The organism is Rhodococcus sp. BP-332 (assembly GCF_019836065.1).
Lineage (GTDB): Bacteria > Actinomycetota > Actinomycetes > Mycobacteriales > Mycobacteriaceae > Rhodococcoides.
The window spans coordinates 1,034,869-1,222,660 of sequence record NZ_JABUEC010000001.1 but is presented as its reverse complement, the minus strand read 5'-3'; the positions used below and the strand labels follow the sequence as shown (position 1 = coordinate 1,222,660).

Sequence of the window (187,792 nt, the reverse complement as noted above, 5' to 3'; positions counted from 1 at the left end):
CACAGAGTTTCGGTGGCCATAGCGGAGGGGAAACGCCCGGACCCATTCCGAACCCGGAAGCTAAGCCCTCCAGCGCCGATGGTACTGCACCCGACAGGGTGTGGGAGAGTAGGACACCGCCGAACAACCCTTCCCAGAAAGCCCCCCGACCATCGGTCGGGGGGCGTTCTGCATTCACGGGTATCGGTGTCCGGACACAGTCCGATCAAGCAGAGTCCGGTCCTACGCGCGCCGGGATAGTCTCGTATCCACCATGCCGCAGAAACCACGACGCTCGATATCGCCTCTGGGCTCCCCGCTGCTCGGGCACACCGAGGAATCACCGCGTCGCCGGCGTATCCGGGTGCAGATTCTGCTCACCGTCTTCCTGCTGGGCGCCAACGCGATCGGCGCCGTGATCGTGGGTGCACTCATCAGCGTGGTCGTGCCGGGGCCGGACGTCGTCACGCCCCGTGAGTACTGGTGGGTGAACTTCATCCTCATCCCGTGCTACCTCGTGGTCGCGTTCCTCATCGGAGTGGGGTGGGGAACCAAGCGGACCGTCAACGGACTGCGCTGGGCCATCGAGGACCGCGTGCCCACCCGCAAGGAACAGAAGCGCACGCTGGCGATGCCGTGGCGGCTCACCCGGTTGCAGATCGGTCTCTGGATCGGCGGGCTCGTCATCGTCACGACGGCCGACGGCATCATCGATCCCAACTCCATCCCCAAGGTCGCGTTCACCATCGCGTTCGGTGGTGCGACCGTCTGCGCGTTCAGCTACCTGCTGACGGAGTTCGCTCTGCGCCCGGCGGCGGCGCGTGCTCTCGAGGCCGGCGATCTCCGCCGTATCCGTATCGCCGGGGTGATGGGGCGCTCCATCCTCTCGTGGCTCCTGGGTACCGGCGTCCCAGTGGCGGGACTCATGGTCATCGCCATCGCCTCGTTCATCCGCGATGACACCACCGCCGACCAGTTCGCGGTCGCCATCCTCGCGCTCGGCGGCATCACGTTCCTGTTCGGCTTCGCGCTGACGCTGCTCGGCGGTCTGGCTACGACGGCGCCCATCGACAACGTGCGCTCGGCGATGGTCGAGATCGAACGCGGCAACCTCGACGCACGGGTGTCCGTCTACGACGGCACCGAGCTCGGCGAACTGCAGAGCGGCTTCAACCGCATGGCCGAGGGCCTCGCCGAGCGGGACAAGATCCGGGACCTGTTCGGTCGCCATGTCGGCATGGAGGTCGCCGAGGCCGCGCTGAAGAGCAATCCCGAGCTCGGCGGCGAGGAGCGCGACATCGCCGTCTTCTTCATCGACCTGATCGGATCCACGGAGCTGGCTGCCTCCCAGCCCCCGGCGCAGGTGGTGGATCTGTTGAACCGCTTCTTCGACGTGGTGGTCGACGAGGTGGACAAGCATCACGGTTTCGTCAACAAGTTCGAGGGCGATGCGGCGCTCGCCATCTTCGGTGCTCCCGGCGATCTCGACGATCACTGCGGGGAGGCCCTCAGCGCGGCTCGCGCCATCATGCGGCGACTCGAGAACGAGGTCCCGGACTGCCAGGCAGCCATCGGTATCGCGTCCGGGCGAGCCGTCGCGGGCAACATCGGTGCGAAGCAACGATTCGAGTACACGGTCATCGGTGATCCGGTGAACGAGGCGGCCCGGTTGTCCGAGCTCGCCAAGTCTGCGGACGGGCGTCTGGTGGCGTCGGCACGCACGGTGGAGCACGCCCACAATCAGTCGAGTGACGAGTGGTCGTTCGGCAAGAGCGTGACGTTGCGGGGGCGTTCGGAGGAGACGCAGCTCGCGACCCCTGCCTGACGGCGGCCCACACGGTCGATAGGGTGGCCCGGTGCGTCTGGTCATTGCTCGGTGTCAGGTCGACTACGTCGGCCGGTTGACGGCCCATCTGCCGTGGGCGAAGCGTCTGCTGCTCGTCAAGTCCGACGGATCGGTGAGCGTCCACGCGGACGATCGGGCGTACAAGCCGCTCAACTGGATGACGCCGCCGTGCTGGCTGGTCGAGAACCCTGCAGAGGCTCTCCCTGCCGACGGCGACGTCGTGCCCGCGGACCGACAGCTGTGGGTCGTGACCAACAAGGCCGGCGAGGAACTGCGCATCACGATCGAGGACATCGAACTCGACAGCAGCCACGAGCTGGGTGTCGATCCGGGTCTGACCAAGGACGGCGTCGAGTCCCATCTGCAGGAACTGCTCGCCGAGCACGTGCACACGCTCGGTGACGGGTACACCCTGGTACGCCGGGAGTACCCGACGGCGATCGGACCCGTGGACCTTCTGTGCCGCGCCGAGGACGGTGCGACGGTCGCGGTGGAGATCAAGCGTCGAGGAGACATCGACGGTGTCGAGCAGCTGACTCGCTATCTCGAACTCCTGAACCGTGATCCACTGCTGGCTCCGGTGCGGGGCGTGTTCGCGGCCCAGCAGATCAAGCCGCAGGCGAAGACGCTCGCGGAGGATCGCGGGATTCGTTGCCTCACACTGGACTACGACTCGCTCCGCGGAATCGAATCGTCCGCGTTCACGCTCTTCTGACGCGGTCGCCTACCATCGGTCGAGTGCCGAGACGCAACAACCAACGAGCCGGCCGGTCGGGCCGACCGGGGCGACCCGCGCCGACGTTCGGTGATGCCACGGCGCGAGTGGAGCGCGGCCCGTCCTTCGACGGTGACGAGGAGTACGTCGTGCGCCCGATTCCCGGCGCTCGTGCGACCAAGCCCTACCGGTGCCCCGGCTGCGACCACGAGATCATGCCCGGGGTGGCGCACGTGGTCGTCTGGCCCGCCGAGAAACTCGGCGGACCCGACGACAGGCGGCACTGGCACACGGGTTGCTGGTCCGGACGCGGTACCCGCGGGCTCACCCGCAGGTGGTCCTGACTCTCAGGACTGGGTCGAGCTCGACTGGCCGTTCGAGGAGCGCTCGGTCGACGTCTCGGCCGGTGCATCATCGAGGAGTGACTCGTCGATCTCGAGATCGTCCGGCGCCAACGGTGCGTCGAGCAGTTCGCTCTCCCGGTTGACCGAGGCGAGCATGGCCGGCACGGAATCGAGTTGGCCGCGGATGCCGAGCAGCTGAGCGAGCACCCGGCCACGCAGGACTCGCAGTTCCTCGGCGAGCTCCTTGGCGTGAGCGATGCGGCGCTCCGACTGCTCGGTGGCGGCCTGGAGGCGACGCTTCGCCTCGGCGGTGGCATCGGCGAGCCGACGATCCGCCTCGGCCTTGGAGTCGGCTTCGAGCTCGTCGACGGCGTTCATCACCTTGGTGCGGCGATCGGCCATCGTGATCTCGAAGTCCTCCTGCACCGCGGCGCGCTTCTTCTCGGCCTCGGCGGCGAGGCGATCACGCTCGGCCTGCGCCTCCTCGACGATGCGGGCGGCGGCTGTGCGTGCCTCGGCCATGGTCTGCTCGTGCTCGGTCTCGAGTGCGGACCGTCGGTCCTTGAGCTCGGCGACCAGGCCCTCGTACTCGCCGCGCATGCGGGTGGCGTCCTGCTCGGCCACGGACACGAGTTCGGCAGCGTCGGCCTCGGCCTTGGCGCGCACCTCGGACGCCTCGTCCGAGGCGAGTCGCAGCATGCGAGAGATGCGATCGCTCATGCCCTCGGCGGTGGTCGGGGGGACCGAGAGCCGATCGATGTCCTTACGGAGATCGTCGATCTCGTCGCGGGCGTCCTCGAGCTGGACCGCGAGATCGCGGGCCTGCGCGGCCGCCGCGTCGCGATCGGTCGCGATGACGCGGAGCTCGGCATCGAACCGCTCGAAGTACCGCTGGACCTCGTCCTTGTCGTACCCCTTGCGGACCACGCTGAAGGGCAGGGAGCTGCTACCGCTGACGTTCTCTGGTGCCATGCGGACAACCTACCGTCACGCGCCCCGTTTCGGCCGTCGGGTGCTGATCACGACGGGTTCCGGGGAGGGGTCAGCTCGCGGCGGGCTCGACCAGTTCGACGAGGACGCCGCCGGCGTCCTTGGGGTGCACGAAATTGATCCGGGAATCGGCGGTACCGCGGCGGGGAGCGTCGTACAGCAACCGGGCACCACGCTCGCGGAGGAACGCCGCGGTCTCCTCGACGTCGCGGACGCGGAAGGCGAGCTGCTGCAGGCCGGGACCGTTCCGGTCGAGGAACTTGGCGATGGTCGACGTCTCGTCGAGGGGAGCGAGGAGCTGGATCTGCGCGGCGCCGTCGGCGGCACCGGGAACGGAGATCATCGCCTCGACGACACCCTGGCTCTCGTTGACCTCGCGGTGGGTCACCGTCATCCCGAAGTGGTCCCGGTAGAACTCGAGGGCGACGTCGAGGTCGGCCACTGCGATCCCCACGTGGTCGATGGCCGTCACGAGGCCTGCCGTCACCGCGTCCGCGGTCGCCGTCGTGTGCTCGTCGGTGGTCGTCATACTTTGACGTTAGACCTTTTTTCCGGCAGTTCGGGCGTGGTCTGGGTCACAATCGATCGTCGGCATCGCTGGACGACCGCCAACTCTGTGTGGCCAAGGCGACGCCGCCGATGGTCGAGGACCGTTCACCGACTGCGGCAGAATGGACACATGGCCGACAACCAGCTGTCCAGCACCGCACCTGCCGCGTCCTCCACGGTCTCGCAGCCGCCGATCGTGCGGTGGTTCCGCGTCGTGGCGGTCGCGGAAGCCGTCACTTGGGTCGCGCTGCTCATCGGCATGGCTGTCAAGTACGTCCCCGACCCCAACATCGACAGTGGTGTCCGGATCCCGGGCATGCTGCACGGCGCGGTCTTCGTCCTGTACCTCGTGATCACCGTGCTGACCGCCCTCGCGCTGCGGTGGAGCAAGGGCGTCACGGTGCTCGCACTCCTCGCGAGCATCCCGCCCTTCGGCACCATCGTCTTCGAGGTGTGGGCGTCGAGGACCGGACGTCTGGTTCGATCGGCCGGAGCCGCATCGCCGCGGGCCGCGGCGGAGTGACAAAATAACCTCGTGACTCGACCCGGATCTCGCCCACCAGTACGTCCGTCGGCCGCGGCAGCCGCCGCCATGTCCGGCGCGGTCGACCTCTCGGCGCTCAAGGCCAAGGCGCAGGCCGCGTCCGCGCCGCCGTCTCCCACCGCCGCCAACGGTCTCGCGGTCTCCGTCACGGTGACGGAGGTGGACTTCGAGGCCGAGGTGTTGGTGCGCTCGAGCCAGGTCCCCGTGATCGTCAATCTGCTGTCGCCGCGCTCCCCGCAGTCGCTGCAGCTGACGCAGTCCCTCGAGGCCCTCGCGGTCGAGGGTGACGGCGCCTGGGTGCTCGCCAACGTCGACGTCGACGTCAATCCGCGCATCGCGCAGGCCTTCGGCGTGCAGGCCGTTCCCACGCTGGTCGCCGTCGCAGCAGGCCAGCCCCTCGCGGATCTGCAGGGCCTGCAGCCCGAGGAGAGCCTGCGTGAGTGGTTGGCGGCCATCGCCCGCGCCGTCGAGGGGAAGCTGACCGGTGTCCCGAACGCCGACGAACCGGCCCCCGAGCCCGAGGACCCGCGCTTCGACGCAGCCGAGGCCGCGCTCGCCGAGGGTGACCTCGCGGGTGCCGAGGCGGCCTTCCAGGAGATCGTCGACGCCGAGCCGGCCAACAAGCAGGCACTGAACGGCGTGCGTCAGGTCCGATTCCTGGCACGCGTCCAGGGGCTGCCGGACGACATCGTCGAGCAGGCCGACGCGGCGCCGGACGACGTCGATCTCGGTCTCCAGGCGGCCGACGCGTTGCTGTATCAGCAGCTGACCGAGGACTCGTTCGCTCGTGTCGTGGAGCTGGTCCGGCGCACGCGTGAGGACGATCGCGCCCGTGCTCGCGCCCGGTTGCTGGAGTTGTTCGAGCTCTTCGACCCGGCGGATCCGCTGGTGGTCACCGCTCGACGCAAGCTGGCGTCCGCCCTCTACTAGGAGTAGCGGCCGTCGCACGCCTCCCGGCCACCCAGCACGCCCCAGCGGAACGCGTCGACGCGCGCGAAGCCGCTGGGGACCGTGCGACCGTCCACGTCACTCGCGGCGAGCCCGTCCGACAACAGACCCGACACCGCCTCGTCGAGGTCGCCCGGTGACAGTGTCACCGTCGACCTCTGCGCCGCGTCCGTGTCGGAGGGACTCAGTGCTGCGGTGACCACTCCCGACAGGCACGCCGACCGGAGCGCGGCTCGGGCGTCCGTCAGGCCCTGGCCGGCCTCGTTCTGCACGGCCAGCACGTACCGGGAGACGAAGAGGACATAGGCGCCGTAGTCACCGGTGACGTCGAGCGGCACGATGTCGTCCTCGCTCACCTCGGTGGGACGTCCGCGATCGGCCAGCGCGTCGACCGAGATACCGATCGTGTTGGTGGAGGGGCAGTAGGAGACCGGTTCGGTGGTGAGCGCGTCCGCGCACCCGGTGTCGGCGCCGGAGTAGTCGACCGTCGGGGGATCCGTGGTGGGCATCACCTGTTCGAACGTCGCGGCGAACTGCTCGAGCGAGTCCTGCGTGACGGGGAGCTCGCCGGTGTCGAGAGGGCTGTCGAACTGTTGGGGAAGGGTCGAGCGCCGCGACTCGACCTCCTTCTCGTCGATGCGCGTACAGGCCCCGGCGCCGTCGGTGAAGCCGATCTGGGCGGCGGTGACCCGTTCGAACGCGGAGCCGTGCACCGAGTCGGGATCACCGGGGTCGACGTCGCGGACGGCCACGGTGGCCGCGAGGACGTCGTTCAACCCGTCCGAGGTGTTGAGCGTGAAGTGGGTCGAGTCGCCCTCGGCGACATGGCGCATGAAGGCGCCCGCGAAGCAGTCTGCCTGTTGCTCGGCGACGATGGTCGGGTCGTCGTCCCCGACGAGGCCGGACTGCGTCTGCACGGCGTGGCCGTACTCGTGGGCGAGCACCATGACCACCGACATGGGTCCGAACGCGTCGATCATGGCCGGCATGAGCAGCCCGCGGTCCCAGCCGATGCTGTCGTCGAGTGAGCAGTATCCGGCGTTGGCGAGTCCGTCCGTCGGTTCGCTGCAGAAGAGCGGACCCTCGCCGGCGTCGGCGGTGGCGTCCCAGGACACCAGCGACCGGACGGGCTGGAAGGATCCGCGGAACAGCGTCGAGTACGTGGTGCGCCAGAACTTCTGGATGTCGTCCACAGCATCCGTCGCGAGCAGGTCGACGTCCGTTCCGGCTGCGCCGTCGACGTCGCGCTGGGCATGGGAGACACCGGGTCTCGGGCCGGACGGGCCGTCCGTGACGGGGAGACCGGCGACGGTGAAGGGGTCGTCGTAGATGGAGACGGGGGAGCCCGTCACCACCGCGCCACACGAGGTGAGCGCAGTGGTGACGGCGAGTGCGAGGAGGCTCGCGGACCAGCCGAACCGGACGCGAGCCCCGCGCATCATCTCTCCAGTCTGAGCCAGATCGCTCCGTAGGGCGGAAGGGCGACCCGAGCGGATGCCGGACGACCGTGCCACGAGTGCTCGGTCGCGGTGACCTCACCGAGGTTGCCCACTCCCGAACCGCCGTAGACCTCCGCGTCGGTGTTGAGGATCTCGACCCATCGGCCCGGCTCGGGTAATCCAACACGATAATCGCCGTGCGGGGAACCGGAGAAGTTGAACAGGCAGGCCGTGACGGAGCCGTCGTCGCCGAAGCGCAGGAAGCTCAGCACGTTGTTCGCGGTGTCGTTGGCGTCGATCCACGAGAAGCCACTGGGCGAGCCGTCCTGTGTCCAGAACTCCGGGCCTGCGACGTAGGTGCGGTTGAGGTCGCCGACCAGTTGCTGTACACCGCGGTGCAGCGAGCCGCTTCCCTCCTCGCCGATCTCCCACCAGTCGAGACCGCGCTCGTCGGACCACTCGGCGGTCTGGCCGAACTCCTGGCCCATGAACAGCAGTTGCTTGCCGGGATGCGCCCACATGTAGGCGAGCATGCCGCGCAGACCCGCGGCCTTCGCCCAGTCGTCACCCGGCATGCGGGACCAGAGCGTGCCCTTCCCGTGCACGACCTCGTCGTGGCTGATGGGCAGCACGAAGTTCTCGCTCCAGGCGTAGACCAGGGAGAACGTGACCTCGTGGTGGTGGTACGCGCGGTGGATCGGATCGCGCCCGATGTATCCGAGCGTGTCGTGCATCCAGCCCATGTTCCACTTCATGGAGAAGCCGAGGCCGCCCACGCTGGTGGGACGCGTGACGCCGGGCCACGACGTCGACTCCTCGGCCACGGTGACGACGCCCCGGTGCAGCTTGTGCACGGTCGCGTTCATCTCCTGCAGGAACGCCACGGCCTCGAGATTCTCGCGACCGCCGTAGATGTTGGGGCTCCACCCACCCTCGGGGCGCGAGTAGTCCAGGTAGAGCATCGACGCGACCGCGTCGACGCGGAGCCCGTCGATGTGGAACTCCTCGATCCAGTACAGCGCGTTGGCGACGAGGAAGTTGCGCACCTCGGTACGACCGAAGTCGAAGACGTAGGTGCCCCAGTCCAACTGCTCGCCGCGCTGCGGGTCGCCGTGCTCGTAGAGCGGGGAGCCGTCGAACCGCGCGAGGGCCCAGTCGTCCTTGGGGAAGTGCGCCGGGACCCAGTCGACGATGACACCGATGCCGTCACGGTGCAGGAGGTCGACGAAGGCGCGGAAGTCGTCGGGGGTGCCGAAGCGCGACGTCGGTGCGTAGTACGAGGTGACCTGGTATCCCCACGATCCACCGAAGGGGTGTTCGGCGACGGGCAGCAGCTCGACGTGGGTGAAGCCGGTCTCGCGTACGTGAGCCGAGAGCTGTTCCGCCAGTTCGCGATAGTTCAGTCCGGGGCGCCAGGAGGCGAGATGCACCTCGTACACGCTCATCGGCGCCCGGTGCGGTTCCAGCTCGGCGCGCGCGGTGATCCAGTCACCGTCCGACCACTCGTACGACGACTGGTTCACGACCGACGCCGTCGACGGCGGGACCTCGGTGGCGAAGGCCATCGGGTCGGCCTTGTCCTTCACCGAGCCGTCCTTGCCGTGCACCCGGAACTTGTACAGCGTGCCGGCGCCGATGTCGGGGACGAACAGCTCCCACACACCGGTGGTGCCGAGCACGCGCATCGGCCAGGTCTGTCCGCCCCAGCCGTCGAACTCGCCGACGACGGTGACGCCGACGGCGCCCGGGGCCCACACCGCGAACGAGGTGCCGTTCACAGGTCCGTCGGGCGTGGTGTAGCTCTGCAGATGCGCTCCGAGGATGTCCCAGAGTCGTTCGTGGCGCCCCTCTCCGAAGAGATGGAGATCGAGCTCGCCGAGGGTCGGCAGGAAGCGGTAGCCGTCGGCGACGGTCACCTGGTGACCGCCCGGGTACTCGACGCGGAGCCGGTAGTCCGCGAGGTCCTCCACCGGCACCAGGGCCGAGAACACGCCGTGCGCGACGTGTGTGAGCTCGTGGTCCTTCCCGCCGATGACCGCGGTGACGCTGAGAGCGTTGGGACGCAACGCCCGGATGGCGGTGCCGCCCGGCATCGGGTGCGCGCCGAGAACGGAGTGGGGGTCGTGGTGCTGCCCGCGGGCGAGCAGCGAGAGGTCGTGATCACCGGGAGCGGCGAGGGTGTCCGTGCTCGCGCCGGGGGTGGTGCGTTCCGTCATGAGATCTCCTTCCGGAAGGCGAGTTCGGTGCGGGCGGGGAACGGGACGGGCGGCAGCGCCAGGATGTGGGCGACCGACCGCCACGGCTCGAGCTTGACGTAGTTGGCCTGGCCCCACTGGAACTGCTGACCGCTCACCTCGTCGGTGACCGTCAGGTGCTCCTGCCAGTCGCGGCCGATCTGCGGCATGTCGAGCCAGACGGTGCCTTCCTCGGCGCCGAACGGGTTCAGGTTGATCACGACCAGCACCGCGTCACCGGTCACCGCGTCGAACTTCGAGTAGGCGATGATCGCGTCGTTGTCGACGTGGTGGAAGTGGATGTTGCGCAACTGCTGCAACGCCGGGTGCGCCTTGCGGACGGCGTTGAGCATGGCCAACCACGGCTCGAGCGATTCGCCGCGAGCCCGTGCGCCCTCGAAGTCGCGGGGGCGCAACTCGAATTTCTCCGTGTCGAGGTACTCCTCGCTGCCCTCGCGCACCGGAACGTGTTCGTAGAGTTCGTATCCCGAGTACACGCCCCACGTGGGGGACAGGGTGGCGGCGAGAGCGGCACGCAGCGCGAACATGCCGGGGCCGCCCTTCTGCAGGCTCTCGTGGAGGATGTCCGGCGTGTTGACGAACAGGTTGGGTCGACCCAGATCGGCCTTGGCGGCGATCTCCTGTCCGAACTCCGTGAGCTCCCACTTGGCCGTGCGCCACGTGAAGTACGTGTAGGACTGCGTGAAACCGCGTCGCGCGAGACCGTAGAGCCGCGCGGGACGCGTGAACGCCTCGGCCAGGAAGAGCACGTCGGGGTGCGTCTTCTTGACCTCGGCGATGAGCCACTCCCAGAAGTCCGGTGGCTTGGTGTGCGGATTGTCGACCCGGAAGATCTTGACTCCCTGGCTGATCCAGAACTTGACGACGCGCAGCACCTCCGCGTAGATGCCCTTGCGATCGTTGTCGAAGTTGACCGGGTAGATGTCCTGGTACTTCTTGGGCGGGTTCTCCGCGTAGGCGATGGTGCCGTCGGGGAGCACGGTGAACCAGTCGGAATGTGCGGCGGCCCAGGGGTGGTCCGGGGCGCACTGCAGGGCGAGGTCCAGGGCGATCTCGAGGCCGAGCTTGCGCGCGGCCGTGACGAGTGCGCGGAACTCCTTGACCGTCCCCAGCTCGGGATGCACCGCGTCGTGGCCGCCCTCGGACGAGCCGATGGCCCACGGCGAGCCCACGTCGGTGGGTCCCGGAGTCAGAGTGTTGTTGCGGCCCTTGCGATTCACCTTGCCGATCGGATGGATCGGCGGGAAGTAGACGACGTCGAAGCCCATGGCCGCCACGCGGGGGAGCGCGCCGATGGTGGTCTCGAACGTGCCGTGGCGAGGAGTGCCGTCCTCGTTCCAGCCGCCCGTGGAGCGGGGGAAGAGCTCGTACCACGAGCCGACGAGTGCCTCGCGGCGGTCGACCCAGACGTTGATCGCCTCGCCGCGCGTCACCAGCTCGCGCAGCGGCGTCTCGTGCAGGATCTCGCGCACCTCGGGCGTGAACGCCGGTGCGACGCGCGACGGCAGCGGTGCGTCGCTCCGCAGCGCCGTCACGACGTTCTCGAGCAGTGGCTTCTCCGAGCGACCGACGTTCTTGGCGGCGCGTTCGAACAGGCGTGCGCCGGTCTCGAGATCGTTGGCCAGTTCGGCCGGCCCCTGGCCCACGCCGAGTTTCGCCTCGACCGCATGCATCCAGGTGGCGATCGGATCACCCCAGCCCTCGATGCGGGCGATCCAGAAGCCTTCGGCGTCGGGAGTGAACACACCGTGGAAGATGTCCGGCTGCTCGCCGGGGACCATCGGGATGTGGACCGACTTGCCCTGGCCGGGCCCGCGAACCGCCAACGTCGCGTTGACGGCGTCGTGCCCCTCGCGCCACACCGCGGCCGTGATCGGGAATGTCTCTCCCACAACGGCCTTGGCGGGATACTTACCGGACGATGTGTTGGGTAGTACGTCGTCGATGCCGATACGGCCTGTCACCGAAGCCCCTTTTCTGCTGGTTGTCGCAGTTCTGTCGATGTCGGGTTGTCGGGCTGAGCTCGAAGTCAACCGTAGACGAGATGCCCCGGTCTTTCTCGAAACCGACCGAGAGCACCGACGCGACCTGCGGACGAGGCACGCGGCAGTCTCGGACGCCACCGGGAGAAGTACCCGAACGGCTCCTCGGCAAACGCGGAACCACGGTGCGCGGCGGTCGCCCGCAGTAGTCTTCGGAATCGTGAAAGCACTCCGCAGATTCACCGTCCGCGCGCAGCTCCCGGCCCGACTCTCCGGACTCGCCGAACTGTCCGTCAACCTGCGATGGTCGTGGCATCCGCCGACCCTGGAGCTGTTCGAGAGCATCGATCCGGACCTGTGGGTCAGTGGTGACCGCGATCCGGTGCGCATCCTCGGCGAGGTGCGCTCGTCCCGCCTCGAGGACCTGGCGAACGACGACGCGTTCGTGCAGCGCGTGGATGATCTCGTCGCCGATCTACACCTCTACCTGGCGCAACCCCGATGGTTCCAGCAGCAGGTCGACTCCGGTGCGGATCTGCCGGTGGGCATCGCGTACTTCTCGATGGAGTTCGGCGTCTCCGAGGTGCTGCCCAACTACTCCGGTGGTCTCGGCATCCTCGCCGGCGATCACCTCAAGGCCGCGTCCGATCTGGGGTTGCCCCTCATCGGCGTGGGCCTGCTGTACCGCTCCGGGTACTTCCGCCAGTCGCTGACGGCCGACGGCTGGCAGGCCGAGCGGTATCCGTCCCTCGACCCGCAGGGTCTGCCGCTGCGACTGCTCACCGACGAGTCCGATTCCCCGGTGCTCGTCCACGTCGCGATGCCGGGCGACCGCGTGCTGCGCGCGCGTATCTGGATCGCCCAGGTCGGACGCATCCCGCTGCTGCTGCTGGACTCCGACATCGCCGACAACGATCCCGAGCTGCGCGGCGTGACCGATCGTCTCTACGGCGGCGATCAGGACCACCGGGTGAAGCAGGAGATCCTGGCCGGGGTCGGCGGCGTCCGCGCCGTGCGTGCCTACACCGAGTACCACTCGCTTCCCGCGCCCAGCGTCTTCCACATGAACGAGGGCCACGCCGGCTTCCTCGGTCTCGAGCGCATCCGTGAACTGCACGCGGGCGGGCTGGACTTCGATTCCGCGCTCGCCGCGGTGCGAGCGTCCACCGTCTTCACGACGCACACTCCCGTGCCCGCCGGTATCGACCGCTTCCCCGCGGATCTGGTGCGCCTCTACTTCGGAGACGGCACGGCGGAGTCGTCGCTGCTGCCCGGCATCGAGATGGAACGCATCCTCGAACTCGGCCGCGAGAGCGACCCCGCGGTGTTCAACATGGCCCACATGGGGCTGCGGTCGGCGCAGCGCGCGAACGGAGTCTCCAAGCTCCACGGCATCGTCAGTCGCGGCATGTTCGACGAACTCTGGCCCGGATTCGACGCGTCCGACGTCCCCATCGGCTCGGTCACCAACGGCGTGCACGCACCGACGTGGGCGTCGCAGCGGTGGCTCGACCTCGCGGCGCGCACGGTGGGAACCCGCACGATGGAGGAGGCACAGGGCTGGGAGCAGCTGGCCGAGGTCTCCGCATCGGACCTGTGGGAGACGCGTTCGGCGCTGCGGTCCGATCTGGTCGCGGAAGTGCGCCGCCGCGTGCGCCACTCGGCCCTCGAGCGCGGGTCCACCGACGCCGAACTCGCGTGGACGGACGACGTGTTCGACCCGTCGGTGCTCACGGTCGGATTCGCGCGCCGTGTCCCCACCTACAAGCGACTGACGTTGATGCTGCGGCAACCGGAGCGCCTGCGCGCCATGCTGCTCGATCCGGTCCGCCCGGTACAGCTGGTGGTGGCCGGCAAGTCGCACCCCGCGGACGACGGTGGCAAGGCGCTGATCCAGCAGATCGTGCGATTCGCCGATCAGCACGACGTTCGGCACCGCATCGTCTTCCTGCCCGACTACGACATGTCGATGGCCCGCTACCTCTACTGGGGATGCGACGTCTGGCTCAACAACCCGTTGCGGCCGCTCGAGGCGTGCGGCACCTCGGGCATGAAGTCCGCTCTCAACGGTGGACTGAACCTCTCCATCCGGGACGGATGGTGGGACGAGATGTACGACGGGGAGAACGGCTGGGCCATCCCCACCGCCGACGGCGTCGTCGACGAGAACCGCCGCGACGATCTCGAGGCCGCGGCGCTGTACGAGTTGCTCGAGAAGTCGGTGCTCCCCAAGTTCTACGACCGGGGCGACGACGGGTTGCCGGCGCGCTGGGTCGAGATGGTGCGGCACACCCTCACGGTCACGGGCCCGAAGGTGTTGGCGTCCAGGATGGTTCGCGACTACACGCAGCAGTACTACGGTCCCGCCACCCGGGCGGGTGCGGCGGCGATCTCCGACGACTACGCCGGTGCGAAGGCCATGGCCGACTATCGGCGCCGCGTCGATGCGGCGTGGCCCGCGGTCACGGTGACCGACGTCGAGGCGGACGGGCTGCCGGACACCCCGGTGCTGGGTTCGACACTCACCCTGTCCGCGACGGTGGGGCTCGGCGGACTCGGCCCGTCGGACGTGTCCGTGCAGGCCGTGTTCGGCCACGTCGATCAGGACGAGCAGCTCGGCGACGTCGTGACGGTCCCGATGCTGCACCAGGGATCGGCCGCGGGCGGCGAGCGGTTCCTCGCCGACACGACGCTGCCGCTCTCCGGGTCGGTCGGATACACGGTGCGGGTCCTGCCGCACCATCCGCTGCTCGCGGGAGACGCCGAGCTCGGTCGGGTGGCGGGTCCGTCCCCGATGTAGGTCCCTGCGGGTCCAGGTTCAGGTCTGGGTGGCGGTGAGGCGCGTCAGCGCCTTGCGCACGATCTCCGGGTCCGTCGTCTCCCAGAACGGTGGGAGCGACGCCCGGAGGTAGCCGCCGTATCGCGCCGTGGCCAGTCGGGAGTCGAGCACGGCGACGACGCCCTTGTCGTCGACGCTGCGGAGCAGTCGGCCGACACCCTGGGCCAGCAGTAGCGCCGCGTGGTTCGCGGCGACGGCGAGGAACCCGTTGCCTCCGCGCGACTCGACGGCGCGCTGCCGCGCCACCAGCAGCGGATCGTCGGGTCGCGGGAACGGGATGCGGTCGACGATCACGAGGGTCAGTGACCGACCGGGGACGTCGACGCCCTGCCACAGGGAGAGCGTGCCGAACAGTGACGTGGCCTCGTCCTGCGCGAAGCGCTCGACCAGGGCGCCGGTGGCATCGTCGCCCTGGCACAGCACGGGGGTGTCCAGCCGTTCGCGCATCTCGGCCGCCGCGGCCTTCGCCGCCCGCATCGACGAGAACAGGCCCAGAGTGCGGCCACCCGCGGCGCGCACGAGCCCCGCTATCTCGTCGAGCTGACTCGGCGACGTACCGTCGCGCCCCGGTGCGGTGAGGTGCTTGGCGATGTAGAGGATGCCGGCCCTGCCGTGGTCGAACGGCGATCCCACGTCGAGCGAGTTCCACCGGAACGTGTCCGCGTCGGACGGTGCCTCGGTGCCGGTCGCGAGGGCCGCGTCGACGCGGGTGGGGTTGGCGGCCGGCAGACCCCAGTTGACGGCGAGACCGTCGAACGAGCCGCCCACGGTGAGCGTCGCGGAGGTGAGGACCACGGTCGACTCCGCGAACAGCCGGGTCCGGAGCAGTCCGCCGACGGACAGCGGTGCCACCCGGACCACCCGCTTCACGACGCCGCGGAACTCGTCGACGGCCAACCACACCACGTCCCGCCGCTTCGCGGGATCGCTCTCCTCGTACGTCTCGAGAATGCGCACCGCGGTGTCGTGCACGTCGTCGATGGCGGCGAGAGCCGCGGTCCGCGCGGCCGCCGCGTCGGGGTCCGCGGCGGCGCCGCCCTGCTTGGCCGGCCCGATGGCCGTGCGCACGGCCCACGCGGCGTCGCGGATGCTCGCGATCGTCTGGGACGCGCCGGGGGGCAACTCCTCCCAGCGTCCGCCCTCGAGTTCGTCGAGCAACGCGGCGAAACCCTCTGCGGCGCCGGCCAGTCGGTCGAGGATCTCGTCCTCCACGAGCTTCCCGCAGCGACGCATGGCGGCGCCGACCGCGGTCGCGGACATCTCCGCCGTCGCCGCGGACGTCACCCGGTCCACGAGCTCGTGCGCCTCGTCCACCACGACGACGTCGTGTTCGGGCAGCACCGAGATGCCGGTGATGGCGTCGATGGCGAGCATCGCGTGATTGGTGACCACGACGTCGGCGCGCGCCGCATCCACCCGGGCGAGCTCGGCGAAGCAGTCCTCGCCGTAGGGGCAGCGCGACTTCCCCAGACACTCGCGGGAGGTCACGCTCATCTGCCGCCAGGCCTGATCGGACACGCCCGGGTTCAGCTCGTCGCGGTCACCGGTCTCGGTGTCCGAGGACCACTCGGTGATGCGCTTGACCTCACGGCCGAGCCGCGACACGGCGAAGGCGTCGAACAGTTCCTCCTCCGGGGCGTCGGACGGTGCGCCGTGCAGTTTGTTGAGGCACAGGTAGTTGCCACGGCCCTTGAGGATCGCGAATGTCGGTTCGTGCGCGAGGGCCGTGGTGAGAGCCTTCGACAGACGCGGCAGGTCGCGGTCGACCAGCTGACGCTGCAGCGCGATGGTCGCCGTGGACACGACGACGGTCTTCCCCGACGTCACGGCGTGCCGCAGCGACGGAACCAGGTACGCGAGCGACTTGCCGGTGCCGGTGCCCGCCTGCACCGCGAGGTGCTCGCCGGTGTCGATGCTGTGCGCGACGGCCGAGGCCATGGTGAGCTGGGCCGTGCGCTCGGTGCCGCCGAGCGCCGTCACCGCGGTGCTGAGCAGACTCGGAACGGTGGGCAACTCGGACTTCGACTTCGGCGGCACCGTGCGAGGTTACGCCGGTGTGCCGACGCGTCGGGCTCTCGGTCAGCGGTCGGCGTGTACACCCTCGTCGGCGAGTTCGGCGAGAACTGCCGGCACCGTCGTGGGGCTCACCGCGGCGCAGTAGTCCAGCAGCACCGTCGTCTCGAAGCCGGCGCGCGCGGCGTCGCGGGCCGTGGCGCGGACGCAGTGATCGGTGGCCAGGCCGACGACGTGGACGGCGTCGATGTTCCGAGCGCGGAGCCACTCCGCGAGGCCTGTGCCGGACTCGTCGGCACCCTCGAAACCGGAGTAGGCCGCGTCGTACTCGCCCTTCGAGAAGACTGCCTCGATCGGGGTGAGGTCGAGATCGGGGTGGAAGTCGCAGCCGGGTGTGCCGACGACGCAGTGCCGCGGCCAGCTGTCGACGTAGTCCGGGGTCTCGGAGAAGTGGGCGCCGGGGTCGATGTGGTGATCACGTGTCGCGACGACGGCGTCGTAGCTCGCGCCGGCGACGAGCGTGCTGACGGCGGCGGCGACTCGCGCCCCGCCTTCGACGGCCAGCGAGCCGCCCTCACAGAAATCGTTCTGGACGTCGACGACGACGAGTGCGGTGGCCACGGTCAGGAGAATACCGTCGGCACGGCCGGATCTCCCTGGGACAGACCGAGTCCCTCCCAGGGCAGTGATCGCAGGCCCTCCGCGACCAGCGTGCGTGCGTCCTCGACCGTGGCGGTGTGCACGATCTCGCCGCCGCGCACCATGGGTACGGACAGCTCCCGCACCGTGTACGGATCGGTCGCGGGCAACGGCGCGCCGGCCTTCGTCACCAGCTCCTCGACGACGGTGCCCGTGCTGCGGGCCAGACGGACGGCGCGCTTGCGTCCACCGCGCGACTCCTTGTGCGAACTGCGCTTGGCCACGGGGATGCCGTCGACCTCGACGAGTTTGTAGACCATGCCGGCGGTCGGTGCGCCCGATCCCGTGACGACGGACGTGCCGACGCCGTAGGTGTCCACGGGCTCGGCCCGCAGCGAGGCGATGGCGTACTCGTCCAGATCGCCCGAGACGACGATGCGGGTGCGCGTGGCGCCGAGGTCGTCGAGCTGCCGACGGACCTGCCGCGCCAGGACACCGAGATCGCCCGAGTCGATGCGCACGCCGCCGAGCTCGGGCCCGGCGACCTCGATGGCCGTCGCGACGCCGGCGGTGATGTCGTACGTGTCCACCAACAGCGTGGTGCCCACACCGAGGGCGGCGATCTGCGAGCGGAACGCCGCGGCCTCGTCCGGCCCGTCGACGCCCGTGTGCAGCAGCGTGAAGGCGTGCGCACTGGTTCCGGCGCCCGGAATGCCGTGGCGGCGGACCGCTTCGAGGTTGGACGTGGCCGCGAAACCGCAGATGTACGCGACGCGCGACGAGGCCACCGCCGCTTCCTCGTGGGCGCGTCGAGAGCCCATCTCGATGAGCGGCCGGCCGTCGGACGCGGAGACCATGCGGGTGGCCGCGGCGGCGATGGCGCTGTCGTGGTTGTAGATCGACAGTGCGAGCGTCTCGAGGATCACGCACTCGGCGAAGGTGCCGCGCACGGACAGGACGGGGGAGCCGGGGAAGAACAGTTCGCCCTCGCGGTAACCGTCGATGTCGCCGCCGAACCGGTAGTTCCGGAGCCAGTCGAGGGTGTCCGCCTCGAGGAACGACAACGACGCGAGTTCGTCCTCGCCGAAGCGGAAGTCGCGGAGAGCGTCGAGGAAGCGGCCCGTGCCCGCGACGACGCCGTACCGCCGCCCGTCGGGAAGCCGCCGGGCGAACACCTCGAAGGTGCAGGCGCGATGCGCCGAACCGTCGCGGAGGGCGGCCGACAGCATGGTCAGCTCGTACTGATCGGTGAACAGCGCAGTGGAGGTCACCACTGCACCCTAGAGCGGTCACCGTGTCACGGGGCGACCGATGTACGCCGTATCCTGGGCGCCATGGCTTCGGATCTCACCGCGACACTTCCGCAGGCCACGCCCGACGAGGCTGTGGAGGTGTCCGAGGACACCGCGACGGACACACCCTGGGTCACCATCGTCTGGGACGACCCGGTCAACCTGATGCACTACGTCACCTACGTCTTCCAGAAGCTGTTCGGCTACAGCAAGGACAAGGCGACGGAGCTGATGATGCAGGTGCACTCGGAAGGCAAGGCGGTCGTCTCGAGCGGGCCCCGCGACAAGATGGAGATCGACGTGCAGAAGCTGCACGCGGCGGGCCTGTGGGCCACCATGCAGCACGACGTCTGACTCTCGAACACTCGTCTCACCCACTCTGGAAGGACCGCCGTCGTGCGCATGTGGACCCGGAAGAACGCGCTGGGCGGCGTCAAGTTCAAGTCGGAGATGGACGGCCGCGAGGTGGCCGTCCTGCGGTCGCTCGTCGAGTCGGTGGTGGGGCTGCTGGAGCGACGGGGCGCCGAGGCGCCGACCGACGATCTGGCCGAGCTCACCGGCATGCGATCCGGCAACACCTCCGCTCCCGAGGACCCCACGCTCGCGCGGTTGCTTCCCGATTTCCACCGGCCCGAGGGCGCCGACACGGCCGAGTCCGACGCGCTCGCCGAGCAGGCCGACCTCAACGGCGCCCTCCGCAGCCTGTACGAGCCGGACATCATCGACATCAAGCGCGCCGCCGGCGCGACCATCCTGTCGACGCTGCCGAACGGCGGCGGCAAGATCGTTCTCACCCGCGAGCAGGCCGACTCCTGGCTGACCGGGCTGAACGACGTGCGGCTGGCCCTCGGCACCACCCTCGGCATCGATGCGGACACCCCCGACCAACTCGAGGAGGACGATCCGCGAGCACCGCACCTGGACGTCTACCACTGGCTCACCTGGATGCAGGACTCGCTGGTCCAGGTACTCATGCCGTGATGCGCGACCTGCTGTCGGACGTCGCCGGACTGACCGTCGGACACCACCACGTGTTGGATCCCGAGGTCACGCTGTCCGACGAGCACCACGACGGCGTCGGACGCGCGACCGGCTGCACCGTCGTCATGACGGACGCGCCGGTCACCGCGGCCGTCGATGTCCGCGGCGGCGGGCCGGGTACCCGCGAGACCGACCTGCTGGATCCGTCCCACGCCGTGCAGCAGATCGACGCGGTGCTGCTGACAGGTGGTTCCGCCTACGGTCTCGCGGCGGCGGACGGAGTCATGCGCCACCTCGAGGAGCACCGGCGCGGCGTGCGGATGGGCCGAGACGACCGTGTCGTCCCGATCGTGCCGGGCGCCGTGATCTTCGATCTACCGATGGGGGACTGGTCCGTGCGACCGGACGCGGAGTTCGGGCGAGCGGCTGCGGCAGCCGCGTCCGCCGACTTCGCGCTCGGATGCGTCGGCGCGGGGACGGGCGCGCGCGCCGGGCTCCTGAAAGGCGGCGTCGGCAGCGCGTCGACACGGATCGAGACCGGCGCCGCGGCGGGTCTGGTGGTCAGCGCGTTGATGGTCGTCAATCCCGTCGGATCGGTCTTCGACCCCGCGACGGGTGTCCTGTGGAGTGCGGCGTCCGTCCCGGAGGTGGGCCTGCGAACCCCGAGTGCGGACGACGTGCGGGCGGCCGCCGAGCTCGCGCCGAAGGACACCTCCCTCAACACGACCATCGGCGTCGTCGCCACGGACGCGCAGCTCACCGAGTCGGAGTGCCGGCGGGTGGCCGTCGCCGCACACGACGGGCTCGCACGCGCGATCCGACCGGCCCACTCGCCGCTGGACGGCGACACGATCTTCGCCGTCGCGACGGGACGGGCGGCCGCCCGCCCCGCCGAGGTGGACATGCCGATGATGATGCCCCATCTGGCCGTGCTCGACGGAGTGTGCGCGGCGGTCGCCCCGGTGGTCGAGCGCGCCATCGCGCGGGCGATCCTCGCCGCGACGGCGGTGGCCGGGGTTCCCGCCTATCGGGACGTGTTCCCGAGTTCCGGCGCGTGAGTCCGACCCGCACTCTCGAGTATCGTCGAAACCGGACATCACCTCTCGCCTCACGATCGGGGACGCCATGACCCTCGGAACCTCCGGCGCTCAGCCGGTCACGCAGCCGCGACGCTCGCGCTGGGCGAGCGCCGCCATGGTGATCGGTGGCTTCGTCGCCGTTCTGTACGTCATCGAGGCGGTGGACGTGGCGTCCGGTCTCGCCCTCGACCGGCACGGCATCGGCCCCCGATCGGTCGACGGTCTCCAAGGCGTCGCCTTCGCCCCTCTGCTTCACCACGGGTGGGACCACCTGTTCGCCAACACCGTTCCGCTGCTGGTGTTGGGATTCGTGCTGATGCTCTCGGGCATCGCGCGCGGTCTGGCCGTCACCGCGGTGGTGTGGATCGTGGGTGGGCTGGGCACCTGGCTGACGGGCGAGACCGCGTCCCTGCACGTCGGCGCCTCGATCATCGTGTTCGGGTGGTTGTCCTACCTCATCGTGCGCGGCGTCTTCGCCCGCGATCTCGGGCAGTTGCTCGTCGGGGTCCTGGTGCTGCTCGTCTACGGCAGCGCGTTGTGGGGGGTGCTCCCGACGCAGGAGGACGTGTCGTGGCAGGGCCACCTGTTCGGCGCACTCGCGGGAGTGCTGGCGGCCTGGATGTTCGCCGGTGCCGCACGCCGGGAACGCGCCGCGCGCACGCTCCCGCCGTCGCCCACACTGCACCGGTGACAGGAGCCGTGCGCACCCTTCGGACATCTCACGACACGGTGTGTCGCCGAACTCTCTCGGACCTCTCACCGCGCGTGGCAGCATGACACCCATGCGTCTCACGGTTCTGGGTTGTTCGGGCAGTGTCTCGGGTCCGGACTCGCCGGCATCGGGATATCTCATCGAGGCGCCCGACACCGCTCCGCTCGTCATGGACTTCGGCCCCGGTGTTCTCGGTGCCCTGCAGAAGTACGTGAACCCCGCCGACGTGCACGTGCTGCTGTCGCACCTGCACGCCGATCACTGCCTCGACGTCCCCGGACTGCTGGTCTGGCGCCGGTACGGCCCCACTGCGGTGGAGGGCCGTGCCGTGGTCCTCGGGCCGTCGGACATGGCGTTCCGTCTGGGCGTGGCGTCCGCGGAGAGCGGTGGCCGGATCGACGACATGTCGGACACCCTCGATCTGCGGTACCTCCGAGACGGTTCCGTGGTGACGTTCGGTGCGCTGACCATCGAGCCGCGACGCGTGTACCACCCGCCGGAGTCCTACGGCATGCGCATCACCACCGAGAGTGGAACCGTCCTGGCCTACACCGGGGACACCGGAATGTGCGACGCGGTGGTCGAACTGTCGACCGGGGCCGACGTGCTCCTGGCCGAGGCGTCGTGGACACACGCCGCGGATCGCCCTCAGGGCGTACACCTCTCGGGTACCGAGGCCGGCCGGCTGGCGGCCATGGCGGAGGTCTCGGAACTGCTGCTCACCCACATCCCGCCGTGGACGTCACGCGAGGACGTCGTCGCGGAGGCGAAGGCCGAGTTCGGTGGTCCGGTGCATGCCGTCTCACCCGGCTACGTCGTCGAGGTCTGACCGCTCGCACGTCCCTCGGGGCGCGGCAGTCCGTCCCCGGGCCGTGTCGGCGACCCGACTAGGGTGGCAGGCGTGTCCACACGTGAAGACGGCAGAGCAGACGACGAACTCCGCACCATCACCATCACCCGCGGTTTCACCTCGCACCCGGCAGGATCGGTGCTGGTCGAGTTCGGCAACACCCGGGTGATGTGCACCGCCAGCGTGGAGGAGGGGGTGCCGCGGTGGCGGAAGGGATCCGGGCTCGGCTGGCTCACCGCCGAGTACGCCATGCTTCCCGGCGCGACGCACACCCGCAACAGCCGCGAATCGGTGAAGGGCAAGGTCAGCGGACGCACGTCCGAGATCAGCCGACTCATCGGGCGCTCGCTCCGGGCCTGCATCGATCTCGCCGCTCTCGGTGAGAACACCATCGCCCTCGACTGCGACGTGCTGCAGGCCGACGGCGGGACGCGCACAGCGGCGATCACGGGGGCCTTCGTGGCACTGTCCGACGCCGTCACCTACCTCGCTGCTCACGGCAAGCTCGCCGATCCGCAGCCCATCTCCTGCGCCATCGCGGCCGTGTCGGTCGGCGTCGTGGACGGCCGCGTCCGGTTGGACCTGCCGTACGAGGAGGACTCCCGCGCCGAGGTGGACATGAACGTCGTGGCCACCGACACCGGAACACTCGTCGAGATCCAGGGCACCGGCGAGGGCGCGACCTTCCCGCGGTCCACCCTCGACGCCATGCTCGACAATGCCCTCGCCGGCTGCGAGCGCATCTTCGCGATCCAGAAGGAGGCTCTCGCGGCCCCTTACCCCGGTGAGCTGCCCGGTGCCTGACGTACGGCTCCTCGTCGCCAGCCGCAACGCGAAGAAGCTCGCCGAACTGCGGCGGGTGCTCGATGCCGCGCAGGTCGGCGGCGTGGAACTGGTGGGGCTCGACGAGGTCGCCGAGTACCCGGAGACTCCCGAGACCGGGGCGACCTTCGAGGAGAACGCTCTGATCAAGGCTCGGGACGGCGCTGCCGCGACCGGGATGCCTTGTGTGGCAGATGATTCGGGGATCGCGATCGACGCACTGAACGATATGCCCGGAGTGCTGTCGGCGCGATGGTCGGGGCAGCACGGCCAGGACGAGGCGAACACCGCGCTGGTGCTGGCGCAACTGGCCGACGTGCCGGACGAGCGGCGCGGTGCGGCGTTCGTCTCCGCCTGCGCGCTGGTGCTGCCGGACGGACGTGAGCACGTGGTCCGCGGCGAGTGGCGGGGGAGTGTGTCGAGAACCCGTGCCGGAAGTGGTGGATTCGGTTACGACCCGATCTTCGTTCCGGACGGTGCCGGGCAGTCCGCTGCCGAGATGACGCCTGCGGAGAAGGACGCGTCGTCCCATCGCGGCGTCGCGCTGCGCCGGTTGCTCCCGGAGATCACCGCGCTCACGCAGTAGGTCGGACGGCGAAGTCCCGCGTCACCTGCTGGGTGCGGCGGTGCTCGATAACGAACGACAGGAACGGCACGGTGCCGGCGAGGAGCGTGCCGATGGTGCGGCCGACGGGCCAGCGCACCTTCACGGCGAGGTCGAGCGTGACGATCAGGTACGCGAAGTAGACCCAGCCGTGCACGATCGCGATCCACCCGGGCAGGTTCTCGACGCCGAAGACGTACTTGGCCACCATCTCCGCGGTCAGCACCAGCAGCCAGACGCCGGTGGCGTAGGCGAGAACGCGATAGCGCAGAAGTGCGGGCTCGATCCGCCGGTCGGTCGGCCGACCCCCGGTGCTTCGAGCGGCGGGACGAGGTTCTGCGGTGCTCACGAAGTGCTCCTGTCGTTCTCGCGGCCGGCGTCCAACTCCGCGAGATAGCTGTTGTACTCCCGCAGTTGACGAGTCTCCTCGTCGTCGGCGGTGTCGTCGGACACGCGGGTCGCCCGAGCTGTCGGGCGCTGCGGGAGGAGATCGGTGGGGATCTCGGTGATCACCGTGGACTCCACCGGTTCGTCCACGGTGTCCTCGAGTTGGACGAACCGTCGGTAGGCGAACACGACGAAGGCGGCGAAGAGGGGCCACTGGAAGGCGTAGCCGAGATTCTGACCCGTGCCGGACGACGATTCGAATCGTTCCCACTGCCAGTACCCGAGCGCCAGGCATCCGCAGGCAGCGACGATGACCAGCACGATGAGTGCTGGTCGGCGCGTCCTCGAGGTGGTGTCCCGGCTCTGATCCACACCACGACGGTACCGGACCGCGCACGGTCAACGACACCGCGTCGTAGGGGTCGTGGTGGGACTCACCTGCTGGTGCGCGAGGGGGGACTTGAACCCCCACGTCCTGAGACACCAGGACCTAAACCTGGCGCGTCTGCCAATTCCGCCACTCGCGCGTGCAGGTGAGTCTAGACGACCTCGGCCGGCACCTCGCGGGTCCGCGGCCTGCGGACGAGCGAACGCTGGTAGCGCCACACCGCGTGCCGCAGCGTCGCGCGGTCGGTGTCGAGGTCACCTGCGACCGCGTCCAGGACGGCTGTCCGGTCCTCGACTCCGTCGACGGTCACGGCGAGTGTCGCGCGCAGGAAGTCGTCGACCCCGGCGTCGCTCAGCGCTGACGCGACGCCGAGGGCGCCGAGAAAGCACTCCCATGACAGCTCGCCGACACCTGCGACGGAGACGAACGCGTCGTGTTGCGTCTCGGACCCGTCCACGTCCGTCGCCCTGGTCACCCCGACTGCGAGCAGTGCGGCGGCGACGGCCCGCGCGGCGTCGGCCTTGGTCGAGTGATTCCCCGGAACCCGCTGCCGGTTGTCCACGACGTCGGCATCGAGCGTGGTGAGAGCGCGGAGATCGTCCACCGCGCCGCATCGCGAGCGCCGCCACGCGGCGATCACGCGGCGCACTCCCGTGGTGGGACCGCCGTACGTCGCTCTCGACGAGAACACGGCGTCGAGGAGAGCGGCCTCGACGTCCCCGGCCCACCCCGGAAACCAGAACGGCCAGGTCTCTCGTGGAATCACCGCGTCGACGGCGGTAGCGGTGGCAGTCTGCGTCGAACGGTCGATGATCGCTGCGATGGTGTCGGTCATGTGAGTCCCCCCGGTCTCGGTGCACGACGTGTGCGATCAGGAAGGTAGGCGGACGGTCCGACAGGAACCGCCCGTCCGCTCGTATAACGAATTGGTAACGATGAACACGAGGAATCCCTCAGGTTCCTCGCCCGCAGAAACCGCCCTGGTCTGCAGCGATCGACCCTACTTTCGGGTCAGTTGAGCCGCCGTTTCTGGCCACGATCACGACGTACCCGCGGGTAGCACTAGGACGTCAAACAGAACGTGAGGAATTCCTCATGATTCCGTGTCATCCTTGAGCCCACGAGATGCGAGTGGTCCGTCGATGACGACTGCCCACCGTCTCGGGCTCCCGGAGTCTCGTGTCGCCGGTGGCCCAGCAACGTCGAACAACTCAGCCACGTCGAACGAGCCCAGCGTCAGAAGTACCCAGCACCTCGCGATCCGAGGTAGGAGAGGACACGCACGCGTGACCATCAACGAGAGCACTCCCCCCAACCGCCAGCGCTCCACCGATCGGGCGGAGTCGCTCGCGGAGCGGTTCGTCGCGGGCGAGCCCTACGCGTTCGCCTTCGGTGGCCAGGGTGCGCCCTGGTTGCCCACCCTCGACGAGCTGACCCGGGACTGTGCACTCGAGCCGCAGATCACCGATCTCGTCAACACCGCGGCCGACATCCTCGCGCCCGTGGCGCAGGAGCTCCTGGTCGTGCGGCCCCTCGGCTTCGATCCCATCGCCTGGATGCTGGAGCAGGAGCTCGCCGACGATCCGTCGGCCGGTCCGTCCACCGCAGCCCTCGCCTCCGCGGCCGTCTCCGTCCCCGGCGTCCTCCTCACCCAGATGGCCGCACTGCGCGCGCTGTCGGTGCAGGGACTGGACTGGACCGCCACTCCGCCCTCCGCCGTCATCGGCCACTCGCAGGGTGTCCTCGCCGAGGCGGCAGTCGCCGATCTCGGACGCAGTGACGCCGAACTGCTGGCCGTCGCGCAGCTCATCGGTGCCGCAGCCGGTCTCGTCGGCCGCCGCCGTGCCCTCATCGGCTCGGGCGAGCGGGCTCCCATGATCGCCGTCTCCGCCGTCGACCCCGTCCGTCTGCAGGCCATCGTCGACGAGGTCGCGGGCGACGACGCCACGACGTCCGCCGTCGTCGCCATCCGCAACGGTCGCCGACGCGTCGTCCTCAGCGGTCCGTACACCAAGCTCGTCCGCGTGCAGCAGCGCTGCGAGGAGATCTCGGCCACCGAGACCCGCGAGCGTGACGCCAAGAAGCGTGGCGGCGCGATCTTCGCTCCCGTCTTCGAACCCCTCGACATCGAGGTCGGCTTCCACCACCCGCAGATGGGTGAGGCCGTCGACGTCGTCGGCCAGTGGGCCGAGCGCTGTGGCGTCGACGTCTCTCGTGCCCGCGCACTCGCGCAGGCCATCCTGGTCGATCCGGTCGACTGGGTCGCCGCGACCGAGTCCGTGGTCACCGCCGGCGCCTCGTGGATCCTCGACCTCGGTCCCGGTGACGCCCTCACCCGCCTGACCGCATCGAACATCAGTGGCCACGGCGTGGGCGTCGTCGCCGCGTCGACCCGCACCGGGCACCGCAACCTCCTCACTCCCGGCGCCGCACCCGAGGTGGACCGGCCGTGGAGCGACTTCGCCCCGTCCGTGGTCACCCTCCCGAACGGGTACACCGCCGTCGAGACGTCCTTCACCAAGCTGACGGGTCGGTCGCCGATCCTGCTCGCGGGCATGACCCCGACCACCGTCGACCCGAAGATCGTCGCCGCCGCGACCAACGCCGGCCACTGGGCCGAGCTCGCCGGTGGCGGACAGGTCACCGAGGAGATCTTCGCCGGCCACGTCGCCGAGCTGCAGGAGCTCCTCGAGCCGGGCCGGTCCGTGCAGTTCAACTCGCTCTTCCTCGACCCCTACCTGTGGAAGCTGCAGCTCGGCGGCAAGCGCCTCGTGCAGAAGGCCCGCACGGCGGGTGCGCCGTTCGACGGCGTCGTCGTCACCGCGGGCATCCCCGAGCTCGACGAGGCCGTCGCGCTCATCGAGGAGCTGACCGAGGTCGGCATCAGCCACGTCTGCTTCAAGCCGGGCACGGTGGCGCAGATTCGCGCCGTGATCCGCATCGCCAACGAGGTTCCGGACTACCCGGTCATCATCCACATCGAAGGTGGCCGCGCCGGTGGCCACCATTCGTGGGAGGACCTCGACGACCTGCTGGTAGCCACCTACGCGGAGCTGCGGTCGCACGACAACATCGTCATCTGCGTCGGCGGCGGCATCGGAACTCCCGAGCGCGCAGCCGACTACCTCACCGGACGCTGGTCGGAGGCCGCCGGCTTCCCGGCCATGCCGCTCGACGGCATCCTCGTCGGCACCGCCGCGATGGCCACGCTCGAGGCGACAACGTCCCCCGAGGTCAAGCAGCTCCTCGTCGACACCCCCGGAACGCCCGACTGGGTCGGTGCCGGCACCGCGATCGGCGGCATGGCCTCCGGCCGCAGCCAGCTCGGCGCGGACATCCACGAGATCGACAACGCCGCCTCGCGGACCGGTCGTCTGCTCGACGAGGTCGCCGGCGACGACGAGGCCGTGGCCGCCCGCCGCGACGAGATCATCGCCGCTCTCGACGCCACCGCGAAGCCGTACTTCGGCGACGTCGCGTCCATGACGTACCTGCGCTGGCTCGAGCGTTACCTCGAGCTCGCTGTCGGGCACGACATCGACACCGACACTCCGTGGCTCGACGTCACGTGGCGCGTCCGCTTCCGCGACATGCTCCAGCGCGCCGAGGCCCGTCTGCACCCCGTCGACCGTGGCCCCGTTCCCACCCTCTTCGCCGAGGACGACATCCTCGATCGCCCCGCCGATGCCCTGCGGGCACTCGTCGCGGCCTACCCCGACGCCTCGACGGTCGAGCTGCACCCGGCCGACGTGCCGTTCTTCATCTCGCTGTGCCGCATCCCCGGCAAGCCGGTCAACTTCGTTCCCGTCGTGGACAAGGACGTCCGCCGCTGGTGGCGCAGTGACTCGCTGTGGCAGGCCCACGACGCGCGGTACTCGGCAGACCAGGTCTGCGTCATCCCCGGCACCGTGGCAGTCGCCGGCATCGACCGGCTGAACGAGCCGGTCGGCGATCTGCTGAACCGCTTCGAGAAGGCCACCGCGGATCGCCTGCTCGGCTCCGGCGCGGACTCCGTCGCCGTCGCCACCCGCCGTCATCCCGACATCGCGGGCGGTCTCGTGGGCATGGTGCTCGCCGCTCCGGACATCACCTGGGCATCGCGCCTCGCGCCCAACCCCGTTCGTCGACTCGGTGCACTGTCCGAGTGGGACGTCGTGTCCGACGAGGCCGCCACCCACGCCCGTACCGGCGCCACGCTGACCGTCGCCGGCTCGGACCAGGTGCTCCTCTCGGTCCCGCTCTCGCCCGGCAAGAGCGTCGACATCCGCATCACCGTCCCCGCCTCGGCGGTCGACGGCGGAGCGCCGCTCGTCACCGACGCGGACGCCGAGTCGTCGATGTCCGCACTGCTCGGAGTCGCTGCGGGACAGGAACTCCCGACGGTCAAGGGCGGCGCTGCTCGCCTCAACATCGCCTGGTCGCCCGACCTCGTCGCCGACCATGCGGGCGTCACCGGCTCCGGCCTCCCCGCGGACTACGGCGTCGGCCACTCGGCCGTGCCCGACGTCCTCGTCGGAGCGTGCTGGCCCGCCGTGTTCGCCGTGCTCGGCTCGGCGCGTACCGCCGACGCCGGCTCCGTCATCGAGGGCATGCTCGACCTGGTCCACCTCGACCACCGCATCGATCTCATGGGCACGCTCCCGGACCACCACAGCATCCTGGTGGTGAAGGCGCAGTCGGGCGAGGTCGTCGACACCGATCTCGGCCGCGTGGTCGAGGTCTCCGTCGAGATCGGCGCCATGCTGGGCGAGGGCCTCGACGCTCCCGTCGTCGCCACCCTCGTCGAGCGGTTCGCCATCCGTGGCCGCACCGGCACCGGCACGCTGTCGGATCCGCCGCGCGCCGGCGGGTCGGTCACCGACGCGCTGGTCGAGACCCCGCGCCGCCGTCGCCGCGACACCACCATCACGGCTCCGCGTCACATGGGTGCGTTCGCTCAGGTCTCCGGCGACCACAACCCGATCCACACCTCGGACGCCGCAGCACGTCTCGCCGGTCTCGGCGATCCCATCGTGCACGGCATGTGGCTCTCGGCTGCCGCGCAGCAGGTGGTCACCGCCGTCGATCCGGCCGCGACGACTCCGCCGCGTCGCCTCACGGCGTGGACCACGCGCTTCCTCGGCATGGTGCGTCCCGGCGCCTCGATCGACGTCCGCGTCGATCGCGTCGGCTACGAGGCCGGTTCCGAGATCGTCGAGGTCTCCTGCAAGGTCGACGGCGACATGGTCATGATGGCCACCGGCCGCATCGCCGCACCGAAGACGGTCTACGCGTTCCCGGGCCAGGGCATCCAGCAGCCCGGCATGGGACTCGACGCACGGGCTCGCTCGAAGGCCGCCCGTGAGATCTGGGAGCGTGCGGACAAGCACACCCGCGCTGCCCTCGGCTTCTCCATTCTCGCTGTCGTGCGGGACAACCCGACCGAGCTGCGGGCCAGGGGAGTGACCCACCGTCATCCCGACGGCGTCCTGCACCTGACCCAGTTCACTCAGGTCGCGATGGCCGTGCTCGGTGTCGCCCAGGTGGCCGAGCTCCGCGAGTCCGGCGCGTTCGTCGAGGACTCGTTCCTCGCCGGCCACTCCGTCGGTGAGTACAACGCTCTCGCCGCCGTCGCCGGGGTCCTGCCGCTCGAGGCCGTCCTCGAAGTGGTCTTCCAGCGCGGCTCCGCCATGCACCAGCTGGTCCCGCGTGATGCGAAGGGCCGCAGCCAGTACCGCATGGCCGCCATCCGTCCGTCGCAGGTCGGCCTCGCCGACGACGACGTCATCGGATTCGTCGAGTCCATCGGTGAGCGCACCGGCGAGTTCCTTCAGGTGGTCAACCTCAACCTGCGCGGCTCCCAGTACGCCATCGCCGGCACCGTCGCGGGTCTCGAGGAGCTCGAGCGCGAGATCGACCGTCGCCGTGCCGAGTTCGGCGGCAAGCGGGCCTTCATCCTGGTCCCCGGCATCGACGTCCCGTTCCACTCCACCGTTCTGCGCGGCGGTGTGGACGACTTCCGGGCTCGTCTCCTCGAGCTGCTCCCGGAGACGATCGACCCGTCGATCCTCGTCGGCCGCTACATCCCCAACCTGGTTCCGCGTCTGTTCACGCTCGATCGTGACTTCGTGCAGGAGATCGCCGACCTGGTGCCGTCCGAGCCGCTGGCCGACGTCCTGGGTCGGTGGGACGACTGGGCCGCCCGCCCGGCCGATCTGTGCCGCGTGATCCTGACCGAGCTGCTGGCATGGCAGTTCGCCAGCCCGGTCCGGTGGATCGAGACGCAGGACCTGCTGTTCGCCGACGAGTCGGACGGCGGACTGGGCATCGAGCGTTTCGTCGAGGTGGGTCTTGGATCCGTTCCCACGGTGGCCAACCTGGCGACCAACACACTCAAGCTTCCCGGTCGCATCGGCCACCCCGTCGAGGTGCTCAACATCGAGCGCGACGCGGCCGTCGTCTTCTCCACGGACACCGACCCGGAGATGGCGGACGAGCCCGAGTCCGAGACTCCCGCTGCAGATCCGGCGGCTGCCCCGGCAGCCGTCGCCGCCCCGGTCGCTGCTCCCGCGGCACCGGCCGGTGGACCGCGTCCCGACGACATCGCGTTCACGGCGTCGGACGCCACGACCGTGCTGATCGCCCTGTGGACCAAGCTCCGCATCGATCAGATCGGCCCCGCCGACACCATCGAGGCACTGTGCGACGGCGTCTCGTCCCGGCGTAACCAGCTGCTCGTCGATCTCGGTTCCGAGCTGTCGCTCGGCGCGATCGACGGCGCGGCCGACGCCGACATGGGTGCCCTCGCCGGCACCGTCAACAAGCTGGCACGTACCTACCGTCCGTTCGGGCCGGTGCTCAGCGACTCGGTGAACGATCACCTGCGCAAGGTGTTCGGACCGTCGGGACGTCGCCCCGGCTCCATCGCGGAGCGCGTCGCCAAGGTGTGGCAGCTCGGTGACGGGTGGGCCCACCACGTCACCGCCGAGGTCGCCCTCGGCACCAGGGACGGCGCATCGATCCGCGGCGGCGACCTCGGTGGTCTCGCAGACGGTGCCGTCGCCGACGGTGCCGCGGTCGACGCGGTCATCGACGCAGCCGTGACTGCGGTCGGTCAGCGACGCGGCATCCAGGTGTCCATGCCCTCCAGTGGGGGCAGCGGCGGCGGTGGCACCGTCGACGCGGCCGCCCTGGGTGAGTTCACCGAGAACATCACCGGGCGCAGCGGAGTGCTGGCCTCGGCGGCCCGACTCGTCCTCGAACAGCTCGGATTCGCCGAGAACCTCACCCTGCCCGAGGCGGACGCGAGCGAGGCCGAGCTGGTCGACCTGGTGTCCACCGAGCTCGGCACCGACTGGCCGCGTCTGGTCGCTCCATCGTTCGACGCCCGCAAGGCGGTGCTGATCGACGACCGCTGGGCCAGTGCGCGTGAGGATCTCGCCCGGCTGTGGCTGGGGGACGAGAAGGCTCAGGCACTCGCTGTCGACACCTTCGCCGGAACCGGCACGGCTGTCGCGTCCCAGGCGAGCTGGTGGCAGCAGAAGGCTGACGCCCAGGGGCGCGGCGACCTGGCGGCCACCTACGGCGCCATCGCGTCGGCTGCGGCGCAGTCGACCGAGGCGTCCACCCGCTGGACCGGACAGGTCGCGGTCGTCACCGGCGCCAGCAAGAACTCGATCGCCGCTGCGGTGACCGGGGAACTGCTCGCCGGCGGTGCGACCGTCTTCCTCACCACCTCGCGTCTCGACGAGAGCCGAGTCGGGTTCTACCGTGAGCTCTACCGCACGAATGCCACTGCGGGAGCAGCCCTCTGGGTGGTCCCGGCGAACATGGCCTCGTACGCCGACGTGGATGCCCTGATCGAGTGGATCGGCAGCGACCAGATCGATTCGGCCGGTGGCGCGAAGAAGCTGGTCAAGCCCGCCGTCACCCCGACGATGCTGTTCCCCTTCGCGGCACCGCGGGTCGCCGGCGAGCTGTCCGACGCCGGTGCCCGCGCCGAGATGGAGATGCGCGTCCTGCTCTGGTCGGTCGAGCGTCTCATCGGTGGTCTGTCGAAGATCGGTCACGACCGCGACGTCGACACCCGTCTGCACGTGACACTTCCCGGTTCGCCGAACCGTGGACTGTTCGGTGGCGACGGTGCCTACGGCGAGTCCAAGGCAGCGCTCGACGCCGTGGTGAACCGCTGGAAGGCGGAGCGCACCTGGGCCGAGCGAGTCACGTTGGTGCACGCCCGTATCGGTTGGGTCCGCGGCACCGGCCTCATGGGTCACAACGACCCGGTGGCCAACGCTGCCGAGGCAGCCGGTGTGCGCACCTGGTCCACGGCGGAGATGGCCGAGCAGCTGCTCGCCACCTGCGACGAGGAGTCCCGGACCGCCGCCGCGCAGGCACCGCTCGAGGTCGATCTCACCGGCGGCCTCGCCGAGGCGGGCCTCGATCTGGCCGCACTCGCCAAGCAGGCGGCCGACGAGGCCGTCGCGGACGAGTCCGTCGCCGAGGCACTCGCCACCGTCGACGCGCTTCCCGCGCCGCCGCGGCTCGACGAGCAGCCCGCAGCACCCGCGTGGACCGCTCTGGACATCGAGCCGTCCGAGATGGTCGTCATCGTCGGAACGGGCGAGCTCGGGCCGTACGGCAGCGCACGCACCCGCTTCGAGATGGAGGTCGACGAGAAGCTCTCGGCGGCAGGCGTTCTCGAACTCGCGTGGAACACCGGCCTGGTGGTCTGGGAGAACGATCCCAAGCCGGGGTGGTACGACGCCGAGTCCGGCGATCTGGTGCCCGAGGCGGAGATCGCCGACCGGTACCACGACACGGTCGTCGAACGCTGCGGTATCCGGCAGTACGAGGACGACGGCGCGATGGTGAACAACACCGCGCCGCTGCTCACCTCGGTGTTCCTGGACAACGATCTGACGTTCGTCGTCGGCAGCGAGGCGGAGGCACGCGCCTTCGTCGGTGCCGATCCCGAGCGGACGGTCGTGAACCAGAACGCGGAGGGTGACTGGCAGGTCACGCGCAAGGCAGGCACCGAGATCCGCGTACCGCGTCAGATGAAGCTGACGCGCACGGTCGGTGGTCAGATCCCCACGGGATTCGACGCCACCAAGTGGGGCATCTCGCCGGACATGGCGAGCTCCATCGACCGAGTCGCGCTGTGGAACATCGTCTGCACGGTCGACGCGTTCATCACCAGCGGCTTCACCCCGTCCGAGCTCATGCGCTGGACGCACCCCTCGCTGGTCGCCAACACGCAGGGCACCGGTATGGGCGGCATGGAGTCGATGCGCTCGCTGTACATCGACACCCTGCTGGGCGACGCTCGTGCGAACGACATCCTGCAGGAAGCGCTGCCGAACGTCGTTGCGGCGCACGTGGTGCAGTCGTACGTCGGGTCCTACGGCGCGATGATCCACCCGGTCGCGGCCTGCGCCACGGCGGCGGTCTCGGTCGAGGAGGGCGTGGACAAGATCCGGCTCGGCAAGGCGACGTTCGTCGTGGCCGGCGGGTTCGACGACCTCAGCACCGAGGGCATCATCGGCTTCGGCGACATGTCGGCGACGGCGGAGGCCTCGGCGATGCACGCCAAGGGCATCTCGGATCGCCGGTTCTCCCGAGCCAACGACCGTCGACGCGGCGGCTTCGTCGAGTCGCACGGCGGCGGAACGATTCTGCTGGCTCGCGGTGACCTCGCTCTGGAGATGGGCCTGCCCGTCCTCGGTGTCGTCGGATGGGCGCAGTCCTTCGGTGACGGCGTGCACACGTCGATCCCGGCTCCCGGTCTCGGCGCCCTAGGCGCTGCCCGCGGCGGTCAGGACTCGGCGATGGCGTTGTCGCTCAGCGCACTCGGCGTCTCCGCGGACGACATCGCGATCGTCTCCAAGCACGACACGTCGACCAACGCGAACGATCCCAACGAGGCGGAGATGCACACGCGTCTGGCCCGAGCGCTGGGCCGCACGGAGGGCAACCCCCTCTTCGTGGTCTCGCAGAAGTCGCTGACCGGACACAGCAAGGGCGGCGCTGCCGCCTTCCAGCTGATCGGTCTGTGCCAGGTGTTGGCCGAGGGCGTCGTGCCGCCGAACCGCAGTCTCGACTGCGTCGACGACACGATGACCGAGTTCGAGAACCTGGTCTGGGTACGCGAACCGCTGCGCTTCGGGGAGAGGTTGCCGTTCAAGGCCGGTCTGCTGACCAGCCTCGGCTTCGGCCATGTGTCCGGCATCATCGCCGTGGTGCACCCGCAGGCGTTCCTCGAGGCGGTTCCGGCCGCGCAGCGCGAGGAGTACACGGCGAAGGCGCAGGCACGTGTGGTGGCCGGCAAGCGGCGGCTGATGGAGGCGATGTGCGGCGGATCCTCGCTCTACGAGCGTCCGGAGGATCGCCGATTGGGCCACGACGGCACGTCGAGCGATGCGAAGCACGAGCTCGAGATCGATCTGCTGCTGAGCGAAGATTCTCGCCTCGGCGCGGACGACGTCTACCGTACGGTGGCCGAGTGAGCATCCTGGGAGTCGGTCTGGATCTGGTGTCGGTCTCGGAGTTCGCCGAGCAGATGGAGAAGGTCGGGACCACCATGGTCCGCGACAGCTTCACTGCCGGCGAGCGCCGCCACGCCGCCACGCGCAGTGCGGATCCCGCGCGGCACTACGCCGCGCGGTGGGCCGCGAAGGAAGCGGTGCTGAAGGCTTGGGCCGCATCACGTTTCGCTCGTGCGCCCCAGATCGGCGACAACCCGTACCCGCTGATCGAGGTCGTCAACGACGCGTGGGGACGTCCGTCGATCAAGCTGCACGGCATGGCCGCGGAGTTCCTGCCGACGGTCAAGATCCACCTGTCGCTGACCCACGACGGCGACATGGCGGGAGCGGTGGCGATCCTCGAGGAGTGATCGTCAGACGAATGACGGAGAAGAGGAGAGCCGACGCGATCAGCGTCGGCTCTCCTTTTCTGCCACCAACAGGTAGGCGCCCATCAGGCGCTTCAGCTCGGCGACGGCGTCGGCGTGACTCTGACCGTCCTGCACCGAGAAGTTGAGCATGGAGTAGACGACGTGCACGAGCACCTCGGCCATGAGGTTGCGGCGGGCACGTGGGGTGCGGGGTGTGAGCGGTGCGAGCACCCGCTCCACCTGGGCGGCGAACGCCTTCTCGTGGATCATGCCGGTGGCGCGTGTGGCCGGGGTGGACTGCATCGCCAACCACACCTCGCGTCGGGACGGATCCGACGTCCACAGGCTGGAGAGATGGTCCAGGAAGTCGTCGAGGAAGCGTAGCCAGTCGAGTGACGGAACCTCCCCGTCGAAATCGGCGAACTCCTGGCGCACGCCTGCGAGATCCTGGCGACCCAGTTCGCACACGATGACGTACTTGTTGGCGAAGAACTGGTACAGCGTGCCGATGGGCAGCCCGGCGCGGGCCGCGACCTCCTCGCACGTGAACGACTCGAACCCCACGTCGGTCAACAGTTCGCGCGACGCCGTCAACAACGCGTCGAACTTCCGTTTGCTGCGCTCCTGGGTGGGGCGGCGGCGGGGGAGCAGCTCGACGGGCTCGTTCTCGTCCGCGTTCTCGCTGGTGTCGGCCCCGTCGCGGACATCGGTCTCGTCGTGAAGGCCCTGTTCGTGCGCTGTCTCCTCGGTGATCGGGGTGCTGCGCCCCGGTGCTCCGTCGGTCGACTCCACGTCACCAACAGTATCGGTCGACCCACCGTTCTCGAACAGTGAGCTACCGTTCGGCCGCATTCAATATGAACTTACGGTATGTTTAGAGACTGTTACAAGACGCATCGTTCACTGACGGAGCAAGTAGTCGATCGTTCAGGCCGGTCTCGGGGGAGTCACGACGGCTGTGTCGGCTTCCGGTTCGTCTTCGAGAAGAGGAGGCACATCATGAACGACACCCCCCGCAACAGCAGCGCACCCGAGACCCGTGGTGACACCACCGTGGTCTCCGCCGTTCTGCTGTATCACCTGGACGGGTCCACGGTGACGGCGTCCCTGCTGTCTCCCATCGACGGGTCGGACCTCGGCGTCGCCGAGTCGATCGACCTCGAGGACTTCTCGCCCGAGCAGATCGGGCTGACGGTGCCGATGCTGTGGGACCTGGTGGACGTCGCCGACGCCTGTGTCATGTCCGTCGTGACCTCGGGCGCTGCCGCTGACATCGACGTGGCTCCGCCCATCCTCGAACTCGCGTTCGGTGTTCCCGTCTTCGACTCTCCCACCCCGGTCGTCGCGGACACGCCCGCCGCCGGCGCGACACTCGACGACGACGCCACTCCTCCTGCCGACGATGTCGCGCCCTGGCAGCGGACCACACCCTCCGCTGTCGCCGCCGCCGCAGCGGCAGCCCGCCCACCTCTGCGCCCGACGCGTCCCGTCCCGGCCAAGCCGGTACGCCGGTCCGCGACCGGTGCGGGGAAGTCCGGCGTCGTGAAGTCGGGCGCGTCCGCGTCGCCGATCTCGAAGTCCGCAGCGGCACGTGCCGGTGTGGCAGGTGCCGCCGCCGCGGCTGCTCGCCCCCGAGTCGCGTCCGCCGACGAGGTCACGCCCGTCGACAAGGCCGTTCCTCCCACGACGTCGTCCGACACCGACACCGAGGTGTTCCCCGCCGTCGTGGCGCCTGCTGTCGTCGATCCGATCGACGATGCTCGGACCGAGGCCATCCCGGTGGTGACGGCCGCGTCCGTCGCTCCCACCGGTCGCCGCTCGCGCCGTTTCGTCGGGTTCGCCGGCGCTGCTGCAGCAGCAGCGCTGGTCGCGGCGGGCATCGGTACCGCTGCCGTGATGTCCGGTGGATCGGACAGCGTGCCCCAGAACACCGCCGCGGAGCAGCAGGCCCCGAACGGTGGCTCCGCGTCCCCGGTGGCAGATGCTCCCGCAGTCGCGGCACCGGTGGTTCCCGCTGCTCCGGCCGCGTCGCCGGCCCCCGCTGCTCCGGCAGCGCCGGTTCCGACAGAGGACGCCGCAGCAGACGCCGCGGCCTCCGACTGGACCGCGCCGTCGGCAGCACCCTGGTCGCCGACCGCCGCTGCGCCGGCGCCCACGCCGTGGACGACCACGCCGCCACAGCAGCAGTCGTCCTCTTCCAGTGCGGTACCCGCTCCGCAGTTCACCGTCCCGGTGCCCGAGCAGGATCCGAACAAGTCCCCGCAGCAGCTGCAGGACGAGGCGTGGGCGAAGCACTGGCAGCAGACCGGGCAGTGGCTGAACCAGGAGTTCCCGCAGTAGGTCGACGCGTCGAGGTGCCAGACTGTTTTCCATGACCTCTGGTACCGATGCGCAGTTGTCCGAGCTCCGAGACCGCGTGCGTGCGAGCATGCCGCGAGTGCGCGCCGAACTGGCCGACCTCGTCGCCTTTCGCTCCATCGCCGATCCCGAGCAGGCGCCGCCGTCCGAGTGCCGCTCCGCCGCGGAGTGGGTGCGGGACGCGTTCCGCGACGCCGGCGTGAAAGACACGGAGTTGCACGAGACGTCCGACGGATCGGCGGCCGTCATCGGTCGGCGCCGCGCCGCGGACGGTGCTCCGACGGTCCTGCTGTACTCGCACTACGACGTCCAGCCTGCGGGCGACGAGTCGCTGTGGAACAGCGCGCCTTTCGAGTTGACCGATCGGGACGGTCGCTGGTTCGGCCGCGGTTCGGCCGATTGCAAGGGCAACGTGCTGATGCACCTCGCGGCGCTCCGTGCGCTCGGCTCCGACTCGGAGGTGGGCATCGTGGTGGTGTGCGAGGGCTCGGAGGAGACCGGGACCGGTGGCCTCGAGGACCTGGTGCGCGACCGTCCCGAGCTGTTCGCCGCAGATGTGATCGTCATCGGCGACACGGGCAACATCGCCGTCGGAACGCCGACGCTGACGACGTCGCTGCGCGGCATGGCGATCGTGCGGGTCGACGTCGAGACACTCTGCGGCGCAGTGCATTCCGGCATGTACGGCGGTCCTGCGCCCGACGCACTGGTGGCCCTCGTGGCGATGCTCGCCACGCTGCACGACGTCAACGGCGACACCACCATCGACGGGGTGGACGGTTCCGGCGTGTGGGACGGTGCCGAGTATCCGGTCGAGCGTTTCCGGACGGATGCGGGCGTGCTGCACGGTGTGGAGCTCACCGGGAGCGGGTCTATCGCCGACCATCTCTGGGCCCGGCCGTCCGTCACCGTCATGGGCATCGACTGCCCACCCGTGGTGGGAAGCGCCGCCGCCGTGGTGCCTCGCGCGTCCGCGCGCATCGGACTGCGCGTACCGCCCGGCATGGACGCCGAGAAGACGCGTGATCTGCTCGTCACTCACCTGACGAATGCGGCGCCGTGGTCCGCGCGGGTGACGGTCACGCCGGATGCCGTCGGATCACCCTTCGCCGCCCGTACGGACGGCCCCGCGTACGGCACGCTGATGACCGCGCTGAGCGACGCCTACGGCGAGCCCGTGCAGTTCGCCGGGCAGGGCGGTTCCATTCCGCTGTGCACCGCGCTGCAGCGCGCGGTGCCGGATGCGGAGATCGTCCTCATGGGCGTCGAGGAGCCGCTGTCGACCATTCACGCACCGAACGAGAGCGTCGACCCCAGCGAGATCGAGACCATCGCGGTGGCCGAAGCAGCGTTCCTGAGCCGCCTGCCCGAGCAGTGGCGGCTCAGAGCTTCAGATCGCGGATGAGCTTGGCGACGTGGCCGGTGGCCTTCACGTTGTACTGAGCCACCTCGACCTTGCCGTCGGCGTCGATGACGAACGTCGAGCGGATGACGCCCGTGACGGTCTTGCCGTACATCGACTTCTCGCCGAACGCGCCCCACGCCTGCAGGGTCGACTTCTCCGGATCGGAGAGCAGCGGGAACGTGAGGCCCTCGTCGTCGCGGAACTTCGTCAGCTTGGCGGGCTTGTCCGGCGACACCCCGATCACCTCGAGGCCCGCATCGTTGAGCTGCGCCAGGCTGTCGCGGAAGTCGCACGCCTGCTTCGTGCACCCCGGCGTCGCCGCGGCGGGGTAGAAGTAGACGACCACGCGTCGGCCGGCGTAGTCCGCCAGCGACACGGTGTTGCCGTCGGCGTCGGGGAGGGACAGGGCGGGAGCAGCGTCGCCTGCGGACAGTCTCGAGGTCGTGGTCACGATGCCAAACTTAGCCGACTCGTCCGAGCCGGGCAGGCGCGCCGGGCGTCGTGCTCTAGGCTCTGAGGCGACCGCAGAAGTTCTGCATCTTCGTCCAGCCGGGAGGGCTTTCGTGGCACGCAACACCGACAACATCGAGCGCGACATCGAGGCCGCACGCGACCAGCTCGCGTCGACCCTGGACGAGCTCAGCGTGCGCGCCAACCCGAAGCGGCTGGTCGAGAACACCAAGCGCAGCGTCGTGGGCACCCTCAACGAGCCCGCCGTGAAGTTCTCGCTCATCGGCGTCGGCGCCGTCGTCGCCATCCTGGTGATCCGCAAGATCGTCAGCTGAGCATCTGCGCAGGTCAGTGACTCGATTTCACTCCCTGCGCGCCAGGTGTTAATGTCTTTCACGCACCGAGGAGCGCGAGCCGCTCCGACCATGCGCCTATAGCTCAGTTGGTAGAGCAAGTGACTCTTAATCACTGGGTCCGGGGTTCGAGTCCCTGTGGGCGCACCACAAAGGGCCCCTGATCAGCAGTTAGCTGGTCAGGGGCTCTTCTGGTTTCGGCGCCACTCACTACTTGTTCATGACTTTTGACCCGGTCCACCGCCGCGCTGGGTCTACAATAATGCATGGTCCCTGGGCGAAAGCGTGCCTCACTCTGATCGGCCCGGCAGCGCCGACGAGGTCGCTGCCCGTGTTCGGCTGCTGTATCCCGGTGCGGTCGCGCTCCTCCGACAGGCCATCCACTCGACGGTGACTTCCGAGGGTCGGTCGGACATACGACTGCGGCCGGATCAGCGCCTCTACGGACCGTCGATAGCCGACAACGACTCGCGAGTTCTCGTCAGCCACAGCTTCCATCCCTACGCGAACGACCTCGGAACGTTTCCGCCCGTCAGTGCCCCGATGTTCGTGCGCGTCGCGGTGTCTGCGTACCGGATGTCGGAGTCGGAACCGCCTCTGCAGTGGCAATCAGGTCCGACCGCAGGAATCTCTGTCACTGAGGCGGAAGGCTGGCTTCGTGGCGGTCTAGGGGACCAGTGGGCGGATTTCGCCTACCTGCGCGGTGAGAGTCAGGATGTGCCCGAGCGTGCGGGTCGGTACCGAATCGGGTTCGTTATGGATGTGACTGGGTCGCCAATGCTGGCGCCGAACAACTTCGACTGGTCGAGGGTGGACGGGCAGCTCGAAGAAAACGTTCGCAAGATCGAACCGTTACCGGCGAATATCGCCCTACGGCAACAGATCCTGCGCGAGGGGCCGTTCGCCGACCCCACCGCTTACCTGGATCCGCGGACAACCGCGGACGGTCGGTGGCGAATCGAGGCGAGCGTGCGCGAAGCCGATCGAGACGCCGTGGAGGCGATCGGTCTGCTCGCCGACCTGCTCAGTATCCGCGGCTACGTGCACAGTGCACTGGTTCCACTCTCCCTTCATCTGAGCGGACGCACAGCAACTCTCACGTACCGCCTCGGGGATCGCCCGGAAGTGTACGACGCGGCGGTGCCCGTGCCCTCGCGTGCGGATATGAGCGCTCCAGCTGTGTCGACTGACTGGATTGAACGCTTCGGCTACCACCCGCCGACATTCCCGATGGCCACCGAGCAGTGGGCTCGAGGGCTGTGCGCGTTCTGGACCGAGATGGTCGCCTACGGCCGCATCGGCGATGCTCGCCCGCCATGGTCGGACCGACGAATGCGGTCGCGGGGGTGATCAGCGAATCGTTGTCGCTGTGCTGGTACCGATCTGGTGTGGTCGGCGAAGCGTGTGCGTGCTGCGAGGACCTGTTGCCGCTGCATATCCTCGACTCGTGATGTTGTACCCCGTAGGTCGAACGCTGATTCGTACAGCGCTGCTCGTAGCACTGGCAGCCGTGGCGGTCGCGGGGTGTGCGGCCGACCCCGGCGGAGGTGACGAAACGACATCGATCGAGGCGTCCTCCATCGAGCTGACCCGACCGAGCCTCAGAGGGGATGTCGACGCCGCTCGCGCTCGACTTCTGGGTACCGACGTCTCGACGTTCGCATCGTTGCTCACGAACCCCGCGCTGGTGGCGATCTCTGCGGACGTTCTTCACCAGACTGCGTTGGAGGCCTGTAGCGAACTGGGTGTCACCGGCGACGCGCAATCTGCGTTCTCGCTCGTCTCGACGACGCTGCAGGTGTCCGACAATGCCGCCAGGGAGCTCGTCACCGTGGGTGTGCACGTTCTGTGTCCGGCTGAACAGTTTCACTTACCGCGGTAGGACAACATGACGATGCCGATCAATCGACTCGACAAGGCCCACCATCGTGGTGGACTTGCCGCGCATGTCGGACTGCTCATCGACGCGGTCGCACACCGGGACCGGTGGCGGATTGCGCGCCGAGCGACGGGTGACCTTCTCGACGAGTTACTCAGCGGCGCATACGACGATGTCTACGGCGAGCCGGGTACGGACGTCGGCCTCGATGGTGCACCGGTGGTGATGGTGGACGACGGGATGGCAGTGGTGATCGCGGTGGCCCGCGGTGGAGGTATCGAGCAGCCGGTTCCGGTGTGTGCGCTGCTCACCCAATCGAGCAATCCTGATCACGGATGGCTGGTCGGTGCACTCACACAAGACCATCTGCTGGACAACAGTTTCCAGCGTCGAGTTCAACACAACGAGTTCGCCCCGGACGAGGACGCGGCGATCATTGCTGGCCACATGCCACTCGACGAGGAGGCAGCATCGACCGACTGGAACGATGACGCGACCGTTGTGCGCCGCGTTCCCTCTGCCCTGATCACTGTCGCCGACGCACGCTCCGAGGCAGAGGAGATGCCCCGCGAACGGTGGGCGTGGGAGGCGGACAACAGATACTCCTTCGCAGCTCTCTATCTCCGCGCCACTCATCCGGAACTCGTGCGGGAGTTCTCTCAGAGAGATACCCGCGCGTGGACGGGACTCGCACCCGACAACGACAAGTGAAAATCGTTCAACGGGGAGGGCAATTCATAAGTTTCTCCGGGCAGCCGATGCCAGGGTGGCAACAACAGGACAACAAGTTGGATTAAGAGTCGTGTAGCCATGGTCGTCCACCATCGTCTCGGCCATTTGCAGCGACGAGTCTCAGATCGTCGCTAACGAGCCGGCTGAAGCTTCTCAGGATGTGCCCATCGTGCCGTCGGCTTGCAGCAAGAAGTTCGAGTGCTGGCCGTCACTGGCCGACCGAGCCGAGATTCACCGTAAGAACGCTGGGGCAGCAGGAACGATCGGCAACACCGTAGGACATGTTCAAGTGGTCGACCGTGTGCTGCCACATCTCCGCGGCGGCTACCGGTGCTCGGCGACGTCGCTGCTCACGAATTTGTTCTGAGATGGATGTGCGTAGTGTGCGGGCGCCAAGTGCTTGCGAGACGATGAGGTAGAACGTGTGCGCGGTGGTTCGGGCGACAGTCCTGGACTGCCACGTCGTTCGAGAGACTGGGGTGAGTCCAATGGTGGTGTGGTCCGCGTCGTTCACGGTGGCGCAACAAATCTTTCAGCTCGTAGAGGAGGCCGCTGATCCACGAGCTGGGTACCTCCGCATGATCACCGAATCTCGGCGGCAGCTCATCGAATCGGGCAGCGACACCGCACCTGGGATTCTTGCGACCAGCATGATGGGTACCGTTTTCGTCACTACACGCGATCTGCTCGACACGGAAATCGACGCTGATGCTCTGGCTGACGAGCTCGTCGCCACGTACGAGCACCGCCGCCCAGCAAGCTCACCCGCCGCAACGTGCGACGCGACCAGCGACGGTTCACCTCGACCGCGGCCCGCCACTTCGTTGGGGAAAACCTGGCTTGTCGTCACCGAGATCCTCGTTGAGCACGAGGTCGCACCCTCCTACGAATTGGCACGCTGGCCGGGCCCTTTACAGGACTGGTATCCGGCCGATGCGCTCAGTGAGCCGTCGGTGAGGTTCTGGTTCGAGCAAGGGTGCTGGCGGTATCCCGACCTCCTGCCCACACCACGTCCCGTGGGTCCGGCGTCAAGTGTGGAGCTCTCGCAGCTGTGGGAGCGGATCGAGGGGGACTTCGACCATGACGACGATGACTCCGAAGGTGATGACACTGCGGGAGAGTGGGCAGTCGGATACGACCGCAGGCTCGTGGTGATAGCTGACCTCGATGGAGTGTCGCTCGTGATCGACACACGCCCCGGCCCGAGGAGGGGCTGCATCAGCGAGTTCTCGGGCGGATTCCTGAACCCGGAGAGTGTTCGATGGGCCGGTTTGAACGAGTTCTTGGACGACATTCGCACCGCCCTGGCAGGGGACACACGGTTCGCGAATCGCTGGTCGGTTCAATTCGACGCAGGACAGCTGACGTGGAATTTGGCGAATCCTGCCACTTGATGCTGCAAGGACTACAACAAGGCGCACAAGGCGCATGTACCCCCCCGGGCGTCGTGAAACGGAGAGTTCCGTTAATCCGACCGGCAACTACATGACTGTTTATCTTCGATTCCAGCGATGGCACATCAGAAAACCCCGGGAGCAAACGCGGGTCGTGTTCGGGCCACACTCGAATGTCTACGGCAGTGGTCATAGGCACTCAGGAGTCCACGCCGCATGAGCGACATCGACAACGGGACCGCCTGCCCGTCCTAGCTGGCCAGCGACGACACCTCGGCCCGCAGCACGTACCCCGCCGGCCCGGTCGAGGTCTCGTTGAACAGATCGGCGTAGGCCTGCGCCGCGTCGTTGGCGATCGAGATCGCATCGTCCTTGTCCGGGTCCACCACCGTCACCGCCAGGCTCCCGTCTCCCTGCGGTGTGATCGTCACGTCGCGGTAGTCCGAGGCCGGACCGCCTCGCGTACGGGACAGACGTTCCGCGACCGGCCCTGCATCCTGCGGACCGTCGAAGCCGATCATGATGACCGCTGCGCGTGTCCGATAAGGGGCCCCGGCAACGGCGGAGTCATCTCGCTCCGGAGCGACAGTGACCGTCGCTGTCCGCGTGTAGGAGATGGACGACGCCCACCCGAAGAAGGCACCAAGCACCACGACCAGAACCAGTGCCACCAACGCCAGTGCCAGCTGAACCATCCTGCGGCCGCGCAACTTCATGCTTCTCCAGTTCCGTATCGAATCGCTGAGTCCAGTTCACACACGAGTTGTGACAATCGTGAGTTGCCGGGCAGTGCGGCCGGATAGCGTCGAAGCACATCGGGCACAGGCGCGATGGCACGCGCAGCGATGCGGCGAAAGCCGGCTCCCACCATCGCATCACTGGACTTCACTTCGATCACTCGGGCCGCACACGCTGCGGAGCGCAGAATGTGCCCGACCTGCGTTGCTTTCGCAATCGGGTGCAGATATGCCGCAGCCGCGGCATCGCCACAGGCAAGTGCTGCGAGTCGCGCGATCTCGCTCGAGACGATCTTCGCCGCCCGGTGCGATGCGAACGCCGCAGCGCGTTGCATGTTCGACCTGGGGGCTCCATCGACGAAGACGCGGGCCGCTTCGAGAGCGTCCCGAGGTCATGAGTCACCAGGGGTGACCGCTTCGAACTCGGGAAGAAGTTCCGCAGCGAAGTCGGCGGAGAACCTGACGACCGCACGTAGCTCCGACATCGAGAGAGCAACAGAGTCAGATTCCACGGCCTTGACTCTAGGGAGCTTCCGGGACAACCATCGAGCACCGTCCTGTGCGCCCCGGTGTTTCTCGCACCTGCGGCCGAGCTGCTGGTGTACCCAGAGACTGTCCTCGACGACGAAGCCTGACAACACTCTCCCGCGATAATGCAGCGGCTGGACCCGGTCAGATGTGCACCCGGTGCAGCCTCATCTGCGCGACGACGCAGATGCCGACGACGCCGCCGACCACCAACACGATGCTGCTGACCACGTTCGCGAGAGCGCTGGGCCACGGCACGATTGGGTCCCACCCCAGTGTGCCGAGAAGCAGCGGCTGGAGGACAGCACCGGCCGGCACGACGAGCGCTGCCAACAGGCCGGCTGTCGTGGGGCGGCGCGCTACATAGCCCACGAGTCCCAGCGGGGCACCCAACACCACCGCCGCGGCCAGCCACATCATGTTCTTTCCGCGCCACGTCGCTCCACCCAGGGCGCCCGTGACCTCTCCTGCGCCGTAGTGCACCAGCAGCGCCAGCAGTGGGGTAACAGTTCCCCACCACACCGCCGACCATGCCGTACGCGCCGCGTACGCGGATGCCACCGACAGTGCAGCCCAGACCACACCCGCGTTGGCAATTCTGGAGAACGAGAACCGAGCTGCCACCAGGACATCGGCCTGCCCTGACAGCTGGCCGATGGAGGTCAGATTCGACAAGAAGGAGATCACCCCGAGGATCACTGCGGATGCAACGACCACACGTAATCGAACGCGCGAACGTTCGCTTTCGTCGAGAACGAGTCGGTCCATGCTGTGCGACCGCAGACTCGTTGGGCGTCATGCACGCACCGTCGCATACTTCGCGCTATCGCGCGCGCACCCTGCCGTCCACGAGCCACGGTTCGGCAGTAGGTTCCACTGCAGCGGCTTCCGCGGTGCTCGAAGGCGGAGATCCGCAACCCTTCTGCGCGGAGGGTCAGTCGGCTCGGTCGGCGCTGGCCAGGGCGTCCTGGTATTCGTCGAGGTCGATCTCGTCGGCGGTCACCGTCGTGACGCCGTTGTAGACGTCGCGGTCGATCTCGTCGTCGGCGTTGGCGACGAGCATGGCGACGAAGGTGTCACCGTTGACGTTGAGAAACGTACGGAAGATTCCTGCGAACCAGTCGACGGCGATCAGCAGACCTACTGCGGCGAACGGGAGTCCGAGCGAGGTGGCCAGGAACATCGCGACGACAGGGAACCCTCCCGGCACCGTGATGGTGCCCATGTTCAGCAGGATCGCCAGCCCCATCCCGAGCGCGATCTGCCCGACACTGAGGTCGATGTCCCCGGCCTGGGCCAGGAACATCACCACGACCATGTAGTTGAGGACGGCGCCGTACGAGCCCATCGTCAACCCGATCGAGAGGGTGAAGTTCGCGACTTTCTGACTGACACCGACCTTCTCCACGGTGTTCCTCAGTACGGTCGGGAAAGTGACGGCCGAACTGGTGGTCGTGATCGCCACCGCAGTCTGCTCGGTCAGCTTGTTGGGCAGCTTCCACGGGTTCAGGCGAGTCCGCACAGTCACGACGAGGACGAACAGTGCGAACAGGATGAGGACGCCGAGCAACGTCGTGCCCAAGTAGCTCAGCGCGGTGCTCACGACGGAGAACCCGACATCACCGGCAAGTGCGGCGAGCAGACAGAAGACTCCGACCGGGGCGATGAACATGACCAACCGGATCATCGTGAGCACGATCTTCTGGATCTGATCGAGCAGCGTGAGCACAGTGGTGTCGCCGGTGTTGTTGACGTGAACGCGTAGAGCGATGCCGAACAGCAGCGAGAAGATGATGATGGGCACCATCGTCGCCGTCGACATGGCGTCGAAGACGTTGGTCGAGACGAAGTTGAGCACCGTGTCCTGCCAGCCCAGGGCCTCCCCGGCCGATGCCTCGAGGCTGGGGTCCACCTCCTGGGTGAAGACCATGCCGGCACCGGGCCGGATGACGCTGGCGAGAACCCACGCGAGGACTGCGGCCACTAACGAGAAGCCGATCATCCACTTGAACGTGCGGAACGCGATCTTGCCGGTCCCGGTCCCCGTCATCGACCCGGTCGCGACGATCACCGACGCCATCACCAGCGGGACGATCGACATCTGGATCAGCCGAATGAACAAGTCGCCGATGAACTTAAGATTGGCGGCCCAGTCCCCGACCACCAATCCGAATGCGATACCGCCGATCGCGGCGATCCCGATCTGGCCCGCAGGGTGCCCCAAGAATTTCATGGCTCACGGTAGGTCGTCCGAACTACCCCCGAGTGTCAGCTGCATTTCGAGGCCGTTACGGCTTCCGAGCTGTCGTGGTGTGCAGTCGAACCAGGTGTCGGGCGCGTTGCTGACCGGCGGTGTTGATGACGGCTTGTGAGCATCGGCAGGTCGTGGCGACGCGTCTGCCTGCGCCTTTCTCAGGTTCCGGAGATGGCGTGCAGACGGTGCCGGGACCGGGCTGCCGCCGCGTCGGCTCGGGCGAGTTGTTGCGCTGCTCGCGTCATGCGCTGCTGCGCACGGAGGAGACGGCGGCGGTCGCGGTGAGCCTGTCGTTGCAGTCGCGTGGCGACGCGGCGGTGCTGCGTGGTCATGTGCTGGGTCAATTCGGCGCGGTGAAGTTCGAGGTACAGCTTGGGCGGAAGATGGTGCATCCTGGTTCCTTTCGTTGCCAGTGGGTCGTGGTCACGGCTCGAACGGGAACCCGTGCGCGAACACCATGACGTGGCTGCTGTCGGCGGGCGCGGCCGCCGACTCTGCTCGAACACGCCACTTCTCGATCACCGACTGGATCTCGCGCGACATCCCCTCGAGCTGCTCAGCGGTCATCCTCAGTACGTAGTCGGTGCTGAACGCACCCTGTACCCAGTCGGCACCCCATCGGTCCGGATCGGAGTCGAACTCCTGGCGACGCCGAAACTGGTTGTCCACCAGAAGTCGTCGCGCTGCGCGATCGGTTGTCCGGCCCTCGGGGGTGGCGTCGAAATCGCCGGAGGACCAGGTGAAGCCGCCGTCCGGAACGCGCCACCAGCGCTCTCTCCCGTCGGTACCGCGATCGGGTGCCTCCTGGACGAACCCGGCGTCGGCGAGCTTGCGGAGGTGGTAGCTCACGGACGCAGGCGATTCATCGACCAGCTGCCCGATCCGGCTGGCGGTCGCCGCGCCCTCGGCCTGAACGGCGTACAAAATGCGGACGCGGAGCGGGTGAGTGAGCGCTTTGAGCTGGGAGACGCTCGACACCGGGCGGGGAGCGGATGGCATGGCCCCACCATATGTGTGAAAGATAACTTGCGCAATATTTCCTTCGGATTGATACTCGGTCCCGTGCGTACGCAGGGAGGCGCGTTCGGCACTAGTGGCCATGTGGACCGGTCAGTGCGACGGGTCGGCCGTTCCACGCCAGGACGAATCTGCCGCCGACGTCGTCCGCGTGCATCGGTAGCTGGGCTGCGATGTGGGGGAGTACTCGCGGGCTCTCGTTCGAGATCCGGTAACAGGGGTGCCGCACCGTTCGAAGTCCTCGCGCGATCTCATGGTCAGCGGGTCGGCGACACCATTGAGCTTCTACCCGCACCGGTGAGTGGGTTCGGCGACTTCGTGTCGTTCCCGTTCCTCACCAACGGAGTCCGGCATCTCGATCAGGAGGAACAAGGCCGCATCGCCGAACTGCGAACTGGCGACGAGCTCCGGCTGGTCCGCGACATTGAGAACCCGGTCGACCCGCAGGCTTTCCTCGTTGCTGACCACGGCGAGACCCGGTTGGGTTGGGTCCCTGATCCGATCATCGGTGTGGTGGAGGTCCTCACCGATCACCGGTTGATCGTCGAACGCGCGAACGGACCCGAGGTCGGCTTCCACTTCCGGCTTCTGGTCACGATTTCCGGCACTGCGCCTCTGGATCGAGGCCTCTTCACGGGCCCGGAATGGGACACCCGGTAGCAGCGATCGAATTGACCAGTTCATCCGACTTCGCCGGCGCAGATCTTCTGCGGCCAGCCGATCAATGCTCCACGCGGGCAGCCTGACACTCCACGGGCCGCTCACCACTTATTCGCAACTTTCGTTTCGGTCCTACTCGCATCGTGGTGGTCCCGTGTGGTCGCGTGACTCATAACCCCCGCTGGTCACAAAGCCTTTCGTTGTCACACTCGGATTCCTGCTCTTCGCCGGGCATAGTCACTGGGTCCGGGGTTCGAGTCCCTGTGGGCGCACCACAAAGGGCCCCTGTTCAGCGGTTATGCTGAACAGGGGCCCTTTTGGTTTCGGTGCCACTCACTACTTGTTCATGACTTTCAACTCGGAACACACCGTCTTGGTCACTCCGGAGGCGTGGTTATGTTGCGTTGTTGCTGTTGAGAGGGTTGCTTTCAGATCGTCGGGATCGTATCTGTGTCGGTTTCACTGGACGGGTTGATTCAGAATCGTGTAGCCATGGTTGTCCATCACCGTTCGACCATCGGCCCGCTCCGCACGTGGGGCACAGCCTGTAACCGTTAATGGGTCAACGCGTCGTGCTGATCGACGGGCAGCGCCGACATGGAGTTGCGGAGTTTCGGCGTACGACCCGTCACGGGGAGTCGAGATACCGCTGCACGGTCGGCCCCAGCTGGTTTTCCAGTTCTGTCGGCGTCAACGCAGCAACCGGTGGGAGGTGCAGGACGTAGCGGCACAGGCCCAGGCCCAGCATCTGAGTGGCGATGAGCCCGGCACGTCGAGGAACGCCCGCGTCCGGATTGCACGATGCGACGACAGGCAGCAATTGCGTGGTGAAGATATCGCAGATGCGCTGCGCCGCATCCGCGTTCGTGGTCGATGAGCGCAACAGTACGACGAGCGCATCGTCGCGTTCCCAGCGCTCGACAAAATGTGCGACCAATCGGCGACCGATGTCAGCAGCATCGACATCGGTGAGGTCGGGCAACTCCAGATCGAACTCCGCGGCCGCCGCGAAGAGTCCTTCCTTGTTGCCGAAGTACCGCATCACCATGGACGGATCGATGCTGGCGTCTGCTGCGATCGCACGTACGGTCGACCGTTCGTAACCTGACGTCGCGAACCGCCGACGGGCCGCCGCGAGAATGATCTCTTTGGTGTCGGCTGAGGAACGGCGCATGCCCACAAGCGTAGGCCAACAGGCGTTGACACGGCAGTCGGACCCGCGCATCCTGGTCATGCCAACGCTTGTTGACATGACCGAGAGAAGGTTCGCGATGAATTCCACCGACGTTCTCGTGATCGGCGCGGGGCCCACCGGGCTGGCCCTGGCGTGCGCCCTCGCGCAGAAGAAGATCTCCACTGTCGTGGTGGATCGACAGGCGGAGGGGGCGAACACCTCTCGCGCCGCTGTGGTCAATGCCCGCAGCTTGGAGGTTCTCGAACGCCTCGACGCCGCCGAGCAGTTGATGGCGCGCGGGCTGCGGGCCCCGCGTTTCACCATCCGCGATGGTGAACGCACGTTGTTCGACGTGGACTTCACCCTGCTTCCGACCAGGTATCCGTTCAGTCTGATGGTGTCGCAGGCGACGACCGAGGAGGTGTTGCTGCGTCGGTTGATGGACATGGGCGGCTCTGTGCAGCGACCCAGGACGCTGGTGGCCGTTCACCAGCATGACGACGGCGTGACCGCAGAATTCGCCGACCGGGACACCATGTCCGCGCGGTACGTGATCGGTGCCGACGGAGTCCACAGCACGGTGCGTTCCGAGGCGGGAATCGGCTTCGACGGCGCACCGTACGACCAGGCGTTCGTCCTGGCGGACGTCCGGCTCTCCGGCGACGCGCCTGTCGACGAAGTGATCCTGTTCTGGGCACGGGCCGGAATGACCGTTGTTGCGCCACTGCCGGACGGGATGCACCGAGTCGTCGCCCCGGTGCAGCACGCCCCGCGACGACTGACATCGGATTTCGTGCAGGAGCTACTCGATGTTCGCGGTCCCGGCGAAGGTCGGATGCGGGTCCTCGAGCTGGCATGGGGGTCGAAATTCACGGTGCAGCACCGGGTGGCCAATTCCTTCCGCGCCGGAAGACTGCTACTCGCCGGTGATGCAGCTCATGTCCACAGTCCGGCCGGCGGACAAGGGATGAACCTCGGGATTCAGGACGCGAGTGCGCTCGCCGACGCACTCGCCGCAGCCCTGCTGCACCACACCGACTCGCGGCTCGACGACTACAACCGCAACCGGCGACCCATCGCCGCACACGTGGTGTCCATGACGGATCGGCTCACACGGTTGGCCACCGCACCCGCCGGAGTCAGGTCGGTACGCAGCCTCGGGCTCCGCGCGGTGAATCGTCTGCCCGCGGCACGCCGCCGAGCGGCGTGGCAACTCAGCGGCCTCCTGTATCGGTGAGCTCTGGTTCCACACCGGACACCGTCTTCGGTGGTCTGTTCGTAAGTCGTTCAGGGCGCGGGTGTCACCGCAGGAGGCAGTGGGCGTCGAGTGTCCCGGGCTCGGTCACGTCGAACGGGGCGTCGACGGTGACGTCGCCCGCCTCCTCGAACGTGAGGGTGACGGCGATCGAGGTACCGGGGCCGAGTTCTCCGTCCGCCAGGTCGAGGGAGACGGTGAACGGTGCGTCCTTGCCGGCGCCGCTGTCGCCGAGGTTCTCCACGGGGTTGGCCGGCGGCGATGGTGGTTCCGGGTTCGAGGGTGCGCTGCTCATCGGCGGCGTCGACGGTGACGCGGTCCGCTGCGGGGGAGGAGATGGTCACGAGTGTGTCGGTGGTGGTGTCCGAGGTGTTGAGGGCGGTGAACGTCAGTGTGGCGTTCCCGTACGCCGACGACGCATCGTTCGGGGTGGGACCTGTCAGTTCGGCGTCGATCGACACGTTCCGAATCTCGATGGCGGTCCCGTCGGTACCCCCGACGGGGGACTGCTGCGCGGCGGTGTCCGAGGAACACGACACGGCAGCGACAGCCAGAACGACGAATGCCGCTGCGAGAGGGGCGCGTCCGGCGGCAGTGCGCGAGGAGGGAGTGGGAACGGTGACGGGCGGTGTCCACCGGTACGCACAGTTGTTCCCAGGTGCTCAGTGGCGACCGAAGTCGGGACCACTCGGGTGCCGTAGATGCCCAACCTGCCGTGCGACGGTTGGGCAGCTCGTGATGATCAAGCCCACGGTCAGAGATCGGCCACCAGCGGTGCGACCTCCGTTCCCAGTAGCTCGATGCCGCGGAGCAGATCACTGTGAGCCAAGCGGGGATTGGTCATCTGCAGAGACAGCCGATCCACACCGCCGAGCTGTTCGCCCACTCGCGCGATCTTGTCGGCCACCGTCTGCGGGTCACCCATGAAAAAGGCACCGTTAGGTCCGGACGTGGCATCGAATTGCGCTCGGGTCGGTCGCGCGAATCCTCGCTCCCGCGAGATCTTCGTGAACATTTCGTTCCACCCGGGGTAGATGGTGTCCGCCGCCGCCTGCGTGCTCTCCGCGACGAACCCGAACACGTGCAGGCCCACCTTCAGTTTCTCCGGCGCATGACCTGCCTGTGCACCCGCGCGGCGGTACAGATCGACGAGCGGCGCGAACTGGCGCGGCTCACCGCCGATGATCGCGATCATCAGCGGCAACCCCAACAGACCTGCGCGAGCGAATGATTCGGGACTGCCGCCGACACCCACCCAGATCGGCAGAGGATCCTGCATGGGACGCGGATAGATGCTCTGCCGCGTCAGCGCCGGCCGGTGCTTGCCCGACCACGTCACCTCGACGTTGTCCCGGATCTGCAGCAGCAGCTCGAGCTTCTCGATGAACAGCGAGTCGTAGTCGGCCAGGTCCAGACCGAACAAGGGAAACGACTCGGTGAACGAGCCGCGGCCCACGACCAGATCCGTCCGCCCCTTCGAGATCAGATCCAGGGTGGCGAATTCCTGGAAGACTCGCACCGGATCGTCCGCACTGAGTACCTTGACCGCACTGCCCAGCCGAATCCTTTCCGTGCGAGCTGCCGCGGCCGCCAGGATGATCGACGGAGCGGAATCGTAGTACTCGCTGCGGTGGTGCTCGCCGATCCCGAACGAGTAAAGACCCACCCGGTCGGCGAGGGTGATCTCCTCGAGCAGGTGCTCCATTCGCTCGGCAGCGCCGATCACGCGGCCGTCGGTCGGGTCGGTCACGGAGGACACGAAGCTGTCCACACCTACATGCATTGCTGAACCTCTCGGTCGGGGCCACGACATCGACCCTGGTTTAGTTTACAAGTCAACCATCTCGACCGAGAAACTGTTCCCAGGGCTACCCACCTCTCCGCGCCCCTGATCGGCACGGCTGCTGATCAGGGGCCCTTTGTGGTGCGCTCGCAGGGACTCGCACCCCGGACCTTTACTGACACTCGACGGCTATGCCGCCCCGCAACCTGGCACCCGGGGCGGCAACTGGGACAAGAACACAACCCAGCTCGACGAGCACCGCCTCGCGCAGTACAGCCAGACACAGCTACCTCTACCGAGCCGGGAGAAACGCTCCATCACCGAGCCTCTCAGGTTCAAGGTCGTGGTATCAAGACGGCGGTGATACGCCGCAGCGACGGATGGACCGTGTACAGCCCTTCTCGGACTGAGCGCGCTGATCGGTCGGTTCCCCGAGCAACGCCACAGCGAAGGACAAGTGTTCTACGCCTGCTGCGCCAGTTGGTGTTCACCTTCCACGCAGCCGCTGCACCGCTGAAAGGTCAGGTCAGATCAGGCGGTGGCGTGGTGGGACGGCCGGCAGCAGTGTCGCGAAGCCACTGCGGTACCTCTCGTCCGCTTCGCTCGCGGATGGCGATGGAGGCGCGGGCAGCGGCAGCAGCCACCCTGGGCCGCTCGGCCGGTCGGTCACTGCGTTCCTCGGTGGCGGTCATCGGGGGTCCTCCTGCTGCTTGCTCTGGCTGTCAGTGTCCTCGGTTTCGGTCGGCGGCACCACCGCCCGCCGTGCCGCTGCACGGTCGGTGACAGCGACCAGAACGTCTTCCTCGGTCCTGGTGGTCAGCGCCGAGTCGGTGACCGTGGCGTAGGTGTCCCAGCCGAGTTCGGCCTCGCCGCCGTTGTCACTGGTGTGCGTTCGAGGCACCATGTGATGCGTTGCCAGGCCTGGGCGCGCTTGTCTGCGACAGTGCGTTGTCGGACGGTGGGAGGAACGCCGACGACGGCGAGGACCAATAGACGAGATGTGGTACGTCGTCTCCGTGCACGTCGCTGGGGTCCGGTCGTACCCGAGGGTGTCGGCGTGGTCATGGTGGCGTCCTGTATTCACTCGGCCGCGGCCCGAACGACTTTGCTCGCAGTGCGTTTGGGTGGTCTTGCTGTTCCGTCTGTGGGCGATCGCCTTGATGATCGGAGCTGAGCTGCGAGTGATCGGCACACCGGGATGCCGGACGGCGGTTCGCCGTCCAGGGTCTGTTGTACTCGCGAGGAGAGTAGGGTTCGCGCCGCGGCTCCGTCGTGGCTCACTGCGCTGCACTCGATCGTGTCATGGTGCTCGCCACAGGGAGTCTCGATCGATGCTGTCGGGTGAGCAGTGGCCGGCGAGTGCCATGACAAGGTCGAATTCGGCAACGATATTGGCGACGACGTCGGCGGCACCGGCGGCACCGGCCAGAGCGAGTCCGTACATGTGCGGTCTGCCGATGCACACGGCGTCGGCGCCCAGGGCGAGTGCCTTGAACACATCCGACCCCGATCGGATTCCGGAGTCGAACAACACCCTCACGCGTCCGTCGACTGCGTCGACGACCCCCGGCAAAGCGTCAGCGGCTCCGATCGCTCCGTCGATCTGTCGTCCCCCGTGGTTGGACACCACGATTGCGGCGACGCCGAGATCGACGGCGCGTCGGGCGTCGTCCGGATGCAGAACGCCTTTCAAGACGATCGGCAGGGACGTGCGGTCCTGCAGTCCGGCGATGTCGTTCCAGTTCAAGCATTCTCGCGAGTAGATGTCGGTGAACGTCGTCACCGCGGTGCGCGGCTCGGGCGACAGGAGATTGGCCACGGTGCTGCCCGGTGCGTTCCGTGCGATCGAGAACAGGGTGGACAGCGCGGACAGTGCACTCGACGGGCCCGTGATGGGGAGCTTCGGCTTTTCGGCGCCGGCCGCCAGGCGCTCCGCGACGATCGAACGGAACCGAGCATCCGAGGTGTACTGGCTGATGCCGATACCACGTGAGAACGGTAGCGATCCAAGGTTGAGGTCCTGTGGTCGCCATCCCAGCAGTGTCGTGTCGAGGGTCACCGTGATCGCGCTGGCACCGGAGCGCTCGGCCCGCGTGAGCAGGGAATCGACCAGGTCGTCGTCGGTCGACCAGTACAGTTGGAACCACCTCGGGGACCCGGGCGCGATCCGGTCCATGCCGGCAGCGACCTCCTCCATCGCGACGGACCCCTGGTTGGAGAAGATGTAGGGAAGTCCCAGTGTGGCGGCGGCTTGGCCGATCAACAGATCTGCCTGTCGATGCACTGCGCCCCCGGCTCCGACCGGAGCGAACAACACGGGTGCCGGAAGCGTGAGGCCGAGGAGTTCGCTTTCGGTGGTTCTCGCAGACACGTCCCGAAGGACCCGAGGCACGATGTTCCATCGGTCGAGAGCGCGGCGGTTGTTGTCCATCGTGGTGCCGGAGCCGGCCCCACCCGCAATGTAGGCACGCGCTCGGTCGGACATCTTCGTGAGTGCACGCCGTTCCAATCCAGGGAAATCCGTGGGAACAGTCGGTGTTCGTCCGGCCACCCCCGCTGTGTAGATGTGGTTCTGGCGTTCGCGTCCGGTGGAGAGTGGCATGTGCGGATCCGTTCCCGAGTCGTGGCCCACTTGGTCGGCATTGCCGTCGACCGATCGATGGTGCGTCGGCATGGCGGGGACGGTACACGAGCTCGGATTAGCGATGAATGCGCAGCTCAAGGGTGTGCAGCGGCACAAATTCGGTGAGGTGCCCGTGTGCGCGGTTGCCCTTGCGTCCTCGTCCGCCTCGTCGTTCACCTACAGGGTTGTGCGCCGTCTCGTCATGAAAGCCGTTGCCCGTGCGACCGGGGCAACTGACAGCAATGATTCCCGACTGCTATTGCGGTCTCATCGGAACCGTGATGGTCATGTGACTCTTGATCCACGCTACTGAGGTGGGATTCATGGTCCCACTGGATTACCGAGTTCGGCCGGGGACAGTCACTGGGTCCGGGGTTCGAGTCCCTTCTGGTTCAGATGCTACTCACTACTATTTTCCGAGACCGTGGACCACAGGTCTGACGGCGAGGTGCCGATGTGACGTCGACACGGCGTGCCTGTCCGGTGATGAGTTCGGCAGCGCACCCGAGTCGACACGGCATGACTACACACACGCTCGCCGTTTCCGGCGCCACCATCACCTACGACGTCCATGGTCCACTGACCTCGGATACACCCCTGTTGCTCATCGGTTCACCGATGGATGCGAGTGGGTTCACTACGCTCCGTACGCATTTCATCGATCGACCGGTCGTGACCTACGACCCACGCAACACCGGCCGCAGCGTCTGTGGCGAACCCACGGCTGCGGTCACGCCGTGGCAGCACGCCGCCGATCTGGATGCGTTGATCACAGCGCTGGGGTCCGGACCTGTCGACGTGTTCGCGTCGAGCGGCGGCGCGGTCAACGCCCTCGTCTGCGTCGAACGCCGGCCGGGCGCGATCCGAACTCTCGTCGCCCACGAGCCACCCGCCGGTGGTGCACTCGCTGACCACAACCACATCTCGGCTGCCTGCACGCACATGGTGGAGTCCTACGACGCGGCGGGGACGGGGCCGGCGATGGCCGAGTTCATCCGCCTGGTGACGCACCGCGGTCCTGTCGACGACGCGTACCTCGCAGGGCCGGCGCCGGACCCGGCGCAGTTCGGACTCCCGACCGAGGACGACGGTTCTCGTACCGATCCGCTGATGTCGAACATGCGTGGACTGGTCGTCGATTACGTGCCCGACGTGGAGCGTCTGACGGCAGCGTCGACTCGCATCGTCATCGCGGTAGGCGAAGAGTCCGGTGGGCCTGAGGACGGCGAGATGGCCGGTCGTGCAGCGTATGCGGTGGCCCGTCTGATGGGCCAGGACGCTGTCGTCTTCCCCGGCGGACACCAGGGGTTTCTCGGTGGTGAGTACGGTCAGACGGGTCGGCCCACCGAATTCGCTGCTGCGCTGCGAGAGTGTCTCGACACCGTGGGGTGACGGTGGCGCCGTGCGCCTGATCGAACGACACTGTGTGCGAACAAGACTCGATTCACTCGCCTGTCGAACGGTGGCCGAGGTCGTGTCGTGTGGAGGGAGGCGATGCTGTGGTGGACGGAATTGGGAGGCGGTATTTCGTGACACACACCGGACGGAGTTCTTCATCGGGGTGGTGAGTGGAAGAACCACTGCTGACCTTCCGGATCGCGGGCGCCCCATTCCCGCACCCCGTACGGCTGGTCGATCGGTTCCTCGATGACCTCGGCACCCGCGGCGGTGCAGCGCCGGTGATGTTCGTCGACGTCGTCGACCACGATGACTGTCATGCCTGTGGCGGCCCCCAGTCGCGCCGGAGGCTGATAGCCCTCACCACAGGGGTGCAGCCAGATGACGTGGTGACCGGCGCGCACCTCCGCATGCACCACGGCGCCGTCGTCGTCGACGTGCAGTGGGCCGGCCGACAGGCCCAAGACGTGCACCAGATGATCGTGGGCAGCGGCCAGGTCGTCGTAGACCAGCATCGACGTCGTTTCGCGGATCGGTGTCTCGAGCATGGTCATCTCCTCGATCGTGGAGAACAATTGTTCGGTGGAAAGACCCTCCACTTCCTGGAGGGCCGTGGCGATGTCGCTGAGCCGTGTGACCAATCGAGTGGCGACCGACGCGGTACGTCGAGCATCGACGAGGTGGTTGGCGACGGCTTCTTCGAGCTGCCATTGCGACTGGGAGAGCAGGTCGGCTATGTGGTCCAACGGGAAACCCAGGCGCCGCAACACGCGGATCCGATACAGCCGTTCAGCATCGGCAGCGCTGTAGAGCCTGTGTCCTGACGTGGAACGCTGGGAGGGGGTCAGCAACCCGATCTGGTCGTAGTGGTGCAACGCACGCACCGACAGTCCGGTCCGCTGCGCCAAGGCGCCCACCTTCCACACCTCGCCCGAGCCCTCTCGGATTGCATTCTCGCTCACACCAATGACGCTAGAACCTCACGCCGCGTCAGGAGCAACTCCTCCGAGTCGGACGCTCCGCAAAACCCGACCGTCACGTATATAAGTCAGCACTGATACAGTTCGCCTGTGCACGCGTTCGACGTCCTCGGCGACCCGGTTCGTCGGCGCATCCTGGAACTGCTCGTCGATGGTGAGCGCACGTCGGGCGCGATCACGGACGTGATCAGAGCCGAGTTCGCGCTGTCGCAACCGGCCGTCTCCCAGCACCTTCGTGTCCTTCGCGAGCACGGCTTCTCGTCGGTCCGGGCAGAGGGGACTCGTCGGTACTACACCGTGGAGTCCGCGCCGCTGCTGGAGGTCGACGCGTGGTTGAGTCCGTTCCGTCGATTCTGGGATCAACGACTCGACGCACTGGAGACCGAGCTCGCGCGTGGTCGCCGCGCCGCTGGCAGACACTACTCACCGCTGGCCCAGAAAGGTTCTGGGGCGACAAGAATGACCGACTGTGAGGAGTAGGACGATGAAAGATGTACTCGATGAACTCGCCGCCGCCCGCCGGACGATGGGCACGGCCACACTTCCTGCCGGTGGGGCCTACACGGTGGAGTTGACGCGTCGCTACGACGCGGATCCAGACGACGTGTGGGACGCCATCACGAATCCGGAACGCCTGAGTCGTTGGATGAAACCGGTCACGGGTGACCTGCGTCCGGGGGGCGTGTTCGAGCTGGACGGCGGCGAGCACGGCGACATTCTCCGATGCGAGCCACCGCGCCTACTGCGGGTGTCCTGGATGTTCGGCCCCGGCGCCGACGAGTGGCCTGGTACGAGTGAGGTCGAGGTGCGCCTGGCGCCTGATTCGGCGGGGGGCACCGAGTTCGAACTCGTCCATTCCATCGCTGTCGGGGAGCCCATGTTTCCCACCTACGGCCCGGGTGCCGGCGGCGTCGGTTGGGACCTGCATCTCGTCGCCCTCGCCTCGATTCTCGACGGCGCAGTTCTCGACCATCAGAATTTCGCGGCATCACCCGCCGGTGCCGACTTCACCCGCCGAAGCGCCGCCGCCTGGGGTGAGGCCCACCTCGCCGGTGGCGGCGACCCCGACCACGTCGCGGCTGCGGTCGAGGCCACCATCGACTTCTACCTGAACACCCGGTATTCCGAGTGAGGTAGAGATGGTATCGACGCCGACGGAGCCACAGTCGCAGTGAACACCCACGCATGAGGGGTGAGAGGCCCACTGTCTGTGGCCCGTCCTGGCCTCGTTCTTCCACGGTTCACCGATCACGCCGGAGCACGTCGCTGCGGTGTGATGAGTTTCCGGGCGCTGATCGGTCACAACCTGGACGCTGACCGATGCAAAGGAATGAGCATGCAGATCACGGATACCCTGGCCGTCCTGTTCGTCGACGATCACGACGCCGCCATCGACTGGTACACGAAACTGTTCGGCCGCACGTTCGATCGACGGCCGATGGACCCCGACGCCGAATGGGACCTCGGCGACGGACGCGGAGTTCAGGTCTACCTCGACCCGGCGCGGGCCGGCGGTCATGATGTCGTCCTCGGCGTGCCCGACCTCGACAGCACGCTGTCGGAGCTGCACAACGTCGTCACCGCGTTCGAGCGAGACCGCCACATCGCGTGGCTTCCGTGTACGCAGAACACCTCCGGCGGCCTCGACGCAGGGGGATGGTGGTGGCGTTACGACCTGGCACCGCACGACGACGGAACGCGGGTGACCCTCACGTACGACTGGGCGGATACCCCCGCGGCGATACGAGAGCAGATCGGCGGCCTCCCGGCGGTTCCGCCGACCTTCCTCGACGAATCGCTGGCGTCGCTGGACGCCGCAGTCCGGAGCGGCCGGTGACGCCCCCGCTGAGTCTCCTGAATCCGCTCCTCGGCCGGTGGCGAAGCTCAGGCGTCGTGCTGGATCGACACGGAAAACCTGACGGCGAGATAGCGGGTACGGACACGTACTCCATACTGCCGGGCGGGCAATGGATCACCCACGACGTCGATGTCGTCGTGGGCGCGCAGCACGCACTCGTTCACGAAGTCATCGGAGGATCGCACCCCGACGGGGGATGGCTCATGTACGCCTTCGACGATTCCGCCGAACCCGGGCTCACGCGGCTGTCGATGCACGACTCCGAACTGCTCCTTCTGGAGGGGGACGGCATTCGTAGCTGGTTCCACATCAGAGCCGGCCCCGACCACATGACGGCTCGTTGGGAACGGTCCGACGGCAGCAGCTGGACGACGTGGATGGCGATGCGATTCGACACACTCGGTGAAGCGGAGACGTGACGACGGTGACTGGATCGGCCGAGCTACCGGTGAACGGGTGACGCGGCAGCGATCGACGGCGCGAGCGTCGCCGAGATGAACGGTGAATGATCACTGGTCAGCCGATCTGGATGTCGAGGTGCGCCCTGATCGCCGTGTGTGCACGTCGGACGCTCGCGGCGAGGTCGATCGCAGCATCGTGAGGACGCCGAAGGGAGACAGTCGCTCTTGCGGTCATCATCGCCTCTGTTCATACTGGCGGCTACCGAGAGCACCGCTCTCCATGGCCGAGGAGCCCGATGCGTTCACGCCCGACACTCCTGCTGCTCGTGACCACAGGACTCCTGTTCGCTCTCTACGCGACCCTGCGCCCGTACTCCACCGAGGTCGGCAGCGAAGGCGCCCGAGCCTTCGCATCGCCACTGTGGGTAGCGGCTCACGTCGCTGCGATGCTCGGTTTCACGTGTCTGGTGTTCGTCGCGCGCCAGGCGCACGCGGGTGCACTCGTCGACACGACCGTCATCCTCGGTGTCGCCTTGGTGCTGCCCTATTACGGCGCCGAGACGTTCGCGCTGTACGCGGTGGGACAAGACGCCCTCGACACAGGCCACACGGATCTCCTCGAACTCGCCGACCCCATCCGCTACGGCGTGGTCCAGGTGAGTATGTTCGGCGTCGGTCTGATGCTGATCGCGGCCGGAGTCGTGATGCTGGCAGTGCGCACCGGGGGCGTCGGCGCCACAGTGTTCGCGGCGGGTTTCGTCCTGTTCCTACCGCAGTTCTTTGCTCCGCCGTGGATTCGCATCGCTCACGGCCTGCTGATTCTGGTCGGCGCCGTACTGCTGGCCCGCCGTATCGCCACCGGCACTGACGCCGGCGCGTCGAGTGGCGACCCGCAGTCGGCCGCTGGTGACGTCAGCGCTGCCAGGTAGCACGGCTCACGTGACCCGCCTCAGAATGCAGCTCGGTGCGGCGGTGCAGGCGAGGTCGCACGCCCTAGATCTCGGCGTCGCCGCATCGTTCGGATGCGGCGATACTTCGGGCGATCACCGCACGATCGGTTCCCCGTCGTCGATGAGGAACGTCGCCGATCGCACCGTCCGCGTGGATAGGCTCGGACGCGAGAATGAATGAGCAGAGTGATCGTTACTGCTGCGAACAATATCGTCGAAACCTTGACTCGGTCCTGACACGAGGTCGATTCTGAGTAAATGACAACCACCAACGAATCGGAGCATCTCGCGGCGGTGCAGGACCGGCTCACCGCCGCCCTGCCCGGGGTGAGCCGACACGACATCGAACAGACCGTGGCGGCCGAGTACGCCCGCTTCGAGGGACGCTCGGTGCGCGACTTCGTGCCGCTGTTCGTCGAGCGCAACGCACGAGAGGCACTGCGCTCCGTCGCACCGCACTGACACCACCTGTCGCACAGCAATACACGGCCGCCCAGAACGCGGGCGACCGTGCACGGTGCGGCCATTCACCGATCGGATCGCGCTTGCTGCGGCGCGGATCAGATCGGCCCGGGGTGTGTCAGCTGAAGAAGCTGAGTCCATCGAGGAAGTCGCCGCTGCCGCCGAAGATGTCGGACAGGGCGCCGAGGAAGTCGACGAAGCTTGCGAGGTCGGTGATCATGGGAGCTCCCGTGGTCGTGTGGTGGTGGCAGGAATGCCTGTTCATTGGTACCGAGCATTGGTGAACGAACGGTGGATCATCGGTTGTCCCAATGGGGTTGCCGCCGTGAACGGTTCCGATCAGACCGGGGTGATCACCAGCAGCTGAGCCCAGTACGCGGCGGTGTGCTCACCGAGGTAGGGGAGCAGGGTGTCGAAGAGGATGTAGGACATCGGGGGACTCCTCGGGTCGGGTCGGGTCGTGGTGGGGCTGCGCCGAGTGAGGGGTGCCCGCTCCGCGGGTGGTCGGAGTGGCGGTGCGGTGAACAGCGGGTGTCGACTCGGCTCACCGCCGGGTGGGACGGCTCGTCGGCCGCGATGATGGTGCGATGAGCACGAGTCAGGCCGAGGGCCTTCGCGGGATGATCGAGTTCGCGCGTCGGTGGTTGCCCTACGGCGGCGGTCCTGACGAGGAGATCCTCGTGACGTTCGGTGTCCCCGGGTATCAGTTCCACGAGCGGCTCGCGCGTGTCCTCGACAGCGGAGACCCGACGGTGACGCAGGCGTTGTCGGCGCCCGAGATCGCGGCGCTGCGCCTGCAGTGCCGTACCCGCTCGCTGCATCGCCACAACGTCCCCGCCTGGCAGTGATCCACTGGTCCTCGAGACGCCTCGTCAGCTACCGCTGAGTCGTCTTCGACGACACTCACCGCGACTGCGCGAGGTGGGATGCTTCCGGCCATGACCGGTCGACACGTGGGACTCGCGTTGTTTCTGGTGGTGACGGTTGCTCTCGCGTCCTACGGCGTCCTGACCACTCCTGAGCCGAGGTCGGTCGCCGAGATCGGTTCGGCCGATCGCTTCGTCTGCGCGGTGCCACAGGACGTCGGCGGCTATCTCGCGGCCCCGCCGCCGCAGCAGAGCGTCGCTCCCCGTTCGGCGCGGGGCACGGTGCCCGAGGGGTTCGAGCCGGTGGCAGCCGTGGTGTGCGACATCGGTATCGGAGACCACGTCGAGGCCGACGGGACCGTGACCTACGTCGAACGCCGCTACGCCGGGGACTTCGGCAGCGCTGTGCGGGAGCTGAACGGGCCGCCCACCCGTCGCTCGATCTTCGACGCCGAATGTCTGGCGTCCGTGCTCGCTGCGGCGCCGGTCGACATGTGGCTCGTCGACGTGGACGGCCGCGCCGTACAACCGTCGTACCCGCGTGGTGACTGCGGCCTGGACAACACCCTGGGGCTCGCCGAGATTCTCGAGTTCCCGGAGGTAGAGGCCACCGAACACCGCGTCCGCCTCGATGCTGCCGGGATCGCCTACTTCTACTCGTGCTCGCCGGTCGTCTCGACGCCGGTGCCGGGGTCTCGGTCGCTACTCGACCTGACGTTGACACCGTCCGGGTTCTGCCACTTCGACACCGCCGGGCCCGATCTGATGTTCACCGGGGCGGATCGGTACGAATCCGAGCCGTACCTCGACTGGAACGCCGCCCTCATCGACGTCGAGCCCGCCGGTCCCTGCGGTGAACGCGCGACGTCGCTGGCGACCACCTCGACGCAGTCCACGGTTGGGGACGAGTTGGTCATGATCGACGTCCACATCGAACTCGACGGGTGCCGGCGCATCCTGGCCGACGGCTTCACTCCGTTGTCGGCGCCCGCCTCTGTCGTCGACTCGATCGTCAGCGCAGCGTCGTGACCTGACGTCTGTCGGCCACGTCGGGTCGAGCCGTGACGGCCGTGGTTTCCGTTGATCGCCGTTCACGGAGCAGAACGTGGTTGGGGCGCACGTTTCACCACTCGACGCCTGCATGGTTGCGCGTCGACCACGACCGTGGCACCGGATCACGCCAGTCCGGCCAGCAAAGCTCTCAGTCGAAGATCCGCCGACGGACATTGGTGTCCGCGAGGTCCACGAGTTCGTCGGCTCGGCCGGACAGGATCGTCCGAATGCCGTACAGCGTGAACCCCTTTGCCTGCTCGAGGGTGATCTTGGGAGGAATGGAGAGCTCCTGTGCCGCGGTGACGACGTCGATGACGGCGGGACCGTCGTACGCGAACGCGTCGATCAGAGCCGCCTCCAGATCCTGCGGCTTCTCCACTCGTCGGCCGAACATCCCCAGAGCCTGTGCCACAGCTGCGAAGTCGGGGTTCTTCAGGTCGGTGCCGTAGTTGACGATGCCGGCAGCCTTCATCTCGAGTTCGACGAAGTTCAACGACGAATTGTCGAAGATGATGACCTTGACCGGCAGACCGCTCTGCATCAACGTGATCAGCTCACCGAAGCCCATCGTCAACCCGCCGTCGCCGGCGAAGGCCACCACCTGCCTTCCGGGCTGAGCGGTCTGCGCACCGATCGCCAACGGGAGAGCGCAGGCCATCGATCCGTGATTGAACGACCCGAGCAATCGGCGCTTGCCGTTCATCGTCAGGTACCGGGCAGCCCACACGACAGGCGACCCCACGTCGACGGTGAAGACGGCGTCGTCGTCTGCCAGCTCGTTCGCCATGCGCGCCAGATACTCCGGCCGGATGGGTGTGCGGTGCCGGTCGTCCACAGCGAACGAATCGAGATTCTTGCGTGTCTTGCGGTAGTGCTTGACCGATGTGTCCAGATGCTTGCTGTCCGTCTTGGCGTGGACACGGGGGAGCAGAGCGTCCACGGTGTCGGCGACGGTACCCACCAAGCCGACGTCCAGGGTCGCTCTGCGGCCCAGGTTCTGGCCGCGGATGTCCACCTGGATGATCTTCGCGTCGTCGGGATAGAAGTTGCGGTACGGAAAATCGGTGCCCAGCATGAGAAGAACGTCGGCATGCGAGATCGCGCGGTACCCCGAGGCGAAGCCGAGCAGCCCCGTCATCCCCACGTCGTAGGGATTGTCGTATTCGACGTGCTCCTTGCCGCGCAGTGCGTGCACGACAGGAGCCTGCAGCGCGCCGGCGATCTCGAGCAGTTGTCGATGCGCACCCGCCACACCGGCGCCGGCCAGAATGGTGATGTTGTCGGACGAGTTCAGGATCGACGCCGCCTCGTCGAGCGAGGCATCGTCGGGACGCACGTGGGACGTGGTCGCGCGGATGGCCGGGGTGGCCTTTCTCTGTTCGGCATGCGCCAGCAGCACTTCGCCCGGGACGACGACCACTGCGACACCGCGTTCTTCGATCGCCGCCCGCATCGCCATCGCGAACACGTGTTCCGCCATCTCCGGGTCACTGACCAGCTCGCAGTAGACACTGCATTCCTGAAAGAGGTTCTGGGGGTGAGTTTCCTGGAAGTACTGCGATCCGATCTCGCTGCGCGGGATGTGCGCCGCGATCGCGAGCACGGGGACACGGCTGCGGTGCGCGTCGAACAGCCCGTTGATCAGGTGGAGATTGCCGGGACCACAACTGCCGGCGCACACCGCGAGTTCGCCGGTGATCGCCGCGTCACCGGCTGCGGCGAAGGCGGCAGTCTCCTCGTTGCGGACGTGCTGCCACGTCATGCCGTCGTTCCGGCGGATCGCGTCGGTGAAGCCGTTCAACGAATCGCCCGGAAGACCGTAGACGTGGGTCACGCCGCTCTCGGTCAGGGTCTGCACGAAATGGTCTGCCACGGTCGCCATGGCGAACAGTATGCGCCGGATTCGCACCGGAAGCGTCGTGGAACGGGTAACCGATCGTCCTGGCTCGGACGCTCGTGGAGATCGGTGAGGACCGGCGAAAGCGCTCTGGGCGAATACTGCAGCAGGTGCCCGGGCGAGCTCTGGGGACAGCCGGGCCTATGTCGTCCCGGGGAGCGTCAGAATGGGTCCATGCTGACCGTGCCGTCGGACCACATCGTGACGAGACGTCTGACAATTCGTCGGGAGACGGCCGATGACGCTGCCGCTGTGGCCGCGTCCATCGGCCGCAATCGCGACCGACTGCTGCCGTGGCTCGGATGGGCGACCGAGGAGGCTGCCTCCGTCGAGGCGCAGACTGTTCGGATCACCCGGAGCGGTGAGCAGTGGGACGCCGGGGAGATGTTCGACTATGCGATCGTCGATCGAGCGACGGGGACATTCTGGGGCAAGATCTCGATGCACCGCCGAATCGGACCTCGCGGTGTCGAGCTGGGGTACTGGCTCGATGGCGCGGCCGAAGGGCGAGGCGTGATGACCGAAGCAGTCGCCATCATCCGGGACGAAGCACTCGGTCTCGACTGGGTGGACCGGGTCGAAATCCACTGCGACGCGGCCAACGTGAGAAGCCGAGCCATCCCACGCCGACTCGGTTTCGAACTCGACAGATCAGAGTCGCGTGTCGCGACGGCCGCATCGGAGACGGGAATGTGCACCATCTGGCTGCAGAGAAAGACGACGAGCGGAAGGCGGTGAGCAGCATGACGAACGACGCGCCGACCGATCGTGGGCCCGTGTTCGACGGTGTCCGCATCGGTAGGCCTGCGACGGGCGCGTTGATCGACGCCGGGTATCGCACGGTGCTCGACCTTCCGGCGGACCTCGCGGTGTTGTTCGCGCTGCACGGAGTGGGGCCGTCGGCGATCAGGCGGTTGGCCGAGGCGCGCGGCGATCGGCGTTGACGGGAACGATCCCTTCCACCTCCAAGATATAGCGCACGGTGGGGCTTGCGGCAAGCCCCCGTGGTCGGCGCAGAATGGCTCGCTCGATGCCATGACCTGCACGTTTCCCCGATCGGAGCCGACCTGTGGACACCGTGTTCGCCCTGCCCCCGCACCGCCGAGCCAAGGCCGACCCCGCCTCGATCGCGGCGGATGATCGACATCTCGCCAGAATCGACGCGGCCCTGCGTCGGTCCCTCGCGGATCTCGAACGACGCCTCGCCCGGACTCGCGCCGCCCCTGGCCGATCCGGCCAGGACGCGATGGAACGCGACCTGGAGACACATCGACTCACCGCTGAGATCCGCGCAGTGCGTCGTGTCGGGCGGGACATGTGTCTCGGGCGACTCGTGCCGGCGGACGGAACGGAGCCGGTGTACGTCGGGCGGCGCGGACTCCTCGACGAGGCCGGTCATCCTCTGCTCGTCGACTGGCGCTCACCAGCAGCAGCACCGTTCTTCGCCGCGACCCCGGCACGTCCGATGGGTGCTGCCTGGCGGCGTCGTTACCGGTGGACCGGAGGACGAGTGAGCGATTACTGGGACGAGGTGTTCACCGCTGAGATCCCCGACGGCGCCGTGGCATTGGACGATCGGTCGGCCTTCGTCGCCGATCTCGGGGCGGCGCGGTCGTCCCGCATGCGCGACGTGCTGGGCACCATCGCAGCGGACCAGGATGCGATCGTCCGCGCCCCGTCCAGAGGAGTGCGTGTGGTGGACGGCGGCCCCGGAACGGGAAAGAGCGTGGTCGCGCTGCACCGTGCGGCCTACCTTCTGTATGCGGATCCGCAGGTCGGGCACCACCGCGGCGGGGTCTTGGTGATCGGACCGCACGGGCCCTACCTGTCGTACGTCGCCGACGTGCTTCCTGATCTCGGCGAGGACAGCGTCCGGGTGTGCCTGCTCGACGAGGTGGTTCCCGAGGGCCGGAATGCAGTCGCAGAGAGCTCGCCACGCGCCGCCGCGGTGAAAGGCTCCGCGTCGATGACGGAGATGATCGATCGCGCGATCCGCTTCTACGAGAAACCGCCCGCGAACGACATGGTCGTCGAGACCGAGTGGGGTGCAGTGCTGCTCCGGGCAACCGACTGGGCGGAAGCCTTCGCGGCACCCGACGCGGAGACTCCGCACAACGATGCGAGAGAGGAGATCTGGGCGGCGCTGGGCGACATCGTCGTCGACCGCCTCGCCGGCGACGTGTCGGACGCCGAGCTGACGTCGTCGCTGCGGGAGATCGACGAGCTTCGCGACTGCGTCGAGTCGTCGTGGACGGTGATCGATGCTCCCGATCTCGTCGCCGACCTCTGGGCCGTGCCGGCATACCTACGCCAGTGCGCGCCCTGGTTGGACGAGGACGACAGGGCCGCGGTCCGCAGAGACCTCGGTGCTCCCTGGACGACAGCGGATCTCCCTCTTCTGGACGTCGCTCGTCGCCGCCTCGGAGACCCACGGGCGACGACGATGCGCGTGCGCCGTGCCCGGACGATCGCCTCCGAGCGTGCGCGCCGACGCGCGGTGGTCGACGATCTCGTCGAGTCCGACGATTCGGAGCTTCGCGTCATGTCGATGCTCCGCGGCGACGACCTGCAGAACGTGCTGGACGAGACCGAGTTCTCGACGGGCGAACCGGATCGGCTTGCTGGTCCGTTCTCCCACATCGTCGTCGACGAGGCCCAGGAACTGACGGATGCGCAGTGGCAGATGGTCCGTGCCCGCTGCCCGTCGGGCAGTCTCACGGTGGTGGGTGACCGGGCGCAGGCCCACAGCGGTTTCCCGGAATCCTGGGAGGCGCGGCTGGCGCGTGTCGGATTCACCGACGTGGCGGTGTCCACGCTCGACGTCAACTACCGCACACCGGCCGAGATCATGGCCGCGGCCGAACCGGTCATCAGAGCGGTCCTCCCCGACGCGAACGTGCCTCGTTCGGTCCGCAGCACCGGGGTGGGCGTTCGCCAGGCCGGAGTGGACGACCTGGACGCGATTCTCGACGAGTGGGCCGCGGCCGGTGAGGGCGTGGCATGCGTCATCGGTGTGCCGGCTCGGCCGGACACCGAGCGGATCCGTTCTCTGAGCGCACGGTCGGTCAAGGGGCTCGAGTTCGATCTCGTCGTCCTCGTCGAGGGGCCGGGTGTGGACAGCGCCGTCGACCGCTACGTGGCGATGACGCGGGCGACCCGGCAACTCGTGGTGCTGAGCTGATCGACTGGTGCGTGTGGGAAGGTTCCGAGACGGCATTCCTGGTGTCCCTCGTCGGTCGAGACCTCGTCTGTCTCAGGGTGGGGTCGGGGTGTTCCCGGATGTTCGGGCGAGCGGAACGTTCCTAGTGTCGATCGTGTGCAGACACCCTCGGAGACGACACGCATGAGTATGCCTGCGGCGGTAGCCTTTCTCCTCGCTGCGGCAGCCGGGCTGCTGCATGCGGCCGCGAGCGCGTACTGGGCGGTGGGTGGTCGATGGCAGCTCGCCTCGGTGGGGGACTGGGCGGTGACCCTGGCCGACGACCGACCGGTGGCGAGCGGTCTCGCGCTCGGTGTCGTCGCTGTCGTGAAGGCCGGCGCTGCTGTCCTTCCGTGGGTGAACGAGCGGGTCCGAGGCCACGGTCATCGGCAGGTCCGCATGTGCGGGTGGTGCGCGGGCGGTGCGCTGTTCGTGTGGGGCGCAGTGTCGACCGTGTCCGCGGCAGCGGTGCTCGCCGGCGTCATCGTGCCCGACGGCGGGTACGACCGGACCGCGATGATCGGGCATGCCGTGGTCTGGGATCCGCTGTTCACGGTCTGGGGAGCAGCGCTGCTGACCGGGTTGTGGTCCACCACGCACCGGGCCACAGCGCTGACGGGAGTACGACGATGACCGCGGCACGACGAGTCGTCGCCGTGTTTCTGGGCGTCCTGACACTGCTCGCACTGTCGATCTGCCCAGCGGCCGGTCGAGGGCACGACGAGGAGTCTTTGCAGGGCCTCGTCACTCGGTGGGCCTCGGAGATCGGTGCACCGGGCATGGCCGCACGGATCGTCGACAGCGACGGTGCACGGTCTGCGGCATTCGTGGGAGTCGACGGGGACGGTCACGACATCGACGGGTCGACCCCTTTCGTCTGGGGGTCGGTGTCGAAGCAGTTCGCGGCAGCGACAGCGAGGGGCCTCGAGCGCGAGGGTGTTCTCGACGCCACAAGCCCTGTCGTCGAGGTGGTCCCGCAGGCTCGCCGAGTGCTCTCCGACCCCGCAGTGACCGTCGACGACCTCGTTCATCACACCAGCGGGCTGCCGCACGACATCACCGTCACGGACGAGTGGACCCGAAGGGGTTCCGCGACAGACGCCGTCACCGCCCTCGACGCGCCGAAGGGGGCTGGTCCTCGTGGTGAGTTCCGGTACTCGAGTCTGAACTACCTGCTCCTGCAGGCTGTGATCGAGCAGGCGGCAGGGTCCTCCTACGCGGACGCCGTGCGCCGCGTCGTACTCGATCCCGCCGGTAGTGACGCCATCACCGACCCGCAGCTGTTCGTCGACAGTGTTCCGCGGGGACACGTTCCGTTCTTCGGTTCCACCCGCCCGGTCGACGTCGGTGTCGATTCGGCGGGGTTGGGATACGGCTACCTCGCCGGTTCCATCGATGACGCTATGCGTCGTGGCGACTGCGGGAACGTCACGGCGGCGAAGCCCGGTATCGCGAGGTGCCGACGGCTCAGGGTTCGACCTACGGTGACGGCCTGTTCCACGAGAGGATCGATGGCCACGATGTCTGGTGGCATGCGGGTGCGGTGCCCGGCTACTACACCTACGTCTCTCTGATTCCGTCCCTGGACACAGCAATCGTGGTGGCGGCGAACCGATACGGTGAGATCGAGGCCGATCGACTCGCGGCCGTCGGCTGGAACCTGACGACGTCGGTGACGGGTGGACGGACGAGCGAGCTTCCCGAGTCCTCGGCCTCCACCGTGCTCGGAGCGCTCGCTGCGATCATCGCGACGCTGGTGGTCGGCATCGGCGTTCACTCGGTCCGCATCGTCTCGGGCAGGACGCCCCAGCGGACCAGAGGAGTCGTCGTCGTGCGCGGGGTCGTGGCGGTCGGGGTAGGGACAGCGGCCGCTGTCGCCGTCCTGTTCGGACTGTCTGCGACGACCGGCGCGGGGTTGTCGGTGGCAGGCAGGTGGGCGCCGGACGTGGCTCTGCTGGTGTGGGTATTGCTCGTGGCGATCGCTGCGGCCGCCGTGGTCGACGTGCTCGGGCAGGTCGTGGGGTGCCGACGTGTCCGTGGGGCGCAGTGAGGTCAGGCATCGGGAGTGTTGCTGGTATGCACTCGCCGACGCTCTGTCCCGGCTTTCACACGAGGTCGCGGCGGCGCAGAGCCCACGATCCGGTGGTCAGAAGTGCTGTGGCCACGACGATGAGGATGAACGCGGCGGTGAGTGGAACCGGCGCGCCGACGTCGGCGGGAAGATGCGTGTGCGGTGCTGTGTCGCGCAACCACTGGGGAGCGCCGATGAGGGTACCGAGCGGCCCCAGCAGCAGGTCGAGGACGACTGCGGCCCACCCGACTGCGATCCACCGTCTTCCGAATCCGTATGCGGCCCAGGCGATCGCGGCGACAGCAAGGGTTGCCGGCAGCTGCGACACCGCTCCGACGAGCACGTCGACGACACCGGGGCCGTCTCCGCCAACGGCAGCAGCCCCGGTGACGAGCCCGACACCTGCCAGAAGCAACACGAGGGTTGCCGTGACTGTCGCCGTGGCGGCAGCGGCGAGCAGACGGGACACAGGGGAGACGGCGGTAGCGAGGAGTATTTCCGCGCGACCCGTCCGGTCGTCCTCGCGCAGGTGCCCGACCACGGACACCGCGGCACCCGACGCGGCGATCGCCACGATGCCGAGGACGGTGTCGATCAAGGCGCCGACGAGGCCCGATGACGCCGCCCCCGAACCGCCCCCGATGTCTCGGAGTACGTCACCTGTCGCCCCGGACGCACCCACGAGATCGTCGATGGAGTCGGTGAGCAGCCCGACGAGGAGACAGTAGGCGAAGGCACCGGACATCCACGGCACCAGCGAGGCTCCCATGGTCCGGACGGTGACTCCGAGAGTCGAGATCGGCCATCGTGCGACCGGCGGGCCCGGTCGCGGCTGCACCAGGCCTGCACCCAGATCACGCCTCCGCACGACCGCTGCCGCAACTCCGAGGCCGACCGCACACAGGGCCACGCACGCGAGGAACGGCGATACGGCGCGGTCGCCGAGTGGGTCCACGCGTTCGGCCCACCCCAGTGGTGACAGCCACGTCATCCAGGCGAGTCCGCCCACGGCGTCACCGATCCCTCGGACGAGGTACGCGGTGAGCAGTACGACCGCCGACGTGGCGATGGCCGTTCGCGACGTCGTCACGACCTGGTCGACGACCGCGGCGACACCTGTCGCGGCGAGTCCGGCGCCGACGAACTGGAGAGCGAGGAAAGTCGCGGCCGGCGCGGGCACTCCGGCCAGGGCGGCCGCCGCACCGGTCGACACGCCGGTCGCGACCGCAGCCCCCATGGCGGTGATCGCCGCAGCCGCCAGAGGTGCCGCTGCGCCGATGGCGCCCGCCCGCACGAGCTCCATCCGCCCCGTGGCTTCCGGGCCGCGAAGGTGTCGCGTCACCGTCGCGGCGACGATGATCGCGACGACGAGAAGCGCGAAGGCGCCCACCCGCCAGACGGCGATCTGGGCGATGCCCGATGTGTCGCGAAGCGGGCCGAGAAGGATCCGGAAGACCGCGTTCGCTGCCGAGCCGTCGGCCAGTGCGGCGCGCGATGTCGCATCCGGGTACAGCGGCGCGAGCGACGCCGCGGTCAGCAGGTACAGGACCGGCACCACCAGGACGCCGACCGGGGTCGTGAATCGTTCGGTGCGCAGGGCGAGACGAAGCAGGTACGTGGTTCCGGCGAGCCGGCCCGGTGGGCGGTCGCCGGGGCGATCAGCAGTGTCGCGCCGGTCGGAGAGCGTGGTCATGAACGATCACCGTCGGAGTCGTAGTACCGCAGGAACAAGTCCTCCAGAGACGGTGGCGCCACCGTCAGATCCACGACGCCGAGAGCGCCGAGAGCGGCGACCGCAATGGGCATGTCCGCACGGGTCACGGAGAAGGTGACGCGCCGTCGACCGGTCTCGGCGAACCCGACGACGTCGAGGTCGCTCACGCCGGGGGTTCTCGCCAACGACCCCGGGTCTCCCGTCACCTCCGCTGTCACGTGCACGGTGGTGACATGGCGGAGGTCGGCCAGCGTGCCGCTCTCCACCGTCCGCCCGGCGCGGATGATCGTGACTGTGTCGCAGAGTTTCTCGACCTCGGACAGGATGTGGCTGGACAACAGCACCGATGTTCCCTGGTCGGCGATCTCCCGAACGCACTCGGCGAACACGTTCTCCATGACGGGATCCAGGCCGGACGTGGGTTCGTCGAGGACGACCAGGTCGGCGTGCCCCGCGAACGCAGCGATCAACACGATTTTCTGACGGTTCCCCTTCGAGTAGGTCGAGACACGTCTGGTGGGGTCGAGGTCGAAGCGCTCGATCAGGGACTCGCGTGCCTGGGCGTCCACGTGAGCGCCGCGCATTCCGAGCAGCAGGTCGATCGTCTCTCCTCCGGTCAGGCGTGGCCACAACGCGACGTCGCCGGGTACGTAGGCCAGACGCCGATGGACACTCACGGCATCACGCACCGGGTCTGCGCCGAGCAGTCGGACAGCGCCGGCGTCGCGGTGCACCAATCCGAGAAGAATGCGGATCGTCGTGGACTTGCCCGCGCCGTTCGGGCCGAGGAACCCCGCGATCGAACCTTCGGACACCGTCAAGTCCAGCCCGTCGAGCGCCCGGTGTCGGCCGAATCGTTTGACCAGTCCGGCTATCTCGATCGCATTGCCGGCATCGTTCATGATCGGCTGTCTCCTGTTCCGTCGAGCGGAGAACCTGCGGCGTGGGCAGCGAGGACGGCGTCGAGGGCCGAATTGTCGGTGAGTAGTCCGTGGGTGGCGTACTCGGCGGCGGGCACCATCGTGCGGTCGCTGTAGGCGCGGAGGATGGCGGCACCGTCGGTCGGGTCTGGTGGAGGATTCATCGCCATGTCGATTGTCAGCGTCCCCAGCGCCATCGTGACGAGATAACGGGCGCGCGCTGCCTCGTCGACAGAGGCGCGGACGGTTCCGGCCGCCACCGCAGCCCGCATCGAACTCTCCACGTCATCCACCAGTCGATCGACGAACGTCCGGGCAGAATCCCCACCTTCGGCCATCAGACGAGTGACGTACACCAGTAGCGGTCCGTGTTCGGCCATGGACTGCAGCGTCTCGTTCACCGCATCCCCCACTGCGCCACCGGACGAGTCGCTCCCATCTGCTCCCAGGATTCGGCCGGTGCGATTCCGGGTCGAGTCGAGCACGTGCGCGTCGCATTCGGCACGCAATCCCGCCTTGTTCGTGAAGTGGTGGATGACCAGACCCGGACTCACTCCCGCTCGGACGGCAATCGTTCGAATGGGTGCACCGAAGCCGTCGCTCACGAACACGTCGATCGCGGCGTCGCGGATACGTGCTCGTGCTGTGAGGTCGCGATCGGCGGCGGTTGAACGCATGTTCAATATGCTAAACGTCTATTCAGGCCGCGGCAAGGGTCTGTTCCGCCCGATCCCGCCCACGCCACCGCGCCCGCAGTCGTCTCGATTCGGAGCCAACGGCATTCGGTCCGCCGATGTTTCCCGCGCGACGATCGACGTAGCCTTCTGCAGAGCACTCGAGCACGGCGGCCCCATTCGTCCGATGAGGGCCGGCTGCCGGACTCGTTGATTCATCCACGGCTGGGGGGCCTGCATGACCACGTTCGAGACGACGCGTGCGATACGAGCGAGCGACCGAAAGTTGCCGCATCCGCCGAGGCGCCTGCCTGTGCTGGGAGACGTACTCGATCTTCACGTGACGGAGTCCAGCCAGTGGGGAATGCGCGACGCGCAGAAATACGGCTCGATCTTCGAACGCAACGTCGTCGGCACTCGGGTCACCTACGTGTCCGGGCCCGTGGAGGTGGCTGCGGTCAACGACGAGAAGACGTGGGCCAAGTTCCTCGGTGTGCCGCTGCGGAACCTGCGTTCCGTCGCGGGGGACGGTCTGTTCACCGCCCACAACTCGGAGCCGTCGTGGGCTGCGGCGCACGCCATCCTGGCGCCGGCGTTCACGCAGTCGTCGATGCGCGGCTACCACGATGCGATGGTCGCGAAGACCACTCGGCTACTGGCGTATTGGGACGGACTCGGTGCAGACGCCTGGGTCGATGTTCCTGCGGACACCAACACACTCGCTCTCGAGATCATCGGTGACGTCGCCTTCGGGTACGACTTCGCGTCGTTCGACACCTCCGAGCCCCACGAGCTGATTGCGCGCATCTCGCGCGCCCTGCGTTACATCAACCGCGCGGCCTACTCACATCCGTTGGTGGAGGCCACCGTGTTCCGCCGTCAGCGAGACCAGCACAAGGACGACGTGGTGGCTGTTCGCCGGATCGTCGACGACATCGTCGCAGCACGGCGCGGCAGTCGAGACGGTGGGAGCGACCTGCTCGGTCTCATGCTCGACACGGTCGATCCTGTTACAGGACAGAGACTCTCGGACGAGAAAATTCGAAACCAGATCCTGACGTTCCTCGTGGCGGGGCAGGAGACGTCGGCCGGTGTGTTGGCCTTCGCGCTCCACTTCCTGTCGTTGCATCCTCAGGTCGCGGAACGAGTGCGGGCGGAGGTGGAGCTGATTCGACCCGAGGGCGAGCTTCGTTTCGAGGACGTGGGCAAGCTGCGGTATCTGCGCCGCGTCGTCGACGAGACTCTGCGGTTGTGGCCTGTGGCGCCCGGCTACTTCCGCAAGGCGCGGCAGGACACGTGGGTGGGACCGCATCCATTCGAGAAGGGGGAGTGGGTCTTCGTCGTCCTGCTGCAACTTCATCGTGACGCCGGGTGGGGCAACGATCCCGAGGCGTTCGACCCCGACCGGTTCGAACGGTCGCGGGTACCGGCGAATCTCACCGACCTGTACAAGCCGTTCGGCACCGGAATGCGGGCGTGCATCGGTCGTCAGTTCGCGTATCACGAAATAGTGGTCGCTCTGGCGATGATCGTTCAGCAGCGGACCCTGGTTCCTGAGCCCGGCTACGTTCTGCGGGTGGAGGAGACCATCACGCTGAAACCGCGGGACTTACGCCTGCAGGTCGGCCGTCACGCACCATTCTGACGATCTCTGCTGGATTGAGGAGGACGCTGCGTAGGGCAGCTGACGGGTTGGCGTCGTGCACCGCGCGGGGAGCCAACCGTCAACGGTATTCCCAAACCAGGCGAGTGCCCTCGATGAAGGGTTGGTATTTCGACCACAGTGTGACGCGCATGTCGAAGGTGGTGTTGCGTTCGAGGGAGAACGCCAGTTGCTCGAGCATGGCGCTGAGTGATCTCCACAGCGGAGGCTTCCAGGGTGCGTCCGCGTCGGGGTGGATGTTGACGCACCCGTGCAGGGGGCCTGTCCGAGTGTCGACGAACAGCGTGTCGGCGTTCGACTTGGCGAAAGCCACGAACCCGGGCAGCATCATCGGCGCTGGAGATCCCGCCGGCTTTGCCATCTCTTCGTCCATGTCGATGGTCTCCCCGAATGCCGGGTTCGCGTTGAAGTCGATCCACAGTCGATGATCGCTCAGTAACCTGTCCAGGCTCAGGAGCTCGAAGCCGGGTGGTATCAAAGCGATACCGCGTTGCTCTGGAGTCAGCTCGGCGCGGTGGTAGAGATCCCGCACCTCGTCGGTCCACGGGCACGTCGCCTTCTCTGCCGCCGCGATATCCGCGTCTGTCGCACCGCGAAAACTGACGCCGATATTCGCTTCGAGAATGGCCGACACCCGGGCCCACTGAATGTCGACTGAGCTCGGAGCGGGCGTTCTCAGCAATCTGGCGACATCGCTGGCATCGGCAGAGGTCAGAATGGTGGCAATCTCTGCGGCGTCGAGGTCATCGTTGGCCATCGCCCAAGTCTCCCACGACCTGACTCTTCATCGCCGGATCGTGGCGAAGGCCGCTGGTTGGCGCACAGTGTCGGTCGGCGCTTGTCGCACGTGTCGAGTGCCTGGATCTGTAGGGGTTTGTACGCTGTCGCTCGCGGTGAGTCCGTGCAAGCGTGGAACAGATGCAGACCATCACGCACCGCAGCCCGGCCCACGGCAGGCGTACCGCATCAGTGCATCCAGCTGTCTTGCCGCGACGAGACCGCCGGTGATGGGCGCGCTGCGTACCCGCCGCGACCCGGTTGCGGAACTGGTCTTACTCGCGATCGGTGCGGCGCTGTTCGCGGTCGCCCGCGTGCTCGATCTGGACGGCCTGTTCATCGGGTCGATCTTCCTGTGCGCCTTCGCTGGACTGGCTGCGTTGTTCTCCAGCAGGTTGGCCCAGCAGAGCTTGGGGACGAAGATTGCCGCGACCGTCATCGGGCTCGCAGTGACTGCGTTCGGCGCCGTGTGGATGATCACGCACGCTTCCTCGACCGAGATCTTCTCGCCCGCAATGCTTCTGTACCCCGGTGGAGAAGGTAGGCCGCAACGATCATTCGAGCGCGTGTCCGCCAGCATCCGTAGGTCAGTCCCGTATCGGCGGCGAATGCTCGCAGGATCGTTTTCTTTCTGACTACGGCACCAACAGGAGCTTTCAGCGCTATACGAAAACGATCAACGCTTTCGCCGCGGCCCTGGACAATGCCACCGTGTCGGAAGGACAGTAGAGCCGGAGTGCCCGGACGCACCGATGCGTCACGTACGGCGTTCGCTCTGTCCGAACACACGTCGACGAACGACGGCGCCGGCGACACTACACACCACAGCGCAGACAAGGCCGCTCGCGACGGCGACGCCCGGTGCGAGGGAGGTCAATCCCGCAACGAGTGACACCCATGCGAGGACCACTGCGCCGGTCTCCAGGCGCGCCGCCAGGACTGGCCCTGTTCTCCGTCTGTGCGCCGACACCGCCTTCAGGTACAACCCGTAGGCGGCATAGACCGTGGTGTACGCACCGACGCAGAACGCGAACACACCCATCGCGAACCACCCGGGGACAACGTCGTAGGGAGCGTCGCCGAGGGCGGACATTGCGGCGACCGAGATGGGCACCACCAATGCCGTTCCGATGTACAGGAGGACGGCGAGGCCCAGCACCGAATCCTTGGGCGACGACGTCCACGACATCGCACCACTGTAACCAACTGATCGGTCTAGATCGTGCTCGCCGCTGCCGCGCACGGGCGGGTCACGGCGTGTCCGTGCGAGACCTGACCGAGAGAATCGCTGCGACCAGGGCTCCGACCAGCAGGAGGAGCACCACGTCGTCGCTGCGATCGGCCGCCGACGTGCCTCCCCACGTCGCCACGCGCACGATCACCGCGAGCAGGTAGAGGCCGATCGCGGCGGTGCGTGAATTTCCCATGACGGCACCGTATGCCTGTATCGACGCCGCATCAACGCCGAAGACGAACAAGTGGCAGCGCACGAATGGTCTATCGCTCGACAATGACAGGTCCGGTGCGCTGCCCCTCTGGAGAACTTTCAGCCGAATGTGCCGATCCTGCTGCGGGTATCGGCACCGACTCTTGCGCTGCGTCGCGGGACGTGTCATTCTCGGACGCATGACAACCGGAAAGGCGGACACCGCCACCCTCGCGTGAGCGCCGCAGCAACACCCTTCGCGGTCAGGGCAAGAACCGCATCGTCATCGATTCATCAGATGGCATCCGTACCCACGTTGCGGGACACGTGGCTCGCGCTGGGTGTGTCCACTCTGCCGTCCGACAGGCCGACCGCCGAGGCCGCCGTAGCGGATCTGTACAGGCATGCAGGGTTCCGTTGTCCCGAGTTCGTGTGGGTACCGTCCCCACCGGCTGGCGCCGAACTGATTGTCTCCGAACAGTTGTCGGGTACGAACTCTTTGACGTCCGGTGCTGCCGCCCGAATCGCGTCGACCGTGTCACGGTCACGCGAACGCATGGACAACCGCACGGGTGGGGTGTCGCGACGATGGCCTTCCGACAGTCGCTCCCTCTGGGCTGCACGCACGCAGCCACTGGCGGAGTCCGCGCGGCAAGGGATCGCGCCCGACGAGTTGCTGCGAATCGCGGTGTGGGATTCATTGCGCACCAGCCTGTTCGATGGAGTGGCGGCCGCTGTGCGGTCACTCGTTCAGCGACCGACGGGAAGCGTGGCGTGGTACGGGCAGCAGGAAGCGCACCGGCTCGCGTACTACGACATCCATCGCACACTGGGCATCTCTGCCTTCCGCGGTACGGATCACGCCATCCTCGATATCCAGACAGCCCTCGCGGGGGCGACCGGCTGGTGGTGGGCATTCGACAGTGTCTGCGTCATGTCCGAGCGACCTGGAATTCTTCAGACCGAACCTCTTCCGGGAGCGGTGCACAACGAACGGCGACTGCACGGACAGAACGAGCCCGCAGTCCAGTTCACCGACGGACGATCCGTTCATGTCGATCACGGGACCATCGTTCCCGAGTGGGTGATCACCGAACCCACCGTCGAGCGCATCGCGCGCGAACGAAACATCGAGGTACGCCGGTGCGCCATCGAGCGCATCGGGTGGGACGTCTACATCGACGAGGCCGGACTCGAACTCGTCGACCGGACGGACGATCCGGGAAATGCCGGCGCCCAGCTGTCGCTCTACGCCACGCCGACCAGCTGGGTGGACGACGGCCGAATCCTGCTCGTGGTCAACGGTTCTGTCGAGCGGGACGGTCGGCGGCGACGCTACGGGTTGCCGGTTCCGAACGGCATGACGTCCGCGCTCGACGCCGCCGGATGGACCTACGGCATCACCGGCGACGACTACTCCTGTCTCGTGCGCCGCACGTGACCACATTCCGACGACCCGAGGTGACTTCGATGACCACGACCGTGACTTTGTCCACACTCACGGCCCTGACCGGCCTCGACGTCTTCGACTATCTCGATCGAGACGTGTCGATACCCGTCGTCGACGGGCTTCAAGCTCAGGGCGATCTGATCGTCGTGCCGCGCCCGATGATCGTCCACGTGCAGGCAGTTCGGGGCACGCGGGCCGACGACGTGCCCCTCACCGGCGTCGAACTGCTTCGCAGCGCTGCCGGCGGCAACCCTCACAGTCTCGTCTGCGAGGAAGGCCACTGCATGTGGTCCACTCCGGTGTTCGATCCGAACGGCCTTGCGTTGGGCATCCTCGACACCGAGGTCACGGCGTACTTGATTCATCCCGAACACGGTGCGACAGGAATTGCGCCGGGCTCCTACGTCATCAGCAGGCAACGCGAGCGTGGAGTGGGTCGACACTTCCGATCAGCGCGGTTGGTCGCGGATTGACGCACGTGACCAGCCAGGGGCGCGGCTGACACCGCGCCCCTGGCGACGACAGGATCAGTCGGTGACGGCCACGATCTCGTTCGGAGCGACGTCGAGTTCGCTGCCGACGGTGACGTCGCCGTGTCAGTCGGTCAGAGGCTGCGGGCTGAAGCCCGGCGCGGCGTGGCAGTCGCCTGCGTGTCTCACGATCCGCTCGTGATCGACATGGCCGATCGGGTCGTGAAGCTCGAGGCGGGGCGGGTGGTCCGCTGATGGGCGTTCGAGTGTCACCGATCGACCGTGGATGCCGAACGGGTCATCGATTGTGGACTGTCGCCCCCGTCCACCGGGGTCGGAAGTCCACGACCGCTACGACTCAGGAGGGGCTCTGCTGCTTGTGGTTCCGACGGTCGACACGTGCTGCAACCCCCGCTGCGACGACGGCCGCGCACATCGCCACCACGACCGCGAGTACCGAGCGGGAACCCACGGTCCCGGGTTCGAGAACGAGAATCGGGTCGGCACCACTCGTCCATCCGAACTCGTACGGACGGTCCGGAGGAGCGGACAGTGTGACGACGGCGAGCATGGTCGGGATCAGCAGGCCCACGGAAGTGATCGTCGGATCGGACGGTCGGGACGACAGTAGCGAATAGACGATGGCAGCAGGCAGGACCACGGCATACCCGACGGTGGACACGACGCCGCACGGGAACAGAGCCGACGCGCAGACGAGCGCGAGGATGCAGCAGCCCACCGGAGTGGAGGGTGCCCACCGCGCTGCGAGGGCGCCGACGGTGAAGCCGGCGATCGCGAGGAGAACGAGCCACCACGCGTTCCACACCATTCCTCCGACGAAGGTGCAGGCCACGGCAAGCCCTGCGCACAAGAATGCACCGCTGTCCGCGGAACCGATGGCTGCCCCGACGATCACGACGACCGTCGCTGCCGCGGCCACTGTCCACTGACCGACGGACGCACTGTAGTCACCGAGGAGCGCGTACACGACCCACAGCAGACCGACCGCAGTGGCCATGCGCCAGTGCACAGTTCGGGGACCACGGGTCACGACGTGCGGCATCGAGATCGTGCTCGCGAGTAGCACTGCGGTCACCACGAGCACCGGGATCGGCACGACCGGCTCGGGGAAGAATGCGTCGCCCGGCAGACTCACCGACCATCGGAAGTGGTCCGGATACTGCTGCGCAACGAGTGGGGAGAAGCGGTAGGCCGATGCGGCTCCGAGAGCCAGAGCGACGAATGCGGTGCGACTGGTGTGGGCCAGTGTCACCGCCGTGACGAGGATCAGTCCGGATCCGACACCGGCCACAGTCACGGACCACGCCGTGGAGATGTCGACCGCCGCCGGCGTCGCCAGGACGGCGGTGCCCGCCGCGCCGACACCGGTGATCAAGCCCCGCCGCGAGTGAGTGAACGCCACACGGACAGCCGTCAATACCACCACGACTGCGACGACGCCGGCCCACGCGGGACTGAGGAACACAGAGCTGACAGGAGAGTCGCGCTCTGCCACCATCAGATCGGTGGGCGGGGTGGACATCACCGCGAGACACGCTGTGAAGGCGCCCGTTCCGGCGGCGGCGCTCGCCCGAGGGTCGTACTGTCGCCACTGCACGGCGACCAAACTACCGCGGTGACACACGGAGGCAGCGATGAGTACCGACCACGAGCAGCCGGACGACCCACGCGCCCACTGGCGCGTTCTGCCGCAGACGGTGTCACCGACAGACGACGGAGTGCAGACGCAGACGACGCAGGTCGATCTCGATGTGCCGCCGTCGTTCGATCCGATTCAGGGAATGGTGCGCACGTACCGCTGACGACGGCCGCTGCCGCCGGCCGACTCAGTCCCGGCGACCCACCACCGGGTTGAGCTCGGAGTCCGCGAGTCCGCCCGGCTCGATGCCGGGGAGGAACTCGCGCCACGTACCGCTGATCAGGGTCGGCGATTCCACGACACGGGTGCCGTCGGCGAAGTAGGTGGTGGCGAGTGCTCGACGCGGCTGCGTCGTCCGGTTCGGGCCCGCAGTGTGGAAGCACAGCGCGGAATGGAACGACACGTCTCCCACCGCGAACGGCTCCGCTTCCACCGCGACGTCGCGCTGGAGGAAGCGTTGGGTGACGGCCTCGTCGTACGACGTGCCGACCTTGTCGAACTCCAGATCGGCGACCTCGTCCAACACGTCCCGGCCGCGGGCGAAGGACAGCGGACCCATCCGGCCCGGGATGGCCGACATCGGCATCCACGCGGTGACGGCGTCGGTGGTCTGCAGGGGGAAGTGTTCGGCGTCGTGATGCCACGGCGTGCGCCCGCAGCCGGGCTCTTTGGACAGCGCATTGTCGTGGTACAGGCGAACTCCGGGCACGTCGAGCAGTGCCGCAGCCAGACCGCCGATGCGGGGCGAGAGCGCCACGGTGCGCATCAGGTCGTCGTGGAGCCACATCTGCTCGAGCGCGGTGAATCGCCCGGCGACGTCGTCACCGTGCTCCGCGCGCAGCAACTCCTCGAGTCGCTCGGCGAGGCGGCGCACCACCGCCGGCGACAGCACTGCGGGCAGTCGCACGAAAGCCTGCCGTGCGAAGGCCTCGACGGAAGCGGGATCGAGGGCGTAGGGCTCGGCCAGCTCGCGCTCGATCTGCTCGTCCGTGGCGGCCTCGACATCGGGCAGGCCGGGACCCTCGACCAGTTCGGCGGGCGCCGCATCGTTCGCGGCCAGGGTGACGTACCAGTCCCACCAGTCCTGATCGTCGCCTGCCCAGTCCTGATCGATACCGCCGTCCCGGTTCTGTTCGGGCAGGCGATCATTGGTGGTCGAGTCGTTCAGAGCCACAGCAGCGCCGCCTCGTGCGAGAAGGTGTAGGAACCGGACGCGTCGCGGCAGGAGGCCAGGTACTCGCCCAGCACCGGAGCGGCTTCCATCTCCTCCAGCGACACCGAGTCGTCGAACGCGCAGCGCTGGAGAAAACCTTCGGCGATGCCACGGTCGGAGGTACCGGTCGTGTAGGTGACGCGCTGATCGCGTACGTCCGCGCCGGCTCGTGTCAGTGCGTCGCGCACCTGCTCGGCGGTCGTGTATGGCGTCGCCTCGCGCACCCCGGCGCGGAAGGCGTCGTAGAACGCGAGGTAGTGCGAGGCCGCCGTGGCCTGTGCGATCAGGCCCAGGCCTCCGGGAGCCAGTGCGGCCACGAATCGTTCTGCCGCAGCGTCCAATTCGTCCGGCGGCAGTGCGTAGAGAGCGTGGGTGGCCCAGACGACGTCGTAGCCGGCGTGATCCGCGGGGAGGTCCTGCAGGGTCATCACCAGGTCGTGCCGGGCCGCGAACGGCGCGCCGAGCGCGCCGCGTGCCTCGGCGACGGAGAACGCGGACGGGTCGAGAAGGTCGTAGGCCAGCTCGGGAACCGCCGACAGGTCTGTGTAGCGGCGCAGCGCGGTGGGGAACTTTCCGCTGCCGCACGCCACGTCGAGCAGCGACCAGCCCTCGTGCGCGCGGTCGCCGAGGAGCGTCGGCCAGTCGGCGGCCAACGCCAGCTGCCGGTAGTCCTCGGTCGCGAGAGCGTAGAACGCCTCCATGCCCGTGCGACCGGCTTCGCTCCAGTGCTCGAGGCTGCGCTCTGCTGTGTCTCCGCTGCTCATGTCACTCCTCCTGAAAGGAGCCGACCGCAACACACCGGATGAGGCGTCGTGATTGACTCGTATCTGATGTCCAACATAGCTGCGCCACCGCCCACCGAGCTCGCCGCAGTGCTTCTCGACGGTGTGCGCGCCGTGCGGCGGGTAGCTCCGGCCCTGGCCGGCCTCGAACCCGACTCCTACGCCCGCCTGCATTCCGCTTTCGAACTGCTCTCCGATCAGCGCGATCTGATCGCCGAGCACCTTGCCGGCAGGCTGGGTACCAGGGGGGACGGACCGATCTCGGTGCTGTCTGTGGGATGCGGTGACGGCGTGCTGGACGTCCGTCTCGCCGCCGGTCTGGTGTTGGCGGTGCCAGGGCGCCCCGTGCGGTACGTCGGAATCGATCCGTGGATCGGCAGTGTCGAGCGCTTCACCGCCACGATGGCCGCGCTGGGTGCCGACGAGCTGAGTGCCGACGGCCACGTGGCGTCGTTCGGTGACTCCCCGGTGGACGACGAGACCTTCGACGTCGTGATGTTCGTGCACTCGATGTACTACGTCGCCGATGTCGGGACGACCCTGCGCGCTGCTCTCGCGCTGCTACGTCCCGGCGGCGAACTGTGGGTGGCCGTCGCACCGTCGGCCGAGCTGAACGCGCTGGTGGGAGTTCTCGCACCTCCGCTCGAGGGTCATCGACAGTGGTTCAGCGGTGACGTCGGAGACGCCTTCGTCGACGCCGGGATCGTCGTCGACGACGTGGCCACTCTGCACGCGCTGGTCGATCTGGCGTCCGCGAGCGACGAGGTGCTCGACTTCGCGGTGCAGGCCAGGCTGACCCCCGATCTACAGGGCCCGGTGCGGGCCTACCTCGACGCGGTGTCGGTCCCCGGCGCGGACGGAGGCCTTCGAGTGCCGCATCCGGTGGACGTGTTCACCGCGTCCCGTCACTGACCCCGTCCCGCAGTGCGTCGTCGATCGTCTCGCCCACGGCAGCCGCGCCCACGGCGGTCATGATCGTGCCGGCATGATCGAGGCCGTCCAGTGCTCTGACGGACGTCAGCTCGAGAGCGTCGATGTCCTGCGGCGAGTACATCGGCGGAGACCCTGCCCCGACGCTCCACTGCGCGTGCAGGAATCGGATCGGCACCGTCAGGTCGCGGAACCGCGAGTCACCGAAGAAGACGTCCGTGGCGTCCGCGACGACCGCATCGGTCGACAGCCGGATCGCACCGTCGGCCAGATCATGAGCGGCGTACTCCCGGAGGAGCGGATCGTCACGGTCCAGCAGCGGTAACGACGTCGACACCAGGAAGTCGAGGTAGTCGTCGAGGTCGTCCCATCGCTGCCGCGTTCGCGCGATCCTGTCCTCGAACACGGCCGCGACGGTGTCTCGGGTGAGACCGGCAGGCGGTTCCACCGGCACGCCTCCGTCGACGAGAACGAGACTCTTCGCTCTGGACGGGAACCGCGCTGCGAATTCCACTGCGGCGAATGCACCCATCGACATGCCGCACACGTGCACGGAGTCGAGTCCCAGGGCCTCGAGAACGGCGTCCAGATCGTCCGCGTGACGGGCGAGCGACGACGCGCCCGTGACGTCGACGCTGTCACCGCGGCCGCGGAGGTCCGGCGCGACGAGCGTCAGGTGTGGCGCCTCCGCGTGCAGCCAGTTCCACAGCATGCGCTGGCTGGACACCCCGTGGATCACGAGGATCGGATCGGAGCTGCCCGTGAGTGTCTCGACGGTGATGTGTCCGCCCGACACCGGTACTCGTTCGACGGTCATGGTGCAGACACTAGGAGGTCGGACCCCGTGATGACGGTGGAAGTACGTGCGCTGCACGTTTCGCTGTCCGATTCGGGTCACGGTTGTACCGTCGCAGAGTCACGAGGCCACGAGGGACGCACCTCGACGGCCACACACCGTCGCAGAAGGGGCCTCATGCCCGACACGTCACCGCGCAGGCACCACGAGATCGTCATCGTCGGCGGAGGCTTCTCCGGCCTGGGTACCGCTATCGCGCTCCGCAAGGCCGGTTTCGACGATCTTCTCATCGTCGACGACGGTGACGGTCCCGGCGGCACGTGGCAGTGGAACACCTATCCGGGCGTGGCGGTCGACATCCCGTCCTTCAGCTACCAGTTCTCGTTTGCTCAGCGATCCACCTGGTCGCGCAGCTACGCCCCCGGCCGCGAGTTGCGTGCCTACGCCGAGCAGATCGTCGACGAGTACGGCCTGGCGCCTCATCTGCAGTTCGGCACGCGCGTACACGGGGCCTCGTTCGATGCGCCGTCCGCGACGTGGTCGATCTCGACCAGCGCCGGCGACGTGACGGCACGCTGGTTGATCCACGCGGGCGGGCCGCTGAGCCAGCCCAAGCTCCCCGACATCGAGGGCATCGACACCTTCGAGGGCGCGACGATGCACACCAGCCGGTGGAACCACGAGGTCTCGCTGGCCGGTAAGCGGGTCGGCATCATCGGTACCGGCGCGACGGCGGTGCAGGTGGTCCCGGAGATCGCACCGGAGGTGGACCATCTGACGGTGTTTCAACGCACGCCCATCTGGTGCCTGCCGAAGCCGGACTTCCCGCTCGGCCGAATGGGACGCGCGAGTCTCGAGACAGTCCCCGGAGTCCGGCAGATCGCCCGCCTGGCGAGCCAGGCGTTCGTCGAGGCGACGTTCCCGGTGCTGGCGCACTTTCACAAGTGGGTTCCCGCCACCGCGGCTCTCCAGGTCGCCGCGCGTCGGTACATCGCCGCACAGGTACACGATCCGGCCACACGGGACGCCCTGACTCCGACCTACGCGCTCGGGTGCAAACGGCCGAGTTTCCACAACTCGTATCTCTCGACGTTCAACCGGGACAACGTCTCTCTGCAGACGACGTCCATCGAGGCGATCACGCCCGGCGGCATCCGCACGAGCGACGGCGTGCAGCACGAGCTCGACGTGTTGGTCCTCGCCACCGGATTCAAGGTCACCGACAGGGACGCACTGCCGACGTATCCGCTCACCTCCGCCGACGGCACCGATCTGGCGGAGCACTGGGACGCCGAGAGGTTCCACACCTATCAGGGCGTCGCGACGGCGGGCTTTCCGAACTTCTTCACCGTCTTCGGCCCCTACGGATACAACGGCGCCTCGTTCTTCACCCTGGTCGAGAACAGTGCCGCGCACATCGTGCGTGTCCTGACCGAGGCTCGTCGACGCCGGGCCACCTTCGCCGAGGTGACCTCGGCGGCGCAGGAGCAGTACATGAGCGCGATACTGGCACGTCGGTCGTGGCAGGTCTTCACCGATCCGACGTGTGCCGGCGCCAACAGCTACTACTTCACCGCGAACGGGGACGTGCCGTTCCGGGCGTCGACCACTCCCGAGGCGGCATGGCGCAGCCGCCGATTCCCCCTGGCCGACTACGCCTTCGGTGGACGGGCGGGCTGATTGCCGCCGAGGTCGAACTCAGCTCGCGCGCAGAGCCGCGACGACCGGCGCGAACATGGTGGTCTTGATCGCGCCGAGGGTGCCGCGGTCCTTGCCGGCAATGGGCGTGATCCGCTCGATCGCGGCACCGACGACCTCGTCGTCGGGGGCGATGGCGTCGACGAGTCTCGCGGCCAGTGCGTCGTCGCCGCCGTAACGGTGCCCCGTGGTCATCGCGACGACGGCGTCCTGCGGTGACAGCTTCGCCTGGATCAGCGCCGCCATGCCCGGGGTGAAAGGAATGTTGATGTCGACCTCGGGGAAGCAGTAGTAACCGCGATCGGCTCGCATGGTGCGGAAGTCGTGCGCCAGAGCGAACATCGCGCCGGCGCCGAAGGCATGGCCGTTGACGGCGGCGACGGTGGGGAGCGGGAACGTCAGGATGCGGGCGAACAGAGCGTGCACGCGGCCGACGTACCAGTCGGCGCGCTCGCCGTTGGCCATGAGCCAGTCGAGGTCGAGTCCGTTGGAGTAGAACTTTCCGGTGCCGACGGTGACGAGTCCGCGGGCGTCGGCTTCGACCGTGTCGAGCTGGGCGCCGACGGTGTCGAGCCAGTCCGGGGAGAAGCGATTCTCGTCGTCCCCGAGGGTGAGGACGGCGATGCCGTCGCGGAGGTCGAGGGTGGCGGTCATGAGGAGGCCTTTCGTGTGGGCGGGGCGTGATCCGTGGTCGGTGGGGGCAGGGCGAGAATGCCGCGGACGGCGGCGGCAAGTCGTTCCCGGGCGGCGATGTCGGGTGATGTGGTGCCGCGCAGCAACAGTGCTGTCGGGAGCCCGACGACGCAGTCCTTGACGACGGCGACGCTCTCACGATCGGCGCGGTTCCACAGGGCTCGGGAGAGTTGGACGAGCAGTGCGGCCAGTGTCTCGTCGAGGGTGCGCAGGTCTGCGGCGACCTCGTCGGGCAGGTCGTCGGTGCCCAACAGCTCTCGCCGCGAGACCGTCATGAGAAACCGTGCTGCGACGGGTGATTCGGCGAGGAAGGCAGCCGGTGCGTCTGCGGCTGCCACGACGGCCCGGACGGCGGAGTCACGTCCGGGTCGGTGCTCGAGTGCCGTGGTCACCGCATCGTTCTGCAGAGTGAGCATCCGACGTGCGTCACGGACCCACACTCGTCCGAGGAGGCCCGCTCGTGACCCGAACGCGTGATAGATGGCGCCGTTGGAGATCGAGGTGCGCTCCGACATCGCGCGGATCGTGACGGCGGAGGCGCCGGAGTCGACCGCCAGCGACTCGGCGGCGTCCATCAGCGCGTCGAGGTCGTGGAGGCGGGGGCGAGGCACCACCGAACCATATCAGAGCATGTGCTCTGTTACGGCACGGTGGTCGCCGGCGGGTGCCTCAGGCGGGTGGTCGGTAGCCCGGGGGATTGGGCTCGTCGACCCAGATGTCCACTGCGAGGTCGCCTCCCGGCGTGCAGTCGTATGCCGACAGGTCGGTCACGCCCGACTCCAGCAGGACGTCCTCGCACAGCAGAGTCTGTCCCGTGTAGTCGCGGGCCGGTCTGCTCAGCACCGCGTACGCCGCGTCCGCGTAGATCTCGGGCTTCCGTGCCTCGCTCATCGCCTTGTCGCCGCCGAGCAGGTTCTGCACCGCGGCGGTCGCGATGAACGTGCGAGGCCACAGCGTGTTCGATGCGATGCCGATCTCCCGCATCTCCTCCGCGATTCCCAGGGCGCACAACGTCATCCCGAACTTGGCCATCATGTAGGGGGTCGGCACGAGCCACCGTTGTTCGAGGCGCAAGGGCGGTGAGAGCGTGAGGACGTGCGGGTTGTCGCGGCCCTTCATGTGGGGCAGGCACGCCTGCGACACGGCGTACGTCCCGCGCACCTGGATGCCGTTCATCAGATCGAACTGTTTGAGAGCAACCTCGTCGATGGATCCGAGGTTGATCGCCGAGGCGTTGTTGATGCAGATGTCGATGCCACCGAACTGCTCCACGGCGGCGCCGACGGCGGCCTGCACCGCCTCGCCGTCACGAACGTCTCCGACGATGGGCAGCGCCTGCCCGCCCGCCTCCTCGATCTCCGCGGCCGCGGTGTACACGGTCCCGTCGAGCTTGGGGTGGGGTTCGGCAGTCTTGGCCAGCAGTGCAATGGTGGCGCCGTCCGCTGCGAGGCGCTTCGCGATGGCCAGCCCGATGCCGCGGCTGGCCCCGGAGATGAACACGGTCTTACCCGAGAAAGTCATGAGGCATCCGTCCTTCGTCGATGTCGCGGTGAACGGTGAGTACCGCGGACTCCTCGGACCGTAGCAGAGCGGATGCTCGGTTACTCGAACCCTGATCAGCTTCCCGACACGCGCGGGACCCGTAGGCTGGGGGTGATCACAGCCGCTCCGTAGTCGAGCGGCGGCGGACCAACCCCGGAAGTCCGTCGGAGAGGGTGGCGTGCAGCGCATCGTCGATCCCGAATCCCGCGCGGTCGAGGCCGTCCTGGCGGACGTGTGGGGAGCGCGATCGGTGTATCAGCCGATCGTCGACCTGGACTCCGGGGTGGTGGTCGGTTACGAGGCGTTGGCTCGGTGGCCCGCGGTACCCGGTGTGGATGTCGGACGGGTATTCGACGAGGCGGCGGATCGAGGTGTGGTGCGTGAGCTCGACTGGGCATGCCGACTGGCCGCACTCTCCGGTGCCGCGGAGGCCGGTCTGAGTACCGAGTACAGCGTCTTCATCAACGTCGAACCGCACAACGGGCCCGTCATACCCGACTTCGCACGGAGAATGCTCGACAGCTTCGACCGGCCGATCAACGTCGTGATCGAACTGACCGAGAGGTCGCTGCTGTCCGATCCCGCCACGTTGCTGGCGGTGGTCGACGCTGCTCGACGACTCGGGTGCTCGGTGGCCCTTGACGACGTCGGGGCCAACGAGGCCACGGTCACCATGCTGGAGTTCGTGGCACCGGACATCATCAAGTTGGACTGCACGCTGGTGCAGTCCGATCCGAGTCCGGCACAAGCGCGTGTCATCGCTGCGGTGCGTGCGCACGCCGAGTTCACCGGCGCGACGATTCTCGCCGAGGGTGTGGAGAACGAGGAGCATCTGGCCCGTGCCAGAGCGCTCGGTGCCACCCTGGGGCAGGGCTGGCTGTTCGGCCGACCCGCGGCGTTGCCGTCCGACACGTCGCGACGCCGCGACGTTCTCGACCGGACGCCGTCGGTGGTGTCACGCAGACGGTCGTCGGCCGGTTCCGCAGTGCCGGAGGTGCCGTCCGACCTGTTCGGGGAGATCCCACCCCTGGTGGGGCGAAAAGCGTTCGTGCTGAGCATGGCTCGTGAGATCGAGGACCACGCCCGCGGCGCTGTGGACCCACTCATCGTGCTCTCGGCATTCCAACGTGCCCGGTGGTTCGCGCCGAACGTGGTCGACCGATACGCCGATCTCGCGGCCCTGCACCCGTTCATCGCCGCGCTGGGGGTGGGCCTGCCGGACGAGCCGGCCCCCGGAGTGCGCGGTGCCGCACTGGATGCAACAGAACGATTCTCGGGCGAGTGGACGGTGACGGCGGTGGGCCGGCACTACTTCGCGGCGCTGATCGCTCGCGACCTCGGCGATGTCGACGTTCCCGACGCTGATCGGCGATTCGAGTTCATCCTCACGCACGACCGTCGTCTGGTCGTGTCGGCGGCACGGTCGCTGATGAGGCGCGTGCTGCCGTCTCGCGGATGATCCTCACGCGTCCTCGACGTGACCTTCCGCGTCGGAGACCCCCGGCAGCACATCGGCGAATCGAACGAGGAATTCGCTGATCGCGTCCACGGTGTCGGCGTCGTAGTCCCCGAGTGCAGTGTCGAGCGCCGCCGAGGACCGTCGAAGAAAGGGGTCGATCCGCTCGTGGGCGGCCTCGGTGGCCCGCAGCGTCACGGATCTGCGGTCTCTGCTCTCGCGGTTGCGGGAAACGAACCCCCTCTCTTCCAGCCGGTTGATCAACGCCGTGGTGGCACCGGAGGTGAGGCCCACCCGCCTCGACAGCGCCGCGGGAGTCAGCGGGCTGCCTTCGCGTTCGGCCCAGATCACCTCTCCCAGTGCGGTTCCGTCCGTGGTCGGCAGGTCCATCCAGCGGGCGAGGAGATGCGCCGATTCCTGGTACCTCACCGCGTACAGCCGGAGGGCCTGGAGAACGCGCGTCTGGGGTGAGGTCATCGGTGGGTGGTCTTTCCCGCGTGGGCGATGTCAGGCACGGAGACGAGGGTATTCCGCGAGGCGGGGAACATGCTTCTCGCTCGTCAGGAGGGTCGACTGGAACAGTCTGCGCACGGGCGCCGAAGCCGCCACGCGGTGGCCGACGCGGAGTGCCCGCACTCCCGTGGGAGACATCGGATGCAGCAGCTTCGCGCCGCCGCGGGGGAGTCCTTGCGCGCTGTCGGCGTAGCCACGCATGAGCTCCTCGTAGCGAGCGAAGGCGAGATCCGGTCGATCGGGGTGCGCGGCCAACTCGCCGGTGAGGATGTGCGCTCCGACCAGGGAGAGTGTGGTGCCCATTCCGGTCGGACCCGAGCCCCAAGCGGCATCCCCGACGAGCGCCACCCTGCCCTTGCTCCAGGTGGAGACGAGTACCTGTTCCATGCGCTGGGTGTAGAACTCGTCCGGACGGGCCGCGAACCCCGCCACGATGCGGTCCGTCTGCCATCCGGCACCGCGGAACCGTTCACGCAGAATCTCCACTTGGGTTGCCACGGGCAGTTTCTCGAAGCCGAACGGCTCGGACCGGAAGGACATGCTCGCTCTGATGGTGCCCTCGTTGTCCGGCCTGACGGACGCGACGCGTCCGCGGGTCGCCGTGTACCAGTCCCACGTGTTCACGTCCTCGGGACGCCGATCGAGGGTGCCGTAGGTGATGCTCACACCGAAGTCGCGCAGCTCGGTCTCGGCTCCGAACATCAGGCGCCGTGTGCGAGAACTGCGTCCTTCGGCGACGAGCACCAGGTCGAAGCGCTCGGTGGATCCGCTGTCGAAGGTCACGTCGACACCGGAGGCATCCTGCTCGACGGCGGAGATGAAGTCACCGAAGCGGCGTTCGACACTGTCGGGGACCGCGTCGACGAGGATCTGCGCCAGTCGGCCCCGCAGGATCTCGATCTCCGCGGTGGGGCCGTCGCGACCCTCCTCGCGAGGGAAGACCGCGGAGGGTTCTCCGCGCTCGTCGACGAAGCGGGTGCCTTCTTCCCCGGTGAGGTGCTCCATGATCGAGTGATCGACACCCATGCGTCGGACGATCTCTCGGCCGAGGCCGCGAATGTCGATGTTCTGTCCCGTCTCACGCGGCGACGCCGACCGTTCGAGCAGGGTGACGTCGAAACCGGTGCGTGCAAGCCCCCATGCGACAGTCGGGCCGGCAACACTCGCGCCGGTGACGAGGACGCGGACGGGGCGCTGCTGTGAGGCGGTCACGGTCGAGCCTTTCGATGGGGGGTCGAGGCCGACCCGCCACCACTATAGCTTCACTGTGAAGTAACTTTACCATGAAGAGTCCTTTGCGGCCTCGTCTCGGTCAGTCGGCGACGCGTCGACGGCTGCGTTCCACTCCGTCGACGATGGTCGCTGTCAGTTCGTCGTACGCCTCCCGAGTGTCCAAGTTTCCCGCAGCTGCTTCTGCCGAGAGTGCCTCCGCTGCACCGAGAACGGCGGTCATGGTCGACGCCGGAAGCACTCCCTCGGCGAACGGTTCGAGGAATGATCGACACCGATCCGAGTAGGCGGCGTCCGACCGGCGCTTGTAGTCGGCCAACTCGGGTGCGCCTTCCAGGGCCGCGGCGACGCCCGCCAGTTCGCGCCCGTGGGTGACCACGCAGTCGACGTGCGCCGTGGCGATGGCGCGCGCTCGCTCGGCAAGTGAGTGCTCGACCGCGTCGAGCGCCTGCTCCAGTGCGAATGTCTGCGTCGCGTCGTACGCCTCGAACAAGGCCACCAGCAAGGCTGCGCGTGAGGGAAAGTGACTGTACACAACAGGTTTGGTGATACCGGCCGCGTGCGCGAGTCGACCCAGCGTCAGCGCGTCGGCGCCTTCCTCGCGCACGATCGTCCAGGCCAGGGTCACCAGTTGCCCGTGGCGATCCTCTCTCGTCATTCGCACCCGTGCCATCGACACCGCCTCGTCTCTTATGTACCGTTGGTAACCTACCACCGGTAACCTACTGATGGTACATCCCGACCGAGAGGATCATCATGACCGCGCTCGTCGTCGTCGCCCACCCCGACACCACGTCCTTCACCCAGCGTCTCGCTCGCTCCGTCGCCGATCGACTCACCGAGGACGCCGTGTCCACCGCTGTCGCCGACCTTCATGCCGAGGGCTTCGATCCACGGTTCTCGCTCGAGGACCGCGCCGGATATCCGGCGGGTGGGACTCCTCCTGCGGATGTGCTCGCCGAGCAGCGTCGCCTGGACGGTGTCGACGACCTGGTTCTGGTCTTTCCGGTCTACTGGTGGTCGATGCCCGCGCTCCTCAAGGGGTGGGTCGATCGCGTCTTCACCGACGGGTGGGCATTCGACACCGGAGTCACGCCGACCGGACGCAGGCTCGACCACCTGACCGTGCATCTGGCCATGGTCGCGGGGGAGGACGCCGAGGGATTTGCTAAGCGCGGCTACGACACCGCCCTGTCCACCCAGATCATCACCGGCATTCTCGGATACACCGGCGCGCGAACCGGGCACACGGGAATCGTCCACGACGCGGAGACGCGCTCACGTGACTCCCTCGCCCGGGAAGCGCGGGCGATCGTGGACGGCGTGGCGGCCCGGGTCCGTTCCTCGGCGGCGGAGGCTTCCGGTGCGCGGGCGTGAACTCGGTGGCTAGGCCACCGTGAAGCGAACCGTGTTGCCCGCGGGGTCGAGCAGGGTGGTGTTGAGTGGAGCGTCCGTGGTGAGGGTCAGTCCCGCTCTGCCGGAACCGATGTCGATCGCGATCTGCTCGGTCCACTTCCTGCCCGCGGGTGGGACCGTGCCGATGGCGGCCGACTCGAGATGGACCATCCAGGTCCCGCCTGTCGGCTTCGCGCCGCTGTAGGGATCCACGCGAGGTGCGTCGGTGTTGTTCATGTTCACGTAGACGGCCAGTGGGCACGCGTCGGTGACGAACGTCCTCCAGGTCAGAGTGACTACAGCGATGCCGGGCCTGTCGTGGGGTGTGTACAAGTCGCCACCCACCTCGCCGGCGCACGGCAACGACATTCCCCGGCCCAGTGAGATGTTGTACGGGAAGGGTGTGAACTCCTGGTGGTGGGCCGATGCGAGGCCGGGTGATGTCGCGAGTACGCCGACGACTGCGGAACCTGTGACGGCCAGACGTCTGAACCACGAGGAAGACACGAGTGGCACGATACGGGACGAAAGGGACCAGGGTGGTGGGTGAGCGCGAGTCCGGTCGGCGTTGCGGTGTCGTTGACGCATCGTGACCGTTCACACATGCTCGGGCCCGAGCTGGCACCACAATGCTGTCGGCCACCTCGCTACGGTGAGGCGTGCATTACCAATCCTTTACCAAAGTCTTCGCAGTTGCCGGTGCCGTCGCAGTGCTGACCGCCTGCAGTGCGGACGTCTCGGCCGACGACGCCACGGGCCGCACGGTCGACACCAGCCTGGGGGCCATCGTCGTCCCCGACGAGATCCGGTCGGTCGTGGTCATCGACGGGCGTCGGGATCTGGACATCGCCCTGTCCTTCGGCCTCCCGGTCGTCGGCATGCCCGTCGAGTCCGAGGCTCCGCCGGAGATCCCGGGGCCGTTGACGGCACCGACCCGAGACCTGCTGTCGCGGGGAGTCGCGGAGCTGTTCCCGCGCAACAGCATCGACATCGAAGCCGTGGCCGCAGCGGATCCCGACCTCATCATCGCGCGTGACGAGGTGGTCGAGGAGATCTACGACCAGTTGAGCGCCGTCGCGCCTGTGCTCCCCGTGGGATCGACCGATTCCGGGGTGTCCTGGCAGGACGACGTGACCAGGGTCGGTGCGGCACTGGGTCGCGAGGACACGGCCGCCACACTGCTCGACGAGTACTCGGACCGCGTCGACGCGCTCCGACAGCAACTCGCAGGACCTCTCGGTGACACGACGGTGCTGTCGATCGCCACCGGAGACGGCGGTGGCATCTCGATCAACAGGGAGCGAATCACCTCGCTGGTGCTGGAGGACGTCGGAGCTCGATTCGGACAGGCCTGGCAATCGGCTCGTCCCGAGGCCGACTTCGCAGCGGAGAACATCCCTGTCGCAGCGGATTCGGACGTTCTTCTCGCGGCCATCACGTCGAGTGACGATCTACGAGCACTGGAGTCGAATCGACTCTGGGCCGATCTGCCGGCTGTGCGGGACGGGCGGGTGGTGCGAACGGACAAGTTCACCAACGACGGTGGGCCGATCACAGCGCAGTGGTCACTCGACCTCGTCGAGCAGATGTACGGGTCGGCCGGCTGAGCGGTCTTCGGCGCGGACGTGCTCGGCGCAGGCGTCGTCGACCAGCTGCACGGGTCGCAGCGCACCACACCCCCTTAAGCCGGCTGAAGGGGGTGTGGGCGACGTGGAACCCGTGCGGCTTCCCTGGTGTCGAGCAACACTGCCGACTGGAAGCCCTACAGCGTCTCTCGCTGGGAAGGGCTCGCATCAGCGACAGGCGCGTCTGCCTCAGTCACGAGTCTCGCAGCGATTCGTCGGGGGTCGTCGGCGGGCAACGAGGCGATGAGGGTGCGGACGGGGTGCGAGGACGGTCCTGTCACCAGGTACTTCTGGCCCGGCCGTATCCGCTCCACCTGCTCGATCATGTCGTCGGTCACGACGGTGTTCGGGGTGGTGTCGTGGAGTGCGTCGCGCACGATGCGTCGTGGGTCGTACTGCCGTAGGTCGAGCGACTCCCACTCCGAACGGTGAAGCGGCACGCCCATTTCCCGCCCCGCCGTGGCGCGCGTCGTCTCGACGAACTGCTTCAGCGTTCGAATCGCGCGGGTGAGGTGGTGTGCGTAGCCGGGCAGCCGGCTCGGTCCGAGGACGAGGCCGGCGATGACGGCGACGAAGAACAGCTTCTCGAGAGTCAGTCCGAACATGGGGTTCTCCCGATCGTGGTGGGGTTCGAGGTGAGTGCCCGCCGGTCGTGCACGGTGGTGATGGCCACGGCGGCTCCGAAGAGCGCCGACATCGGCAGTGCGACGAGAAACATCGACAGCACGTCGGCCGCCGGCGTGACGAGCGCGCTGAAGAGGGCGATGACGACGACGATGATCCGCCAACTGCTGCGTAGACGGTGGGCGGACAGGACTCCGAGGCAGTTGAGCATCACCAGCAGTACGGGGAGGACGAACGCGACTCCGGTGGCGAGGACGATCTTCATGACGAAGTCCACGTAGTAGGAGGCGTCGAGGATGGTGCTGTCCTCCTCGGAGGAGAAGCTCGCGAGGACGGTGACCATGCGGGGGAAGATGAGGAAGCCGAAGGCGCACCCGGCGGCGAACAGTGGCACCGCCGCCGCGGTGAAGCCGAGGACGTACTTCTTCTCCCGAGCCGTGAGGCCGGGGGTGAGGTAGGCGAACAGTTCTCGCAGCCAGACCGGGCTAGACAGGATGATTCCCGAGAAGAGGCCGATCCTCATCTGCAGGTCGAAGGCCCCGGTGACGGTGTCGTAGTTGAGGCTGGCCTGACGGGACTGCGCGAGTTCCTCCACCGGTGTGCGCAGGACGTCGAGGATCTGGTCGGAGAGTACGAAGCCGAGAATCACTCCGACGACCAGCGACACCGCCGCGCGGGTCGCGCGGCGGCGTGCCTCGCTGACATGCCCGGCGAGGGGCATCGTGCCTCGCGCGGCGGTGGTCGTGGTCATGAGGCGTGTCGGTACGGCACCGGGACGCCGTCCGCGGCGGTCGTGGTCGAGTCGACGGCGTCGACGCGTCCCGTCGACGGCGTGGGGGTGTCGTCGCGGACCTCGTCCTTGAGGATGCGCATGGACTGCCCCACGCCTTTGGCGAGGGAGGGGAGCTTGGTCGAGCCGAAGACGAGAAGCAGGATGGCGAGGACGATGAGTGCGTGCCAGCCGGTCAGGTTGTGCAACATGATGATTCCTTCTGTGTGAGTGGTCAGTTGGACGGTGCGGCGGGAGGGGTCCCGCCGCCCATGGGAGGTTGTCCGCCGCCGCCGGGCCCGCCCCCTGCGGGTGCTGCGCCGGCGGCGGGTTCGGTGGTGGTGTCGACGGCGACGGCCAGTGATCCGACGTAGCCGGAGGTGGGGTCGCCGGTGAAGGTGCCCATCTCGAGGCTGTGTCCGTCGCCGAACACGTTGTCGTTGTCGAGACTGCCGATCTGCGCGAGGTTCTCGGTCGACCCGGCGTAGGTGTCCAGCTGGTAGACGGCGTCGAGCATGTCCTGGGGGAAGGCGACCTGGGAGGTGGCTATCGCGTTGTCGGCGGTGGTGGCGGAGGCGACGTCCGGGTAGACCTCGAAGTGGATGTGCGTCCAGCGGCCGGAGTAGCAGGCCGGGACGATGGTCGTGAAGGTCACGACGCCGGCGGCATCGGCGACCTGGACGCCGCGCAGATATGTTTCGTCCTCGATGCCGTCGGAGTACATCGAGTACTTGCCGGCTGCGTCGCAGTGCCACAGGTAGACGGCGGCGCCGGTGAAGGGGTTGTTGTCGTTCGCGAGGTCGGTGACGGTGAAGGTCATCGACAACGGGACTCCGGCGGCGACGGTGCCGCCGTCCAGGCTCGAGGTGACGTCGGCGCGGACGATTCCCGATTCCTCGAGGACGTTGACGCCGTTGCTTCCGTCGGCCGGGTAGGGGCCGTTGGTCTCATCGGGGATCTCGTTCGTGGCGACTGCGGCGGTGGTGACAGCGGTGGCGGTCGTGGTGCTCGCGGTGTCGGACGACCCCGAGCACGCGGCCAGGGCCAGTGCTCCGGCTCCGGCGCCGACGACGCTGAGGACTCTGCGGCGTGTGACGAGAGTGGCGATGTCGAAACCAACTCCCTGATCGACGACGTCATCGTCGGGCCGGGGGAGTGGGCGCCCGGCGTAGGTGGGCCCGTCGGGTGTGGGGGTGGGTTCCGGAACGGTGCTCATTGCGGTGGCTCCTCGGTTGTCGCGGTGTGCGTTTCGGTGTGGAGTCGATACTTCGTGAGGTTCCGGGGAGCGGCCTGCAAGCCAGCTGTGAGGCACCCGGGAGTGTGTGTGGTCCGGCCACCACTTGACCTTCACCTCGGGGCAGGGCTGATTCTCGACGCATGACCACCACAGATGCTCCCGACGTCGTTCTCCGCTGCCTCGACGCCGCCGACCGCGACGACAGCGACTCACTCACGACATGCTTTGCTCCGGACGGAACTGTGACGGACGAAGGCCACACCTATCGGGGCCGCGACGAGATCCGCGCGTGGCGTGAGACCGTGGCCGGCCGCTACACCTACACCACGACTGTGACGGGGTCCGAGCTCGTCGATGCGAGGAATCATCGAGTCTCGGTTCGTATCGCCGGGAACTTCCCCGGTGGGGTGGCCGACCTCGTCTACCGATTCGAGCTCGCCGGCGGCGTGATCGCACGGTTGACCATCGGTGGATGAGAGACTGGGTCCGTGGCGGCGCGGGTGACCATCGGCGAGTTCTCGACGATGACGAGACTGACGCGAAAAGCGTTGCGGCTCTATCACGATGCTGGCCTCCTGGAACCGGTCGACGTCGATCCGTCGAGCGGGTACCGCTATTACGACGTCTCCCAGGTCGCGAGTGCACAAGAGATCAAGCGACTGCGCGACCTCGACATGCCGCTTCCTGATGTGCGGTCCTACGTCGCCGCCGAGAACGACAGTGTTCGGCGCAGTGTGCTCACGCAGCACCTCGATCGCCTGGAGTCGGAATTGCGGCGGACGCACGACGCGGTGTCGTCTCTCCGTGCACTGGTGAACGAGTCGACGACGTCGCCGTCGATCGAGATGCGGACCGACCCCCCGATCGTCGCCGTGGCCGTCAGCGGCACCGTGACGCTGTCCGGCGTCGCGGGCTGGTGGAATACCGCGCACGACAGCCTGATCGAGCGCCTGCGTAGTGCTGGAATCGAGGCTGTCGGGCCGCTCGGGGCCGACTTCGACAAGGAACTGTTCGCGGACGAGACGGGCTCCGCATCATTGTGGTACCCCGTCGACGCGACGCGCGCGGCTCGGTGCGCTCTCGACGTGGTGACGGTTGCCGGAGGCCACTTCGCCGTGGCGCTGCACGACGGTCCGGACGCCCGGATCGACGAGACGTACTCTGCGCTCGGCACCCATGCCGCAGAACACGGCATCGGACGAGAAGGACCCGTGCGTGAGCGCTATCCGCGAGGCGTCGTCTTCGAGGGTGAACTGGTGACGGAGATCGGCTGGCCGGTCCGGGACCCCACCGCGCTGTGACCGCGTCCGTCAGGGTCCGGTTGCGCGCGTTGCGTGATGACGATTGTGAGTGGTGGTGATGACCACGCTACGGAACGTAGAGGGCGAGGACGTGTGGCCGACATTCACGGCGGACACCTGGAAATCGGTCCAGATGCGCAGCGCCGCAGCGACGACGAAGACGAGTGCTGCCGCGATCACGAGGTCGCCCGACCCTCGACGGCCGAATTGTGGCGGCGTGTGATGACGACGTGGGGAAGAAAGTAGCCGATCGTCAGCACGGCCGCGCTCAGCGCGATGGGTCCCGCGAAGGAGTGTGGCCACAACGCCGGTCCAAGGTAGAAGCTGCCGAGCATCAGCGCGAAGACGCCGAGCCCGCGAAGCAGGCGAATTCTCGCCGTGATCCGAGTCGCGGTGTTCTCATGTGTGAGCGACAGAACGACTGGCGGATTCTCCCGAGCCGTGACCTTGGCACCCACTGCAGCCAGAGCGCTGCCGATGACGACGAGCGCGACGGCCGGGATCACGGTCATCTGTTTCTCCTCACCTAGCGGATCTCCTCAGCGTACCGATCGGTTCGTACGGCGGCTCCTCATGGCCCGTCTGTGGGCGGACGCCGCGCGGCGTCCACCGACAGGTGCTCGTACCGTCACACACGGCATCAGGTTCGCGCGGCGGGTACGAGCCTCGGAACCAGTCGCACGTAGACCACCATGCCGAGCAGCTCGACCAGTGTCTGTGTCACCACCACGACGGCAGCGAGGTCGAGTGCCGGCGGAAGGGCGAGGGCAAGGGGGAGAACGACGAGAGAGTTACGAGTCGCACCCGAGAAGACGAGTGCCCGTGTCGACGGCACGTCCTGACCGAACACCCGACCCACGCCGATGCCGGCCGGCGCCATGACCACGAGAAACGCGACGAAGACGAGGGCCGCGACGATGAGTCGGTCGAACTCGCCTCGGACCGAATCGATCTGCGACGCGACGACCACCGCGAGCGTCGCCATCATGAGGGGCACCATCGCGGCGGCCATCACGTCTATCAGCTGCAGGCCGACCCGATGCCGTCGGGCGAGTGCTTGCGTCAGTGCGGCCACCGTCAGAGGGACGACGATGAGCAGGACGAAGGCCTCCACGAACGGTGCCACGTCGATGACGGCCACCGTCTCGGATCCGGCGAACACCCACAGCCAGAGGGGAAGCAAGGCGACCTGCAGCAGCATCAGCAAGGGAGCGGCAGCGAGAAGCCGCGTCGACGCGGCACCCGCGAGCCCACTGAACACGATGACATAGTCGATACACGGAGCCAGCAGGACGAGCACGATGCCCACGAGTACCGCCCTCTCGTCCGCGACGACCCGCGTGAGGGCGAGGACGACAACAGGGACCACCACGAAGTTGAGGACCGCGACGGCTGCGAGGAAGCGGACATCGCGGAGGGATCGACCGATCTCCGCGAACGGGACTGCCAGGAACGTCGCGTAGAGCAGGGCGACGAGTACCGGATCGATGGCGTGTTCGAAGGTCGGGGCGGTCTGCGGGAAGGTCAGCCCGGCAACGGCTCCGACGGCCAGTGCCGCGAGATACAGGCCGATCTGGTGTCTGTCCCACCACTGTGCGGCGGGGCTGTTCGCCCAGTCGGTCATGCGACGACACTAGGTGACGCGCTGGTCGTGCGATGAGTCCTCCCGGCTGTGCGAGTCTGATCACCGACCACCTTCCTCGAGTCGGGAGCAGACATGACGCAGTTGTCGAGAGTGCAGAACTTCACCGTGTCCCGCGACGGGGTGGCCGCCGGCGTCGAGCAGAGCCTCGAGAACCCGTTCGGCCTGGACCATCGTGAGCTCATGTCGTGGTATCTCGGCACCGCGAGCATGCCGGGACGCCCCGGATCCGGCGGTACGCGCGGCCTCGACGACTACTTCGCTCGGGACTTCGCCAACAACATCGGTGCCGAGATCATGGGACGCAACAAGTTCGGCCCACAACGCGGACCGTGGACCGATCACGAATGGCAGGGATGGTGGGGTGACGAGCCGCCGTTCCACACGCCGGTCTTCGTGATGACGCACCATGTGCGGCCGTCCCTCACCCTGTCCGACACCACGTTCCATTTCGTCGATGCCGGCCCGTCCGATGTCCTGACGCAGGCGAAGGCTGCGGCGAACGGTCGAGACGTCCGGATCGGTGGCGGTGTCACCACGGTCCGGGAGTTCCTCGACGCCGACCTCGTCGACACGCTGCACGTCGCGGTCGCACCCGTCGATCTCGGACCGGGCCTGGCGCTGTGGGAGTCCGCGGACGATCTGAACGATCGCTTCGAGCACGAGGTCGTTCCCAGCGCGAGCGGTGTCGTGCACCATCTGTTCTGGAGGCGCCATCAGACGTAAGGTTCCCGCCGACCCGGGATAACTTACAACTGTGTCGCTTCCTTCTCGTGCCGTGATCCGGCTCATCGGATCGCCGCGGGTGGAGAGCGACGCGGGCGTCGTCGACGTCCGGGCCTTCGGCGGACCTCGGTGTGCGACGGTGTTCTCGTATCTGGCGATGAATCACGGACGCGGTGTGGTGTACGGCGAGCTCGCCTCGGTGATCTGGTCGACCGATCGACCCACCACCTGGTCGTCGGCCGTTCGGAGCGTCCTGTCCAAGGTCCGCGAGCTGCTGGCGACGAGTGCAGCGCTGGCGGGCACCACCGTGTCCAGTCGATCAGGAGCGGTGACACTGACGCTCGGCCCCGCGGTGATCGTGGATCTGGACCTGGCGCGTCGGCACCTGGATCCCGATCACCACTCGGCGGATGCGCGTGCCGATCGCGCCGGTGAGTTGCTCGGCCTGCTCGACGCTCCACCTCTGGACGGCCTGCACGGAACCTGGGCCGACGAGGTTCGCACCGTGTTCGGCCGCATCCGTCTTCGTGCACTGGAGGTGGACGCCGCCGCCTCGCTCGAACTCGGTCGCCACGAGCACGCGCTGGCCCGAGCGCAGGAGCTGCTCGACTCGGACCCTTTCTGCGAGGCCGCCTACCGGGTCGCCATGCGTGCGCACGACGCCCTGGGAAACCGCGCTCGCGCCCTCGGTGTCGCCGAGCGGTGCCGCACCGTGCTGGCCACCGAACTGGGCGTGGAGATGTCCGCGGAGACCCAGCGAGTGTTCGTCGAGTTGCTCCGAGATCCCGACGCGATCGAGGTGACGACACCGTCGTCGTCGCAGATGGTCGTCGTCCCGGCTCGACGAGCGGAGGTGGACCGCGTCGGGGCCACTCCTCCGAGCGATTCGCCCTTGCTCGTGGGACGTACCAGGGAACTCGACGTCATCGCGTCGGCCGTCGAGGCGGCCGCGGGTGGGGCCGGTCAGCTCGTCGTCGTCTCCGGCGACGCCGGCGTCGGCAAGTCGACGGTGGTGACCGCGGCGCTGAACCGTGCCGACTCCGCCGGCGCCGACGTGCTCTACGGGCGGTGCAGCATGGACACGGTCGTCCCGTTCGAACCGTTCATCGACGCACTCGGGCGCGAGAACGACCGGAACGACGATGCTCCCGCCGCCTCCGCCGTCCGCGAGATGCTGACGACCGGGTGGGTCGACACGGATCGGTGGTCGGCCGAGGGACCCGACGCGGATCATCGCGCGATGCTCTCGTCGGCGATGGAACGGTGGTTGACCGGTCCCACCCGTCGTCGGGTGACGGTGTTCGCGATCGACGATCTGCAGTGGGCGTCGCAGGCCACGCTCTCCGTGCTGCGATTCCTCGTACACGCGGCGGGGCGCCATCGCCTCTGTGTGGTCGTGACGATGCGCGGAGCGCAGCTCGACGGTCCTGCGGCGGACCTGCGGTCGGCCCTGCCGCCGTCCTCGGTGCACACGGTGTCGATCCCGGCCCTCACAGTCGAGGACGTGCAGGACTGGACGCGCCTGTGCGGCAGCACCTTGGACCCTATCTGGTTGCACGGCTGGACATCCGGATCACCGATCTTCCTCGAGGCCGTGTTCGACGCGCATCGGCGCGAGCCGGACGGACCGTCACCGGCGTCCCTGGCGGACGCCGTGCTGTGGGTCCTTCACCGCCTGACTCCGTCCGCGCGGGAGATCGTGACGCTGTGTGCCGTCGCGGGAGTCAGCGCCACGCGCGTCGTCGTGCGCACCGCGCTCGCCACCCTCGACGACCGTTCCTTCGCTCGGGCGCTCGACGAACTGGCCGCCGCCGGTCTGGTGATCGAGGAACGAGCGCAGGACGTCCTGCACCTACGCCACGCGCTGATCGTCGACGTCGTCGACGCCACGCTGTCCGGGGCCGATCGCGCAGCGGCGCATTCTGCCGTCGCGGCCGCACTCATCGGCTCGGGGGCCACGTCCACCGTCGACGAGCTCGCCAGGACCGCAGGTCACCTCGAACGAGCGCTCGACGCCGACCGGTCGGCGGCAGCGGAGTATCTCCGTCGTGCGGGCGAGAGGTCCTACGCCGTCGCGGCGTACGAGGACGCCGCCGAGTTCTTTCAGAGGGCGTCTGAGCGCAGCGTTCCCGGGGGCGACACCCGCGCACGATGCGAACTGTTCATCCGGCAGGGGCGTTCGCAGCGGCGTGCACTGGACCGCGGCTACGGCGCGACCCTGCTGGACGCCGCCGAGATGGCGCGCCGACTGGGTGATCTCGATCTGCTGCTGGACGCGCTCACCGCGGACGTCATCGACGGCATCGCCCTGTTCCAGCTCTACGAACCCGACCCGAGGCGGACGGAGCACCTGCGGACAGGGCTCGATGCTCTCGAGAGGGCGGGTCGCGGTGCTTCCGGCGCTGCCTCCGAGCTCCTGACCCAGATGGTGGAGGAACTGGCATGGACCTCGACCGGATGGTCGGGTCGTGCTGCAGACCTCGCGCGCGCGGCCGACATGGCGCGCGGTGCAGGAGACGACGACGCCCTCGCCCACGCTCTGCGCGCCGTTCTCACCGGCCTGCGGCTGCCTCGCTTCCGGCAGCAGCGGGCCGAGGCGCTCGCCGAGCTGGTGCGACTGGTGGACCTCGGACCGGGGCACCTCGATCCGTCGCTCGCCGTCACCATGGCGCGGGCGCACATCGAGTCCGGCGAGCCGCGCGAGGCCGCCGCGGCTCTCGACGCCGTGTCGGCCACGCGGCTCGCACTGGACGAGGAGGCCCTCTGGACGGTGCAGTGCATGCGGGTCGGACTTCTCGTCGCGACGGGTGAGTTGCGCCGTGCCGCAGAGGTTCTCGAGGACGACGTTCGCCGCCCGCCGCCGGCGCCGATGGGGCGGCACACGTGGGGCCGGGAGATGAATGCCGTCTTCCTGCTCGGGATGTTCCGAGACGGGCTCGGCGAGTTCGCGGCGATGAAGCGGGACATGGAGCCACTCTTCGAGGCTCTCCCCGCCTATCGAGCAGCCTTCGCGTTGTCCGCCGTGGACAGCGGCGACACGGACGGCGCCCGATCCCTGGTGCAGTGGTTCGAGAACGGCAGACTGGCGGCGCTCTCCGTCGACACCTTGTGGCTCATCACCGTCGTCCTGGCGGCGCGCGCGGCCGCGGCGACGGCATCCACCGCGGTGTGCGAGGACGCGCTCGCACTGCTGGCTCCCTACGCCGATCACACCGTCCTGCTGACTCCCGGTGTCCTCGGAGTCGTTCACCACCATCTCGCCGACCTCTGCGCGGCACTCGGACGGTGGGACGACGCGCACGCTCACGTCCGGCGTGCCCGCGCCGCGCACGCCGCTCGCGGCTATCGGATGTGGGAGGCCGAGAGTGTGCTGCTCGCCGCGCGCATCGCGGTGTCCCGCGGCGAGCCCGTCGACGCGGTCGACGTTCGTGCGGCCCGGTCGACGGCGCGAGAGTGCGAGGCGGCGGCGTTGCTCGACCGTTTCGAGGAGATTCCGCTCGGCCCGGGCACTCCCGACCGACGGCCCCGACAGCCCTGAGGACCACGTCGGACTTGATAGCGTGTCGCTGATCGGGCAGTCGCGCGGCGCAGTGCCGTCGTCACCTCAGGAGCAGCAGTGGCGCATCGTTACCGGGTCAGAGAGATCGCGCAACAAGCGGAGTTGAGCGAAGCCACGGTCGACCGTGTGCTCAACGATCGCCCCGGTGTCCGCCCGTCGACACGGGAGATGGTGGCGCGGGCGATCGCCGATCTCGACGGCCAACGAGAACAACTGCGGTTCAGTGGACGCAAGTACATGCTCGACGTCGTCATGTCTGCGCCCGACCGTTTCTCGAAGACCTTCAAGCGTGCGGTCGAGGCCGAACTGCCGAGTCTCGAACCCGCCACGGTGCGCGCACGGTTTCATCTGCAGGAGAGCGCCACCGCCGAGGCGGTGGTCGCGCGGCTGAACAGGCTGTCGGGCAGCGGATCTCAGGGCGTCATTCTGAAGGCGCCTGCCGTACCGGACGTCGCCGCCGCGGTCGATCGCCTCGTGGCCGCCGGGATTCCCGTGGTGACCTACGTGACCGACATTCCGGGGAGCCGACGGTCCGGGTACGTGGGAATGGACAATCGTGCAGCGGGGGAGACGGCCGCCTATCTGATCACCACGATGATGGCCGATCACCCGGGTGACGTCCTGATCACGCTGAGCAGCAACGCGTTCCACGGCGAGGAGGAGCGGGAGATGGGCTTTCGCACCGCGCTGCGACGACTACCCGGACCTGTGCGGACGGTCGTCGAGATCGCGGAGAATGACGGGCTCGACGATCGCGTGGAGTCGCTGGTTCTCGACGCCCTCGATCGTCACCCCACCATCTCCGCCGTCTACTCGTGTGGCGGCGGGAACTCGGCCATCGTGCGGGCCTTCCGGACGCTGGATCGACCCTGCCGGGTGTTCGTCGCGCACGACCTCGATGCGGACAACCGGGACCTGCTGTATCGCCGACAGATCAGCGCGGTGCTCGAGCACGACATGCGCGCGGACGCCCAGCGTGCGTGTCGGATGGTGCTGCACGCGCGTGATGCCTCGACCGCGGTCCGCGGATCCTCGTCGCCCATCCGCATCGTCACCCCGTTCAACATGCCCTGATCGCGCGAGCGGGTCCCGCCTCGAGGGGAAACTGAGGGTTCGAAGCCTTGTCTCGAGGTGTCCGCGCCCGGCAGGCTCGACCATGACGACAACGGCCATCGGGACCGAGGAGCAGGTATGACCAGCAACATCAGCAGCCACTCGCACCGCGCGGATCGCCTCCGCGCGGCCGACTGCGACATCGAGGAGTTCCGGGCACTGGTGTCCGAGAGCACCCAGCTCGCCGACCACCCCCACGCGTCCGACGTGGTGCAGAACGTGCTCGTGTACGACGGACCGGAGCTCGCGCGGCGAGCGACCGACGACCAGGTGCGTGGCGACATCCAGGACGAACTGGCGAATGCACTCCTGAACGGCCCCGGCATCGTGGTGTTCCGCGGTGCCTTCACGGCCGACCACGCGGTCGCGGAGACCACCCGCACGTACCGGGACGTCATTCGTGGCCAGCGCGAGAGCGGTGTGAGCAACGGTGACCACTTCGCGAAGCCGGGAGCGAACGATCGCATCTGGTCGGCCCTGCAGAAGTTGGCGGTCGCCGAGCCCGAGCAGTTCGCTCGGTACTACGCCAACGATCTCCTGGCGCTGGTGGCGGAGGCGTGGCTCGGGCCGATGTATCAGGTCACGTCCGCCATCAACGTCGTCAATCCCGGTGGCGCCGCCCAGAATCCGCATCGTGACTACCACCTCGGGTTCATGTCGACCGACACGGCCGCGGCGTTCCGGGCGCACATCCACCGCCTGTCACCGGCGCTGACACTGCAGGGAGCGGTGGCGCACTGCGACATGCCGATCGAGAGCGGCCCGACGATGTATCTGCCGCACTCACAGAAGTTCGAGGCCGGCTACATCGCCTTCAACCTCCCCGAGTTCCGGGAGTACTTCGCCGACAACCACGTTCAGCTTCCGCTTCGGGAGGGCGACGCCGTGTTCTTCAATCCGGCGCTGTTCCACGCGGCAGGGCACAACACGTCGACCGACATCTTCAGGATGGCGAACCTGCTGCAGATCTCCTCGCCGTTCGGCCGCGCGCTCGACAGCGTCGACCGGCAGGCGATCGTGTCCGCCCTGTATCCGACGCTGGTGGACTGGGCGGCGCAGGGTCGTGAGCGGGACGTCGCCAACGTGATCGCGGCGTCGGCCGAGGGCTACGCGTTCCCGTCGAACCTCGACCTCGACCAGCCGATCAGCGGTCTGGCGGGGGAGACCCACGCCGAACTGGTGCGGCGCGCGCTGGCGAGCGGGCTCGACGCCGCAGAGTTCGACGCCGCCGCGGCGGATCTGTTCGCCCGCCACCGGGCGTGACTCACACCTCGGTCGCGGTCCCGCAGATTCCGCACACCTCGAGCACACGCCGCTTCCAGCGTGCGACGGGGATGAAGAAGACGCTGAGCTGCGTGTACTGCCGCATCCGCTCCCACTGGGTGGTGTTGTGGCAGCGGGGGCACGTCCGGGTACTGCCGGCGCCGAGCGAGGACCGTTTCGTGCCGTATCCGAAGAGGAAGAACATCGGACCAGCCTAGAGGCCAGCGAAAACCCATGTGTGCGCACGTGCGCACACATGGGTATGGTCGTCGGCATGGCCGTTCTGCAGGTTCGATCCGAGTCCGTTCTCGCGGTCCCGGCGTTTCGCAGGCTTTTCACAGCGCAGGTGGTGGCCTTGGTCGGCACCGGTCTGCTCACCGTGGCGCTGGGACTTCTGGCCTACGACATCGCCGGTAGTTCCGCCGGCGCTGTCCTCGGCACGGCGCTGGCCGTCAAGATGGTCGCCTACGTCGGGGTGGCTCCGGTCATGTCCGTGCTCACCGGCCGTCTGCCACGCACGACCGTGCTGGTGTCCGCAGACGTCGTACGGCTCCTGATCGCGGTACTGCTGCCGTTCGTGACGCAGGTGTGGCAGGTGTACGTCCTCGTGTTCGTCCTGCAGGCGGCCTCGGCCACCTTCACGCCGACCTTCCAGGCCGTCGTTCCCGCGGTGATCTCCCGCGACGATCAGTACACCCGCGCGCTCTCGCTGTCCCGGCTCGCCTACGACCTCGAGTCGCTGGTGAGTCCGATGCTCGCCGCGGCGCTGCTCACCGTCGTGTCGTATCACTCGCTGTTCGTCGGCACAGCAGTAGGTTTCGCGCTGTCGGCCGTCCTCGTGGTGAACACCCGAATTCCGGACAGAGAGCCCCGGTCCGCTCCGGACGGGTCTCGGTCGTTCGGTGACCGACTCGTGGCCGGAGTGCGCCGCTTCGGCACTCGTCCGGCGCTCCGGGGGCTGCTCGCACTGAACCTCGTCGTCGCGGCCGGAACGGCGTTGGTGATCGTCAACAGCGTCGTCTACGTGCGCGACATCGTGGGTGGGCCGGCCAGCGCCCTGGCCGTGGCCCTCGGGGTCTTCGGCGGCGGGTCGATGGTGGTGGCGTTCGCGGTTCCCCGCATTCTCACAGTCGTCGACGACCGTCGGCTGATGCTCGCCGGTGGTGTGGTCGTCTCTCTCGGGACGACGGGTGCTGTCGCGCTCGCCGCCCTCCGTCCGAGCGGTGCCGCGGGCTGGGCGTCACTCGCCGTCGTCTGGGCCGTGGTGGGCGCCGGAACGTCGATGATCTCCACCCCGTCTGCGCGCGTGATCACCCGAGACTCCGACGACGGTGACCGGGACGAGCTCTTCACGGCGCAGTTCTCGCTGTCTCATGCGTGCTTCCTGCTCACGTATCCGGTCGCGGGCTGGGTGGGCGCCGAGGTGAGTCAGGTCGTCGCCGCGTCGATCATCGCCGTCCTCGCTACACTTGCCGCGCTGGGTGCCGGTCGGCTCTGGACTCCGGCATCGACGGTGGGCGCGCCACCGACCGAGTAGACGGAAGCGGCGATATGACGGCATCGGACGAGAAGCGGGCTCACGCGAGTCTCGACCACGCCGACCGCCCGGACCGCGCGCGTCTCGAGGCCGCCGGCGACACGTTCCGCATGCTGTCCGATCCCACTCGGCTGCACCTGCTCTGGACGCTGAGCCACGGACCCGCCGACGTCACGGCACTCACGGAGGAGACCGGCGCGTCCCGCACAGCGGTGAGTCAGCATCTGGCGAAGCTGCGCTTCGTCGGCATGGTCGAGACCGAACGCAGCGGCCGCAACGTCATCTACCGACTCGCCGACGGCCACCTGGCCCGGCTGGTACGAGAGGGTCTCAACTTCGCCGATCACACCGTGACCGGCGAGCCTCCACATCACTGATCGGGTCTAGATCCACCCGTGGCGCCGGGCGATCGCGCATGCCTCGTGGCGATTGGCGGCGCCGAGTTTGGCCGCGGCAGCCGAGAGATAGTTGCGTGCCGTCCCCGGTGAGAGATGTGCGCGCTGGGCGATCTCGGCGATCGTGGCTCCGTCCGCGGCGAATTCGAGCACGTCCGACTCGCGCGGTGTCAGCGGCGAATCGCCCGCGCCGATGGCCTCGGCCGCCAGACTCGGATCGACGTAGCGTCCGCCGCTCACCACCGTGCGCACCACCTCGGCGAGGGTCGCCGCGGACGTGGTCTTCGGGAGGAATCCGCCGACGCCGGCAGAGAGCGCCTTCTTGAGGTATCCGGGCCGACCGTGGCTGGTGACGATGATCGACCGGCAGTCGGGAAGCAGCGCGGCGATGCGTTGGGCCGTCTCGATACCGTCGATCCCGCCGAGCTGCAGGTCGAGCACCGCGACGTCGGGGGTGGTCCGCGCGGCCTCGGTCACCGCCGCCTCGCCCGAGTCCGCATGTCCCACGACCTCGATGTCGTCCTCCAGATCGAGCATCGTGCCCAGGGCCACCCGGATGAGGTTCTCGTCGTCTGCCAGCAGTACCCGGATCATGATGTGCCCTTCGTGGGGGATGTCGTCGTCGGTGCGAATTCGACAGCGAGGGTGAAGGTGTCGGCTCCGGCCTCGACGGTGAGGGAACCTCCGACCGCAGCCAGACGCTCACGGAGACCGGCGAGACCGGTGCCGTCGCCCGCACGTTCCGGCGACGTCGGCCGGTCGTTGACGATGCGGAGCCGGTCGTCACCGAACTCGATACGGCAGTAGGTGGCACGCGAGTGGCGCAGGATGTTCGTGACGCCTTCCCGCACCACCCACGCGGCCTGTTCGGCTACTGCGCCGGGGATGTCGGCGACCGTCCCCGTCAGCTCGGTCCGGATACCGGCGGCGGACAACAGGGACTGGGCGCCGCGGAGTTCCGCCGCGACGTCGACGGAACGGTAGCCGCGCACCAGCTCCCGAGCGTCGGTCATCGACTCCCGGGCGAGCACACGTACCTCGTCCATCTGCGCGGCAGCTCGGTCGTCTCCTCGCCGAGCCAGCGCGGCGGCGAGCTCGCTCTTGACCGCGATGGCGGACAGCGCGCGACCGACGACGTCGTGCAGGTCCCGGGAGAAGCGCAGTCGTTCCTCGGCGACCGACAGGGCGGCGGCGGCGTCGCGGGTGGTGGCCAGCTCGGTGACAATGCGCAGCAACCACATCGACAGGCGCACCGTGGTGGCCATGGCGACGATGCAGAAGGCCAGGAGTGTGATCTCGAGGGCGGTCGAGCCCGATGCGGCGGCGACCACCGGGGCGACCACCGCGGCGCCGAGAGACCAGCGCAGGTCCACCAGTGCCGCGATCGGTGTCGTCACCAGGATGGCCACCCACAGGAGGTTCGGTGCAGCGCCCACCACGACGAGCACGGCGGCCGCTGCGATCTGTACGCACAACGGTGCCCGGACGTCCGCACTCGAAGCGCCACCGAGTGCGGGAATACGGTGCAGGACAACGAGTACAGACACCACGCACACCAGCGCGGCGGCGGTGGAGATCGCGTCACCCGCCTGCGCCGAGGCCGCCATCGAGGCCACCGCGACCGCGACGACGATCAACTGGAAGGACTGCCGGGTGTAGGTGCGGACCTTCTCGACGTCGCTGCTGCCCCGCCAGCCGAGTGTCGGGTCGAGATGATCGCGCAGTCTCATGGTCTCCAGCCTTGCAGATCGGACGGTCGGTGGCGGGACGTCAGGAGCGCGGTTCCCAGCGGAAGTGGGTCCGGGCGATCAGGACGCTGCCCGCGATCCAGGCGAGCATGACGAGAGCCGGCTGACCAGCCTCCGCGAACGTCGACGCGAAGCCCACCGAGTCGGCGCCACCGGCGGCATCACCCACCGAGGTGGTGCCGAACCACCCGAGGTTCAGGAGATCGCTGACCGCGGCCATCGGTGTCAGAGCCACCACGTCGGCGAGGGACTCGGGTACCACGTCGCGCAGGAGTGACGATCCGAGCATCGCCAGCAGGATGACGGGCAGGCTGGTGATCTGTGCTGCTTCCGCGTTGCGGGTGAAGGCGGACGTGATGAGGGCCAGTGCGGCGAAGAGCGCCGCACCACCGACCAGTGCCGCCGCGATGAGCAGGACGTTGACGGGAGTGCCGCCGCCGAGGACCACCACGACCACGCCGACGATCACTCCGAGGAGGAGGGTCAGGAGGAACGACGGCACCGCGGGTCCGAGAAGGATCTGTGCGTCCGTGCTCTCCCCGGTGCGGAGACGTTTGAGCACCAACTCGTCTCGACGCGTCGCGTAGACCGACAGGAGGTTGTAGTAGACCAGGAACACCAGCAGGAACAGGGCGAAGATCTCCAGCGCGGCCGACACGCCGGCGTCGGTGAGCCCACCGTCTCGACCCGCGACGACCAGAAGGACGATCGGCAGGACGAGGGGCATGACCAGAGCGTTGAAGAGAAGGACGCGGTTGCGTCCGAGGAGCGTGAATTCCGCTCGGGACAGTGCGGTCATCGTACTCATGCCGTGATCACCTCGGGGTCGTCGAATGTGTCTGCGATGGAGAGGAACACGGTTTCGAGGGACGCGGCTCGCGCGTCGAGACCGTGCAGGGTGACGCCGCTGTCGCGGGCCCACACGAGCAGCTCGGTCAGCGTCTCCTGTACCGAGTTCGTCGTGATCGACACCGTGTCGCCCTTCCGGTCGACGTCGGCTCCCGGGAGTTGCGGCAGTGCGGTCCGCGGGTCCTTCAGCTCGATGCGCGCCGGGTGACCGGCGACCACGTCGTCGACCGTTCCGCTGCGAACGACGCTGCCGCGGTGCATGATCGCCAACCGATCGCACAGCGATTCCGCCTCGTCGAGATAGTGCGTGGTGAGCATGATGGTCACCCCGGAGTTCTTGAGCTCCTGAATGAGCTGCCACGTGTTGCGGCGACTCTCGGGATCGAGTCCGGTGGTCGGTTCGTCCAGGAACAGGACTCGCGGTCGGCTGATGATCGCGCAGGCGAGATCGAGACGACGCTGCTCGCCGCCCGACAGGAACTTCACTCGGGTGTCCGCACGGGCTTCGAGATCGACGCGCGCCAGGACGTCGTCGACAGGCAGTGGATCGCTGCACGTGCCGGCCCACATCCGCAGGCTCTCGGCCGCGGTCAGGTCCTGCGGTAGTCCACCCTTCTGCAGCATGATGCCCAGGGCGGGCCGGACCTTTCTCCGATCCGCCACGGGGTCGAGTCCCAGGATGCGGACCGTGCCCTCGCTGGGACGCGACAGACCCTGGATGACTTCCAGAGTCGACGTCTTGCCGGCGCCGTTGGTGCCGAGCAGTCCGAACAGTTCGCCCTCCGCGATGTCGAGGTCGAGGTTGCGGACCGCGTCGTACGCTGTCTTGCCGGAGCCGTAGCGGCGGGTCATTCCCGACACCTCGATGACGGTCATGACGCTCGCCCCCAGTGCCGACGCCCGACGGCGACGCGGACGGCGAGGAACGCGGCGACGACGGCAGCCGCTGCCACGGTCGGCACCGAGACTCCGACGATCGCGATCAGCACCGCGATGAGGGCCACCGAGATGACGGCCACCACCAGTTCGCGGGCCGGGGTCGGCGCGGGTCCGATCTCCATGAGGTCGGTGAAGAGGTTTCCTTCGTCTGGTTGCTTCATGAGAACAATTCTTCGGATCGTGCGGTAGGACCGGCAGTGCCAGGATGCATCGGTCGAGATGACACCGTCACGGTCGAGCGATGACAAACGTCATGAACCGGACGGCCGAGTAGCGTGTCGACCATGAACGGATGGTTCGTCGTCGCGCTGCTCGGGGTGCTCGGTCTGGCGGCGATCGTTCTCGGCGGCGCCGACGATTCACCGGGACTCCAGTTTCTCGGTCTGATCCTCGTCGTCAGCGCGGTCGTGACGGCGGTTCGCCGTCGCCGTATCTCCTGATCGCACCCTCCCCTCGATTCTCGTCGCGAGTTCATGGTGGCACTTGTTGAACGTGTTCAACTTCGCTACGGTCGTTGTTGAACACGTTCAAGACGGGAGTCCGACATGGTGCGAGACACGGCGACGCGGGAGCGGTTGGTGGAGGTGGCGCTTCGACTCTTTCGAGAGGACGGGTTCCAGGCGACCACGATGCGGCGCATCGCGACCGAGGCGGGCGTCTCGCTGGGCAATGCCTACTACTACTTCGCCGGCAAGGACGAGTTGGTCCACGAGCTGTATCTCGTCGTCCAACGCGAGCATCGGACCCGCGCGATACCCCTGCTCCGTGACGGCGCCTCGCTGGCGGACAACCTCTCGGCGGTGCTGCACGCCGGTCTCGACGTGATGCACCCTTACCGAAGCTTCGGCGGCTCGTTCTTCCAGTCGGCGCTTCCCCTGCAGTCGACCTCCAGTCCCTTCTCGCCCGAATCGTCCGCCGCGCGAGACATGGCCGTGGACCTCATGCGACTGACTCTGCAGAAGTCCAAGCAGCGCGGACCGGCATCGCTGGAGAGTCGACTCCCCACGTTGCTGTGGGTCGCGTACCTGGGTGTGACCCTGCACTGGGTCACGGACGGATCCGACGACCAACGCCGCACCCGCGCGCTCGTCGACGGTCTCGTTCCCGTCGTCACGAAGACGATCAGCCTGTCCCGACTGCCGGTCGCGCGAGGACTGCTCGGCGACATCGTCGGGCTGGTGGACACCATGACATCCGAGAAGGGAAGCGGGCGATGACGAGAGACGTACGGACCGTCGTGATCTGTGGAGCGACGGGATACATCGGGCAGTACCTCGCGAGGGCGTATCGGGACCGGGGAATCGACGTGAGATCCGTGGGCCGCGGCGCCGTCAACGACGCGTCGTGGTCGGACCGTGACCGGTTGACCCGTGTCCTCGACGGAGCCGACATGGTGATCAATCTGGCGGGCCGTTCGGTGAGCTGCCGCTACACCAAGAGTACCGCCGACGTCATCTTCTCCTCGCGGGTGGAGACGACGGCCGCACTGGGCCAGGCCCTTTCGCGTGTGGACCGCGCTCCGGACGTGTGGTTCAACGCCAGCACCGGAACCATCTACCGCGATGCTCGTGACCGGCCGATGACGGAGCGGGACGGGGACGTGGGGACGGGTTTCTCCGTCGAGGTGGCCCGCGCGTGGGAGCGCGAACTGTTCGACGCGCCCACCGGCCTCCGCAAGATCGCTCTGCGCATGGCGATCGTCCTGGGTGCCGGTGGCGGCGCCGTCAACCCCCTCATCGATCTGGCGCGGCTCGGACTCGGCGGCCGGATGGGTGACGGCACACAGATGTTCAGCTGGATCCACGTCGCGGACGTGCTCCGGTCCATCGACCATCTGTACGCGCGCGAGGACATCGCGGGACCGGTGAACCTCGCGACACCGTTCGCCGTGGACAACGCCACCATGATGCGCGAGGTCCGACGTCACCTGGGACGGTCACGAGGTGTCGCGACCCCCGCATGGTTGTTGCACGCCGGCGCCGCTGTCATCCGCACCGAACCGGAACTGGTCCTGAAGAGTCGGTGGGTGGATCCCGAGGTGTTGCGGCGCAGTGATTTCGAGTTCGAGTATCCGCGCCTGGGTCCGGCGTTGGAGCAGATCGCTCGCCACACGTCCCGCGGTCTGCTGCCGGTCGCCCTGGGCTGACGCGACGTCGTACGCGTCGTTTCCGCCGACGGTCCGCGGGTAGCCGACACCGACGCGATCCGTGCGACGAAGGAGCAGCGATGACGACCGTGACGGACCTATTGGCCACCCATCCCCTCGATGGTGATCGTGCACTGGTGGCGGCCTGTGTGGAGGCGTGTCTCGACTGTTCGACGGCGTGCACCGTCTGTGCCGACGCCTGCCTCGCCGAGGATTCCGTCGCGCGACTCAGGTCGTGCATTCGACTCGATCAGGACTGCGCCGACCTGTGTGCCGCGACCGCCCGGATCATCACGCGGAGCGGTGCCCGGTCCGAGACGGCACGCGCCGTGCTGATCGCCTGTGCGTCCGGGTGCGACGACTGTGCCGACGAGTGCGCCCGGCATGCGGGGATGCACGAGCACTGCGCCGCGTGTGCGGACGCATGTCGGCGATGTGCGCGGGCGTGCCGCGACCTGCTGGCCGCGCCGGGCACACCGATGTGACGAGCTGGCGAGGAACAAGCACATCGGTTTCGGTCACCTCCGGTGTTCGGTGACGCGGTCGGGCACGGGTACGGCGGTCGGACCGACCGAAACTCCCTGATCGAGGATCTGACGGCGTGTTTCGACGCGACGATCGCGGGAACACGGGCGCCGCAGCACCACCGTCGGGTGGGGCTCGGTTGTCCGGTGACCCGTGGAGGAACTCAGTGTCCGATCTTCAGCCGTTCTACGACGACGTCCAAGCTCACTACGACCTCTCGGACGAGTTCTTCAGGCTCTTCCTCGATCCGACGCAGACCTACAGCTGTGCGTACTTCGAGCGCGAGGACATGACACTCGAGGAAGCGCAGCTCGCGCGTGTCGGCGATGCTGAACGGGCTCGACACGGGACGCACCACCGAGGTGCGGCTGCAGGGGTGGGAGGAGTTCGACGAGCCGGTCGATCGCATCGTCAGCATCGGCGCCTTCGAGCACTTCACCTCCCCCCGCTACGACGACTTCTTCGCCCGCGCCTACTCGATCCTGCCCGGGGACGGCCGGATGATGCTGCACACCATCGTGCAACTCGGCCGCGACATGTTCCGGCAGAAGTCGCGCGTGACGCGGGCGGACATGGACTTCGCCGACTTCATCGGCCGCGAGATCTTTCCCGGCGGCGAGCTCCCGATCCCGCAGGTGGTGATCGAGAAGGGCGAGCGAGCCGGCTTCCGCGTGGAGAAGGTCCAGTCGCTGCAACAGCACTACGCTCGAACGCTCGATCTGTGGTCGGCCGCGCTGGAGGCGAGGAAGGACGAAGCCGTCGCCATCGCCGACGAGGCGATGTACCAGACCTACATGCGGTACCTGCCCGGCTGCGCCGACTTCTTCCGGCGGGAACTGATCGACGTCCGCCAGTTCACGATGGTGAAGTAGACGCCGTCGCCTGGTCGGGGGCGTCGATCTCTGCGATCACGACGCCGATGTCGTCGGCGCTGTAGGGAAGTCCGAGGACATCCGTCAGAGCGGCAGCTGCCCGGCTCGCGACGAGATCGCCGGCCTCCTGGAGATCCGTGCCGTAGGCGGCGATCACCGTCACCAGACCGCCCGTGCACCGGTGACCCTCGGTGTAGAGCGAGATGTCGGCGGGCTCCGTGCCCGCCACCTCGGCGACGGCGCTGCGGACGGCGATGCGGACGACGACGTCACTGACCCGAAGGGTGTCGGCGTCGACGTCCACTCCCTCGACGACGCCCTCGTCGGGGTAGCGGGCGTCGAGGGGCCACGTCCGGACCCCGACGGCTCGCACGCGTGAGAGGGCGGCGGCGCTGATGTCCACCCACCCGTGCACAGGCGCGTCGCGCAGCACGCTCGCGGCTCGACGGAGCGTCGAATCCGTCTGCGGCGGTGTCGAATCAGGCTGACCCGACGTCATCTCCACGTCTCCAATCGTGTCTCGAGTGTGGCGCGTGCACGCGTGAGGTGGCCGCGGACGGCACCGGGGGAGAGGGCCATGACCGTGCCGATCTCGGTGTGCTTCATGCCCTCGACCTCACGGAGCAACCAGCAGGCCCGCTGGCGATACGGTAGCTCAGCGAGGGCATCGTCCAACGCGGACAGGAAGTCGGCGTCGGACACGGTGCGCGACGGGTCGTCCCTCGGGTCCTGGCTCGGCCTCTCGAACACCCAGTCCTCGACGGGCGCGATGCTGCGGCGCCGCCGATGATCCGTCACCTTGTGGGAGACGACGCTGAACAACCAGGTGCGCAGCGACGAGTCGGAACGGAAGTGGCGCAGTCCGCGCCAGGCGTCGACCAACGCGTCCTGGACGATGTCCTCGGCAGCGCCTCGGTCGGACAGGAGGTGCGTCGCGTAGCGCAACATGTCCGGTCCGAGTCGGCGCACGATCTCCTCGAACGCGCGTCGGTCGCCCATGCCCGCGGCGGCGGCGAGGGCGCGATCGCCGAGCTCGCGGTGGTCGGCGGCGAACGTCGGACGAGTGGACGTGTCGCGGTCCGCCGACGGTGCTGCGATGGACGGGAGGCTGACATCACCGGCCACGTCGGGACTGCCGGGATCGGGCGCGATCGACGGACGACTGAGCACTGTTCCCCCCGAACCGCCGTCGGAGTGACCCACCCCGAAGATTGATGAAGCAACTACTTTCCCCGACGTGACTGTTCCCGCGCAGGATCACGCGCAAACCGATGTGATGCGCATGACTTGATTTCCGACGTGCGTTTTCGTGGTGAGGACCCGACTCAATGACTGTGACGAGCCGTCACAGTCCAGAGAGAGGACCTGAAGTGAACGCCCCGCAGACTGCGACAGGAAACGCCGTGAGGACGTCCGTCGCATCGACCGTCGACCACAGTGACGACCGAACCGACCGCAGAGATCGCGGCCGCACAGTCGTTGCGGACGCCGTGGTCGCCACCGTCGCCGGCATCGCCGCACGAGAGGTACCGGGCCTCCACGCCCTGGAACCGGCCGGTTCTCGTGCGCTCGACGTACTCCGGTCCGCAGTGGGCGTCGACGGGGCGAGGCACACACAGGGGGTGTCGGTCGAGGTGGACGACCGCACCGCAGTCGTCTCGCTCGATCTGGTGGCGGACTACGGAATATCCATCGCCGACGTCGCAGCGGACGTCCGCCGCAACGTCTCCAGTGCGGTGACGGCACTGACCGGACTCACCTGCAGCCGCGTCGACGTCGTCGTGCACGACGTGCAGGTCGGTGGCCACCGCACGGCCGCCTGACCACAGTCTCGTCCGACCACACACACCGACTCGCACTCCGCGGGCCGGTCGAAGAGAGGAACCATGATGACCACGATCGAGAAACGCACCGACGAGGTGCGCGCATGAGCGCCCGTCGGAGCCTGTCCAGCCGACTCTTCGAGGGCCTGGGCCGCGTGACGTGGGGCTACGCCAAGCGCAAGATCGACGAGCGCCGCACCCGACGAGGAGGACGACGATGACCAAGTTCACCGTCTACATCGCCGAGGCCATCGGCACCGCCGTTCTCGTGATCGGAGGTGTGGGCACCGCCGTCCTGGCGGGCGACGACGTCGGCACCACCGGAATCGCGCTCGCCTTCGGCCTGACACTGCTCGCGATGGTGTTCGTGCTCGGACCCGTGTCAGGTTGCCACATCAACCCGGCGGTCACGCTCGCGTTCCTCGTCACGGGCCGCATGACGGCCGCCCGCGCCGCCGGATACGCCGCCGCACAGGTGATCGGCGGACTCGTCGGCGCCCTGGTGGTCTACGCCATGGCGACGGGTCGACCCGGATACGACCGGACGGTCGACGGTCTCGGCGCCAACGGATACGGCGACGCCTCGGCAGGAAACTACTCGCTTCTCGCCGTCGCGATCGTGGAGATCGTGGCAACGGCAGTTCTCGTGCTGGTCGTACTCGGCGTGACAGGGCCGCATTCCGTTGCGGCAGCCGGGGTTCCGATCGGACTGACGCTCGCGTTCGTGCATCTGCTCGCCATCGGGGTCGACTCGACGTCGGTCAACCCGGCGCGCTCCATCGGGCCTGCGCTGATCGCCGGCGGGAACGCACTCTCGCAACTGTGGGTGTTCCTGGTCTTCCCGTTGATCGGTGGTGTGGTCGGTGCACTCGCCTACAAGGCCGTGCGGCCCGCCGAGGCGGTCGCCGCGCACTGACTCTCGTGTGCGACGAGCCCGTTGCTCGCCGGGTGCACCCGGGGCATGATGCGACGGTCGGTCGTGGGGGCCGTCGCACATGGGGGTGGGTCATGAACACGGTACGTCGTACGCCAGGTCTGCGCGCGATCCTGGACGACTATCGACGCTGGCGCGCGATCGGGCCGGGCGGGCTCCCAGACAATCCGGTCGGCTGGGTGGTCATGACCGCTCTACGCCCCCTCTGTCGAGAGACCATTCGACTGCGCGACAACGATATCCGGGCCGCCGTCGGTGCGCTCGAGTTGCCGGACCGCGGCAGTCGACCCGTCATGGCACCGTTCCCGATCCCGCACCGGCAGGTGGTGTCCGACGGCGATCCCGTCAGTGTCCGGTCGTTGCAGGATCACCTGACGATCCTGAGCTCCACCGACGGATGCCACAGCGCGCGTAGCCATCTGGAACGTCGAGGCGACGCGCTCCACGTCGATCACCCGCGCAGCGCCGCCGCTCGGCGTGCTCGCGGAGAGATCGCCCACGTGCACGACGCGCAGGGGTCGATGCACGTGGTCGCCGATCCGCGGGACGTCGCCGAGATCGTCTCGCGTGGCTGGGGAGAGCGGCATCCGCTGGCCGGGCGTTCCCTCGTGGGACTGCCGGACAGCTATCTCTACCTCTACGCACCTCGGAACGAGGCAGAGCAGCAGCAGCTGCGGCGCATCGTGGACCGGGCGATCGTCTCTGCTGGAACGTGATCGGTTCGCGGGGTCACGGGCCGTGCGGTGTCCAGACTTCGACGACACCGGCGCTCGTCGGCGGCACGCGCACCTAGTCTGAGCGCCATGAGATTCGACGAGTATCGGGCCCACGACGCGACCGGGCTCGCCCAGCTGGTCGCGTCCGGCGACGTGACGGCCGCGGAGTTGGTCGAGGTCGCGATCGCGCGAGCGCGCGAGGTGGATCCCACCCTGAACGCCCTCGTGCAGTGGCAGGAGGATGCCGCGCGAGTGCGGGCCGCGGGCGCCTTGTCCGGTCCGATGGCGGGAGTGCCGTTCCTGCTCAAGGATCTCTTCCAGGCTCAGGCCGGGATCGTCGAGACGTCGGGGTCACGCTCGGGGGCGTCGTCCAGGCCCCGGGTCACGGACACCGTGGTGCAACGGTGGCTCGACGCCGGGGTCGTCGTCCTGGGCCGCACGGCCGTACCCGAATTCGGCGCCAAGGGAGTCACCGAGCCGCAGGCGCACGGTGCGACCCGCAACCCGTGGGATCCCGCCCGCACACCCGGTGGCTCCTCCGGTGGTTCGGCCGCCGCGGTGGCGTCGGGCATCGTGCCCGTCGCCGGCGCCAGTGACGGCGGCGGCTCCATCCGCATCCCCGCGGCGTACTGCGGCCTGTTCGGACTCAAGCCTGGCCGGGCAGTCGTCCCTGCCGGGCCCCGCGCCGGGGAGATGCTCTTCGGGAGCGCCGTCACCGGTGTGCTCACCCGCTCCGTGCGCGACTCGGCCGCGTTCCTCGACATCGTGCGCGGCTCGGACGACGACGCTCCCTTCGAGTTCGCGGCCCCGTCGACGCCCCATGTGGAGGCACTCGGCCGGCCGGGTCCTCGGCTTCGGATCGGGGTCGCGGCGCGATCGGCGCTGAACGACGCACCCCACCCGGACGTCCTCGCCGCGCTCGACCGCGCCCGCGACCTGCTCGTCGAACTGGGCCACACCGTCGAGGAGGTCGCCTCGCCGTTCGACGAGGAGCAGCTGGCCAGAGACTTCCTCGTGCCGTGGTTCGTCCACCTCGCCGCCGAGGTGTCGTCCGCGTCGGCCACGGCGCGGCCCACCACGACGGAGTTCGAACTCGACACGCTGGTCCTCGCCGAGATCGGGCGCGCCACGAGAGCGGTGGATCACGATGCGGCGCTGGCACGCTGGCAGGACCACGTCCGCGCCATCGCTGCATTCCACCGCCGCTTCGATCTGCTCATGACACCCACGACGGCGGGTCCCGCGCCGCTGATCGGCGCCTTCGACACCCCGTTCGTCGAGAGGGTGGGCGCCCGGCTCGCGCTCGCGCTGCGACTCGGACCTATTCTCGGACGGCTCGGCGCGGTGCAGGACGCGGTGATGCGCAGCCTGTCCGCTGTCCCGTACACGCAATCGGCCAATCTGACCGGGCGGCCGGCGATGAGTGTTCCGCTCTCGGCGACAGTCGACGGTCTGCCAGTCGGCGTGCACTTCCTGGCGCCACCGGGTGGGGAGACTCGGCTGCTGGTGCTCGCCGCGGAGCTCGAGGTGGCGCGGCCGTGGTTCGACAGGATCCCCGCGGACGTGGTCAGTGAGCGAGTCGGATGACGCCGTCGACGATCTCCACCTGCGCGGTGGTGAGCGGTACGGCGCGTCCGACGGCGGCCACCACTGCGGAGTAGGGCGGGAAACCGAAGATCACTCCCTTGGGCCCGGACACCATGGACCCGTCGGTCACGTCGAATTCCGCCCTGTGCCAGGGGCACTGGAGGCAGCCGTTCTCGGTCACCCGCCCGCGCCCGAGCTTGGCGAGTTGGTGGCGGCACGTGTTCCCGACGGCGAACGGTGTCCCGTCGGGCCGGATGCCGACCGCGAGCACCCCGTGGTCGTCGGTGCGCACCTCGGCCACGCCCCTCTCGTCCAGATCGGCGACACGCACGAGGTCTCGCCCGCGTGCCCGGATCGGCTGATCGTGGAGCACGGGTGGGAGCACGCTGCGCGGTCGCGGGGCGGGGGCGCGGTCGTCGGCCATGGGCGGGGGTTACCCGGACGGCGGCCGACTACGCGTCGTCGGTACCGGGCCTCGGGACGTCGGTCTCCCAACGCGCGCGGCGTTCGTCGTCGGACTGTTCCCACCACGGCGTGCCGCGTTCGCCGAGAGCGACCTTGGCGGCCTGTACACCGGCGCGGGACTCCGCGGCGCCGCCGGTCCGGCGGACGTCGCGTCGCCACGCCATCAGGATCGACCGCAGTTCGGCGCCGCGCTCCTCGGGAATGTCTGGATCGGTGGCGCGCCACTTCCGCCCGTCGATCACGATGTGGTGGCCGTCCTCGGTGTACTCCCGGCCGTCCGTCATGACACCGATGCTAGCGACGACTCCGGGATGTCCCGTCGGGTTCCGGCCCGGGGACGCATCGTGACGACAGTGATGGCCACGAAGGTCAGCGCCAGACCGATCGCGGTGAGGGCGGTGAACGGCTCGCCGAAGAGCAGGGCGCCCCACACGGTGGTGACGGGCGGTACGAGGAACATCAGAGCGTTCACCCTCGTCACCCCCACCCGGTCGAGCAGATACCAGTACAGCCCGTACCCGCCGAACGTCGCGAACACCACCAGTCCCGCCGTCGCCGCCCAGAAGTCGAGTGTCGTCGGCGGTACCGCGGTGCCCGTCGCGACCGCGCCGGCGGTGAAGACGACGGCCGATGTGGCGCAGTGGATTCCGAGGGCGCTGACGGGTGCCGGTCGCTGGGCGCGACGGTCGACGAAGGTCGCGGCGACCAGAGACATCATTCCCACCAGCGGAACGAGGTAGGCCCACGCCGGGGTGGTCGCGGTGGTCGCCGTGGCGTCCGCAACGGTGGCGAGCGCGACGCCGAGAGCACCGATCAGGAGCCCGATCCATTGTCGGCCCGAGGCCGCCGCGCCCAGCAGGGGGCCCGCCAGCGCTGCCGCGACGAGTGGCTGCACTCCGTCGACGAGGGCCGTGGTGCCGGTGGAGACCCCGAGGCCGATGGCCCAGTACACGGTGAGGAGGTAGCCGGACTGCGACAGAAAGCCCACGATCACCTGCCGCCGCAGGTCCGGGCCTCGAACTCGGCGAGACCCGAGGAGCCACGTCGGTGCGAGCAGCAGGGCGAGGGGGAGGAACCGCCACATCAGGACGGTGGTGACGGCAGCGTCCTCACCGCTGATCTTCGCGCCGATGAAACCGGACGACCAGCAGAGTACGAACGCCGCGCCCGCCAGTACCGACCCGACGGCAGTGCGTCGATCCACAGGTATACCGATCTGTCTACTCATGACAGCAGACTACACAGATCGGTATAGTTCGAAACATGACATCCGAGGTCGCCTGGACGCCGAAGGCGCGTGCCGTGCTGGCCGCGGCCGACGAGCTGTTCTACGAGCAGGGCATTCACGCGGTCGGCGTCGACACGATCGCGGCGCGAGCCGGCGTCACGAAGAAGACGTTGTACGACCGCTTCGAGTCCAAGGAACGGCTCGTCGTGGAGTACCTGCGGGAACGAGACCGTCAGTGGCGCGAGTTCCTCGCCGTCCGGCTGGGTGCCGTCTCCGCCGACGAGGCCGGCGATCGGATCGATGCGGTGCTCGTCGCCTCGGCCGAGTGGACGGCGCAGCGAAGTGGCAAGGGATGCAGCATGGTCAACGCGCACGCGGAGATCAGCGACCCCGCCCACCCGGCCTATCCGGTGATCATCGGGCAGAAGCGCTGGATGGCCGATCTGTTCGTCGACATCCTCGCGGCCGCAGGAGTGCCCGACCCGGCGGGGACGGCCGACCTGCTGATGCTCGTGCACGAGGGCGCGCTGGTGTGCGCGGGAATGGGAGTGGTCGAGCGGCCCTTCGACCGTGCGCGTGCTGCCGCGCGTCTACTCCTCGAGCCCACCGGCCGGTGACCACCCGAGCGCCGGCCCGAGCGTCGTCGCCATGTCGGTGAGAATCTGCACGTAGTCGTCGTGGTCGAAGCTGAAAGGCAGAGCGAACGCCACCTCGTCGATCTCCCGGAAGGCTGCGCGCGCCTGCAACTGCTCCACGAGCTGCTCGGTGGTGCCCACCAGATCGGGAGCGAACAGCAGGCGGGCCGGGCCGACCGGTGACCGGGTGCGGCCCAGACGGGCATCGGCGTACTCCTGGTAGCGGGCACGCTGGCTCGGTGTGGCCGAGTCGGTCGGAATCACCACCAAGCCCTGCGAGACCCGAGCACCGTTCCCCGCCGAGTGTGCCGAGCGGAAAGCCTCGATGTGGGAGAGCTGGATAGGGTCGAAGTCGTCGTCCGCCTCGGCCTTCACGACGCTGCTCGTCAGGAAGTTCATACCGTTCGCGCCGGCCCAGCGAGCCGACCCGAGCGACGCTCCGCCGTACCACATCCGGGACGCAAGACCGGGCGAATGAGGCTGTGCGCGTGAGGAATGCACCTCGATGCCGTCCATCCCCTCGAAGTCCGTCAGACGATCGCCTCGGATCGCGGCGAGGAGCCGCTCGACCCGGGCGTAGCTGAAGTCCTCCCGATCGGCGGTGTCGGGGTACAGTGCATCCCTGAGCCGGTCGAAGTTCATCGGCGGGCCCACGCTGACCCCGGGATTCAGGCGCCCGCCGGACAGGATGTCGACGGTGGCGAGGTCCTCGGCCAGCCGCACCGGGTTCTCCCACCCCAGCGGAGTCACGGCGGTGCCGAACTCGATCCGCGAGGTCCGCTGCGATGCGGCGGCCAGCACGGCGACGGGGGAGGAGATGCCGTACTGCAGGTGGCGATGCCGCAACCAGGCGCTGTCGAAGCCGAGACGTTCGCCCAGCTCGATGATCGCGAGTGTCGACTCGTGCCCGGCCGCGGGGTCGTCCCCGTCGAACAGTCCGATCGTGAGAAAACCCATCCTGCGCAGCGGTCTCGGGTGCATGGGTCCATGATCCCCCCGTGAGCCTTTCGCGCATCCCCGAGTACGCAAACCGCGCACGGGGGCGAAGCCCTATGATCACGCGATGACCGATCACGATCATGTTGCCGCTCGCCGAGAGATCACGTCCGCCCTACTGACGGCCTTCGAACGTCGTCACGAGGTGCTCGACGTCATCGTCGAGGCCGAGACTCGGCCCGACGCCGTGGAGGCGATCGCCACCCTGCTCGGCACGTCACGGTTGGGCGGCGAGGCCGTCATGGGCATGTCGTTCGCCAGCCTCACCAAGGACGCCCGCCGGAGCAACGCCGCCGAGCTCGAGGACCTGGACAGCCGCCTGAACTTCACGTTGGCCGAGCGTCCCGCCAGCGCGGGAGAGACCCTGGTGCTGGAAGCGTTCTCGGACGACGACCGCGACCTGTTCGCCGCCCGCCTCGCGGACGTCGGTTCCGCGGGTGACGGATCCGGCGGAGCAGCCGGTGATCTGGACACCGAGCTGGCGGCGGCACGGGACCGCCTCGACTCCGAGCAGGCCGCGTGGTTCGTCGCACGCGAGGGCGCGGAGAAGGTGGGCATCGTCTTCGGCGAGCTCGCCGGTGGCGACATCGACCTTCGGGTGTGGATCCACCCCGGACACCGGAAGAAGGGCTACGGCACTGCGGCGCTGCGGAAGTCGCGCGCCGAGATGGCGGCGGTGTTCCCGGGGGTGCCCATGATCGTGCGCACCCCCGGGGTCCAGCCGTCCTGACACTTCTCGGGAGAGGCGATCAGGCCCGGTACTTCTCGACGTACCGGGTCATCGTCTCGAGCTGGTAGCGGGAGACGTCGTGGGCGTTCTCGTTCTCGGCGAAGACGCTCGACACCATGACGGTGTCGTTGTCGTAGAACCCGAGTGAGCCCAGGCCGCCGAAGAACTGGTCCCAGTCGACGTCTCCGTCTCCGATCTTCAGGTGCTGGTGCACCCGCACCGCGTTGCCGGGTGGGTTGGTGATGTACCGCAACCCGTGCGAGCGGTGATGATCCATCGTGTCCGCCACGTGCACCAGACGCACCATGTCCCCGGCGGCGGCCATGATCGCCGGCAGGTCACCACCCATGTGGAACTGGTGGCACGCCACGATCACCATGCCGATGTTCGGGGAGTTGATCCCGCGGATGGTGCGGATCGCGGCGAGCCCGTCCTCGACGAAATCGTCCGGATGCGGATCGATCAGGACGTCGAGCCCCTCGCGCTCGATGATGGGGACCAGTTCCTCCATCGACCGGTAGAACGCCCGCTCGGACTCCTCCGGCTTCTCCGGTCGACCGGAGAACTCGGTGTTCATCGTCGACACCCCGAGGTCGACGGTGATCTGGATGGCCCGCTTCCAGTAGCGCACGGCCGCCTCGCGGGCGTCCTCGTCGGGACCGGACCACCGCAGCACCGGCAACACCGACGCGATCCCGACGCCGGCGTCCGAGCACGCCTTGCGGAACTTCGCGACCAACCCGTCATCGGCCTTGGGATGGTTGAAGAACGGGATCATGTCCACGTGCGGCGTCAGCTGCAACCACTCGTACCCCAGATCGGCCACCACGGCGGGCAGCTCGAGCAGCGAATGCGAATGATGAAACGGCGTCGGATCGAGCGCGATCTTCATCTCAGGCTCCGACGATGGACGAGCGCTGCACCATCTCGACGGCGACCGGGGCACCGGACTCGAGCGACTTCACGCCGGCCTCGCACACCGCGGCTGCAGCGTATCCGTCCCACGCTCCGGGGCCGTCGACGTAGTTGCCCGTCTCGGCGCCGGCCTTCACCGCGTCGACCCAGCGCTGGATCTCGGTGTCGTAGGCCTGGCCGAAGCGCTGCACGAAGCCGGGAGTGATGGTGCCGCCCCAGGTTCCGGGAGCGGACTTGCGGACGAGGCCGACGTCGAGACCGATCATCGCGCTGCCGTGCTCGGCCACGACCTCGGTGCGCACCTCGTAGGCGACGCCGGTGGTGACGAACACCTCGGCGTCGACGTGTCGACCGGACTCCGTGGTGAAGATGGCGATCTGCGGATCCCGCAGGCCCTGCGGTGCCGACGGATTGGCCGACGGGCTGATGATCTGCACCGACGTGATCTCCTCGTCGAGGAGGAAGCGCGTGACGTCCACCTCGTGCACCAGCGAGTCGCGCACGATCATCGCGCTGTCGAAGTGCGGCGGCACGGCGGGGTTGCGGTGTGCGCAGTGCACCACCAGCGGACGGCCGAGCTCGCCGGAATCGATGAGTGCCTTGAGCTGGTCGTACTCGGTGTCGAAGCGGCGCATGAATCCGACCTGGATGAGCTTCTTGCCCAGCGCGGCCTCAGCTTCCACGACGGCGAGGGACGTGGCCACATCGGTGGTCAGCGGCTTCTCGCACATGACGGGCTTGCCGTGCTCGAGACACGCGAGAAGCTGCTTCTCGTGGGTCGGGCCGGGAGTGGCCAGGACGACGGCGTCGACCTCGGGGTCGGCGATCGCGTCGAGGGGATCCTCGACGACGCGGCAGCCGGGGATGGTCGCGGCGAGCTCGTGGGCCTTCGCGCTGACGTAGTCGTTGATCACGGCGACGCGGGCGCCGGTGATCTTCGAGGTGATGCGGGCGACGTGATCGGCACCCATCATGCCGACACCCAGGACCGCGATGCGGAGTTCGGTGGTCATCGTGTCAATCCGTTTCTGTAGGTGCGAAAGTGTGGTCAGGCGAACGTGACGGCGGGAATGCCGCAGGAGCCCAGGTACTTCCGGGTGCGCTGCGCGATCGGCAGGGGAGCGTCGACGGCGCACGGGTACATGTCCTGCTCGACGATCGCGAAGATGTCCGCGGTGAGCTTGCCGTCGTCCGCGAGGCGCTCGATGGTCTTCAGGAGCGGGGGCATGTCCGGGATGCCGAGCGGCGGTTCCGTCATGGCGCCGAGCTTGACGGCCTCGCCGAACGGCAGATCCTCCGCTGCGACCCTGGCGCGGACCTCCTCGTTCACCTGCTTGAGGTGGAGGTACCCGATGCGCTCGGGCGCCCGCTCGATGATCGCGATGTTGTCACCGCCGCAGTAGCTGATGTGGCCGGTGTCGAGGCACAGGTTCACGAACTCGCTCGAGGTGCCGTCGAGGAAGCGGTACACGTTCTCTTCGGTGTCGACGTGGCTGTCGGCGTGCGGGTGGTACTGCGCCTTGACGCCGTACTGCTCGAACATGCGCTTGCCGAGCTCGTTCATGCCCTCCGTCTTTTTGCGCCACTGGTCCGCCGTGAGGTCGCGGTCCTCGAGCACCGCGCCGGTGGAGGGGTCACGCCACATCTCGGGGATGACGACGACGTGCTTCCCGCCGGCGGCGGCGGTCAGCTTGGCGACGTCCTCGATCTGCGTCCACACCGCGTCCCACGCGTCGTCCTGGTGCAGGTGTTCGAACACCGTGCCGGCCGACAGCTTGAGACCCCGAGAGCCCAACTCCGACAGCAGCTTCTGCGGATCAGTGGGCAGGTAGCCGTACGGGCCCAGTTCGATCCACTCGTAGCCCGACGCCGACACCTCGTCGAGGAAGCGGCCGTACGGGGTCTGCTGAGGATCCTCGGGGAACCACACTCCCCAGGAGTCGGGGGCGGATCCGACGCGAATCGTGCTCATGTCTCGGGTGTTCCTCTCGAAGAATGTCCGGCGCTCGTGCTGTGGCACTAACGCGCTTAAGTAACGCGCTTAAGCTACTATGAGGTGGATCACGCTTCCGTGTCAAGCCCCGTCCCAGAGGAGTGCCGGTGTCCACGCCGCCCCGCAGCCGCAAGACGACGATGAGTGACGTCGCCGCTCTGGCGGGAGTGTCCCGGACCCTGGTGTCGTTCGTCCTCAGTGGCAAACCGGGTGCGAGTGACGACACTCGCGACCGTGTCCTCGCCGCTGCGCGCGAACTCGACTATCGACCCGACAACGCTGCGCGACTCCTCGCGCGCGGGCGGAGCAGGACGTTGGGGGTCGTGATCGACGTGCGACAGCCGTTCCAGGCCGATCTCGTGACCCACATCTATCCCGTGGCCGAGGCGGCCGGGTACGAGGTGTTGCTGTCCGCGAGTGCGCCCGGCCGGGACGAGACGAAGGCGATCGAGGCGCTGCTCAGCCATCGCTGCGAAGGCGTGATCCTGCTCGGCCCGTCGTCCTCACCCGAGTACGTCGCGCATCTCGAGGAGCGGGCCGTGGTGGTCATGATCGGACGGGCCCTGCCCGCCACCGACTTCGACATCGTGCGCAGCGCCGACGACCACGGAGTGCGTCAGGCGGTCGACCACCTCGTCGGTCTCGGGCACGTGGACATCCACCACGTCGACGGTGGTACCGACTCCGGTGCGACCGAGCGTCGCGCCGCCTTCCGTGCCGCGATGGACGAGCGCGGTCTTCCCGCCGTGGTGTGGCCGGGTGCGCACACCGAGGAGGCGGGCAGTGCCGCCGGAACGCGCATGGTCGCCGAGCGGCGGGTGCCCACCGCGGTGATGGCCGGCAACGATCTGTGCGCGGTGGGACTGATGGACGCGTTCCACCGTGCCGGAATCGCTGTGCCCGATGATGTCTCGGTAGTGGGATACGACGACAGCGAGCTGGCGCACCTCTCGCGCATCGATCTCACGACCGTCCGGCAGGACGCCGAGGGTCTGGCCGCGACGGCGGTGCGGTTCGCCATCGCCCGCCTCGAGGACGAGAGCCTCGCGCCCGCCGAGCTGGTGGTCGAGCCGTCACTCGTCGTGCGCGGGAGTACCGGGCCCGTGCGCACGGTCGCGCGTCAGACGGCCCGGCGCACCTGACGTCGTTCGCGGGCGGTCAACCCGCCCCACACTCCGTACGGTTCGGCGGACTCGAGAGCCACTTCGCGGCACCGAGCGATCACCGGGCAGTGTGCGCACAGCCTCTTCGCGATCTCCTCGCGTTCGCGGGCAGCTCGTCGTCCCTCTTCGGCGGGGGAGAAGAACAGGTCGCTGCGCTCGCCGCGGCACACCGCGGCGAGACGCCACTGCCCGGAGTCGGTGGAGCTCGTCTCGACGGAGATCGTCATGACACACGATGCTGTCGCAGTGAGAGGGGTCGGCACAGGGTTCGACTCGAGCAGGTCGCAACTCCGCAGAGGCACCCTCGTTTCGACGCGGCCCTCGTCGGTCACCCTCTCGAAATGCAGACGTTCCTCCCCGACCCCGGCTTCGCCCGCAGCGCACAGCTGCTCGACGACAAGCGGCTCGGGAAGCAACGCGTCGAGACCTTCCAGATCCTGCGCGCCCTGGTATGGCCCTCCTACGGGTGGAAGAACCACCCGGCGGTGGTGATGTGGCGGGGATTCACCCCGGCGCTCGTGGCCTACGGGATCGCGACCTGCCGGGAGTGGGCGGCCCGCGGGCGGGCGGAGGCCCTGGAGGCACGGCTCCTCGACTACAGCGACGGGCGTGCGTGGACGTACGACGAGTTGCGCGACGACGGCCGACTGCCGCCCTGGCTCGGTGACGACTCGGTGCACGCGAGCCATCGTCGCGCCCTGGCCGCGAAGGCGCCGCAGGCGTACCCGGCCGTCTGGGCGGGGGAGACCGGGTACGTCTGGCCCGGATCCCTCTTCCCGCGCTGGCCCCTGACGGTCGGCGACACCACGCCCAGTGCCGTGGTGTCCTCGATGATCGAGATGGGCGCGCCCGCAGAGCTGTTCGACCCGGGTACGGAGGAGTGGTCCGCCCTGCGGGCCCTGCACCGTGGCCGATCCGCGCAGGTGCGGACGACGAACCACCGTCTGCTGACGGTCGCTGCAGCGCTGGTGCGGCCGGGCCGCACGGCTCTCCTGCTGGACACTGACCCGCTCGCTCCCGACCTCCCGCTGCCCGAACCGTCCGCCGAGCCGGGCGGCACGGTGTCGGCGTCCGTCGCGCGCGAGCCGACCCCCGAGGACCTCGAGGCGATGCGGGCCGAGGGCCGCGATCCCGGGCGTCTGCGCGTGTTCCGCCGTGGCGCGACCGTGCGCGATGCCGGGGAGTACGCCCTGGTGGTCACGTCCGGTGCCGCGGTGCCGGGCGAGCTCGCGGCTGTTCCGTCGCTCCGTCTGACGACGTGAGGACTAGCGCCCTCGCCACGCGGACCAGAGTTCGGAGTACCGGCCGCCCGCCTCCACCAGGTCCCGGTGCGGCCCCTGCTCGACGATGCGGCCGTGCTCGAGCACCACGACGCTGTCGGCGCTCGCCGCCTGGGTGAGGCGGTGGGCGACGACGATAGTCGTCCGTCCGCGAGTGGCGGCCCGGGCGGCCTCCTCGAGGTCGCGCGCGCCGGCGCTGCCGGCCTCGGCGGTGGCTTCGTCGAGGACGGCGACCGCCGGATCGGCCAGGACGATGCGGGCCAGTGCGATCTGTTGCGCGCGAGACGGAGTCAGCTCGACGCCGCCCTCGCCGACCACCGTGTCGAGACCGTCCTCGAGGGTGCTCACCCACGAGTGCGCGCCGACCGTCCGCAGAGCGTGTTCGACCGTCTCCCGATCCGCGTCCGGTGCCGCGAGCCGCAGATCGTCGATGAGCGGTCCGGCGAACACGTGCACCTCCTGGCTGACGATCGCGACGTGCCGGCGCAATCGATCGGAGCCGATGTCGTCGAGCGACACCCCGCCCACCCGGACCGATCCGGAGTCCGCTCGCATCGAGCCGGCCACGAGCGCGGCGATGGTGGACTTGCCGGCGCCGGTCGAGCCGACCAGCGCCACCGTCGTGCCGTCGTCGATCCGCAGATCGATCCCGTGCAGGACGTCGTCGACCCCGTCGTAGGAGTGGCGGAGGTTCGTCACGACGACGGTGCCGTCGGCGGGCTCCACCTCGGTCCCGGGGGAGCGGTCGTCGGGCAGATCGATGACACCCACCAGTCGTGCGAGGGAGGCCCCGGCCGACTGGATGTCGTCGAACGAGTACAGCAGCATGCCGATCGGGTTGAAGAGCCGGTGGAACAGCAGTGCCGCCGCGGTGGTCTGACCGACGGTGACGGCGTCCTCGCGCACCAGCAGAAAGCCGACGGTGAGGATGACCGAGAGGCCGACGCACTCCGCCCGGTTGCTGCGCGAGCCGAACCGGGTGAAGAGACGGAAGACGGTGACGGCGATGTCGCGAGCCTTGCCGGACGATGCGTCGATGCGCGCGAGGTGCTCACCCTCCATGCCGTACGCCCGCACGGTGCGGGCCCCCTGCATGCTGCTGACCAGAGACTGGGCGCGCTCGCCCATCGCGACGCGCTCGGCGGCGTACATCGGGGCGGACCGCGGCAGATACCAGTGCAGGGCCATCACGTACATCGGGATCGCGACCATGCCCGCGAGTCCCAGACGCCAGTCGAGCCCGAGCATCGTGATCAGACTGAGCAGGACCAGCAGCACGGCGGCGAGGATGTTCGGCACCACTTCGCCGAGCGATTTCGCCATCACCGCGATGTCGTCCCCGACGCGGGAGAGCAGGTCTCCCTTGCCGACTCGCTCCAGTGTGCTCACCGGGAGGTGGAGTGCGCGACCGAGGACGCGCTCGCGCAGCGAGGCCAACATCTTCTCGCCGAGCAGACTGACGGTGTAGGCGCCGATCCCGGTGAAGACGCCGCCCGCGACCGCCGCGGCGCCGATGACCGTCACGACACCGACGATCGTGGACGTCGGTGCGCCCTCGGTCACCCGATCGACGAGCATGCCGAAGACGTACACGGGAATCAGCGCCATCGCCGCCGCGACCACGCCGATGGCGACGGTGAGCGCGACCGATCCCCGCCGCGCACGGAGTTCGCCGCGAAGGAACGCCCAGCATCGCCGTCCACTCGCGATGGGCAGCAGTGCGGTCGGTTCGGTCATCGCAGAACCGCCTCTCGGTAGCGCTCGTCCGTCTCCGCCAACCCGTGGTGGGTGCCGACGGTCGCGACGCGCCCCTCGTCGAGCACGACGACGCGGTCGGTGACCGCGAGGAGCGCGGGGCTGGTGGTGATGAGCACCGTCGTCTGGGTGCGGGCGTCGCCGTCGTGACGCAGTCCCGCGATGCCGGTGGCGATGGCGTGTTCGGTCACCGCGTCGACGGCGGTGGTCGGATCGTGGAGGACGAGTACCGGTGGCTGCGCCGCGAGTGCGCGGGCGAGGGCGACTCGTTGGCGTTGCCCACCGGACAGGCTGGCACCGCGGTCGGTCACCGGATGGTCGAGACCGCCGTCGTGCATGGCGACGATGTCGGTGACGGCGGAGGCGGTCACCGCGGCGTCGAGGTCGCTCCCGCGGTCCAGGGCGATGTTGGACCGCACCGTGCCGGCGAACAGATCCGACGTGTGCGGTTCCACCAGCACGGTGCGGCGGACCTCGGGGAGCGCGAGCTCGGCCACGTCGACGCCGCCGACCGTCAGCCGTCCGGTGACGTCGTCGGGCGACACCTGGCCGGAGAGGACGGCGGCCAATGCATCGGCGTCCTGCGGCCGGTAGGCGACGACGCCGACGATCTCACCGCGCTCGAGATGCAGGTCGAGATGCGTCAAGGTCCCGTAGGACAGGTCGTCGAGTCCGACGGACGAGGTGTCGGGGGACCGCGTACCGGTGGAGGTGACCACCGGGTCGGCGCCGAGAACCAATGCCAACCGGTCCGCTGATCCGCGGATGACCGCGAGGAAGCCGGGAAGTCGGGAGAGCGAACTCAGCGGCTCGATGAGGAACTGCGCCAGTCCGACGACAGTGATCAGCTCGGCGACGGAGATCCGGCCCTCGAGAGCGAGGAACCCGGCCGTGCCGGCCACGGCGGCGGACAGCAGCGCGCCCACCGTCGCCGAGACACCGAGGTACACGCTGTTGCCACGGGCCAGACGCATCGTCGCGGCCAGTGCACGTCGGCTCGACTGCACGAACCGCCGGGACGCGACGTCCTCGGCGCCGATACCGCGGAGGGGCCGTACGCCGCTGACGAGATCGGTGGCGAGACCCGAGACGCGGGCCACCTCCGCCTGCTGATCGGTCGCGGCGCGGGTGAGGAACGGCGCACACAACTGCAGGAGAAGGAGAAGGACAGGCGTGCCGATGACGACGGCCAGCCCGAGCGGCACATCGATGACGAGAAGTGCCACCGCCGTGACGACGAGGGCGGTGACCGCGGCGGCGACCCGGGCGATGGCGTCGAGCGCCCACGAGGTCTTCTCGGCATCCGAGGTGCTGACCGTCAACAACTCGCCGGGGCCGAGATCGACCTGGACGCCGCGCGGGTCGAGCACGCGTCCCGCGACCTCCACGCGCAGCAGGTGTGCTTCCCGCTCGATCGCGACGACGATGATGCGGGCGCCGAAGCGGTACGCGTAGGAGAGGACGACGAACAGGCCCGCCAGCCCCAGCAATGAGACGATCATCGCGGTGACGTCGCCGGTCTCGACCGCGCGGCCGATGATGAGACCGATGGCGACCGGCACCATCGTCTCGCAGAACTGGTGCACACAGAACAGGGCCGACGAACCGACGAGTCGCACACGGTGGCGCCGGGTGGTGCGGCGCAGGATGGCCCCGCCGGTCGACGGAGGTGCGTCATGCATTAGCCGACCCTAACCCACGTGGCCGACCGGTCGGGACGACGCGTACGCGTCAGTCGTGCTCGGGATTCCTGGTGCGACGGGCGGCGTCGCGCTGCTGCTGAGCGCGTTCCCGGCACCGACGCAGGAACTCCTCGTCGGACTCGGAGTTCATCGCGACCGCGCGGCCGGGACGGACGTCGTACTCGGGGAAACGGGTCGCGCTCGGTCGGCGTCCCGCGTCGGGACCGCCCCAGATGCCGCCGCCGACGGGCCGGCCCGCCACGAGCCAGGCCACGGACCCGGCGAGAGGAAGGAACACGACGAGCAGGAGCCAGACCGTCTTCGGGAGGTGACGGATGCCACCTTCGTCGGCCGTGATGACGTCGATGAGGCAGAAGATCCAGAGCACGGCGACGATCAGGCCGAGATAGGGCACGGGCGCGTCCTCACGTAGAGCGGTTCACGTCCCGATTCACGAACCGCATGGTCTGTTGACGCGCTCACCCTAGCGCCCGACGTCGCCCTCGTCACTCCGTACGAGCCGTCGCGGGGGTAGGTGGTTCCGAATGCCCTCTGTGAGCGCCCACCGACCGGGTTTCCCCCGGCGGTCCGACGGGCATGCACGGATGTATCGACGAAAGGACAAGTCGTGGTCGCGCAGAACGAGAACGAGCAGCCGCAGGATTTCGCACGCACCACGCGTGCGCACGCCGGTGAGGCCATCACCGACAGCCGCGCATGGCCGGGCTACTTCCTGATGGCGCTGGGCTTCGTCGCGCTCGGACTGGGCCTGACCGCAGCGGGCGGCGGCTTCGAGGGATGGGTGCTGGTCGCCGGCATCGCCTGCCCGGTTCTCCTGCTCGCCGGCCTCGCCGTGGTCCTGCTCGAGCGCAAGCGCGTCAAGGCGGCCGAGGGCAAGTCCCTCACCGATCCCGGTGGTCACTGACCACGATCACGTGACGGGTTCCGATGCGTCGGAACCCGTCGTCTCCGTGCCGAGAACTCGCACGCAGTACTTCCGTGCGTGGTCCGAGCTGCACGGCGGGTACGACGTGCACTCGTCGGCACTGGTGCACGGCTGGCTGACCATCACGTACGTTCTGGCCCGCCCGCTCGCGCGGGCGCGCGTCGCCCCCACCGCGGTCACCGCTGTGGGGGTTCTCTTCGCTGTCCTGGCTCTCGCCGTCGCGGGTTCCGGTCCGTGGGGCGCCGGCGCGGCGGCACTGCTTCTCGTCCTGTCGGCGCTGGTGGACAGCCTCGACGGCGCCGTCGCACTGCTCCGCGGTCGATCGACGGCATTCGGCTACGTTGCCGACTCGGTGGCCGATCGACTCTCGGACATGCTCGTCTTCGCGGTTCTCCTCGTGCTGGGAGCACCCGCACCCCTGGTGGTCGCGGTCGCGCTGCTCACCCTGTTGCACGAGACGGCTCGGGCTCGCGCGGTGTCCGCGGGGATGGCGTCGATCGGAGTCGTGACGGTGTGGGAGCGCCCGTCCCGCGTGATCGCCGTCGTGGTGACTCTCCTGGGAGCCTCGGTGGTGGACACCGGTCCGCTGTTCGGCACCATCGGTGCCGCCGTGTCCCTGATCCTCGCCGTCGTCGGCTTCAGTCAGATCAGCGTGTCGATCCATCACGCTCTGAGTGCGCTTCCCGCTCCGCGACCCGGTCGCACTCGAGAGTGAACACCCAGCCGATCAGCACGATGATGTGCAGCAGGAACAGCCACAGCACCGTGGCGACGGCCGCTCCGACGGGTTCGAGGCCGCCGAACGGGCCCGACCAGTCAATGGGTATCGCGAGGAACAGCACGTAGCCCTGCAGGAATCCCGAGACGAAGGACGCGGTGGTCAGGGCACCGATCACGACTGCCGTACGCGAGAGGGTGGTCGGCGCGACCACCCGGTACGTCCATCCGATGGGTACGGCGAGCACCAGCCAGACGGTGACGAATCCGAGCCAGACGCGGAACGCTCCCGCGCCGATGCCGCCGTTCACCGAGGCGAGTGCGTTGCCCACCACGAGAACGGGGATGGTGAGCAGTGGCGTGACGATCAGGACCGGGAGCGCCGACGCGCGACCGCGCCAGCCGACGAACGATTCGCGCACGGGCTCGTAGACGAGCAGGGCCCGTCGCATGCCCTCGCCGTAGAAGGTGGCGGGCAGGATCGCGACCAGGCCGCCCAGCCACCCGAGGTGGGTCCCGGCGTCGAACAGGGTCCGCACCGCACCCGGGGCGCCCGCTGCGCCCGGCAGAAGTCCGGCGATGGCGTCTCCGTACCCGACGACGGTCTCCTCACCCAGCAGCAGCGTGGTGAGGCGCAGACCCAACAGCAACATCGGCACGACGGCGATGCCGCCGTAGAACGTGATGCCCGCCGCCACCAGGGCCGTGTCGCGGGCCGCCAGCCGACGTCGCATTCCCGCCGCGACGGTCGTTCGTTCACGCACGATGCGTCGAGTCGTGCGGACGCCCGTCATGGGGCATGTCTACCCGGTGGCCCGTGCGCTCAACCTGCACCGTTTCGTCCGGGCGGTGCGCGGGTAAGAACGCTGGGACCCGCACGACTTCCGTGGGTGACTTCCGGTCCCTCCACGAGCTGGACCTACGACAGAGAACTGGTGCCATCAGTGACACGACAGCCTTCCACCCCCTACCCCCCGGGTGTCAGTCTTCGACCCGACGGGAGCGCGAACGTCGCGGTCTACACCGAGACGGCCGAGTCGGTGACCGTCGTCACGTACGACGAGAACGGTACCGAACTGTCGTCGACGACACTGCCCGAGTACACCGGCCACGTGTTCCACGGCATCGTCGAGAACATGTCCGTCGGAACGCGATACGGATTCCGGGTCGACGGCCCGTGGGATCCGGCCGCCGGGTTGCGCCACAACGCCGCCAAGCTCCTCCTCGACCCCTACGCGAAAGCCGTTGCGGGGTCCGTGGAATGGGACGAAGCGGTGTTCTCCCACCATCACGACGAGCCCGAGACCCGCAACGACGCCGATTCCGCGCCCTTCATGCCGCGGTCCGTGGTCGTCGACGACTCGTTCGATTGGGGAGACGACGCCGCGCCGCGAATCCCGTTGTCCGAGTCCGTCGTCTACGAGGTGCACGTCAAGGGCTTCACCCAGCTCGACGAGAACGTGGACGAGGCCGTCCGCGGGACCTACGCGGGTCTCGCGCATCCGTCCGCCATCGAGCACCTGACACGGCTGGGCATCACCGCCGTCGAACTGCTGCCCACGCATCAGTTCGTCCAGGACTCGCACCTGCTCGAGGAGGGTCGCCGGAACTACTGGGGATACAACTCGATCGGCTTCCTCGCGCCGCACAACGAGTACAGCAGTGCGGGCGACACGGGTGGGCAGGTCACCGAGTTCAAGTCGATGGTCAAGGCGCTGCACGCGGCCGGCCTCGAGGTGATCCTCGACGTGGTCTACAACCACACCGCCGAGGGCAACCACCTCGGACCCACCCTGTCCCTCAAGGGAATCGACAACGCGTCCTACTACCGGCTGGTCCCCGAGGACCACAGCTCGTACTACGACACGACGGGAACGGGCAACAGCCTGAACGTCGGCCATCCCGCCGCACTCGCCCTCATCATGGACTCGTTGCGCTACTGGGTCACCGAGATGCACGTCGACGGCTTCCGCTTCGACCTCGCGAGCACCCTGACCCGTCAGGACGAGGACCTCGACCGACACAGCGCGTTCCTCGACATGGTGCATCAGGATCCGGTGCTCGCCCCGGTGAAGCTGATCGCCGAGCCGTGGGACACCGCCGGCTATCAGGTCGGCGGCTTCCCGGCGCGGTGGTCGGAGTGGAACGGTAAGTTCCGCGACGACGTCCGCGACTTCTGGCGCGGCGAGGAGGGTAGCCTTCCCGCTCTGGCGCAACGTATCTCGGGTAGCCCCGACGTCTACGAGAACGATCGCCGGCCCACCCTCGCGAGTGTCAACTTCATCACCGCGCACGACGGCTTCACTCTCGCCGACCTCACGATGTACGACGAGAAGCACAACGAGGAGAACGGCGAGGACAGCCAGGACGGCGAGTCCGACAACCGGTCGTGGGGATGCGGCGCGGAGGGGCCGACGGACGATGCGGACGTCAACGCGCTGCGCGATCGCCAGCGCCGCAACTTCCTCGGCACGCTGCTTCTCTCGGCCGGCGTTCCGATGCTTCTGGGAGGCGACGAACTCGCGCGCTCGCAGGGCGGCAACAACAACGCCTACTGCCAGGACAACGAGATCTCGTGGTTCGACTGGGCGGTCGCCGACGACGCACTCGTCGAGTTCACGACGGCGCTGATCACACTCCGCCGCGAGCATCCGGCGCTGCGTCCGGTGTGGTTCCGCCACGGCGAGGACGACACCACCACCGACACGAGCGGCGGTCGACCCGACACGATCGACTTCCAGCGCGCGGACGGCGTCGCGATGGGTGACGACGACTGGACCACCGGATCGAACAAGTCGATCGCCGTGCTGTTCAAGTCGTCGGCCGAGGACACCGTGTTCCTGTGGCTGATGAACGCCTCCGACACCCCGGTCGAGTTCACCCTGCCCGACGAGACGTGGTCACTCACGATCTCGAGCGACCCCGAGCAGCAAGTGGGCGAGGACCCGACGTCACTGCTGGTACGAGACAGGTCGTTCACGCTGCTGCAGGCTCAGTAGCCGGTCGCGGCACGGCAGATCCGACGCGGGCCCCGATCACCGATGTGGTGATCGGGGCCCGCCGTCGTCCACACCCAGCATCGCGGTGATCACCGCGGCGAGCCGGCGCTCGTCGACGTGCCGTGACAGGTCGTCCACCACCGTGAACGCTGCTTCGACGAGAACCGACGACTGTGCCCGCGAGCGTCCCGGCATCGTCGACGCGAGGAGGTGCACCCACTCTCCGCGCTCCTGGCGAGCCATCACGGTGAGTTCGCGTGCCGTCGCCGGACCGGTCGAGAGGCCGTGGCGCCGGAGTACCCGCAGTGCCGGCGCCCGCGTCGCGAGGGCCACGCGCCGCCGCGCCAGCCCGGCCAGCGCCTGGTGCGGCGTGTCCGACCGGGCGAGCACACGCGCCGTCTCGTCTGCCGCCCGGCGCGCGGCGCCGAGGCACACCTCGTCCAGCACCACGGTCTTGCCGCCGAACCAGCGGTAGGTGCTCGACGCCGCGATGCCCACCGAGGAGGCGATGGCCGCCATCGTCACGTCGGCGGGCTCGCTCTCGTCGAACAGTGCCGCGGCCGAGCGCAGGAGTGCGTCCCGTCGCCCGACGGGCGGGACGCCGTGCGGGAGTTCCGGATCGTCGACGGCGTCCGGCAGGTCCGCCGAGAGGACCGCGGCGCACGCGGAGTCGAGAACCTCGAGCACCGCGGCGGCGGGGACGGCGAGGCGGTGCGTCCCGATGCTGGAGAGGGTGGACAGCACCGCCCGAGTCGTGACGTCGGAGTCGCGAGAGGGCCGAAGGATCGGATCGGCACGACGTGCTGCCGCGGTGACGGCATCGAGAACCGTGGTCACCGAACCGATGTCGGGGTCGTGCAGATGCGGGCGGTCGCGGCGTAGCGTGCCGAGCGAGCGGCGCACGGTGAGGGCGCCGAGAGCGAGCGCGTGGTGATCGGCGGGTGCGCCCTCCCGAGCGATGCGCCGTTCGAGGCGTTCGACCGCGGTCAGGTGCAGCGTGCGGAGCAGGTCGTACTTCGAGTCGAACCACCGATACACCGACGGCCCCGAGACTCCCGCGGCCGCCGCGACGTCGTCGATGCCGACGGCCGCGTAGCCGCGGGCGCCGAACAGATCCGCTGCCGCGTCGAGCAGTCGCCGCGGCCGGGGCGACCCACCGGTCACCGCGGTGTGGGCGCGCCGGGAGCCGCGGCGTGCAGTGCCACCTCGCCGGCCTTGACGACGAAGTGGACGCGACGGCCGGGCACGAGGTCGAGTTCGGTGGCCGCCGCGACGGTGACGTCGGCGTGCAGCGCGGGCAGACCCGCGGCCGCGGTGGACGTGATGCGGACCGACGAGCCGGTGGACTCCACGTGGCCGATCTGCACGGGCAGCACGTTGCGGGGGCTGCCCCGCGGTGGCTCGACGAAGACGGAGACGGCGGTGGGATGCAGCAGGGCCACCGCCGACGAGCCCGCGTCGAGAGGGTCCGGGGCGCGGCCCTGCACGGCGACACCCGACGCGGTCGTGAGCGTGTCCGGAGCGGTGATGGTGCCCTCGATCGAGTTCACTCCGACGAGGGCGGCCGCGAACCGGGTACGCGGAGCCGTCAGAACGTCGCGGACGGTGCCGTGTTCGACCACTCGTCCGGCGTCGACGACGGCCACCTCACCGGCGAGCGTCAGGGCGTCGACCCGGTCGTGGGTCACCAGCAGGGTGGTGCGCGAGGTCTCGGCGAGCACCTCGCGGAGCACGCGGCGCATGGCCGGTGCGGACTCGGCGTCGAGCGCCGCGAACGGCTCGTCGAGCAGGAGCACGTCGGGGTCCGCCGCGAGTGCGCGGGCGAGGGCGACGCGTCGGGCCTGTCCGCCGGACAGTGCGCGCGGCCGCCGATCGGCGAGGTCTGCCGCGTCGACGGCCTCGAGCCATCGGCGCGCGAGTCGCTCGGACTCGGCTCGTCCGGCACCTCGTGCGCGGGGCGCGAAGGCGACGTTCGCCAGCGTCGACAGGTGTGGGAACAGCAGCGCGTCCTGGGCGAGGAGAGCCACCCGTCGGCGATGCGGCGGGACGTCGATGCGCTGCGCGCTGTCGGTGAGGGTGCGCGCTCCGATGCGGACCACGCCGTCGTCGGGCCGGACGAGTCCGGCCACCATCGACAGCAGCGTCGACTTCCCGGCACCGTTGGGCCCGAGGATCGCCACCACACCGCCCGACGGCACCGTGAGCGTGAGGTCGGCGCCGCGTGCTCGGTGACGGACGTCGAGGACGACCGAGGTGTCGGTGGGTGTCACAGCACGCCTGCCGGACGCCGACTGCGAGTGAGGATCACGATGACGATCGCGACGACGATGAGGACCAGCGAGAGGGCCACCGCCGCATCGGGATCCGTCTCGCGCTGAAGGTAGATCTCGAGCGGGAGGGTGCGGGTGACGCCCTGGAGCGACCCGGCGAACGTGAGGGTGGCGCCGAACTCGCCGAGCGCGCGGGCGAAGGAGAGCACCGCACCCGACGCCAGCCCGGGCAGGACCAGGGGGAGGGTGACCCGCAGCAGGACGGTGCCGGGTGAGGCTCCGAGGGTCGCGGCGACGACCTCGTACCGCGTGCCCGCCGTGCGCAGTGCGCCCTCGAGACTGATCACGAGGAAGGGGAGGGCGACGAACGTCTGCGCGAGGACCACCGCGGTGGTGGTGAAGGCGATGTCGATGCCCCACGCCCGCAGGTGTTCACCCAGCAGTCCCTGCCTGCCGAACGCGTAGAGCAGGGCGAGCCCACCCACCACCGGGGGCAGGACGAGGGGGAGCAGGACGAGTGCGCGCACGACGGCGACGATCCGCCCGGTCGACCGCGCGAGGACCAGGGCCATCGGCACCCCCAGCAGGATGCAGAGGACAGTGCTGGCGGCCGCCGTGCGCAGGCTGAGCAGCAGCGCGGCCCGGGACGACTCCGAGGTGACGAGCGGAACGAAGCGAGCCACGTCGACCGAGAGCAGCATCGCCACGAGAGGGAGCACGACGAGCGCCGTGCCGAGTCCGGCCGGCACGAGGATCCAGGCGGGCGGACGCACCGCGTCGCGGTGGCCGCGCGTCCCGCCCGCGAGGACGGAGATCACGGTGTCTCGACGATGACGGTGGTCGCCTTGACCACCGCGACGGCGACGCTGCCGGGTTCCAGTCCGAGTGTCCGCACCGATTCTGCGCTCATCAGCGACGTCACGGTGAACGCGCCGCACTGCATCTGTACCTCGGCCATCACCGTGTCCACGACCACCGAGGTGACGAGTCCGGCCAGACGGTTGCGCGCGGAGCTGACCGTGCCGCTCGGATCCGGCGGTGCGGCGGCGCGGGCCCGAGCGTGCGCCGCGAGCGAGGCGCCGTTCACGACGGTGCGTCCGGCCGAGTCCTTCGACGTCTCGACGACACCACTCTCGATCCACCGGCGGACGGTGTCGTCGCTGACACCGACCAGGGCGGCGGCGTCTCGGACACGCAGATCACTCATCGGGTCGCACGCCGGAACGAGACGGGGCGCGGCGCAGATGCGGACGACGTGGGACCGAGGGCGCGCATCCACGTGATGCTAGCGGCCGGGAACAGACTCGGGGGTGTCGGCGTTGCACAGCTCGACGGAGTCGGATCCATGCCCCGGGTACCACCCCTTTCGCCGCTACGAGCGGCCTTCTGCCGAGAGGCGCACGGCCGACTCCGTCCTCGACGCCGCCGAGTTCACGCTCGGCGGCATCGTGCTGTCCGGGGTCGCTTGTGACGCACACCAACAGCACCCGCGATCATCGAAACGGGACGCCCGGTCCGCATTCCCGCTGGCAGAGGCTCCGGACCGCTGGTGAGGAGCCGGGTCGATGCTCGATCGGTACTCGACCGTGACCGTGTTCCCCAGCTCCGGAGTGGTGAGAAATCCCAGGTGGATGGCATCATGTGCGTGATAGCTGATGGTTCGGGCGCAGGTGAGTGGAGTCGAGAGAATGACGATGTCGTGGGGTAGGACCCGTCGTGGGCGCTCGACTCTGGTGGCCGCGATGACGGTGCTCGCACTCTCCGCGGCCGGGTGCACGGCGGGGTCGGGTCAGACACCGACGGCGGCTCCCGCGCCGATCGACTCCAACCCGCTGTCGGAGCTCATGAAGCCGAAGGTGTCGTTGCCGGCGCCCGACGCGTCCGTCGGATTCTCCCCGAGTGCTCCGGTCGCGGTGACCGTGGCGGACGGCACCCTGTCCGAGGTGACGCTCACCGACGACGCCGGCACCCCTGTCCCCGGAGCCCTGTCCGAGGATCGGTCGTCCTGGACGAACAGCGAGGTGCTCGACTACAACGGCACCTACACGTTGCGTACGCGGGCCTACGGTCTGGGCGGTGAGGCGTCGTCCGTCTCGTCCTTCACCACCAGTTCGCCGGACAACGTCACCAAGCCGTACCTGCTGCCGTCCGAGAACGAGATCGTGGGCATCGGCCAACCGGTCGCCGTGCAGTTCGACGAGCCGATCCCCGACAAGATCGCCGCGCAGAACGCGATCACCGTCGTGACGGACCCGCCGGTCGAGGGTGCCTTCTACTGGGTCAACCAGAAAGAGGTGCGGTGGCGCCCGCAGAACTACTGGGCTCCCGGCACCCGCGTCACCGTGACGGTGGACGTCTTCGGTCGCGACCTCGGCGAGGGACTCTTCGGCCAGGAGAACGCGTCGTCGTCCTTCTCGATCGGTGACGCCGTCATCGCCACCGCGGACGACGCCACCAAGCAGGTGACGTTCTCCGTCAACGGAGTCGACGTCAAGACCATGCCGACGTCGATGGGCAAGGACAGCTCGCCCACCGACAACGGGGTCTACATCATCGGTGACAAGTTCGCGTCCATGGTCATGGACTCGTCGACCTACGGCGTCGCCGTGGACTCCGCGCAGGGCTACCGCACTCCGGTCGACTGGGCGACGCGAATGTCGTACAGCGGCATCTTCTTCCACTCGGCGCCGTGGTCCGTCGGATCACAGGGCTATTCGAACGTCAGCCATGGTTGCCTGAACCTGAGCCCGTCGAACGCGAAGTGGGTCTACGACAACACCAAGCGTGGTGACATCACCGTCGTGAAGAACACCGTGGGTGGAACGCTGTCGGGTACCGACGGACTGGGCGACTGGAACATCCCGTGGGACGAGTGGAAAGCCGGCAACGCCCAGTCCGTCTGAGCCGCTAGACCTTCAGGCCCAGAGCGGTGAGGTAACCGACCGGGTCCACGGCCTCGCCGCCGCGTCGCACCTCGAAGTGCAGGTGCGGGCCGTTGGAGTCGCCGGTACTGCCGACCGCGCCGATGGCCTGACCGGGAGCGATGGTGTCACCCACGGCGACATCGATGCGACTCTGGTGTCCGTAGAGGACCTCCGTGTCGCCCTTCTGGATCTTCACCAGGTTGCCGTACCCGTCGCCCGCGTCACCGGCCTGCGTGACGGTGCCGCCGGTGACCGCGTAGATCGTGGTGCCCTGCGCGGCTCCGAGGTCGATGCCCTCGTGGTTCTGCCGTCCGCCGCCGGTCGGGTTGTTGCGCCCGCCGTAACCGGACGTGACCTCGAAGGTGCCGGGCGTCAAGGGGAGTCGTGATCCGCCGACGCCCAGCGGGGCCGCCTGGAAGGGCGACGTGGCGTCCGGCGCGGCGTCGGGAGTCACCGGGGTGAGGGTGATGTCGCCGAGAACGAGCCCCGCGACCTCCTGCACCAGCACGCCCGTCGCGTCGAAGACGGCGGCGAGGATCGCCGCCTGCTGCTTGGCGCTCAGCGGAACACCGGGAATCTGGAACGCGGGCAGAGCGGGGAGCGGCGGAAGCGCGGGTGCTGCTGCGGCCGTGGATGTCCCGGCGAAGAGCAGAGCTCCGGTGGCCGCGACGCCCACCATGGCGGCGGATCCCCAGCGACCACGGCGGCGCACCGGTGACGGCGATGCGTCCACGGTGTCCTGTGATGCGGTGTTCGAGTGTGATGTTCGGTGCACGAGCTACCTCCGTATGCGCCCACGGGCGTCGCCATTCGGTCGGCGCCGACCCGGGGGAGGAGTCCCGTCGCTGCTGCGCTGTCCACGGCGGTACGGCCGTCGACGTCCCTCTGATCCGTACCGGTCTCACCGACCGGTACCGGACGAGCAGTCGCCCACGGCGCACCGCTCGGCGAAGTCGAATGCCCTTCCCTTGGCATTCACGTCCGTCGAGCGAACAACACGAGTAACACACGGCGCACCTTCCCCAAGAGCGCCACGGGTCACTCTACGGGACAGCAGTATCGCTCGGTAACACGAATGCTCAATTACACCAACGTAATTCGGTTGTGCCGGCCTACCTGCGAAAACACATACGTGTAATTCGGCGGTGGGGCCGTCCCGGTGCGGAGATCGGACCGTGTCCGGACTGGTACCTTGCGTTCGGGGGCGGGTTACTGCCGCGTGTGGCGCGACTGTGGGGGATGTTCTGTATGCGACGACAACGGGCGATGGCGGCTGCGCTGGCACTGGCACTGGTGGGGGGAGTGAGCCTGGTGCTCGCGCCCGTGGCGGCGGCCGAACCGTGTGGAGGACTGCCCGGTACCGGGATCGACGGAACAGGTTTTCCCGGTCAGCCACCTGCGGGACGGCAGGGTCCGGTGCCCGCCTACAACGGGCCGTCGACGTCCACCGTGGGGTGGGTGACCGGTCAGGAGAGTGTGAACCGGACGTTCGATCGTTTCGGAATCTCGGGGACCGATCTCGGCATCAGTTGGGACAACGGAGCCGGTCAGACCCTCATGGCGTTCGGCGACACCTTCGGGAACTGCGCGGTCCTGGGCGGGCAGTGGCGGCACAATGTTCTGTTGCGCAGCAACGACACCGACCTGTCGGACGGCATCACGTTCGCCGACGGTGTGCCCGGTGACGTGAACTCCGGTGCGGTGGTGGCCGGGAACGATCCGCGATTCGCGACCCAACTGCTCTCGGCTCTCGGGCTCTCACCTGTCGAGTACACGATCGTTCCCACGTCGGCGATCGCCGTGAACGGCGTGCAGTATCTGCACTTCATGTCGGTCCGCGAGTGGAGCGGCTCGGTGTGGTCGACGAACTACGCGGGAATCGCGACGTCGCGCGACAACGGGCAGACGTGGTTCCCCGAGCCCGGCACGATCCGGTTCAACAGCGGCGTGGCCGTCCCCGGTACGGAGCAGTTGGACGCCCGCTTCCAGCAGGCGGCGTTCGTCCGCGGCCAGGACGGGTTCGTGTACCAGTACGGGACACCGAACGGCCGTCTCGGTGCGGCCTACCTGGCCCGCGTCGCACCCGACGCGATGCTGGACCTCACCCGGTACGAGTACTGGAACGGTGGGTCCTGGACCTCCGACCTGGCCGCCGCCGCTCCTGTGGTCGGCCAGCCGGTCGGGGAGATGTCCGTCGCGTGGAATGCGTATCTCGGTCGCTACATCATGCTGTACGGCAACGACGTCGAGGGCCGCATCATGGCGCGGACCGCGTCGGCACCCGAGGGGCCGTGGAGCGCTCCCACCGCGCTGGTGGTGAACAACGACATCGGCAACTACCCGGGCGGTGGCCTCTACGCGCCCTACATCCACCCGAGGTCGGCCGGTGACTCGCTGTACTTCACGGCGTCGCAGTACTCGTCCTACAACGTCATCCTCATGCGGACGGACCTCGACGCGCTGCCCCGCTGAGCCCCACGCACGACGAAGGCCCCCGACTCGCGAGTCGGGGGCCTTCGTGTTCGGGGTGGACGACGGGACTCGAACCCGCGACAGCCAGGATCACAACCTGGTGCTCTACCAACTGAACTACGCCCACCATTGCTGCACACCCTGCGGCGATGCAGCGCGTTCGATACTAGCGTGACCGATACGCGGGAAGCCAATCGGTTCCCTGTGTCACGCGTCGCCACCGGTCAGCGTCGTCACGACAGCGCCGATCTCCTCGGTGGTCGGTCCCGGAGCCGCCACGAAGGCCGTCTGCCGGTAGTACTTGAGCTCCCGGATCGACTCCTCGATGTCCGCGAGTGCCCGGTGCGCGAGGCCCTTGGGAGGCTGACCGAAGTAGATGCGTGGGTACCACCGGCGGCACAACTCCTTGATGGAGCTGACGTCGATCATCCGGTAGTGCAGGTAGTCGTTCAGTTCCGGCATGTCCCGCGCGATGAAGCCGCGGTCGGTGCCGATCGAGTTGCCGGCGAGCGGCGCGGTGCCGGCGGGAACGTGCTGCCGGATGTACTCGAGCACCTTCTCCTGCGCCTGCTCCATCGTGACCGTCGACGCACGGACCTCCTCGGTGAGCCCCGACTTGGCGTGCATCTCGGTGACCACGTCCGGCATCGAGGCCAGTGCGTCGTCGTCGCAGTGGATCACGATGTCCACGCCGTCGCCGAGAACGTTGAGGTCGCTGTCGGTGACCAGGGCCGCGATCTCGATGAGCTTGTCCGAGCCCAGCTCGAGGCCCGTCATCTCGCAGTCGATCCAGACCAGTTTGTCGTTCACGCACATCCTCGGTATCCGTCGTGTCCATCGGTACCGCTGCCACAGTAGACCCGCACGTGTCGGTACCGGCGATAGAGTTCAGCCCGTACCGCCGGCGACACGAGAACGGGAGCACGAGTGACGATGACGGAACCGACGGAGGGTGGCCGCGCGGCCGCGATCGCAGCGGGGTACGCCACGGAAGGTCCCGCCATCGAACTCGGCAGTGTGGTGCTAGACGGCGTCGCGGATCCGACCGCACGGGTCCGGTTACCGCTGAAGATGGTGAACCGTCACGGCCTCGTGGCCGGCGCCACGGGAACCGGCAAGACGAAGACCGTGCAGGTGATCGCCGAACAGCTCTCCGCGGCCGGTGTTCCGGTGGTGCTGGCCGACGTCAAGGGCGACCTCTCGGGACTGTCCGCTCCGGGCGCCGACTCGGACGGCCTGCGCGGCCGGGCCGGCGAGACCGGCGCGGACGGGTGGGCGCCCACGGGATTCCCGGTCGAGTTCCTCTCCCTCGGTACCGAGGGTGGCGCGGTGCCGGTACGCGCGACCATCACGGCGTTCGGCCCGATCCTGCTCAGCAAGGTATTGCAGCTCAACGCGACTCAGGAGTCGACCCTCGGACTGATCTTCCACTGGGCGGACACGCAGGGGCTCGCGCTGCTCGACCTGAAGGATCTGCGTGCCGTCATCACGCACCTCACGAGCGACGAGGGCAAGGCCGACCTGAAGGGCATCGGCGGCGTCTCGTCGTCCACCGCCGGTGTCATCCTGCGGGCACTGGTGAACCTGGAGGCCGACGGCGGCGACACGTTCTTCGGTGAGCCGGAGATGCGGACGGAGGACCTGATCCGCACCGCACCGGACGGACGCGGCATCGTCACCCTCTTCGAACTCGGCGCTCTCGCAGCGCGTCCCGTCATGTTCTCCACGTTCCTGATGTGGGTGCTGGCCGATCTCTTCCAGACCCTGCCGGAGGAGGGGGACCTCGACGCACCGAAGCTGGTGTTCGTGTTCGACGAGGCACATCTGCTCTTCGCCGACGCGTCGAAGGCGTTCCTCCAGCAGGTCGAGCAGACCGTGAAACTGATCCGCTCCAAGGGCGTCGGCATCTTCTTCTGCACGCAGCTGCCGTCGGACGTTCCCGGGCCGGTGCTCTCCCAGCTCGGCGCGCGGGTGCAGCACGCGCTGCGCGCCTTCACCCCGGACGACCAGAAGGCGCTGACCAAGACGGTACGGACCTATCCCAAGAGTGCGGACTACGACCTGGAGGAGGCACTCACCACCCTCGGGACCGGCGAGGCGATCGTCACGGTGCTGTCCGAGCGGGGCGCGCCGACTCCCGTGGCCTGGACCAGGATTCGTCCGCCGCAGTCGCTGATGGACACCATCGGAACGGACGCGATCACGGCCGCCGCGACCGCCAGTCCGTTGTACGCGACGTACGGCACCACCGTCGACGGCGAGTCCGCGTACGAGTTGCTGAACGCACGGATGGCCCCCGAACCGACGCCGCAGCAGCCGGAGTTCCCGCCGCTGCCGCAGACCTACGACCTGCCGCCGCTGCCCGCGCCGGAGCCGGAAGGACCGTCGGCCGCAGAACGCATCATGGCCAACCCCGCCGTGAAGAGCTTCCTGCGGTCGGCAGCCAGTGCGGCCGGTCGCGAGATCTCACGGAGCATCTTCGGAACCGGACGCCGCCGTCGGAGGTAGAAGGTCAGGAACCGCCGAGCTTCTTGTAGAAGCTGCCGATGATCGGAGCGCTGATCGAGCGCGGACTGTACTGGCCCGCAACGGACATGCCCTTGCTGAGGATTCCGGGAACGATGCGCATCTTGTTCTTCTCGAGCCCGTCGAGAGACAGCCGTGCCGTGTACGCGCTGTCGATCCACAGGAAGTCCGGCACCAGCTTGTCGACGATGGAGGCGTCCGCGGGATCGGGCGTCTCGGTGCGGACCGGGCCGGGTGCGAGGAGCGTGCAGTGCACGCCGGTGCCGGCGAGCTCCGATCGCAACGACTCGGAGAACGTGTTCACGAACGCCTTGGTGGCGGCGTAGGTCGCATTGTTGGGGATGGCCATGTTGCCCGCGGCCGAGCCGGTGACGAGGATGCCGCCGGCGCCACGCTCGATCATGCCGGGCAGGACCGCCAGCGTGAGATCGTGCACCGCAACAGCATTGAGCTGCACCTGGGCGCGCTCGTAGGCGGGATCCAGCCCCGACACCGGACCGAAGGTGGCAATGCCGGCGTTGTTGCAGAGCACCGAGATGTCGCGGCCGGCCAGTTCGTCCGCCAGGGTCTGGCGTTGAACGGGATCAGACAGATCGTTCACGCGGACCTCGACGGTGACGCCGTGCGCGGCGGTCAGCTTCGCCGCCAACGCCTCGAGCAACTCGGCTCGACGGGCGACGACGATCAGCGAATGACCACGGGCGGCGAGTTCGGTGGCGAGTGCTTCTCCGATGCCGGACGACGCTCCGGTGACGACGGCACGGGACTCTGCGGTGGGTGCGGGGAGGCTCACGGTCACCGAGGCTAGCGTGACCCTTCGGAGCACGCGACGTCAGAGGGCGGCCGCGAGGCGGGTCCCTTGTTCGATCGCCCGCTTCGCGTCCACCTCCGCCGCCACGTCGGCGCCGCCGATGACGTCGACTACTGTTCCCGCAGCTGTGAGATCGTCCAGAAGATCGCGCACCGACTCCTGGCCGGCGCACACGACGATGGTGTCGACCTCCAGTGCGCGTGTCCGTCCGTCGACGGTGATGTGAAGTCCGTCGTCGTCGATCCGGTCGTACCGCACCCCCGACAACTGCGTCACGTTCCTGCTTCGCAGGGCAGCGCGATGCACCCAGCCGCTGGTCTTGCCGAGTCGCGTGCCGATCCGTCCCGCCGTCCGCTGCAGCAGGTACACCTCGCGAGCCGCGGGGGGAGCGACAGCGGTGGCCACGGCACCCGCGGCCGCCGGATCGTCGGTGACTCCCCATTCCCGACGCCACTCCGCGGTGTCCAGAGTCGAGGAGTGTTCCGTGGTGAGGAACTCGCAGACGTCGACACCGATGCCGCCGGCCCCGATGACGGCCACGCGCCTGCCGACGTCGCGGTGGCCGAGCACCGCCTCGGCGTACGTGACGACGCTGGGGTGATCGATGCCGGGAATGGACGGGATGCGCGGCGCCACACCCGTGGCCAGGACGACGCGATCGAAGTGCACGAGGTCCGCGGCGCCGGCCGTCGTGCCGAGCCGAACGTCGACCGTCGCTGCGGCGAGTGCGTGGGTGAAGTAGCGGACCGTCTCGGCGAACTCCTCCTTGCCGGGGATGCGCTGCGCGATCGCGAACTGGCCGCCGATCTCGTCGCGCGCCTCGAAGAGGGTGACGCGATGACCACGCTGCCCCAGTGCGACCGCGGTGGCGAGTCCCGCCGGGCCGGCGCCGACGACGGCGACCGTTCTCGCGGAGCGTGTCGGGGACAGCACGAGTTCGGTCTCCCGCCCGGCCCGCGGATTGAGCAGGCAGGACGCCTTGCGGTGGACGAAGACGTGGTCGAGACAGGCCTGGTTGCAGGCGATGCACGTGTTGATCTCGTCCCGTCGGCCGTTCCTCGCCTTGAGCAGCCAGTCGGGATCCGCCAGCATCGGGCGGGCCAGCGACACCAGGTGCGCGCTGCCGTCGGCGAGCAGGCGTTCGGCGACCTCCGGCATGTTGATCCGGTTCGCCGCCGCCACCGGCACCGTCACCACCTCGGTGAGGCGGCGGGTGAAGTCGATGAACGCGGCCCTCGGTACGGACGTCACGATGGTGGGCACGCGCGACTCGTGCCAGCCGAAGTCGGAGTCGAACAGATCGATCCCGGCTCCTTCGAGTTCGGTGGCGAGTGCCACGATCTCGTCCCACGTCTGACCGTTCTCGACCAGATCGGCCAGCGAGATCCGGAACGAGAGCAGGAAGTCCGGTCCGACCGCTGCTCTGATGCGACGCACGATTTCCACCGGAAGGCGGCGCCGGTTCTCGGCGGACCCGCCCCATCGATCGGTGCGACGGTTCGTCCTCGGTGCGAGGAACTGGTTGAGGAAGTAGCCCTCGCCGCCCATGATCTCGACGCCGTCGTAGCCTGCGCGCTGCGCCAGGCGCGCGCACCGGACGTAGTGGCTGATCTGCCGTTCCACGCCCCGATCGGTGAGGCCGCGGGCGCGGAACGGGGTGATCGGCGACTTCCCACCCGACGCACTCACCGAGAGCGGATGGTAGGAGTAGCGGCCCGCGTGCAGGATCTGCAGCACGATCCGACCACCCTCGCGGTGCACGGCATCGGTCACGTGTCGGTGGCGACGGGCCTCGAGACGGTTGGTCAATTTGGCCGCGAACGGCAGCAGCCAGCCGGTGCGATTTGGGGAGTAGCCCCCGGTGACGACGAGTCCCACACCACCTCGGGCGCGCTCGGCGAAGTACGCGGCGAGCTTCTCGACGTCCTTCGCCCGATCCTCGAGTCCAGTGTGGATCGAGCCCATCATCACCCGGTTGGGCAACGTCGTACGACCGACCGTGATCGGCGACAGCAGAACAGGGAAGTCGGTCATCTCGGCACCCTATGCTGCGAGACATGGTGGTCGTGGGCGCGCCCGGTGTCGTGACGAAGAAGCAGGTGCTGGCGTGGGGTTTCTGGGACTGGGGCGGCGCCGCCTTCCAGGCCGTGATCCTCACGTTCGTGTTCTCGGTGTACCTGACCGACTCGGTGGGTGCCGATCTGCCCGGCGGAGTGTCCGCCACGTCGTGGTTGGGGTGGTCGCTCGGCATCGCCGGAGTTCTGGTCGCGGTCCTGGCTCCCGTCTCCGGTCAGCGCAGCGATGCCAGAGGTCGCCGCAAACGGCTCCTCTTCGTACTGTCGACCGCGACCGTCGTGTGCATGGCGGCACTGTTCTTCGTGAAGGACGACTACCACTACCTGTGGCTGGGCCTGATCCTGCTGTCCGTCGCCTCGGTGCTCTTCGAGGTGGCGCAGGTGCCCTACACCGCGATGCTGCGTCAGGTCTCGACGCCCGACAATCTGGGTCGGGTGTCCGGATTCGGCTGGGCGATGGGCTATTTCGGCGGCATCGTCCTGCTGCTTATGTGCTACTTCGGGTTCATCGCCGGCGACGGCGACGAGCGGGGCCTGCTGGGCATCACCACCGAGGACGGCCTCAACATCCGGCTCGTGGCGCTGCTCGCGGCGGTGTGGTTCCTCGTGTTCTCGCTTCCCGTGCTCTTCGCGGTTCCCGAACTCCCCGTCACCGACCCCGAGGCGGCGGCCGCGCGAGCCGGCTACCTCGAGTCGTACCGCGTGCTGTGGCGCGACGTGTCCGAGCTGTGGCGCACCGACCGCCGCACCGTGTGGTTCCTCGTCGCGAGCGCTCTGTTCCGTGACGGTCTGGCCGGGGTCTTCACCTTCGGAGCGGTGTTGGCCGTCACCGTGTACGGCATCTCCAGTGCCGACGTGCTGCTCTTCGGGGTCGCCGCCAACGTCGTCGCCGCACTCGGCGCCGTCGTCGCGGGGCGTGTCGACGACGTGCTGGGGCCCAAGCTCGTCATCGTCGTCTCGCTCGTGTCGATGATCGTCGCCGGGCTGGTCCTGCTCGCCGTCTCGGGTCCCCTGATGTTCTGGATCTTCGGACTGATCCTGTGCCTGTTCGTCGGACCCGCACAGTCGGCGTCGCGCACCTTCCTGACCCGCATCGTCCCGCCCGGCCGGGAAGGCCAGATGTTCGGCCTCTACGCCACGACGGGACGCGCGGTCTCGTTCCTCGCTCCGAGCCTCTTCGGGCTCTTCGTCTTCCTCTTCGACGCGGATCGGGCCGGCATCATCGGCATCGTGCTGGTGCTGGCGGCCGGGTTGCTGGCCCTGCTCCGCGTCGCGGCACCCGAGGGTGATCGGGGGAGGGACGCAGCGGCGTGAAGGTCGACCACAAGAAGGAGATCGCGACGTACAGCGCTCGACTCGGGGTGTTCGACGTGGTCGAGGTGCCGCCGCTGCAGTACCTCACGATCGACGGGGACGGTGATCCGAACACGACCGCCTGGACCGACGCGGTGTCGTCTCTGTATCCGCTCGCGTACGGCCTGAAGTTCCTCGGCAAGCGTGAACTCGGCAGAGACCACGTGGTGATGCCGCTCGAAGCGCTGTGGTGGGCGGACGACTGGGCGTCGTTCACCCGCGAACGGGACCCGTCGCGATGGCGATGGACCGCGATGATCATGACCCCCGACTGGATCACGGCCGAGCATCTGGAGACCGTCCGCGAACAGAAGGCGGGCTCGCGGACAGGCGACGTGCGCCTGATACGTCTCGACGAGGGGCTGTGCGTGCAGACGCTGCACGTCGGGTCCTACGACGACGAGGCGCCGGTGCTCGCGCACATGCACGACGTCGTCGTCCCGGCGCACTCGCTCCGGATGACGGGACGTCATCACGAGATCTATCTCGGCGACCCACGGCGTGTGGTGGCCGACAAGCTGAGAACGATTCTGCGACAACCGGTCACGCGCTAACGCGCGAGGATCTCGTCCGCCAGTCGGTCCGGATCGTCCTCCGGCACCCAGTGGCTGACACTCAACTCGACGAACTCGTAGGGGCCGGTGACGTGCTGGGCACACCGCTCGGCGGCGGCGCGGCCGACCGCCGTGTCCTGGTTACCCCACACGTAGGTGGTCGGCACCTCGACGGACGGGAGATCCGCGAAGTCGCGCGTCATGGCGCGGTACCACTCCAGCGCGGCGGTGAGCGTCTCACGCCGGCCGACCACCGGAAGATGCTGCGAGACGATCGTCGGATCGGCGGCACCGGAGAACATGGCGATCAACCGGCGGGCGTCGTCCTCGAGCAGCAGATCCTCCGCCTTGCCGGGCTGACGGAAGAGCGTCATGTACTCGCTGCGCTTCTTCTGGTCCTCGTCTTCGCGGATCGCCCACCCGAAGGCGGCCGGGTGCGGGACGGACACTGCGGTGAGGGTGCGCACGCGATCCGGATGCAGCGCCGCGACGTACCAGGCGACGATCGACCCCCAGTCGTGCCCCACGAGATCGACTGCCGCGAAGCCCAGTTCGTCGAGCATTCCGATGACGTCGGCGACCAGCAGATCGATGCGGTAAGCGTCGGTACCGATCGGACGGGCACCGGGGGAGTACCCGCGCTGGTTCGGCACGACGACGTCGCGGCCCGCGTCCGCCATGCGGATCGCCACGTCGCGCCAACTCGCGGACGTCTCGGGAAAACCGTGCAGGAGAAGGGCCGGGCGGTCGCCGGGGGTTCCGTAGCGGTCCGCGTCGAAGGTCAGGTCACCGACTGAGATCTGCATGGGGAAAGGCTATCGGGTCCTCACGCTCCGAGGGCGGCTGCCGACGTCCGTGCGCCGCGGACGTTCCGAGGCTGCCACTGGCCCATTCCCAGCATGATCACGCGCAGCTGGGACAGCGCGCGTTCGACGATGTCGCGTTCGGCCGCGCCGGCGGGCGTCACCTCGACCAGGTCCACCACCGTCGCCAGCATCGTGTTGACGATGAGGTCGGCGACCATCTCGAGATCGTCGCCGGGCCACGACGACAGGGCGGGGATCCGGGACAGGTCCTGAGTGAGCTCGTGCACGATCATTCGCAGTTCGGTCTCGATCGCGCGCCGGACCTCCACCACCCCGCCGGACCGTTCACGGATCAGGAAGCGGAACTGGACGTCGTGTTCGCGGATCTCGCCCACCAGCAGTTCGAGCGACTCGCGCGCGTTGTCCGCGGACGGGTGACGACGGACGTCGCGCAGGATCTTGCGAAGGACGCGCATGCTGTCCTCGACGACCGCGACTCCGAGGTCCTCCATCGACGCGAAGTGGCGGTAGAAGGCTGTCGGGACGATTCCGGCCGCACGGGTGACCTCGCGGAGGCTCACGCTGGAGAAACTGCGGTCCGCGATGGCGTCCAGCGTTCCGTCCACGAGTGCCCGCCGGGTGCGTTCCTTGCGTTCGGCCCTGCTGGCCGTCGTGGAACCTACGGAATTCTCGGACATTCCTCGACATTAACCGACATCGGTGTATGGGTGTGCACTTCCGCCGCGCGAGAGCCTGGCGGGTCACTGCTGCTCACGGTACGTGTCCGTCGTCACATTGGCCTTGAAAGTTGCCGGTACGGGCTGTCACACTCGGTTCCAGTGAACGAGTGTGCACTGGAGAAGTGATCCGGTCACCGGCCCGTCATTCGAGGAGGACGACTTGAGCATCGCCACCACCCCCACATCGCGCGGCCGTCGCAGTTCGCTGCTGTCCAGGTTGCGGCCCCGGTTGCTCGAGACGCTGACGACGCCGCACGCGGTCGATCGGTACCTCGAACTCGTCGACCCCATGATGACTGTCGACGACATGCGCGCCGAGGTGGTGGCCGTCCGTCACCAGACTGCCGACACCGTCACGCTGACGCTGCGCCCCACGTGGCAGTGGAAGGGGTTCTCCGCCGGCCACTTCGTGCAGATCGGTGTCGTGGTCGACGGCGTCCGGCACACGCGTTGCTACTCCCCGGCAGGTACCGCCGGAACCGACGACGACACGATCGAGCTCACCGTCAAGGCTCAGCCCGACGGCATCGTGTCCAATTACCTGGTCGCCTCGGCGAAGCCCGGTCTCGTGGTCAATCTCGCGCCGGCCACGGGCACCTTCGAGCTCCCGAGCCCGCGGCCGGACCACGTTCTGCTGATCAGTGGTGGAAGCGGCATCACCCCGGTGATGTCGATGCTGCGCACGCTGGTGCACGAGGGGTACACCGGACGCGTGGCGTTCCTGCACTACGCCTACACGGAGAACGACGTCTGCTACCGCGCCGAACTCGACCGCATCGCGGCCGAGAACGACAACGTGGACGTTCTGTACGCGTACACCGATCAGCAGAACGGTGGTCATCTGCACGGATTCTTCGACACCGAGCATCTGAACGTCGCAGCACCCTGGCACGCCTCGGCGCAGACGTTCCTGTGCGGGCCGCCCGGGTTGATGAAGGGTGTCAGGTCGGTGTTCGACGAACTCGGACTCTCCGAGTCGTTGTTCTCGGAGGAGTTCGTCACCGCAGTTCCGGTCGTCGACGGGGATGCCTCGGGAACCGTGTCGTTCTCGGGTTCGTCCGTCGAGGCGGAGAACGACGGCGCCACCCTCCTGGAGCAGGCCGAGAATGCCGGGCTGACACCGGAATTCGGCTGCAGGATGGGAATCTGCTTCACCTGCACGGCAATCAAGAAGTCGGGATGCACCCGCAACGTCAAGACCGGTGAGCTCGACTCCGATCCGGACAACGAAATCCAGCTCTGCATCTCCGTCCCCGTGGGCGACGTCGACATCGACGTCTGACCCATCCACATACTCGAAGAGGAGGTCACCATGTTCGGACTCTCACTGTCCTTTCTCCCGTTCATCGGTTCCAGCTCGGCGCCCGACACCGCGACGTCCGGCGTCGACGTGATGGACGAGCCGGGAACCGACGGACCCGTCGTCCTGAGCTACGAAGCCGTGGAGGAACTCGGACGCAAGCTCGACGACCTGCGCGCCCGCACCGTCGCGGATCTGGGTCAGGAGGACCGCGACTACATCTTCAAGATCATCAAGGCGCAGCGCGGACTCGAGGTCGCCGGTCGCGGACTGATGTACTTCGGCTTCTTCCCGCCGGCCTGGATCGCCGCCGTCAGCGCCCTGAGCCTGTCGAAGATCCTCGACAACATGGAGATCGGTCACAACGTCATGCACGGCCAGTACGACTGGATGCGTGAGCCGGGCCTGAATTCCAAGGTCTTCGAGTGGGACAACACCTGCCCCGGTGACCAGTGGCGCCACTCGCACAACTACATGCACCACACGTACACCAACATCCTCGACATGGACCGCGACATCGGTTACGGCATCCTGCGGATGGACAGCGCGCAGAAGTGGAACCCGTACTACCTGGGCAACCCGATCTACGCGTTCCTGCTCATGACCTTCTTCGAGTGGGGCGTCATGATGCACGACCTGGAGGCCGAGAACGTCATCCAGGGCAAGCGCAAATGGCACGACGTCAAGCCCCTGCTCGAGGGCTGGTGGAAGAAGGCCGGACGACAGGTCCTCAAGGACTACATCGTCTTCCCCGCGCTGACCGGGCCGATGTTCGTCCCGACGCTGGTGGGCAACTTCACCGCCAACATCGTCCGCAACGTGTGGGCATACTCGATCATCTTCTGCGGCCACTTCCCGACGGGCGTGCAGACGTTCACCGTCGAGGAGACCGCGCAGGAGACCCGCGGCCAGTGGTACGTGCGTCAGATGCTCGGCTCCGCAAACATCGAGGGTGGCAACCTGTTCCACATCATGTCCGGCAACCTCTCGCACCAGATCGAGCACCACCTCTTCCCCGACCTGCCCGCGCACCGCTACCCGCAGATCGCGCCCGAGGTCAAGGCGCTCTGTGAGGAGTACGGCCTTCCGTACAACACTGGTGGCTTCCTCCATCAGATCGGTACTGTGTGGGGCAAGATCTTCCGACTCGCCCTTCCCGACCGGTTCACCGGTGTGGACAAGGTGACCGGTGTGATCATCGAGCGCGAAAAAGCTGCAGCCTGAGAGGTAGTGCCATGGTCGGCAAGTTCGAACGCAACAAGGACACCGTGCAGGAACTGACCGAGTCCGCGGCGACCCACGTCGGACGCATCGCGGTCATCATCGCCACGGCAGTCCGCGACGTCACCCGCGAGATCGGTGACCTCGTCACCGACGGCATCGAGATGAGGGAAGCGTCGCGCCGGGCGCAGTCCGACACGCGCACCTTCGAGGTGATCGAGGGGGACTTCGAGGAGTCGTCCAGGCGGTCGAACGGTCGCTGACCCGGAGCCTCACGACGGCGCCGCACCCATGACGGGTGCGGCGCCGTTGTCGTGTGGGGTGCCGGCTCGGTCGTTGCCGTTGCGCTCCGCGGTTGCCAAGCGGCCGGTGCGCGGTTGCCGGGCGCAGCGCGCGGTGGAGCGCGCAGGGTGTGGAGTGCGCGGAGCGACGGGCGGTGCGCGCGGCGGTGGGTTCCGTCAGGAACAGTCGCCCGGTTCGCCGAGCTTCACCACCGACAACACCGCTTCCCCCTCGGTGACCAGTGCGCCCGGCTCCGGGCTTTGTGCCACCACCGACCAGTTCGCGTCGAGGACCTGATTCCTGCCGGCGCCGGTCGCATCGTCGCTTCTGGAGTAGAAGACCCCGGCGGCTTGGATCAGATCTTGAGCGTCCTGCAAGTTCATGCAGACCACCGCCGGCATGGATGCCGGCGCTGCCACAGGTGCGGGAGCTGGAGCAGATGTGACCACTGCGGGAGGTTCCGCCACCGCTGAAGTAGTGGCCGGTACGCGTGACGCTGTCGCTTCAACGGTGACCGTCTCTGTCGATGTTTCGACCGTGGTGGTGGTTCCGGAGTCGCTTTCGCTGCCGCACGCCGTGATCATCAGTGCCGAAATCGCCGTGAACGCAAGCACTGCCGCGTGACCACGCCTCGAAGGCCGTCTCGTCCTGTCGAGTGTCATCGCGTCGGCTCGCAGCCGACACCGTCGTTGTCGCGATCGAGCCCGGCGCGGTAGCCGGGCTGACCGCGCAGCACGGGTGCTGCGCCACGTGCTCGAGCATCGTCGCAATTCTCGTAGTAGACGCCGCTCGGCTGAGGTGCTGCCTGCGGACGGGGTTGCGGTGCCGGGGTACCGCAGTTCGCCGACCACAAGCCTGCACCGACCTGGCGAGCGCCGTTCTCGGCATCTCGAATTTCCGCGGAGCGCGACACCTCTCCGCTCGCCCTTGCGGCGCCGGCGCGGGTGGCTTCCACGTTGTGATTCCACCCGTCCACGCGAACTATGTAGGCGGGAAGCTCTCCAGAGGCGTCGGCATTGCCGAGTGACGGATCGACGATCACGGCGACGAGCTGCCGCTCGAGTGCGGATCGCGTGAAGTCCCGCGACTGGGGTCCGTAGCATTCGTTCAGCTCGGGAGCGTCAGCTCCTGCGATTCGCACGGTGATCGCACCGCGGGTCACGTCGACGACGCGAACAGAGTCGCCGTCGACGACCTCGGTCACGAACGCGGACGGAAGGGTCGGAGCAGGATCGGCCGACGCGGGCGCGGCTGCTGCAAGGGCGACGACGACGGCGCCGCAGGACACCACGCCGACACCGGCAATAAAGCGCTTCATTGAGGGACCTCGGTCTAAGGGGGTGTTTAAGAACGGCTGATAGTAACCAGACCGCGGGGTTCGAGAGGATGCTTTCGCGAGGTTTGCGACTTTGCCGGGCGCAGCGCGCGGTGGAGCGCGCAGGGTGTGGAGTGCGCGGAGCGACGGGCGGTGCGCGCGGTGAGCACCCCTGGAGCGGAGCCCAAACGGAGCAACGCGCGGCTTGGGTGCGCACGGCGGCGGGGTCGGTCACACTGTCCCGATGGAGGTGACGGACGAGGAGCGGCGCCACCTGCTGGTGCGCCGTCATGCGGTCGGCGCGGGTATGGCGCTGACGCCGGCGGAGGTGACGACGCGACTGGTGGCCCTGCACGCGACGGATCCGGCCACTGTGTCTCTGCAGGTGCTGGCGCGTTCGACCACGGCGACGCTCGATGCCATGCGCGACGCGATGTACACCGATCACAGTCTGGTGCGGGTGATGGCGATGCGGCGCACGTTGTTCGTCATCGACAGGACGTTCATGCCGATCGTGCAGGCCGGCGCGAGCGCGGGAGTGGCGCGGACTCTGCGAACTCGCCTCGTCAAACAACTGTCGACCATGCCGACGGATCCGGTGATCGACGACGTGCCGACGTGGCTGGACCGGGTGGAGCGCGATGTCGATGCGGCGCTCGCGGCAGCGGGAACCGCCACGGGAGCCGAATTGTCCACGGCTGTACCGCAGTTGCGTACCGCGTTCCTCCCGACGACGGACAAGGCATACGACGTCCGGCGTTACGTGACGTCGCAGGTGCTGACCCTGTTGTCGGCCGAAGGTCGGATAGTTCGGGTGGAACCTCGGGGTTCGTGGACTTCTCGCCACCACACGTGGGCCCCTGTCGGTTACTGGTGGCCCGACGGTGTACCGGACATGGACGAAGCCGAGGCGCGTGTCGAACTGGCACGCGCATGGCTCGAGTCGTTCGGTCCGGCGACCATGGACGATCTGCAGTGGTGGACGGGCTGGAACAAGGGTCACACCACGAAGGCGGTGGCGGCGCTGGACACGGTGGAGGTCGAGCTCTCCTCAGGACCGGGAATCATGCTCCGCGACAGCGATATCGACGGAATACACGGTGGGGTAGCGCTGCTGCCGGCTCTCGACGCGACACCGATGGGCTGGAAGGATCGGAGGTGGTTCCTGCCGGACGAGTACCGACCGGATCTGTTCGACACGTTCGGCAACGTCGGCCCCACGGTGTGGTCGAACGGCCGGGTGGTCGGCGGTTGGGCCGTATGCGGCGCCGGTGAGGTGGTGTTCCGGTTGTTCGAGAAGGCCGACGAGGAGCAGGTCGCGGCGGAGGCTGCACGTCTCGAGACCCATCTCGACGGCGCGTCCATCACCCCGACCTTTCCGACTCCGCTCGAGAAGGCGCTGCGGACAGGATCAGGGAACTAGGCCTGCACGCCGGGCGGCGTGCGCGGCTTCGTGTCTGGTCGACGCGTCGAGCTTGGCCATGATCGACTTCATGTAGCTCTTGACTGTGGACACGGTGAGGCCGAGCTCCTCGGCGATGGCGATGTTCGACCGGCCCAGCGCCACCAGCGACAACACGTCCCGTTCGCGGGCCGTCACGTGCGGAGCGGACGGTGTCGGTGCGGCGGGTTCCAGGAAGGCGCGCATCGAGTCGAGCACGGACGTGAGCTCGGGTGCGTCCGACCGTGCCGCGACTGCCCGCAGCCGCGTGTACGTCTGACGGACGTCCTCGCGCAGCCGGTCGGCATCGCGCCGCGCCTCGTCGACGGCGAGGTCCTGGCCCAGAACCCCCGCTTCGAGGGTCAGCACGTCGAGCACGCGATCCCCGATGTGCCCGGCCGTGTGCATCGCGCCGTAGAGCACGCCGACGGCTGTCCGCCCGACGACGACGGGGGCGGCGATCATGGCGCGCAGGCCCTCGGCGGAGATGATGGCGTCGTATCGGTGGCTGATCTTCGGAGTCCGCATGTAGTCGTCGAGCGCGACGGTGCGATTGACCTGCAACACCTTGCCGCCGAGACCGTGACCTGCCTCGAGTTCGACACCGTCGAGCGCCCCGACGGACTGCCCGGCGAAATGGCGCAGCGTCAATCGCCGTCCCGCGGTCATGACTCCGCCGAAAGCGAGCGTGACGCCCGAACCGGCGCGCAACCGGTCCACGGCGGCGTCGAAACGTGTGTCGATCATGGTCTCCGTCTTCCTACCCTCTTCGGAGGGTATCGGGCCGCGAGTGTTCCGCGCCACACTCTCACCATGACGACCTTGACCGACGATGTCGCACGCCTGCTGGCGACCTACGGATCCGCCGACGCCGACCTCGCCGCCCTGCTGTGCGACGACCACGACCCGGCGGCGATCGCGTTCACCTTCATCGAAGGCGATCTCACGGCGCGCGACCTCACCTACGGCGAGCTGCACGAGCTGTCGGCGCGATTCGCGACGGGCCTCGCCGAGATGGGCGTCGGCCGGGGTGACCGCGTGGGAGTGTTGATGAGCAAGCGGCTCGAACTGGTCGTCGCCCTGCTCGGGCTCTGGCGACTCGGCGCGGTGCACGTCCCGCTGTTCACCGCCTTCGCTACTCCGGCGATCGCGATGCGCGTCGAGGCCGCGCAGGCGCGCGTCGTCATCACCGAGACCGACCAGCGCGAGAAGCTCGACTCGATCGAGGGCATCACGGTGATCGAGACGGGGGAGGGCTTCGACGCTCTGGTTCGTGAGCACGAGCCGATGGCGGCCTCGGTGGCCGTGGGCGGCGACGGTGTGATGATCCAGCTCTTCACCAGCGGCACGACGGGGAAGCCGAAGGGCGTGCCGGTGCCTGTGTCGGCGCTGGCGTCGTTCGTTGCCTACATGACCTACGGCCTCGACGTGTCCGAGGACGACGTCTTCTGGAACGCCGCCGACCCCGGCTGGGCCTACGGGCTCTACTACGCCATTCTCGGCCCGATGGCGATGGGCCGTCGCAGTCTGATGCTGCATGCCGGCTTCACCCCCGCGCTCACGGTCGCGGTGATGCAGAAGTTCGAGGTCACCAACTTCGCGGCGGCGCCGACGGTGTACCGGAGCCTGAGCAAGGACCCGTCGGTCGGTGGCATCACGTTGCGACGGGCGTCGTCGGCGGGGGAGCCGCTGACGCCGGACGTTCTGGTGTGGTCGGAGTCGGCGCTCGGCGTGCCGGTGCGTGATCACTATGGCCAGACCGAGCACGGGATGGTCATCGTCAACGCCTGGCACGATGCGGTGCGTGAGCCGCTGATCCCTGGTTCGATGGGAAAGCCGTTGCCGGGCTTCACCGCCGGAGTCGTCGAGGATCAGATCGGCTTCGAGGTGGCGGGCAGCCCGCTGATGTGGTTCACCGGATACGTCGACGCTCCCGACAAGACTGCCGAACGGTTCACCGACGACGGGTCCTGGTACCTGACGGGCGATGCCGGACGCATCGAGAACGGCTCCTACTTCTTCTCCGCGCGTAACGACGACGTCATCATCATGGCCGGCTACCGGATCGGGCCCTTCGACGTCGAAAGCGTTCTCGTGGAACACCCGTCGGTCATGGATGTGGCGGTGGTGGGCCAACCCGACGACATCCGCGGAGAGGTGATCGAGGCGTACGTCGTTCTGGCGGAGGGCGTCTCGGGTACCGCCGAGTTGGAGTTCGAGCTGCAGCAGCTGGTGAAGTCCAACTTCGCCGCGCACGCCTATCCGCGCACGGTGCACTTCGTCGACGCACTGCCCAAGACGCCCAGCGGCAAGGTGCAGCGCTTCCTGCTGCGCCGGAGCCGTCAGCCGGGCAGCAGCGCTCGGAACTCGGGGCAGTAGGCGCCGATCGCGGTACCGACGATGGCGCCCGCGGCGCTTTCGTCCCATTTGCCGCGGCTGCCCGTCGTGACGGCGTCCACCTCGGCGATCACCGGCTGCCCCTGCTGCAGTTCGGCGCAGATGCCGCGCCCGAGAATCTTCATCGTCTCCGGGTTGGTGTACTCGATGGCGCCACTGTCCAACCCTGCGATGAAGAGGTCGTCCGCGGCGACGGCGTCGGGCCCCGTCGGCACGGAGGGACCGGCCACCGCCGGCGTGCTGGGCGCCTCGGACGTCGCGGTCGCCGGAGCCGGGTCGTCGGCCGGGGGTGTCGCCGGGTCACCGCCGCACCCCGCCACGCTCAGAGTCGCGAGGAGGAGAAGGGTAGCGGTGCGGCGGGTCACCGGTGCGACGTTACCGCTCTCGTGGTGATCCAATGACCGCGTGAAGCGCACCCACGACCGCCGCCGCGATGCCCACGTGGCGCTGGGTCTCGCCGCTGTGGCGGGCTTCGTCGACGCCGTCGGCTTCCTCGCTCTCGGCGGCTTCTTCGTCTCCTTCATGACGGGCAACACCACTCGGGCGGCCGTCGAACTCACTGCGGGACATCTCGGTGCGGCGTCCGTCGGGCTCGTGGTGATCGTGTCGTTCGTGGGCGGGGTCGTCACCGGGTCGCTCGTCGGCGACCTTGCCGGCCGGCGACGTAAGACCGTCGTCCTCCTGCTCGTCGCGGTACTGCTGGCGGCGGCCGGCGTCGTGCACCTCGGCGGCGGCGCGACCCTGGTGTCCGCTCTGATCGTGGCGGCAGCGATGGGCGCCGAGAACGCGGTGTTCGAGCGGGACGGCGGCATCAGCCTCACGTACATGACCGGGACGCTCGTGACCATGGCACGCACGATCGCCGCTCGGATCCAGGGGCGCAGCTCGGAATCCTGGGTCCGCCCGCTGTTGATGTGGGCTGCGCTCGCGGGCGGAGCGATTCTCGGCGCCGCGGCCTTCGCGATCGTCGGACTCGGCGCACCCGTGGTGGCGCTGATCGCGGTTCTCGTGGCTGCCGTCGTCGTCTTCTCGATGGGCGAATGAGCGCCGTGGTGCGCCTACGCGAATCGCTTTCAAGACAAAACACCCCGTTGACCGGGCTGTGTCGGGAGGTGGACCTGCTACTTGCAGGCGCACCGCACCGCGGAGAACCGCAGGTCAAGGTAGAGAAACACAACTACCGACCTCAACGTCGGCTGTCCGAGCCTGAGCTGGACCAGCTCGTTGCGGAGTACATGTCTGGCAAGACAGCACCGCAAGTCGCCGAGTTGTTCGGGATCCATCGGCAGACTGTCGCCCGGCTGCTCGCGAGCAGGGGAGTGGCGACTCGTTCGCGAGCTCGCATCGACGCAAAGCTGCTCGCTGAGCTGACGTGGCACTACGAGCGAGGGAAATCCACCGTGGAGCTGGGCCGGCAGTACGGCCTCGCGGCCAGCAGCGTCGGCAAAGCCCTGAAGAAGTCGGGTGTAACGCTGCGGCCACCCAAGTTCAACCGGTGGACAACCCGAGATGAGGAGACGTAGTCAGGCAGCTCTGTCCTGGGCGTCGTTGTTCTTGCGGTCCTCTTTCTGGATCTCGATCGCCAGTGTGACGATTGCTCGTGCCAGTTGGCGCAGGTCAGGATCGGGCCTGATGACTGATCGAACAGCCAAGGCCCTGCCGCGGCACCTATGGACAGCGCGGCGGTACAAGTATCGCCTTTGCCTTGAAGTCAGCCTCTCGACACGTCAGACCAGCCCTCCGACCGTAGACACAGCGGCTACCTAGGGGGAAGTCCGCAATCGGTAGGTCTAGACGGTCTGACCGCACCGGCAGAAGACCTAAGCCCTGTCTTCGCACGCCAACTCGGCCACGCTTGATGCACAGATAACTCCTGCTCAGACGTTCGCTCTAACGCACGCGCGCACTGATTGCGGGTGGCGCGACACTGTGGTACGCCCTACCACGTATCGAGGACGCGCACGTGTAATGGTCAGGGACGTTGTGGACGGCGTGGCGACAACAGATAGGTGAGGACCTCCGGTATCGGTGTGGTTACCACAACTGCACCGACAACCGAGAGGTCCTCGTGTCCCACGCTAACGCCTCCCTCACCCCGAAGGGACGATTGAAGCTCGCGAGTTCGATCGTCGACGACCACTGGTCCATCCGGCGGGCCGCCGAACGCTTCCAGGTCTCACCGACCACCGCCAAGAAGTGGGCCGACCGGTACCGGGCCGGCGGGGCGCCGGCGATGATCGACCGGTCCAGCCGGCCCCGCCGCAGCCCCGCGCGCACACCGAGACGCACCGAACGACGAATCGTGGCGCTGCGCTTCACCAACCGGTGGGGACCGCACCGGATCGCCTACCACCTGCACCTGCCGCGCAGCACCGTCTCCGCGGTCCTGGCCCGCTACCGGATGCCGCTGCTGCGCCACCTCGACCAGAACACCGGCCTGGCGGTGCGCCGCCCCGCACCCCGCCGCTACGAACACCCCGCCCCCGGCGACCTGATCCACATCGACATCAAGAAACTCGGCCGGATCCCCGACGGCGGCGGGCACCGCACACTCGGCCGCACGATCGGCAACCGGCACAACAAGAAACAAGGCCGCGGCTACGCGTTCGTCCACCACGCCGTCGACGACCACTCCCGGCTCGCCTACTCCGAGATCCTCGGTGACGAACGCAAGGAGACCGCCGCCGGTTTCTACCGGCGCGCCGCCGCGTACTTCACCGACCACGGCATCACCATCGCCAGAGTGCTCACCGACAACGGATCCTGTTACCGGTCAACACTGTTCGCCGAAGCACTCGGATCGGTGGTGCACAAGCGCACCCGCCCCTACCGACCGCAGACCAACGGCAAAGTCGAACGATTCAACCGCACCCTCAACCAGGAATGGGCCTACGCCCACACCTACCTCTCCGACGAAGCCCGCGCAGCGACCTACCAGGACTGGGTCCATCACTACAATCACCACCGACCCCACACAGGCATCGACGGCAAGTCACCCATCGAGCGACTCACCGTCCACAACCTCCCCGCGAAGAACAGCTAGCTCAAGACCACGATTCGAGCTGCAGGCCAAGATCGCGTCTCTGCAATGCGAGGGTTCAGCCACCGCCCGCAACCGATCTGTTGGTCGGTTGACTGCCGCACACATCCTCGTCTGCGAAACCCCGTCCCGCGCATCCGCGTTGAGTCTGGAGAGAGTTCTGGCTCGTTCGCACTAAGCCATCAAAACACTCTGGCGCTTGCACGTATGTTCCATGCGGCCGCAGGCAGCAGCCTGCGTTAAGCACGCTTTGTGACAGTTGTGGCTTGAGTCAGCGATTCTAGAGGTTGGAACAGGCGTGAAGTAGTGCGTTATACCGCACTTTGGGTGACTACCCACGGGCTTCTGTTCTGGATCGGGAGATCGTCCACGTGCGCGGGCGAGACCCGGCGTTCGGCATTTCTCATGACTTCGGCTACCTAAATACCACTGGGTCGCTTAAGGTCGAATTGTCCCCCTCGATTCGACTGTCACAGTCGGCTTCCCGCCCGTTATCGCCTGGAGGTTCCTTTGCATCAAGCACGCGGCCACATATTTCCCCGCGGCCTGTTACTGGGTGTGTCTGTCGCCATCTCCTGTGTGCTTGCCCCGAGTGCTGCTCTTGCGCAACCTACTTCAGATCCAAGCCCGCCTACTGCCAGTGTGCCCTCGGACCCGTCTTTGGCAGACACTCCCTTCGTGGATGTGCCTGGAGCGAGCCAACAGTGTGTTGATACTGCTCTGGACAGAGGTGTTGGCAACTGGGTATGCAATGGTGCTGTTCTCACGACGTCGGTTGGTAATGAGGTTCTACCAGTCGTTCCAAGGCCCAACCTGGTGGATCCCGGCGCACAACGGAGAGCTGATGAACCGCCGGATGACCCGGACCTCTGGTGCGAGCCAGATTCGTCCTCACCGTGCAAGTTCACTCGAAGCGAGAACGTTGCGATCAGCAAGAGCAATCTCATCTATGGGAACGAGGATGGGGTGCTGGGCACATTCGACTACTACATGAGGTTGAACTTGAACGGGCGGTCGGCTCGGTACACCACCACAATCACTCATGATGAGGGCCCTCGGCTCACGTTCTTACGGCACGACATTAAATGCCGAGAGAACATCGGCGGAGGTACACCTGATGTGAACTGTGGTTATACGCCCATGGGTTCCGGGTTCAGCGTCTCAGACGTGCCTGGCAACTACTCCTATACAGCCACCGAAGTGCAGGGCCCCCGGCTGGAGGACGCTGGTACCTATTTCGCCGAGGGCGTGGTGCAGTTTCAGCCAGAAGGCTACGACTACGTGTACCTCGTCCCGGAGGTCGCCGGAATATTCGGCCCGGGTCCGCAGAGTGAACGATACATATGCCCTCGATTCGACGGTGACTGCTACTTCAACTACCCGTGAGCGGTCACTTACACACCGTACGACCATCCAAAAACTAGGAGGACACCATGAAACTTATCAGTAGAATTGCTCCAGTGACCTGCGCAGTTGCAGCTGTAGCGCTACTCGGTAGTGGCGTCGCACAAGCCGAGACGCGGACCGGCTGGATCGGTCCCACGCCGCCCGTCAACGGCACTGTTTACTTGCATACTTCGACGATCGACAACGGTGGCATTCCCACCGCAAGCACTCGAATCTATACTTCCTTTGGCTCGTCGGTGGCCCCCGGCACGATGGGAGCCAAAGCGCGGTTGTTTCGTGAGGGTGCACTCTGCAGCGCTACCGATTACCGCTTCAATGCGTTCATCACAAACGCTCAGAACGCGGCAACCACGCGCGATTGCGGTGCGGGTTTTTACAACAGCCATGGTTTCGTCGCGGTTCTGAATCCGACGAACGGAGCCCTCAGCGAGACCGTCACTTTCCCCACCGACCCGCTACAGTATCCGCCGGCAGCATCGGCGCGTCAGCAGAACAGTGCGCCCGAGGGGGAGTCCGGGGTGAACGGCGATGGCGTGTCGTACGGGGAAGCCCTAGGGGTTCAGGACGATGCCGACCTCCCGGAGTTGATCAGCGCGATCGGAACCGATGGGCAAGCCGGGTACATCCGATCAAGCGATCTCACTGCGGGTGCTGCCGACCCTGCAGCCGAGCCCGCGGTGCGAACCGTGCCGCTGCTCACGCGCGATGGTGAAGCGATCGGTACCTTCGAGATCAGTAGCTGACACCGTTGTGGCGGCGCGCCCCTCGACTGGGCGCGCCGCCACAGCACCGTCTCAGTCGAGACCACCAAGAGGAGTTGCGGCGTGGACCAACGTTGGAACAATTTTGAGACTTCCGCCTCCCCTGATGAAGTGCCGCCCCAGGTGGAACAAGGTCACTACGTCGCATTGCCATACTCGGCCCACTACTTGATGATCGCGTGGGTAGCTGGGCCCGGCAGGGTCTTCCGAGTGCCAAGTTCGTTTGAGAATAGGGTCGTGAGAGTGACGAGGCCCGGGTCAGGCCCACAGGCGTCGCCTGTCGTGGAACACATCCCCTTCGAGGAAGACGATCAGCGCGACATCGACGACGGCATCAATCACGGGCTCGGCCTCGTCGGAATCCCACCAATACCCTCACCGTTCGACTGGTACGTGCGAGTCCCGCTATCGATTGCTGATTCAAAGCAACTCAAGGACGCCTTCGTGTCTAAAAATCGTGAAGATTCCGACTCTGGCGTTCTTCGAGCGGTGAGAAAAATCTATGAGGATTTGTTCGACGCACCCGACTAGCGGGTTAAGTAAATGGTTGTCTGCGGATTGATCGCGAGTTCTCTCGGCGTTGATTACGAATTGTCACTTCGGTAGCTCACCACCATCTTTTTCATCGCCTGAGCATGTCTCGCACTGGAATCTTCTACGGTGCCAAGGGGCCGGTGAACTATGGGTTGCACGCGTCCCGGCACGATGCGTCTGCTCTTGTGTTGAGACACAAACAGGCCCGCCGACATGGGACGATCAGCCCTCAAGATGCGCGTCGATAGTGGCTTCGAGCAGCATATTCAGTCGATGAGTCTTAGCTTCCGCAGCTCCGAGTCGTTCAATGAAGGCCACGTCCCAATGGCCGCACCGCTGGCGCAACAGTTCGTTCGTGGACGCAAACTGCTCCGGCACAAGTGAAACGCCCGCTGACCAAGCAGATGCGAGGTGTCCTTGCGCAGCGTCACCCTCGATTCACGCTGCGGCAGGTTCTTCGGGAGCGCAAGGTGCTGCTCGTTCCGCTACAGAAAGGTGTTGTCGGCCCAGAGGTTGCAGAACTTCTCGGTGCGGTGGTGGTCGCTGAGCTCTGGCAAGCAATCCGAGAACGTGCCTCGCTTCCGGAGAACAAGCGCGATCCCGTCATGGTGTACATCGACGAGATTCAGGACTATCTCAAGCTCCCAACTGACCTCGGCGACGTGCTCGCAACGGCGAGAAGCCTGGGTGCCGGCTTGCATCTGGCACACCAGTTTGAGGCGCAGCTGCCGAAACAGATGATCGACGCCGTGCGAAACAACGCACGCTCCCGCGTCGCCTTTCAGCTCCAGGCTAGCGATGCCCGCGACATGGCCTCCGGTCAATCTGTGCTCGCTTCTGAGGACTTCACCGCATTGCCAGCCCACCATGTGTACGCCAGCCTCATCCGCGACAACTCCGTACAACCGTGGGTCTCCGGAATCACCATGCCACCGCCGCCGATCACAAGTGATCCGGCTGAGATCCGGCGCATCAGCCGTGAGCAATTCGGTCAGCCCCTCGATGCAATCGAGGCAGGCTTCGCCGAACTGCTAAACCCCCCGATCACTCAACCCGCGGGGTCTGACGTCGGCCAGCACGGGCGGAAAGCGAGGCGCTCATGAATCAGTCCGAATACCCCCACCGCGCCGATTCGGTGGGCGAACCGGCGTCGATAACAGTGCAGGAAGGTGGCGCGGTCGGTGTAGCGACCGCGTCGACGCAGCCAGCTCCATCATCGCCGGTCAGGCCACAATCCAACGCTCCGCGGGAGCAGACTGATGCTGCCACTCCTGGCAGCATACAGCCCGCAGGTGGCCCGACGCAGCGCGGCCATACGCGGCGGCAGAACCTTGCAGGAATCGCCGATGCGCTGTCTGACCGAGACTGGGCAATTCTGCGGTCGGTGGAAGCTCATCGGTTCCTAACCACCGCGCAGATCACCCGACTGCACTTCGCCGACCACGCTGAGGCATCAGGTCCGGCCCTCACTCGCCGGGTGCTGGGACGGCTCCGTGGCCGTCGCCTGCTGACCACGTTGGAGCGTCGTATCGGCGGGGTTCGGGCCGGAAGCAGCGGACTGGTCTTCTGCGTCGACGTTGTCGGCGACCGGCTCCTACGCCGGGACACGAACCGCCCTTCCCGGCGTCGCTTCTCGGAACCGAGCACCTCGTTCTTGCGGCACACACTGACGGTCGCCGAGACCCACGTTTCCCTCGTCGAGGCAGACCGCGCCGCCAAGTGTCAACTAGTGCGCTGCGATATCGAACCGGCCTAGTGGCGTACGCACGTCGGCGTCGGCGGCGCGCAGCTCGTTCTGAAACCCGACCTGTACGTCGAGACCGCAGTTAACGCCGACAGTCCGTTCGTCAATAGCTGGTTCTTGGAAGTCGATCTCGGGACCGAGCACTTGCCGACACTGATGCGGAAGTGTCACGACTACGACGCGTACTACCGATCGGGCACCGAGCAGACCGAGGCCGGCACGTTCCCATTGGTGGTGTGGATCATGAGCGCCAGGGATCCGGCAGTTGCCGCGCGCCGCCGTCACAGGCTCCGTGAGGCAATCGAGGCCGGTGGCCGCCTGGACGCGAGTCTGTTCCGTGTCGTTGCGCCAGACGAAGTATTGGCCCTCGTCCAAAACGGGGGTGAGCAATGACCGGTCCATCTGACAGCCCGAAGCGACCCGTCGACGTGAGCGCATCCCCTCGGTATAAAACGATTCTGGCCGACCCACCCTGGGACGTCCTCCAGAAGGGTGGGAAAGGGGCGTCCAGGCACTACGACCTCATGACGCTCGATCAGATCAAGGCGCTGCCTGTGGCCGGCCTCGCGGAGGACAACGCGCACCTGTGGTTATGGGTGACCAACGCGACGCTCCGCGATGGGTACGACGTCATGGAGGCCTGGGGGTTCACACCGCGCTCACCGCTGACATGGGTCAAACCACGAATCCAATTAGGTCACTACCTGCGCAACGCCACCGAGCACCTGCTCTTCGGTACCCGCGGCGTCGCACCCGTTCGATACCGATCGCAGCCAACGTGGATGTTCGCACCAGTCCAGGACCACTCCCACAAGCCGGAGGAACAGTACGCCGTCATCGAGCGGATCAGTCGCGGACCCTTCCTTGAATTGTTTGCCCGACGACACCAGCCCGGCTGGGACGCCTGGGGCAACCAAATCGATTCCTCTGTCGCGATCCCCGGCTACCCCGTGCCATCAGATCGATCAGTCGACACGACCCAGGAGACGCGGTGACGCCGAGGACGCCTCGTCGGTGTCATGCGGCCGTCCATGTCATCGCATCAGCGATGACCGGCCGCACAGCACCGAGGAGGCGCAATGTCCACACCCGAGAGCAGTCTCAAGACGCTTGCCATCCGGCTCAAGCCGGAAGTGCACGCGCAGCTGAGCTTCATCGCGCAGCTGCGGGGGCAGACCATCAACGACGAGGGTCTGCTCGCCGTGACCGGTCACATCGCGCAAGCGAAAACGGATCCGGTCTTGTTGGCGAAAGCCGATCAGGCCCGTCAGGAGATCGAGCGGGATGCGACCGTCAGGCGGGACGCGATCGCCAGCATGTTCGATACGGGTTCGACCGCCGAATCTGGCGACACCGCGCGCCCAGCACGGTCGCGCCGACCGCAGAAGGGAGACGACACGACGCCCAGCTGACGACCGTCAGCCAGGGGCTGGACAACACCGGGCGGGTCGGCGGAGAAGAGGCTTTACTGCCCTTTTCTGCCGCCCGACCCGGCAATCCCCACCCAGACCTGCTACCGCTGAAATGTGGCCTCCTATGCGCCACCTGGACGGGCAGGAATGGTTGCGAGAAATGCCGGTGCGTTGTAGAAAATGCCCAAACTATTGCTTTGGTGCAATGCGTGCAGTTATTATATATTGCGAATGGAGGAATTGCGCAATGACACCAGAGCAAGTTAACGACCTCACAAAGGTCCTCCGTGAGCGACGGGAATCGCTCGGCTTGTCTGCCAACGAAGTCGGTCGCAGAGTCGGCATGAGCGCCACTACTTATTGGCGGATCGAGGACGGTCAAATTGCCAGCCCGAAAGCCGAAACGCTGCAAGCCATCGGCGAAGTCCTTGGCATCTCGGCCGGCGATCTCTTCGCCAGCGCGGGATGGATTTCCAACAAAGAGCTGCCCACGCTCCGGCCGTACCTACGCACCAAGTATGACTTGCCGCCTGAAGGGATGGGGGAGATCGAGGCGCAATTCGATGAGATTGCGAGAAAGCATGGAATCAGTTTCGATGCTGCAACCGGCCCGGTTGGCGGAGAAGATGAATAAACCACAAGATTACACAACCCATTAGTGGGAAAGGAGGATTACCATGACAGACAAGTATCAGCAACACACGCTCAGCGTTCTTGCGACCCTGCGGTCCGTCATTCCGCGCCGTAGTGACGTCACCTACGACGAGGCGCTTCGCATCGCCGAGTTGCAGGCGAACAAGCTGCTGGCGGCTCACGCTATTTCAGAGGGCAGCACGCCAACCGAGTTGATTAGCGAACTTCCTAAGATCACCATCGCCTACACCGGTGCGCTGGTCGCGGGAGCCAGCTACTGGGACACGACCCGTCGAACCTGGGTGATCCTCCTGAGCCGCGCGGACTCGTGGCAGCGGCAGCGTTTCACTCTCGCGCACGAGTACAAGCACATCATCGACCACGGACGAAGCGGGGACTTGTACCGCGGGGATCGCAGAGCATCCGCCGCGACCCAGGCGGAACGCGTCGCTGACTACTTCGCTGCCTGCGTGCTCATGCCGCGCCGCGCTCTGAAGCGGGTTTGGGGCAACGGTATGCAGCGCACAGATGCACTTGCGGCGTACTTCCAGGTAAGCGAGCGCGCAATCGGAGTTCGGCTCCGGCAGACGGGTCTGGTCGACGACTGGACACGCTGCACACGTGCTGATGAGCCAGGTGGGTAAAGCAGGCGTCTTGAGAAGGTCTCGTCGCCACGAATGGGGGAGTTGATCGCGTGCCATCTGAACAGCGCATCGCAGCAGGCCAAGTATCGAATGCTGCCGCGAAGCGCGCCGTCTCCTACCTGCGAGTCTCCACCAAGGAACAGGCGGAACGCGACGGCGACCCCGAGGGCTACTCGCTCCCCGCGCAGCGCGAAGCGAACCGCCGCAGAGCCGCAACGAAAGAGGCGGTCATTGTCGAGGAGTTCGTCGAGCGAGGTGAATCTGCCAAGTATGCGGAGTCGCGCCCTGAGCTACAGAGGCTACTTACGTACCTGAAAGAGAACTCAGTCGACTACGTCATTGTGCATAAAGTCGACCGACTGGCTCGGAACCGACTCGACGATGCGCAGATTCACTGGGCAATCAAGCAAGCAGGGGCGGAGTTGGTGTCCGCCACCGAGAATATCGACGAGACGCCCTCGGGAATGCTCCTTCACGGCATCATGAGCTCGATCGCGGAATTCTACAGCCAAAACCTTGCGTTCGAAGTCAACAAAGGGATGGAGCAGAAGGCCAAGACCGGTGGGACGCCAGGCAGGGCTCCGCTTGGATACTTGAATGTCCAGCAGATCAATGCTGACGGCGCTCAGGTACGAACGGTCGTCGTGGACCCTGAACGAGCCCCGCACATAACGTGGGCTTTCGAGGTTTTCGCGATGGGGGATTGGACGCTGAAGGCGATGGCGAAGGAACTCGAACATCGTGGTCTGACGACGCGGCCAACTCCCAAATCGCCAGCACGTCCAATCAAGTACAACAGTCTCTACAGGATTCTCACTACGCCGTATTACAAGGGCGAGGTGACATATCGCGGCGTCAGGTACCCAGGGCGACATGCACCACTCATCGACGAGCTGACTTGGACGAAGGTGCAGGAGGTGCTGGCTTCGCACGCCACGGGAGAAAAGCAGCGCGAGCATCCCCATTATCTGAAGTCATCGGTGTTTTGCGGGAATTGCGGTAGTCGACTGATAATTACGAACTCCAAGAACCGGTCTGGCAGGGTCTACCCGTACTTCATCTGCCTCGGGCGACATCAGAAGACGACTCCGTGCACCATAAAGGCAGTGTTGATTTCTCGGGTGGAGGATCTCGTCGCCGAGCACTACGAGACTGTCCAGTTGGACCCGGAGTTGAGCGGGCAAATCGAAGCGATGGTGCGCGGTGAGCTGATGTCGAGCCGAGCTGCTGCTGATCGGGAGTTGAAGACCCTCGGCACACAGAAGCAACGGCTGGAATCAGAGCGCTTGCGTCTACTGCAGGCTCACTACGCGGGGGCCATCCCCCTTGAGTTGCTCAAGACGGAGCAGGACCGTATTGCTAACAACCTGGCAAGGATCGGTGCGCGCCTCGAAGCGGCCTCGACGCAGGTGGAGGAGTTCGACGAAGCGCTCCGGCAAGCGTTACATCTGGCCGAGAATTGCGCCCAGGCGTATCAGCGCGCGGGCAGGACTTCTACTGGTCGCCACCTACGGCGATTGCTCAATCAGGCCCTCTTCACGAGGATTCTGGTGCACGAGACGATCGTGAAAGTCGAGCTGGCGGAGCCGTTTGACACGGTGCTTGGCCACGAAGTCGTCAACGCTGCACTGGCACACGTTCGACCAGCCACCCACAATTTCGACGCAGGGCCGCAGTTGGCCTATGAGTCGGTCGATCGTGCAAACAAAAAACCTGCGCTTCGCGGCGCAGGTTTGAAAGTGACTACTTTGGTGCCCCCGGCAGGATTCGAACCTGCGACCAAGGGATTAGAAGGCCCTTGCTCTATCCCCTGAGCTACGGAGGCGCGCATCGGTGTCCGATGCGCCGTCGAGTGTAGCGAGACGCTGCGCCCTGCCCGGGCCGGAGGTGCGGCTTAGACTTCTCGCTCCGAGGGAAGGCAGCAGGCGTGCAGGACGTGATGGACCAGGTGCTCGCGGCATGGCGCGCGGGGGAGTCCGTGGGCGTGGGCACCGTGGTGCGCACGTTCCGATCGGCACCGCGTCCGCCGGGTGCGTCGATGGCTGTGCTCGCGGACGGCAGAGTCGTCGGGTCGGTGTCCGGTGGCTGCGTCGAGGGCGCGGTGTACGAGGCCGCGCAGAACGGTGAGGCGGGTCTGCATCGCTACGGAGTCAGCGACGACGATGCGTTCGCGGTGGGTCTGACCTGCGGGGGCATCCTCGACGTCTTCGTCGAGACCGTGTCCCGATCGACCTTTCCGGAGTTCGGCGCGGTGGCGTCGGCGATCGCGGAGCACCGGCCGGTCGCGGTGGCCACTGTCATCGAGCACCCCGATGCTGCGCGGGTCGGTTCTCGCCTGGTCGTCGACCCGGTGGCGGCGTCCGGCACGCTCGGGTCGCCCCGCGCGAATGCCGCGGTGATCGACGACGCCCGTGGTCTTCTCGAAGCGGGCCGCACCGACGTCCTGCACTACGGCCCCGACGGTCAGCGGCGCGGCGAGGGAATGACGGTGTTCGTGAACTCCTTCGCGCCCCGTGCTCGCATGATCGTGTTCGGTGCGATCGACTTCGCGTCGGCGGTGGCGCGTCAGGGTGCGCTGCTCGGCTATCGCGTGACCGTCTGCGATGCGCGGCCGGTGTTCACGACAACCGAGCGATTCCCGACGGCCGACGAGGTGGTCGTCGAGTGGCCGCACCGCTACCTCGAGCGACTGCAGGCCGAGGGTGAGATCGACGAGCGCACCGTGATCTGCGTACTGACCCACGACCCCAAGTTCGACGTGCCGCTGCTCGAGGTGGCGTTGCGGCTGCCCCGCGTCGGCTACGTGGGTGCGATGGGGTCGCGGCGGACCCACGACGATCGGGTCGCGAGACTGCGCGAGGTGGGAATCGGCGACGACGAGCTCGCGCGACTGTCGTCCCCGATCGGGCTCGACCTCGGCGCCCGGACACCGGAGGAGACGGCGGTGTCGATCGCGGCGGAGATCGTCGCGAGGCGGTGGGGCGGGAACGGACGGCCGCTGGGGGAGCGCGAGGGACGCATTCACCACTGACGCCCCTCGCGAGTACGTCCGAACTGCCGCTGCAGCACGGAGGGTCACGACGTTTCTGGCGTACTCGCCGGAGGGGGTGACGTGTGAGTTGCGCGTCTACTACGTCCCGTAGGTGCTGCGATGCCGGTCACCTCCTACCCTGGAGGTATGGCAACGACTGAGGCACCGCGTTCCGCGACCGCGGAACCGGACGGTGGGGCGCGACGAGCCGGATCGGCAGGCGTGTTCGCGAGTGCCGGACTGATCGCCGCGGTGGTGGCCGGCCTGATCGTCGCGCTGTCCGCATCGCAGGCGTTGGTCCTGCTCGGCATCCCGGATCCGGGTCCGGTGACGACGTACGGTCTGCCCGCTGTGCGCGCGCTCGGGGAGGTCGCGGCCGTCATCGCCGTGGGCTCTCTGCTGCTCGCAGCCTTCCTCGTGCCGCCGCAGAGATCGGGCGTCCTCGACATCGACGGCTATCGCGCGCTGCGCACCGCGTCGTCGGCGGCAATCGTGTGGGCGGCCTGCGCGATCGTGCTGGTGCCGCTGACCCTCTCGGACACGTCCGGTCAGCCGGTGTCCGAGGCGCTGCGTCCCGAGAACCTGTGGTCGGGCCTGTCGCAGATCGAGTTGGCCCGCGCGTGGCAGTGGACCGCGATCATCGCGATCGTGCTCGCACTCGGGACACGTGCCGTGCTGCGGTGGTCGTGGACGCCGATCCTGCTGGTGGTCGCGCTCGGCTCGCTCATGCCTCTCGCACTGTCGGGGCACTCGTCGTCCGGTGGATCGCACGACGTCGCCACCAACAGCCTCATCCTGCATCTTCTCGCCGCGTCGCTCTGGGCGGGCGGACTGTTCGCCGTCCTGGCGCACGCCCGTCGCGCCGGCGCGCACACCGATGTCGCGGCGCGCCGCTTCTCCGCGGTCGCCACGGTGGCGTTCGTGGTCATGGGTGTCAGTGGAGTGGTCAACGCCTTCGTCCGCGTCGAGCCCGCAGATCTGTTCGACACCACCTACGGCCGACTCGTACTCGCCAAGGTCGTCGCCCTGGTCGTCCTCGGCGTGTTCGGCTACACCCAGCGCCGACGCGCCCTGCCCGCGCTCGCCGCGGACCCGACGTCGCGCGCGAATCTCGTGCGTTTCGCCGGTGCCGAGGTACTGGTCTTCGCGGCCACGATCGGGCTCGCGGTCGGACTCTCCCGGACACCGCCCCCGCTGGGGAGCGCTCGGGAGCTGACGCTCACCGAGGCGGAGTTGGGGTACGACCTCACCGCGCCCCCGAGCCTCGAGCGTTTCCTCTTCGACTGGCGGTTCGACCTGATCTTCGGCACCGCCGCCGTCGTCATGGCCGTCGTCTACCTCCTCGGCGTTCGTCGACTGCGGGCCCGTGGCGACGCATGGCCGGTGGGTCGCACGATCGCCTGGGTCCTGGGCTGCGCGACGCTGCTGTTCGCGACGTCATCGGGTGTCTACCGCTACTCGATGGCGATGTTCAGCGTGCACATGGGCTCGCACATGGTGCTGTCGATGCTCACCCCGGTGCTGCTCGCGCTCGGCGGCGGCGTGACCCTGGCTCTACGAGTGCTGCCTGCGGCCGGCCGGGACGGTGTGCCGGGACCGCGCGAGTGGATCCTCGAGGCCCTGCACAGCCCGGTGTCCCGGTTCCTCACCCAGCCACTGGTCGCGGCCGTCATCTTCGTGGGTGGCTTCTACGCGCTCTACCTCGGCGGCATCTACGGCGCGACCGTCGACTCGCACGGCGCCCACCTGCTGATGAACGCTCACTTCCTGCTGAGCGGCTACCTGTTCTACTGGGTCGTCATCGGCGTCGACCCGGCACCGCGTCGACTGTCGCCCGTGACCAAGCTGGCGATGGTGTTCGGATCGCTGCCGTTCCATGCCTTCTTCGGTATCGCGCTGATGAGCACCGAGACGGTGATGGGCCAGACCTTCTTCCGCGGCCTGTCGCTGCCGTGGAACTCCGACCTCCTGGCGGATCAGCGACTCGGCGGCGGCATCGCGTGGGCGACGGGCGAGATCCCGCTGATCCTCGTCATGCTGGCGTTGCTGGTGCAGTGGTCCAACACGGACCGGAAGGAAGCAGTCCGCACGGACCGGGCGGCCGATCGCGACGACGGTGCGGACCTCGCGGCGCACAACGCGATGTTCGCGGAGCTGGCGCGCCGCGAGCGTGAGCGCAGTTAGAAGACCAGACCGCGCAGGGCGAGGAAGCGGAGCCCGCCGACGAGGGCGGTGACCCCGACCAGGATCAGGGCCGACAACGCGGCGCCGGCGGTCGGCAGTGCGACGTCGAGCGCTGTCAGCGCTGCGGTGCTGGCGCCCAGACCGATGAGTGCCAGTCCGCCGCCCTCCCACTGCGCGGTGAACCAGCCCACCCGATCGGCGGCGTGGAACGTGAGACGGCGGTGCAGTTCGTTGGCGAGAACGGTCGACGCCACTGCTCCGACGGCATTGGCCACGATGGAACCCTCGCTGTGCATCGCGACGAACACGGCGACGTAGAGGACGTTGCTGAGCCCGCCGACCAGTGCGAAGCGGACCAACTGGGGGAACGCTCCGTCACTGCGCAGCGCCACCAGCATCGGATGCCCGGGGTGCGAGGGAAGCACGGGGGAGACCACGTTGTCGATCACGACGCCCTCCCGTGCAATCTGCTCTTGACGCTGACGATCTCGTCCGGTGTCAGCGCTCGACCCGGCAGGGGCACCGACCTATCCGGCACCGCCGCGAGGGAATCGATCACCAGGGCGAAATAGCGTCGCCAGTTGTCCTCGTCCACCTCGTCTGCAACCTCGGCGCCGGCCACGATCATCCGCACCAGGGTGAAGAGGTCGCCGGGCTGCACGTCCGGGCGGAGCTTCCCGGCCTTCTGGGCGCGCTGGATGAGAGTGTTGATGGTCGGTTCGAGCTTGGACCGGACTGCCGCGATGCGGTCGAGGCCGTCGTCGCACCCGAGGACGACGTGACCGAGACCACGGTCCGCGGCCATGTGTCGACACATGAATTCGAAGAAATCGACCATCGCAGCCCAGGGATCGTCGGCCTCCGCGGCCACCTCTGCGCGGCTGAGCACGTCGACCAGACGCTGCTCGAGGATGCCGTCGATGAGTTCCTGTTTGTTGGCGAACCGCCGGTACACGGTGCCCACACCCACCCCGGCGCGCGCAGCGACGTCGTCGAGCGTGATCTCGAGACCCTTGCGTGCCAACAACTCTCGCGCACAGTCGATGATCTTGAGCTTGTTCCGCTCGGCGTCCGCTCGAAGCGGCTTCGCCGCTGTGGTGGGTTTCACAGTCCGTTTCGTCCTGGTTCGTCGGTTAACCGGAGGGCATACCTCCGCATCGCTGCTATCGTATTGCTATCCGGAGCGTACGCCTCCGTATAGCTCCATTTCACGCCGTACCGAAGCGAGGATCAATGTCTTCCACCACATCCGACGTCGGAAACGTCCAACCGACGATCCGGTCGAGCGCGCACGACGCGCCCGACCGCACTCGCTGGCTCATCCTGGGCGTACTCGGCCTGGCCCAGCTGATGGTCGTGCTCGACGCGACCGTCGTGAACATCGCGCTTCCCGCCGCACAGCTCGATCTCGGCTTCGACAACGCGGACCGCTCGTGGGTGGTCACCTCCTACGCTCTGGCATTCGGCAGCCTCCTGCTGCTCGGTGGTCGACTCAGTGACCTCTTCGGTCGCCGCACCACGTTCCTCGTGGGACTCGTCGGCTTCGCGGTGATGTCCGCCGTCGGCGGCGCAGCCGTCAACTTCGGCATGCTGGTCGCGGCCCGTGCGGGACAGGGTGTCTTCGGCGCCCTGCTCGCTCCCGCAGCGCTGTCCCTGCTGACCACGACGTTCACGGATCCGAAGGAACGTGCGAAGGCGTTCGGCATCTTCGGCGCGGTCGCCGGTGCCGGCGGCGCCATCGGCCTGCTTCTCGGCGGTGTGCTCACGGAGTGGGCGAACTGGCGCTGGAGCCTGTACGTCAACTTGATCTTCGCGGGAATCGCGTTCGTCGGCGGCTTCCTCCTGCTGGCCAAGCACCGCGCCACCGAGCGTCCGGTACTCGACATCCCCGGCACCCTCACCGTGTCCGCGGCGCTGTTCTCCATCGTCTACGGATTCGCGCACGCCGAGTCCGACGGATGGAGCAACGCGGTGACCATCGGTTTCCTCGCGGTCGGTGTGGTCCTGCTCGGTGTCTTCGTCTACCTGCAGACGCGGGCGACGCATCCGCTTCTCCCGCTGCGCATCGTGCTCGACCGCACCCGCGGCGGCGCGTACCTCGCGGTGTTCGTCATCGGTGCCGGCATGTTCGCGGTGTTCCTGTTCCTCACGTACTACCTGCAGAGCACGCTCGGCTACACGCCCATCACCACCGGGTTCGCGTTCCTGCCGATGATCGCGACCCTCGTGGTCACGGCCACCGTCGCGACGTCGGTCATCCTGCCGCGCTTCGGGCCTCGCGTTCTCATGTCCGCCGGCATGCTGATCGCGTCGGCCGGCATGGCCCTGCTGACCCAGATCTCGATCGACAGTTCCTACGCCGCGCACATTCTGCCGAGCCTGCTCGTCATGGGAGTGGGCATGGGCGCCACGATGGCCCCGGCCATGCAGGGCGCCGTGTCCGGAGTCTCGCCGGGCGACGCCGGCGTCGCCTCCGCGACCGTCAACACGATGCAGCAGATCGGCGGATCCATCGGTACGGCGCTGCTCAGCACCATCGCGGCGACGGCAGCGACGAACTACGCGACCGACAACCAGGCGGCCGTGGCTCAGGCTGCGGATCCGCAGGCCGCCGCGACGCTGCTCCGGATGAACGCGGAGATCGCCAGCTACACCACGACGTTCTGGTGGGCGTCGGGCATCTTCCTCGCCGGCTCGGTGATGGCAGCGCTGCTCGTCCGCTCGGGCAAGCTGCCCGACGGACCCGAGGGTGCCACCGTCGTCGCTCACTGACGTACACAGTCACCGGATCCGGTGCAGAGAACCGTGTCAGACGCGGTTCTCTGCACCGGATTCGTCGTGGATGCGGGTGAGCAGGTCGGTGAGGGTCGCTCGGTCGTCCGCGCTCAGGCCGGCGAACATCGCCTCGGACGCGCTGCGCTGCGCCTGCGCGATGGTGTCCGCGAGTGCCCGCCCCTCGTCGGTGAGGTCGAGGAGAACCGCGCGACGATCGGTGGCATCGGCGTGCCGTGCGACGTAGCCGGCCGACTCCAGCGCGTCGACGACATCGGTTGCCGATCGGGGTGCGATGCGTAACCGTTCCGCCAGATCTCCGGGCCGAAGTGGTCCCGCCGCGCCGGACAGCACGCGCAGTGCCCGTCCGTGTGAGGGCGAGAGTCCGAAAGGTTCGAGTGCGGCCATGTGGCGGCGCCGCATCGACCTGGCCACCATCATGACCAGATCGGCCGGGTCCTTCTCGTGGGAATGCACGGGACGATACTAGCGTTGCAGCGGTCGACCTCATAATGAGGTAACCTCAGTTCTACCCGATCAGGGAGGTCATATGCGTTCCTCCACCACACCGGCAAGGCCGGTGCAGTCCCCCGTGACATCTGCGGACCACCAACCCGCACCGCTCGGGCGCGTCGTCGCCCTCTTCCGGCCCTATCGCGGCCGGGTCGCCGCGGTGAGCGCGGTCATCACCCTCAGCGCCGTCGTGGCACTGGGATCGCCGCTGCTCCTGCGCGACATGCTCGATCACGCCATCCCGAACGCCGACGTCACGCTGGTGACGATCCTCGCGGCCGGCATGATCGCGATCGCCGTCGTCACCAGCTGTCTCGGCGTCGCCCAGACCTGGATGTCCAACAGCATCGGGCAGGCCCTGATGCATCAGCTCCGCGTGCAGGTCTACTCGCACCTGCAGCGTCAGTCTCTCGGCTTCTTCGCGCGCACCCGCACCGGCGAGGTGCAGTCGCGCATCGCCAACGACATCGGCGGCATGCAGTCCGTCGTCACCAACACGGCCACGTCGATCGCTCAGAACGCGACCACCGTCATGGCCACCGTCGTCGCGCTCTTCCTGCTCGACTGGAAACTGGCCCTCTTCTCGCTCGCCATCCTGCCGGTGTTCGTCCGCATCGCTCGGCGGGTCGGCGACGAGCGTCGCCGTATCTCCACCGTGCGGCAACGCCTGCTCAGCGATCTGTCCGTCCAGGTGGAGGAGTCGCTCTCGGTGAGCGGCATCCTGCTGGGCAAGACGACCGGCGCGTCGTCGGTCCTCACGAATCGGTTCACCGAACGCTCGTCCGAGGTGGCCGACGTCGAACTCCGCTCGATGATGGCGGGCAAGTGGCGCATGGCGACCATGTCGATCAGCTTCGCCGCGATGCCGGCCCTGGTCTACTGGTTCGCCGGCATCACCATCGGCAACGGCAGCGCGTTGACGGTGGGAACGCTGGTCGCGTTCACCACCCTCCAGACACAGCTGTTCCGCCCCACGATGATGCTGCTCAACACCGGCGTCGAGGTGCAGAGCTCCCTGGCTCTGTTCGGCCGGGTCTTCGAATACCTCGATCTCCCGGTGGACATCGACGAACCCGCCGTACCGACGCCGATCGATCCGACGGCCCGACGCGGTGAGGTGCGCTTCCGCCACGTAGGCTTCGACTATCCGGGTGCGGCACATCCGACGCTCACGGACATCGACCTCACGGTCCCCGCCGGGAGCACCCTGGCGATCGTGGGAGCGACCGGCGCCGGCAAGACGACACTCGGGTATCTGACGGCGCGGCTCTACGATCCGACGTCCGGGTCGGTCGAGGTCGACGGTGTCGATCTCCGCGATCTCTCGCTCGCCGACGTGTCCGCGACGGTCGGGGTGGTGTCGCAGGAGACCTATCTCTTCCACGACACGATCCGCGAGAACCTCCGCTTCGCGCGGCCCGACGCCACCGACGCGGACATCGAGAATGCCGCTCGCACAGCGCAGATCCACGATTTCATCGCCTCGCTCGACGACGGCTACGACACGATGGTGGGGGAGCGTGGCTACCGGTTCTCCGGTGGCGAGAAGCAGCGCCTCGCCATCGCGCGCACCGTTCTGCGCAACCCGCCCGTCCTCGTTCTGGACGAGGCCACCAGCGCTCTGGACACCACCACCGAACGTGCTCTGGCCGACGCGATCGACCAGCTCGAGCAGGACCGCACCACCATCGTGGTGGCCCACCGACTCTCCACCGTGCGGTCGGCCGATCGCATCGTGGTGCTCGATCACGGGCACGTCGTCGAATCGGGATCCCACGACGAGCTCGTCGCCCGCGGCGGTGCCTACGCCGCACTGCTGGCGGCGTCCGGCGACTCGCTGGTCACTGCCTGACCACTCCTCCTGTCAACCCCCGCGGCGCTCCTGTGGACGGCCGTCCACAGGTGCTCGCGGGCCCTTCTGTCCGCGGTGCGAGCGGCGCAGAGTCGGGGGCGCGGTCGGTACCGGATCGACCGCGAGAGGGGGGAACGATGTACGAGTCGTATCTGACCGTGGTGGGCACCGTCATCACCGATCCGATCAAGCGCACCACGCCGTCCGGCGACGAGGTGCTCAGCTTCCGCGTGGCCAGCAATTCGCGCCGCATGGACCGCGAGAGTGGGGAGTGGCAGGACGGGGACACGCTCTACGCCTCGGTCAGCTGCTGGCGACGTCTGGTGTCGGGGGTCGGAGCGTCGCTGATGAAGGGCGATTCGGTCATCGTCTTCGGGCAGGCGCACACCAACGAGTACACGACCAAGGAGGGCGTGGGCCGAGCCGATCTCGAGATCCGAGCCACCGCGGTGGGACCCGATCTCGCTCGGTGCCACGTCAAGGTGGACCGGCCGCGTCAGGCGGCCGAGCGGCAGGAGTCCGGCGAGACCGTCGCCGAGGCCGCGGTGGACACGGCCGAGCCCGAGCCGGTGCCGGTGGGCTGACCGCGAACGGTTTCACGGGCACCGGTCGGTCCCGGTAGACTTCCGCGTCGAGCACATCTCCCAGTTGTCGGCCCCGTCGTCGGCATCTCAGCCGGCGCGATCCGCCCGGCACACACGCTGGTGAGCACATCGAGAGGAACTCGTGGCGGAATTCATCTACACCATGAAGAAGGTGCGCAAGGCGCACGGCGACAAGGTCATTCTGGACGACGTGACGATGAGCTTCCTGCCGGGAGCGAAGATCGGCGTCGTCGGCCCCAACGGCGCCGGCAAGTCTTCGATCCTCAAGATCATGGCCGGGATCGACCAGCCCGGAAACGGTGAGGCGTTCCTCGCGCAGGGCGCCACCGTCGGCATCCTCATGCAGGAGCCCGAGCTCGACGAGAACAAGACGGTTCGCGAGAACGTCGAGGACGGTCTCGGCGAGACGATGGTCCAACTCAAGCGGTACAACGAGATCGCCGAGCTGATGGCCACCGACTACTCCGACGAGCTGATGGAGGAGATGGGCGAGCTGCAGGAGAAGCTCGACCACGCCGACGCGTGGGAGATCGACTCGCAGCTCGAGCAGGCCATGGACGCACTGCGCTGCCCGCCGCCGGACGAGGGTGTGACCCACCTGTCCGGTGGTGAGAAGCGTCGTGTGGCGTTGTGCAAGCTGCTGCTGAGCAAGCCGGACCTGCTGCTGCTCGACGAGCCCACCAACCACCTCGACGCCGAGTCGGTTCTCTGGCTCGAGCAGCATCTGGCCGCGTACCAGGGTGCCATCCTGGCCGTGACCCACGACCGGTACTTCCTCGATCACGTCGCGCAGTGGATCTGCGAGGTCGACCGTGGTCGCCTCTATCCCTACGAGGGCAACTACTCCACCTACCTGGAGAAGAAGGCCGAGCGTCTCGAGGTCCAGGGCAAGAAGGACCAGAAGCTGCAGAAGCGCCTCAAGGACGAACTCGCCTGGGTCCGCTCCGGCGCCAAGGCTCGCCAGGCCAAGAACAAGGCACGTCTCGATCGCTACGACGAGATGGCGGCCGAGGCCGACAAGATGCGCAAGCTCGACTTCGACGAGATCCAGATCCCCAACCCGCCGCGCCTCGGCGACGTCGTGGTCGAGGTCAAGAGCCTCGACAAGGGCTTCGACGGCCGCGTGCTGATCAAGGACCTGTCGTTCACGCTTCCGCGTAACGGCATCGTCGGTGTCATCGGCCCCAACGGCGTCGGAAAGACCACGCTCTTCAAGACCATCGTCGGTCTCGAGGAGCCGGACGGCGGCGAGGTCAAGATCGGTCAGACGGTCAAGCTGAGCTACGTCGACCAGAACCGCTCGGGCATCGACCCGGCGAAGACGGTCTGGGAGACGGTGTCGGACGGCCTCGACTTCATCACCATCGGTACGCAGGAGTTCCCGTCGCGGGCGTACATCAGCTCCTTCGGGTTCAAGGGCCACGACCAGCAGAAGGCTGCCGGAGTCCTGTCCGGTGGCGAGCGCAACCGCCTCAACCTGGCGATGACGCTCAAGCAGGGCGGCAACCTGATCCTGCTCGACGAGCCCACCAACGACCTGGACGTCGAGACGCTCGGTTCGCTGGAGAACGCCCTCGAGGAGTTCCCCGGCTGCGCCGTCGTGATCTCGCACGACCGGTGGTTCCTCGACCGGACGTGCACGCACATCCTGGCGTGGGAAGGTGGCTTCGGCGACAACGAGGCCGCTTGGTACTGGTACGAGGGCAACTTCGAGGGCTACGAGGCCAACAAGGTCGAGCGCCTCGGTCCCGACGCCGCTCGCCCGCACCGCGTCACGCACCGGAAGCTCACGCGCGACTGAAATGTACTGGTAAGTAACCTATTTTCATCGCACGCCACGTCACCGCGGTGTTCGGCTCCCGGCCTCGCGAGGCTAGGGTCGGGAGCCGAACCCCACGGACAACGTCGCCCCGACCGGTGGATCCGCCGCTCGTGGTGATCGAAAGGCGACAGCGATGACTTCAGCGGGAGAGCACTCCGAGGCGGCAACGGCGCCGAACTCGGTGCTCGATCGGGCGGACGACCTCCGCGCGGTGTACTTCGGGCACGTCGATCTGGACGTGTTGCGGACCACCACGGGAGCCGACCCGACCGCGGTGGTGCACCGACATCTGGAGCTCGCCGAGCGTCGTGATCCCGGCGTCGCCTCTCTCGCCCTGCACCGCGGACCCGACAGCACCGTCGGCGTGGCCTTGCAGATCGTCACCGACGACATGCCGATGCTGGTCGAGTCGGTCACCGCCTGGCTCACCGGAGCCGGCATCGCGGTCGTCGAGGTGGTGCACCCGATCCTGCGCGTCGTGCGCGACGAGTCCGGCACGCTCCTCTCTATCCGAGGCGGAGCCACCCCGTCCGACGTCGAGACCGGCGATCTCGCGGACGGCAGCATCCTCGAATCGTGGATCCACGTGGCTCTGCACCCCGCGGCGAGCGAGGAGGCCTTCGCCTCGCTCGAGAGCTCGCTGGCCGACGTGCTCGCCGACGTGCGTCGCGTCGTCGACGACACCGAGGCCATGCAGCGTCGCCAGCTGGAACTGGCCGATCGTCTGGAACGACCACGCCGCGGAGACGCGGACGGAACCGAGTCCGTCACCCCTGAGGCGCGGCACGACGCCGCCCGCCTGCTGCGGTGGTTGTCCGAGGGCAACTTCCGCGTGCTCGGCAGCCGCCGGTACACCGCGACGGAGGCGGGTCTCGAACCCGTCGCCGAGTCCGCGCTGGGCATCCTGCGATCCGACGATCCGGGCGCCGTCGCGGGCTTCGACCTGCCGATCGACCGAGTGGTCGCTCGCGAGGACCTCCTCGTGCTCACCCGCGCATCGAGCTCCACGTCGGTGCACCGCGCCGTGCACCCCTACTTCGTCGGTGTCCACGACCTGGACGACGAGGGAAACACGGTGGGAGAGCACCGGTTCACGGGGCTGTTC

The 187,792-nt window shown here is 67.8% G+C and carries 188 protein-coding genes, 4 tRNA genes, 1 rRNA gene and 3 pseudogenes (1 of these 196 cut by a window edge); 106 read left to right on the top strand and 90 right to left on the bottom strand.

The genetic code is table 11. The features are described from left to right. Positions 1-8: 8 nt before the first annotated feature. From rrf to HQ314_RS05765, 4 genes are all read left to right on the top strand, one after another. A 5S ribosomal RNA gene (rrf, locus tag HQ314_RS05780) occupies positions 9-125 on the top strand. Between the two features lie 128 nt (positions 126-253). Beyond that, complete coding sequence (locus tag HQ314_RS05775; protein ID WP_222649465.1) at positions 254-1,804, top strand: adenylate/guanylate cyclase domain-containing protein; 1,551 nt, start codon at positions 254-256, stop codon at positions 1,802-1,804. Between the two features lie 31 nt (positions 1,805-1,835). Then, positions 1,836-2,540: an endonuclease NucS gene (nucS, locus tag HQ314_RS05770; protein WP_027505475.1), complete on the top strand. Its 705-nt coding sequence runs from the start codon at positions 1,836-1,838 to the stop codon at positions 2,538-2,540. Positions 2,541-2,563: 23 nt separating this feature from the next. Beyond that, positions 2,564-2,884 (top strand): ATP/GTP-binding protein, encoded by a 321-nt coding sequence (locus HQ314_RS05765; protein WP_222649464.1) that lies wholly within the window; start codon positions 2,564-2,566, stop codon positions 2,882-2,884. A gap of 3 nt (positions 2,885-2,887) precedes the next feature. Here the strand turns inward: HQ314_RS05765 and HQ314_RS05760 are convergent, their stop codons facing one another. Next, positions 2,888-3,856 carry a hypothetical protein gene (locus tag HQ314_RS05760; RefSeq protein WP_056448957.1) on the bottom strand — a complete coding sequence of 323 codons (969 nt, stop codon included), beginning with the start codon at positions 3,854-3,856 and terminating at the stop codon, positions 2,888-2,890. A gap of 70 nt (positions 3,857-3,926) precedes the next feature. After that, positions 3,927-4,403, bottom strand: coding sequence for a methylmalonyl-CoA epimerase (gene mce / locus HQ314_RS05755; RefSeq protein ID WP_027505478.1), 477 nt, complete (start codon positions 4,401-4,403; stop codon positions 3,927-3,929). 150 nt (positions 4,404-4,553) lie between these two features. On the opposite strand from mce, the gene HQ314_RS05750 reads away from it, so the two are divergent. Further along, positions 4,554-4,946 (top strand): DUF3817 domain-containing protein, encoded by a 393-nt coding sequence (locus HQ314_RS05750; protein ID WP_082544701.1) that lies wholly within the window; start codon positions 4,554-4,556, stop codon positions 4,944-4,946. Positions 4,947-5,015: 69 nt separating this feature from the next. Further along, positions 5,016-5,897, top strand: a complete 882-nt coding sequence (locus HQ314_RS05745) for a tetratricopeptide repeat protein (RefSeq protein WP_222649543.1) — start codon at positions 5,016-5,018, stop codon at positions 5,895-5,897. On the opposite strand, the gene HQ314_RS05740 is transcribed toward HQ314_RS05745, so the two are convergent. Genes HQ314_RS05740 through HQ314_RS05730 form a run of 3 tightly spaced genes read right to left on the bottom strand, consistent with a single transcriptional unit; the run spans position 5,894 to position 11,573 of the window. Then, complete coding sequence (locus HQ314_RS05740) at positions 5,894-7,357, bottom strand: metallopeptidase (protein WP_308119238.1); 1,464 nt, start codon at positions 7,355-7,357, stop codon at positions 5,894-5,896. The genes HQ314_RS05745 and HQ314_RS05740 overlap by 4 nt on opposite strands. Next, the gene (gene glgB, locus HQ314_RS05735; protein ID WP_222649463.1) at positions 7,354-9,570 is read right to left on the bottom strand and encodes a 1,4-alpha-glucan branching protein GlgB; all 2,217 of its coding nucleotides are present in this window, start codon (positions 9,568-9,570) and stop codon (positions 7,354-7,356) included. Before glgB ends, HQ314_RS05740 begins: the two co-directional genes overlap by 4 nt. Next, positions 9,567-11,573, bottom strand: coding sequence for a maltotransferase domain-containing protein (locus HQ314_RS05730; protein ID WP_222649462.1), 2,007 nt, complete (start codon positions 11,571-11,573; stop codon positions 9,567-9,569). The genes glgB and HQ314_RS05730 overlap by 4 nt, the downstream gene beginning before the upstream one ends. A 238-nt stretch (positions 11,574-11,811) precedes the next feature. On the opposite strand from HQ314_RS05730, the gene glgP reads away from it, so the two are divergent. After that, a complete protein-coding gene (glgP, locus tag HQ314_RS05725) occupies positions 11,812-14,391 on the top strand; it encodes an alpha-glucan family phosphorylase (protein ID WP_056448942.1) in 2,580 nt (859 codons plus the stop codon). A gap of 18 nt (positions 14,392-14,409) precedes the next feature. Here glgP and HQ314_RS05720 read toward each other — a convergent pair whose 3' ends face one another. From HQ314_RS05720 to HQ314_RS05710, 3 genes are read right to left on the bottom strand one after another with little or no spacing between them, the layout of a single operon-like run. Next, positions 14,410-16,467 carry an ATP-dependent DNA helicase gene (locus HQ314_RS05720; protein WP_308115421.1) on the bottom strand — a complete coding sequence of 686 codons (2,058 nt, stop codon included), beginning with the start codon at positions 16,465-16,467 and terminating at the stop codon, positions 14,410-14,412. A gap of 42 nt (positions 16,468-16,509) precedes the next feature. Further along, positions 16,510-17,064, bottom strand: a complete 555-nt coding sequence (locus HQ314_RS05715; protein ID WP_056448937.1) for an isochorismatase family protein — start codon at positions 17,062-17,064, stop codon at positions 16,510-16,512. 2 nt (positions 17,065-17,066) lie between these two features. Beyond that, entirely contained in the window at positions 17,067-18,356 is a 1,290-nt protein-coding gene (locus tag HQ314_RS05710; RefSeq protein ID WP_285185968.1) for a nicotinate phosphoribosyltransferase, read from the bottom strand. 60 nt (positions 18,357-18,416) lie between these two features. Between HQ314_RS05710 and clpS the strand changes: the two genes are divergently transcribed. From clpS to rdgB, 7 genes are all read left to right on the top strand, one after another. Beyond that, positions 18,417-18,728 (top strand): ATP-dependent Clp protease adapter ClpS, encoded by a 312-nt coding sequence (gene clpS / locus HQ314_RS05705; RefSeq protein WP_027505488.1) that lies wholly within the window; start codon positions 18,417-18,419, stop codon positions 18,726-18,728. 42 nt (positions 18,729-18,770) lie between these two features. Then, a complete protein-coding gene (locus tag HQ314_RS05700; protein ID WP_056448931.1) occupies positions 18,771-19,355 on the top strand; it encodes a DUF2017 domain-containing protein in 585 nt (194 codons plus the stop codon). Further along, positions 19,355-20,413, top strand: a complete 1,059-nt coding sequence (locus HQ314_RS05695; RefSeq protein ID WP_222649460.1) for a P1 family peptidase — start codon at positions 19,355-19,357, stop codon at positions 20,411-20,413. Before HQ314_RS05700 ends, HQ314_RS05695 begins: the two co-directional genes overlap by 1 nt. 67 nt (positions 20,414-20,480) lie before the next feature. Next, a complete protein-coding gene (locus HQ314_RS05690; protein WP_222649459.1) occupies positions 20,481-21,125 on the top strand; it encodes a rhomboid family intramembrane serine protease in 645 nt (214 codons plus the stop codon). A 91-nt stretch (positions 21,126-21,216) separates the two neighbouring features. Then, complete coding sequence (locus HQ314_RS05685; protein WP_037185729.1) at positions 21,217-21,975, top strand: cyclic nucleotide-degrading phosphodiesterase; 759 nt, start codon at positions 21,217-21,219, stop codon at positions 21,973-21,975. A 72-nt stretch (positions 21,976-22,047) separates the two neighbouring features. Further along, a complete protein-coding gene (gene rph / locus HQ314_RS05680) occupies positions 22,048-22,800 on the top strand; it encodes a ribonuclease PH (RefSeq protein ID WP_027505493.1) in 753 nt (250 codons plus the stop codon). Beyond that, positions 22,793-23,404, top strand: coding sequence for an RdgB/HAM1 family non-canonical purine NTP pyrophosphatase (gene rdgB, locus HQ314_RS05675; protein WP_307108515.1), 612 nt, complete (start codon positions 22,793-22,795; stop codon positions 23,402-23,404). Before rph ends, rdgB begins: the two co-directional genes overlap by 8 nt. On the opposite strand, the gene HQ314_RS05670 is transcribed toward rdgB, so the two are convergent. The 4 genes from HQ314_RS05670 to HQ314_RS05655 form a co-directional block, all read right to left on the bottom strand. Further along, on the bottom strand, positions 23,394-23,708 hold the full coding sequence (locus tag HQ314_RS05670; RefSeq protein ID WP_374197819.1) for a DUF3817 domain-containing protein: 315 nt from the start codon (positions 23,706-23,708) through the stop codon (positions 23,394-23,396). The two genes, rdgB and HQ314_RS05670, sit on opposite strands and share 11 nt — an antisense overlap. A 59-nt stretch (positions 23,709-23,767) precedes the next feature. Then, positions 23,768-24,181: a transcriptional regulator gene (locus HQ314_RS05665; protein WP_204868612.1), complete on the bottom strand. Its 414-nt coding sequence runs from the start codon at positions 24,179-24,181 to the stop codon at positions 23,768-23,770. A gap of 70 nt (positions 24,182-24,251) precedes the next feature. Beyond that, positions 24,252-24,336: transfer RNA gene (locus HQ314_RS05660), tRNA-Leu, on the bottom strand. 12 nt (positions 24,337-24,348) lie between these two features. After that, the gene (locus HQ314_RS05655) at positions 24,349-25,032 is read right to left on the bottom strand and encodes a hypothetical protein (protein ID WP_222649457.1); all 684 of its coding nucleotides are present in this window, start codon (positions 25,030-25,032) and stop codon (positions 24,349-24,351) included. Between the two features lie 451 nt (positions 25,033-25,483). Between HQ314_RS05655 and HQ314_RS05650 the strand changes: the two genes are divergently transcribed. Both HQ314_RS05650 and HQ314_RS05645 read left to right on the top strand, forming a co-directional pair. Further along, positions 25,484-34,684, top strand: a complete 9,201-nt coding sequence (locus HQ314_RS05650) for a polyketide synthase (protein ID WP_308119236.1) — start codon at positions 25,484-25,486, stop codon at positions 34,682-34,684. Further along, the gene (locus HQ314_RS05645) at positions 34,681-35,073 is read left to right on the top strand and encodes a holo-ACP synthase (protein ID WP_027505498.1); all 393 of its coding nucleotides are present in this window, start codon (positions 34,681-34,683) and stop codon (positions 35,071-35,073) included. Before HQ314_RS05650 ends, HQ314_RS05645 begins: the two co-directional genes overlap by 4 nt. A 39-nt stretch (positions 35,074-35,112) precedes the next feature. On the opposite strand, the gene HQ314_RS05640 is transcribed toward HQ314_RS05645, so the two are convergent. Next, positions 35,113-35,724: a TetR/AcrR family transcriptional regulator gene (locus HQ314_RS05640; protein ID WP_027505499.1), complete on the bottom strand. Its 612-nt coding sequence runs from the start codon at positions 35,722-35,724 to the stop codon at positions 35,113-35,115. Between the two features lie 348 nt (positions 35,725-36,072). Here HQ314_RS05640 and HQ314_RS05635 point away from each other — a divergent pair, with 348 nt between their 5' ends. Further along, positions 36,073-37,413: a hypothetical protein gene (locus HQ314_RS05635; RefSeq protein ID WP_222649455.1), complete on the top strand. Its 1,341-nt coding sequence runs from the start codon at positions 36,073-36,075 to the stop codon at positions 37,411-37,413. Between the two features lie 31 nt (positions 37,414-37,444). Further along, positions 37,445-38,836: a dipeptidase gene (locus HQ314_RS05630; protein ID WP_222649454.1), complete on the top strand. Its 1,392-nt coding sequence runs from the start codon at positions 37,445-37,447 to the stop codon at positions 38,834-38,836. Here HQ314_RS05630 and bcp read toward each other — a convergent pair. After that, a complete protein-coding gene (gene bcp, locus HQ314_RS05625; RefSeq protein WP_222638574.1) occupies positions 38,814-39,287 on the bottom strand; it encodes a thioredoxin-dependent thiol peroxidase in 474 nt (157 codons plus the stop codon). The two genes, HQ314_RS05630 and bcp, sit on opposite strands and share 23 nt — an antisense overlap. A gap of 112 nt (positions 39,288-39,399) precedes the next feature. On the opposite strand from bcp, the gene HQ314_RS05620 reads away from it, so the two are divergent. From HQ314_RS05620 to HQ314_RS05595, 6 genes are all read left to right on the top strand, one after another. After that, positions 39,400-39,621, top strand: coding sequence for a DUF3618 domain-containing protein (locus tag HQ314_RS05620; RefSeq protein WP_027505503.1), 222 nt, complete (start codon positions 39,400-39,402; stop codon positions 39,619-39,621). A gap of 92 nt (positions 39,622-39,713) precedes the next feature. After that, positions 39,714-39,789, top strand: a tRNA-Lys gene (locus HQ314_RS05615). Positions 39,790-40,416: 627 nt separating this feature from the next. Beyond that, positions 40,417-40,989 carry a hypothetical protein gene (locus HQ314_RS05610; RefSeq protein ID WP_222649453.1) on the top strand — a complete coding sequence of 191 codons (573 nt, stop codon included), beginning with the start codon at positions 40,417-40,419 and terminating at the stop codon, positions 40,987-40,989. Between the two features lie 160 nt (positions 40,990-41,149). Beyond that, entirely contained in the window at positions 41,150-41,521 is a 372-nt protein-coding gene (locus HQ314_RS05605) for a hypothetical protein (protein ID WP_222649452.1), read from the top strand. A gap of 6 nt (positions 41,522-41,527) precedes the next feature. Further along, on the top strand, positions 41,528-42,229 hold the full coding sequence (locus HQ314_RS05600) for a hypothetical protein (RefSeq protein WP_222649451.1): 702 nt from the start codon (positions 41,528-41,530) through the stop codon (positions 42,227-42,229). Between the two features lie 599 nt (positions 42,230-42,828). Further along, a complete protein-coding gene (locus HQ314_RS05595; RefSeq protein ID WP_222649450.1) occupies positions 42,829-43,644 on the top strand; it encodes a hypothetical protein in 816 nt (271 codons plus the stop codon). 251 nt (positions 43,645-43,895) lie between these two features. Here HQ314_RS05595 and HQ314_RS05590 read toward each other — a convergent pair whose 3' ends face one another. The 6 genes from HQ314_RS05590 to HQ314_RS05565 form a co-directional block, all read right to left on the bottom strand. After that, positions 43,896-44,360 carry a hypothetical protein gene (locus tag HQ314_RS05590; RefSeq protein WP_222649449.1) on the bottom strand — a complete coding sequence of 155 codons (465 nt, stop codon included), beginning with the start codon at positions 44,358-44,360 and terminating at the stop codon, positions 43,896-43,898. Continuing rightward, on the bottom strand, positions 44,357-44,716 hold the full coding sequence (locus HQ314_RS05585) for a hypothetical protein (protein WP_308119234.1): 360 nt from the start codon (positions 44,714-44,716) through the stop codon (positions 44,357-44,359). The genes HQ314_RS05590 and HQ314_RS05585 overlap by 4 nt, the downstream gene beginning before the upstream one ends. Before the next feature lie 337 nt (positions 44,717-45,053). After that, complete coding sequence (locus HQ314_RS05580; RefSeq protein WP_222649448.1) at positions 45,054-45,596, bottom strand: hypothetical protein; 543 nt, start codon at positions 45,594-45,596, stop codon at positions 45,054-45,056. Positions 45,597-45,843: 247 nt separating this feature from the next. Continuing rightward, on the bottom strand, positions 45,844-47,142 hold the full coding sequence (locus tag HQ314_RS05575) for a dicarboxylate/amino acid:cation symporter (protein WP_222649447.1): 1,299 nt from the start codon (positions 47,140-47,142) through the stop codon (positions 45,844-45,846). Positions 47,143-47,321: 179 nt separating this feature from the next. Continuing rightward, a complete protein-coding gene (locus HQ314_RS05570) occupies positions 47,322-47,555 on the bottom strand; it encodes a hypothetical protein (protein WP_222649446.1) in 234 nt (77 codons plus the stop codon). Positions 47,556-47,586: 31 nt separating this feature from the next. Continuing rightward, complete coding sequence (locus HQ314_RS05565; RefSeq protein ID WP_222649445.1) at positions 47,587-48,162, bottom strand: transcriptional regulator; 576 nt, start codon at positions 48,160-48,162, stop codon at positions 47,587-47,589. A 336-nt stretch (positions 48,163-48,498) separates the two neighbouring features. On the opposite strand from HQ314_RS05565, the gene HQ314_RS05560 reads away from it, so the two are divergent. Further along, positions 48,499-48,840, top strand: coding sequence for a hypothetical protein (locus HQ314_RS05560; RefSeq protein WP_222649444.1), 342 nt, complete (start codon positions 48,499-48,501; stop codon positions 48,838-48,840). Between the two features lie 628 nt (positions 48,841-49,468). On the opposite strand, the gene HQ314_RS05555 is transcribed toward HQ314_RS05560, so the two are convergent. Then, positions 49,469-50,014, bottom strand: coding sequence for a TetR/AcrR family transcriptional regulator (locus tag HQ314_RS05555; RefSeq protein ID WP_222649541.1), 546 nt, complete (start codon positions 50,012-50,014; stop codon positions 49,469-49,471). 97 nt (positions 50,015-50,111) lie between these two features. Between HQ314_RS05555 and HQ314_RS05550 the strand changes: the two genes are divergently transcribed. Continuing rightward, complete coding sequence (locus HQ314_RS05550) at positions 50,112-51,251, top strand: NAD(P)/FAD-dependent oxidoreductase (RefSeq protein WP_222649443.1); 1,140 nt, start codon at positions 50,112-50,114, stop codon at positions 51,249-51,251. A 64-nt stretch (positions 51,252-51,315) separates the two neighbouring features. Here the strand turns inward: HQ314_RS05550 and HQ314_RS05545 are convergent, their stop codons facing one another. The 5 genes from HQ314_RS05545 to HQ314_RS05525 all read right to left on the bottom strand — a co-directional run bounded on the left by HQ314_RS05545 (position 51,316) and on the right by HQ314_RS05525 (position 55,654). Next, entirely contained in the window at positions 51,316-51,564 is a 249-nt protein-coding gene (locus HQ314_RS05545) for a hypothetical protein (RefSeq protein WP_222649442.1), read from the bottom strand. 459 nt (positions 51,565-52,023) lie between these two features. Then, a complete protein-coding gene (locus tag HQ314_RS05540; protein ID WP_056075226.1) occupies positions 52,024-53,052 on the bottom strand; it encodes an LLM class flavin-dependent oxidoreductase in 1,029 nt (342 codons plus the stop codon). 521 nt (positions 53,053-53,573) lie between these two features. Beyond that, positions 53,574-53,744: a hypothetical protein gene (locus tag HQ314_RS05535; RefSeq protein ID WP_155957004.1), complete on the bottom strand. Its 171-nt coding sequence runs from the start codon at positions 53,742-53,744 to the stop codon at positions 53,574-53,576. After that, on the bottom strand, positions 53,741-53,956 hold the full coding sequence (locus tag HQ314_RS05530; protein ID WP_261781354.1) for a hypothetical protein: 216 nt from the start codon (positions 53,954-53,956) through the stop codon (positions 53,741-53,743). The genes HQ314_RS05535 and HQ314_RS05530 overlap by 4 nt, the downstream gene beginning before the upstream one ends. Before the next feature lie 396 nt (positions 53,957-54,352). Beyond that, positions 54,353-55,654 (bottom strand): alpha-hydroxy-acid oxidizing protein, encoded by a 1,302-nt coding sequence (locus tag HQ314_RS05525; protein ID WP_222649540.1) that lies wholly within the window; start codon positions 55,652-55,654, stop codon positions 54,353-54,355. Between the two features lie 693 nt (positions 55,655-56,347). Between HQ314_RS05525 and HQ314_RS05520 the strand changes: the two genes are divergently transcribed. Next, complete coding sequence (locus HQ314_RS05520) at positions 56,348-57,067, top strand: alpha/beta fold hydrolase (RefSeq protein WP_374197814.1); 720 nt, start codon at positions 56,348-56,350, stop codon at positions 57,065-57,067. A 161-nt stretch (positions 57,068-57,228) separates the two neighbouring features. Here HQ314_RS05520 and HQ314_RS05515 read toward each other — a convergent pair whose 3' ends face one another. Then, positions 57,229-58,035 carry a MerR family transcriptional regulator gene (locus HQ314_RS05515; RefSeq protein ID WP_308119232.1) on the bottom strand — a complete coding sequence of 269 codons (807 nt, stop codon included), beginning with the start codon at positions 58,033-58,035 and terminating at the stop codon, positions 57,229-57,231. 108 nt (positions 58,036-58,143) lie between these two features. Between HQ314_RS05515 and HQ314_RS05510 the strand changes: the two genes are divergently transcribed. The 8 genes from HQ314_RS05510 (at position 58,144) to HQ314_RS05475 (ending at position 63,619) form a co-directional block, all read left to right on the top strand. Then, the gene (locus tag HQ314_RS05510; protein WP_222649440.1) at positions 58,144-58,533 is read left to right on the top strand and encodes a helix-turn-helix transcriptional regulator; all 390 of its coding nucleotides are present in this window, start codon (positions 58,144-58,146) and stop codon (positions 58,531-58,533) included. Positions 58,534-58,537: 4 nt separating this feature from the next. Next, positions 58,538-59,185, top strand: coding sequence for an SRPBCC family protein (locus HQ314_RS05505; RefSeq protein ID WP_222649439.1), 648 nt, complete (start codon positions 58,538-58,540; stop codon positions 59,183-59,185). A gap of 204 nt (positions 59,186-59,389) precedes the next feature. Further along, positions 59,390-59,890, top strand: coding sequence for an ATPase (locus tag HQ314_RS05500; RefSeq protein ID WP_222649438.1), 501 nt, complete (start codon positions 59,390-59,392; stop codon positions 59,888-59,890). A gap of 56 nt (positions 59,891-59,946) precedes the next feature. After that, entirely contained in the window at positions 59,947-60,330 is a 384-nt protein-coding gene (locus tag HQ314_RS05495) for a hypothetical protein (RefSeq protein ID WP_222649437.1), read from the top strand. Positions 60,331-60,638: 308 nt separating this feature from the next. Then, positions 60,639-61,241, top strand: a complete 603-nt coding sequence (locus HQ314_RS05490; RefSeq protein ID WP_308119231.1) for a hypothetical protein — start codon at positions 60,639-60,641, stop codon at positions 61,239-61,241. Between the two features lie 279 nt (positions 61,242-61,520). Further along, positions 61,521-61,724, top strand: a complete 204-nt coding sequence (locus tag HQ314_RS05485) for a three-helix bundle dimerization domain-containing protein (RefSeq protein ID WP_027505531.1) — start codon at positions 61,521-61,523, stop codon at positions 61,722-61,724. A gap of 587 nt (positions 61,725-62,311) precedes the next feature. Beyond that, a complete protein-coding gene (locus tag HQ314_RS05480) occupies positions 62,312-62,572 on the top strand; it encodes a hypothetical protein (protein WP_222649436.1) in 261 nt (86 codons plus the stop codon). A gap of 90 nt (positions 62,573-62,662) precedes the next feature. Beyond that, complete coding sequence (locus tag HQ314_RS05475; RefSeq protein ID WP_222649435.1) at positions 62,663-63,619, top strand: hypothetical protein; 957 nt, start codon at positions 62,663-62,665, stop codon at positions 63,617-63,619. Positions 63,620-63,791: 172 nt separating this feature from the next. On the opposite strand, the gene poxB is transcribed toward HQ314_RS05475, so the two are convergent. Beyond that, entirely contained in the window at positions 63,792-65,525 is a 1,734-nt protein-coding gene (gene poxB / locus HQ314_RS05470) for a ubiquinone-dependent pyruvate dehydrogenase (protein WP_056448978.1), read from the bottom strand. A 189-nt stretch (positions 65,526-65,714) separates the two neighbouring features. Here poxB and HQ314_RS05465 point away from each other — a divergent pair, with 189 nt between their 5' ends. The 6 genes from HQ314_RS05465 (at position 65,715) to HQ314_RS21220 (ending at position 70,789) form a co-directional block, all read left to right on the top strand. Next, on the top strand, positions 65,715-66,278 hold the full coding sequence (locus tag HQ314_RS05465) for a GNAT family N-acetyltransferase (protein WP_222649434.1): 564 nt from the start codon (positions 65,715-65,717) through the stop codon (positions 66,276-66,278). Between the two features lie 5 nt (positions 66,279-66,283). After that, a complete protein-coding gene (locus HQ314_RS05460) occupies positions 66,284-66,484 on the top strand; it encodes a helix-hairpin-helix domain-containing protein (protein WP_222649538.1) in 201 nt (66 codons plus the stop codon). A 125-nt stretch (positions 66,485-66,609) separates the two neighbouring features. Continuing rightward, positions 66,610-68,721, top strand: coding sequence for an RNA polymerase recycling motor ATPase HelR (gene helR, locus HQ314_RS05455; RefSeq protein ID WP_222649433.1), 2,112 nt, complete (start codon positions 66,610-66,612; stop codon positions 68,719-68,721). Positions 68,722-68,883: 162 nt separating this feature from the next. Next, a complete protein-coding gene (locus HQ314_RS05450) occupies positions 68,884-69,372 on the top strand; it encodes a DUF3995 domain-containing protein (RefSeq protein ID WP_222649432.1) in 489 nt (162 codons plus the stop codon). Further along, positions 69,369-70,313: a serine hydrolase gene (locus HQ314_RS05445; RefSeq protein WP_261781353.1), complete on the top strand. Its 945-nt coding sequence runs from the start codon at positions 69,369-69,371 to the stop codon at positions 70,311-70,313. The genes HQ314_RS05450 and HQ314_RS05445 overlap by 4 nt, the downstream gene beginning before the upstream one ends. Further along, positions 70,283-70,789, top strand: coding sequence for a hypothetical protein (locus HQ314_RS21220; RefSeq protein ID WP_261781352.1), 507 nt, complete (start codon positions 70,283-70,285; stop codon positions 70,787-70,789). Before HQ314_RS05445 ends, HQ314_RS21220 begins: the two co-directional genes overlap by 31 nt. A 55-nt stretch (positions 70,790-70,844) precedes the next feature. Here HQ314_RS21220 and HQ314_RS05440 read toward each other — a convergent pair whose 3' ends face one another. The 3 genes from HQ314_RS05440 to HQ314_RS05430 are packed head-to-tail and all read right to left on the bottom strand — an operon-like array spanning position 70,845 to position 74,121. Beyond that, the gene (locus HQ314_RS05440; protein ID WP_222649431.1) at positions 70,845-72,503 is read right to left on the bottom strand and encodes a hypothetical protein; all 1,659 of its coding nucleotides are present in this window, start codon (positions 72,501-72,503) and stop codon (positions 70,845-70,847) included. Then, complete coding sequence (locus HQ314_RS05435; RefSeq protein ID WP_374197818.1) at positions 72,500-73,429, bottom strand: ATP-binding cassette domain-containing protein; 930 nt, start codon at positions 73,427-73,429, stop codon at positions 72,500-72,502. The genes HQ314_RS05440 and HQ314_RS05435 overlap by 4 nt, the downstream gene beginning before the upstream one ends. Further along, positions 73,423-74,121, bottom strand: a complete 699-nt coding sequence (locus tag HQ314_RS05430; protein WP_222649429.1) for a TetR/AcrR family transcriptional regulator — start codon at positions 74,119-74,121, stop codon at positions 73,423-73,425. Before HQ314_RS05430 ends, HQ314_RS05435 begins: the two co-directional genes overlap by 7 nt. 235 nt (positions 74,122-74,356) lie before the next feature. Here HQ314_RS05430 and HQ314_RS05425 point away from each other — a divergent pair, with 235 nt between their 5' ends. After that, positions 74,357-75,763, top strand: a complete 1,407-nt coding sequence (locus HQ314_RS05425; protein WP_222649428.1) for a cytochrome P450 — start codon at positions 74,357-74,359, stop codon at positions 75,761-75,763. A 79-nt stretch (positions 75,764-75,842) separates the two neighbouring features. Here HQ314_RS05425 and HQ314_RS05420 read toward each other — a convergent pair whose 3' ends face one another. Beyond that, positions 75,843-76,538, bottom strand: a complete 696-nt coding sequence (locus HQ314_RS05420) for a hypothetical protein (protein WP_222649427.1) — start codon at positions 76,536-76,538, stop codon at positions 75,843-75,845. A 247-nt stretch (positions 76,539-76,785) separates the two neighbouring features. Here HQ314_RS05420 and HQ314_RS05415 point away from each other — a divergent pair, with 247 nt between their 5' ends. Beyond that, positions 76,786-77,193, top strand: a complete 408-nt coding sequence (locus HQ314_RS05415) for a hypothetical protein (RefSeq protein WP_222649426.1) — start codon at positions 76,786-76,788, stop codon at positions 77,191-77,193. Between the two features lie 122 nt (positions 77,194-77,315). Here the strand turns inward: HQ314_RS05415 and HQ314_RS05410 are convergent, their stop codons facing one another. Next, complete coding sequence (locus tag HQ314_RS05410) at positions 77,316-77,747, bottom strand: hypothetical protein (protein WP_222649425.1); 432 nt, start codon at positions 77,745-77,747, stop codon at positions 77,316-77,318. A gap of 61 nt (positions 77,748-77,808) precedes the next feature. After that, on the bottom strand, positions 77,809-77,985 hold the full coding sequence (locus tag HQ314_RS05405) for a hypothetical protein (RefSeq protein ID WP_222649424.1): 177 nt from the start codon (positions 77,983-77,985) through the stop codon (positions 77,809-77,811). A 735-nt stretch (positions 77,986-78,720) separates the two neighbouring features. Between HQ314_RS05405 and HQ314_RS05400 the strand changes: the two genes are divergently transcribed. Both HQ314_RS05400 and HQ314_RS05395 read left to right on the top strand, forming a co-directional pair. Then, positions 78,721-79,425, top strand: a complete 705-nt coding sequence (locus HQ314_RS05400; protein ID WP_308119230.1) for a DUF6745 domain-containing protein — start codon at positions 78,721-78,723, stop codon at positions 79,423-79,425. A 29-nt stretch (positions 79,426-79,454) separates the two neighbouring features. Then, complete coding sequence (locus tag HQ314_RS05395) at positions 79,455-79,907, top strand: hypothetical protein (RefSeq protein ID WP_222649423.1); 453 nt, start codon at positions 79,455-79,457, stop codon at positions 79,905-79,907. Between the two features lie 355 nt (positions 79,908-80,262). Here the strand turns inward: HQ314_RS05395 and HQ314_RS05390 are convergent, their stop codons facing one another. Then, the gene (locus HQ314_RS05390) at positions 80,263-81,522 is read right to left on the bottom strand and encodes a hypothetical protein (protein WP_222649422.1); all 1,260 of its coding nucleotides are present in this window, start codon (positions 81,520-81,522) and stop codon (positions 80,263-80,265) included. A gap of 37 nt (positions 81,523-81,559) precedes the next feature. Between HQ314_RS05390 and HQ314_RS05385 the strand changes: the two genes are divergently transcribed. Further along, a complete protein-coding gene (locus tag HQ314_RS05385; protein ID WP_222638522.1) occupies positions 81,560-81,727 on the top strand; it encodes a hypothetical protein in 168 nt (55 codons plus the stop codon). A gap of 24 nt (positions 81,728-81,751) precedes the next feature. Here the strand turns inward: HQ314_RS05385 and HQ314_RS05380 are convergent, their stop codons facing one another. Both HQ314_RS05380 and HQ314_RS05375 read right to left on the bottom strand, forming a co-directional pair. Next, complete coding sequence (locus tag HQ314_RS05380) at positions 81,752-82,738, bottom strand: phytanoyl-CoA dioxygenase family protein (protein ID WP_056448728.1); 987 nt, start codon at positions 82,736-82,738, stop codon at positions 81,752-81,754. Continuing rightward, positions 82,729-83,541 carry a class I SAM-dependent methyltransferase gene (locus HQ314_RS05375; protein ID WP_222629860.1) on the bottom strand — a complete coding sequence of 271 codons (813 nt, stop codon included), beginning with the start codon at positions 83,539-83,541 and terminating at the stop codon, positions 82,729-82,731. Before HQ314_RS05375 ends, HQ314_RS05380 begins: the two co-directional genes overlap by 10 nt. A 48-nt stretch (positions 83,542-83,589) precedes the next feature. Between HQ314_RS05375 and HQ314_RS05370 the strand changes: the two genes are divergently transcribed. Next, positions 83,590-84,471, top strand: a complete 882-nt coding sequence (locus HQ314_RS05370) for a methyltransferase domain-containing protein (RefSeq protein ID WP_222649421.1) — start codon at positions 83,590-83,592, stop codon at positions 84,469-84,471. Here the strand turns inward: HQ314_RS05370 and HQ314_RS05365 are convergent. Continuing rightward, positions 84,452-85,306, bottom strand: coding sequence for an alpha/beta fold hydrolase (locus HQ314_RS05365; RefSeq protein ID WP_027505550.1), 855 nt, complete (start codon positions 85,304-85,306; stop codon positions 84,452-84,454). The two genes, HQ314_RS05370 and HQ314_RS05365, sit on opposite strands and share 20 nt — an antisense overlap. Positions 85,307-85,462: 156 nt before the next feature. Between HQ314_RS05365 and HQ314_RS05360 the strand changes: the two genes are divergently transcribed. Then, positions 85,463-86,965 carry an NAD(P)/FAD-dependent oxidoreductase gene (locus tag HQ314_RS05360; RefSeq protein ID WP_056448723.1) on the top strand — a complete coding sequence of 501 codons (1,503 nt, stop codon included), beginning with the start codon at positions 85,463-85,465 and terminating at the stop codon, positions 86,963-86,965. 18 nt (positions 86,966-86,983) lie between these two features. Here the strand turns inward: HQ314_RS05360 and HQ314_RS05355 are convergent, their stop codons facing one another. The 3 genes from HQ314_RS05355 to HQ314_RS05345 are packed head-to-tail and all read right to left on the bottom strand — an operon-like array spanning position 86,984 to position 89,197. Beyond that, entirely contained in the window at positions 86,984-87,637 is a 654-nt protein-coding gene (locus HQ314_RS05355) for an enoyl-CoA hydratase/isomerase family protein (protein ID WP_027505552.1), read from the bottom strand. Further along, positions 87,634-88,287 (bottom strand): TetR/AcrR family transcriptional regulator, encoded by a 654-nt coding sequence (locus HQ314_RS05350; protein WP_027505553.1) that lies wholly within the window; start codon positions 88,285-88,287, stop codon positions 87,634-87,636. The genes HQ314_RS05355 and HQ314_RS05350 overlap by 4 nt, the downstream gene beginning before the upstream one ends. A 58-nt stretch (positions 88,288-88,345) precedes the next feature. Next, entirely contained in the window at positions 88,346-89,197 is an 852-nt protein-coding gene (locus HQ314_RS05345; protein WP_082544688.1) for an NAD(P)-dependent oxidoreductase, read from the bottom strand. Positions 89,198-89,396: 199 nt separating this feature from the next. On the opposite strand from HQ314_RS05345, the gene HQ314_RS05340 reads away from it, so the two are divergent. Next, a complete protein-coding gene (locus tag HQ314_RS05340; protein ID WP_051613303.1) occupies positions 89,397-90,677 on the top strand; it encodes an EAL domain-containing protein in 1,281 nt (426 codons plus the stop codon). Positions 90,678-90,680: 3 nt separating this feature from the next. Here HQ314_RS05340 and HQ314_RS05335 read toward each other — a convergent pair whose 3' ends face one another. The 3 genes from HQ314_RS05335 to HQ314_RS05325 form a co-directional block, all read right to left on the bottom strand. Continuing rightward, positions 90,681-91,151, bottom strand: a complete 471-nt coding sequence (locus HQ314_RS05335) for a MarR family winged helix-turn-helix transcriptional regulator (protein ID WP_027505555.1) — start codon at positions 91,149-91,151, stop codon at positions 90,681-90,683. A 30-nt stretch (positions 91,152-91,181) separates the two neighbouring features. Then, the gene (locus HQ314_RS05330; protein ID WP_222647444.1) at positions 91,182-92,399 is read right to left on the bottom strand and encodes an FAD-dependent monooxygenase; all 1,218 of its coding nucleotides are present in this window, start codon (positions 92,397-92,399) and stop codon (positions 91,182-91,184) included. Between the two features lie 100 nt (positions 92,400-92,499). After that, a complete protein-coding gene (locus HQ314_RS05325; protein WP_261781351.1) occupies positions 92,500-93,075 on the bottom strand; it encodes a TetR/AcrR family transcriptional regulator in 576 nt (191 codons plus the stop codon). Positions 93,076-93,173: 98 nt separating this feature from the next. Between HQ314_RS05325 and HQ314_RS05320 the strand changes: the two genes are divergently transcribed. Then, positions 93,174-93,794 carry an NAD(P)H-dependent oxidoreductase gene (locus tag HQ314_RS05320; protein WP_056448705.1) on the top strand — a complete coding sequence of 207 codons (621 nt, stop codon included), beginning with the start codon at positions 93,174-93,176 and terminating at the stop codon, positions 93,792-93,794. Positions 93,795-93,803: 9 nt separating this feature from the next. On the opposite strand, the gene HQ314_RS05315 is transcribed toward HQ314_RS05320, so the two are convergent. Then, positions 93,804-94,319, bottom strand: a complete 516-nt coding sequence (locus tag HQ314_RS05315) for a hypothetical protein (RefSeq protein ID WP_222649419.1) — start codon at positions 94,317-94,319, stop codon at positions 93,804-93,806. A gap of 152 nt (positions 94,320-94,471) precedes the next feature. On the opposite strand from HQ314_RS05315, the gene HQ314_RS05310 reads away from it, so the two are divergent. Next, positions 94,472-95,419, top strand: coding sequence for an ABC transporter substrate-binding protein (locus HQ314_RS05310; protein ID WP_056448699.1), 948 nt, complete (start codon positions 94,472-94,474; stop codon positions 95,417-95,419). Between the two features lie 155 nt (positions 95,420-95,574). On the opposite strand, the gene HQ314_RS05305 is transcribed toward HQ314_RS05310, so the two are convergent. From HQ314_RS05305 to HQ314_RS05290, 4 genes are read right to left on the bottom strand one after another with little or no spacing between them, the layout of a single operon-like run. Continuing rightward, a complete protein-coding gene (locus HQ314_RS05305) occupies positions 95,575-96,042 on the bottom strand; it encodes a preprotein translocase (protein WP_261781350.1) in 468 nt (155 codons plus the stop codon). Then, a complete protein-coding gene (gene tatC, locus HQ314_RS05300; protein WP_222631376.1) occupies positions 96,030-96,812 on the bottom strand; it encodes a twin-arginine translocase subunit TatC in 783 nt (260 codons plus the stop codon). Before tatC ends, HQ314_RS05305 begins: the two co-directional genes overlap by 13 nt. Then, positions 96,809-97,042 carry a twin-arginine translocase TatA/TatE family subunit gene (locus HQ314_RS05295; protein WP_027505561.1) on the bottom strand — a complete coding sequence of 78 codons (234 nt, stop codon included), beginning with the start codon at positions 97,040-97,042 and terminating at the stop codon, positions 96,809-96,811. The genes tatC and HQ314_RS05295 overlap by 4 nt, the downstream gene beginning before the upstream one ends. Positions 97,043-97,065: 23 nt before the next feature. Further along, positions 97,066-98,046: an intradiol ring-cleavage dioxygenase gene (locus tag HQ314_RS05290; RefSeq protein WP_222649418.1), complete on the bottom strand. Its 981-nt coding sequence runs from the start codon at positions 98,044-98,046 to the stop codon at positions 97,066-97,068. Positions 98,047-98,207: 161 nt separating this feature from the next. Between HQ314_RS05290 and HQ314_RS05285 the strand changes: the two genes are divergently transcribed. Together HQ314_RS05285 and HQ314_RS21645 are read left to right on the top strand one after the other, a co-directional pair. Continuing rightward, positions 98,208-98,543 (top strand): nuclear transport factor 2 family protein, encoded by a 336-nt coding sequence (locus HQ314_RS05285; RefSeq protein WP_222649417.1) that lies wholly within the window; start codon positions 98,208-98,210, stop codon positions 98,541-98,543. A gap of 12 nt (positions 98,544-98,555) precedes the next feature. Further along, positions 98,556-99,368: a MerR family transcriptional regulator gene (locus tag HQ314_RS21645; protein ID WP_222649416.1), complete on the top strand. Its 813-nt coding sequence runs from the start codon at positions 98,556-98,558 to the stop codon at positions 99,366-99,368. 176 nt (positions 99,369-99,544) lie between these two features. Here the strand turns inward: HQ314_RS21645 and HQ314_RS05275 are convergent, their stop codons facing one another. Together HQ314_RS05275 and HQ314_RS05270 are read right to left on the bottom strand one after the other, a co-directional pair. Next, positions 99,545-99,880, bottom strand: a complete 336-nt coding sequence (locus HQ314_RS05275; protein WP_056448688.1) for a hypothetical protein — start codon at positions 99,878-99,880, stop codon at positions 99,545-99,547. A gap of 128 nt (positions 99,881-100,008) precedes the next feature. Then, positions 100,009-100,992, bottom strand: a complete 984-nt coding sequence (locus HQ314_RS05270) for a bile acid:sodium symporter (protein WP_222649415.1) — start codon at positions 100,990-100,992, stop codon at positions 100,009-100,011. Positions 100,993-101,085: 93 nt separating this feature from the next. Here HQ314_RS05270 and HQ314_RS05265 point away from each other — a divergent pair, with 93 nt between their 5' ends. The 4 genes from HQ314_RS05265 (at position 101,086) to HQ314_RS05250 (ending at position 107,671) form a co-directional block, all read left to right on the top strand. Beyond that, positions 101,086-101,736, top strand: coding sequence for a dihydrofolate reductase family protein (locus HQ314_RS05265; RefSeq protein WP_222649414.1), 651 nt, complete (start codon positions 101,086-101,088; stop codon positions 101,734-101,736). A gap of 31 nt (positions 101,737-101,767) precedes the next feature. Next, the gene (locus tag HQ314_RS05260; RefSeq protein ID WP_222649413.1) at positions 101,768-105,274 is read left to right on the top strand and encodes an AAA family ATPase; all 3,507 of its coding nucleotides are present in this window, start codon (positions 101,768-101,770) and stop codon (positions 105,272-105,274) included. 78 nt (positions 105,275-105,352) lie between these two features. Continuing rightward, positions 105,353-106,369, top strand: a complete 1,017-nt coding sequence (locus tag HQ314_RS05255; RefSeq protein ID WP_027505574.1) for a LacI family DNA-binding transcriptional regulator — start codon at positions 105,353-105,355, stop codon at positions 106,367-106,369. A 117-nt stretch (positions 106,370-106,486) separates the two neighbouring features. Then, positions 106,487-107,671 (top strand): phytanoyl-CoA dioxygenase family protein, encoded by a 1,185-nt coding sequence (locus tag HQ314_RS05250; RefSeq protein WP_222649412.1) that lies wholly within the window; start codon positions 106,487-106,489, stop codon positions 107,669-107,671. A gap of 1 nt (position 107,672) precedes the next feature. Here HQ314_RS05250 and HQ314_RS05245 read toward each other — a convergent pair whose 3' ends face one another. Beyond that, positions 107,673-107,876 (bottom strand): zinc-ribbon domain-containing protein, encoded by a 204-nt coding sequence (locus HQ314_RS05245; protein ID WP_027505576.1) that lies wholly within the window; start codon positions 107,874-107,876, stop codon positions 107,673-107,675. A gap of 69 nt (positions 107,877-107,945) precedes the next feature. On the opposite strand from HQ314_RS05245, the gene HQ314_RS05240 reads away from it, so the two are divergent. Together HQ314_RS05240 and HQ314_RS05235 are read left to right on the top strand one after the other, a co-directional pair. Further along, a complete protein-coding gene (locus HQ314_RS05240; RefSeq protein WP_222649411.1) occupies positions 107,946-109,208 on the top strand; it encodes an MFS transporter in 1,263 nt (420 codons plus the stop codon). A 14-nt stretch (positions 109,209-109,222) separates the two neighbouring features. Beyond that, on the top strand, positions 109,223-109,585 hold the full coding sequence (locus HQ314_RS05235) for a metalloregulator ArsR/SmtB family transcription factor (protein ID WP_027505578.1): 363 nt from the start codon (positions 109,223-109,225) through the stop codon (positions 109,583-109,585). 6 nt (positions 109,586-109,591) lie between these two features. Here the strand turns inward: HQ314_RS05235 and HQ314_RS05230 are convergent, their stop codons facing one another. Genes HQ314_RS05230 through HQ314_RS05210 form a run of 5 tightly spaced genes read right to left on the bottom strand, consistent with a single transcriptional unit; the run spans position 109,592 to position 113,300 of the window. Beyond that, positions 109,592-110,197, bottom strand: a complete 606-nt coding sequence (locus HQ314_RS05230) for a response regulator transcription factor (RefSeq protein WP_027505579.1) — start codon at positions 110,195-110,197, stop codon at positions 109,592-109,594. Beyond that, positions 110,194-111,333, bottom strand: a complete 1,140-nt coding sequence (locus HQ314_RS05225; RefSeq protein ID WP_222649410.1) for a sensor histidine kinase — start codon at positions 111,331-111,333, stop codon at positions 110,194-110,196. Before HQ314_RS05225 ends, HQ314_RS05230 begins: the two co-directional genes overlap by 4 nt. 40 nt (positions 111,334-111,373) lie before the next feature. After that, positions 111,374-112,159: an ABC transporter permease gene (locus tag HQ314_RS05220; RefSeq protein WP_027505580.1), complete on the bottom strand. Its 786-nt coding sequence runs from the start codon at positions 112,157-112,159 to the stop codon at positions 111,374-111,376. Continuing rightward, complete coding sequence (locus tag HQ314_RS05215; protein WP_056448663.1) at positions 112,156-113,076, bottom strand: ABC transporter ATP-binding protein; 921 nt, start codon at positions 113,074-113,076, stop codon at positions 112,156-112,158. Before HQ314_RS05215 ends, HQ314_RS05220 begins: the two co-directional genes overlap by 4 nt. Then, entirely contained in the window at positions 113,073-113,300 is a 228-nt protein-coding gene (locus HQ314_RS05210) for a hypothetical protein (protein ID WP_056448660.1), read from the bottom strand. Before HQ314_RS05210 ends, HQ314_RS05215 begins: the two co-directional genes overlap by 4 nt. A gap of 123 nt (positions 113,301-113,423) precedes the next feature. Between HQ314_RS05210 and HQ314_RS05205 the strand changes: the two genes are divergently transcribed. The 5 genes and pseudogenes from HQ314_RS05205 to HQ314_RS05185 all read left to right on the top strand — a co-directional run bounded on the left by HQ314_RS05205 (position 113,424) and on the right by HQ314_RS05185 (position 116,682). Continuing rightward, positions 113,424-113,579, top strand: coding sequence for a hypothetical protein (locus HQ314_RS05205; protein ID WP_197027779.1), 156 nt, complete (start codon positions 113,424-113,426; stop codon positions 113,577-113,579). Between the two features lie 105 nt (positions 113,580-113,684). Next, positions 113,685-114,356, top strand: a complete 672-nt coding sequence (locus tag HQ314_RS05200) for a TetR family transcriptional regulator (RefSeq protein WP_222649409.1) — start codon at positions 113,685-113,687, stop codon at positions 114,354-114,356. Further along, entirely contained in the window at positions 114,353-115,285 is a 933-nt protein-coding gene (locus HQ314_RS05195; protein WP_222649408.1) for a TIGR01777 family oxidoreductase, read from the top strand. The genes HQ314_RS05200 and HQ314_RS05195 overlap by 4 nt, the downstream gene beginning before the upstream one ends. A gap of 80 nt (positions 115,286-115,365) precedes the next feature. Beyond that, positions 115,366-115,770 carry a four-helix bundle copper-binding protein gene (locus tag HQ314_RS05190; protein ID WP_222649407.1) on the top strand — a complete coding sequence of 135 codons (405 nt, stop codon included), beginning with the start codon at positions 115,366-115,368 and terminating at the stop codon, positions 115,768-115,770. A 206-nt stretch (positions 115,771-115,976) separates the two neighbouring features. Further along, positions 115,977-116,682: pseudogene (locus tag HQ314_RS05185) on the top strand (class I SAM-dependent methyltransferase). Here HQ314_RS05185 and HQ314_RS05180 read toward each other — a convergent pair. Both HQ314_RS05180 and HQ314_RS05175 read right to left on the bottom strand, forming a co-directional pair. Beyond that, positions 116,666-117,187, bottom strand: coding sequence for a hypothetical protein (locus tag HQ314_RS05180; RefSeq protein ID WP_222649406.1), 522 nt, complete (start codon positions 117,185-117,187; stop codon positions 116,666-116,668). The pseudogene HQ314_RS05185 and the gene HQ314_RS05180 overlap by 17 nt on opposite strands. Continuing rightward, a complete protein-coding gene (locus HQ314_RS05175; RefSeq protein ID WP_231476307.1) occupies positions 117,178-117,852 on the bottom strand; it encodes an RNA polymerase sigma factor in 675 nt (224 codons plus the stop codon). The genes HQ314_RS05180 and HQ314_RS05175 overlap by 10 nt, the downstream gene beginning before the upstream one ends. 233 nt (positions 117,853-118,085) lie before the next feature. Between HQ314_RS05175 and HQ314_RS05170 the strand changes: the two genes are divergently transcribed. From HQ314_RS05170 to HQ314_RS05155, 4 genes are all read left to right on the top strand, one after another. Next, entirely contained in the window at positions 118,086-118,505 is a 420-nt protein-coding gene (locus HQ314_RS05170) for an Asp23/Gls24 family envelope stress response protein (RefSeq protein WP_222630003.1), read from the top strand. 217 nt (positions 118,506-118,722) lie between these two features. Beyond that, positions 118,723-119,421 (top strand): aquaporin, encoded by a 699-nt coding sequence (locus tag HQ314_RS05165; RefSeq protein WP_222649405.1) that lies wholly within the window; start codon positions 118,723-118,725, stop codon positions 119,419-119,421. A 92-nt stretch (positions 119,422-119,513) separates the two neighbouring features. After that, the gene (locus HQ314_RS05160; RefSeq protein ID WP_056448638.1) at positions 119,514-120,155 is read left to right on the top strand and encodes a luciferase family protein; all 642 of its coding nucleotides are present in this window, start codon (positions 119,514-119,516) and stop codon (positions 120,153-120,155) included. A gap of 87 nt (positions 120,156-120,242) precedes the next feature. After that, positions 120,243-121,742, top strand: a complete 1,500-nt coding sequence (locus tag HQ314_RS05155; RefSeq protein ID WP_222649404.1) for an amidase — start codon at positions 120,243-120,245, stop codon at positions 121,740-121,742. On the opposite strand, the gene HQ314_RS05150 is transcribed toward HQ314_RS05155, so the two are convergent. The 3 genes from HQ314_RS05150 to HQ314_RS05140 are packed head-to-tail and all read right to left on the bottom strand — an operon-like array spanning position 121,723 to position 123,435. Beyond that, on the bottom strand, positions 121,723-122,166 hold the full coding sequence (locus HQ314_RS05150) for a Rieske 2Fe-2S domain-containing protein (protein WP_222647467.1): 444 nt from the start codon (positions 122,164-122,166) through the stop codon (positions 121,723-121,725). The two genes, HQ314_RS05155 and HQ314_RS05150, sit on opposite strands and share 20 nt — an antisense overlap. Before the next feature lie 28 nt (positions 122,167-122,194). Continuing rightward, positions 122,195-122,491, bottom strand: a complete 297-nt coding sequence (locus HQ314_RS05145) for a hypothetical protein (protein WP_027505588.1) — start codon at positions 122,489-122,491, stop codon at positions 122,195-122,197. Continuing rightward, positions 122,488-123,435 (bottom strand): DMT family transporter, encoded by a 948-nt coding sequence (locus HQ314_RS05140; protein WP_222649403.1) that lies wholly within the window; start codon positions 123,433-123,435, stop codon positions 122,488-122,490. The genes HQ314_RS05145 and HQ314_RS05140 overlap by 4 nt, the downstream gene beginning before the upstream one ends. A gap of 35 nt (positions 123,436-123,470) precedes the next feature. Between HQ314_RS05140 and HQ314_RS05135 the strand changes: the two genes are divergently transcribed. Then, positions 123,471-124,052 (top strand): TetR/AcrR family transcriptional regulator, encoded by a 582-nt coding sequence (locus tag HQ314_RS05135; RefSeq protein ID WP_222649402.1) that lies wholly within the window; start codon positions 123,471-123,473, stop codon positions 124,050-124,052. Here the strand turns inward: HQ314_RS05135 and HQ314_RS05130 are convergent. Further along, positions 124,026-125,051 carry an LLM class flavin-dependent oxidoreductase gene (locus HQ314_RS05130; RefSeq protein ID WP_222649401.1) on the bottom strand — a complete coding sequence of 342 codons (1,026 nt, stop codon included), beginning with the start codon at positions 125,049-125,051 and terminating at the stop codon, positions 124,026-124,028. The two genes, HQ314_RS05135 and HQ314_RS05130, sit on opposite strands and share 27 nt — an antisense overlap. An 82-nt stretch (positions 125,052-125,133) precedes the next feature. On the opposite strand from HQ314_RS05130, the gene HQ314_RS05125 reads away from it, so the two are divergent. Continuing rightward, a complete protein-coding gene (locus HQ314_RS05125) occupies positions 125,134-125,796 on the top strand; it encodes a GNAT family N-acetyltransferase (protein WP_222649400.1) in 663 nt (220 codons plus the stop codon). A 19-nt stretch (positions 125,797-125,815) separates the two neighbouring features. Here HQ314_RS05125 and HQ314_RS05120 read toward each other — a convergent pair whose 3' ends face one another. Genes HQ314_RS05120 through HQ314_RS05110 form a run of 3 tightly spaced genes read right to left on the bottom strand, consistent with a single transcriptional unit; the run spans position 125,816 to position 128,683 of the window. Beyond that, positions 125,816-126,688 (bottom strand): sugar phosphate isomerase/epimerase family protein, encoded by an 873-nt coding sequence (locus HQ314_RS05120; protein ID WP_056448610.1) that lies wholly within the window; start codon positions 126,686-126,688, stop codon positions 125,816-125,818. Between the two features lies 1 nt (position 126,689). Continuing rightward, the gene (locus HQ314_RS05115) at positions 126,690-127,724 is read right to left on the bottom strand and encodes a Gfo/Idh/MocA family protein (protein ID WP_027505593.1); all 1,035 of its coding nucleotides are present in this window, start codon (positions 127,722-127,724) and stop codon (positions 126,690-126,692) included. Between the two features lie 35 nt (positions 127,725-127,759). Further along, positions 127,760-128,683 (bottom strand): sugar phosphate isomerase/epimerase, encoded by a 924-nt coding sequence (locus HQ314_RS05110; RefSeq protein ID WP_027505594.1) that lies wholly within the window; start codon positions 128,681-128,683, stop codon positions 127,760-127,762. A gap of 161 nt (positions 128,684-128,844) precedes the next feature. On the opposite strand from HQ314_RS05110, the gene HQ314_RS05105 reads away from it, so the two are divergent. Next, positions 128,845-129,846, top strand: a complete 1,002-nt coding sequence (locus tag HQ314_RS05105; RefSeq protein ID WP_037185774.1) for a LacI family DNA-binding transcriptional regulator — start codon at positions 128,845-128,847, stop codon at positions 129,844-129,846. On the opposite strand, the gene HQ314_RS05100 is transcribed toward HQ314_RS05105, so the two are convergent. After that, complete coding sequence (locus HQ314_RS05100) at positions 129,825-130,094, bottom strand: WhiB family transcriptional regulator (RefSeq protein WP_222649399.1); 270 nt, start codon at positions 130,092-130,094, stop codon at positions 129,825-129,827. The genes HQ314_RS05105 and HQ314_RS05100 overlap by 22 nt on opposite strands. Before the next feature lie 114 nt (positions 130,095-130,208). Between HQ314_RS05100 and HQ314_RS05095 the strand changes: the two genes are divergently transcribed. Further along, positions 130,209-131,129 (top strand): MSMEG_6728 family protein, encoded by a 921-nt coding sequence (locus HQ314_RS05095; protein ID WP_222649398.1) that lies wholly within the window; start codon positions 130,209-130,211, stop codon positions 131,127-131,129. Between the two features lie 3 nt (positions 131,130-131,132). Here the strand turns inward: HQ314_RS05095 and HQ314_RS05090 are convergent, their stop codons facing one another. From HQ314_RS05090 to HQ314_RS05080, 3 genes are read right to left on the bottom strand one after another with little or no spacing between them, the layout of a single operon-like run. Beyond that, positions 131,133-132,884, bottom strand: coding sequence for an ABC transporter ATP-binding protein (locus tag HQ314_RS05090; protein ID WP_222649397.1), 1,752 nt, complete (start codon positions 132,882-132,884; stop codon positions 131,133-131,135). Then, positions 132,881-134,584 (bottom strand): ABC transporter ATP-binding protein, encoded by a 1,704-nt coding sequence (locus tag HQ314_RS05085; protein WP_222649396.1) that lies wholly within the window; start codon positions 134,582-134,584, stop codon positions 132,881-132,883. Before HQ314_RS05085 ends, HQ314_RS05090 begins: the two co-directional genes overlap by 4 nt. Positions 134,585-134,633: 49 nt before the next feature. Further along, positions 134,634-134,999, bottom strand: a complete 366-nt coding sequence (locus tag HQ314_RS05080) for a PLD nuclease N-terminal domain-containing protein (protein WP_222649395.1) — start codon at positions 134,997-134,999, stop codon at positions 134,634-134,636. 213 nt (positions 135,000-135,212) lie between these two features. On the opposite strand from HQ314_RS05080, the gene HQ314_RS05075 reads away from it, so the two are divergent. Both HQ314_RS05075 and HQ314_RS05070 read left to right on the top strand, forming a co-directional pair. Further along, positions 135,213-135,509, top strand: a complete 297-nt coding sequence (locus HQ314_RS05075; RefSeq protein ID WP_027505601.1) for a hypothetical protein — start codon at positions 135,213-135,215, stop codon at positions 135,507-135,509. 10 nt (positions 135,510-135,519) lie between these two features. Further along, positions 135,520-136,245, top strand: a complete 726-nt coding sequence (locus HQ314_RS05070) for a CDP-alcohol phosphatidyltransferase family protein (RefSeq protein ID WP_197027781.1) — start codon at positions 135,520-135,522, stop codon at positions 136,243-136,245. Here HQ314_RS05070 and HQ314_RS05065 read toward each other — a convergent pair. Continuing rightward, a complete protein-coding gene (locus HQ314_RS05065; RefSeq protein WP_222649394.1) occupies positions 136,178-137,041 on the bottom strand; it encodes a YhjD/YihY/BrkB family envelope integrity protein in 864 nt (287 codons plus the stop codon). The genes HQ314_RS05070 and HQ314_RS05065 overlap by 68 nt on opposite strands. A 150-nt stretch (positions 137,042-137,191) precedes the next feature. Here HQ314_RS05065 and glgX point away from each other — a divergent pair, with 150 nt between their 5' ends. Further along, positions 137,192-139,246: a glycogen debranching protein GlgX gene (glgX, locus tag HQ314_RS05060; protein WP_222647476.1), complete on the top strand. Its 2,055-nt coding sequence runs from the start codon at positions 137,192-137,194 to the stop codon at positions 139,244-139,246. Between the two features lie 36 nt (positions 139,247-139,282). Here the strand turns inward: glgX and HQ314_RS05055 are convergent, their stop codons facing one another. Genes HQ314_RS05055 through HQ314_RS05040 form a run of 4 tightly spaced genes read right to left on the bottom strand, consistent with a single transcriptional unit; the run spans position 139,283 to position 142,723 of the window. Continuing rightward, on the bottom strand, positions 139,283-140,410 hold the full coding sequence (locus tag HQ314_RS05055) for a TetR family transcriptional regulator (protein ID WP_222649393.1): 1,128 nt from the start codon (positions 140,408-140,410) through the stop codon (positions 139,283-139,285). Further along, positions 140,407-141,516 carry a sulfate/molybdate ABC transporter ATP-binding protein gene (locus HQ314_RS05050; protein WP_222649392.1) on the bottom strand — a complete coding sequence of 370 codons (1,110 nt, stop codon included), beginning with the start codon at positions 141,514-141,516 and terminating at the stop codon, positions 140,407-140,409. The genes HQ314_RS05055 and HQ314_RS05050 overlap by 4 nt, the downstream gene beginning before the upstream one ends. Then, complete coding sequence (locus HQ314_RS05045) at positions 141,513-142,331, bottom strand: ABC transporter permease (RefSeq protein ID WP_308119254.1); 819 nt, start codon at positions 142,329-142,331, stop codon at positions 141,513-141,515. The genes HQ314_RS05050 and HQ314_RS05045 overlap by 4 nt, the downstream gene beginning before the upstream one ends. After that, positions 142,331-142,723, bottom strand: a complete 393-nt coding sequence (locus tag HQ314_RS05040; RefSeq protein WP_027505607.1) for a molybdopterin-binding protein — start codon at positions 142,721-142,723, stop codon at positions 142,331-142,333. Before HQ314_RS05040 ends, HQ314_RS05045 begins: the two co-directional genes overlap by 1 nt. 481 nt (positions 142,724-143,204) lie before the next feature. Here HQ314_RS05040 and HQ314_RS05035 point away from each other — a divergent pair, with 481 nt between their 5' ends. After that, entirely contained in the window at positions 143,205-144,419 is a 1,215-nt protein-coding gene (locus tag HQ314_RS05035; RefSeq protein ID WP_261769329.1) for an Ig-like domain-containing protein, read from the top strand. Between the two features lie 4 nt (positions 144,420-144,423). Here the strand turns inward: HQ314_RS05035 and HQ314_RS05030 are convergent, their stop codons facing one another. After that, positions 144,424-145,173 (bottom strand): M23 family metallopeptidase, encoded by a 750-nt coding sequence (locus HQ314_RS05030; RefSeq protein WP_308119227.1) that lies wholly within the window; start codon positions 145,171-145,173, stop codon positions 144,424-144,426. A 515-nt stretch (positions 145,174-145,688) separates the two neighbouring features. Between HQ314_RS05030 and HQ314_RS05025 the strand changes: the two genes are divergently transcribed. Continuing rightward, positions 145,689-146,912 carry a DUF4185 domain-containing protein gene (locus tag HQ314_RS05025; protein ID WP_261781349.1) on the top strand — a complete coding sequence of 408 codons (1,224 nt, stop codon included), beginning with the start codon at positions 145,689-145,691 and terminating at the stop codon, positions 146,910-146,912. A 54-nt stretch (positions 146,913-146,966) separates the two neighbouring features. Here HQ314_RS05025 and HQ314_RS05020 read toward each other — a convergent pair. Together HQ314_RS05020 and orn are read right to left on the bottom strand one after the other, a co-directional pair. Then, positions 146,967-147,039: transfer RNA gene (locus HQ314_RS05020), tRNA-His, on the bottom strand. An 80-nt stretch (positions 147,040-147,119) separates the two neighbouring features. Continuing rightward, positions 147,120-147,722 carry an oligoribonuclease gene (gene orn / locus HQ314_RS05015; protein WP_222630093.1) on the bottom strand — a complete coding sequence of 201 codons (603 nt, stop codon included), beginning with the start codon at positions 147,720-147,722 and terminating at the stop codon, positions 147,120-147,122. Positions 147,723-147,845: 123 nt separating this feature from the next. Here orn and HQ314_RS05010 point away from each other — a divergent pair, with 123 nt between their 5' ends. Further along, positions 147,846-149,420 carry a helicase HerA-like domain-containing protein gene (locus tag HQ314_RS05010; protein WP_051613380.1) on the top strand — a complete coding sequence of 525 codons (1,575 nt, stop codon included), beginning with the start codon at positions 147,846-147,848 and terminating at the stop codon, positions 149,418-149,420. Between the two features lie 4 nt (positions 149,421-149,424). Here HQ314_RS05010 and cmrA read toward each other — a convergent pair whose 3' ends face one another. Then, positions 149,425-150,231 carry a mycolate reductase gene (gene cmrA, locus HQ314_RS05005; protein ID WP_222649391.1) on the bottom strand — a complete coding sequence of 269 codons (807 nt, stop codon included), beginning with the start codon at positions 150,229-150,231 and terminating at the stop codon, positions 149,425-149,427. 39 nt (positions 150,232-150,270) lie between these two features. After that, complete coding sequence (locus HQ314_RS05000; protein WP_222649390.1) at positions 150,271-152,283, bottom strand: NADPH-dependent 2,4-dienoyl-CoA reductase; 2,013 nt, start codon at positions 152,281-152,283, stop codon at positions 150,271-150,273. Between the two features lie 23 nt (positions 152,284-152,306). Here HQ314_RS05000 and HQ314_RS04995 point away from each other — a divergent pair, with 23 nt between their 5' ends. Together HQ314_RS04995 and HQ314_RS04990 are read left to right on the top strand one after the other, a co-directional pair. After that, the gene (locus HQ314_RS04995) at positions 152,307-153,638 is read left to right on the top strand and encodes an MFS transporter (RefSeq protein ID WP_235578968.1); all 1,332 of its coding nucleotides are present in this window, start codon (positions 152,307-152,309) and stop codon (positions 153,636-153,638) included. Continuing rightward, positions 153,635-154,231 carry a GyrI-like domain-containing protein gene (locus HQ314_RS04990; RefSeq protein WP_222649389.1) on the top strand — a complete coding sequence of 199 codons (597 nt, stop codon included), beginning with the start codon at positions 153,635-153,637 and terminating at the stop codon, positions 154,229-154,231. Before HQ314_RS04995 ends, HQ314_RS04990 begins: the two co-directional genes overlap by 4 nt. On the opposite strand, the gene HQ314_RS04985 is transcribed toward HQ314_RS04990, so the two are convergent. Both HQ314_RS04985 and HQ314_RS04980 read right to left on the bottom strand, forming a co-directional pair. Next, positions 154,228-155,037, bottom strand: coding sequence for an alpha/beta fold hydrolase (locus HQ314_RS04985; protein ID WP_222649388.1), 810 nt, complete (start codon positions 155,035-155,037; stop codon positions 154,228-154,230). The genes HQ314_RS04990 and HQ314_RS04985 overlap by 4 nt on opposite strands. A 20-nt stretch (positions 155,038-155,057) precedes the next feature. After that, positions 155,058-155,735, bottom strand: a complete 678-nt coding sequence (locus HQ314_RS04980) for a TetR family transcriptional regulator (RefSeq protein WP_056446144.1) — start codon at positions 155,733-155,735, stop codon at positions 155,058-155,060. A gap of 202 nt (positions 155,736-155,937) precedes the next feature. On the opposite strand from HQ314_RS04980, the gene HQ314_RS04975 reads away from it, so the two are divergent. From HQ314_RS04975 to HQ314_RS04965, 3 genes are read left to right on the top strand one after another with little or no spacing between them, the layout of a single operon-like run. Further along, on the top strand, positions 155,938-157,059 hold the full coding sequence (locus HQ314_RS04975) for a ferredoxin reductase (protein WP_222647481.1): 1,122 nt from the start codon (positions 155,938-155,940) through the stop codon (positions 157,057-157,059). 30 nt (positions 157,060-157,089) lie between these two features. After that, the gene (locus tag HQ314_RS04970) at positions 157,090-158,301 is read left to right on the top strand and encodes an acyl-CoA desaturase (protein ID WP_222649387.1); all 1,212 of its coding nucleotides are present in this window, start codon (positions 157,090-157,092) and stop codon (positions 158,299-158,301) included. 11 nt (positions 158,302-158,312) lie between these two features. Then, positions 158,313-158,561, top strand: coding sequence for a hypothetical protein (locus HQ314_RS04965; protein ID WP_027505620.1), 249 nt, complete (start codon positions 158,313-158,315; stop codon positions 158,559-158,561). A gap of 195 nt (positions 158,562-158,756) precedes the next feature. Here the strand turns inward: HQ314_RS04965 and HQ314_RS04960 are convergent, their stop codons facing one another. Continuing rightward, on the bottom strand, positions 158,757-158,963 hold the full coding sequence (locus HQ314_RS04960; protein WP_261769331.1) for a PASTA domain-containing protein: 207 nt from the start codon (positions 158,961-158,963) through the stop codon (positions 158,757-158,759). Between HQ314_RS04960 and HQ314_RS04955 the strand changes: the two genes are divergently transcribed. After that, positions 158,962-159,204, top strand: coding sequence for a hypothetical protein (locus HQ314_RS04955; RefSeq protein WP_222638609.1), 243 nt, complete (start codon positions 158,962-158,964; stop codon positions 159,202-159,204). The genes HQ314_RS04960 and HQ314_RS04955 overlap by 2 nt on opposite strands. Before the next feature lie 34 nt (positions 159,205-159,238). Here the strand turns inward: HQ314_RS04955 and HQ314_RS04950 are convergent, their stop codons facing one another. Continuing rightward, the gene (locus HQ314_RS04950; protein ID WP_222649386.1) at positions 159,239-159,898 is read right to left on the bottom strand and encodes an excalibur calcium-binding domain-containing protein; all 660 of its coding nucleotides are present in this window, start codon (positions 159,896-159,898) and stop codon (positions 159,239-159,241) included. Between the two features lie 241 nt (positions 159,899-160,139). Between HQ314_RS04950 and HQ314_RS04945 the strand changes: the two genes are divergently transcribed. Continuing rightward, positions 160,140-161,318 (top strand): winged helix DNA-binding domain-containing protein, encoded by a 1,179-nt coding sequence (locus tag HQ314_RS04945; protein WP_222649385.1) that lies wholly within the window; start codon positions 160,140-160,142, stop codon positions 161,316-161,318. Here HQ314_RS04945 and HQ314_RS04940 read toward each other — a convergent pair. After that, a complete protein-coding gene (locus HQ314_RS04940; RefSeq protein ID WP_222649384.1) occupies positions 161,307-162,083 on the bottom strand; it encodes a LuxR C-terminal-related transcriptional regulator in 777 nt (258 codons plus the stop codon). The two genes, HQ314_RS04945 and HQ314_RS04940, sit on opposite strands and share 12 nt — an antisense overlap. A 66-nt stretch (positions 162,084-162,149) precedes the next feature. Here HQ314_RS04940 and HQ314_RS04935 point away from each other — a divergent pair, with 66 nt between their 5' ends. Beyond that, positions 162,150-163,715 carry an AMP-binding protein gene (locus HQ314_RS04935; RefSeq protein WP_222649383.1) on the top strand — a complete coding sequence of 522 codons (1,566 nt, stop codon included), beginning with the start codon at positions 162,150-162,152 and terminating at the stop codon, positions 163,713-163,715. Here HQ314_RS04935 and HQ314_RS04930 read toward each other — a convergent pair. Further along, positions 163,679-164,098 (bottom strand): DUF732 domain-containing protein, encoded by a 420-nt coding sequence (locus HQ314_RS04930; protein WP_222649382.1) that lies wholly within the window; start codon positions 164,096-164,098, stop codon positions 163,679-163,681. The two genes, HQ314_RS04935 and HQ314_RS04930, sit on opposite strands and share 37 nt — an antisense overlap. A 40-nt stretch (positions 164,099-164,138) precedes the next feature. Between HQ314_RS04930 and HQ314_RS04925 the strand changes: the two genes are divergently transcribed. The 13 genes and pseudogenes from HQ314_RS04925 to HQ314_RS21850 all read left to right on the top strand — a co-directional run. Then, a complete protein-coding gene (locus HQ314_RS04925; RefSeq protein ID WP_027505624.1) occupies positions 164,139-164,777 on the top strand; it encodes a YoaK family protein in 639 nt (212 codons plus the stop codon). After that, positions 164,774-165,256 carry a Hin recombinase gene (locus HQ314_RS04920; RefSeq protein ID WP_222649381.1) on the top strand — a complete coding sequence of 161 codons (483 nt, stop codon included), beginning with the start codon at positions 164,774-164,776 and terminating at the stop codon, positions 165,254-165,256. The genes HQ314_RS04925 and HQ314_RS04920 overlap by 4 nt, the downstream gene beginning before the upstream one ends. A gap of 545 nt (positions 165,257-165,801) precedes the next feature. After that, the gene (locus HQ314_RS04915) at positions 165,802-166,776 is read left to right on the top strand and encodes an IS481 family transposase (RefSeq protein ID WP_222649380.1); all 975 of its coding nucleotides are present in this window, start codon (positions 165,802-165,804) and stop codon (positions 166,774-166,776) included. A 675-nt stretch (positions 166,777-167,451) separates the two neighbouring features. Next, on the top strand, positions 167,452-168,159 hold the full coding sequence (locus tag HQ314_RS04910) for a hypothetical protein (protein WP_222649379.1): 708 nt from the start codon (positions 167,452-167,454) through the stop codon (positions 168,157-168,159). 74 nt (positions 168,160-168,233) lie between these two features. Then, a complete protein-coding gene (locus HQ314_RS04905; RefSeq protein WP_222647137.1) occupies positions 168,234-168,923 on the top strand; it encodes a hypothetical protein in 690 nt (229 codons plus the stop codon). A gap of 81 nt (positions 168,924-169,004) precedes the next feature. Further along, complete coding sequence (locus tag HQ314_RS04900; RefSeq protein ID WP_222649378.1) at positions 169,005-169,472, top strand: DUF5956 family protein; 468 nt, start codon at positions 169,005-169,007, stop codon at positions 169,470-169,472. A 383-nt stretch (positions 169,473-169,855) separates the two neighbouring features. After that, the gene (locus HQ314_RS04895) at positions 169,856-170,578 is read left to right on the top strand and encodes a hypothetical protein (protein WP_374197813.1); all 723 of its coding nucleotides are present in this window, start codon (positions 169,856-169,858) and stop codon (positions 170,576-170,578) included. Continuing rightward, positions 170,575-171,612: pseudogene (locus HQ314_RS21855) on the top strand (replication-relaxation family protein). Before HQ314_RS04895 ends, HQ314_RS21855 begins: the two are co-directional and overlap by 4 nt. Next, the gene (locus HQ314_RS04880) at positions 171,609-172,214 is read left to right on the top strand and encodes an MT-A70 family methyltransferase (protein ID WP_222649376.1); all 606 of its coding nucleotides are present in this window, start codon (positions 171,609-171,611) and stop codon (positions 172,212-172,214) included. The pseudogene HQ314_RS21855 and the gene HQ314_RS04880 overlap by 4 nt, the downstream one beginning before the upstream one ends. 84 nt (positions 172,215-172,298) lie before the next feature. After that, positions 172,299-172,631: a hypothetical protein gene (locus HQ314_RS04875; protein WP_222649375.1), complete on the top strand. Its 333-nt coding sequence runs from the start codon at positions 172,299-172,301 to the stop codon at positions 172,629-172,631. A 247-nt stretch (positions 172,632-172,878) separates the two neighbouring features. Continuing rightward, entirely contained in the window at positions 172,879-173,265 is a 387-nt protein-coding gene (locus HQ314_RS04870) for a helix-turn-helix domain-containing protein (protein WP_222649374.1), read from the top strand. 43 nt (positions 173,266-173,308) lie between these two features. Next, the gene (locus HQ314_RS04865; RefSeq protein WP_222649373.1) at positions 173,309-173,908 is read left to right on the top strand and encodes an ImmA/IrrE family metallo-endopeptidase; all 600 of its coding nucleotides are present in this window, start codon (positions 173,309-173,311) and stop codon (positions 173,906-173,908) included. A gap of 50 nt (positions 173,909-173,958) precedes the next feature. Then, positions 173,959-175,044: pseudogene (locus HQ314_RS21850) on the top strand (recombinase family protein); the annotation flags it as partial. Between the two features lie 613 nt (positions 175,045-175,657). On the opposite strand, the gene HQ314_RS04850 reads toward HQ314_RS21850, so the two are convergent. Continuing rightward, positions 175,658-175,733: transfer RNA gene (locus HQ314_RS04850), tRNA-Arg, on the bottom strand. A 114-nt stretch (positions 175,734-175,847) separates the two neighbouring features. Between HQ314_RS04850 and HQ314_RS04845 the strand changes: the two genes are divergently transcribed. After that, complete coding sequence (locus HQ314_RS04845) at positions 175,848-176,939, top strand: XdhC/CoxI family protein (protein ID WP_261781470.1); 1,092 nt, start codon at positions 175,848-175,850, stop codon at positions 176,937-176,939. Between the two features lie 147 nt (positions 176,940-177,086). Beyond that, positions 177,087-179,123, top strand: a complete 2,037-nt coding sequence (locus HQ314_RS04840) for a cytochrome c oxidase assembly protein (protein ID WP_222649371.1) — start codon at positions 177,087-177,089, stop codon at positions 179,121-179,123. On the opposite strand, the gene HQ314_RS04835 is transcribed toward HQ314_RS04840, so the two are convergent. Together HQ314_RS04835 and HQ314_RS04830 are read right to left on the bottom strand one after the other, a co-directional pair. Further along, positions 179,120-179,521 carry a GtrA family protein gene (locus HQ314_RS04835; protein WP_155957030.1) on the bottom strand — a complete coding sequence of 134 codons (402 nt, stop codon included), beginning with the start codon at positions 179,519-179,521 and terminating at the stop codon, positions 179,120-179,122. The two genes, HQ314_RS04840 and HQ314_RS04835, sit on opposite strands and share 4 nt — an antisense overlap. A 47-nt stretch (positions 179,522-179,568) precedes the next feature. Continuing rightward, on the bottom strand, positions 179,569-180,231 hold the full coding sequence (locus tag HQ314_RS04830) for a TetR/AcrR family transcriptional regulator (protein ID WP_222630196.1): 663 nt from the start codon (positions 180,229-180,231) through the stop codon (positions 179,569-179,571). Positions 180,232-180,356: 125 nt separating this feature from the next. On the opposite strand from HQ314_RS04830, the gene HQ314_RS04825 reads away from it, so the two are divergent. Beyond that, the gene (locus tag HQ314_RS04825) at positions 180,357-181,895 is read left to right on the top strand and encodes an MFS transporter (RefSeq protein ID WP_222649370.1); all 1,539 of its coding nucleotides are present in this window, start codon (positions 180,357-180,359) and stop codon (positions 181,893-181,895) included. A gap of 36 nt (positions 181,896-181,931) precedes the next feature. On the opposite strand, the gene HQ314_RS04820 is transcribed toward HQ314_RS04825, so the two are convergent. Then, positions 181,932-182,372, bottom strand: a complete 441-nt coding sequence (locus tag HQ314_RS04820; RefSeq protein ID WP_027505630.1) for a MarR family winged helix-turn-helix transcriptional regulator — start codon at positions 182,370-182,372, stop codon at positions 181,932-181,934. 73 nt (positions 182,373-182,445) lie between these two features. On the opposite strand from HQ314_RS04820, the gene HQ314_RS04815 reads away from it, so the two are divergent. The 4 genes from HQ314_RS04815 to HQ314_RS04800 form a co-directional block, all read left to right on the top strand. Continuing rightward, positions 182,446-184,260, top strand: a complete 1,815-nt coding sequence (locus HQ314_RS04815) for an ABC transporter ATP-binding protein (RefSeq protein WP_222631472.1) — start codon at positions 182,446-182,448, stop codon at positions 184,258-184,260. Between the two features lie 137 nt (positions 184,261-184,397). Then, on the top strand, positions 184,398-184,844 hold the full coding sequence (ssb, locus tag HQ314_RS04810) for a single-stranded DNA-binding protein (protein WP_051613327.1): 447 nt from the start codon (positions 184,398-184,400) through the stop codon (positions 184,842-184,844). Positions 184,845-184,986: 142 nt separating this feature from the next. Beyond that, the gene (ettA, locus tag HQ314_RS04805) at positions 184,987-186,666 is read left to right on the top strand and encodes an energy-dependent translational throttle protein EttA (protein WP_027505632.1); all 1,680 of its coding nucleotides are present in this window, start codon (positions 184,987-184,989) and stop codon (positions 186,664-186,666) included. A 154-nt stretch (positions 186,667-186,820) separates the two neighbouring features. Then, positions 186,821-187,792 carry the 5' portion of an NAD-glutamate dehydrogenase gene (locus tag HQ314_RS04800; RefSeq protein WP_222647151.1) on the top strand. Its footprint extends 3,894 nt past the window's final position, so the window shows 972 of its 4,866 coding nt (coding positions 1-972); its start codon is at positions 186,821-186,823; the stop codon falls past the right edge of the window.

Excerpts from the sequence above, each read along its gene's own strand:
- HQ314_RS05740 (WP_308119238.1), bottom strand. The coding sequence starts at position 7,357 with ATGATGCGCGGGGCTCGCGTCCGGTTCGGCTGGTCCGCGAGCCTCCTC.
- HQ314_RS05220 (WP_027505580.1), bottom strand. The coding sequence starts at position 112,159 with ATGAGTACGATGACCGCACTGTCCCGAGCGGAATTCACGCTCCTCGGA.
- HQ314_RS05485 (WP_027505531.1), top strand. The coding sequence starts at position 61,521 with ATGACAACCACCAACGAATCGGAGCATCTCGCGGCGGTGCAGGACCGG.
- poxB (WP_056448978.1), bottom strand. The coding sequence starts at position 65,525 with ATGGCGACCGTGGCAGACCATTTCGTGCAGACCCTGACCGAGAGCGGC.
- HQ314_RS05135 (WP_222649402.1), top strand. The coding sequence starts at position 123,471 with ATGACATCCGAGGTCGCCTGGACGCCGAAGGCGCGTGCCGTGCTGGCC.
- HQ314_RS05535 (WP_155957004.1), bottom strand. The coding sequence starts at position 53,744 with ATGACCGCCACCGAGGAACGCAGTGACCGACCGGCCGAGCGGCCCAGG.
- HQ314_RS04880 (WP_222649376.1), top strand. The coding sequence starts at position 171,609 with ATGACCGGTCCATCTGACAGCCCGAAGCGACCCGTCGACGTGAGCGCA.
- HQ314_RS05025 (WP_261781349.1), top strand. The coding sequence starts at position 145,689 with ATGCGACGACAACGGGCGATGGCGGCTGCGCTGGCACTGGCACTGGTG.
- HQ314_RS05110 (WP_027505594.1), bottom strand. The coding sequence starts at position 128,683 with ATGAGCACGATTCGCGTCGGATCCGCCCCCGACTCCTGGGGAGTGTGG.
- HQ314_RS05250 (WP_222649412.1), top strand. The coding sequence starts at position 106,487 with ATGACCAGCAACATCAGCAGCCACTCGCACCGCGCGGATCGCCTCCGC.
- clpS (WP_027505488.1), top strand. The coding sequence starts at position 18,417 with ATGGCTTCGGATCTCACCGCGACACTTCCGCAGGCCACGCCCGACGAG.
- HQ314_RS04870 (WP_222649374.1), top strand. The coding sequence starts at position 172,879 with ATGACACCAGAGCAAGTTAACGACCTCACAAAGGTCCTCCGTGAGCGA.
- HQ314_RS05065 (WP_222649394.1), bottom strand. The coding sequence starts at position 137,041 with ATGACGGGCGTCCGCACGACTCGACGCATCGTGCGTGAACGAACGACC.
- HQ314_RS04980 (WP_056446144.1), bottom strand. The coding sequence starts at position 155,735 with ATGTCCGAGAATTCCGTAGGTTCCACGACGGCCAGCAGGGCCGAACGC.
- HQ314_RS05140 (WP_222649403.1), bottom strand. The coding sequence starts at position 123,435 with ATGAGTAGACAGATCGGTATACCTGTGGATCGACGCACTGCCGTCGGG.
- HQ314_RS05165 (WP_222649405.1), top strand. The coding sequence starts at position 118,723 with ATGACCAAGTTCACCGTCTACATCGCCGAGGCCATCGGCACCGCCGTT.
- HQ314_RS05100 (WP_222649399.1), bottom strand. The coding sequence starts at position 130,094 with ATGACGATCTCCGTCGAGACGAGCTCCACCGACTCCGGGCAGTGGCGT.
- HQ314_RS05240 (WP_222649411.1), top strand. The coding sequence starts at position 107,946 with ATGGCCGTTCTGCAGGTTCGATCCGAGTCCGTTCTCGCGGTCCCGGCG.
- HQ314_RS05655 (WP_222649457.1), bottom strand. The coding sequence starts at position 25,032 with ATGACCGACACCATCGCAGCGATCATCGACCGTTCGACGCAGACTGCC.
- HQ314_RS05360 (WP_056448723.1), top strand. The coding sequence starts at position 85,463 with ATGCCCGACACGTCACCGCGCAGGCACCACGAGATCGTCATCGTCGGC.
- HQ314_RS04970 (WP_222649387.1), top strand. The coding sequence starts at position 157,090 with ATGTTCGGACTCTCACTGTCCTTTCTCCCGTTCATCGGTTCCAGCTCG.
- HQ314_RS05085 (WP_222649396.1), bottom strand. The coding sequence starts at position 134,584 with ATGCATGACGCACCTCCGTCGACCGGCGGGGCCATCCTGCGCCGCACC.
- HQ314_RS05745 (WP_222649543.1), top strand. The coding sequence starts at position 5,016 with ATGTCCGGCGCGGTCGACCTCTCGGCGCTCAAGGCCAAGGCGCAGGCC.
- HQ314_RS05635 (WP_222649455.1), top strand. The coding sequence starts at position 36,073 with ATGAACGACACCCCCCGCAACAGCAGCGCACCCGAGACCCGTGGTGAC.
- HQ314_RS05585 (WP_308119234.1), bottom strand. The coding sequence starts at position 44,716 with ATGCAACGCGCTGCGGCGTTCGCATCGCACCGGGCGGCGAAGATCGTC.
- HQ314_RS05385 (WP_222638522.1), top strand. The coding sequence starts at position 81,560 with ATGAGTACCGACCACGAGCAGCCGGACGACCCACGCGCCCACTGGCGC.
- HQ314_RS04985 (WP_222649388.1), bottom strand. The coding sequence starts at position 155,037 with ATGCAGATCTCAGTCGGTGACCTGACCTTCGACGCGGACCGCTACGGA.
- HQ314_RS05550 (WP_222649443.1), top strand. The coding sequence starts at position 50,112 with ATGAATTCCACCGACGTTCTCGTGATCGGCGCGGGGCCCACCGGGCTG.
- HQ314_RS05295 (WP_027505561.1), bottom strand. The coding sequence starts at position 97,042 with ATGTTGCACAACCTGACCGGCTGGCACGCACTCATCGTCCTCGCCATC.
- HQ314_RS05555 (WP_222649541.1), bottom strand. The coding sequence starts at position 50,014 with ATGCGCCGTTCCTCAGCCGACACCAAAGAGATCATTCTCGCGGCGGCC.
- HQ314_RS05115 (WP_027505593.1), bottom strand. The coding sequence starts at position 127,724 with ATGACCACCGAACTCCGCATCGCGGTCCTGGGTGTCGGCATGATGGGT.
- HQ314_RS05225 (WP_222649410.1), bottom strand. The coding sequence starts at position 111,333 with ATGAGACTGCGCGATCATCTCGACCCGACACTCGGCTGGCGGGGCAGC.
- HQ314_RS05095 (WP_222649398.1), top strand. The coding sequence starts at position 130,209 with ATGCAGACGTTCCTCCCCGACCCCGGCTTCGCCCGCAGCGCACAGCTG.
- HQ314_RS05460 (WP_222649538.1), top strand. The coding sequence starts at position 66,284 with ATGACGAACGACGCGCCGACCGATCGTGGGCCCGTGTTCGACGGTGTC.
- HQ314_RS05245 (WP_027505576.1), bottom strand. The coding sequence starts at position 107,876 with ATGTTCTTCCTCTTCGGATACGGCACGAAACGGTCCTCGCTCGGCGCC.
- HQ314_RS04815 (WP_222631472.1), top strand. The coding sequence starts at position 182,446 with ATGCGTTCCTCCACCACACCGGCAAGGCCGGTGCAGTCCCCCGTGACA.
- HQ314_RS05195 (WP_222649408.1), top strand. The coding sequence starts at position 114,353 with ATGACGAGAGACGTACGGACCGTCGTGATCTGTGGAGCGACGGGATAC.
- HQ314_RS04920 (WP_222649381.1), top strand. The coding sequence starts at position 164,774 with ATGAGCGCCGTGGTGCGCCTACGCGAATCGCTTTCAAGACAAAACACC.
- HQ314_RS04865 (WP_222649373.1), top strand. The coding sequence starts at position 173,309 with ATGACAGACAAGTATCAGCAACACACGCTCAGCGTTCTTGCGACCCTG.
- HQ314_RS05265 (WP_222649414.1), top strand. The coding sequence starts at position 101,086 with ATGACGCAGTTGTCGAGAGTGCAGAACTTCACCGTGTCCCGCGACGGG.
- HQ314_RS05395 (WP_222649423.1), top strand. The coding sequence starts at position 79,455 with ATGACCACGACCGTGACTTTGTCCACACTCACGGCCCTGACCGGCCTC.
- HQ314_RS04875 (WP_222649375.1), top strand. The coding sequence starts at position 172,299 with ATGTCCACACCCGAGAGCAGTCTCAAGACGCTTGCCATCCGGCTCAAG.
- HQ314_RS05610 (WP_222649453.1), top strand. The coding sequence starts at position 40,417 with ATGCTGGCGCCGAACAACTTCGACTGGTCGAGGGTGGACGGGCAGCTC.
- HQ314_RS05685 (WP_037185729.1), top strand. The coding sequence starts at position 21,217 with ATGCGTCTCACGGTTCTGGGTTGTTCGGGCAGTGTCTCGGGTCCGGAC.
- HQ314_RS05125 (WP_222649400.1), top strand. The coding sequence starts at position 125,134 with ATGACCGATCACGATCATGTTGCCGCTCGCCGAGAGATCACGTCCGCC.
- HQ314_RS05425 (WP_222649428.1), top strand. The coding sequence starts at position 74,357 with ATGACCACGTTCGAGACGACGCGTGCGATACGAGCGAGCGACCGAAAG.
- HQ314_RS05130 (WP_222649401.1), bottom strand. The coding sequence starts at position 125,051 with ATGCACCCGAGACCGCTGCGCAGGATGGGTTTTCTCACGATCGGACTG.
- HQ314_RS04965 (WP_027505620.1), top strand. The coding sequence starts at position 158,313 with ATGGTCGGCAAGTTCGAACGCAACAAGGACACCGTGCAGGAACTGACC.
- HQ314_RS04935 (WP_222649383.1), top strand. The coding sequence starts at position 162,150 with ATGACGACCTTGACCGACGATGTCGCACGCCTGCTGGCGACCTACGGA.
- HQ314_RS05775 (WP_222649465.1), top strand. The coding sequence starts at position 254 with ATGCCGCAGAAACCACGACGCTCGATATCGCCTCTGGGCTCCCCGCTG.
- HQ314_RS05405 (WP_222649424.1), bottom strand. The coding sequence starts at position 77,985 with ATGGGAAATTCACGCACCGCCGCGATCGGCCTCTACCTGCTCGCGGTG.
- HQ314_RS05120 (WP_056448610.1), bottom strand. The coding sequence starts at position 126,688 with ATGAAGATCGCGCTCGATCCGACGCCGTTTCATCATTCGCATTCGCTG.
- HQ314_RS04940 (WP_222649384.1), bottom strand. The coding sequence starts at position 162,083 with ATGATCGACACACGTTTCGACGCCGCCGTGGACCGGTTGCGCGCCGGT.
- HQ314_RS05445 (WP_261781353.1), top strand. The coding sequence starts at position 69,369 with ATGACCGCGGCACGACGAGTCGTCGCCGTGTTTCTGGGCGTCCTGACA.
- HQ314_RS05475 (WP_222649435.1), top strand. The coding sequence starts at position 62,663 with ATGACCGGTCGACACGTGGGACTCGCGTTGTTTCTGGTGGTGACGGTT.
- HQ314_RS05500 (WP_222649438.1), top strand. The coding sequence starts at position 59,390 with ATGCAGATCACGGATACCCTGGCCGTCCTGTTCGTCGACGATCACGAC.
- HQ314_RS05205 (WP_197027779.1), top strand. The coding sequence starts at position 113,424 with ATGAACGGATGGTTCGTCGTCGCGCTGCTCGGGGTGCTCGGTCTGGCG.
- HQ314_RS05000 (WP_222649390.1), bottom strand. The coding sequence starts at position 152,283 with ATGACCGACTTCCCTGTTCTGCTGTCGCCGATCACGGTCGGTCGTACG.
- HQ314_RS05355 (WP_027505552.1), bottom strand. The coding sequence starts at position 87,637 with ATGACCGCCACCCTCGACCTCCGCGACGGCATCGCCGTCCTCACCCTC.
- HQ314_RS05155 (WP_222649404.1), top strand. The coding sequence starts at position 120,243 with ATGAGATTCGACGAGTATCGGGCCCACGACGCGACCGGGCTCGCCCAG.
- HQ314_RS05040 (WP_027505607.1), bottom strand. The coding sequence starts at position 142,723 with ATGAGTGATCTGCGTGTCCGAGACGCCGCCGCCCTGGTCGGTGTCAGC.
- HQ314_RS05145 (WP_027505588.1), bottom strand. The coding sequence starts at position 122,491 with ATGACGGACGGCCGGGAGTACACCGAGGACGGCCACCACATCGTGATC.
- HQ314_RS05525 (WP_222649540.1), bottom strand. The coding sequence starts at position 55,654 with ATGCCACTCTCCACCGGACGCGAACGCCAGAACCACATCTACACAGCG.
- HQ314_RS05325 (WP_261781351.1), bottom strand. The coding sequence starts at position 93,075 with ATGACGAGAGAGGATCGCCACGGGCAACTGGTGACCCTGGCCTGGACG.
- HQ314_RS04945 (WP_222649385.1), top strand. The coding sequence starts at position 160,140 with ATGGAGGTGACGGACGAGGAGCGGCGCCACCTGCTGGTGCGCCGTCAT.
- HQ314_RS05565 (WP_222649445.1), bottom strand. The coding sequence starts at position 48,162 with ATGCCATCCGCTCCCCGCCCGGTGTCGAGCGTCTCCCAGCTCAAAGCG.
- ssb (WP_051613327.1), top strand. The coding sequence starts at position 184,398 with ATGTACGAGTCGTATCTGACCGTGGTGGGCACCGTCATCACCGATCCG.
- HQ314_RS05600 (WP_222649451.1), top strand. The coding sequence starts at position 41,528 with ATGACGATGCCGATCAATCGACTCGACAAGGCCCACCATCGTGGTGGA.
- HQ314_RS04845 (WP_261781470.1), top strand. The coding sequence starts at position 175,848 with ATGGACCAGGTGCTCGCGGCATGGCGCGCGGGGGAGTCCGTGGGCGTG.
- HQ314_RS05215 (WP_056448663.1), bottom strand. The coding sequence starts at position 113,076 with ATGACCGTCATCGAGGTGTCGGGAATGACCCGCCGCTACGGCTCCGGC.
- HQ314_RS05540 (WP_056075226.1), bottom strand. The coding sequence starts at position 53,052 with ATGCATGTAGGTGTGGACAGCTTCGTGTCCTCCGTGACCGACCCGACC.
- HQ314_RS05335 (WP_027505555.1), bottom strand. The coding sequence starts at position 91,151 with ATGACCTCACCCCAGACGCGCGTTCTCCAGGCCCTCCGGCTGTACGCG.
- HQ314_RS05305 (WP_261781350.1), bottom strand. The coding sequence starts at position 96,042 with ATGTTCGGACTGACTCTCGAGAAGCTGTTCTTCGTCGCCGTCATCGCC.
- HQ314_RS05595 (WP_222649450.1), top strand. The coding sequence starts at position 42,829 with ATGATCACCGAATCTCGGCGGCAGCTCATCGAATCGGGCAGCGACACC.
- HQ314_RS05760 (WP_056448957.1), bottom strand. The coding sequence starts at position 3,856 with ATGGCACCAGAGAACGTCAGCGGTAGCAGCTCCCTGCCCTTCAGCGTG.
- HQ314_RS05320 (WP_056448705.1), top strand. The coding sequence starts at position 93,174 with ATGACCGCGCTCGTCGTCGTCGCCCACCCCGACACCACGTCCTTCACC.
- HQ314_RS04835 (WP_155957030.1), bottom strand. The coding sequence starts at position 179,521 with ATGCTGGTGGCGCTGCGCAGTGACGGAGCGTTCCCCCAGTTGGTCCGC.
- HQ314_RS05575 (WP_222649447.1), bottom strand. The coding sequence starts at position 47,142 with ATGAAATTCTTGGGGCACCCTGCGGGCCAGATCGGGATCGCCGCGATC.
- HQ314_RS05570 (WP_222649446.1), bottom strand. The coding sequence starts at position 47,555 with ATGCACCATCTTCCGCCCAAGCTGTACCTCGAACTTCACCGCGCCGAA.
- HQ314_RS05505 (WP_222649439.1), top strand. The coding sequence starts at position 58,538 with ATGAAAGATGTACTCGATGAACTCGCCGCCGCCCGCCGGACGATGGGC.
- HQ314_RS05690 (WP_222649459.1), top strand. The coding sequence starts at position 20,481 with ATGACCCTCGGAACCTCCGGCGCTCAGCCGGTCACGCAGCCGCGACGC.
- HQ314_RS04960 (WP_261769331.1), bottom strand. The coding sequence starts at position 158,963 with ATGAACTTGCAGGACGCTCAAGATCTGATCCAAGCCGCCGGGGTCTTC.
- HQ314_RS05210 (WP_056448660.1), bottom strand. The coding sequence starts at position 113,300 with ATGAAGCAACCAGACGAAGGAAACCTCTTCACCGACCTCATGGAGATC.
- mce (WP_027505478.1), bottom strand. The coding sequence starts at position 4,403 with ATGACGACCACCGACGAGCACACGACGGCGACCGCGGACGCGGTGACG.
- HQ314_RS05010 (WP_051613380.1), top strand. The coding sequence starts at position 147,846 with ATGACGGAACCGACGGAGGGTGGCCGCGCGGCCGCGATCGCAGCGGGG.
- HQ314_RS05035 (WP_261769329.1), top strand. The coding sequence starts at position 143,205 with ATGACGATGTCGTGGGGTAGGACCCGTCGTGGGCGCTCGACTCTGGTG.
- HQ314_RS05190 (WP_222649407.1), top strand. The coding sequence starts at position 115,366 with ATGACGACCGTGACGGACCTATTGGCCACCCATCCCCTCGATGGTGAT.
- HQ314_RS05090 (WP_222649397.1), bottom strand. The coding sequence starts at position 132,884 with ATGACCGAACCGACCGCACTGCTGCCCATCGCGAGTGGACGGCGATGC.
- HQ314_RS05275 (WP_056448688.1), bottom strand. The coding sequence starts at position 99,880 with ATGACCGTGATCCCGGCCGTCGCGCTCGTCGTCATCGGCAGCGCTCTG.
- HQ314_RS05430 (WP_222649429.1), bottom strand. The coding sequence starts at position 74,121 with ATGCGTTCAACCGCCGCCGATCGCGACCTCACAGCACGAGCACGTATC.
- HQ314_RS05450 (WP_222649432.1), top strand. The coding sequence starts at position 68,884 with ATGAGTATGCCTGCGGCGGTAGCCTTTCTCCTCGCTGCGGCAGCCGGG.
- HQ314_RS04840 (WP_222649371.1), top strand. The coding sequence starts at position 177,087 with ATGGCAACGACTGAGGCACCGCGTTCCGCGACCGCGGAACCGGACGGT.
- tatC (WP_222631376.1), bottom strand. The coding sequence starts at position 96,812 with ATGACCACGACCACCGCCGCGCGAGGCACGATGCCCCTCGCCGGGCAT.
- HQ314_RS04995 (WP_235578968.1), top strand. The coding sequence starts at position 152,307 with ATGGTGGTCGTGGGCGCGCCCGGTGTCGTGACGAAGAAGCAGGTGCTG.
- HQ314_RS05200 (WP_222649409.1), top strand. The coding sequence starts at position 113,685 with ATGGTGCGAGACACGGCGACGCGGGAGCGGTTGGTGGAGGTGGCGCTT.
- HQ314_RS05235 (WP_027505578.1), top strand. The coding sequence starts at position 109,223 with ATGACGGCATCGGACGAGAAGCGGGCTCACGCGAGTCTCGACCACGCC.
- HQ314_RS05345 (WP_082544688.1), bottom strand. The coding sequence starts at position 89,197 with ATGACTTTCTCGGGTAAGACCGTGTTCATCTCCGGGGCCAGCCGCGGC.
- glgB (WP_222649463.1), bottom strand. The coding sequence starts at position 9,570 with ATGACGGAACGCACCACCCCCGGCGCGAGCACGGACACCCTCGCCGCT.
- HQ314_RS05420 (WP_222649427.1), bottom strand. The coding sequence starts at position 76,538 with ATGGCCAACGATGACCTCGACGCCGCAGAGATTGCCACCATTCTGACC.
- HQ314_RS05750 (WP_082544701.1), top strand. The coding sequence starts at position 4,554 with ATGGCCGACAACCAGCTGTCCAGCACCGCACCTGCCGCGTCCTCCACG.
- HQ314_RS05270 (WP_222649415.1), bottom strand. The coding sequence starts at position 100,992 with ATGACCGACTGGGCGAACAGCCCCGCCGCACAGTGGTGGGACAGACAC.
- HQ314_RS05465 (WP_222649434.1), top strand. The coding sequence starts at position 65,715 with ATGCTGACCGTGCCGTCGGACCACATCGTGACGAGACGTCTGACAATT.
- HQ314_RS04950 (WP_222649386.1), bottom strand. The coding sequence starts at position 159,898 with ATGAAGCGCTTTATTGCCGGTGTCGGCGTGGTGTCCTGCGGCGCCGTC.
- HQ314_RS04825 (WP_222649370.1), top strand. The coding sequence starts at position 180,357 with ATGTCTTCCACCACATCCGACGTCGGAAACGTCCAACCGACGATCCGG.
- HQ314_RS05410 (WP_222649425.1), bottom strand. The coding sequence starts at position 77,747 with ATGTCGTGGACGTCGTCGCCCAAGGATTCGGTGCTGGGCCTCGCCGTC.
- HQ314_RS05530 (WP_261781354.1), bottom strand. The coding sequence starts at position 53,956 with ATGGTGCCTCGAACGCACACCAGTGACAACGGCGGCGAGGCCGAACTC.
- HQ314_RS05545 (WP_222649442.1), bottom strand. The coding sequence starts at position 51,564 with ATGAGCAGCGCACCCTCGAACCCGGAACCACCATCGCCGCCGGCCAAC.
- HQ314_RS05375 (WP_222629860.1), bottom strand. The coding sequence starts at position 83,541 with ATGAGCAGCGGAGACACAGCAGAGCGCAGCCTCGAGCACTGGAGCGAA.
- HQ314_RS04955 (WP_222638609.1), top strand. The coding sequence starts at position 158,962 with ATGCAGACCACCGCCGGCATGGATGCCGGCGCTGCCACAGGTGCGGGA.
- HQ314_RS05285 (WP_222649417.1), top strand. The coding sequence starts at position 98,208 with ATGACCACCACAGATGCTCCCGACGTCGTTCTCCGCTGCCTCGACGCC.
- HQ314_RS05695 (WP_222649460.1), top strand. The coding sequence starts at position 19,355 with ATGCGCGACCTGCTGTCGGACGTCGCCGGACTGACCGTCGGACACCAC.
- HQ314_RS05365 (WP_027505550.1), bottom strand. The coding sequence starts at position 85,306 with ATGACCGTCGAACGAGTACCGGTGTCGGGCGGACACATCACCGTCGAG.
- HQ314_RS05105 (WP_037185774.1), top strand. The coding sequence starts at position 128,845 with ATGAGTGACGTCGCCGCTCTGGCGGGAGTGTCCCGGACCCTGGTGTCG.
- HQ314_RS05590 (WP_222649449.1), bottom strand. The coding sequence starts at position 44,360 with ATGAAGTTGCGCGGCCGCAGGATGGTTCAGCTGGCACTGGCGTTGGTG.
- HQ314_RS05630 (WP_222649454.1), top strand. The coding sequence starts at position 37,445 with ATGACCTCTGGTACCGATGCGCAGTTGTCCGAGCTCCGAGACCGCGTG.
- HQ314_RS05440 (WP_222649431.1), bottom strand. The coding sequence starts at position 72,503 with ATGACCACGCTCTCCGACCGGCGCGACACTGCTGATCGCCCCGGCGAC.
- HQ314_RS05150 (WP_222647467.1), bottom strand. The coding sequence starts at position 122,166 with ATGGCCGACGACCGCGCCCCCGCCCCGCGACCGCGCAGCGTGCTCCCA.
- HQ314_RS05480 (WP_222649436.1), top strand. The coding sequence starts at position 62,312 with ATGAGCACGAGTCAGGCCGAGGGCCTTCGCGGGATGATCGAGTTCGCG.
- HQ314_RS05290 (WP_222649418.1), bottom strand. The coding sequence starts at position 98,046 with ATGAGCACCGTTCCGGAACCCACCCCCACACCCGACGGGCCCACCTAC.
- HQ314_RS05160 (WP_056448638.1), top strand. The coding sequence starts at position 119,514 with ATGAACACGGTACGTCGTACGCCAGGTCTGCGCGCGATCCTGGACGAC.
- HQ314_RS05230 (WP_027505579.1), bottom strand. The coding sequence starts at position 110,197 with ATGATCCGGGTACTGCTGGCAGACGACGAGAACCTCATCCGGGTGGCC.